Source organism: Acidovorax sp. ST3, from assembly GCF_003231145.1.
In the GTDB taxonomy this organism is placed as follows: domain Bacteria; phylum Pseudomonadota; class Gammaproteobacteria; order Burkholderiales; family Burkholderiaceae_C; genus Acidovorax.
This window is the reverse complement of sequence record NZ_QKVP01000002.1, coordinates 456,397-685,161: the sequence shown is the minus strand read 5'-3', so window position 1 is coordinate 685,161 and position 228,765 is coordinate 456,397. Positions and strand designations below refer to the sequence as shown.

Sequence of the window (228,765 nt, the reverse complement as noted above, 5' to 3'; positions counted from 1 at the left end):
GGGGATATGTTGGCGGCCGGTGAGTCAGGCCTGACTCTGAGGGAGCAAAACCCAGGCCAGTACCCAGCTGCTCAGATGCTCGCAGGCAAAACCCGGGCGCAGGTGACGGCCGAGTTGGCCGAGGCACTTCGCACAGGCGACGTCATGGCAGGCGGCGACTCGGGAGCAAAGCTCAACGAGCTGGCCCCTCAGCGCTATCCTGCTCCGGCCACTGTCGTTTCCAAGAGCCGCGAGCAAGTCAAGCTCGAACTGGTACAAGCGATCCATGATGGCGAAATAGTCGCTTATGGAGAAGACGGTCGCACGCTCAATGAGGTTTTCCCGGATCGCTACGAAGCGCACCATAGCCACGCCTCGGCCTCCCCGGTGGGCGCGGCACCACAATTCTGAAGTCCTTGATTAATCGCATTCATGTGATCTCTGCGGCGTAGCCCTTGTTACGCTGCGCGTAACTCGCCAGACTTGAGCACATGCTAGACTCAAAAAGATGAGCCGCTTGATAGCTGTTTTTATGCTTGCGTTGCTACCGTTCCAGTTCAGCTGGGCTGCGGTGGCAAGCTATTGCATGCATGAGCGGACTTCTGCTCAGGCGCAGCATGTGGGTCACCATGAGCACAAGCACGAAACAGCTGACTTGCCCAACAAAGCAGAGCAAGGGCTCCAAGCAGCAGATACTTTTGATGTGGACTGCTGCCTTTGTCATGGCTTGGGTATCGGGGCGACCCATTTCTCCCCCATCAAGGTGACCTCCGCCATGCACGGCAATGTCGTGGTTCAGGTAGCTGCACCGTTTTCGGGGGTAGCGCCGACTCCTCCCGAACGCCCTCAGTGGCACTCCCTCGCCTGATCGGCGGGGGCATTCTTCACGCTTCAATCATTCGATCTGCTCCTGAGGGGCAGGCTAGGTTGCATTTGCAGCCTTGATTGACCGGTCGTCTGGTTGCACTTCAGACGCCGCCCCGCCGATTCCTTCGTGTTCAGAAATCACTGGAGAATCGGATGTTCAAGGGTATTTTCGATCCAACAAAGTCGGATGGCTGGCGCGCCCACCGAAGAGTCACCGAGGTTGTATGCGCTGTTCTTGCGCTGCTGGCGCTGCCAGGTGGGGCATTTGCCCAAGGGGCCGTGCCGCCCTTATCTCCGACGAATTCAGACGCTGCCTCTCAAGGAGCCTCTGCAGCGTCTACTAGCGTTTTGTCCCTCTCCAAGGCCATTTCACTCGCCATGGAGGGCAATCCGGAGGTGGCCGCCGCGACGCGCCAGTATGAGGCGACAGAGGGCCAGGTTCTTCAAGGTCGGGCCCGCCCCAACCCTGAGCTGGCCTACTCGTTGGAGGATACGCGTTCCCAAACGCGGACACAGACTTGGCAACTGAATCTGCCCCTCGAATTGGGGGGGAAACGGACTGCCCGGACCAAGGCTGCAGAAAAAGCGCGCGAGCAAGCTCAGGCTGAACTCTCTGAGCTGAAAGCCACGGTGCGAGCCAATGTTGTTGCAGCCTACTTTGACGCGCTGACCGCAAAAGAGCGACTGTCCCTGGCCAAAGACAGCGTAAGCCTCGCCAAATCGTCCACGGACACCGTCGGCAAGAGAGTGGCTGCGGGCAAAGTCTCCCCTGTGGAAGAAACCAAAGCCAAGGTGGCTGAAGCTGGCGCGCGGGTCGAGTTGGCGCAGGCCGCGAGCGAGGAACGCAATGCTCTGACTCGTTTGTCCGCCTTGCTTGGGAACAAGGGCACGGCGTTTTCCGCGCTGGATGGCAAGGCAGACGTATTGCCTACGCTCCCAAGTCTTGCAGATCTGCAGTCACTTGTTTCTTCTGCCCCCGCCATCGTGCGTGCGCAGCTGGAGGTTGACCGGCGCCGTGCTTTAACGGAACTGGAGCAAAGCAAGAGAGTGCCGGACGTTACGGTAAGCGTCGGTGTTCAGCGCAGCAACGAAACACAGCGCAATGTGGCTCTCATCGGTTTGTCGGTCCCACTTCCTGTATTCGATCGCAATCAAGGCAACTTGTTGGAAGCCCTGAAGCTTGAGGACAAAGCCCGGGAAGACTTGCAGGCCGCCACCGTGCGCCTTCATAGCGAAGTAACCCAGGCTAGGGAGCGGTCGGCCGCCATTGCGGTTGAGGTCCAGTCGCTTGAGCAAGAGGTCCTTCCAGGGGCCAAGTCCGCCTACGACGCGGCATCCATCGGTTTCGAGAACGGGAAATTCAACTTCCTGGAGGTACTGGATGCCCAGCGCACCTACTTCGCCGCGAAATCACAGTATCTCAAGGCCCTCGCAGAGGCGCACCGCGCAGCATCTGACGTGGACCGCCTTTTGGGTGGAGTGACCCCAGCCGGACAAGCCGCGACGCACAACTGAGAAACATCATGAATACCAGCAAATCCACTATCAGCAAAAAGCATCTGATCGCCATTGCCGTGATCATCGCCATGGGTGTCGGTGCGGGCACCTTCATCCTGCAGGGCGGTAAATCCAAGAGCGCTTCCGGTGATGGCCATGGCCATGGGCACACCGAAGCCAAGGCCCATGGAGATGGTGAACACCACGGGAAAAGCGGAGGTGACGGCCACGACCATGACAAAGGCCATGCGGATGGCGAGCACCATGAGCAAAGTGAGGCCAAGGGCCCCCACGGTGGCAGCCTTTTCAAAGACGGCGATTTCAGCCTGGAGGCCTTGCTTGTAGAAGCCGGGGGCGAGCCTCGGCTACGTGTGTGGCTGACCGATAAGGACAAGCCGCTGTCCATGAGTGCCGCCACTGTCACGGCGACCATCACACGGCTGACGGACGAGAAGCAGAAACTGACCTTCGCCCCGGAAAGAGAAAACTGGGTGAGCCGTGAAGTCGTTGCCGAACCTCACTCTTTCGAAATCGAGATCATCGCGCAGACGGCCACCGAACCCTACATGTTCGTCATGAGCAAAGAGGAAGGCAAAGTGGAGCTGACGGATGCCCAAATCAAAGCAGCTTCGATCAGTTTGGACACATCATCCCCAGCCAGCATCAAGACGGCACTCCTGTTGCCAGGCGAAATCCGACTCAATGAAGATCGCACCTCCCATGTGGTGCCGCGCCTGAGCGGGGTCGTTGAAAGCGTCAGCGCCAATCTGGGCCAGATCGTTAAAAAGGGGCAAGTTCTGGCCGCGATTGCCAGCCCGACCGCTTCGGAGCAACGCAGCGATCTGCAGACGGCACAAAAACGCCTAGCGCTGGCCAAGACCACCTATGAACGGGAGAAAAAACTCTGGGAGCAAAAGGTATCTGCTGAGCAGGACTATCTCCAAGCCAAGCAGGCATTGAGCGAGGCCGAAGTTGCTGTCGCCAACGCCAACCAGAAGCTGGGCGCGCTCGGTTTGTCAGGATCGTCCGCGTCCGGGCTCAATCGGCTGGAATTGCGTGCGCCCTTTGATGGGGTGGTCATCGAAAAGCACATCAGCCTCGGAGAAGCCGTCAAGGAAGACGCTGCGGTCTTCACCATCTCGGACCTCTCCAAGGTATGGGCAGAGATCAACGTCCCCGCCAAGGATCTGCCGCTCATCCGCGTGGGTGAGAAAGTCACCATCAAGGCCACCGCGTTTGATGCTTCCGCCACCGGTACCGTGGCCTTCGTCGGTGCGCTCATCGGAGAACAGACGCGGACGGCGAAAGCCCGTGTGGTCTTGGACAACCCCAAGGGTGCGTGGCGTCCGGGGCTGTTCGTGAACGTGGAGGTTGTGTCCGACGAGGCCTCCGTGCCCGTGACGATTTCAGCGGATGCTGTCCAGAGCATTGGAGAGAAGCCCGTGGTCTTCCTCAAAGTCAACGGCGGCTTCATTGCGCAGCCGGTGCAACTGGGCAGAAGCGATGGCAAGCGGATCGAGGTTCTCCAGGGTCTCAAAGCCGGCATGCCCTACGCAGCCTCCGGCAGCTTCGTCGTGAAGTCCGAACTCGGCAAGGGTTCCGCCGAACACACGCACTGATGCCGGAGTTCCTACATGTTTGAAAAACTGATTCGATTTTCGATCGAGCAACGATGGCTGGTGCTTCTCGCTGTTCTGGCCATGGCCGCAGTGGGTGTTTTTAACTACCAGAAGCTCCCCATTGATGCGGTGCCGGACATCACGAATGTCCAGGTTCAGATCAATACACAGACACCTGGCTACTCCCCCCTGGAGACCGAGCAGCGCGTGACGTACCCGATCGAGACCGTGATGGCGGGCCTGCCCAATTTGGAGCAAACCCGGTCCTTGTCTCGCTATGGCCTGTCCCAAGTGACGGTGATCTTCAAGGACGGAACCGACATCTACTTCGCCCGCCAAATGGTCAACGAGCGCATCCAGGAAGCGCGTGACAAGCTTCCTGCTGGCATCACGCCAGCCATGGGGCCTATCTCGACCGGTTTGGGCGAAATCTATCTTTGGACCGTAGAAACCAAGGACGGTGCCAAAAAGCCCAATGGCACACCGTACACCGCCACCGACCTGCGCGAGATTCAGGACTGGATCATCAAGCCGCAACTGCGAAATGTGCCTGGTGTCACCGAAATCAACTCGATCGGTGGTTTTGCCAAGGAGTACCAGATCGCGCCCAGCCCTGAGCGCCTGGCCTCACTGGGGGTGACGCTGCAGGACATCGTCACGGCCATCGATCGCAACAATGGCAACGTGGGTGCGGGCTATATCGAAAAACGCGGCGAGCAGTATCTGATCCGTGCACCTGGCCAGGTCAAGACGCTGGAGGACATTGGCAATGTCATTCTGAGCAGTGCCAACGGCGTACCGGTGCGTATTCGCGATGTCGCCGACGTGGGTCTGGGCCGCGAACTGCGCACAGGGGCCGCCACGGACAACGGCCGCGAGGTCGTTCTGGGCACGGTGTTCATGCTGATCGGCCAAAACAGTCGCACCGTGTCGCAGGCCGTGGACAAAAAAATGGTGGAGATCAACCGCAGCTTGCCCGACGGCGTACATGCGGTAACCGTCTACGACCGCACAGTTTTGGTGGACAAGGCCATCAGCACGGTCAAGAAGAATCTGCTGGAGGGGGCGATTCTGGTGATCGTCATCCTGTTCCTGTTCCTGGGCAATATTCGAGCTGCGGTGATCACGGCCACGGTCATTCCCTTGTCGATGCTGTTCACCTTCACGGGCATGGTTTCCTATAAGGTGAGTGCAAACCTGATGAGCCTCGGGGCGCTGGACTTCGGGATCATCATCGATGGTGCCGTAGTGATCGTTGAGAACTGCGTACGCCGCTTAGCACATGCCCAAGCGCACTATGGCCGCCCCCTGACGCGTGCCGAGCGCTTCCACGAGGTGTTTCTGGCGTCCAAGGAGTCTCGCCGCGCCTTGCTCTTCGGCCAGCTCATCATCATGGTGGTGTATCTGCCCATCTTTGCGCTCACGGGCGTCGAAGGCAAGATGTTCCATCCCATGGCATTCACCGTGGTCGCAGCTCTCGTGGGCGCCATGATCCTTTCTGTGACCTTCATCCCTGCGGCAGTGGCGCTCTTCATTGGCAACAAGGTCAGCGAAAAGGAAAATTTCCTGCTGGGTCAGGCCAAACGTCTGTACGCCCCCATGCTCGATCGGGTGATGAACGCCAAGGCTGTGGTGCTGAGCGCAGCCGCTGTCGCCGTCATTTTGTGCGGTTTGATCGCCACGCGCATGGGCAGCGAGTTCGTCCCCAATCTGAACGAGGGGGACTTTGCGATCCAGGCGCTCCGGATTCCGGGCACCAGTTTGTCGCAATCCGTGGCGATGCAACAGCAGATCGAAGTCGCACTCAAGACCAAGTTTCCTGAAATTGAGCGAATCTTCGCGCGCACGGGTACAGCGGAAATTGCGTCGGACCCCATGCCACCGAACATTTCTGACGGCTACATCATGCTCAAACCCATGAGCGAATGGCCCGAGCCTCGCAAGACTCGGGATGAACTGCTCGCAGCCATTCAGGGCGTGATCGGCAAGATTCCAGGGAACAACTATGAGTTCTCCCAACCCATTCAGCTTCGCTTCAACGAACTGATATCGGGCGTGCGCAGCGATGTCGCGGTCAAGATCTTCGGCGATGACATGGACGTTCTGAACAAAACAGCCGAGGAGATTTCGGCCATGCTTCAGAAGATCCAAGGCGCCTCTGAAGTCAAAGTCGAGCAGACGACCGGTTTGCCCATGCTCACTGTGAACATTGATCGGCAGAAGGCTGCTCGCTATGGACTGAATGTGGCGGACATCCAGGAAACGGTGGCCACGGCCATCGGTGGCAAAGAAGCTGGCACCCTGTTTGAAGGCGATCGCCGCTTCGACATCCTGGTGCGGCTGCCCGAGTCCCTGCGCAACGATCTGGAGGGCATGAAACGACTGCCCATCCCACTGCCACGGTCTGCCGCTGGTGCAGAAGCCAGGACGAATTTCATCCCCTTGGGTGAAGTTGCCAGCTTTGAACTCGCTCCAGGCCCGAACCAGGTGAGCCGCGAGAACGGCAAGCGCCGCATCGTGGTCAGTGCCAACGTAAGGGGCCGGGATGTCGGCTCTTTTGTTGCTGACGCAGAGCAAGGGCTAGCCCAGATCAAGATTCCAACAGGGTACTGGACCAGTTGGGGGGGGACGTTCGAGAACCTGCAGTCCGCCACACAGCGCCTGCAGATCGTCGTACCCGCGTCCTTGCTGCTGGTGTTCGTGCTGCTGTTTGCCATGTTCGGCAATGTCAAGGATGGCCTGTTGGTCTTCACCGGTATTCCGTTCGCGCTGACCGGCGGCATCCTGGCGCTGTGGCTGCGCGACATTCCCATGTCCATCTCAGCCGCCGTGGGCTTTATTGCCCTGTCGGGTGTGGCGGTGCTCAACGGACTGGTGATGATTTCCTACATCCGCAGCCTGCGAGAAGAAGGCGTGCCTTTGGACACGGCCATTCGCGAAGGTGCTTTGACACGTTTGCGTCCGGTGCTCATGACTGCGCTGGTGGCCTCACTGGGCTTTATTCCCATGGCCATCGCCACAGGCACTGGTGCTGAAGTGCAGCGCCCTCTGGCCACAGTGGTGATCGGCGGGATTCTCTCCTCAACACTGCTCACCCTGTTGGTGTTGCCCATCCTCTACCGCCTGGCACACAAACCGGACGAGCAAGACGAGGATGTCTCCGCAGAGCCTTCTCACCCGAACGCGCCCTCATCGGTGTGACCGCCGCTGGTCCAGGCGTCCTAGCCTGGGCCAGCGAATCCTTTCTTCATCTCACAACCAAGGAGTTCTCCATGAAAGTCTCTCATCTCTTCGCTGCCCTCGCCATAGCCGCTTCGGGGGCCGCATTCGCAGCCGACAAACATGCCGATGGCCACGAAATCAAGCCCATGCACGGCGGCGCCGTCGCCGAAGCCAAAGACATCGACTACGAGCTGGTGACCAAGGCCGATAAGCTGCAGCTGTACATGCGTGATCACGGCAAGCCACTGGACCCCGCAGGCATGTCTGCCAAGGTGACGCTGCTGTCGGGCAGCGACAAGCAGGAAGCGCAACTCCTGCCAGTCGATGGAAAACTGGAGGCAACGGGTAGCTTCAAGGTTGGTACAGGCACCAAAGCTGTTGTTGCCGTCTCCAAGGCGGGCAAAGCCGTAGCGTCCGTCCGTTTCGTGCTGAAGTAAGTCCAAGTGCCGGTACTCGCAACCATCGCCCATCTCCGCTTTGTGGCGATGAGCGGGTACTGGCCGCATTCCCCGTTGTGATCGGGGGGCATTTCTATAGGGCTTATCCGTGTTTCAGCGCCTTCCCGCAGGGGACTTGTCTGCCAAGCTGACCTGGATATGGCTTGCCTTGCTGCTGTGTGCCTTCGTTTTCTGGAAACTGCGGCAGGCTTGGCTCAAGCACCACCGACCTTCGAGCGAGGGGGCCAAGTACACGCGGCGCCTGGCCAAACGGCTCAGGGAGCGGCAGGCATCGCGCTTGAAATCCAAGCCCTCGCGCAGCTCGCGAACGCGTGGCCGCCATTGAAGCAGTAGCAGCTGGATCGCGGCCTGTGAAGGCGAACCCGAAGTCACACGCCGTGCCACTCATTCTCGACATCCCGTGGACAAGGAGATGACGAATTTGTAATCCATCAAACGGCCTGGGCCTCAGACAATCTGACTATGAAAATTCTGCTCATCGAGGACGAGATCAAGCTTTCTGCCTACCTATGCAAGGGTCTGGGGGAAGCGGGCTACAACGTCGATGTTGTTCACAATGGCGTTGATGGCTTGCACATGGCAGTTGAAGGCTCGCACGATGCGGTGATCCTGGACGCCATGCTTCCCGGGATCGATGGATTCACGGTCTTGGCGGCCTTGCGCAAGACAAAGCAAACACCAGTGTTGATGCTGACGGCCAGGGTCAGCGTGGAAGACCGTGTGCGCGGGCTACAGACGGGGGCCGACGACTACCTGGTCAAGCCATTCGCGTTCTCCGAACTCGTTGCTCGCATCCAAGTGCTGCTGCGGCGCACGCACGGAGCCAGAGATGCCAGTGAGCCGACCCTGCTGGGGATCGCAGACCTCGAACTGGATTTGATGCGACGCAAGGCAACGCGGGCGGGCCAAAGGGTTGATCTCACGGCTAAAGAGTTTCTTCTCCTGACGCTGTTTCTGCGCAGAAAGGGGGAAGTGCTTTCGCGCACCGAGATCGCCGAGCAGGTCTGGGATATGAACTTCGATAGTGATACCAGTGTGGTGGAAACCGCCATCCGGCGCTTGCGCAGCAAGATGGACTCCCCCTTTGAGAAAACGCTGTTGCACACAGTCAGGGGCATGGGCTATATCCTGGAAGAACGAGACTGATGAACACCCTGCGGCCACAATCATTGCGCCAACGTCTTTCGTGGTGGCTGGCTGCGCAAAGCCTTGCCGGCCTGGGCGCCGTTTGTCTGGTGGTCTACCTGGTGACCGCCATGAATTTGTCCGAGCGTCAGCGGGAGACCCTCGCACAGAAGGAGACGATAGTCCGGCACCTGCTTAGCAACGGAGAGCATGCGCAGGACATATCCCGAGAACATCCCCTGAGCGACTTCCTGATTGGTCACGAGAATTTTCGGCTGGTCGTGCGCGCCCAAGATGGACGACTGCTGTTCCCTCTGATTGAGCCAGCCACAGACGTCGCAAGACTGGCTTCAAGGGTTTTCGAAATCGCTGCACAGGCCGATGGTGACCAGGCTCTAAAAGTCACCCTGTCGATGGATGTCGCCGACGACCTGCAGCATCTTCGAAGACTGGCGTTGACCTTGGCCGTAGCAGCCGTTGTAGGAGCCCTTGTTGTTTCATTGGGCGGCCTGTCGATCGTCCACTATGGGCTCGCGCCGGTGCGCAGGCTGGCTGCTCAAGTGCAATCCTTGTCGGCGGACAACCTTCATCAGCGACTGGACAGCTCAGGGCAGCCCACTGAGCTGGCGCCCCTGGTGGAGCAGTTCAACGGGCTGCTGGGCAGGCTGGACCAAGCCTACACCCAGCTGGAAGGGTTCAACGCGGATGTTGCCCACGAGCTTTGCACTCCGCTGGCGACACTGCTTGCCAGCAACGAACTGGCACTGCGCCGCCCGGCGAGTTTCGATCTGCCGGAGGTCTTGTCCTCTAACCTGGAAGAACTCCATCGCCTGACGGGCATCGTCAACGACATGCTGTTCTTGTCCCAGGCAGATCGTGGCGTGGTGGCCCGTCGCACCTTCACTCCCAGCTTGGCCGCCGTTGTCGAGCAAGTTGCGGACTACCATGAAGCAGCTCTGTCCGAAGCAGGGTTGGAACTCAAGATCTCAGGAGACGTAGCGGGAAGCTTTGATGTCCCATTGCTCCAGCGGGCGTTGTCGAATCTGATTGGCAACGCAACGCAGCATGCCCAGAAAAATACCTGCGTGACGGTGGACATCACGGTCATCGCAACCGACCGGGTGCATGTTGCTGTCTCAAACACAGGCCAGACCATCCCCCCCGATATCTTGGAGCGCATCTTTGATCGGTTTTTCCGCGCTTCAGCCTCGCGGTCGCATAGCGAGAAAAATCATGGATTGGGCCTTGCGATTACGGCAGCCATTGCGCGGATGCACGGAGGTCGCCCCACCGCGAGCAGTCGCCACGGTGTGACGACCATCGGGCTGGAACTGACTTGCAACGCCACTCGCCAAGCAGCTTGAGGCAAGCGCGTAGTTGGCCCACCCCAAGCTCGCCGTAACAGATCTGCGGTATCAGGGGGCCGGTACGTTCGGCACAGGAGCTCCAACCCTGCGAAGGGCCCAGCTTGGATGCTTCTGAGCGCGCTCCAAATCCGCTACCACTTCGTCACGCGTCAACGCAGTGCCTTTGACGGGAACAGGGGCGCCAAAACGGTGGTATTGCCACAGCCCGTCTTTTTTGGACTGCTCCATTTCGGCGTTCACCTGATCGCGCGACTTGCTTGCAGCCGCATGGTCCGGATGCGAGGTATAGCCCATCTCCGTATTGGCCGAATGGATCACTCCGCTGGCCAGTGCCGGACCTGCGATCAGAACGAGAGCCACAGTGGAAAAAAGAGCGCGAACTGCCATAGGTATCTCCTTGAGTAGTGGATGTGCCTTATGGCTCCACCTACTTCGGCCAGCCAACAAGTCACGATGGACAGTTTGCTGACCAGATACCAACATCTCGCACACGGCAGGATTACAAGTTCGTCATGTCAGGACGATGAATCGCCCTGTGCAGGTTTCTCGTGGTGGCACACACAGGCCTCACCGTGAGCCGCAGCCACCAACTCATTCAGGATGCCGCAGCGCAGATGAGGGTGCTCTCCATTGCAGGCTGAGCGCAGCTGCAGGAGTTGTTTTTCCAAGGCCTTCATGCTCTTGAGTCGGGCCCTCAATTTACCCAGCTGCCCATCGATCAGATGGTTGACATCTCCACACGCCTCTTGCGGCGCATCCAACGCGCCCAGCAGGCTTTTGATTTCTGCCAGGGGAATGTCCAGCGCTCGGCAGTGCCGCACGAAAGACAAGCGCTCAAGGTGTACAGGTTCGTAGCTGCGATAGCCGTTGGCCAGCCTGGCCGGTTGCGGTAGCAGACCTTCTTTTTCGTAGAAGCGGATCGTTTCCGTATCAACACCTGTCGCGGCCGCTAGCTCCTTGATCTGCATGAGAAACACCTGGTGGTTGTGAATGTTGACACTGTAGCGACTCCAAGGTTTCCAATGACTTCCTGGGCGATAAGTCCAGCCTGTAAATGCGCAACGCAGCTGGAGAGGAACACGATGAAAACTGACTCCGGAGACTTTCTGTGAAGAAAATGACTGATCCACGCTTGGCAAACGTCTTTGATGCGTTGACGTTCTCTCGCCTGATGAGCCAATACCAGGCACTGCCCCAGCACGACATCCAGCAGCGGTGGCTGGTCCTGGAGGCCGCCCATGTGCTTGGTCAAACCCGCTTCGAACCCCACTGGAGAGTCCATATGGCAATGCTCCAGCTGGCCTGGAGGACCGCTGATCACAATGAGATCCTTGGGCAGGCGATGCGCCTTGCACTGGTGCCTGTTGGCCATGTGGTTCACCGCCTGCCTCTGGGCAACCCCGGCCGTTCCAACGTCAGCGCCTTTGTGCCGATGCCCATCAGGGCCGACATTGCGCAGATCATCGCCCGAGCCCAAGACAAAAGTTAGGGCAGTTCCTCCGCGTGGGAGACGTTCTGCTCGACAGATGGTCAGCTTCGCAAAACGGTGCCCGGCAGCCGATCATGGGGAACCTCGATGATCGCGTCGAATCCCTCGGACAGCGATGGCGCCTCCAACGCGGCATAGACGTTGCGAAGCGCTTTCTCATTGACGGCTTCGTCCGCAGGGCGTGCGGCATTGCGTTCGAGACAGGCGAGAAGGGACGTTTGCAGCCAAACTGCGATTACCTGGGCGCCAAATGGTTTTATCCGCGAGAGGATTTCGGCGCGCTCGGAGCGCTTGACCAAGATCGCGTCAAAGTACACCGCCGCTTCAGCAAGGGGACGGTTCTTCACCCATGTGCTCTTTCCGGCGCCCTGTGGCCCAACGAGCAGGTACACAGTCGCGGGGCGAGCGATTTCGCCAAGGGTTCGTTCGAGCGCACTGTAGGAGCTTTCCCAGACGTGTCGATTGCGCTCGGGGGTAAAAACACGCCCCCGATCCGTCTGTAGGAAATGATCTGGGTTGATGTGCATGACGTCACCTTGGGGTCTTGTACTCGCCTCGACCGTTGGTCAGCCTCGCCTTGACATCCGGTGCCGGGAGAATGATAGCGGTCATCCCAGCAGGTGCTGCACGAGACATGCGCTAATCGCTTGCACAAAATTTGAATATGGTGCTTGACTTTGGAGCCACTTCAAGGTTTCCAATCAAGACATCAAGGAGAAAGATCATCATGACGTCCTGCTGCGACGACGAACAAAAATCCAACTCGAAGACGTCTTGCAACGCCTCGACGACCTCTACCGCAAAGGCAACCGGCTGCTGCGCAAGCGCTCCGGTGCCTGTCACGGATGCGTGCTGCAGCCCGAGCCTCGCCTCGGCGACTCCTGCCGCTGCCGGTCCTGCACGCGGTTTGAAGGGCACAACATTTCGCATCGCTGCCATGGACTGCGCCTCTGAGGAAAGCGAAATCCGTCGTGCTCTTGAGCCGGTGCTGGGAGTGCGAGGACTCGGGTTTCAGTTGGGAGCCCGCACGCTGACCATCGACGCGTCCGAAGACGTGATTCCCCAGGCCGTGGCTGCAATTCGCAAGGCTGGATTTGACCCTCAACCGCTGGCTGCAGCGGCCCCCGGTGATCCGCCTGACCACGAGCCAGAAGCCGAAGGCCTGGGCCGCATGGGATTTGCGCTGGGCTTGGCCATCGCTGCAGAGGCCGTAGCATTCTTCTCGCCCGATACGCTAGTCTTCAAGGGAATTGGCATGGCCATTGCCGCCGCCGCCATTTGGCTGGCGGGCTTCTCTACCTACCGAAAAGGCTTTGCCGCACTGATCAAAGGGCGCCTGAACATCAATGCACTGATGACCGTAGCGGTGACCGGGGCCTTCTTGATTGGCCAGTGGCCCGAGGCAGCCATGGTCATGGCCTTGTACGCGATTGCAGAACTCATTGAGGCAAGGGCCGTAGACCGGGCGCGCAACGCCATCAAGAGCCTGTTGGATCTCACGCCGGACACGGCAGATGTACGCCAGAGTGACGGTGGCTGGGCCAAAGTCGCGGCTGCGGAGGTCCCTCTCAACGCTATCGTACGGGTCAAGCCTGGTGAGCGCATTCCGCTGGACGGCACGGTGGCCAGTGGGACTAGCGCTGTGAACCAGGCCCCCGTCACGGGTGAAAGCATCCCCGTCGATAAGGCGCAGGGGGATCTGGTATTTGCCGGCACGATCAATGAAACTGGCACGTTGGAAGTGACGGTGACGGCCGAGGCCAGCAACACCACGCTGGCGCGCATCATCCATTCGGTGGAACAGGCGCAGGGCTCGCGCGCCCCTACGCAGCAGTTCGTGGACCGGTTTGCCGCGATCTACACCCCTGCGGTGTTCGCCATGGCTTTGCTGGTGGCGGTACTGGCCCCCATGTTCATGGGTCTGACCTGGATGGAAGCTCTTTACAAGGCGCTGGTGTTATTGGTCATCGCTTGCCCGTGCGCGTTAGTGATTGCAACGCCGGTCACGGTGGTCAGTGGCCTGGCGTCCGCAGCGCGTCGTGGCATTCTCATCAAAGGCGGCGTGTACCTGGAGGATGCGCACAAGCTCAAGGCCATTGCACTCGACAAGACCGGAACGATCACGGAGGGCAAGCCCAAACTGGTGGCCCAGCACGTGCTGACCACGTCGCTTCCCGAGACCCTGATATTGGGCTGGGCGGCAGATCTGGCCGGACAGTCTGATCACCCTGTGTCCAAAGCCATCGCGCAAGGACTGGAGGCTGGTCGAGGCAGCGTCAGCGACTTCAAGGCACTCGCGGGCCGAGGAGTGGAGGCTCAATTGGAGGGTCAACGCCTCATTTTGGGCAACCACCGACTCATTGAAGAGCGGGGACTCTGCACTCCGGCCATCGAGGCCCAGCTGAAGGCACAGGAAGCCCAGGGCCGCACGGTCACGCTGCTGGCCAATGCCAGCGAAGTGCTTGCCATCTTTGCAGTCGCCGACACCATCAAGGACAGCTCCCGTGATGCCATCGCTCAGATGCATGCGCTGGGTGTCGCCTCGGTCATGCTGACCGGAGACAACAAGTCCACGGCCGAAACCATCGCCAGCCAGGCGGGCATCGACAAGGCCCAAGGGAATTTGCTGCCAGAGGACAAACTTGCCGCCATCGAGCAGATGCAGGCGCAGTACGGTCCTACTGCAATGACAGGCGACGGCATCAACGACGCTCCCGCACTGGCCCGAGCCAACATTGGCATTGCCATGGGTGCTGCGGGAACGGACACCGCAATGGAAGCGGCAGACATTGTCATCATGAATGACGATCTGCGACGCATCCCTGAAGTCATACGACTCTCCCGGCGCACCCGCAGCATTCTTCTTCAGAACATCGCTTTAGCATTGGGTATCAAGGCGGTGTTCCTGGTCCTCGCGGTCCTCGGAAACGCATCCATGTGGATGGCGGTGTTTGCGGACATGGGGGCCAGCCTCCTGGTGGTTGGCAATGGGCTGAGGCTGCTGCGCGGCACGCGCGCTCACGCGGTCCGCGCTGTTGGTTAGATCTAGCGGGTTCAGTGAACGTGCTGATGGTGCACGTCAGGAGCATGGGGATGGGCGTGGGTCACAGGCTCATGGGTGTGCTTGTGGCTGTGGCTGCCAGTTGGCATTACTACGTGCACATGTGCATGGTGCCCATCGTCGTGCCGGTGAGCATGCTCATGCTCCAGCACTTCGTGCGTGTGCTCGTGTCCATGGCTTTCCGCCAGATGGAGCATTACTCCCGCCAACATGAACACTCCACCCAAGAGCATAAACCACCCCGCAGAGCGTTCCCCGAAACCGAAGGCCACGGCAGCACCAATGAAGGGCGCGAAGGCGAACACCGAGCCCGTCCGCGCCGCACCAAATGCCCGCTGGGCCAGGAGGTAACAGCGCAGACTCAGGCCGTAACCAGTGGCTCCAACGGCGAGAAGTCCCAGTGCTGCGGACAGGGAAGGCAAAGGCTCCCCAGTCGAAACAGCCAATGCAGCCGTCGCTGCGGCCCCCAGGGTGGCCTTGGCCATCACCACCTGGCTGGGGTCGCGCTCAGCCAGCCCACGGGACAAGGTGTTGTCCACCCCCCAGGCGACCGTGGCCAGCAGCACGGCAAGCAGCCCCAGCAACTGCACGCCTCCTTGCAGGCCTTGGTCCAGAACGAGCGCCATTCCTCCTGCGAGCAGCAACAGCATGGCGGCCCACACGCGGCGGTCCATGGTTTCGCTGTACAGCCACCATGCCAGCGTGGCGGTGAACAGCGCTTCCAGAGTGAGCATGAGCGACGCGCTGGCTCCGCTCGTGTGCTGCAGGCCCCAGGCCAGGGCCACCGGCCCCAGCGCGGCGCCAAAGCCAGCCATCGCCAGAAGGCGCGGAATGTCGGACCTCTGCACTCGCGCTTCATGCGCAGCAGTCCGCAGCGACAGTGCCCCGATCAGGGCCGCTCCTAAGTACAGCAGCGCTGCGGTCGTGAAGGCCCCGAGCCCTGCGCCCAGCCTCTGTACCGCGGGCGTGCTGATGCCGAAGAGTACCGCCGCCAGCAGGGCGAGAAAGCCACCGCGCAAGGCGGGAAGATGCAAAGGGTCACGCTTCATAGGTGAGGGATTTGAGCACGACATCGGAGTCTGGTAATCCCCAGAACTGGACAAGGCAAGGGGTTCAAAGACGGAAATAGCTGACTCGACGAGAAGTGGAAGGTCTGCTTTCGAAGAAAGCGGCCAACGACATTGTCAGACTGAGCGACGGCAACCAGCCTGACGCTGATGTCGCAATTGCGATAAATCGGTGTCCTGCCTACTCTCTGCGGCAGGTCCGACGGGCGGATTCGGAGCGTTTCATACCAGCCATCCAAGCTTCAAAAGCCCTCTGAGCGCGCGTACTTCGTCTGGATGATTAAAGTATTGGGCCCGAAACCAGTCGTACAGCGTGGTGCCGTCTTGCCGGGCAATCCATGCTGAACTCAGCACTTTCCGCGCATCTAGCCCGTGGGCCCTGATGCGTTTGGCTGCGGTTTTCATATCCTGATGGGCAAGGATCTGCTCCACGTCGCTGGCCAAGCCAAGCTTTGGCGCCCAGCCGCTTCTACTCGCTTCGATGATGGCTTGCGACACCTCTCGCCGGCTTTGCTCGTGTTTCATGGCCGTTTCGAGGGCGGCACGGGAGGCGCGTTCCTTTTCGGCCCGTTCCCACTCTTTTTCGCGTTTACCCTTCTGCAGTGCTTTGGCATGCTCTTGTGTGCCGAACTCAGCCGCCAAGCCGTGGGCTAGTTCTGGAAATATCGAGCCGATGAGTGGGTCGAACCTCCGCGACCGGGCGAATTTGCTTTCTCCGGCTTGCAGTGAGGTCACTACATGTGCTCGGATTGCCTGCATTTCACTTGCTTGCGGCCCTCGAATGACTGGTTGGTAGATCCTGAGCCCCAACAGGCAGTATGTGGTTAGTGACCGGAACTCATGCGACTGGGCGAGCGTGCTGCACATGTCGGTCAGAGAGACACTGGCTGGAAGCGGTGCATAGCTGTAAGACTTGGCAAGGTGCAGGAAGTGAAGTACCCCCGTTCTTTCGAAGATGGAGCTTTCGTCGGCACCGGCGAAACCCATGGCCAACAATCGCCTGCCTAGGTCCGACAATACGACGGAGTGGCCGAAGATAGCCCCGATGCGACCCCGCTGCCAGTACTGGACCAGAGCTTGAAGGTAGGCTCCAAGCAGTTGCTCCTGCGTCAATGAGTCGAGCCATTTGCGGGCGTGGTGTTCGCGTTCAATGGATTCTTTTCTGAATTGATCCAGCTCGTCAAGCTTGCGGTGTTCTTCTGCGCGCAGAGAGGCGATCAACGGGTGGTGGACCCAGCGCTTATTGCCAGGGTTGCGCAACACTTCGACAGTCAGATCATCCAGTGTGACGCGGCCCCTTTGGCGAAAGCCGCGCACATCGATTTCGAGGCAGGCTACATCCATCGCCTCAACTTTTTTTCTCTTGTCCTCATCGACCCTGTGCGTCACGGCGACTTCCACGATGAGATCGAACGGATCCACACGCGAGGCCTGCGCACGGCAGTAGATGTCCGCCACGATTCCCGCTATTGGCCACTCTGAAGACGCTTCACCCAGGCTCAATTCCCCTAGAGACAGCCCAATCTCGCGGGAGATTGTTTCGCCGTCCGCCATGTAGCGGTGCAAGGGCTCAGAGTAGGTCGGTGATGCTATCGAGTGGGCCTTCAGCAGGATTGACTTGATCACATGGTGTAGAAGGCTTTCGGATTTCTGGGCCTGAGTAAGCCCGTCAAGGCTTCCAAGCGCAGAGGGCAGAAGATCCAGGTACTTTGCGGCTTGACTCTCAGCGTCTTGTGTCGCCATGCTTTCGAGTTCGTCATCGTCCCAGTGCTTGTCCCAGCAGGATTGGACCTGGTCGCCGATTTTCATCTTGGCAAGTATTTCGGCCATGTCCCACGACGCGACATCCGGGTTATCTACGGTGATCGTGATGATGGCGTCATAGTCGCCTTCGTTTTTCACCGTGCGCTGCGTGTCAAGGCGCAGCAATACGATGTGGCCGTCATCGAGAGTGATGGATGCAAGTTGTGAGTCGATCCAGGTGTGTTCGCGCACATGCATGCGTCGGCGTCTTGCGGTGGCCTCGCCTTGATACAACTGTCCGGATATACCGGGTACAAATGCTCTGCGTGTAGGCGGTGGCAGATCAATCTCTTGATGCTCCACAAGCAACTTCAGGGCCGCAAGCCGTGCGATGACGACAAGGCAGTTGTCACGCTGTTGGCCGGTCTCATGGCGGAAAAACTGGCCGAGGGTGTTGGCCCGTAGGAAATGTTCGCGCTCCACCCCCGCGTTGACAGCCTGCAGCGTGCTGCCGCAGGCCGGACAACTGCACTGACAAGCCAAGCCGGTTTCATCCCGGTGAAGGTCACAGATGGAGACTGCCAGGCCGGAGTTCTTGCGCATCGCCCAGCGCATGGGCTTTCCGGCATTGATTTTCCTCTCGTCTGCCGTGGGGGCTTGCACGTGGCCCCGTTTCACGCTCATCTTGGCCATGTGAACGCTAAATCATGATTCGGTGCGAATGCATTGTGCCCATTCAAACCAGAGGCATCTCCTCACTGCGAATTCAGCAATTCCAACGCCTTGCGTTTGCCCAGTTTCAGCACTTCAGCAATGCGCTCCAGCTGAGCAGTCCGGGGATGAACATGGCCAGTCTCCCACTTGTAGACCGAGATTGAGGAAGCACCCAACAGCTGGGCCATCTGTTTCTGTGTGATGCCGAGCGCTGCACGTTTCTCGATCAGCGCCTGCGCGTTGAACTGGATCTGCCTTGATTTCTTGGGAGTGACGTCTTTCGTCACGGCCTTGGCTTTGGGTGCATCCGTTGCTTTGACCTGCCGTTGAGTGGCTTTGAGTTGGGAGGTCAGCGCCTTTACCTCACGCTTCAGTGCAGCGATCTCTGAGCGATGGCCGGTGATCGCCTTGCGCATGCCCTGGAGTTCAGGCTTGAGCTCCTTGCGCGCCATGCGAACTACCTCAGCGCGAAAGGCGTTGGAAAACGTATTCATAGGCGCAATGGTACGAGATACCCACTCCCCATCCAAACGACGCCCCAGCCCCGTAAGATCCCGCACCATGCCAACCAAACCCACCTGGACACAGGAAGCCCTCGAACAAACGCCCTGGGCGAAGGAGTTCAAGAAGGAAGCACCTGTCAGCTATGCCACGGCCATCAGCTATGCCCTGGAAGACAGGCTGGAGGTGATCATCGAGCACACCACCGAATCAGGTGAGCCACAATGGGTCATCCGTGTGCTGGACGATCCCTCGTTCTGGATGGACGCCGTGCCCACCAAGGCTGCAGCTGTGCAGCTCAGCCGAGCGATGGGGTGGAAGATCGTCTGACAGCTGTTGCGATCCATCTGCGCGCCATCAATCGACAGACCATCGGCCAGGGTCTCAAAAACAAAACCGCCAGAGGCCCTGGCCCGTGGCGGTTTGCTTTGGCGGTGACCGAGAGCGCCGCGCTTACTTGCCGGCCTTGTCCGCCTTGCGCTTGGCAGCCTTGGGATCCACCACGGCCTTGAACTTGGCACCAGCCACAAACTTGGGCACCGTGCTCGCAGGGATCTTCAATGCAGCACCGGTCGATGGGTTCTTGCCGGTGCGTGCCGCACGCTTTGCCGACTTGAAGGTCCCAAAGCCCACCAGCTGCACGGCATCGCCCTTCTTGACGGCGGTCTGGATGGTGTCAATCAGCGTTTCCAGCACTGCATTGGCTGCAGTCTTGGACAGATCATTCTTGGAAGCCAGGATTTCAACGAGTTCTGCGCGGTTCATGGATGCTCACGTGTAGAGGTTGGAAAGGCCGATTTATAACGCCACCGCTGACGCCACGCTTGCTGCCACTCAATGCTGCAGTGCACTTCTTGGCAAAAACTCCACTCCTGTGCGCGTCACCAGCTCCTGGTAGCTGATCGGCCGATCCACTGTCTCCCCCTCGCGGTTCTCTTGCCAATGCGCCCAGGCCCTTTGGGTGGTCGCGTCGTACACCAGCTTGTACAGATAGGTCGGTACCTTCACCCCATTGGCCCCAATGCGTGGTCCCGCATCCGTGAACACTGGCCCGGTGATCACAAACACGTCCCCCTTGGCCCGCTTCACATAGTGCCTGGTGTCCTGCTCGATCTTGTTCCAGGCGCCCCCGTTGTGCTGGGCATTCTGGGGAACCATGTTCGCCAGACTGAAGCTCTGGGCCATGGAAGTGGGCGTGGCCATATCTCCTGCGGGCGCCATGTGCCCTCGGGAGTAACCTGAGTTCTTGTAGTCCTCCAGCTCTGCCCGTTCGCCACTTGGGAGCCGGGCATCCGCGAAGAACCGTTTGGCCCGTTTCTCGTTGGCTCCTTCGAGCATCTGCCGATTCAACCGCTGGGCCACAAACACCGGCGTCTTTGTGGTGCCGGAGTGCAGTACCGCAAAGGCCTCATAGCAAAGCTCGCGCAGCTGCGGCCGGGGCGTGATGGCCGGTGGCGTTCCATTCGCAAAGAACTGCGGGCACTGCGCAAAGGAGGTGGGCTCGGGCGTGAGCAGCGCCGCACTGTCGAACTGCGGGGAACGTGCCCAGGAGAGATTCGGGAGAGCAGCGCTGGCCAGAGAGAGGGCCAGCACAGCCGCCAGGTGCACACGGGCTGGCCAGGAGAACAAACGATTCACAGAAAGAGCATTCGGGTCGAACAAAACGGAGCCCGATTGGAGCACCGTTCACCTCTCGCTTCTGGCCCGAATGCGCGGATCCCGCAGGGTTTTACAGCTGCTTGCAGAGATGGGATCCACAAACAGAAAGGGCTCCCGAAAGGAGCCCGATCTGCCTGCCCGCCCATGCGGTTCAGTTAACACTCCCCGCGGCGGCAGCACCCGCAAATACGAAGTGCCACCACCATGGGAAGTCCCGCAACTGCTTCAAACCAATCTCAGCAGTTGGTCTGCCAAATTACATGGCGCTGAATTCGCCCGAAGGGATCTGGCCGGTGCGCACAGCTTCGGCAGCCTGAGCACGCACGGCAGCACGGTCAGCCGTGGACTTGTAAGTCACCACACGCGAACCAGCGGGCTCAATCGAGCGGGTCTGTGCCACGGTAGCGGCTTCGGCTTGCACTTCAGCGCGTGTGCGGCTGGTTTCGAACTTGGTGGCGAACTGCGAAGCATCGGCTTCGTCAGCCTGGGCACCAAAGGAGGCGAAAGCAGCGACAGCGGCGATGGAGAGGAAACGTGCAGTGTTGTTCATGATTGATAAGTCCTTGAAGTATTAAAAAGCGTCTCAAAAAAACCGGGTCAAAAACCATTCCTGAACCGGGTTCGGTGAGTCGCCTTGCGGGTTCGGCTCATCGATGGGTTGAACTGTACGCCGACGATGGTCAGAGAAAAACCACCCAGTCGCGAACTATCTCTTCCAGTATTGAGAACAATATTTCAGAGCTTTACTACGCCGTATCTACACGCGTTCACCTCCAGAGGTAGGTCGTGATCACGCCGCTGGTGCGCTCGTACTGTTTGGGCAGCAGGTGGAACAGCAGTGCAGCTGAATGTCAGATCGACCCTCGCGCTCGCGACAGCGCTAAGGAAGTGGCTTGCATGCCGCGCCGGGATATGAAGCTTCCTTCAGCCAGGCGATCAGGTCCGACCGCTCGGCTGCGTCTTTCACGCCGGCATAGCCCATGGAGGTTCCTGGTAGGGCTGTCATGGGGTCCTTCAAAAAAACGTTGAGCGACTTCTCATCCCAGACCCAATGACTCTCTCGCATAGCTTTGGAATAGGCGTTGTATCCAGGCGCGGTGCCCGCACGGCGCCCAAACAGCCCGCAGTGCTGAGGCCCCGTGCGGTTGCCCTCGATCGCGTGGCAGGCTGCGCAGCGCGCATACACCTGCTCACCGCGTGCCAGCGATGCTGCGTCCGGCGCCGCGCGGGCATCGGCGGCGAGCAGGCCGCCCGCCAGCCCCAGAGCCACGACAAGTCGGCGCGGCTTCATGACATGAAGGCCGAAGGCACGGGCGCCTCGCCCAAGACCTGGCGCAGCACGGCCCAGTGCATGGCCTCGTCGCCCAGGATGCTCGCGGCGACCTGCGCCAGCGCACGGTCAGCAAACAAGGGCACGGCGCCCAGATAGGCCGAGATGGCGCCGCGCTCCAGGCCGGCTGCGAAGCGCAGCACGTCGGCTTCCACCTTGAGCTTTTCCACGGGAAACTGGTATTTCTCCTTGGCTGACACAGGCTTGCCACCGAGTTTTTGCACCGTGCTGGCGATGGCCGCCGCATGCTCCTTGTGGTGCCCCTGGAATGTGACGGCCACTGGCAGCACCGCCTTGCTCAGCAGGCCGCTTTCCGCGCCCACTTGGTAGGCCGCAACCGCCTCCAGTTCCGCGCCAAGGGCGGTGTTGAGGATGCGCACATCAGCCTCCAGCTCCTGGGCGCTCACCTTGGCACCGGCGGCCAGCGCGTCGCGCCCGCCCAGCAAAGCCACGGCGCTGGCGGACAGCACGGCTGCGCCGGATGCCGAGATGGCACGTCGGCGCGAGAGAAACAAGGTTTGCGAGGGGACGTAAATCGAAGTGCTCTTCATGGTTTTCTCCGTGGGTTGATGAACCGTTGCGCCGGCACCTGGAACGGCCGGCAAATTTGAATAAGAGGACTCTGGCCAGGCGCGGTGCTGCAGGCTGTACGCGCGGTACGGCCAGACGCGACGGCGTCGCCAAGGGGGGCTGCGCTCAGTGCCGCGCGATGAGATGGCGCTGCTGCAGCTCGGCCACCACATAGCGCACGACCTGGTCGCAGCGCTCGCCGGCAAATGCAAAGGCGCTCTCGGCATGCGCCTCAATCTGAGCGCCGAGTGCATCGCGCAGCAGGGAGCGGGCGCGCAGGTAACGGGTCTTGACGACGGCGTCGGTCACCTGCAGGCAGTACGCCGCTTCGTCCACGCTCATTTCCTGCACGGCGCGCAAGATGAACACACTGCGGTAGATGGGCGGTAGCCCCTCGATGGCGGACTGCAGCAGGGCGCGCAGTTCGGTGCGCGCCAGCACGGAGTCGGGCGATACTTCTTGGGGGGCGCTAAAGGACATCATGTGCTCCGGAGACGGCTCGTGGTCCAGATCCTGGGGAGCGAGCGGCACCGACCGACTGCGCTTGCGCAGCACGTCCAGCGCGATGTTGATGGCAATGCGCGCCATCCAGGTCGCCAGCGATGCATCCCCCTGAAAATCCCGCAGCCGCGTGAAGGCGCGCAGGTAGGTTTCCTGCACCACGTCCTGCGCCTCCGCGTCGTCGAAGACAACCCCGCGCGCTGCGCGAAACAGCACTCGGTTATGGCGCCGCATGATGGCTTCAAAGGCACTCTGATCTCCTTGCAGAGCGCTCGCCACCAGCTGTTCGTCGGAACAAGGGGTGGAAACGGTCGGCTGAGCATGGGCTAGAGACAATGACTGCATGGTGGGCTCGCTTTTTTGGGGCTTGTGACCATTGGACGCCGAGCACACCAAAAAGGTGACAGCCCCCCGAATATCCGCAATGGTCGCGTGCTCAGGCCGGTTTCGTCCTCCGGGCCAGAATGCCCCCTGTCTCGTTGCCACAGAACCCGCCCATGAAAATCGCTCTGCTATCCGACCTGCACCTTTCAGTGCAGCCTCTGGAACTGCCGCACACCGATGCCGACCTTGTCGTTCTGGCCGGTGACCTGCAACGCCCCGTCCAGGGCATGGCCTGGGCACGGCAGTTCAATCGGCCCACGCTGTATGTTGCCGGCAACCATGAGTTCTATGGCTCTGACCTGGTGAGCACCATGGCTGCTTTGCGCACCGAGGCACAGGGCAGCCAGGTGCATGTACTGGAACGCGGGGAGTTTCGCCATGGCGGCGTGCGCTTTCTGGGCTGCACCCTGTGGTCGGACTACCGCCTGTTCGACTCGCGTGAGCAGCGTGAGGAAGGCCTACAGAAGGCGCAGGCCTTTGTGCGTGACTTCAGCCGTATCGGTCTGGTCCCGGATTTCCCGGATCGCTTCACACCAGCCATTTCGCAAATGCTGTTCGACCAATCGGTTGCCTGGCTGGAGGAGCGGTTTGCCGAGCCATTCGATGGCCCCACCGTGGTGATTACTCATTTTGCCCCGTCACGCGGCAGCATCGCGAATCAGTTCCTAGGCTCACCGCTCAATGCATGCTTTGTCTCCGACTTGGAAGCGCAAATCTTGCGATGGCAACCGACTTGGTGGCTGCACGGTCATGTGCACCACAGCTGCGACTATCGCCTGGGCGCTACGCGCGTTGTAGCCAACCCGCGCGGCTATGCGCCCAACGGGGTGATCGAAAACGCGCGATTTGAGCCCGGTCTTTTGATTGACGTGTAGGTGCTGTTGTCGGGGCTCCTCAGATCAAGAACTCATTGAGAGTTCCAGGGCGTCACCCACTTCAATGCCGAGGTAGTGGTCTGTCGACTTGAGTTTGGAGTGTTTCAGCAATAGCTGAACCGCCCGATGGTTCATTGTTCAGCGGTAGATGAGTGCTGAGTCGGTCTGGGCGTGGGCCTGGGCGATCCACAGCGAACGGTATTGAAGGATGCTGCCGCTCAGGTACTGGGGCTTGAATGACTCTGATCAGCCTCAAGCGGAAGACACAGACAACTCGCACTCTTGAATTCCCGTATCCAAGACGCCGCTCGCGTGGTACTGGATTCCATGATGCAGCCGTGCGTCAACTTTACGGTCAGGCCCTGCCCAAGCAGAGCTGCAGTGCTTTCTCAGAGCCATGCCCAGATACGGCGCAGCAGTGCAGGAGTCGGCCGGGCAGGACGGAATACATAACGGGTTGGTTTGTGCATGGCCTTCTCGGTGTCGGTTTTTGCAATACTGTACAAAACATCAGTATCATGCGCAAGAGCGCTTCGTAGCTCTCAGACTGTTCGCTCCAGGCATCAGAATTAGCGTGCCACCGTCTTCCGCTCCACCTGATGTCTTTAGCCCTCGCACCCACCGAACTCCGGGGCTTCATCCTCACCCGCAACTGGCGCGACCTCCCAGACGGCACCGAGATCGAATACTGGCTGGCCACCGACGAGGGGCCGAAGAAGGTGCTCCTGGCCCGGCAGACCTCGGTCGCCTTCCTGCCTGTTCGCCACCGGGCTACGGCACAAGCCCAAATTGCAAACCTGCAGGGCTTGGAGGTTAAGGAACTCGGTCTGAAGACGTTCGACCAGCAGCCCGTCCTCGGTGTCTATGCCCGCAGGTTCCGCGATCTCGGCAAGCTGGCGCGCGCACTCCAGCCACTGGGAATACCGCTCTACGAAGCGGATGTCCGCCCACACGATCGCTACCTGATGGAGCGGTTCATTACAGCCGGTGTTCTGGTCGAGGGTGGCCAGCGCGAAGGTTCGACCATCCTCGACGGCCGGTTGAAGCCCGCGTCCGGTTGGCGCCCGGTATTGAAGGTGGTGTCGCTGGACATCGAGACGAGCGCGACCGAGGAGCTTTACTCGATCGCGTTGGATGGTGCGGGAGACCGGTTGGTCCTTATGCTGGGGGAGGCGCCAGCGTCGGCACCAGCCGCCGCATCGCCGGTGGACTTCAGGCTTGTGTACTGCTCAACTCGCCGAGAGATGATTGAGCAGCTCAATTCGTGGTTCGCGGACCATGACCCGGATGTCATCGTCGGCTGGAGCGTGGTCCAGTTCGACCTGCGGGTGCTGCAAAAGACCGCTGATGCGAACTCCGTGCAACTGCTGCTCGGACGCGAACGCCGCCCCATCGCATGGCGGACACACCCGGGTCGCCAGGGCTACCTGTTCGCACCCATGCCCGGACGCGTGGTTGTCGATGGCATCGAAGCACTGCGGGCGGGCATGTGGAGCTTCCCGTCTTTCAGCCTCGAAGTGGTCTCGCAGGCATTGCTCGGCGAGGGCAAGGAGATCGGCGATGCCTACGACAAGATGGCTGAAATCGAGCGGCGTTACCAGGAAGACAAGCCAGCGCTGGCCAGCTATAACATCCGCGACTGCGCGCTCGTCCTGCGCATCTTCGACAAACTGGAGCTGCTGTCATTCGTGCTGGAGCGAGCCCAGACCACGGGCTTGCAGATAGATCACTTCGGCGGCTCCATCGCCGCATTCAGCCACCACTACCTGCCGCGCATGCACCGCCTGGGCTACGTGGCACCCAATGTGGGGGACATCGCAGCCAAGGCTTTCCCTGGCGGCTATGTGATGGACTCCACCCCGGGCTTCTACGATTCCGTCGTGGTCCTGGACTACAAGAGCCTGTACCCCTCCATCATCCGAACCTTTCTAGTCGACCCAGTGGGCCTGGCAGAGGGAGAGAGCACCAACATCCAGGCCGGATTGGTGCAGGGGCCGCAAGGCACGCTGTTCTCGCGCGAGAAGCACTGTCTGCCGGACATCGTGACCACACTCTCGAATGCCCGGGACGAGGCCAAGCGGAACCGGAACCAGCCGCTGTCGCAGGCCCTGAAGCTGCTCATGAACTCCTTCGCCGGGGTGCTGGGCGCGTCCGAGTGCCGCTTCTTTAACCCGAAGCTGGTGTCCGCCGTGACCCTGCGCGGCCACGAGGTGATGAAGCTCACCCGCGCATTTGTGGAGGAGCGCGGATACCAAGTCATCTACGGAGACACCGACTCCATCTTCATCTGGCTCAAGCGCACCTATCCCAACGCGCAGGCGCACGCCATTGCGGCCGGCATGGTGCAGGAGATCAATGCCTGGTGGACCCGCAAGCTGCGGGAAGAGCAGCAGCTGGAGAACTTCCTCGAAATCGAGTTCGACACGCACTACGCCAAGTTCTTCATGCCCACCATCCGTGGATCGGATGTCGGCAGCAAGAAGCGCTACGCCGGCTTGAGCATCGATGAAGAGGGAAGGGAGGAGATGGTCTATCGCGGGCTGGAGATGGCCCGCAGCGACTGGACCTTGTTGGCACGCCAGTTCCAGGAAGGCTTGCTATCACGCATTTTCCACGGCGAGCCCTATCGGGACTTCGTGGCCTACTATGCGCGGTCGATGTTGGAAGGCCAGATGGATGCGTTGCTCGTCTACCGCAAACGCTTGCGCCACCGGCTCGATGCCTACGAGGTCAACGTGCCGCCCCAGGTGCGCGCGGCGCGCATCGCTGACGCACACAACGCGAAGTTGAACCGCCCTCAGCAGTACCAGCGTGGAGGTTGGATCGAGTACGTGATGACGCAGAGCGGCCCCGAACCCCTGGAGGCCCGGCATTCGCGCATTGACTATGAGCACTATCTCGTCAAGCAACTGCAGCCCATTGCAGATGCGATTCTTCAGCCGTTGGGGGAAAGCTTTGTGGCATTGACGAGTGCGCAGAAGGTGCTCTTTTAGGGGCTGCAATGAGGCGCAATCTGGGTCGATACTCAACGACGAAGCTGGTTGACCGGTTAGAGGGTGAGATGTCCGCTTGGCTAAGCCAACTTGGGCCAAGCGTCGCTAGGTGCCGTTGGCTCGGAAAGGAACAGCTATCGCGCCAACTGGGTGCCAGCGGCCCCTTTTCATCAGGCTTTGCACGCGTTGCCGATATTTCTGTGGATTTGGCGCATTCTCCGCACGCCCTTTGTGTCGCCGAGTGTTGCACCACCAACAGGCGGCAACGATGTTTTGGGCGGTATCGCGCCCTTGATCCTGGCGAGCAGTGAGATGCTCAGCCGTGCATCGAAGGTACTTTTGCAATTTGGGCTTGAGTTCTGTGGGCGCGAATTCAGGCAATGCAGGCTCGATCATTGTCAAGTCGCAGTAGAAACAACGGCATTGTTGGATGATCGCGGACTGGATACGCAGTTTGGCTATCTTGTTCATTTGGCAGCAGGGGTAGTGTTGAAGCTACTCCCGTTGCCGATAGCCGGACAGGTCGGGCGCCGGGGCATCGCGCCACTCGGCTGTGCGCCAGGTGAGCCCGACGCGGCCGGGTTCGCGCTGGCCCGGACAAGCAATAATTTATATCGACGCGTTCAGTCGGCGCAAGTACCGGCTGTTGTACGCGTGCGTCATGCCGACTCGACAGGTAACCTTGCAGAGGTTAAGTGCTCCAATGCGCACTGGACTTGTGTGAGCACGCGATCACCCTGGTTCGCGCGCCCGTCATCTCCGACAACTAGTTATTGCCGAGCTTCCAACCGATGACCGACGCCATACCCACTTCAAGAGACGACTACATTCATCAGTACCTTGAAGACAAACTTCGAATTCCGTGCGTGCGGATCCGGCTCACCGGTTTGGCGGTACAGGACCCGACGGTCTACGAGGCACCAGGCACTCTGGAGCTCGGGAAAACTTTTGGGGTGAAGGGCGCGTTTCGTGCGTCCAAGCCGGGCAGCTCTATCGAGGATTTCTTTGCCCAGCTGTCGAAGGTGGAGGATTACGAGCTAGGGAAGTTGGTCCGGGAAGACCAGTACTTCCGGCTTGAGGCGGTAACGAGCGAGGGGGTCCACTGGACTTGCCCCCGTGTCTCCGTGCGAGAGCGACCGGGTCAGGACGAATGCGAGGTTCGCTTTGACGCGAGCTACGTTGAAAACATCTCTCAAGCCGAGGAGTCTGCCTACACCGCGCGGCTGACATACATCGAGAAGCTGCGAATGCCCGAGAATCTCCGCGTAGACGAGTCGGGCAGGGACGGTAGTCGCTTCGCGGGCCGGGACGGGTCCATGGGTCGACTGGCGAACCTCGACCTCACATACGTCCGCCGGTTTCGAGACGATACGGTGGAGCGCAGCGAGTTGAGCGTGCAAGCTGTGGATGGAGCTATGCCACCAAGGCACTTCGACGCGCGGATTGAGGAGACGATGATGTTCTGCTCAGCACTGTTGGCCCGGCCGGTTTGCAAGGAGGTGGCTCACGGGACGCTTCGGGCCATTGCTTTCTTCAAGCATCGGCCAGCCCGAGGTAGTCTGGTAAAGCCACCGATAGAGGATCGCTTCGCCGACCGGGACTTCTACAGCCTGGCCACGGCGTACTACGAACACGCTTGCAAGGACGGGGACGTCGAACGGATGTCGCTGCTCACCCGGAAGATTGCAAGCTTGTTCGACCTGAGCGGTGCCTCTATGGCGGCTGTCGCTCTGGGCCTTGCGGTCGCGGTGGAGTCGTTGGTGCAAGTGGGAGAACTTGCTGGACGATCCAAGGCTACACCGGCGCACTTGGCAGTTGTGGAGGCCATCAAGACAGCGGTTATGAACATGCCCGAGCTGGATGACCTAGCGAAGCAGTTCGGCGAGGCCAATTCACTGCCTGACAAACGGTCGCTGTCAGAGCGGCTAGATGCTCTACTTAGCTTGCTGGGAGCCGGAGGTCGGACCATCGACTCGCTGAGGCTACTCAAGGGCGTTGGGGCAGTTACCGGCGAGGAAATCAGGGCCTGGGATAAGTTGAGGCACCCAACGGCGCACGGCAGTTGGGAACCCAAAGACGACACCATGCAGGTTCACTTCGATGACCTCTACAAGCTGGTGACCCTGGTCTACCGGCTAGTGTTCGTGCACATCGGCTATGACGGAAGGTTCAACGCGCGGAACGTGAGGGGCTGGCCGGTTCATGAGTTCAAGGGCAAGGAAGCCCAAGCGGCGCTGGGTTTCAAGTAGCAACGGCCAGTGCGTTGCCGCGGGAGCCTCGCAGGCAGGTCAGCCCTATGCCCTTCCATCCGCCAGCGTCTGTTCGGCTGCATGCAGTTCACGCGCAAGCGCTGTCCCGCCTTCACAAAACGCGATCGCCTGCTGGACCAGCATCTCCCGGGGCAGCTGCAGCTCCCAGTGTAAGGCCGCCAGCATCGGTATAAACGGGAAGTTGGCCTTGTACCAATCAGCGCTGGCGATGGCCTCGACGCCAGGCAGTGCATTCGCCATTCTGGAGAGGTACTCAGACGGCTCCTCAGGCACGTAAGCCAGGGTCTCGCCTACACCGTGGCTCGCCAAGCCTCGCGGGCTGGCAAGCAAAGAGTCATATCCTGCGTCTGGGCTCCAGAGATTCGGTGTGCTCCAGCGGGTCTCGGGAATCAGCTTCTCGCGTAGAAACTGGTAGCCCTCATCAATGCCCAACAAGGCCGTCCAGAGAAGCAGAATGGGTATGAGGGTCGAACACGACATCCCGTCGTCGGTTGGCTCTTCAAAGTCGAAGCGAACCTGCAGCTGCTGCTCTAGTGTCTGCACCGTTGGCCAAAGCTCCCTCTTGAACCGCGCGACGCCAAGCCGTTGGCAGAGCGCACTCACCCAGCTTTTGGCCTCATTCATGTGTCCTGTGATGGCCAACAACAACAAGGCATGATGGATATCCGTCGCCTGATGGTCGAAGGCAGGGAGCTGCAGGCCTGAATGGGTCTCCAGCAGCCAGATGAGCCGGCGCGCGTACGCCCAGTGCATGCCGACATCCTCACGACTAGACTTGCTGTGCCAAGCCCAGAAACAGCCCTGGAGCCCAAGCCGCCCTGCTTCTTCGAAGATGCGCTTGGAGACGAACAAGTGGTCAGGAAGCACGTAAGCAAAGGCGTCCTGTGTCCTGTAGAACTCGTCAAGCCGCTTGTGATAGCGCACGGCGACGCCCATGGTCTCGCCCAAGAGCAGCTCGAACTCGTTGGTGCAGTCAGAATCGGTCGCGCCTGAGATCTCCCCATGGAGCTTGGACCACACAGCCAGGACGGCGTATTCAGCCAGCCTGTAGGGCGCCAACACGTTCTCTTCGGCGGCGCCTCGAAGCGCCAGTGCCGACAGCACCGCCCGAACACCCCTCAACGCCAGCAGCGTGCGCTTCTTCCGCGAGCCCTTTGAACCATCGGTGGAGGGTAGGTCTGTCACCAATGCGTCGATGAGCTGCCTGCCAATACTGATGCAGAGGTCAGGTTGGCTCACGTTGGCCAGCACCCGTCGGAAGAGCATTCGACGGTCGCTCGGAAGGATGTGCTCATCGAAGAGGTGATCTAACGTCCAAGCTGCCAGCAGTGAGCCGTTGACAGCGACGACATCTATTCCGTGCCTTTCTTTCAAAGATTCAAAGTAGCCGGTCATGTTCGGCAGCACGTTCGACGAGAACTCGCCGTTCGTTACGACCATGGCTTTCCTTGGCAGCTTCTTATGCTCCGGAGGGATGTTGCCGCGCATGTACACGTCAACCAGGTCCTCCAGCGAGTGGCGAATCGACTGCGGTCCGACGTTCCACTCGTTCCGGCCAACGTTGCCGCACTTGAGGACCCACATGAAAAGCGTCTTGCGTCCGTCGTCGGCCTTTCCAACAGACGCCATGTCAACGCCTTGCTCACGCACACCTCGCTGGGCGGTGTGCAGGACCTGATGTCCCATGCCAGAGATGAGCAGGGGCATAAAGACATCGAGCTCCCCCGACTCCTTCATCAAACTGAGGTAATCGGCGACCAAAAGGTGCAGCGCGTCTTTCATCTCGACGTCCGCCGCATCTGTATCCTGTGAAGAAGCCCACGCATGGGGTCAGACAGCTCTGACGAAGGCAGTTCGACCGCATGGCTGAAGTGCCCCATGTCGCTGATGGGGGACGGCCCATTCTGCATGTGGCTTGTGAAGCGATGGCCCTGAGCGATGTGAACCGTCGTCACCATGGAGGCGAAAAATGACCTTGCTTCTGCCCCGCGGTGTATTTCACGCTGCTGCTTCAGACGCGCGGTTCTGAACGCCATGGCATCTGCATCACCAATATGGAGCTCCGGCCGCTTAGGTAGCCGCTCCAGGTACCGCTTCCAGGCCATGACGATGGCATAGACCCCGCGGAAAACCTCGGCGCCCCGTTCACGCCTGAGTGCCGACGCGGCGAGGGGCTTCAGAAACTCCTCCGTCGCGCGAGGAAATTCGTCCTTCAGAAGGTTGAACATCTGTCTCGCGAGTTCGATACCAACATCGCCAAGGCTCACCATCCTGGCAATGTCGGCCGCGAACTGACACAACACGCCACCATCAGCGAGCAGTCCGAGAAGGCGGCGAACGGCTTTGGTCTTGGCCAGCAGGGAAGCTCGTGCGAAGAGCGCTTCATCCAATCCCGCAGGCGCACGGTTTGCTGCAACGAGGTCCAGCGCGGCGCTTATGACGTTGAAGGATGCTGTGGGACTGAGCAGCCATTCGGTCAGAACTTCCTTGAACAGCGCTGCATCTTCACAGAGTACGTAAAAGGTCGAATCGAAGCGGTTGAGCACGTCGTCAGGCCCGTCTCCCAGCCCGCGTACGCAGTCAACCGCAATCGATCGTTGGCTCTGCCTCTTCAGGCAGGAACTCAGGGCAAGGTCCACGTCGTCGGAAACAGAAGAGTCGGTGCAGGCGAGCGTCACGAGACGCCGAAGCACGCCCGCCAGGGGGACGGCGTTGACGGCGTAGACTGCGCCATCCATCCTGAAAAGAGTGCGAGCAACATGCTGGGCGGCTAGCGAGACACCTCGCTCAAGACCGTCGGCCACCAGCGCGAAGGCTTCGGCATCAAACTGCCCAAACTCGACCAGGCAGTACCAAGCATCGTGTGCATTCGTTTCTAGCAAACCTTTCAACCAGATGAGCATGGGCTGACGGTGCAACGCCAGCAAGGCTCTGACCTCGGCTGTCCGCCAAGGAATGGCTGCGACGAGAGCGCGGACGGTCCTTTGGTCGTTCGCCTGCGGCTCCAAACGCTCAACGACGAACTGGGCAGCGGCGAAGGGATGTGCCATGGCGAAGCTGTTTGCCCAGGCCCGACAAGCTATGTCAGTGATGGTGCTGTCGCTGTCGAAACACGCGGCTAGCTCTTTTGGTAGAGAAGGCCGGCTTGCGAATCGAGTTTGGAGGGCTTCAGAGATGTAGTGAGCTCGCGAGTCAGTCCCGACTGAAGCCATTCGCAGGAGGCGCGTTAGCCGCAGCACGTCCGCCTGGCTTGACAGGCCTAGGGCCGGCAGCAAGGTTTTGCAGGCAACGTACTGGTCGACCTGAGACCAACGCTCGAAGCAATCGAGAAGGTCAACAGCCTGTAAGTCCACTTCTGCCAGACGCTCATGGAGCTGTCGATCCTGCTGTTCGTTCTGAGGCAGGGTAAGGGCTCGAAGCTCGGCAAATCGACCAGACACCAGCAACGCAACCCGCTCCTCAACCGCTTCTTCAGATAGGGGGTCTATAGCGCCTCCACGTACGGTTGCGTTGTTTCATATGGCAGTGTTTCCCCTGTCCGACGTGGGCACTGGCTGACCGACATTAGTGGCCAAAAGATAGCCAGCCGGACGGCGCAGAGCACGTATGAGTCGGTACTTGAGGGTGTCGCCAACCCGCCACACAGTACACGCTGCGCCGCTGCTTCACCACACACCTGATGCACACCGGTACCGACATCCGCACGATGGTGGAACGTCCGGGCCATGCCTGCTTGGCCACCACATTCTCAAGATGGTTGGCACTAACGTTGGAAGTTTACAAGCTTCTCTTATCGAAACCGCGCATTCGCAGAGCAGACGCTGGTGAAAGTCTGCAACCAGCCTCCAGCGGGAATCCCGCACCGCAGGCTCAGCAGCAGCTCAGGGGGCCGACCCTGACAGATAAATTCCCGCCAACGCCCACACCACTTGCGACGATAGCGAAGAGCTGACGTCCGTAAATCTCCACCAACTTGTCATTCGACCAGTAGGTAGTCAAATAATATTTGTTACAACGTTGCCATCGCTCCACAATAGGGCGAAAAGGAGAACGTGCATGACAAGGGAGTCAGGTCCATTGACAGAGGCTGGTACGCCTGACAATTCTGTTGTTACAGAGGCGCCACCTCCCACGGTTCGATTGCAGATCAGCACTGCAAAAAAGCTAAACCTCGCGGCCTTCCAGAACGCAGTACCTGCGTTGCACGAATTGGTGATCGTCAATGAGACCTCGTCGCTGATCAGCGAATTGACTGTTCAATTGGCTTCCGAGCCACCCTTCGTAAAGCCTCGTGTCTGGAACGTGGAATCGGTCGGCGCAGGCGAGAGTTATCACCTGCGTGATCTCGACGTGCAGCTGGACGGCTCTCTCCTTTCGCGGTTGACGGAGGCTGAAACAGCTTCTCTGCGCTTCGAATTACGCAGTCGCAAGCAATCGGATGAAGTTCTTGCGAGGCACGAGTCCGCTGTAGAACTTCTGGCGCGAAATCAATGGGGCGGCATTGGTCACTTGCCAGAGATGGTGGCGGCATTCGTGCAGCCGAACGACCCGGCTATCGACCGGTTGCTCAAAAGTGCAGCCTTGGCATTGCAGACGGGAGGAAAGTCAGGGTCCATCGATGGCTACACCCATGGCTCGAAACGAGCATGGGAGTTGGCGTCGGGTATCTGGGCTGCAGTGCTGCAGCGCAAGCTCAACTACGCGCTGCCGCCCGCCAGCTTTGAGCACGCTGGGCAGAAGGTTCGGAGTCCTTCACAGGTGCTCGATGGTGGCTTGGCAACATGTCTTGATCTTGCTCTGATGTTCGCTGCTTGCCTAGAGCAGGCGCACCTCAACCCCTTGTTGATATTCACACGTGGTCACGCATTTGTCGGCGTGTGGCTGCGGGACGAAGAGTTTTCTACCTCGGTGGTCGACGACATCACAGCGGTGAGAAAGCGCTTGAAGCTGCAGGAAATGTTGGTCTTCGAAACAACCCTCGCTGCTCAGGGACAAGCTGTGAGTTTCAGCCAGGCCATCGCCAATGCAAACCGTCAGTTGTCGGAGGAGGAAGAAGACAAGTTTGAACTCGTCATCGACGTGAAGCGCGCGCGCATGTCGCGCATCAAGCCGCTGGCTCAGGCGCACGCTGTTGCAGAGGCCGCACCAGTTGAGGCGGAGCCAGTGGGAACGGTCGGCATTGAGGATGCCCCGGACCTACCCGAAGATGCCATCACCGAGACGCCGACATCTGAACTCGATCCCAAAGACAGACTGGCCCGGTGGCAGCGCAAACTACTCGATCTGTCACTACGAAACACATTGTTGAATTTCAAGCAGGGGAAAAAGGCGTTGCTGCTGGACGTGGCAGCGCCAGAACTGGAAGACACCCTGGCAGACGGGCAAACGATCAAGCTGCTGCCCAGCCCAGCACTGATGCAAGGCCAAGACCCTCGTAGCCAGCAACTTCACGAGGCAAGAAGCCTTGAAGACCTCCGCCAGGCGCATGCAAAGGACGCCCTGAAGCGCCGTGAGGTATTCATTCGGCTGGAAGATCAAGAACTGGAAGGACGCCTGGTTGAGTTGTATCGAGGCGCCCGCAATGCGATGCAAGAAGGTGGTTCCAACACACTTTTCATTGCGCTCGGGTTCCTGGTCTGGACCCGACCTGATAAGCCAGATGCTCGGGTCAAGGCGCCCTTGATCCTGCTGCCGATCACGCTGAACCGCAAAAGTGCCCGTTCGGGGTTCACGCTGCAAGAACACGAAGATGAGGCGCTGTTCAATCCGACGCTGGTCGAAATGCTTCGACAGGACTTCCAATTGGAGTTGGGCATTGCCGCTGGCGACCTTCCACGTGATGAGTCAGGTCTGGACATAGCAGGCATCTGGAAGCGCGTTCGCAGCGCCATCAAAGATATTCGAGGCTGGGAGGTCAGCGAAGATGTCGTTTTGTCGATGTTCTCCTTTGCCAAGTACCTGATGTGGAAGGACTTGTCAGATCGCACCGACGACTTGCGCAAGTCGCCAGTGGTGGCACACCTGATCGACTCGCCGCGCGAACCCTACCCATCCGCAACGCCCTTCCCCGAGACCCGGAGGCTGGACACTGACTACCCACCGCAGCAGGTGTTCAGTCCACTCCCCGCAGACTCGTCCCAGCTGTCTGCCGTGATGGCTGCTGCCAGAGGCAAGGACTTCGTGTTGATCGGTCCGCCAGGAACCGGCAAGAGCCAGACCATCGCCAACCTGATCGCTCAGTGCCTGGCTGAAAACAAGCGCGTACTTTTCGTGGCTGAAAAGATCGCTGCGCTGGATGTCGTCTTCCGCCGCCTGCGCGAAGTCGGGCTGGGGGAGTTCTGCCTCGAATTGCATTCAAACAAGAGTCGCAAGCTCGACGTGCTGAGCCAGCTCCAGAAGTCCTGGGAGTCCAAAGGTGAGGTGGACGCAGCCACCTGGGAAGCCAAGGCGCGGCAACTGGGTCAAGTACGCGAGCAACTGTCCACCTATGTTGAGCGCCTTCACCACCGTCACAGCAACGGTTGGACGATCTTCAAAGCCATCGGGTGTGTCGTTGGAGGCGATGCTTTACCTGACCTGCGATTCAGCTGGGCCTCTCCGCGTGAGCATGACGAGGCTACCCTGACCGAACTGCGAAATCTCGCCGGTAGGTTGCAGGCCAACGCCGCGGCCGTGAACCCTGATCAGTTGCTGGTCGGCCCCTTGGTGCCTGTGCACGTCACGGAATGGTCGGCCAAGTGGCAACAGGAAATGGTCAGGTCCGCACAGACGCTGCAAACCACCAGTCGTGACTTCCAGACAGCAGCGCTAGCCCTGGGGCAACTGCTCTGCATGGAGTGGCCAGCGCTGCACCGTCAGAACCGGTCAGCGCTCGGTGTACTTGCCAAAGCCTTGCCTCAGGCATCTTCTCAAGATTGGAGTTTCTGCGCGCTGCCGGACAGTGAGACCATCTGTGCCGCCTTGAAAACCGGAAGCGATCTGCTCGGCCAACACCGGGAGATCTCGTCGAAGATGTCCGCTCCTTGGCCGGTCGAGCTACAAAATCGCCTGTCTAATGCTCTCGACTTGCTCGACAAGCACCGAAACCTGCACGCAGAACTTGGAGCGCCCTGGCCATCTGCCGTCAGCGATGAGATCGAACGCGGGGTGCAGTTGATTGAGGAAATGAGTCAACTGCGCGCAGGTCTTTCCGTGAAGTACGGATCAGGCGTTGGACAGCTTAATGTGTCGCAGCTGCAGCGCGATTGGGCCAAGGCCGAAAAAGCGCTCTGGCCGATGTCTTGGCTGGGCAAGCGAAAAGTGCGCAGCATGCTTGAGGGCGTCATCGACGGCACCGGTGAACCACGTGTTGCCGATGATCTGTCTGCACTCGTGCGCATCAAGAGCCTACGCGAAGAGGTCCAGCAACTGAACCCGGGTGCTGCTGCCGAAGGCCTGTGGGCTGGTATCAAGACCCGGGTTGATCACGCCCGCAGCGCCTTGAAGGCCAACATGGCTCTGCATGCCGCACGCATGCGTAAGCCATTTGAGCTGGAGGGCTTGGACGCAGCATCAGAGGGGTACTGCGGTGAGCGCTGGACACGCGAGGCTCAACGCCTGAAGACCTTGTTAGACCTGGATCATCGCCTGACCGAGTGCGCATCGCTATCGGAAAGCAGCCATGGACTTTGGCAAGGGCACAACACCGATTCCGCAGTTCTTCGTTCAGCGATCGCATTTGAACGCGAGCGATTGATCTTGCTTAAAAGGGGCATGCTGCAGGCACCGCACCAGGAGGTGGCCGATGGGCGATGCGGCACAGCACTACAACAACAGCATGAGTGGTTGCAGAGACGCAGTGCGGTGGAGGCTCGGCTGCTTTCCATGACTGGTCTCGCTACCGAATGCCCTGAGGTCTGGAATGCATTAGATACCGACAGCGACGTGATCGAGCGAGCGCTGAAGTTCCATGCCTCGCTGAAGGCTGGCTTGTCTGGCCTTGGGTTGGATTCTTCTGCCGTAGCTGAGGCGCGTCGCAGCTTGCATCAGGTGCTCGCAACTCGTCGCGCTGAACTGGGTGACTTCGGCGTGATTGGGCAAGCCTGTCATGGGGTTATGGCGAAACTGACAGACATCAACAGTGCGACAGAACAGTTTTGCAGCAACGCAGCGCAGCCAGACACCGTCCATCGCGCGTTCGCAGACCTTGAGCCCGTTGTGCTGGCCGAGATGGCAGGACAATTGGAGTCCCATCACCAAGGCCTGCACGCATGGTGCGCCTGGCGCCATGCTCAGGTCGATGCACGCAATGCAGGACTCCCGGCACTGGTGAGCGCTATCGAGGCAGGTGATGTGACCACAGCGCAGGTGCCAGCCGCGTTCGAGGTGAACTATGCCCGCTGGTGGCTCGCGGAAGCGGTGGACGAGGACGAGGTTCTCAAGCGATTTGTCTCCGCTGAGCATGAACTTCGCATTCAGGAGTTCCGCGCCCTGGATGAAGAGTTCACCAAGGTGTCCCGCGAATGGATTCGCGCCAAGCTGTGTGCCAACCTGCCGGCAACCGATAGCATCCAACGTAACAGCGAATGGGGCATCCTGCGGCACGAGATCACCAAGAAGAAACAGCACAAACCGCTGCGCCAACTGCTGCAAGAAATCCCATCGGTTGTGCTGCGGCTGACCCCGTGTTTGCTAATGAGCCCGTTGTCGATCGCTCAGTACCTCTCGGCCGAAGCCAGCAACTTCGACCTGGTGGTGTTTGATGAAGCCTCACAAATTCCGGTGTGGGACGCCATCGGTGCTATGGCTCGGGGCAAGCAAGTGGTGATGGTGGGTGATCCGAAACAATTGCCCCCCACTAACTTCTTCGGCCGCAGCGAAGGCACTGATGGTGACGAGGACGTCGTGGAGGGCGATCTGGAAAGCATCCTCGACGAGTGCCTAGGTGCTAGCCTGCCCACGCGCAATCTGTCTTGGCACTACCGCTCACGCCATGAAAGCCTGATCGCCTTCAGCAACCACCGCTACTACGGGGGTGGTCTCGTCACTTTTCCGTCGCCCGTCACAGACGACCGCGCCGTTAGCTTCCACCTGGTGAAGGGGCGCTATGAAAAAGGCGGTGCCCGCATCAATCAACCAGAGGCCCAGGCACTGGTGGCCGATCTCGTGAGCAGACTCAAGCGCCCGGGCTTCCGGGAGTCCGGCCTGACCATTGGTGTGGTGACATTCAACTCCGAACAGCAGGGACTGATCGAAGACTTGCTTGACGATGAGCGCCGCAAAGACCCCGGCTTGGAGCCCTACTTTTCGGAAATGGAACTCGAACCGGTGTTCGTGAAGAACTTGGAGAGTGTGCAAGGTGACGAGCGCGACATCATGTATTTCTCGATCACCTACGGGCCTGACATGGCCGGTACCGTGTCGATGAACTTCGGCCCACTGAACCGCGACGGCGGTGAGCGGCGCCTGAATGTGGCAGTGACGCGCGCCAGGCATGAATTGCGCGTGTTTTCTAGTCTCCGTGGAGAACAGATGGACCTGTCGCGCACCAAGGCGAACGGCGTACGAGACCTGAAGCACTTTCTGGAGTTTGCAGAACTTGGGCCGCGGGCGCTGGCCGAAGCGCACCACGGCAGTCAAGGTGACTTTGAAAGTCCTTTCGAAGCCGGTGTGGCCACTGCGCTGGGACGCAAGGGTTGGCAGGTGCACACCCAGATTGGTGCTTCGTCGTTCCGCGTGGACCTGGGCGTGGTGCACCCGGACTTTCCGGGTCGCTATCTAGCGGGAGTGGAGTGTGACGGGGCAACCTACCACCGCTCCGCTACCGCACGCGACCGGGACAAGTTGCGAGAACAGGTGCTACGCGGGCTTGGTTGGGAAATCGTGCGCATCTGGTCTACTGACTGGTGGGTAAATCCGGGCGGCACCCTGGAGCGTGTACACGCAGCGCTAACTGAACTGCTTGAGAAAGACCGGGGGCAGCGAGCCAATGAAGTCATCGAGCTACCTGACGAGCCACTCGCCGAGGCGAGTGGTCCAGATGTCACGCCGAGCCTTGACGTGATCAACGAGGCCGAAGCCGCTATTGCACGCGCTGCATCGGGCCTTCGACTGCCCTCCGTCAGCGCTCCGTTGGAAACCGCAGCGCAGACAGAGGTTGTCTATGCACGCGTGGCTTCGCCTTTACCAGTTGCGGAAAACAAGGCTCCTGACGACCAGACAGATCACCGCTTTCAGGCATCGCAACCCAGCGATGCGGTATCCGCAAACACCATCTCTGCTGACTTGTTCTACGAGCCCAGCTATGACGTGGTGCTACAGCAGATGGTCGAGTGGATAGTGACGTGCGAAGGACCTGTGTTAGATACGGTTCTGGCCCGACGCATCGCGCGTGCTCATGGTTTTCAACGCACGGGTAGCCGAATTCAGGAACGGATCGAGAAGGTCGCGCAACAGCTCTTTAAAGCCACAGAGGAAACTGGTGGAACCTTCTACTGGCCTCGTGAAGTTGAACCGTGCGAAGAAATACCTTTCCGTCGTCCAGCGGACGACGACAGCGCACGGAGCGTCGAAGAAATCTGTACGGCGGAGCTTTTGTCGCTCGCCCGCTGGGTGTTGCACCGAGGGCTCTCCGAACAAGAATCTGTGGTGGCAATGGCTCGCGAGTTGGGCATGCAGAGGCTCCGCGAGGCAAGCCGCATTCGAATTGAAAACGCACTGCTGATGGGACGCGAGCTCAAGTAGTTTGTAGGTGCTTCAGGATACTTCAACTCGGTGTTGACCGAGAGGGTGTTGTGTACAAACAGGCGTCATCGCGCTTGTAGCTATGCAAATCTTAATACAGAAAGCTTCTCAGCGCAGTTCATCGAGCAGGAGTCAGTCCCTCGCGATGCGACCGTCGTTGATCACACATGGCAGTACGTCAACAAGAAGGGCGGACCTGACCGGCGATTCAACAGCTCGCGGGATTGCATTGAAGTGTCTATTAGACAAGACTTGCCTCTTGCCTGAACTGCTACTACGACAGCAATTGGCAAACAGCGCATGCTCGACGACAAATGTCGGCTGATTGCAATCAGCCTGTACCTGCCGGCTGCATTCCGTCTAGCGTTCAGCAACTGAGTGTGGTGCCTTCTGGCAAAAAGAAGGACTGGTTCGCTTTGCTGGTTCATCGCCTCTGGGGTTGGGCTGCCATGTGGATGGTTCCTGCTGCGGCACTGTCTATCCGCCGACTCTAGCGAGCACCTTGCGCTCAATAGTTGGGCAGCTATTGCATAACGCCCTTCAGATCCCCCAAGGCATCCCGACTGTGGATGATCGCTCCACCGTAGCCACATTTTTGATATCTGCTTCACAAATGCAAAGTTGTGGCTACGGCTTTTCAATTGATGTAATGAATGCCTATCAATTGCCTATACCCGGCTTATATTTGGTTATCAGTTACGGTATTTGACAGCAAGAACACATTCTTTAAAAATAAATGCGGCATATATATCATGTGGGTAGTTTCCATCAAGTGAATATTGAAATTCGTACGGGGTTTCATGTTCAAAAACAAAAAAACCACTGTCGCTACTTAGCGTCCTTAGTGTTGGGTGTAGAGCGAAGTTGCAACCAGGCACTCTTTTCGGCCAACTCTGCATTTCGACGTAATAGTCATCCCATTCTGATATGTTTGCAATGAGGTCATCCGAACCTTCCGGCATAAAAACCAGAACGCATTCCTCCGCGACTTTGGAGAAATCTGCTGATTCGTCTTGAACATGTGACATGTGTACCAAGGTATTTATGGAGGAAGGCGGATTTCCTTCCTGGTAAAAGCCTCCTTGCCAAGCTGAAGTCAGAATGGAATTTAAGTTTGAATTGGTTTGTGTGCTGAGGTTTTTGCGTGGTACGCCCACCGCGGTAATTTCAGTCGGTACTAAATTTGCAAAAAGATTTTTCATGGGGAGGATTTAAAAAAGATGCATTCGTTCATGGAATCAGCGTCTGCAATGAATATAGTCCCGTTGTTTATACAAATGAACTAAAGGTTCCGCTGATCTAATTTTCTTTTCAGAAAAATTGGGCTATTCGACGTTCTTCGAAACGCTAGCGAAGAGCTGATTGAGATAGCTTGGTAGTAGTGCATTAATTTCTGGTGATGCGAGTACGGGAAATAGGTTCTTCATGTTGTGTGAAAGTTGATTGTTGACGTGCAGGTACTTATTCAAGTGACGCCTGCAATCAATATATTGACCATGTTTATATTGCACTGTCTCAGGATGCAGGGTTACAGAAATTTTTTGTTTCCGTCCATCGCACACTCGTGTATTCGCAAGAGTGCCCGAGAGCATCGCCACCGGAACGATTGGTCAGGGGTGTACGCGATGCCACAACCTGCATAGGGCAGAGCACGTTTTTCTGCGCTCAGGCGACTCCAAGGAGCGCAAAACACCCGTGGCAGTAAACGGTCGTCAGATCGCCCGGGAAACTAAGGACGGCTGAGGCTCTTTTGCGCGTCCTGTGCTAAGTGCACGCGGACTCGTGGAAACCCTGCTGGTTCTGTTTTGTCTAGGGTCGATAGATTGCGAGAGTCTCCCGCCCTCTCCGCCAAATATGACGTAAGCCCTTGAATCCAAACGGATAGCTTTGATTCAAGGGCTTTTTCGTTTCTGAGTGGTACACCAGCCTGGTACACCGGGGCGGGGCACCCACGTTGCGGTTTGCGACCAGGCGCACCCCGCTGTTCTTCGCCATGTCGGCGGCAGAGTGGGCGGACTGCGACCACTGGTCCAGACGGCCGTTGTCACCGGGCAGATGCACGGGCTAAGGGCGACGTTGCAGTCTCGGCCGACATAGGTGTACAGCTGCTTAGCGCGCACTTCCTGGGCGAGGTCGGCAGCCAGGGTCGGCATCACGAAGTAACACTCACCGTCCTCCTTGAGCTGCAGGATGGACGTCAGGGTCCTCGACCACCTGATCGTCACTGCGCACTCAACTCAGTCCATGGCCGAGCGCGGCCTAGTTTGAGTCAAGGGCCTGCAGGCCCGCTTCTCGACTTGGCTGTAGCCTTCGGCGGGAAGCAAATTTAAAACAGCTGTCTACCCTGAAGTGGCAACTTCGCCATGACTTGATGTTTTCACCATGACCGACCAAACGAACTCCATCCGCCCGGAAGCTGAAATCGAGAAGCACGAGCTCTTCTACGTAGTCATCTCGACCGAAAGCGACTTCTGCAACCTCTACTACGACGACCGCGAGGCGATGGGTTGCTACAAGGTGTGTGCACCTAGCGGCCTTGCGCCCAGCGTTGCCGCTGTAGCGGCGCTGGGCGCTGTTCACTCGGTCGTGCCCATTAAGCATCTGTGGCGCTTTGAGAGCCGGGTGTTTGACGGCGATGGACAAGAGGTCGAACCCGACTACGACCTAGACTGGTACGACACGGCCGAGGAACACAAAGCCTATGTCGTGAAGTAAACACCACGACCGCATTCACACCATCGAAGAAGGCCTCCCGAGGGAGTGCCCGGGTGAATCGCCTACATGGTCCGCCCAAGGAGAACAAGCTTCTACGTCGTGATGGTCTGAAGGGTTTGCTGCCTTACATCCGGGCTGTTGGTGCAGTGGTTGCTGCTGCCCATGATGGCTATTCGCGGCTGGAGTTCCTATCTCCGGGATGTACTCAAGGTACTGGCGATTCATCGGAATTTCCCAACCCGGGTTGACCGTCATTCCATCAATACGCTAGGTGCAGGTTCTCCTTCCAATCGGTGTTGTAGGTCATTGGCGCGCCGCGCTGACGGGTCAGGCAGTCGTCGTCTCAAGCGGGTTCCAACGGGTTCGATCGAAGGCCACACCCCTGGCTAGAACTGCCCACGCGGTGCGCGCCATCTTGTTGGCCAACGCCACCACCACGACGTTGTAATGTCGCCGCTGCAGCAACCGTTCAATCCAGTCAGATTTTCCGGATCGGGCAATCACAGCCCTAGCGCCGGCGACCAACAAGGTTCGCAAGTAGGTGTCTCCGCGCTTGGAGATGCCCAATTGCTGCGTCTTCCCGCCGGTGCCCACGTGACGAGGGACCAACCCTACCCATGAAGCGAACTGCCGCGCGGATTTGAATGTGCAGAAGTCTCCGACCGCCGCCACCAGCGCCGAGGCTGTCAGGTCTCCGACACCAGGAATCTGCTGAATTGCCTGCATCTGCCGGTCCTCTCGAATCATGGCGCCCAGCCGCTGGCCAATGTGGTCGATGTCATCTTGCAATCCATCAATACGCTTGAGTTGCTCCTGGACGCAGATGACCAGATCGGCAGGCAGGTGACCCTTCTCCTGGGCCTCAGCGATTTCGGCCTGGATCATCTTGAGCAACTGGTTGTGCCCCACGGGCATGGCAATGCCGAACTCGGCCAGGATGCCTCGCAGGGCATTGGTTTGCATGATGCGCATCTTCATCATCTGACGACGCATGCCGTGCAGTGCCAGACAAGCTTGCTGGCGCTCCGATTTCACGGGGACCGGCAAGATGTGCGGCTGCTGTGCCGCCACCCAGATTGCCTGTGCATCCATCGCATCGGTCTTGTCACGCAGCAAGAAGGCTTTGACATGCTGGGCAGGCAACAGCTTGACCTCATGCCCCAGTGCCCGGATCGTCCTGGCCCAGTAATGCGATGACCCGCAAGCTTCCATCGCAACCAAGCTGCGGGTGCACTTGGCGAAGAATTCCGTGAGTTTGGCTCGTTTGATTTGGCGTCGCTGGATCTCACCCGACTCCACATCTACGATGTGCAGTTGGAACACAGACTTGGCCAAGTCCAGTCCGATGACAGGCAGGTTTAGAGTCGATTGCATGGTGGCCTCCAGGTTCAGTGGTTGCGAGGGTTGCCACTCTGGCACTTTGCAACTGAACTTGCGACATCTACCCGGCTCTACGGGATGACGACCGCATGTCAGCAGCAGTGGCGGAGGTGGGCGGACCATGCCATCTCCGGGTTTCGAGGAGGCTGTTTGGTTTAAGTCAGCCCACTGCCACAGTGGCCTGACTGACGAGTTGCCGGTAGTAGTTTGCCTCGCTTCTGCTGGGGGATGTATCCGATAGGCTCAAGCAGACGGTGCTGGTTGAACCAGTGCACCCACTCCAGCGTGGCGAACTCCACGGCTTCCTTGGTTTTCCAGGGAGCCCTGCGGTGAATCAATTCGGCCTTGTACAGGCCGTTGATGGTCTCGGCCAGCGCGTTGTCATAGCTGTCGCCCTTGCTGCCCACTGACGGTTCGATGCCCGCTTCAGCCAGTCGTTCAGAGTACCGAATGCTGACGTATTGCGACCCGCGGTCGCTGTGACATATCAAGCTTCCATCGCGTTCGGGCTGGCGGGCGTACAGGGCTTGCTCCAGCGCATCAAGCACGAAGTCCGTTCGCATTGAACTGCTCACCCGCCAGCCCACGATGCGCCTGGCAAACACATCGATGACGAAGGCTACATACAGCCAGCCCTGCCAGGTCGATACGTAAGTGAAGTCGCTGACCCAAAACTGATTGGGCCGTTCGGCGCGAAACTGCCGGTTGACCCGATCCAGCGGGCTTGGCGCATTTGCATCGCCGACCGTGGTGCGCACCACCTTTCCACGCATCACATCGCGCAGGCCCATGCTGCGCATCAGTCGCTCGACCGTACAACGCGCCACTGTCACACATTCGCATGCAAGTTGGGTGGCCCCCCGCTTCGTCCGCCTTCTCCGCGTGTGCTTTGGTTGTTCACCTGTGTGTCAACGGTGTATTTGTTGAGTTCCCTGGAGTTCGTCGACGACCAGCTTCATCCGCACAAGCTCGTCGGGCTGAATGTTCCATCCAGCGTGTAGGAACTGAGTTAAATAGCCCGTGTGGCGCAGCAGGAGATGCACAAGCAGTTCAGATCACCTGTGCGGGCGAGCGGTGGCTATACGGTGAATACAAACCATCGAAGCCACTTCATGCATATCAAGAAACGCGGTAACACCCTGTCGCTGTATCGCTCGGTGTGGGTCCCTAAGGGCACACGCGGTAACACCCACGGCTTCTCTCAGCAGAAGTTTGTTGCTAGCCTCCCCGAGGGCTCGACAGACATCCCTGCTCATGTACGTGACTTGCTGACTCAGCACGAAACCCAATTTGTCGAGCAGAGCATCTGCGCGCCCGCCCGTGCCGCGCAGGCTGAAGCGCGTGTGGCTACAGCTAAACGCGAAGCCGACCCAGTGTGGCGAATTGAAGAAGCCGTGAGGCTGTTGGAAGAAGCCGCGACGTGCAGTACCGACGCCCTGGTGCCAGAGGTTCGATTGAGTCGGATCACCGCAGCAGCAGGAAAGATTCGAACTATCGGGCAACAAAGTACCCGGCCGCCGATTGCGACCGTGCAGACGGACCCATTGCGCGACGCACTGACTTCTCTCCAGGCTGCGGCCCGCGCGGTTAAGACCGGTCGTTACGGTAACGGCCCTGCGGAGGGCATGAAGAGCACTCCGGTATACGCCCTGTGGCTTGACCTCCAGGAGGCCCTGGAGGGGCCCCAGGAAGAGAGTCTCATGCGCTGTCTGCAGGCCCGAGGCTTCGTCAAAACGCGTCGTGGAGACGGACATTAGAGACATTGACAGTTTCTCCCCCTAGAACTGGAAACTAGGGGGAGGGACAGGCAAATATGGTCTTTCTTGGTCTGAACCCAAAGTCTTTCGGACGGACAAATATGTCCATTCCTAGCGCCTCCCGGGCGGTGCCGGCAGGTCCCCTGGAAGTCAGCCATGCAGAGGATACGGCCCTTCGACTTGCCGGACTCAACGCCTGGAAGTTGCCTTTCAATGTCATCGGTATGCGGGCGCGAAGCCATACGCTGGAGCGAAAGGTCGAGCGGCAATATGCTTTGCTAGCTCAATCGAAGAACAGTTCGTACTGCCATGTGACTCCTTTGGGCGGGTAGGCTTGAGGGCCAACCATTTTCACGAGCTTGTACAGCTCTAAGAGCCAGGAGGCAAACTCAGGTGCGCCAGGCGAATCTTCCTCAAAAAGCCCGTCCTCATCTTCTGCAATCTCTTTGGTGTCATACCAGCAGCTGTCGACCATATGTTCTAGTACACGTTCAGCCTCCGATAGGAGGTCGCGAAAGCTCTCGAACAGAAACGGAGACAGTGCAAAGAGCCGTGCGATTTCTAGACTCTGTACGTCAGAGGCCACCACAATTCCGTCCGTACCAATGACTTGGTAAGACTTGCCGCGAGTGTCCTGAACTTCTTTTATCTGCCAGTGGGGAGCGAGCATCGGGGTTGCAGTTGCTATTGGGCACAGAGGCAGTGCGGTTTCATTCATGTTGCCATCCTTGGCGCGAGGTTGATTGATAAGGCTTCTCAGTCCTATAGAACTGAGTTTTATATCGGCTAGAGCTTCAGGGTGCCCTGGAGGGGCCTCAGGAGGAGAGTCTCATGCGTCGCTTGCAGGCCCGAGACTTCGTTAAAACGCATCAGAGATGACTTGAAAGCTGATTTCCACAACGTTCGCTATACGCAGTACGTCGTCGTGACGTACTACACAGGAAATCATATGAACGCAGCTCGAATCGAGTCTTTGCAATCAGTCATTCTCAAGCTGTTCGCATTGAAAAAGGAAGGGGTCCACTTCGGCCGTATCATGACAACAGAGGAGGTGGTGGCCCAAGCTGTGGAGCCGCAGACCAAGCAGTTGGCGCGTTCCGAAAACGCGTGGACTGTTTGCGGCGACATCTCCAAGACAATGTTCGATGCGATGCCATCCGCAGACCGGGTAGCCCTACGCTCCAACGTGGTCGGCACAGGGAATGCGCTGTACCTCATCTTGACGCAGCAGGTCAAATGTATGCAGCACAGATTTGTATTGCCTCTGTACGACAGCGGAGTGCAAGAGTTTCTGGCGCATTCCGTAAATCACCCTTTTTGGTACTCCCTGGGAGAGGCGGGCGGGGAGGGGGCAGTAGTGCTGAATTCATCGCAGCACCACAAAGACCTCAAACATGTGCTCGCCATAGCGCCGAAGTGGGAGCCTGAGGACAAGCTGAAAGCGTTTGCGGATTTGCTGGACGCAACTCACGAGATCGCAAAAATCTCGTTTGTTCCTTCGTGTATGCCGCAGCACGAGGTCATGAGTGCTTCAACCACGCTTGTCTCCCCTGCAGCAATGTCTGCATGCGAAGAAGCGAGCAGAGGCTTGGGGAAGGCGTCGCTGTGAAGCCGGCTGTTTGTATGTTTCCAGCTCAGCTGACCGAAGGTCTGTATTTGTTGTTGGGATCCGACGGTAGCAGTTTGCGTGTCTACATAGAGGCGGCGTCTTCCTCGGAGGCTTTGGCAAGGTACCGGGCGATTCCAGAGAAGCTCCGTGAGCAGGATGCATATTCAGCCGTCGAGGTCCGAGAGGACAACTACGTGCCAGGATTCAAGGTGTTCTTTAGAGGCTACTTCAAAGCACTTGAAATTGCCTGAGCAGGCCAGTTTCTATTTTTTGATTGATCCGCACCGTCGCTGGTGCGGATTTTCATTTTGTCGCTATACGTTGTACGTGCAAGTGCACGTGCATTCAAAGGACATCATGAACAAAAGTATGAAACGTGCTCAGCGTAAAGCGCAGAACCGCAGTGAAGATGCAACGAGCGTTTTCGAATCAGCACGCCTAGCTTCGACTCCAGTCGAAACGAAGGAGGAACGCGTGCGGCGCCTGTATTCGTACGAAGGCGGTGCGCTGATGGGCTGGTTGCTCGATGAGTGCCGCATTCGGGGATTTACCCTGCAAGCTTTGGCTAACGAACTCGGCGTGACGTATGGGTACCTCAATCAACTGCGCAGTGGTCTGCGCGAGATATCTCAGGTAGGTCCTCGGTTTGCACAGCGCGCTGCTCGGTTCCTGGGTGTCCCAACGGTCGTTGTGAAGTTGATGGTGGGACAGCTGACGATGTCGGACTTCATACCGCCGCAGCAGACCGAGGAAGAATTTGTGGAGCGAGCGATGATTCGGCTTCTGGAAGACTCGAAGGCATCAGCATTCATCAGTCTCGATACGTACACGGCTGACCTTGCTGTGAAGAAAGATTTTCTTTCTCTCTATGCCGAGGTCAGTGGGGACGATGTCTACAACATGAAAGAGTTGCCAGAGATGCTGCGTTGGCTTCAGCGTGCGGCGGTGGAACATTCTGAGAATGTCCTTCAGGCAGAACGAGGGCAGGGCCGGCAAAGTGCGCTAGCTTTGGCAGCGTAGCCTTCGGCGGACAAGGTGTTGATTCAAAAGGCGAGCTTTGGCTCGCCTTATTTCTGTTGAAGCTCGCTGTAGCCAGCTGTCAGTCAGCGTTCAATAGCGAATCAGTCAAAAAATTCATGCGAGCTCGCACCTTTTGTACAGTGATCTAGCTGGAATGCGTTTTCCTAAGCCATTCGGGGAAAGGCGGCGGAAATCGAAGCTCAGAAAAGTCCACCATACCGTGGTACTTTTGTAGAGCCTTAGCTGAGTACCCGGCTCCGTATAGCGCTTCACTACCTTCTCGGGCAATGAAATCCTTGTCCATTGATGCGGTTCTGGAACGTCCCATAAGTTGCTGCGATAGTCCCGTCGGCCATGCGCCCGTGGACGCTTGTGTCTCGCGCAGTAGGTCCTCAAAGAAATGCCGGAAGCTGTGGCTCCCAAAACCGTTCCCCATCTTCAAACGATCACGGACAAATCGCAAATAGCATTGTTCATACGATCGGCCAGGCTTGGGCTTTTGGGCATTCGAATTTGGCTCACTCGATGGAAAAAGCAGCGCATTCGGACCACTTTCAAGGCGGCGCGCGGCAACAAAATCCAGAAATCCAAGCTCAATCAACTTTGGGTGTACGGGCAGTTCTCTGTGAGAGGTCTGGTTTTTTAACGAGCGGTGTAAGGAGTCACTTTGTGACGTGGTCTGGACTTCTACCGGTGTCTTCTCGATGTCAACACGGAGTGAAATGACGTCAATCGTTCCTTGCTTGCGGACGTCTGAGCAAAGTAGTTGAATGGGCTCCCGAACCCGGGTTCCGTAGAGCGTTTTGATGAGTGGAATCCAATATCTCGCGCCAAGGTCCTCTGCCATCTTTCCCCTGAAAATTTTCTGTTCATTGGGGTCGTACCAGGCGGATGAAAAAATTTGGTTGATCTGATGTGTTGTGTAGGGAAATCGTGGCTTCTCACGTTCCTTTTGAGCTTGTTTTGTCAAAGTTGGAAGAACTTTGAGTTGCTCAATCGGATTGGGAATAGTCATCAAGCCCTTCACTGCTGCCAGAGCGAATGCGTCCCCCAACGCACGTTTTCCGAACGAGCGAATTCTTGTCGGGGCCCAGGGCTTACTTGCGGCATGCATCCGACTTTCAAAGAACTCGTAGATTAGTTGGGGGGTGACGGAGTCGAGAGGGACGTCACCGGCATGCTCGATAAAAAGTTTCCAAGCGTTCAGTAACGTACCCGCGTACTTTGGGTCATTGGAAATGCTTTTGTGCTCATAGAAAATGTCGCTGACATCAGAAAGCCGCGGGCTTGGCTCCTGGGGAGGGGGCGGTGTTGCTGTGCCATCGACTTCTCCCAAATTTCGTAGCCGAATATTCTCTTGTGCCGTTTTTTCGACTTTCGCAAACTCGCGCACTAGCTTCGGTAGATACGGATCACTGGGGTCAAGCTCATAGCCGAGGGTGAGGCACCAGTCAAACACAGTATCGAGAAGGTCTACCCAGCTCGGGGAAGCAGGGCCTTGAGCCAAGATTGAGCGCATCGTGCGGTCGCTTAGGGCCGCAAAAGACTCAATCTCCAGGATGTCTTCGTCGGTCAGGCCTGTCAGGCGATCATCTTCATCACTCATCAACCAAGAGTGCAGTCGCGCATGGCAAATGGTCGCAACAAAGGATTCATCCAAGAAAACCTTTGCGTGGTGCAAGGCCGTATCGCGCGTGAAAGATTCGAGAAGGCGGTGCCATTCCGCGCGTTGGTCAGCCAGCATCTTGAGGCCGACGATCTTGGCAAGCTTGAGGTCGCTTTGACCCGTGGACTTGCGAAGAGGCGTAGGCGCGCAGTAGCGCTTCAGTTCGGTGCTAGGGTCTAGCCGAACGTACCAGTTTGAAGAATTTTTGGGCTTGTAAAAGTGAGCAGGCACCGCACCACCAGATGTTGATTTGTCATAGGTTTTTGGCATACCTGCGTCCCCTAAGTCCTTGTTTTTCAAGGAATTATAAGGAAATCAACAACTTACAAGATCTTGGCGGAGACTGTGAGATTCGAACTCACGGACGGTTGCCCGTCGGCAGTTTTCAAGACTGCTGGTTTAAACCACTCACCCAAGTCTCCGGGAGGGAAGGCGCGAATTCTAGCTGACTGCGGAGGCTGATTTCTTTTGCAGCATGCCCCGGGTCTCGATGAACTTCACCACGTCGGCCACGCCCGCCAGGGTCTTGAGGTTGGTCATCACGAACGGCTTGAGGCCCTGGGGGGTGGTGCGCATGCGGGTGGTGTCGGCGTGCATCACATCCAGGTTGGCGCCCACGTGGGGGGCCAGGTCGGTCTTGTTGATGATGAACAGGTCGCTTTTGGTGATGCCGGGGCCGCCCTTGCGGGGGATTTTTTCGCCAGCGGCCACGTCGATGACGTAGATGGTGAGGTCGCTCAACTCGGGGCTGAAGGTGGCGGCCAGGTTGTCGCCGCCGCTTTCCACAAACACGATGTCGGCGTTGGGGAACTCGCCCAGCATGCGGTCGATGGCTTCGAGGTTGATGGAGCAGTCTTCGCGGATGGCAGTGTGCGGGCAGCCGCCGGTTTCCACGCCCAGGATGCGCTCAGCGGGCAGCGCGCCGCTCACGGTGAGCAGGCGCTGGTCTTCCTTGGTGTAGATGTCGTTGGTGATGGCGATGAGGTCGTAGTCATCGCGCATGGTCTTGCACAGCATCTCCAGCAGCGTGGTTTTGCCGGAGCCGACGGGGCCGCCGATGCCCACGCGCAGAGGGGGCAGGTTTTTGGTGCGGTGGGGGATGTGGTGCAGGGCGTTGGTCATGGTGCTAGTGGTGGCGTCATTTGCTACTAAATAAATAGCTACCTACGCTTGTATTGCTTGCGCTAGGAGCGGAAAAGTCTTGAATATTGCACTTCGTGCTGGGCGCTGAGGATGGCCAGCATGGGCGAGAACGCCTGGCGCTCGCTGTCCATCAGGCCAGCGGCGTGGTCTGCGGCCAGCGGGATGGCGGCGGCCAGCCGGGCCAGGATGCGCTGGCCTGCGCTTTGGCCCAATTGCATGGACTTGAGTGCGGCCTGCACCATGTTCTCGGCCCAGCCAAAGGCGTAGGCCAGCAGCACCTCGCGCACACTGGCCTGGGTAGGCGATGCGGCTAGTGCGAAGGCCACGGGGTAGGTGGGGGGCAGGGCAGCCAGGTGGCGCACGGCGGGCATCAGGGCCTCGTTGCCCTGGTACTGGTTGCGCAGCCATTCGGCCAGCGAGCGGCCCATTTGCTCGGTCTGCAGGCGCAGTTCGCTGGTTTCGCGGGTGTGCAGCACCCAGTCATTGAGTTCTTTTACGTGCTCCAGGTCGCCTCGGCGCCAAGCGCCTACGGCCTTGGCGATGAGGGCCATGTCGCCGCGTGCCTGGGTGATGTGGAGCTGATCCAGCAGCCAGTCGCCCACGGCGACCTCGCTGGCGAGGCCTGCGTTCTCAATGGCGCTTTCCAGCCCTTCGGAGTATGAGAACCCGCCCACGGGCAGCGCGGGGGAGGCCAGCCACATCAGCTGCAAGAAGCTGGCGGCGGGCAGGGGCGTGGGGCGGTCCAGGCGCATGGAGCGGGGAGTCAGTGGTCGTGGTTGCAGTCGGGGCCGTGCACATGCTCTTGGGCGACCACGGGGATGGACACGGTGCGCCCACGGGCAGGGACTGCGCTGGGGGCAACGGGGGCAACTGCATGGTTGTGATCGTGGCTATGCCCATGTTCGTGGGTATGGCCATGTGAATGGTCATGGGAGTGGTCGTGACCATGGTGATGGTCGTGCCCCTTTCCATGTCCATGTTCCCCATGGCTGTGCCCGCCGCCATGCCCAGCGGCATAAGCGCCGCCTTCGGGCTCAAACGCCAGGTTCTGTTCCGTCACGATCAGGTGCATAGCGCGCAGCATGTCGGCCAGCACATGGTCGGGTTCGATCTTGAGGTGGTCGGGCTGCAGCTCGATGGGCACATGGCGGTTGCCCAGGTGGTAGGCGGCGCGGGTCAGGTCGAACGGCGTACCGTGGTGTTGGCAGTGGGTGATGACCAGCACAGGCTGCGGCGCAGCGATCACGCGGACCATGGAGCCGTCTTCGGCCACCAGCACGTCGCCACCGCGCACCAGCGTGCCGCGTGGCAGGAAGATGCCCAGCTCGCGCCCTGCCGAGTCGGTAGCGGCAAAGCGGCTTTTCTGGCGCACGTCCCAGTCCAGTTCAACGGTGGTGGCGCGCTTGAGCAGGACGGGCGCGAGGCCCTGGCCTTGGGGGAGGAGTTTGGAGACCTGGATCATGGTGCGAGAGGATTTCGGTGCCGGCAAGGCGAGGTCAACATTGTGGCCTTGGCTGCGGGGTGGCTCGGGCGGGCTCTACAGCGCGCGGCTCATGTACCGGCTGTGGGGGTCAAGCTGGTAGCTGCCGAACGGCGCGCAGTCGGTAAAGCCGTAGCGCAGGTAGAGCTGGTGAGCGGGTTCAAAGAAGGGCTGGGTACCCGTTTCCAGGCTGATGCGCTGGTAGCCCAGATCCACGGCTTGGCCCAGGATGTGTTCAAGGATTGCCCGGCCCACACCGAGGCCGCGCAGGGACTCTGCAGAACGCATGGATTTGAGCTCGACGTGGTCGGCGCTCAGGTGTTTGAGGGCGCCGGTGCCCACCAGCCGACCGGGCGCGGGTTCGGTGGCGTCCGGCAGCCACGCCGTCCAGAAGCGGATCTCGGGGCGGCGCAGCTGGTTCATGTCCAGCGCATGCACGCTCTCGGGCGGCGAGGTGGCGCGCATGTCCTGCAGATGCTCTTCCATGAAGGCGGCAATGCGCGGGTCGCTCAGGTCGTCCAAGCGCAGGGAGAGGCTGTCCAGCAAGCTGCTCATCGTGGGGGAGTGTCAGAACAAAAAGTAGCGCTGCGCCATGGGCAGCAGGGTGGCGGGCTCGCAGGTGAGCAGCTGGCCGTCGGCGCGCACGGTGTAGGTCTGCGCGTCCACCTCCATCTTGGGCGTGTAGCTGTTGTGCACCATGTGCTGCTTGCGCACGCCACGGATGTTGCGCACGGCGCTGAGCTGCTTGCGCAAACCAAAGCGTTCGCCAACGCCTGCATTCAACCCGGCCTGCGACACAAAGGTGAGCGAGGTCTTGGCAATGGCCCCGCCGAACGCGCCGAACATGGGCCGGTAGTGCACGGGCTGGGGCGTGGGGATGGAGGCGTTGGGGTCGCCCATGGCGGCCATAGCGATCAGCCCGCCCTTCAAGATGAGCGCGGGCTTCACGCCAAAGAAGGCAGGCTTCCAGATCACGATGTCGGCCCACTTGCCGACTTCGAGTGAGCCGACCTCGTGGGCAATGCCGTGCGCAATGGCGGGGTTGATCGTGTACTTGGCCACGTAGCGCTTGATGCGAAAGTTGTCGTTGCGCTGCAGGATTTCGGCCAGCTCATCGCGCCCTGCAGTGGGGGCCAGCCAGCCGCGCTGCACCTTCATCTTGTGCGCGGTTTGCCAGGTGCGCAGGATGACTTCGCCCACACGGCCCATGGCCTGGCTGTCGCTGCTCATCATGCTGATGGAGCCCAGGTCGTGCAGGATGTCTTCGGCGGCGATGGTCTCTTTGCGGATGCGGCTTTCGGCAAAGGCCAGGTCTTCGGCAATGCTGGCGTCGAGGTGGTGGCACACCATGAGCATGTCCACATGCTCGTCCAGCGTGTTCTGGGTGTAGGGCATGGTGGGGTTGGTGGACGATGGCAGAAAGTTGTCTTCGCCCACCACGCGCAGGATGTCGGGGGCGTGCCCGCCGCCCGCGCCTTCGGTGTGGAAGGCGCAAATGCCGCGCCCGCCCACGGCGGCGATGGTGTTCTCCACAAAGCCCGATTCGTTGAGCGTGTCAGAGTGGATGGCGACCTGCGTGTCGGTCTCGTCCGCCACGTCCAGACAGTTGCTGATGGCCGAGGGCGTGGTGCCCCAGTCTTCGTGCAGCTTGAGGCCAATGGCGCCCGCGTTGATCTGCTCATGCAGTGCATCGGGCAGGCTGGCGTTGCCCTTGCCGAGGAAGCCCAGGTTCATGGGGAACGCGTCGGCTGCTTGCAGCATGCGCTCCATGTTGAAGGGGCCGGACGTGCAGGTGGTGGCCAGCGTGCCCGTGGCGGGGCCGGTGCCGCCGCCCAGCATGGTGGTCACGCCGCTGGCCAGCGCTTCTTCGATCTGCTGCGGGCAGATGAAGTGGATGTGGCTGTCGATGCCGCCCGCGGTGACGATGTTGCCCTCGCAGCTGATGACCTCGGTGCCGGGGCCGATGATGATGTCCACACCCGGTTGCGTGTCGGGGTTGCCCGCCTTGCCGATGGCGGCGATGCGGCCCGCGCGCAGGCCGATGTCGGCCTTGAAGATGCCGGTGTGATCGACAACGAGCGCATTGGTCAGCACGGTATCCACAGCGCCTTGTGCATTGCTGTGTTGCGACTGCGCCATACCGTCGCGGATGGTCTTGCCGCCGCCAAACTTCACCTCTTCGCCGTAGCTGCCTGCGCGCAGGGTGTAGTCGGCCTCGACTTCGAGGAGGAGTTCGGTGTCGGCCAGCCGCACGCGGTCGCCCACGGTGGGGCCGAACATCTCGGCGTAGGCGCGTCGTCCAATGGTTGCCATGGGTGGGGTGCTCCGTGAGAACGGTTTACTCTATTTTTGATAGCTGCTTGGGCAATAAATACCTGCGCTATCTGCCAATTTGGCTTGAAATTGCTACAGCGCGCCCTGCGTCAGGCCCTGAAAGCCGAACACGCGGCGCTCGCCCGCGTAGTCCACCAGCTCCACAGTGCGCTCCTGGCCGGGCTCAAAGCGCACGGCGGTGCCCGACGCAATGTTCAGCCGCATGCCGCGCGCAGTCGCACGGTCAAAGCCCAGGGCGTTGTTGGTCTCGGCAAAGTGGTAGTGCGAGCCGACCTGGATGGGCCGGTCGCCGGTGTTGCGTACCACCAGCGTCAGGGTGCGGCGGCCGGTGTTGAGCAGGTGTTCACCGGGTTCGGTGAGAAGTTCGCCGGGGATCATGAAAGCTCCTTGCAGGGAACGCTCAGGCCATCTGCGCCAGCAGCACGCCACCGAACGCAGCCACGCCAGCACCTGCAGCGCGGGCCAGCCACACATGGCGGTGGCGCAGTGCCCAGCCAGCGGCCAGGCCTGCGCTGTGCAGCAGCACGGTAGCCGTGAGCATGCCTGCCAGGGTCAACCAGGCGCTGTCGCTACCTGCCAGCTCATAGCCATGGGCCACGCCGTGGAAGACGGCAAACACGCCCACACCCAGCGCCGCCACCAGTCCGGGCACGCGCAGGCGGGACACGACCAGCAGGCCGGTGACCAGCAGCGACGCGGCAATCATGGGCTCCACCGCTGGCAGCGCCACACCCTGCAGGCCCAGCACGGCGCCCACCAGCAACATGGCCGCAAAGCCCACGGGGCCCCACAGCAGGTCGCGCCCGGCGCTGCGGGCGGCCAGGGCGCTCCACAGGCCCACGGCCACCATGGCGGCCAGGTGGTCCAGACCGAACAGGGGGTGGACCAAGCCGCTCAGAAAACTGTTGTGGATGTGCGATTCAGCGCCGGTATGGGCGCTAGCGCTAGTACCAATTGCGCTGGCAGCTATGAAAAGAAGAGCGGCTGTGTGGCGGTGTGAGAGGGCGATGCGCATGGGGGCTCCACAGAGAGAAATACGAACGGGGGGTTAAACGATGGGTTGGTGGACGGTGACCAGCTTGGTCCCATCGGGGAAGGTGGCCTCGACCTGGATGTCCGGAATCATCTCGGGGATGCCTTCCATCACATCGGCGCGGGTCAGCACGGTGCGGCCTTCGCTCATGAGCTGGGCCACAGTCTTGCCGTCGCGCGCGCCTTCCATCACGGCGGCGCTGATCAGGGCCACCGCCTCGGGGTAGTTGAGCTTCAGTCCCCGGGCCTTGCGGCGCTCGGCCAGCAGGGCGGCGGTGAAGATCAGTAGCTTGTCTTTCTCACGAGGGGTCAGTTCCATGTCGTTCTGCTCAATGTAAGGAGAGGTGGGCTCGTGTAGCAGGTTGTTCAGGCCGGACACACGGGGCAATCGTCAACAATGGCCATGCGGTCCGAAGGGCAGTGGATTCATCATAGGCAGCAAGCCCCGTGCCCGCCATACGCCAGAGGGCGAAGGTGCACCGCATACAAAGGCAACCCGTGGCATGGAAACTGCACTTGCAGGGGCTGTCGCCGCCCTTTGCCCATGCCTCCCTCCAACACCTCCTTTGCCCCGCCCGACGCCAGTTTGGCCCCTGTGCCGGGGCCGGACGCCGACGCGCAGGCGCCCCAGCAGGTGGTCAAGGTTCGCCGCGACTACAACAGCTGGGTGGCCACCGAGACCATGGAGGACTACGCGCTGCGCTACACGCCCCAGCGCTTTCGCAAGTGGTCCGAATGGCGGGTGGCCAACACGGCCTTCGGCGCGGCATCCTTCCTGATCCTCGAAGCCGTGGGCGCCACGCTGCTGGTGCAGTACGGCTTCATCAATGCCTTCTGGGCCATCGTGGCCACGGGTCTCATCATCTTTCTGGCGGGGCTGCCCATCAGCGTGTACGCGGCCCGCTACGGGGTGGACATGGACCTGCTCACGCGCGGCGCGGGCTTTGGCTATATCGGCTCCACGCTCACCTCGCTGATCTACGCGAGCTTCACCTTCATCTTCTTCGCGCTCGAAGCCGCCGTGATGGCCTATGCGCTGGAGCTGGCGCTCGACATTCCTCCCACCTGGGGCTATTTGATCTGCGCCATTGTGGTGATTCCGCTGGTCACCCACGGCGTGTCGGCCATCAGCCGCTTGCAGGTGTGGACGCAACCGCTGTGGCTGCTGATGCTGGTGGTGCCGTTTGTGTACGTGCTGGTGCGCGATCCTGGTGCGTTTTCTGGGGTGGTGCACTACGGTGGTGAATTGGCGCGCGGCGCTACGTTCCAACTGCCCTTGTTTGGTGCGGCGCTCACCGTGGGCATTGCGCTCATTACCCAGATGGGGGAGCAGGCCGACTATCTGCGCTTCATGCCCGCCCGCACCGCCACCACGCGCGGCCGCTGGTGGCTGGGGGTGCTGGTGGGCGGTCCGGGCTGGGTGGTGCTGGGCGTGCTCAAGATGCTGGGCGGCGCGCTGCTGGCCTGGCTGGCGCTCACGCACATGGTGCCCGCCGAGCGCGCCGTGGACCCGAACCAGATGTACCTGGTGGCCTACGAGTACGTCTTCCCGCACTATGGGTGGGCGGTGGCCGCGACGGCGCTGTTTGTGGTGGTCTCGCAGATGAAGATCAATGTGACCAACGCCTACGCGGGGTCGCTGGCATGGTCCAACTTCTTCTCGCGCCTCACGCACAGCCACCCAGGACGGGTGGTGTGGGTGGTGTTCAACACGCTGATCGCCTTCATGCTGATGGAGATGAACGTGTTCCGCGCCATGGGCGAGGTGTTGGGCTTGTATTCCAACATCGCCATCGCCTGGATCATGTCGGTGGTGGCGGACCTCGTCATTAACAAGCCGCTAGGCCTGTCACCCAAGGGCATCGAGTTCAAGCGCGCGCACCTGTACGACATCAACCCGGTGGGTGTGGGATCGATGGCGCTGGCGTCTGTGCTGTCCATCAGCGCGCACCTGGGGCTGTTTGGCCCGCTGCCGCAGGCGTTCTCGGCTGTCATTGCCATGGCAGTGGCCTTTGTGACGGCGCCGCTGATCGCCTGGGCCACGCGCGGCAAGTACTACATCGCGCGGCAGAGCGAGCCGGTGGCTGTGCCTGTGGCGGGACCTGTGCCCGGCGTGCGGGCTGCCGATATGGGCAGCTACCAGCGCTTCACCGTGCAGCGTTGCGTGATCTGCGAACGCGAATACGAAGCGCCCGACATGGCCCAGTGCCCTGCCTACCGGGGCGCCATCTGCTCGCTGTGCTGCACGCTCGATGCGCGCTGCGGCGACCTGTGCAAGCCCCATGCGAGCATGGCGGTGCAGTGGTCGGCTGCGCTGCGCTGGGTGCTGCCGCGTGCCATCTGGCGCTATCTCGACACAGGCCTGGGCCACTTCCTGCTGCTGATGCTGGTGATCGCGCCGTTGCTGGCGTCGGTGATGGGGCTGCTGTACCACCAGGAGCTCAACACCATTGCCCAGGCCGCCACCGACACCGAGGTGATGGCCGCCCCAGAAGTGGCGCTGCGCTCGGGCCTGCTCAAGGCCTATCTCGCGCTGCTGGTCATCTCGGGAATCGTGGCGTGGTGGCTGGTGCTGGCGCACAAGAGCCGCCAGGTGGCGCAGGAGGAATCCAACCGCCAGACGGGCCTGCTGGTGCGCGAGATCGAGCTGCACCGCCAGACCGACGAAGCGTTGCAGACGGCGCGCAGCGTGGCAGAGGCCGCCCAGCAGCAGGCCGAGGAAGCCCGCTTGCGCGCCGACCAGGCCAACCAGGCCAAAAGCCGCTACATCAGCGCCATCAGCCACGAGATCCGTACGCCGCTCAACTCCATCCTGGGCTACGCGCAGCTCATGGGTGAGGACGCGGGCGTGCCCCCGCACCGCAAGCAGGCAGTGCACGTGATCCGGCGTGGGGGCGAGCATTTGTTGTCGCTCATCGAGGGCACGCTGGACATCGCGCGCATCGAGTCGGGCAAGCTCACGCTGGATGTGGCGCCCATGCGCTTTGCCGACGGTCTGCACGAGATGGCCAGCCTGTTCGAGCTGCAGGCCGCCGCCAAGGGCCTGGCGTTTGTGTTCGACGTGCAGGGCGTGATCCCGGAGGTGGTGCGTGCCGACGACAAGCGCCTGCGCCAGATTCTCATCAACCTGCTGGGCAACGCCGTCAAGTTCACCGCGCAGGGCACCGTCACCCTGCGTGTGCGCTATGGGCGCGAGATGGCACGCATTGAGGTGCAGGACACGGGCCCGGGCCTCACGGCCGAGGAGATCGAGCGCATCTTCGAGCCCTTCGCGCGCGGCGGATCGGGTGGTGGCAGCACCGCGGCCGCGCCGGGGGCCGGGCTGGGCCTGACCATCGCCAAGATGCTCACCGCGCTCATGGGCGGCGAGCTGACGGTGAGCAGCACCCCGGGCGTGGGCTCGGTGTTCCACGTCAAGCTGTTCTTGCCCGAGGTGCATGGCGATGCGCTGGGCAAGGCCGCAGCGCCAGCGGCGCTGGCTGCCCATGGTCAACGCCAGCGCAAGGGCTACGCGGGCGAGCGCCGCCGCATCCTGGTGGTGGACAACGAAGAGCCCGACCGCGAGCTGCTGGTGCAGCTGCTGGAGCCTCTGGGCTTTGAGCTGCGCCAGGCTGCCAGCGGCCACGATGCGCTGGACCTGCTGGCCACCGGGTACCGTCCGCACGTGATCTTCATGGATCTGGCCATGCCGGGCATCGACGGGTGGGAAACGCTGCGGCGCGTGCGGCAGATGCACCTGCCCAATGTGCAATGTGCAATTGTTTCCGCCAATGCTTTCGACAAGGCGCTCGACAACGACGTGGACATACGCCCCGAAGACTTCATCGTCAAACCCGTGCGCCACAGCGAGCTGCTGGACTGGCTGGAGCGCCGCCTGGGCCTGCAGTGGCAATACGACGAGGCCACTACAGCGCCCGCGGGTGCTGAACCCGCCGTGGCGTCTGCGGCGCCCGCACCCCTCACGTACCCCGATTCCGCTGCGTTGCTGGCTCTGGCACAGGCGGTGTCTTTGGGCTACTACCGGGGCATTCTCAACACGCTGGACGATATTGAGCGCAGCCAGCCCGCGCACAGCGCTTTTGTCGGCACCATGCGGCAGCTGGCCAAGCAATTCCAGTTCGATGCCATGGGCCAGATCCTGGAGCAGGCACCCTCGTGATGACCACTGCCAACCCCTTTTCCTCTCACCCCCCCACAGCACCCGCCAGCGCGCTGGACCGCAGCGATAGCGATGTGGTGCTGATCGTGGACGACGTGCCCGACAACCTGGCCGTACTGCACGACGCGCTGGATGAATCGGGCTACACCGTGCTCGTGGCCATGCACGGCGAGGCGGCGCTGCAGCGTGCGGCCCAGGCCCTGCCGGACATTGTGTTGCTCGACGCCATGATGCCGGGCATGGACGGCTTTGAAGTTGCCCGCCGCCTCAAGGCATCCCCCGCCACGGCGCACATCCCCATCATCTTCATGACGGGCCTCACCGAGACCGAGCATCTGGTCGCCGCACTGGAGGCGGGCGGCGTGGACTACGTCACCAAGCCCATCAAGCCGCGCGAGGTGATGGCCCGCATGGGCGTACACCTGGGCGCAGCCCGCAAGGCCCGGCAGGACGCGCGCCAGGCGCGCGAGGCGCGCAACGCGCTCGATGCGTTTGGCTACGCCAGCATCACCGTGCGCGCAGCGGACGGCCGCATCGTGTGGCAGACCCCGCTGGCGCGCGAGCTGCTGCAAAGCTACTTTGGCGAAGTGGGGCCGGACGGCGCGCCCACCCCGTTTGGCCAATGGGCGCCCGAGCCCGTGCAGGCCTGGCTGCGCCGCCATGTATTGGCAGACAACGCGGCCGAGCTGCTGGAGGCTTCGCTGGCCGAGCCGCCGCGCCTGGCGGTGGAGCAGGGCGCGCGCCGCCTCACCTTCCGCCTGCACCAGCAGGCGGGCGACAGCGCAGGCGGTGGCGACTGGCTCATCGTGATGCGCGAGGTGTCGGACGCGAAGATCATCGAGTCCATGAGCCTGTCCTTCAAGCTCACTGCGCGCGAGGCCGAGGTGCTGTACTGGGTCGTCAAGGGCAAGATCAACCGCGACATCGGCGACATCCTGGGGGCCAGCCCCGCCACCGTCAAAAAACACCTGGAACGCGTGTTTGCCAAGCTGGGCGTGGAAACCCGTACCGCAGCCGCCGCCATGGCCATGAACCGCATCCGGCAACTGCATCCCCAGTTTGAGGGCTAACGCTGGCTTCATCGCCCAGAGGCCCAAAAAAACACGTTGACCCAACCATGTTGCAGCGCAATAATCGCGCACCTTCATTTTCGGAGCCCCAGCGTGGAAAGTGCCAGTTGTTGCAGTGAAACCCAGCAAGCCGTGACGGCTGCTGCCTGCCAGGCCTCCTGACGCCCGCTCCCGGGCCGTGGGTTGCCTCGTGCAAGCCCCGGCCTCGTCCCTCCCAGCCCCTGTTGTACCTGTGTGCCCATTGGGGCAGCTTTGGCCTTTTTGGCCGTGGTGGTGTGGGTGGCTCTTCCGTCTTGCCGCTTCGTTGCATCTGTGCCGTCCGCACAGGCCATGCCCCCTTTCCCTGGGGCGTTGCCCGCGTGCCGTGACGGCGCCACTTGGCACTCGTTTGCGTCTGCGTGCTCCGTCCTGCCTGCCAAGGACGACGGCCATGCGTTTTTTTGTTGTAGACCTGCCCAGCCTTTTCCAGCGTGCGGTGGCGCCTGGCGCTGCCAGCGCTGAACCGGGGGCACAGCTGCCCCCTGGCGCACAAGGCCCGGTCCGTGCGGCGGCTGACAGCCTGCAAACTGTGGCCGACCTGGATGGCGCCACCCTGTGGCCCACGCACCGCATTCGCTGCTACCTGCACAGCCAGCCGCCAGCGTGCGCATCGCACCGCCGCGCGCGGCAGTCCTGAGAGGCTGAGAGTCTTTTGCCCATGCCCGCCTTGCACGCCAAAAAACCGCTGCCCATCGTTGCAAATGCGCGCCATAGCCCGCGCTATGGCTGTGCTTTGCGCCTCGACCAGCGGCGTTTTGACGCACCTTTCGGGCTCGGGCAAAAAACCCTCAGCCTCTGAACTCGGCCACGACCGGCCCTGTACCCCAACCACCCCCCAGGAGGCCCCATGGACCCAGACCCGCGCTGGCGCTCTGAAGCGCCACCCCACACCACCCCCTTGAACTTTGCATACCGGGCCCTGGGCCGGAGGCGATGGCTTGCGTGACTGCGTGAGCCGCATCCTCTGGTCGTTGCGGGCCAGAAGGAGTAACTCACCATGTTCCGTTTCATCCACATTTCTGCGCACACGGCACCACAGCCCGTGACGCGCAACGCCGCCTGCGTTGGCTGCTAGGGAGACCGCCATGAGCTTCCTGCACCACCTGTTCGACCGCTTTTTGCACACCCGCCACGTCACCCGCCACTTTGCGCGGCGGCTGATTCTGGACACGCTCACGCTGGGCCGCGCGCCCACTCCCGCCACGTCGCCCGACCTGCTCAGCCGCGAACTGCAGCGCGCCGCCAGCGATGATCTGCCCGCACTGATCGAGCGCCTGCAGTCCGACCCTGCAGGCCTGAGCGACGCCCAGGCCGCTGCCGCCCTGGCCCAGCACGGCCCCAACGAGGTGGAGCACGAAAAGCCGCTGCCCGCCTGGCTGCACCTGTGGCACTGCTACAAGAACCCGTTCAACGTGCTGCTCACGGTGCTGGCACTGATCTCGTACCTCACCGAAGACCACGAGGCCACCATCGTGATCCTGGCCATGGTGGTGCTTTCCACGCTGCTGCGGTTCGTGCAGGAGGGCCGCTCCAACCGCGCGGCCGAGCGCCTCAAGTCGCTGGTCAGCAACACCGCCACGGTGCTGCGCCGCAGCGACATGGGTGGCGTAGCCACACCGCGCGAGCTGCCCATCCATCAGCTGGTGCCGGGCGACCACATCGTGCTGTCGGCAGGCGACATGATCCCGTCGGATTGCCGCGTGCTCACGGCCAAGGACTTGTTCGTGAGCCAGTCGGCCATGACGGGCGAATCGCTGCCGGTCGAGAAGTTTGCCGAGCGCAGCCAGCCCGGCACCAGCGCGCTGGACGCGACCAACCTGTTGTTCATGGGCACCAACGTGGTGTCGGGCTCTGCCACCGCCCTGGTGGTGGCTACGGGCAACCACACCTACTTTGGCACGCTGGCCACGCGCGTCACAGCCACCGACCGCACGCCCACCGCGTTCCAGGCAGGCGTCAACAGCGTGAGCTGGCTGCTGATCCGCTTTGCACTGGTCATGGTGCCCATCGTGCTGGTCGTCAACGGCTTTACCAAGGGCGACTGGCTGGAGGCCTTTTTGTTCGCGCTGTCGGTGGCCGTGGGCCTCACGCCCGAGATGCTGCCCATGATCGTGACCAGCACACTGGCCAAGGGTGCCGTGCTGTTGTCGCGCAAGAAGGTGGTGGTCAAACGGCTGGACGCGATCCAGAACTTTGGCGCGATGGACGTGCTGTGCACCGACAAGACCGGCACGCTCACGCAGGACAAGATCTTTCTGGAGCGGCACACCGACGTGTTCGGCCACAACAGCGACGAGGTGCTGACCTTTGCCTACCTCAACAGCCACTACCAGAGCGGCCTGAAGAACCTGCTGGACCATGCCGTGCTGGAGCATGTGGAGCTGCAGACCGACCTGCGCCTGGCGCAGGACTACCGCAAGGTTGATGAGGTGCCGTTCGACTTTGTGCGCCGGCGCATGTCGGTCATCGTCAGCGAGCGCAACGACCACCACGAGCTGATCTGCAAGGGCGCGGTGGAAGAGATGCTGGACGTGTGCACCCAGGTGCGTGTGGTGGAAGACACCGGCGTGCAAGACCTGCCGCTGGACGCCACCCTGCGCGCACGGGTGCTGGAGGTGACGCGCGGCCTGAACAACGAGGGCCTGCGCGTGGTGGCCGTGGCCATGAAGGAGACGCCGCCCCACCAGACGGTGTACAGCGTGGCCGATGAATCGGGCCTCACGCTGATCGGCTACGTGGCGTTTCTGGACCCACCGAAGGAATCCACTGCCCCCGCGCTGAAGGCGCTGGCTGCGCACGGTGTGGCCGTGAAGGTGCTGACCGGCGACAACGAGCTGGTGACACTCAAGGTCTGCCGCGAGGTGGGCCTGGCGGTGCAGGGCGTGCTGCTGGGCAAGGACGTGGACGCCATGGACGACGCCACCCTGGCGCGCGCAGCCGACACCCACAACGTGTTTGCCAAGCTCTCGCCACTGCACAAGGAGCGGCTGGTGCGCGCGCTGCGCGCGGGCGGCCATGTGGTGGGCTTCATGGGCGACGGCATCAACGACGCGCCCGCGCTGCGTGCGGCCGACATCGGCATCAGCGTGGACAGCGCGGTGGACATTGCCAAGGAGGCGGCCGACATCATCCTGCTGGAGAAAAGCCTGATGGTGCTGGAAGAGGGCGTGATGGAGGGCCGCAAGACCTTCAGCAACATGCTCAAGTACATCCGCATGACGGCCAGCTCCAACTTCGGCAACGTGTTCTCGGTGCTGGTGGCCAGCGCGTTCCTGCCCTTCTTGCCCATGCTGCCGCTGCACCTCTTGGTGCAGAACCTGCTGTATGACCTGTCGCAGATCGCCATCCCGTTCGACAACGTGGACGAGGAACTCATCCGCAATCCGCTGAAGTGGAACCCTGGCGACATCGGCCGCTTCATGGTGTTCTTCGGGCCCATCAGCTCGGTGTTCGACATCACCACCTTCGCCGTCATGTGGCACGTGTTTGGTGCCAACAACGTCGGGGCGCAGACGCTGTTCCAGTCGGGCTGGTTCGTGGTGGGGCTGCTCACGCAGACGCTGATCGTGCACATGATCCGTACCCCCAAGCTGCCCTTTGTACAAAGCGTGGCCTCGGTGCCGCTGCTTGCAGCCACGGTGCTCATCATGGCGGTGGGCATCTTCATCCCCATGGGGCCGCTGGCCGGGCACTTCAAGCTGCAGGCGCTGCCGCTGGCTTACTTTCCGTGGCTGGTGGGCATCTTGGCGGGCTACGTGCTGCTGACGACGGTGATGAAGCGCTGGTACGTGCGGCGCTACGGCTGGCAGTAGGGGCGGCGTGAGAGCCGCGCCCGGTTCATCGCGCCAGGGCCTGCTCCAGCTGCTGCTTGTTCATCCGGGACCGGCCCCGGATGTTCGCGCGCCTGGCGTCTTCGTACAGCTGCTCGCGCGTGCGGCCTTGCGGGCCGCGGTGCGAGTTTTTGCCGCCGCGCACAGGGGCCGGCGTGGCTTTCAGGGTTTGGGGGTTGGCCGTGCGGGCTTCGCCGTGTTGCGCGCGCTCCTTGTTCACGGTGCGTGCGGCAATCTCTTCGGCGGTCCTTTCGCTCTCTCCGCGCTCCAGCAGGCTGTCCTTGATGTGTTCGTACTGGCGCTCGCGTTTGGCGCTCCAGGCGGCACGTGGCATGGGGGCTCCTTTCCGATCAACAGGTGGGCTTTTCAGCTTAGACCCGTGACTTGGCGGAGCGGTCAGTGCATCGTGACGGCGGGTGTAGGACAGGCCCGCTGGGCCGCCCGGAGGGGCGCCGTAGCCACTCTGGGCGCTTCTTTTGAGCAAAATTGGCTGCAAGCGCTAGTGCATCATGCGCTGACAGCTATCTTTTTTGTAGTGTTGCTACATGCCCAGGGACTTGAGCAGCGCGTCCGTGTCGTCCTGGCCTGCGGGCGGTGGGGCGGGCACGGGCGGTGCTTCTTGCGACTGGGCCATCAGCGCGTCCGGGTCAGGAGCTTCCTGCGCTTCAAAGTCGTAGAGCTTGATGAACTCGGTGCGGTCGATGGCGAGTTCCAGGTAGAAGATGTTGTTGTTGCTGGTGTAGAAGGTCACGCGCCGGGCCTCGGGCTTGTCGAGGTTGGCGTCCACCGACAGCTGCACCTGCTTGTTCAGCACCAGCATCTTGGGCTGGTTTTGCGTGATGTGGGTCTGCAGCTCGCGCCGCACCTTGCCGGTGAAGTCGCCCACCACCTGGTTCATCAGCTCGCCCATCACGTTGCTGACCTCGTCCGAGGTGTACGAGCTGACCAGGTCGTCCTTGGACATGCCCATGTTCAGCAGGTAGTTGGCGTACAGCTCCATCGCCGCCTGGCCCGAGAAGTTGATGATCACCAGCCCAGAGAAGCCGCCGTCAAACAGCACAAAGCAGCCAATGTCGGGTTTCAGGCAGGTCTTGCTGATGCGCTGCACCATGCCGGAATAGTGGATCTGGCTGTGTGTGGCCACACCCAGCACGCGGGTGACGGAGTTGCACAGGCTGATCAAAAGGTCTTCGGTGCCGTAGACGGTGGATTTTTCGGGGAGGCTCATGGTGGGCAATGGCAAATACAACTGGTGCACAGCATAGGCGATGATGCCCCCGTAAACCAGAGTGCAGGCCCTGCCGTGGCGCCGATCCCCCCGTGGTATCCCGGTCATTGACTTTCGACGGGGCTGGGATATCGTGCTTCTCATCCAAAAAAAGAGAGGGGTGCCCGATGGGCAATATCTATTTCTATGGCCTGACCGACTTCCAGGCCATCGCGACCGGGGCGGCTGTTCTGGCCAGTGGCGGCGGCGGTAGTTACCACGACGCCTGCGCCATCGTGCAGCAGCTGGCAGACCAGGGCTACACCGGCACAGTGCAGGTGCAGGACTACGACGGCGCCACCAACGCCTGTGTGCTGGCCATCATGGGCTCGCCCGACGCGGCCGACAACCTCACCCTCACGGCGGTGCAGAACTCCATCAACAACACTGTGGCCGTGATGCAGGCGTACACCGGCATGCAGCCGGGCGCCTTCATCCCGGTGGAGATCGGGCCCATCAATTCGCTGGTGCCGCTGATCGGCGCGGCCATGTCGGGCGGCAGCATTTGGGTGGTCAATGGCGACGGCGCGGGCCGCGCGGTGCCCGAGCTGCCCCAGACTACCTTCACCGGCCCCACCGGGCCCGCGCCCGCCCCAGCCGTGCTGGCCAGCGATGCGTCCACGCTAGTGGCGGCGGAGTATGCGGTGCTGGGCTCTGCCACGGCTTCGGGTATCGAGTCGCTGGCGGGTGGGGTGGTGGGCGGTTTTGGCGGGTACTCGGGCATTGCGATGTGGCCCTCCAACGCGGGCAACCAGTTCGCGTTGTCGGGCAGCTACATCCCGGGCACGCTGGAGCAGGCCCGGCAGCTGGGCCTGCAGCTCTTGCAGGCGGTCACGCCGCTCAGCACCCAGGCCGTGGCGGCGGGTATCCAGAACCTCACCGGCCGTGCGGCGCGCGCGGTGGTCACCAACTTTTTCATGACCTCGGTCACCCAGTCCACCTCCAGCGCGTCGCTGGACTCGGGCATCATCCGGCTGGACAATGCGCCAGACCCGGCCCAGAGCACCGAGACGCATTACCTGTACAACCTCAACGAGAACCTGATCATGTATTCGGCGGCGAGCACCACCCCCGACATCATCGCGCCCGACTCGATCTGCTACTACTCCGAGAGCACAGGGCGCGGGTTCTCCAACGCCAGCGACGACCTGGCCCAGTATTTCGATGCCAGAAAGGGCCGCAGCACCGGCAACCAGGTGAGCGTGATTGCGGTGCAGACGGCGCCCCAGCTCTACAACACCCCCGGTGTGGTGGCCTCCTTTGCGGCGCTGCTGCGCAACATCGGTTACGCGGGCGGCATGCCCCCCGCCTGATTCCTGAAGCCCACGCCGACGCACGAGAGAAACGCAACGCTGTGAAAAAAGGTGGTCATGGCCATGGGTGAGGCGGACCTGAACAAGGAGCGGCTGGAGCTGGCCCTGGAGGCCGCCGGGCTTGACCTGTGGGAGAACGACCTCATCACCGGCAACGTCACGCGCAAGGCGACCAAGACGTTTGAAGAGCTGGGGTTCACCGAAGATGAAATCGTCTCGGGCGTGCAGGATATCTATGGCCTGTTCCACCCCGACGACATCGACACCGTGCGCCGAGCCGTGGCCGACCACCTGACGGGCGTCACGCCCCAGTACCGGTGCGAGTTCCGGCTGCGCTCCAAGAGCGGTGAGTGGATCTGGTTTGCCAACTATGGCCGCATCATGGACGGCCACAGCGAGACCCCTGGCAAGCGCTTGATCGGCGTCACGTTCAACATCCACGACCGCAAGTGCCGCGAGACAGAAATCGCCCAGATCAACCAGCAGCTCACCGAGCAGAACCGTCTGCTGCAGCAGCTCAACGCCACGCTGGAGCGGCTGGCCGCCAATGACTCGCTCACAGGCCTGTCCAATCGCCGCACGCTCATGGAGCTGGGCGCCAAGGAGGCCAAACGCACCGAACGCTTCGGCCATCCGATGTCCTTGCTGGTGGCGGACATCGACCTGTTCAAGTCCGTCAACGACATGTACGGCCACCTGGCCGGCGACCGTGTGATCTGCGCCGTGGCCCAGGTGTGCGCGGCGCGCAAGCGCAGCGGTGTGGACATCGTTGCGCGGTTTGGGGGCGAGGAGTTCGTCATCGTGCTGCCCGAGACCGATGGCCCCAGCGCATTGCAGGTGGCAGAGTCGCTGCGCCGCGAGGTCGAGACCCTGCTGGTGTGTGTGGGCGACGAGGGGCAGGAGGTGGCCGTTACCGTGAGCATTGGTGTGGCTACGTTGCACCAGGGCTCGGGCATGGGTTTTGACGAGCTCGTCAACCGCGCCGACCAGGCCCTCTACCAAGCCAAGGGCACGGGGCGCAACGCCGTCCATTGCGCCGACCTACCGCCCGAACAGGGCGGCGTGGTCGAGCAGGTGTCGCTCGACTTGGGGGGCCAAATCTCTCAGCCCTGAGGCCCCCGCGCCGCCTGATGGATCGCCGCCCGGATGCGCGGGTAGGTGCCGCAGCGGCAGGCATTGCCCGACATGGCGGCGTCGATGTCGGCATCGGTCGGCTGCGGGGTTTTCTTCAATAGCGCACAGGCCGACATCAGCTGCCCGCTCTGGCAGTAGCCGCACTGCGCAACATCCACCGCCGTCCAAGCCGTGCGCAGCGCGGTGGCTTCGGGGCCCTGCAGGCCCTCGATGGTGGTGACCTGGGCATTGCCCACGGCCGACAGGGGCGTGATGCATGCGCGCACCGGTTCGCCGTTCAAGTGCACGGTGCAGGCGCCACACAGCGCCATGCCGCAGCCAAACTTGGTGCCGTTCATCTGCAGCTCGCCGCGCAGCACCCACAGCAGGGGCGTGTCGGGTTCGGCGTTGACGGCGACGGGTTGGCCGTTGAGGTTCAGGGTCGTGGTCATGGGGGCTCCGGTGCGTCGGGTCAGCTGAGCTTGAGCGGCAGCGCGCGCAGGCGCTGGCCGGTCAGGGCAAACAATGCATTGGCCACGGCGGGGGCGATGGGCGGCACGCCGGGCTCACCCACGCCCTCGGGGGGCTCGGCGCTGGCGATGATGTGGGTCTCCACGCGGGGGCAGTCGGCCATGCGCAGCAGGGGGTAGTCGTGCAGGTTGCTCTGCTGCACCTGGCCGTCTTTGATGGTCACTTCGCCCCACAGCGCCGCCGTGAGGCCGTAGACCACGGCGCTTTCCATCTGTTGGGCAATCAGGTTGGGGTTGATGGCCGCGCCGCAGTCGATCACGCACACCACGCGGTGCACGCGGATGGCCTTGTCGGCAACCACCGACACCTCGGCCACCTGAGCGACGATGGAGCCGAACGACTGGTGCAGCGCTACGCCACGCGCCCGTTGCACGCCCGACGCATCGGGCGGCAGGGGCTGGCCCCAGCCGGCCAACTCGGCCGCCTTTTGCAGCACCTTCAGGTGGCGCGGGTGTTTTTGCAGCAATGCGGCACGGAAGGCCACCGGGTCCTTCTTGGCAGCGTGGGCCGCTTCGTCCACAAAACTCTCTTTGAAAAAAGCCTGGTGCGAATGCCCCACCGAACGCCAGAAGCCCACGGGCAGCGGCAGGTCGATGATCTCGTGGGCGATGCGTGCGTGGGGCCACTCATAGGGCTGGTCGAACGCGCCTTCGGACGCGGTCTTGTCCGGCCCGGCGCCCGGCAGGCCAAAGGTGCGGGCCAGCACCTGCGGCACGATGGCCTGGCCGGCCGACACGTTGTGCCAGGCCACCAGCTGGCCCTGTGCGTCCATCCCGGCCTTGAACCGCGCCACACAGGCGGGGCGGTAGAAGTCGTGCTGCATGTCCTGCTCGCGGGACCACAGCGTCTGCACCGGTGCGCCCCCGGCAGCCTTGGCAATGGCGGCGGCCTGGGCCACGTAGTCCACCTCCAGCCGTCGGCCAAAGCCACCGCCCAGCAGCAGCTGGTGCACGGTCACCTTGTCCTCGTGGATGCCCAGGGCCTTGGCCGCCGCCATGCGCGCCAGGCCCGGCACCTGGGTGGATGCCCACACGCTGGCCGCGCCGTCCTTGAACTGCACGGTGCAGTTGATGGGTTCCATGGTGGCGTGGGCCAGATAGGGCGCGCGGTAGTCGGCCGTGAGGGTGGTCGCTGCGCCTTGCAGGGCCTGATCCACATCGCCCACGCTGTGGTAGCCAAAGCCCTGGGCCTGGTCCAGCGCCTGGGTCAGCTGGGTCATGACGGCGGCGCTCGACAGCATGGCGGCGGGGCCGTGGTCCCACTGCACGGTGACCGCGGCGGCGGCCTTCTTGGCGTGCCAGGGCGTGTCGGCAATCACAGCCACTCCGCCGGTGCCGCCGTGGTACGGCGCGACGGCCAGCACCTGCTTCACCCCAGGCATCTTTTGCGCGGCTGCGCCATCGAACTGGGCCACCTTGCCGCCCCGCGTGGGGCACATCACCACGCTGGCGTGCAGCAGGCCGGGCGGGCGGGCGTCGATGCCAAACACTGCCGTACCGTCAAGCTTGGAGGGCGCCTCGATGCGGGTAAGGGGCTTGCCGATCAGCTTGAATTCAGCAGGCTCCTTGAGCGTGACCTTGCCCGGCGGCGGCTGCTGCGCCGCCAGTGTCGCCAGCTCGCCAAACGTGGCGCGCTGGCCTGCCGCATGTTCCACCACGCCGGCGCTGGCCTTGCATTCGGCAGCCTGCACCTTCCATTGCACGGCGGCTGCGTTGATAAGCATCGCGCGGGCGTGGGCACCGGCCTCGCGCATGGGGCGCCACAGGTCCTTGATGCTGCTGGAGCCACCCGTCATCATCACGCCCACCTCGCGCATGGTCTTGGCCGTCAGCCAGCCTGCCACGGCCTTGATGGAGCCGTCGTTGTCGGGGTGGAACGGCAGGCCGTCCACCACCGTGGCTAGGTTGTTGTAGATGTCGTCGATGGGCGCCATCTCCAGCCGCACCTGGGCCCAGTCTGCGTCCAGCTCTTCCGCCAGGATGGCGGCCAGGCCGGTGTGCGCGCCCTGGCCCATTTCGGACTTGGCCATCATCACCGTCACCGTGTTGTCGGCCGCTACCTTGAGCCAGCCATTCAGCGCCACCTGGCCCGTGCCCTGGGGCAGGGGCTGCGCGGTGTGCAGCCGCTGGCGCGGGGGCACCACGCCCCAGCCGATGACCAGCGCGCCGGCTGTTGCGGCGCCACTGAGAAGCACTGTGCGTCGTTTCACCATGGGTTGTCCTGAGCGGTTGAGAAAGTGCACACCGGCGCCTTCGATGGCAATCACCGGGTGGCAAGGGCAGGGGGCCATCCTAGCGCCACTGCGCAGCGCAGCGCTGCTCACGAATGTCGGCTATGTGACGCTGCGCCGCACGCGCATGGCAATACGGTTGAGCCCGACGGGCGTCAATCCCAGGTGGCGGGCCAGGTCCTTTTGCGGGATGCGCAGCGCCAGGTTGGGGTGTGATGCCAGGAAGGCACGGTAGCGGCCCTCGGGGGTGAGGGTGAGCAGTTCGCGCTCACGCGCCTCCTTGCGCGCGGCGTACACCAGGGTCAGCTGGTACAGCGCCTTGGCCCAGGACAGGTGGCGTTCGGCCAGCGCGAGCAGCACGCCGTGGTCGATGCGCTCCAGGGTGGCGGGCTCGATGGCCGTCACCATGAAGGCCGTGCGGCCGCCCGGCTGCAGGGCGGACACGCTGGCAAAAAAGCGTCCTTCTTCGGCAAACGACTTGATCCATTCCGTGCCGTCATCCTGCAGGTAACTCAGCTTGAACAAGCCTGCTTGAACCGCGTAAACATACGGGTGCTGCACCCCCTGCAGAAAAACCGTGCCGCCTGCCTGTACCGCGTGCGCGGTGATGGCGCGCTCTGCCGTGGCCCAGTCGGGCAGGCCCTGCGTGCCCGCCGCCTGTGTGAGGAGCGACCAGAAGGCGGGGTGGTGGATGGGGGCCATGGCGCGCAGTATGCCGCGTGGCAGCGCGGCGAAGTTTCCGCCGCGCCTGGGGGTGAGAGCCTCCTTCGTTCGCCAATTAACCTGGGTTGATGACGCCAGACGGAGCCATGCCTAGAGTGCGGCCCATGTCACACGCTCGCATCCCCGCCACCGCACCCCAGGCCACGCCCGCAGGCCCGTTGCCACGCACCATCGTCACCGGCGCGAGCTCGGGCATTGGCCGGGCGCTGGCCCTGGAGCTGGCACGGTGCGGCGTGCCCGTGCTGGCTGTGGCACGGCAGGCCGAACCGCTGCAGGCTCTGGCAGACGCCCACGCACTGATCGAGCCTTGGGTGGCCGACCTGTCCCGCATGGAAGAGATGGACGGCCTGGCGGCGCAGTGGCTGCTGCGCTATCCCGATCTTGGCGCGCTGGTGAACAACGCAGGCATCCAGCACGATCTGCGGGTGGACGATACCGGCTACAGCGCACAGGACATGCGCGCGGAGGTCGAGATCAACCTGCTGGCGCCAATGGCGCTGACGCGTGCGTTGCTGCCCCATTTGCAGGCCCAGCAGCGCGCGTGGGTAGTCAATGTCGGGTCGGTGCTGGGCTCTTGTCCCAAGCGCACGGCGGCGGTTTACAGCGCCACCAAGGCGGGGCTGGACCTGTTCACCCAGGCGCTGCGGGTGCAGATGCAAGGCAGCCCAGTGCGGGTGGTTCACGCTGTGATGCCGCTGGTGGACACGCCCATGACCCGGGGCCGAGGCCGGGGCAAGATCTCACCCGATGTCGCTGCACAGGCAATGGTCCGCGGCCTGCTGGCGGGGCACACCGATATCCGCATCGGCAAGGCGCGCGCGGCCTGGCACCTGCAGCGCTGGGCACCCGGACTGCTGGCCCGTCTGCTGCGCACTGCTTGATCCAAGCCTGCCGGCTCAACACCTGTCTTCTCATCGACCCCAGGAGATCACCCCCATGGCAACCCGTTATGCCTTCTTCATCCACCTGCGTGCACTGCCCGAGTGGCTGCGTTTGCCCCGTGAGCGAAGGCGTGCGTTGGGTGAGGCGCACCTGCATGCCCTGCTGCCTCGCTATGAGGGAGCCCTGCGCTTGCGCCACTTCGATGCTGAGGCCTTCGCAGCGCCCTGCAGCGATCTGATGCTGGTGGAAACCGATGACCCACTCAAGCACTACGACTTCATGGAGCGGCTGCGCGATTCCCCACTGCTCACCGTGCCGTATTTCGAGGTGTTGCAGATCCTGTCTGCGATCGAAGATGGCTATGTGGCGTTCGAGCGCGCCGAAACGGCTTAGGCCGCCTTGCAGTCGGCCAGCACGGGCGCTTTGGCAGCGGGCTGCCGGTCCAGCCAGGCGATGTATGCTGTGAGCGCCAGCGCACTCAGCGTGACGGCGGCCGCCACCAGCGGAATGGCCTGCAGCGACCACCCGGCCGTGATGACCACGCCCCCCAGCCAGGCTCCGATGGCATTGCCCAGGTTGAACGCACCGATGTTGAGTGTGGACGCCAGGCTGGGTGCATCGCCCGCCTGCGACACCACCCGAGCCTGCAGCGGCGTGCCCGCTGCGAACGACACCATGCCCCACACCCCCACGGTGAGGATGGCGGGCCACAGCCACGCGCTGGTGAACGAAAACGCCGCCAGCACCCCCGCCAGCACGGCGAAGATGCCCATCAGTGAGGGCAGCAGCTTCCAGTCCGCCAGGCGGCCGCCCAGCAGGTTGCCAATGGTCAGGCCCACGCCGCACAGCAGCAGCACGCCGCTCACGTTCTGGGGCGATACGCCGGTCACGTCGCGCAGGATGGGCGTGATGTAGGTGAACAGCGTGAACATGCTGGTGGAGGCCAGCACGCTCACCGCCAGCGCCAGCCACACCTGGCGGATGCGCAGCACGCGGAACTCGCCCAGCGCGCTGCCGCTGCTCTGGTGGCGCAGGTGCGGCACCCAGCGCACCACGGCCGCCACGGCCAGCACCCCAATCGCCACCACTGCCCAGAAGGTGGAGCGCCAGCCCAGGTGCTGGCCCAACAACGTGCCCAGCGGCACGCCCAGCACGTTGGCCAGCGTGAGCCCGGTGAACATCAGCGCCATGGCCTGGGCGCGCTTGTGCGGCGCCACCACGCTGGCCGCCACCACGGCACCAATGCCAAAAAACGCCGCGTGGCAGAACGAGGTGACCACACGCGCCACCATCAGCCACGCATAACTGGGCGCCAACGCGCAGCCCACATTGCCGATGATGAACAGCACCATCAGCCAGGTCAGCGTGGTCTTGCGCGGCCAGCGCGCGGTGGCCACCGCCAGCAGCGGCCCACCCACGGCCACGCCCAGGGCGTAGGCCGACACCAGCATGCCGGCGGCGGGGATGGAGACGGACAGGTCACCCGCCACTTCGGGCAGCAGCCCCAGGATCGCGAATTCGGTGGTGCCAATGCCAAAAGCGGCAATGGCCAGGGCCAGCAAAGGGAGGTTCATGGAGCGCAGCGGGGCAGAAGGGCGGCAACCGGGCCCATGGAGGCCTGGCGTGCTGAGAACGTGTTTACGACCTTTTCGGGGCCGCGTTGGAGTGCAATCGGGATGAGTGGGCGCTTCGGATGCGCCGCATGGGCTCGTGCCCATGCAAGCAGCCGGGGCGTTCAATCGCCCGATTTCACTCCAACCCTTCGGGCAAGTGCCTTGCCGGGCGGTCTGCAGCGTTGCGGCGCTTGCCAATAGCCGAGCTATTGGCTGCGCACCGCGCCTTGCATCCCATCCCGGCGAGGCACTTGCGCGGCCCCGAAAAGGTCGTAAACACGTTCTAAAACTAGGGAAACCCGCGGATTCTACGGAGACTCCACAACCTTCGCTGGTCAAGGTTTTTGGATGAAATAGGCCGATTGCGCTAGTGATATATGCAGCATCAGCTATCTTTTTGATAGTGATCGCGCTGCCGGCTCCGGCTCCCCTGTTGCGCCTGTCGTTGGCAGTGAGATGCCACACAACGGCCCCGTGGGAAGCAGCCCCGCAGCGGTGCGTGTACGCCACCCGGCGTATTTCGCCAACGGGCCCCGCTCTCCAGAATCCATTCCATCGCCCGATCGAATGCGGCTCCACACCGGGGCCCGCCGGGCGAAGCGGTTTGATTGATTCCCTGATTGAAACCACCACCGGAGAAGCACACATGCAACGTCGTTATTCCCTCAAGGCCCTCGCGGCCGTCGCTACGCTCGCTGGCCTGTCTGCGCTGCCAGCCCATGCCCAGGACACGATCAAGGTCGGCATCCTGCACAGCCTGTCGGGCACCATGGCCATCTCTGAGACCGTGCTGAAAGACACCGTGCTCATGGCGATCGACGAGATCAATGCCAAGGGCGGCGTGCTGGGCAAGAAGCTCGAACCCGTGGTGGTGGACCCGGCCTCCAACTGGCCTCTGTTTGCCGAAAAGACCAAGCAGCTGCTGGGCCAGGACAAGGTCTCGGTCATCTTCGGCTGCTGGACCTCGGTGTCGCGCAAGTCGGTGCTGCCTGTCGTGGAAGAAATGAACGGCCTGCTGTTCTACCCCGTGCAGTATGAGGGCGAGGAACTGTCCAAGAACGTGTTCTACACCGGTGCCGCGCCCAACCAGCAGGCCATCCCTGCGGTGGACTACCTGATGAGCAAGGACGGCGGCGGTGCCAAGCGCTGGGTGCTGCTGGGCACCGACTATGTGTACCCCCGCACCACCAACAAGATCCTGCGCGCCTACCTCAAGAGCAAGGGCGTGAAGGATTCGGACATCGATGAAAAGTACACCCCCTTCGGCCACTCTGACTACCAGACCATCGTGGCCGACATCAAGAAGTTCAGCCAGGGCGGCAAGACGGCTGTGGTCTCCACCATCAACGGTGACTCCAACGTGCCCTTCTACAAGGAACTGGGCAACGCCGGCCTGAAGGCCAAGGATGTGCCGGTGGTGGCCTTCTCGGTGGGTGAAGAAGAACTGCGCGGCGTGGACACCAAGCCGCTGGTGGGCCACCTGGCCGCCTGGAACTACTTCCAGTCCATCAAGAGCCCTGAGAACACCGCCTTCATCAAGAAGTGGAGCGACTACGCCAAGGCCAAGGGCATTGCCGGCCACAAGGACAAGCCACTGACCAACGACCCGATGGAAGCCACCTACATCGGCATCAACATGTGGAAGCAGGCGGTCGAAAAGGCCAAGAGCACCGACGTGGACAAGGTGATCGCCGCCATGGCCGGCCAGACCTTCAAGGCGCCGTCGGGCATCGTGAGCAAGATGGACGAGAAGAACCACCACCTGCACAAGAGCGTGTTCATCGGTGAAATCAAGGCCGACGGCCAGTTCAACGTGGTGTGGAAGACCCCTGGCCCCGTGAAGGCCAAGCCATGGAGCCCGTACATCGAAGGCAACGACAAGAAGAAGGACGAGCCCGAGAAGAAGTAAGCACTCTCGCAGTGCCCAAGAAAGGAGGGCGCGTGCCCTCCTTTTTCTTTGTGTGATCTGCCCGCACACCCTGCGGGCCCATTGGATGCCTCTATGTTGCGATGTTTACTGGCCTTGTGGGCCAGCCTGCTGTTGATGGCTGGTAGCGCCCACGCACTCACTGCCGAGCAGGCCCTGGCCATGGCCGCTGGCGACACCGACGACCGCGTGGCCGCCGTGCAGCAGGCCGTGGTCGACCCCAGCGAGCGCACCGCTGCCTTTTTGCAGGCACTTGCCGATGATGCGGTGAAGGTCGCCGGTGGCAAGGCGCTGATCGTGCGGGACGACAAGGGCATCGACCCCGTCACCGGCGCCGAGGTGCCGCTGCCTGCCGATGCCGAAGACATCATCAACAACAACCGCATGCGCGGCGAGATCGACACGGCCCTTGCGGGCCTGGCGCTTTTTGGCAAGGACGAAGCCCAGCGCATGGCAGCCGCCAAGGCACTGACCAAAGAGCCTGACGGAGGTCGCCTGCCGCTGCTCGATAAAGCCCTGGCGCAGGAAACCAGCGACAAGATCAAGGCCCAACTGCAGCTGGCGCGCGCTGCCACCTTGCTGGGCAGTGACGACGCATCGCAACGCATCGCTGCCGCGCAGGCCCTCTCGGCCAGCGCCACGCCCGACACGCGCCTGCTGCTGAACGAGCGCGTGGCGGTGGAGGAAGACGCCAAGGTCAAGGCTGCCCTGCAGGCCGCGCTGCGCACGCTGGACGACCAACTGGCCTGGGGCGAGCGCCTGGGCGCTGCGTTTTCGGGCATCAGCCTGGGCTCCATCCTGCTGCTGGTGGCCTTGGGCCTGGCCATCACCTACGGCCTCATGGGCGTGATCAACATGGCCCATGGCGAGCTGATGATGATCGGCGCCTACGCCACCTACGTGGTGCAGGGCGTGTTCCAGAAGTTCTTTCCAGGCGCGTTCGATTTGTACCTGGTGGCTGCGGTGCCGCTGGCCTTTCTCACATCGGCCCTCGTGGGCGCTGTGCTGGAGCGTGGCGTGCTGCGCTTTCTGTACGGCCGCCCGCTGGAGACACTGCTGGCCACCTGGGGCATCAGCCTGGTGCTGATGCAGCTGGTGCGCAGCCTGTTTGGCGCGCAGAACGTAGGCGTGGAAAACCCCGCGTGGATGAGCGGTGGCGTGCAGGTGCTCTCCAACCTCACGCTGCCCTACAACCGCCTCGTCATCATCGGCTTTGCCATCGCGGTGCTGCTGGGCATGGGCTATCTGATTGGCCGCACGCGCCTCGGCCTTTTCGTGCGCGGCGTGACTCAAAACCGGCCCATTGCCTCGTGCATGGGCGTGAACACCGCGCGCATTGACACCATGGCTTTTGCCCTGGGCTCAGGCATTGCCGGCCTGGCTGGCTGCGCGCTGAGCCAGGTGGGCAATGTGGGGCCCGACCTGGGCCAGAGCTACATCGTCGACGCCTTCATGGTGGTGGTGCTGGGTGGCGTGGGCCAGCTGGCGGGCACGGTGTATGCCGCGCTGGGCCTGGGCATTTTGAACAAGTTCCTTGAAGGCTGGGCAGGCGCCGTGCTGGCCAAGATTGCGGTGCTGGTGTTCATCATCATCTTCATCCAGAAGCGGCCCCAAGGCATCTTCGCGGTCAAAGGGCGTACGGCCGACTGAAGCATCAGAGACGACAGATCATGACTACGCCAACCTCTCCCAACCTCCAATTGCCCGCACCGGCGCCGCTGCTCACGCGCGGCGGCTGGTCGGCCTTCATCGTGGCGCTCATCGTGGTGTGCGCCGTCGCACCGGTGCTCAACCTGTGGGTGCCTGCAGGCAGCGTGTTCCACCTGTCGGACTACGCCGTGGCGTTGCTCGGCAAGATCATGTGCTACGCCATCTGCGCGCTGGCCATGGACCTGATCTGGGGCTACACAGGCATCCTGAGCCTGGGCCACGGCCTGTTCTTTGCGCTGGGTGGCTACGTAATGGGCATGTACCTCATGCGCCAGATCGGCCGCGACGGAAACTACAAGAGCGACCTGCCGGACTTCATGGTGTTCCTTGACTGGAAGGAACTGCCCTGGCACTGGGCGCTGTCCGACAGCTTCGTTGCCACGCTGATCCTCATCGTGGCCGTGCCGGGCGTGATTGCGTTTGTTTTCGGCTACTTCGCCTTCCGCTCGCGCATCAAGGGGGTGTACTTTTCCATCATCACGCAGGCCATGACCTATGCGGCCATGCTGCTGTTCTTCCGTAACGAGACTGGCTTTGGCGGCAACAACGGGTTCACCGACTTCAAGCGCATCCTGGGTATGCCCATTGCCACGCAGAACATGCGCATGACGCTGTTCGTGCTGACGGGCGTCACGCTGCTGGGCTTCTTTTTGCTGGCCCGCTGGCTGGTGCGCAGCAAGTTCGGCCGCGTGCTGCAGGCCGTGCGCGATGCAGAGAGCCGCGTGATGTTCTCGGGCTACTCGCCGCTGCCCTACAAGCTCACCATCTGGACCATCAGCGCCATGATGTGTGGTGTGGCGGGTGCGCTGTATGTGCCCCAGGTCGGCATCATCAACCCGGGTGAGATGAGCGCTGCCAACTCCATCGAGATCGCCGTGTGGGCGGCCGTTGGTGGGCGTGCCACGCTGATTGGGCCCATTGTGGGTGCGTTCATCGTCAACGGGGCCAAGAGCTGGCTCACGGTAACGGCGCCGGAGTTCTGGCTGTATTTTCTGGGCGCGCTGTTCATTGCCGTGACGCTGTTCCTGCCCGATGGTGTGGTGGGCCTGGTCAAGAAGCTCAAAGCAAAAATGACAACGACGAAGGGAGCTGCGCAATGACGCCCGATCTGATGGAAGAAGGCGCGCGGCGGCTGCAAAAGACGCTGGCGCCCGCTGTGCTGGGCCAGACCGAGTCGGGCGGCCGCGCAGCAGGCTTCTCGCGCGTGGCGGTGCCGGGCGAGGTGGATGTGACCCACGGCCGCATTTTGTACCTGGAAGACGTGCACGTGAGCTTTGACGGCTTCAAGGCCATCAACGGCCTGAGCCTGGACATCGCCCCCGGCGAGCTGCGCTGCATCATCGGCCCCAACGGCGCGGGCAAGACGACGATGATGGACATCATCACCGGCAAGACGCGGCCCGACAAAGGCACGGTGTTCTTTGGCTCCACCATCGACCTGCTGCGCCACAACGAGCCCGAGATCGCCAGCCTGGGCATCGGCCGCAAGTTCCAGAAGCCCACTGTGTTCGAGCAGCTCAGCGTGTTCGAGAACCTGGAACTGGCGCTCAAGACCCACAAGGGTGTGAAGTCCAGCATGTTCTTCCGGCTCGACTCCGCGCAGTCGGATCGCCTGGCCGAAATCCTGCACACCATTCACCTGGCCGACAGCGTCACGCGCCAGTCGGGCAACCTGAGCCACGGGCAAAAGCAGTGGCTCGAGATTGGCATGCTGCTGATGCAGGACCCCAAGCTGCTGCTGCTGGACGAGCCGGTGGCGGGCATGACGGACGAAGAAACCGCGCGTACGGCCGAGCTGTTCCTCACGCTCAAGGGCAAACACTCGCTCATGGTGGTGGAGCACGACATGGGCTTCATCCGCACCATCTCCGAAAAAGTCACGGTGCTGTGCGATGGCTCGGTGCTGGCCGAAGGCACGCTCGACCAGGTGCAGGCCGACGAGCGCGTGATCGAGGTGTACCTCGGCCGGTGAAGAAATTTACTATCAAAAAATAGCTGCCAGCGCATATTGAAAAAGCGCTAGCGGCCCCGAACACTCCAAGTCACCATGCTCACCGTCCAGAATATCAACCAGTACTACGGCGGCTCCCACATCCTGCGTGACGTGAGCCTCACCGCCACCCCGGGCAAAGTCACCGTGCTGCTCGGCCGCAACGGCGTGGGCAAGACCACGCTGCTCAAAAGCCTGATGGGCCTGGTGCCCATCAAGAGCGGCTCCATCCAGTTCGACGGCAAGCCCATCGACAAGGCCACGCCCTACGACCGGGCGCGTGCTGGCATCGGCTTTGTGCCCCAAGGTCGCGAAATCTTCGGGCGTTTGACGGTGGAAGAAAACCTGCGCATGGGCCTGGCCTACAAAAGCGGCTCCACGCCCGTGCCGCCGCACCTGTACGAACTCTTTCCTGTGCTCAAGCAGATGCTCAAGCGCAGGGGCGGCGACCTATCGGGTGGACAACAGCAGCAACTGGCCATCGCCCGCGCCTTGGCCCCCGGCCCGCGTTTGCTCATCCTCGACGAGCCCACCGAAGGTATCCAGCCCAGCATCATCAAAGACATCGGCCGCGTGATCCGCATGCTGGCCGACAAGGGCGAGATGGCCATCCTGCTTTGCGAGCAGTACTACGACTTTGCGCAGGAGCTGGCTGACGAGTACCTGGTGATGGAGCGCGGCGAAGTCATCGCGCGTGGACCGGGCAGCGAGATGGAAGCCAAGGGCATTCGCAACCTCGTGGCGATCTGAAGGCTCAGAGGCGTTGCGCTGCAGCGGTGGCAAGGGCTGGACTGCGCCAGCGCGACACGCTCTCCATGATCAGCACCGTGCACACCATCCACGTGCCGCCAAGCAGCCAGCCTGCCAGCACGTCGCTGGCGTAGTGCACGTGCAGCACCACGCGGCTCCAGCCGGTGGTGAAGATCAGCGCACCGGCCAGCATCACCGCAGGCAGGTGCCATGCACGCGGCAAGAGCCGCGTGGCCAGGTAGGCCAGCATGGCATAGGCCACCATCGATGCACTGCTGTGTCCGCTGGGAAAGCTGTAGCCGCTGGCCTCCGCAATTCCGTGCGTGTGCTCGGGCCGCACGCGCTCGAACAGATTCTTCAGCACCTTGGTCAGCGCGCCGTTGCCCGCCATGGCCACCAGCCAGCCGGTGGCCAGCAGGCGGTGCCGGCGCAGCCATAGCGCGGCAGCCACGCCCAGCGCCAGGGCGGTCAGCACCCAGGTGTCGCCCAGGTGGGTGAGGGTGGCAAACCACTGCAGTACGGCGGCCGATGCCTGTGCTTGCAGGCTGGCGGCCAGTGCGTCGTCCAGGGCGCCCCAGTACCCTTGGGCGCTTCCGCTTTCGGCCAGCTCTGCCAGGGTGGCTCCCGCCAGCACAAGCGTGCAGGCCGAGGCCGCCATGGCCGCCACCAGCACCCAGCGGGCCTGGGGCGGAAACACGCGGCCCAGCGGCGCGCCCACATGCTGCCGCAGGCTGCGCAAGCCCGTCAACGCGGCGGTGCCCAGCAGGGCAAACGCCACTGCGCCAGCCATCCACCAGCCCAGGGGGTGCTGCGCCAGCAGGGCGCCCAGGTCGGTGGCAGCCAGGGCGCTGGAGGTCGTTGTCATGGGGATCGCGGGTCCTTTTTCTTTTGGGGCACCCGCAACGCGCAGGGGCTCAGTGACAGAAGCCGGGGTTGTACTGAAGTTCCCAGCATCCCGCCGTGTGGTGGGTGTATTGGGGCCTGCGAGTCTGCAGACAGCGCGTCTGTCGGCAATGGCTGACAGGCGCATGGCGTGGCTACCGGCTGCGCCGCGCGTGATGGTTTGTCACCATGGAGTGCCCTGCAGTCCGTACGGGCTTGCCTGTGGTGGGGTGGGCCTGTGGGCCTGCCCGGCCGCTGCGATTTGTTCTGCGCGCTGTGGGGTTGCTCTTGTTTGTTGCAGAGTTTTTGCATGACACCTTCGGAACACATCCTTCCCCCCGAGCCCCGTGGTCCCATCCACCTGGTGGTGCCCCGGCGGCCCGGTGCCGACCTGGACCTGCTGCGCGCCAAGCTGGAGGGCGTGCCGACCTTGCAGGCGCACAACGTGGTCTGGCACGTACCCGACCGCCGTGCTGACATCGTGCAGTTGGCCGAGCGTGCTGCCCAGGCCGCACAGGATGACGGCGGGCTGTTGGTGGCCGCCGGGGGTGACGGCACCATCAACGCCGTGGCGTCGGCCGCGCTGCGCGCCGGGGTACCGCTGGGGGTGGTGCCCATGGGCACCTTCAACTATTTCAGCCGGGAGCACGGGCTGGCGCTGGACCCGGAAACCGCCGTGCAGGACCTGCTGCAGGCCCTGCATGCGGGCGAGCTGCGTCCGGTGCAGGTGGGGTTTGTGAACCGCCGCATGTTTGTGGTCAACGCCAGCGTGGGCCTGTACCCCAAGATGCTGGCCGACCGCGAGATGGCATCGCGCCGCTTTGGGCGCAAGCGCTGGGTGGCCGTGGCGGCGGCGGTGTGGAGCCTGTTCCGCCCCGCGTCGGGCCGCCGCTGGCGCGTGGTGATGAAGACGCACCAGGGCGCCGAGGCGCAGCAGGAAGAGCACCTGGTCACCACCCTGTTCGTGGGCAACAACCCTTTGCAGCTGGACCGCATGGGCCTGCCGCAGGCGCAGAAGGTGGCCGATGGTGGGCACCTGGCCGTGGTCATGCTCAAGCCGCAAGGGCGCTGGGCCATCGCCCGCACGGTGTGGAATGCCGCCACCGGCCAGCTCGACAAGGACAACGCGGTGGTCAGCATGGCTTGTTCCGAGCTGTCCGTCGCACCCGCCAGCTGGCGCCCACCGCAGGTCAAGGTGGCGTTTGACGGCGAGCGGGAGTGGATGGCACCACCCTTGCATTTCCGCATCAGTGCGCGGCCGCTGTGGCTGGTGGCACCGAGTCAACTTGCGCGTGATGGTGCATCGCAGACCCCACCGCCTGAAGAAGCCACTGCTTTCGTCCCTGCCGACACGCCCGCGCCGGGCGCCACCCCCGCACCCGGCATGCTGCCTGCTTGATGGAGCGACCCTTGCGCCTGCCCACCCCGCGCCACCCCCTGCCATGACGGTTCTGATGCACCTGTCCGACCTGCACTTCGGTGCGCACGACCCGGTGGTGTGCGCCGCTGTGCAGCGGCTGGCGCAACGCCTGGGCGTGGCGATGGTGGTGGTGTCGGGCGACCTCACGCAGCGCGCCACGGCCGAGCAGTTTGAGCAGGCCGCGCGGTTTGTGCAGGGCCTGCATGCGCGCAGCAATCTGGTGCTGGCGGGCAACCACGACCTGCCCCTGTTCGCGTGGTGGATGCGCTGGGGCCGTTCGTACGAGCGGTTCTCGGAGCAGTTCGGCATGGACCAGGAGCCCGTGCGGCAGATGGGAGCGTTCTACGTGGTGGGCGTGAACACCACGCGCGCCTGGCGGCACGAGCGCGGCAGCCTGTCGTCCGCCCAGATCGAGCATGTGGCGCTGCTGCTGGCGCGGGCGCCCCCTGGCGCATGGCGCATCGTGGCCAGCCACCACCCCCTGGTGGCCCGCGATGCAGAGGATCGCGACCACCGCCCCCACCGTGCAGACGAAGCCATCGAGCGCTGGCGCGTTGCCGGTGCGCAAATGCTGCTGTCCGGCCACGTGCACCAGCCGCGCCTGCTGCAGCCCTTGCCCGGGCTGTGGGCCAGCAGCGCAGGCACGGCGGTGTCGCACCGCCTGCGGCACGGCAGCCCCAACAGCCTGGTGGTGCTCAGCACCGAGGCATCGGGCGCCGCACTGGACGGCCAGGCAAGGGTGGCAGCCCGCTGGGACTATGACGGCGCGGTGGGCGAGTTTGTGTGTGTGGACCGGGTGACGGCTGGCTGAGCACTGCGCAACGGGCACAAAAAAGGGCGCCCAGTAGGGCGCCCAAACACTTGGAGAGAACCGCTTTACACCATCCACTCAGAACCTGTGGCGCACTCCCAGGGCCAAGGTGGTGCCCTGTGCGCTGACCACAGAGGGTGGGGCAGGCAATGTTCGGGTCTGGGTGCTGTCGCGCATCACCATGGCATACAGGTCCGTGCGCTTGGACAGGAAATGGTCGTACCCCAGGGTGAACACCTTGCGTTCCACATTGCCGCCCGCCACCGTGGCAGGCACGGGGCCCACGGTGTCGCTGGTGCGGCGCACCGCGTAGCCCGCCAGCACACGGCCTGCACCCACGGGCACAGCGGCGCTCACATCCCACACCCGATACGACAGGTTGAGCGGCGCAGCGGCCGTGCCCCGGTTGTCGATGCGGCCCAGGTGGGCAAACAGCCTGACCACCTCGAAGTCGTACGACGCCGCCAGCTGCCAGGCGCGTGTGTCGTTGGGCGAGGTGCCGTCGGCAAAGGTACCGGGGTTTTTCTTCACGCTCTGCCAGGCCAGCGATGTGGCCCAAGGGCCTTGGGCATAGGCCAAGCGCGCAGCGCTGTTGCCACCGCCTTGGCCTTCAGAGATGGCGTGTGCCACCGAGGCGTTAAAGCCTGCAATGCTGGGGCTGTCGTACACCACCGAGTTGGCCCACGCCGTGCCACCCGTGAGCGAGCTGCCGATGAAGGTGACCAGGTTCAGTGGCCCCAACACGGTGGAGTCGCCGAACGCGTTGGAAGTGATGGAGTTCAGGAACAACAGCGACGTGACGTTGCCCAGCCGCACACGGCCCCAGTCGCGGTGCGACACGCCCACCCAGGCGGCACGCGAGAACACCGGGTCGGCCGCCACATTCACCGGAGCGGGCAACGCGTCGCTGCGACCGGTGGCGCCCGAGTCGTTGCGCACAAAGGATGACAGCTCGAACTGCGCCGACAGCCCACCGCCGAGGTCTTCGGTGCCACGCACGCCCCAGTGGCTGGTGGACATGCCGCCACCCTCCAGCTTGGTGATGGCGCGGTCTTGCGCGTTGACGCCTGCAGCGGGGCCCGCAAAGCGGCCCACTGCGGCATCGACCAGGCCGTACAGCTGCAGCCCAGGGCCTGCAGCGGGTTGGGCCTGTGCGGCGAGCGTGGCAGCCGACAGGGCGGCTGCAGTGCCCAGGGTTCGGGACCAGCGCTGGCGGGCTGGGGCGTAGGCGGATGGCGAAGCGCGGGAGGTGCGGTGTGTCATGGTGTCTTTCAATGGAGTGAAGGGTGGGCTAGGGACGAACCGGCCCACGGCGCAGCCAGGGCTGTTCCGAGAAACCAGTTCAACGGGGGAAGGCTGTCAGCGCTTTGTGCGCGCTGGGGGCGCGGCGCTCAGCGTGCGCCGGTCTGCCGCGCCAACGCCATGGGTGGGGCGGCGGCGCAGGGCCCAAGCCACCGTGGATTGCGGTGGGCTTGGACGAGAAAAATGGGCGTGGCAGTGCTGTGCATGCGGCGCTCGCGCGGCAGTGCTGTGGGTGGGGCGAGTGGTGGTGGGCGCGTCAGCGCTAACGCATCAGTGCACCGGGCCCTCACAGGCGCCGCGCATGCCTTGCGCAATAAACCGCACCAGCAGTGGCCCGGCCGTGGCTTCGTCGCCGGGCTGGTTCTGGCCGTACGACAGGCGCTCGATGCGCTGGTCGTTCACGTGGTGCAGCAGCGCGCCGAGCGCAAACTGGTAGCACCACGCGGCCTGGCTGCGTGTGGCCTGGGGCAGGGCGGCTGCAATGGCGTCGATGAAGGCATGGGCCAGCGGGTCGAACAGCTCGCGGATGATGGGCTCGTCTTCTTCCAGGTGGTCGTTCATGCCGCGCGAAAGCAGCCGCAGAAAGTGGTGGCCTGCGGGCTGGCTGGCCACCTCCAGCACGGGTAGCACAAAGGCTTTCACGATCTCTTCCAGCAACTGGCCGGGCGGTGCCTTCTGCTGGGCATCTGCCAGCGACTTGAGCCGCACATCGATGTAGCCCGCATGCGCACGGAAGATGGCGTGGTACAGCGAGAGCTTGGGGCCGTAGTAGTAGCCCACCAGCGCCAGCGGCACACCGGCCTCGTCCGCAATGTCGCGGATCGACACGCCATGAAAACCGCGCGTGGCAAACAGCCGCTCGGCCGCCTGCAGGATGTTGGCCTGGCGGTTGGGGGCCAGTTCTTCTTCGGTGGTGGCGCTGCGGGCGGCAGTGCGCTTGCGGGCCGGTGCCGGGGCTTTGGCCGCCAAGGCTGCGGGCGCTGCAGCCGCTGCTTTTTTGGTGAGGGTGGATTTGGGCATAGGCTGGTTTATACGGTTGTATAAATTTGTTGAACACTCGTACAAACCCCAGTCATTTTTGGATTTGTACGTTCGTATAATTTTTGCATGCCATCCGCTGCAGGTCCTGTCGCACAGGGCTTGTGTGGCTTGTGCTGCATACCGCCCCATACCTACTGGAGACAAACAACATGATCACCCGCCGCCGCTTCACCCAGCTCTCTGCTGCCCTGTTGCCCACCCTGGGCGTTGCTCCCGCTGCCTGGGCGCAGACCGGCAAGGACGCCATGCCCGACGTGGCGCGCATCATCTCGGGATTTCCTGCCGGGGGGACGGCCGACGCGCTGGCCCGCAGGGTGGGTGACCGCATGCGAGGACAGTACGCCGGTGCCGTGATGGTGGATAACAAGCCGGGTGCGGGCGGGCAGATTGGCATCCTCAACCTGCGAGACAGCCCGGCCGATGGCACCAGCCTGCTCATCACGCCGTCGTCCATGCTGTCCATCTACCCCTACACCTACCCCAAGCTGCGCTACACGCTGGACGATGTGGCGCCCGTGTCGTTGGGCGCGATGTTCGACCACGGCCTGGCCGTCGGTCCCGGCGTGCCTGACAACGTGCGAACGCTGGCCGACTTTCTGGCGTGGCTGCAGGCCAACCCCAACAACGCCAACTACGGCAGCCCCGGCGCAGGCTCCATGCCGCACATGGTGGGCGTGCTGCTGGGCCAGTTCACCAAGATCGACATGCGTCACATCGCCTACAGGGGCACCGTGCCCGGCATGCAAGACCTGCTGGGCGGTCAGATCCCCGCGTTCTGGGGCCCGATTGGCGACTACCTGCAGCACAGCAAGGGTGGCAAATTGCGCGTGCTGGCCATCGCAGGTGCCAAGCGCTCGCCGTTCCTGCCGCAGGTGCCCACGCTGACGGAGCTGGGCTACCCCCTCAAGGTCAGCGAGTGGTATGGCTTCTTCCTGCCCGGCAAGGCGTCTGCCGATACCGTCAAGCGCGCGTCGCAAGCACTGCAAAGCGCGTTGGTGCATCCTGAGGTGGTGGACTATGGCAAGCAGTACGGTCTGGAGGTCCGCTCTTCGACCGCAGCCCAACTGGCGCAGATGCTCAAGGCCGATGCCGACCAATGGCGTGGCCTCATCAAACAGACCGGCTTTACCGCCGAATCCTGAGCGCTTTGTTTCCTCCTTTGCACCCGATGCCTCCCATGACCGCCACGCCCGCTCGCCGCATCGTCGATATCTCGATGCACCTTGAAAACGATGTTGTCTCCGACCCGCCGGGTCTGGGCCCGCGCATCAACTACATCGACCACCAGATGAGCTTTGCGGACCTGGCGCAGTTCTTTCCAGGCCTGCAGAAGGAAGACCTGCCGGACGGTGAGTCGTGGGCCGTGGAGGAGGTTCAGCTCAACACCCACAACGGCACGCACCTGGATGCGCCGTACCACTTCGCGTCCACGATGGACGGCGGCCAGCGCGCGCTGTCCATCGACGAGGTGGATTTGAACTGGTGCTTTCAGCCCGGTGTGAAACTGGACTTTCGCCACCTGCCCGACGGTTACGTGGTGAAGGCCGCCGACGTGGCGGCCGAGCTGGCACGCATCGGCCACACACTGCAGCCGCTGGAGATCGTGGTGGTCAACACCCGCGCCGGCAGCGCCTACGGCACGTCCGGCTACACACGTGCAGGCTGCGGCATGGGTTACGAGGCCACCATGTACCTGCTGGAGCGTGGCGTGCGCCTGACGGGCACCGACGCCTGGAGCTGGGACGCCCCCTTTGCCTACACCGCGCAGCGCTATGCCGAAAGCGGTGATGCATCGCTGATCTGGGAGGGCCACAAGGCCGGGCGCGATATCGGCTACTGCCATCTGGAGAAACTGCACAACCTGGAGGCGCTGCCCGCCTGCGGCTTCTACATCTCGTGCTTTCCCGTCAAGGTGCGGGGTGCCTCGGCAGGTTGGACACGGGCCGTGGCCATCTTCGACCCCCTGCTGCCGCTGCAACCTGCGGCAGGGGTGACACTATGAAACTTGCCACCCTGCGCAACGGCCAGCGTGATGGCCGCCTGGTGGTTGTTTCGGACGACGCGCGCCGCTGTATCGACGCCTGCACCGTTGCCCCCACGCTGCTCGATGCCATGGAGCGCTGGAGCACCGCGGAAGCGGGTTTGCAAGAGTTGGCCCGGACAGTCAACGCTCCTGCGGCCCTTGGGGGTATGCCCTTCGACGCGCCCCGTTGCATGGCGCCACTGCCGCGCACCTGGCAGTGGCTCGATGGCTCGGCGTTCTTGAACCACGGCCACCTCATGGAGCGCGCCTTCAAGGTGCCGCCGGTGGCGGACTTCGAGACCATTCCGCTGATGTACCAAGGCGCGGCCGACGACTTTCTGGGACCGCATGACGATGTGGCCCTGCCGTCCGATGACGACCAGATCGACTTTGAGGGCGAGTTTGGCGTGGTGCTGAGCGAAACACCCATGGGCGTCGCCGCCGAGGAAGCGCTGCAGTACGTGCGTCTCGTCGTGTTGATCAATGACTGGAGCCTGCGGGCCTTTGGCCCGCGCGAGGCCAAAAGCGGCTTTGGTTTCTTGCAGGCGAAGCCGTCCACGGCTTTTGCCCCCATCGCTGTTACGCCCAATGAACTGGGCGCCGCGTGGCAGGATGGCCGTGTGCACCTGCGGCTACAGACGCAGCGCAATGGCGAATGGTTTGGCCACCCGAACGGCGGTGCCATGCACTTCCACTTTGGCCAGCTGATCGCCCATGCAGCACGCACGCGCAAGCTGTCGGCGGGCACCATCATTGGCTCGGGCACTGTGTCGAACGCTGATGCCGGCGTGGGCTCGTCCTGTATTGCCGAGCGCCGCATGGTCGAGGCGCTGGCAGAAGGTGCACCCCACACGCCGTTTTTGCGTTTTGGCGAGCGCGTGCGGATGGTGGCGCTGGACGACCAGGGCCACCCCGCGCCATTTGGGGTGATCGACCAAAGCGTGGTGCAGCGGGTTGTTGCAGGCTGAGGCCAGTTCAAGGGCTTGATTGCTCCTCTTTTTATAGCTATCAGCGCATGTATATCTAGCGCTTTAGCTCAGAAACGTTTGATTTTTGGTCGGCCGCTTGGGGGCGGCGCTCTGTCAGCGCCTGCGGTAGAACGTGACCGGTCGTGCGCGCCAGCGCCTTGTGTCGCGGTTTTGCCCGGAGTGTTTTCACCGGTTGACCAGCCGTGGGGCGGCGCCTATTCTGGGTGGCGAAGGGCAGGCATTGCCTCTTGAACAGGTTCTTACCCCCACCCACAAAAGCCCGGCCGCTCCACGCCCCAGACCTCCATGCACAAAGAATTCCACCACGACGCCGTGCGCCGCCTGCAGGCGCTGATCGAACGCGAAACCGGCAAGCCCCTGGGCGAGGCGGCCCAGGCCGAGATGGCAGACATCCTGCACGGCATGGAGAACCCCGAGGGCGCTGCCGCCAACGGCCTGGAGGTGGCGCCGCGCGAGGTGACCATCCTGCTGGCCGACCTGCGCGGGTTCACGGCGCTGTCGGGCTCGCAGCCTGCGTCGGTGGTCATTGCGGCGCTCAACCGCTGCCTGGCACGTCTGTCGGAAGTGGTTTTCAAGTACCAGGGCACCATCGACAAGTTCATGGGTGACTCGATCATGGTGCTGTTTGGAGCGCCGGTGGCCCGCGAGGACGATGTGGACCGCGCGCTGCTGTGCGCGGTAGAGATGCAGATCGCCATGCGCGAGCTGAACCTTGCCCACCTGACCGAGCGCCTGCCCGAGGTGTTTCTGGGCATCGGCGTGAACACGGGCACCGTGATGGCCGGACGCTTTGGATCCGACGTGTATTCCGAATACACCGTGATCGGCGAGGCGGTGAACCTGGCCTCCCGCATCGAGGCGCTGAGCCTGCGCGGCCAGGTGCTGATCAGCGACTCCACCTACCAGCGCTGCTGGGGGCTGGTGTCGGCGTCTGCGCCCATGCAGGTGTTCGTCAAGGGGCGCACGCAGCCCGTCAGCCTGCGCGAGCTGATCGCCATCCCGTCGCACAAGCTCAAGGTGCCCCGCCAGGAGTTCCGCCGCAGCCACCGCGTGGACGCGCGCCTGCCCTGCCTGTGCCAGCGCATGCAGGACAAGATCGTGGTGCCCCACATCGTGCACGGCGCCATCCGCGACATTGGCTACCACGGCCTGCTGGTGGAGCTGATCGAGCCGCTGGAACCCCACAGCGAGATCAAGCTGGAGTTCGAGCTGCCGCTGGTGGACTACCGTGTGGCCGATGTGTACGCCCGCGTCGTCACTCTCAAGCAGGAGGGCGACGAATGGGTGGCGGGGCTGGAGTTCACCTCCATCAGCGCTGAGTGCCGCGCCAAGGTACAGATGTTTGTGCAACTGCTGGTGGCGCACTGAAGCGCGCACACACTGGCGCACACCGCACCGCAGGCCGTTCAGCACCCCAGCATGCTGGCGAGATCGTTCAGGTCCTGGGCATGCAGGTCATTGCCCGGCTGCGGCGACACATCCTTGGGCTGAGCCACGCCAAACTCGTGCGGCCGTTCGATGTATGCCGTGCGCAGGCCGCAGCCCCGCGCAGCAGCGAGGTCGTCGTGGTGCGCGGCCACCAGCGCCACCTGCTGCGGTGGCAGGTCAAACACCCGCGCCACGCCCTCGTAGGTGTCGGGATGCGGCTTGTAGGCCTTGAACACCTCGGCGCTCAGCACACAGTCCCAGGGCAACCCGGCGCGCTTGGCGATGTTGGTCAGCAGGCCGATGTTGCCGTTCGATAGCGTGGTGATGGTGTAGCGCTGCTTGAGCCGCGTCAGCCCCTGCACGCTGTCGGGCCAGGCATGGAGCCTGTGCCACGCGCGGTTGAGGTGGTGGCGCTCGGCATCGCCCAGGTGTGCCAGCCCAAAGCGCGGAAGGATCTCGTCCAGGATCTGCCGGTGCAGGGCATCGATCAGCGTCCAGCCCTGTTCGCCGCGCATCACCCGCGCCATGGCGGGCTGGTAGCCCGCGCGCCACGCCAGTGCAAACGCATCGGCATCTACCTGGGGATAGAGTGCCCGCACCTCGCGCGCAATGCTGCCGTGCCAGTCCACCACGGTGCCAAAGATGTCGAAGGCCAGCACCTGCACCTGGGCAAAGGGATGGTCGGCAGGCAGGGCAGTGGGGTTGGTGGATGGGAGGGTGTTCATGCGTTCATCGTAGAGGCGGCGGCAAGCCCTCGTCCCCACTGCGGCATTGCCGCCACACTGCGCACAAAGGGCTGGAGCGTTGTCCGCAGCTTGCGCTACATTGGCTGCGGGCTGGCCTTTTTGCCAGCCACGTCGCTCGGACGGTTCCGGGCGCTTACGTGAAAGTCACACCGCATGTCTGCATCGCAGGGCAAGCGCCGTTTTGCGCGCATCGATCGCCTCCCTCCCTACGTCTTCAACATCACGGCCGAGCTTAAACTCGCCGCCCGCCGCCGGGGCGAAGACATCATCGACATGAGCATGGGCAACCCCGATGGGGCCACACCACCGCACATCGTCGCCAAGCTCACCGAAGTGGCCCAGCGGCCCGACACCCACGGCTACAGCGCCAGCAAAGGCATTCCGCGCCTGCGCCGCGCCATCAGCCACTGGTACAAGGACCGCTACGCGGTGGACATCAACCCCGACACCGAGGCCATCGTCACCATCGGCTCCAAAGAGGGCCTGGCCCACCTGATGCTGGCCACGCTGGACCGGGGCGACACCGTGCTGGTGCCCGACCCCAGCTACCCCATCCACATCTACGGCGCGGTGATTGCCGGTGCCGACATCCGCAGCGTGCCCGTGGCGCCCGATGTGGACTTTTTTGCCGAGCTCGAAAAGGCCATCCGCGGCAGCTACCCCAAGCCCAAGATGATGATCTTCGGCTTTCCCAGCAACCCCACCGCGCAGTGTGTGGACCTGGGCTTCTTCGAGCGCGTGATCGCCCTGGCCAAGAAACACGACATCCTGGTGGTGCATGACCTGGCCTACGCCGACATCGTGTACGACGGCTACCGCGCGCCCAGCATCATGGAAGTGCCCGGCGCCAAGGACGTGGCGGTGGAGTTCTTCACACTCAGCAAAAGCTACAACATGGCTGGCTGGCGCGTGGGCTTCATGGTGGGCAACCCCGACCTGGTGGCCGCGCTGGCGCGCATCAAGAGCTACCACGACTACGGCACCTTCACGCCCCTGCAGGTGGCCGCCATCGCTGCGCTGGAGGGCGACCAGCAGTGCGTGAAAGACATCGCCGCCCAGTACCAGCGCCGCCGCGACGTGCTCTACAAGGGCCTCACCGAGTCCGGCTGGGCGGTAGATTGCCCCAAGGCCAGCATGTACATCTGGGCCCGCATCCCCGAGCCCTACCGCGCGCTGGGCTCGCTGGAGTTTGCGCGGCAGCTGCTGGACAAGGCCAAGGTGTGCGTGTCGCCTGGCATTGGGTTTGGCGACCAGGGGGATGAGTACGTGCGCTTCGCGCTGATCGAGAACGAGGCGCGGATTCGGCAGGCGGTGCGGGGGATTCGGGGGATGTTTAAGGCGGATGGGTTGTTGAAGCTGCCCGCTACGCCAGCTATGGCTTAACGCCCATTTCTGATGGCTCACAGTTGATATCAGGGTTAAGCCATATGTCAAACACGGTTGAATCTTTTGCTAGGGCCTCCGCTGCAAAAGCTTTTATATGCTTTCTTTTTAGGCATCAGACCTATTTGGATATGGCCGTCTCTCACGGAATGGCAATCAATTTGGAGGCTCGAGACCTACGACGGGCCTTTGAAGAAGGCAAGTTTCCTAGCGCTGGATGGGAGGCGGATGCCCGTGTGAGTGCTGCGAAGCATGCCCAAGAGCTAAGAAAAGGAATGCTGTCAGCCCTGATATCGACGATTGCCTTTGCAAGCGTGGGCCTTGTACTCGCTGCTGTACTTGGCAAAGTTCATCCGACGCTCCCTTTGGATTTTGGCAAGTTGATGAGCGTGTTTGGCGGATTGCTAGCCGCGTGGGCTACTCTGTTTGAACTTGGCGGCTACTCGGAAACATTTAGCGGAGAAGCGCTACACGAGCGGTTGCGCCCGTTCTTCTTTCGAGCTGCTTTTCTGCCGGGACTTATCTTTGCAACTGCTGGGCAGCTTTGGTGGCAATGAGACCCCAATTTAGCTAGTTGCAAGATTTGCCTCTCGCTTCTGGTCAGCACGGCGTTCAGGTGTGTCACCAAGGGCAACCTGAAAGGCTAACCACCTGTCTCCCAGGACTCACTCATCACCGCCTTCTTTATGCGATCTTGGGGCGCTTTCCCAAATCAGCCCTGCGCCAAAGCTGAATATCACGAGCAACACGCCGTACCACCCTGTGAACCAGCTGATGTTTGTAGCCAAAAAGACGGCTGAAATCAGCGCAAAAAGTACCGCGATTCCAATGCGCCAGTGAAACGCCAACATCGTGATAAGTTCAAAAAGGGCGTCCATACCACCTTTCAATTCAGCCGGATTGTCGTCGGCCACATGCGCCGCCTCACGCGGCCCACCTACATCGCCCAAATCCTGGGCGCCTCCCCCTCCAACCCCCACAACACCTCCCGCCAAACCACCCGCACGGCCTTGAGCAGTTTCATCGCAGGCTCCACCTGCGGCGCCAGCACACGCACCACCACCATGCGGTCGTTGGGGCTGGTGGCGCCTGCGGTGGCCTTGACCTGGGGGTGCTGATCCATCACCGCACGGGCCGCGTCCAGTGCGGTGTCGCGGCGCGTCCGGTCAAGTGGGGTGCCTGCGGCAAAGAACATGCTGGCCATGCAGCGGTGGCCCGCCAAGCCCAAGGGGCTGCTCAGCAGCCGGTCGTCGGCGGCGTCGATGACGCCGCGCTCCAGCCACAGGCCGGGCACTTCCAGGTGCTGGGTGAAGCGGCCTTGTTCAAACGGCTGGCCCGCGTGCGGCAGGCCTAGCGCGGTCACGTCCCAGGCGATGCATTCGGCGCCGGGGGCGAGGTTCAGCGTGAGGTGGTTTTCAGCGTGGCAGGCGCTGTAGCACAGGGCCTCCAGCGGCAGCCATTCCAGGCGCGCGCCTTCGGCCAGGGTGAGGTGGCTGCGTTGCAGCGCCAGCGGGCCGGTGGAGCGATAGAAGCGTGTGGCTCCGGGCGTGGTGACTAGGCCGTGGGCGCCTGGGCCCACGGTGGTGGTGATGTCCAGTGTGTCGCCGCCCACCAGGCCGCCGGGCGGGTGCACCAGCACGTTGTGGCAGATGGCGTCGCCCTCGGGGTACAGGCTTTGCAGGATGCGCAGCGGCCCGTTGTGCTCGTAGCGGGCTACCGTGCGGGCGCTATGTTCTGCCGTGTAGTCGAGCTGAAGGCGGGCGTGCCAGGGCATGTTTCGATGGTTTGCTACTAAATGAGTAGCTGATTATGACCTGCAGGCAAGCGGTAGAGGCCCGTGGGTGCGACACGCGCCACCCGTTTTCTCTACGCTGTTTGGCGTACAGGTGTCTGCACGGGGGCTGTGGGTTCGGCCGTGTACCAGCTGCGCAGCTTGCCCGGGTTGAGCAGGCCCTGCGGGTCGAAGCGGCGCTTCATGCCCACCACGGCCGGGTCCAGGTTGTTCTGCTTGCCGTCTTCCACGATGTACACATGTGGGTTGTTGATCTGCACGCCGTGGTCGCGGTAGATCTGCATGATCTGGTTCAGGCGTTCTTCGGTGGTGTAGCGGATGATCTGCAGGCCGCTGCAGTTGAAGGCGCCCTCCTTGGTGCGCAAGAACTCCAGGTGCATCATCACCTCGCCCTTCAGCGCGGCCTCCAGCGCCTTCACCTGCTTGAGGCGGTGCATGGGGTTGAAGCCGCTCTGGATATAGGTCAGGCCCTTGTCCACCTTCAGCGCGTGCAGGGTGGTGTGGTTCCAGGTGTATTCGAGCAGCGTCTTGTGGCTGCTGGCCACTTCGTCGGCCGTCTTGCGGTAGGTGACCTGGCCGCCGTGCTGCGCCACCATGTCGCGCATGCCCGCCTCGGAGTGTGGGGCCACCAGCAGCAGCACGGCATGCTGATTGGGGGGCAGATGCTCGGCCAGGCTGGTGAAGTATTGTGGGATGGGTGCGGCCACAAAACACACCTCTTTTTTCTCCAGCCCGGGGGCGCTGCCAAAGCGGTCGGCAAACTCCAGCGCAGCGTCAAACTGTTCGAAGGTGGCGATGCACTCGGTCCACTCCACGGCAGGGGTCAGGGCCACTTCCAGCTCCAGCACGATGCCGTTGGTGCCGTAGGTGTGGTGCAGCAGCATGGCCTCGGGGCCGCGCAGTTCGATGACTTGGGGCTCGGGCTCCACCGTCATTGCGCGCACCGCCAGCACGTTGCCGGGCGCGGCCAGCGGGCCGTGGTTGATGGAGCCCGCACCGCCAAAGCCGCCGCCAAACAGCCCGCCCAGCGTGGCGCTGCGGTAGGTGCTGGGCAGCCAGCGCAGTTCTTGCCCGTGGGGCTTGGCTTGCGCGTCAAAGTCTGCGAGCCGGATGCCTGACTGCGCACGGCCCACCCCGCCGCGCACCCAGCCAAAGGCGTTGTAGCCCGACAGGTCCAGGATCACGCCGCCGTGCAGCGGTGTGCTCTGGCCGTAGTTGCCGGTGCCGCTGCCACGCACGGTGAGGGGGATGCCCGCGCTGGCGCAGGCGGCCACCACCTGGCGGATTTCTGCTTCGGTGCGTGGGCGCACGGCGATGTCGCCGCGCTTGCCCGCCAGGTCGCGCTTGAGCACGGGGCTGAACCAGGCAAAGTCCTGCGAGAGGCGGCCCACGCGCAGCGGGTCGGCAATCCAGTCCAGGTCGGGCAGCAGGTCGGGCAGTTGTTGGGCGGTGGTGGTCATGTCGGTATCTCCTTGGCCGCTGGTGGCCGTTTGGGGCAAAAGGAAGCCCGTGCCGCGCGCCAGTGGCTGCGCGCGGTGTGTTGGCGATGGGGGTGAAAGGTCTAGTCGTGCGACGTTTCGCTGGCGTGCCAGCCGCCCAAGGCGACGCGCGTGAGCCATGCCATCAGCACGAAGAGCGCGACACCAGTGAGCGAGATCAGCAGCAGCGCAGCAAACATGCGCGGGATGTTGAGCTGAAAGCCGGCCTGCAGGATCTGGTACGCCAGCCCTGCACCCTGGCCCCCGGTGCCCGCGACAAACTCCGCCACCACGGCGCCGATGAGCGCCAGGCCGCTGGAGATGCGCAGCCCACCGAAGAAGTAGGGCAGTGCGCTCGGGATGCGCAGGCGCAGCAGCGTCTGCAGCCGCGTGGCGCGGTTGAGCTGGAAGTAGCTTTGCAGATCCGGCTCCACACTGCGCAGGCCCAGTGTGGTGTTGCTGATAATGGGGAACAGGGCGACCAGTGCGGCGCAGATCACCATCGACGCCGTCGGGTCCTTCACCCAGATGATGATGAGCGGTGCCACGGCCACGATGGGGGTGACCTGCAGCAGCACGGCGTAGGGGAAGAGCGCGGTCTCGATGCGTTTGCTTTGCACAAACAGGAACGAGATCAGCACGCCCGCCACCGTGGCGACCACAAAGGCCAGCACCGTGATCTTGACGGTGACCCACAGCGATCCGCCCAATGCGGCCCAGTCGGTGAATAGCGTCTTCATCATCAGGATGGGCGAGGGCACCAGGTAGGGCGGCAGCTCCATGGCCGTGACCAGGCCCTGCCACAGTGCGATCAGCACCAGGCCGACCAGCACGGGGTAGACCACGCGCTGAACGCGGGGCTGGGCCATGAGCGGTGGGCGTTTGGGTGTGGTCTTGGTGGCAGGTTTTGCAGCGACTGGTGCAGGCGCCGAGCGCGGGGCGGCTGCGGGGTGGCCGGTGACCACGGGCGACGCCATGGGTGCGGAAGGGAAGGGGGTGCTCATGCCACGGTCTCCTCGGTGTCCACGCTGGCGCGCAGCAGGCTGTCTTGCAGCAGCTTGGCGTAGCGGCTGAATTCGGGCGACACCATGAAGTCGGCCGTGCGGGGGTAGGGCGCGTTGATGCGGAACTCTTCGACCACGCGGCCAGGTCGTGCGGCCATCATGACCACGCGGCTGGAGAGGAACACCGCCTCGTGGATCGAGTGCGTAACAAAGATCACGGTGAGCTTCTTCTTGCGCCACAAGTCAAGCAGGTCGGCGTCGAGCTTGTGGCGCGTGATTTCGTCGAGTGCGCCAAAGGGCTCGTCCATCAACAGCAGGTCGGGCTGTGTGACCAGGCCGCGCGCAATCGATACGCGCATCTGCATGCCGCCCGACAGGGCGCGGGGCAGGGCGTTGGCAAACTTGGACAAGCCCACCAGCGCCAGCGCTTCGGTCACGCGCGCATCGGCCTCGGCACGTGGCACACCCGCCAGGTCCAGCGGCAGGCGCACATTGGTCTGCACACTGGCCCAGGGCATGAGCGTGGGTGACTGGAAGACAAACGCCATCTTCTTGCCGCTTTCGTCCAGCTGCGCCACGGGCTTGCGCCACAGGTGCAGGCGGCCGTCGGTGGGCTCCAGTAGGCCCGCCACCATTTTCAGCAGCGTGCTCTTGCCGCAGCCCGAGGGGCCGAGCAGGGTGACGAATTCGCCTTCCTCAATGGTCAGGTCCACCGGCAGCAGGGCCTGCGTGCCATTGGGGTAGGTTTTTTCAGCGGAAAGCACCTCCACGGCGGGCGTGGAATGGGGCAGCGGTGCCTGGGCGTGTGCCAGCGGTGGAGATTCAGCGGGGGATGTCATGGTCGCCTTTCGATGGATGCGGCCGGGCGTGGGAGGGCTGCGCACCGGCCGCTGTTTCAGGGCTGTCGGGGCTCAGGGCAGAACCTTGAGGTCTTTGACGAAGGCCGTGGTGTAGGTCTCGGTCAGCTTGACCTTGGCGGGGTCGATGAGCTTCGCGTCCACCAGGAAGTCGTAGCTGGCCTTGGCGCGCGCGTCGGTCATGATGCCGATGCCCATGGTGGCTGCGTCGCCCCCGGTGGCCATGCCCATTTCCTTGAGCTTGGCCACGCTGTAGGCGAGCTGCTCGTCCGTCATGTTGGGGTTGTCCTTCTTGATGAGCGCGTTGGCGGGTGCCGGGTCGGCCAGGTAGCTCTTCCATCCTTCCATCGACGCCTTCACGAACGAGGCCACGGCAGCGCTGCGGTCCTTCACCGTCTTTTCCATGCACGAGATGGTGGTGGCGTAGGCGGGGTAGCCCTGGTCGCTGAACATCAGCGTGTTGGCCTTGACGCCCGCCTTGGCAATCGCAAACGGCTCGGAGGTCAGGTAGCCCTGCTGGGCGCTGTTCTTGTCAGCCACAAAGGGCTGGATGTTGAAGGTGTAGGGGCGGGTCTGCGAATCGGTGAAGCCGTACTTGGCCTTGAGCCATGGCCAGTAGCCGCGCTGGGCCGACGAGGCGATCAGGATGGTCTTGCCCTTGAGGTCTTCGAACTTCTTCACGTCCTCGTGCGCGATGAGCACCTGCGGGTCCTTCTGGAACACCGCGGCCACGTTGACCACGGGCACGCCGCCTTCACGCATCTGGATCATCTGCAGGTCGCTCGATCCCATCACGCATTCGGCCTGGCCAGCGGCCATCATCTGCACGATGTTGACCTGCGGGCCGCCCATCTTGATGGTCACGTCCAGCCCGTACTTCTTGTACAGGCCCGTGGCCACCGCCTGGTAGAAGCCGCCATGCTCGGCCTGCGCGTACCAGTTGGTCATGTAGGTGAACTTTTCCTGCGCGTGGGCAGTGCCCGACATGGTGCCGACGGCACCAACAGCGAGCAGCGCGGCTGCACCAATTTTGGAAAGGCGGGAGGCGGTCTTCATCATGGTGGTACTCCGGTAGGGGGTGGAGGTGGAACGAAGGGACAACGAAGGGAAAGGCGAAAAGGTTTTGCGGTGGCGTTCGCAGGTTTCAGGCCAGTGCGCTGGAGTGCTCCACGTGGCCGGTGTGATTGGCGCGGCCCCAGGTGGGCTCAGTGCGCGGTGCCCAATGCAGTCGATGCAGCTCGGTAATGGCGGCGGCCCAGCTCACGGCCAGCGAGTCGAGGATGGCGTGCCCCTGTTCGGCCGTGGCGGGCAGCGGGTCGCCAATGATTCCGCTGGGGCCGAAGTCACGCGCACTCCAGGCACAGGCCGGGCGGCCGTCGGGTGAGAGCAGGGGCGAGTCAAAAACGGGCGGGTAGTTGACTACCGCACGTTCCATGTGCACGGTGTCGGGGGCCAGCGCCAGCATCAACGCCGTCTCGGCGTGGCCTGCGTGCATCGCCAGTTTCTTTTCGGTGTCGGACAGGTACTTGCCCGCCACATGCGGCACACGCCAGGTGAAGCTGGGCACCACAATGAAGTCGCCATGGCGCAGGCGCAGCTCGCGTGCGCACATCTCCATCACCTGCGGCTGACCGCCGTGGCCGTTGACGAACAGCAGCTTGCGAAAACCCGCGCGGTACACCGACTCGCCCACCTCGTTCATGGTGGCCAGCAGGGTCTCGCCGCTCAACGTGACGGTGCCGGGGAAGTGCAGGTGCTCTTCGGACTTGCCGTAGGTGATGGGGGCCATCGCGAACGCAGGCACATCGGCCGGCAGGCGCGCCAGCGCATGGCCCACCACACCCGCGCTGATCACCGTGTCCACCGCACAGGGCAGGTGCGGGCCATGCTGCTCGGTGGCGCCCGTGGGCAGCACGATGACGGTGTTTTCCTTGTCGGACAGGTCTGCGATCTCGGTCCAGCTCAGGTAGGGCAGGTAGCGGTGGGGCGGGTTGTAGCCGTGCAGCATGGGTGGTTCTTTCGTGAAGGAAGCTGTTGTCAGCGCAAAGGGAGGTAGGCCGTGGCCTCCACCTCGATGAGGATGTCGGGCGTGGGCAACATGCCGCTCACTTCCACCACGGTGGATGCGGGGGGCTCGCCGGGGAAGAACAGCTTGCGCACGCGGCTGTACTGCGGGAAGTGGTCCAGGTTCTTGAAGTACTGCACCAGCTTGAACACGTCGGACATCTGGCCGCCTGCGGCCTCGATGGTCAGGCGGATGCGGTCGAGCACATACCAGCTCTGCGCGAGGATGGGGCCCTCCTTGATGTCGCTGCTGAACTCGCCCGTGCGGCCAATCAGCGTGGCGGCCTCATGCGGGATGTCGTCGTAGCCACGCACGATGCGGCTGGCGGCAGGGTCCACGGCAATGATCCCGCTCAGGTAGATGAAGTCGCCTGCGCGGCGCCATGCGGCGTAGCGGGCCAGGGGCTGGGCGATGCCCGGTGCAGGTGCGGTGACAGATCCGGTGCTCATGCGAGGCTCCTTGCGGATTGGGTGGTGGGCACATGCCAGGCGGCTGGTGCGTGGCCGCTGGCGACGCGGCCCTGGCGCAGCACCACGCGGCCCTGCGCGCCTTGTGTGCGCGATGGAAAGCCCCAGTGGTCAGCCTGCGTGAAGACCAGCAGGTCAGCCACCGTGCCAGGCTGCAGCGGCAGCGCCGTGGTGCCAGTGCGGCCGGTGCACAGCCAGTCGGCGCGGCACAGCGATTCGCTCCATTGGTCGAAAGGTGCCTCCAGCTGCGCCGCCAGCACACCCGTGGCCAGGGCTTCCAGCGGGTCAAAGCTGCCCACGGGGCAGAACGGGTCTTGCACGTTGTCGCTGGCGACCATCACCGGGATGCCGCGTGCACGGGCCTCCTTCACCAGCGTCAGACCACGCTGGCGCGGCGTGCGGCCGGTGGTGGCGTCCTGCAGCAGCAGGTTGGTGATGGGCAGCGTGACCAGGGTGATGGGGCTTTGTGCCACGGCATCGAGCGTGGCGAGGGCCGTGGCCTCGTCCTGTGCGGCCAGCGCGCAGGTGTGGCCGCAGACCACATGGCCTTCAAAGCGTAGTTCTTTGAGCAGTGCGGCGGTGGTCGCCAAGCCCTGGGCGCCGGGGTGCAGTTCTTCGTCCACATGCAGGTCCACGTTCACGCCATGGTGTTGTGCGGCTTCCAACAGGTGGCGCAGCGCCTGCGGGTCCCAGTTGGTAGAGTGCACAAAGCCACCCAGCAAGGCGCCAGGGCCGCTCGCAGCCACGGTGGCCGCCAGCCGCAGGGCGGCGCTGCGGTCCGTGTACAGATGCAAGGGGATCAGGCTCACGCGCTCCAGCGTGATGCGGTCGGCCCAGTCGTGGGCCAGTGCATGCAACACGTTCCAGGCCAGCGGCTGCGCGTCGGGCTCCCACCAGTCGCAGTGGGTGCGCAGGTGGACGGTGCCTGCGTCGCAGGCCCATTGCAGCGCGCGGCTGGCTCGGGCGTGGATGTCGGCTTCGGTCCAGCCCTGGCGATCCAACATCATGGCCTCGATGGCGCCCAGCAGGCCGGGTTTGACCTCTCCCATGCGCGGCAGGGTGAAGGCCTTGTCCAGGTGGGTGTGCGCATCCACCAGGCCGGGCAGCACCAGCGCGCCTGCCACGTCCCACACCGTGCCGTGGGGCGCTGGCTGGGTGCCATGGGGCAGCACCTGCACGATGCGGCCCTGGGCCAGGTGCAGGTCGGCCAGTGCGGGCTGGTGGCCCTGCTGCGGCCACGCCGCGGGCAACAGCCAGCGCGGCAACCGGGCGCGCAGGATATGGTCGGGAGTGCTGGATGCGTGCATGCCGTGGCCCTTAGAAACTGGTCTTATGCAAAGCGCGCCATGGCCTGGCCCACGCGGGCCTTGAATGCCGCAAGCCGGGGTGGTGTGGCCACGTTCATGTGGTAGTAGGCGTGGTAGTCCACCCGCGCCTTGCCACCGGTGAGCAGGCGCATGTAGCGGGTGATGGACTTGCGCGGCGGGTCGCCCATGAACAGGGCCGTCCAGCGGGGGCGGCCGTAGGTGACCACGGCGGAGATGCGCTTGATGTGCGTGAGCGAGGGCTTGACGTTGTGCGGGTCGCTGATGTCAAAGGCCACGCCGGGCATGAGCACGCGGTCGAAAAAGCCCTTGAGCATGGCGGGCATGCCAAAGCACCAGGTGGGAAAGCAGAACACCACCGCCTCGGCCCAGAGCAAGCGGTCCACATAGCCCTGCACGGGCAACTGGTTGCTGGGCACCTCGTGGTAGCCCAGGCGCTCTTCGCGGGTCATCACGGGGTTGAAGCCCTCGGCGTACAGGTCGCAGTCGTCCACCTCATGGCCCGCGCCGCGCAGCTGCTGCACCACCTCGGTGTGCAGTGCGGCGTTGTAGCTGGTCTCTACCGGGTGGCAATAGATCACGAGGATGCGCATGGCGGGGCTTCCTTTTTGTTGAAGTTCAGAGGTCGAGCGTGAGCGTGGGCCCGTGACTGCGTGCGCAGCACACGGCGACGTGGGTGGCTTGCTCTGCTGCGCTCAGGCAGCTGTCGCGGTGGTCGGGCTCGCCGTCCAGCCAGCGGGTCACGCAGGTGCCGCACACGCCCTGCTCGCACAGGGTTTCCAGCGGCACGCCAGCGAGCTGCAGCACGTCGGCCATGCTCTCGCCGGGGCTAACGGGCAAGCGCATCTGGCTGCGCTGCAGGATCAGCTCGAACGTGTGTTCTGTGCGGGTGGCGCTGGCGGTGTCAGGGGCTGTCTGCATTGTTTGACCATGTGATTTGATCGATTGGTCAAAATATTGCAAAGGCTGTGCCAGCCACAAAAAGCCGTCAAACGTCTTTGTGGTGGATCAACGTGGCCTTATCGCGACGGATTTGCGCCGCTTGCTGGTGCGCATCACGCCCCGCAGGCCCTCTGGCGCGCAGACCATGCCCAGAAATGGGCGCGGGGCTTTAGTCTGGTGCGAGGCCGCAGCCCAGCAGCACAAAGCTGGTGAGTTCGCGCACGATGGGCTCGCGGTCGATGGGCTCGTCGGGCGCCAGGCCCAGCATGATGTGCACCTGCACGCCGTAGTCGGCGTAGTGCTGCGTCATGCCCCAGATCTGCATGAGCAGCAGTGTGGGGTTGACGGCGCGCATGCGGCCTTCGGAGATCCAGCGGTTGATGAGGTCCACCTTCTGCTGGGTGGACTTGACGGCCACGGGCCAGTATTTGCCCAGGTTGCGCCCACCGCCCAGCACCTCGGTGGTGAAGATGCGCGACAGGCCCGGGTTGTCCAGCGCGTAGTCGAGCTTCTTGCGCACGTAGCTGCTCAACACCTTCTTGGGATCGTCGCTGTTGCTGTCAAAAATGAAGGCGCCCGACCAGCCGTTGAGCACCGAGTACAGCAACTCTTCGTACAGCTCTTCCTTGCTGCTGATGTAGTAGTGCAGCTGGGGCTTGGTCAGGCCCGCGCGCTCGGCAATGGCTTTGGTGGATGCCCCCTTGAAACCATGGCGACTGAACTCGGCAATGGCTGCCTCGCGGATGGCGCCCAGGATGCGTTCGCGCCCCTGTTTGGCGCGGCTGAGCAGCGCGCCGGAGGCGGCTTCGGCTTCGGATTCGGTCATGGCTTTGGTGCGAGGCATGGGGGACGGGCGATGGCAGAGTGTGCGCTGCAGATTCTGCCCGCGCAGCAACGGGTCAGACTTTCCAGAACCCGATATGGGGTGCGCTGGCTTCTTCGACCAGCGCCGGGCCGATGCATTCGATGGCGTGGGGCGAGGCGGCAAACACATCGCGGCACGACAGCTCGGCGTCGCGCTGCTCGGCCCGCTCGCCCCGAAATACGCGCAGGCGCTCGGCGTCAATGCCAAACACCACGCGCCCAATGCCCGACCAGAAGATGGCGCCCGCACACATCACGCAGGGCTCGGCCGATGAATACAGCGTGGCCTTGGCCAGGGCATCGCGCCCCACACGCGGGCTGAGCTGGCGCACGGCATTGGTCTCGGCGTGGCCGGTGCAGTCGCCGGTCTCGGTGGTGTTGCAGTAAGCCTCGGCCAGCAGGCGCCCTTCGGCACTGATGACCACCGCACCAAACGGGCGGTTGCCGCGCGCGCGGGCCGTGCACGACCACGCGATGGCCTGGCGCAGGTAGGTGCCGTCGGTGTCGTTGATGGGGGTGGGGTCGTCAAAGCTGGCTGGGGGTGCAGACATGAGCGCGTGCATGGTGTGGGTGTCTCCGTCGATGGTGGGTGGGTGGCTGTCGTTGTGCAACGCCGGACTGTCTGCACGCCCGCCGTTGTGGTGCAGGGCGCTATGCATTTGGCATGCCAATCACAATCAGTGACATGTATGCATGGCTTTTGATGCGCTGTGCACAATCGCTCTCACCCTGCGTGGACGCACAAGCAAGGAGCCGTGGGCATTCTTCTTGCATCGCTTTTGGCAAGAGTAGAAGCGTTCACTGCGTTGCCCCCTGTGCCATCCTGCACGGGGCGATGCCAGTCGGAAATTGCTCTTGAAGCCCGCTGTGCACACAGCGGTGTGCGTTGGCACATCGTGGCTTCAAGGGTTGAAAGGACGGCCGCCGCAGGCGGTGTCACCCACTCTTGAAGCACCCAGCGGGAGGGCCTTTCTTCCTTCCACTTGTCTTCAGGAGAACTGCATGACCACCACCGCCACCTACGACCTCGCCGAGCTGCAAAAAGAAACGCGCATGGGCGCGATGGGCTCGGAAACCGCGAGCCGCGAAATCCGCCGTATCGACCTCAGCGACTTTGCGTTGCGCAAGACAGAGATTGCCGGCCAGCTGTGGGACGCCGCCGTCGATGTCGGCTTTTTCCAGATCGTGAACCACGGCATTGACCTGGCCGAGGTGCACAACGCCTTTGCAATGACCGAGCGCTTCTTTGCGCTGCCCGACGCCGTGAAGGCGCAGTACCCGCTCAAGAAAGCGCTGAACGTGGGCTGGGAGAGCCGCGCGCAGGTGCGCCCCTCCACCGGCACACCGGACCAGAAGGAGTCGTATCAGATCACCCGCCCGAACATGGCGGGCCTGTGGCCCACTGACGAGGAGCTGGCGGGCTTTCAGTCCACCATGCTCGCCTTCGAAGGCCAGTGCTGGCAGGTGGCCATGCAGGTGCTGTCGTGCTTTGCGTGGAAGCTGGGGTTTGACGAGGCCTTCTTTGCCCGCGCGCACGACCCTGCGCAGGTCAGCTACCAAAGCACCTTGCGCCTGCTGCACTACTTTGCGACCCCGCCCGAGCAACAAGCCCACCTGGGCCTGTGGCGTGCCGGGGCACATACCGACTTTGATTGCCTGACCCTGCTCTTTCAGCGCCAGGGCCAGGGCGGCCTGCAGGTGTGCCCGGGCAAGGAGATGGACACCCAGGCCTGGACCTCGGTGGAGCCCGACGAGCTGGCCATCACCTGCAACATCGGCGACATGCTGATGCGCTGGAGCGACGACCAGTTGCCCAGCAACTTCCACCGCGTGAAGAACCCGCTGCCCGGCGAGTACATGGGGCCGCGCTACAGCATCGCCTTCTTTGCCCAGGCCAACCGCGATGCCATCATCGAAGGGCCGGGCAAGAAGTACCCCGCGATTGCCGCCGGCGACTACCTGAACCAGCGGGTGGCGGCCAACTTCAAGGCCTATTGAGGCGCGATGGATGGCGCAGGGGTGGGCGTTGGTTCACCCCGCTCATGCTTTGGCGGGCACTGCCGTCGATAGTTTGGCCGGGTAGGGGCGGCTCAAATAACGTTACGGGGCACGCCCACAGCGCTCACCCGGAACACGTTGTCTTCCGGGTCCGCCAGCACAGCCTGCCATTGGCCGTAATAGGTGGCGTAGGGTGGCTTGATGATCTGCCCGCCCAGAGCTTTTGCCTTCTCGCTGGCAGCGTCCACGGCATCTGGCATGTCTAGCATGAAGGTGGCGTAGCCTGTCACGCTGCGCGGTGACGGCAAGGTGGCACCGGGTTGCCGGTCGGCCAGGCCCAGCAGGGCATAGGCCTCGGGGGCGTTAAAGCCGAGCTGGAAATGCTCGTTCTCCACCGCCCGGTAGATGGCCGAGCGCGTCCCCGGAGCCTCGGGCAACTGCAGCAGGGCTTGATAGAACTGCAGTTGTGCCTCGATGTCCTGGCACAACAGGTTGAACCACAGCCTCATGCCATCACCGCCGCGCTGGCCGGGGTGGTGGATGTGGTGGGCTGACCCAGGCCGTAGGTCTTGCGGTACATAGCCTGCAAGTGCTCGCCCACGGTGCAGGGTGCAAAGCGCGGCGCCTCACCGGCAGGCACACAGGTGGGGACAGGGACCACCTGGGCCTCGTAGTCGGGCGTGTAGAAAAACGGAATGGAGTGGCGCGGTGCGCCCCCGCTGTGCACGTTGCGCACGCGATGCGGGTTGGACCGGTACAGCCCGTTGGTCCAGCGCGGAATCATGTCGCCCAGGTTCACCACCAGCGCGCCCTCGATGGGTGTGGCGGCCACCCATTCGCCGGTGGATAGCTTCACCTCCAGACCGCCATGGTGGTCCTGGGCCAGCAGGGTGATGGCACCCCAGTCCGTGTGCTCGCCCGCGCCAAAGGTGAGTGCATCGGCGCCCTCTGGATGCGGCGGGTAGCGCAGCAGCCGCAGCGTGAGCATGGGGCTCTGGTGCGTGTGGTCGAAGTAGTCCTCGGGCAGGTCGAGCGAGAGTGCCAGCAGCTGCATCAGCCGCAGGGCCAGTTGCCGCATGGCGGCGATGTAGGTGCGGCTCTGGGTGGCCAGCTCGGGCAACCCCTCTGGCCATTGGTTGCTGCCGTAGGAGTGGTAGCCGCGCTGCACGTACGGATGTTCGGCAGCGTAGTCCAGCCCGCAGTAGAAGCTCTCCTTGAGGTCCGGGCGCGCATTCGCGTCCAGGGTCTGCCCGCCCAGGCTTTCGTAGCCCCGCATGGCGGGTGAGTGGTGCAGCGAAATCGCTTCTTTGGATGCGAGTGGCAGGTCGAAGAACTGCTGCGTCAAGGCAAACTGGCGCGCAATCATGTCCAGCGGCACGCCGTGGTGGCGCACGTAAAAGAACCCTGCGCCCATGCAGGCTTGGCGCAGTTGGGCGGCCACGGCCATCACGGCAGGGCTGCGCGGCGCGCCCGGCTGCAGGGCGCCGCTGAGGTCGATGAGGGGGATGCCCATGGCTTTCCCCGGGTCAGGCCTTGAGTTTGCGGTCGGCGGCTGCGGGCAGGAAGCGATCGGTCCAGATGTCGGCCACCGCCAGGCTGCTCTTGAGGCCGAAGGCGGCCACGGTCTCATCGATGGTGGCCTGCAGGCGCCCAGGTGTGGCAGCGCCCCAGCCGTTGGTGCGTGTCTCGGCGGTCTTCATGGTGCCGTCCAAGATGAGCTGCAGGCGTTCGAACTCGATCTCCTCATGGGCCAGGGGCTCGCGGGCCTTGATGGCGGCAGCGCCGGCGCGCGGGTCGGCAATCGCATCGACCCAGCCGCGTGTGGTGGCCTTGACGAAGGCCTTCATGGCGTCCGGGTTGTCTTGCATGCTCTTGGCGTTGGCGATGAGCCCGTTGCCGTAGGACTTGAGGCCATAGTCCGAGAAGCGGAACACCGTGACCTGATCCGGCGTCAGGCCCCGCGCCTTCAGGTTGAGCAGACCGGTGAAGAAGAAGTACGCCGCTGCGTCAAAGTCGCCTTTGACGAAGCGCGTGTCGCCAATGTCGGGCGCCACGTTCTCCCATTTCACGCCGCTGCCATCAAAGCCCTGTGCCTTGGCAAAGGCAGGAAAGAGCTTGCGCGAGGCATTGAAGGGCTGGCCCAGAATGGTCTTGCCCGCCAGGTCGGCGGGTTTCTTGATGGCGCCGTCCTTGCGCACCATGACCGAGTTGGGGTTCAGGTCGTACTGGATGGCGACCGCCGCCAGTTTGGACTGCGGGTTGGCGGTGTTGAACTCGATCATGGTCGAGAGGTCGGCCGACGCCACGTCATATGCACCGCCCGCCACCAGGCTGATGGCCGAGGCAGACCCGTTGCCGGTGTCGATGGTGACGTCCAGGCCCGCATCCTTGTAGTAGCCGCGCTGCTGCGCCAGCAAAAAGCCCGCGCCCGAGGCCTCGACCTTCCAGCCCAGGTTGAACTTGAACTTTTGCAGATTGCCCTGGGCGCGCACAAACGGTGCGGCAGACAGCAGGGCGGCGGCGCCAGTGGCGCGGATGAGGGAACGGCGTTGCATGGTGGAGCACTCCTGGTCGTTGGCGGATAACCACGGGGGAGTGAAAAGCCAGGCTTCACACCCCTCCGAACGGGGTGCATGCAATCAACCGACAGGGCGCTGGGGCGGCGAGGTGGGGGCAGCGGCCTCCTGAAGACGCACAGTCCTGCGCGCCCGTGGTGGCGTCAGTCCATTGCATGCTTCAAGAGCAATTTCCGGGCGGTGGCCGCTGAACGCTTCTACTCTTGGCGTCGGCGTATTTGCAGGATCTGTGCCATGCGATCCCATCGTGTGGGCTATACCCGAACACCCTTGCGCGCCACACCATGGTGCGCGCTGCACCAGCGTCTGGCGCACAGCGGCAACTGTGGTGCGGGGTAGGTCTTTACAGCCAGGGCTTGAGCCAGCCCAGCCCGTCGCTGGTGGCGTGGGCGGCAGCGCCACGCGCAGGGCGGTATTCGCAGCCAATCCAGCCGTCGTAGCCCAGGCTGTCCAGCAGCTTGAACAGGTAGGTGTAGTTGATCTCGCCCACATCGGGCTCGTGGCGCTCGGGCACACCGGCAATCTGGAAGTGTCCGACGTTGCCGGTGGGCAGGTACTGGCGCACCTTCATGGCCAGGTCGCCTTCCACGATCTGGCAGTGGTACAGGTCCATCTGCACCTTCACGTTGGTGGCGCCAATCTCGGCGATCAGCGCATGGGCCTGGTCCTGGCGGCTCAGGAAAAAGCCGTGCATGTCGCGGCCGTTGATGGGCTCCAGCAGGATCTGGATGCCATGGGGCGCAGCCTGTTCGGCGGCGTAGCGCACGTTGGCGATGTAGGTGGCGCGCACGGCGGCTGCGTCTGCACCCTGGGGCACCAGCCCGGCCATCACGTGGATGCGGGGGCATTGCAGGGCCTGTGCGTATTCGATGGCTTTGGCAATGCCTTCGCGGAACTCGGCCTCACGCCCCGGCAGGCAGGCCAGCCCGCGTTCGCCCGCGTCCCAGTTGCCGGGCGGGGCGTTGAACAGCACCTGTTGCAACCCGTTGGCTTGCAGTCGTGTGGCCAGTTCTTGCACCGGGTAGGCGTAGGGGAAGAGGTATTCCACCGCCTTAAACCCATCGCGGGCAGCGGCGGCAAAGCGGTCGAGAAAGTCCACGTCGTTGTAGAGCATGGACAGGTTGGCGGCAAAGCGGGGCATGAAATGTTCCTGAAAAGAGAAGATCAGCGGCGCGGTGCGCTGGTGAGCACCTGCGCCAGCCGGTCTTGGTAAAAGCGCGCCAGGCCCACCGTGCTGTGGCCGAGGGTGTCGGCGCTGGCAGGGATCACGTAGGCCTGTGCGTGCGGGATGCGGGCGATGGCTTTGTCCAGCACACCCAGCTCGGGCGGGTTGCGCTCATCGTCTGCCGAGTTGATGGCCAACACGCGCGCGGTGATGCGCTCCAGCCCGGGCTCGGGGTCGTAGTCGCGCGAGGCTTCCCACTGGTAGATGTGGTCGTTGGCATCGCCACGGAAAGGGGCTTTGAGCCGCTGCTCCACCAGCGCATCGGCCGCAGCGCGGTTGGGGGCCAGCTTTTGCAGGCCCTGGTTGCCGCCGTTGGTGCCCGTGCCAAATAACACCGACGCAAACTGCAGGCTGCGGGGCTGGCGGGTGTAGTTGCCACCCTGCCATTCGGGGTCGTTGCGGATGGCTTCGACCAGCAGGCGGCGCATCATCCAGTTGCGGCCCGACATGGCAGCGGGTAGCGAAGCCATGGGCACGGCAATGTCCATGAAGTCGGGGTAGCGCTGGGCCCACACCCAGGTGTGCATGCCGCCCATGGAGTTGCCGATGATGGCGCGCACATGGCGCACGCCCAGGTGTTCGGTCAGCAGGCGGTATTGGGCCTGCACCATGTCGTCGTAGTTGTAGGCCGGAAAGGCAGCGCGCAGGCCGTCCGACGGCTTGCTGGAGCGGCCGGTGCCGATGGCGTCCGGCAGGATGATGAAGTGCTTGCGTGCATCCAGCGGCTGGCCGGGGCCAAACAGCGTGCCTGCAAAGCCGGGCGTGAGCATGCTCTCTGCCGAGCCATTGGTGCCATGCAGCACCAGCACGGGCTCTCCGGTGGGCTCACCCAAGGTGGAGTAGGCCAGCTTGAGTTCGGGCAAGGTCTGGCCCGTGTGGAAGCGGAAGTCCTTGACGATCCACTCGCCATGCTGGGGGGCGGGGTAGTCCGCAGCCGATGCACCGCCTGTGGCCAGCACGCCCAGCAGCATGGGGGCAAAGGCTTTGCGCCAGAAAGAAAGGGTCATGGTATGTCTCCTTGTGTGTGTTCTTTCGTCCCCGTGCCTTGCGTGCAGCCAGTCCGTCACCAGTTACCAGTGGGCACCAAAGCTCTGGCGCAGCTCCTCGATCTGGGGCTCGGCTAGCGGGGTGGGGCGGGGCTGGCACAGCATCCACAGGCGCGCGGTTTCTTCCAGTTCCTCCAGCACGGCCATGGCGGCGGCGGGCGTGTCATGCCACACGTTGGGGCCCAGGCGCGCCAGCATCACCGCGCGTACAGGGCTGCCCTTGGCGGCATAGCGGCCAATCGTCTGCGCCACCAGCGCCGCCGCTGCGGCATCACCCGGGCGGTGGTACGGGATATGCGGCACGCGGCCCACCTTCATGACGAAGTAGGGCGTGATGGGCGGTAGCAATTGCGCATCGGGCATCAACTGTCCGCCTGCAGCTGTGTCGGCTTGCAGTGAGCAAGCCACCAGGTGCGTGCTGTGCGTGTGAATCACGCAGCGCGCCGGGGCCGCAGTCGAAGCCGAGGCCTCGTAAATTTGTCGGTGCAGCGCAATGGTTTTGCTGGCCCGGTCGCCCGCCACCTGCTGGCCCTGCGCGTCCAGGCGCGCCAGCCGCTCGGGCTGCAGCGTGCCCAGGCAGGCATCGGTGGGGGTGATGAGGTAGCCATCGGCCAGGCGTACGCTGATGTTGCCTGCGGTGGCGTGCACATAGCCCCGCTCAAACAGGCTGCGGCCCACGCGGCAGATCTCGTCGCGGGCCTGGCGCTCATCCATGAAGGCGGGGGTAGCGGTCATGCCAACAATTGTGCAAAAGCCTTGGTGAAAAAGTCGGCGCTGCCGAAATTGCCCGACTTCAGCGTGATGTGCAGCCCGTCCTTGGCATCGGGGGCCACCGCGTGGCACCACGGCACGCCGGGGTCAATCTGCGCGCCAATGCGCACTTGTGTGATGCCCAGGGCCTGCACGCAGGCACCCGAGGTTTCGCCACCCGCCACTATGAGCTGGCGCACACCGCGCTGCACCAGGCCGCGTGCAATGGCAGCAATGGTCTCTTCCACCATGGCACCGGCTTTCTCGGAGCCCAGCTTGCCTTGAATGGCGCGCACAGCCGAGGGTTCGGCGGTGGAATACACCAGCACCGGGCCTTGGCCGATGTGGCCCTCAGCCCATGCCAACGCTTCGGCGGCCACGTCCACGCCGGCGGCAATGCGCAGTGGGTCGATGGCCAGTGCTGGCTTACCTGCCTTGATGAAATCCATGACCTGCTGATTGGTCGCCACCGAGCAGCTGCCCGACACGATGGCCTGCAGCCCTTGCGCAGCGGGCAGGCGGGCGGCCTCGTTGCTGGGCGCCACGCCAAAGTTGCCCGGCAGGCCAATGGCCACGCCCGAGCCTGCTGTGACCAGTGGCATGCCCTTGAGGGCAGGGCCCAGGCGCAGCAGGTCGGCGTTCGACACCGCATCGACCACGGCCATGCGCACGCCTTCGGCCTTCAGCTGAGCAATGCGCGCGCGGATGGCGGCCTCGCCCTGTGCAACCACGCTGTGGTCGATGAGGCCCACGCGGCTGGTTGTTTGTGCCTGCAGCACGCGCACCAGGTTGGGGTCGGTCATGGGCGTGAGCGGGTGGTTCTGCATGCCGCTCTCGTTCAGCAACACGTCGCCCACAAACAGGTAGCCCTTGAACACGGTGCGCTTGTTGTCGGGGAAGGCGGGCGTAGCGATGGTGAAGTCGGTGCCCAGGGCCTGCATCAGCGCATCGGTCACGGGGCCGATGTTGCCTTCGGCCGTGCTGTCAAAGGTGGAGCAGTATTTGAAGTAGATCTGCTCGGCACCTTGCGCCTGCAGCCACTTCAGCGCCTCAAGCGACTGGGCAATCGCTTCGTCTTTGGGAATGGTGCGCGACTTGAGCGCGACCACGATGGCGTCTGCCTCGGTATCCAACGGTGCCGTGGGCACGCCCATGGCTTGCACCACGCGCATGCCTGCGCGCACCAGGTTGTTGGCCAGGTCGGTCGCGCCAGTGAAGTCGTCAGCAATGCAGCCCAGCAGGGCTCGTGCGCGTGTCATGCCTTTTTCTCCTTGCCTTCAGGCAGGGTGATGCCCGGGAAGATCTTGATCACGGCGCTGTCATCTTCCTTGGCAAAGCCTGCGGTCGATGCCTGCATGAACATCTGGTGCGCCGTGGCGGCCAGCGGCAGGGGGAATTTGCTGGCGCGTGCGGTGTCCAGCACCAGGCCCAGGTCCTTCACGAAGATATCGACGGCCGACAGCGGCGTGTAGTCGCCCGCCAGCACATGGGCCATGCGGTTTTCAAACATCCAGCTGTTGCCCGCGCTGTTCGTGATCACCTCATACAAGGCACTGGCTTCCACGCCTTCGCGCAGGCCCAGGGCCATGGCTTCGGCGGCCACGGCAATGTGCACACCGGCCAGCAGTTGGTTGATGATCTTGACCTTGCTGCCCGCGCCCGCCTTGTCGCCCAGGCGGTACACCTTGCCAGCCATGCCGTCGAGCACGGCGCCCGCTGCGGCATAGGCCTCGGGCTTGGCCGAGGTCATCATCGTCATCTGGCCCGATGCGGCCTTGGCGGCGCCGCCCGAGATGGGGGCGTCCACATAGTGCAGGCCCAGGGCGTTCAGGCGCGCCTCCAGCGCCACCGACCAGTTGGGGTCCACCGTGGAGCACATCACAAAGGTGCTGCCGGGGCGCATGGTGCTGGCTGCACCGCTTTGGCCATCGTCGCCAAACAGCACGCTCTCGGTCTGCACGGCGTTGACCACCACCGACACCACCACATCGCTCACCGCCGCCAGTGCAGCCGTGGTGGCGTGTGCCGTGCCACCGTCTGCCACAAAGGCATCGGCCACGCCGGGGCGCACGTCGCACACGTGGATGGTGAAACCGTTGTTGCGGAGGGTCTTGGCAATGCCAGCGCCCATGGCGCCCAGGCCGATGATGCCGACGGTGGGTTGGGTCATAGTGGTGTCTTTCTAGAGCAAAGAGGAAAAATCAGGCAACGGCCACCCACAGCAGGGCAGTCAGGGCAAAGCCCGCAAGGCCCAGCACGGTGGTCAGCACGGTCCAGGTGCGCAGGCCATCGCCCACGCTCAGGCCCAGGTAGCGGGTCACGATCCAGAATCCCGAATCGTTGACGTGCGACAGGCCCAGGCTGCCAAAGCCAATGGCAACCGTGAGCAGCGCCACTTGCAAGGGGGAATACCCGCCACCCGCCATCGCGTCGGCCAGCAGGCCGCAGGTGGTGATGATGGCCACGGTGGCCGAGCCTTGGGCAGCGCGCAGGGCCAGAGAGATGATGAACGCCAGCAGGATGAGCGGCAGGTGCGTGGCCGTCAGGCTTTGCGACAGCGCCGCGCCAATGCCGCTGGCGGTGAGCACCTTGGCAAACACACCGCCAGCACCCGTCACCAAAATCACGGTGGCGGCCGGGGGCAGGGCGGATTCCATGATGGCGTTAGTGCGCTCGCGGTTCCAGCCCTGGTTGCGGCCCAGCAGAAACATCGCCAGCCCCACGGCCACCATCAGCGCAAAGATGGGCGAGCCGATGAAGCCCAGCACGTTACGCAGGCTGTCGCCCTTGGGCAGCAGCGTGGCGCCGGTGGTGCCCGCCATGATGAGGGCCAGGGGAATGAGGATCAGCGCCATGATGGTGCCGACGCTTGGAGCAGCGCTTGCTTTGCTGGTCTTGCTGTCTTCGCTGTTGCCAAAGGCCGCAAACTGCTCGGCCGTGGTGGGCAGCATGGGGTAGCCCTTGCGATTGAGCCAGCCCGAAACGACCTGCGACAGCGCAGCCAGCGGGATGCAGATGGCCAGGCCAATGATGGTGATCCAGCCAATATCGCCCTTGACGATGGCTGCCCCGCCCACGATGCCGGGGTGCGGTGGCACCACCACGTGCGCGGCCAGCATGATGCCCGCCACGGGCAGGCCGAACTTGATGGGGTTGACGCCCGCCGCCTTGCAAAAGCCGTAGACGATGGGCACCAGGATGATGAAGCCCACATCAAAAAACACCGGGATGGCCAGCACCAGCGCGGCGGCGGTGAGCGCCATGGGCACCCGTGTGGGGCCCAGCAGCTGCGTGAAGCGGTTGGCCAGACTGGCCGCGCCGCCCGACACCTCGATCATGCGCCCCAGCATGGAGCCCAGCGCCACCAGGATGGCCACCGACCCCAGCGTGCCGCCCATGCCCGCAATCAGCGTGCTGATGATGTCGCCAATGGGCATGCCCGTGGCAAACGCCACCAGAAAGCTCACCAGCATCATCGCCACGAAAGCGTGGACCTGCCAGCGGATGATGAGCAACAGGAGCAGGGCAATGCTGCCGGCGCCGATGCCGAGAAGTGCGAGGGTGGACATGAACGGGGTATCTCCGGGATGGAAGGGGGCAGGCCCAGGCAGCCCAAAAAACCAGGCCCCGGGGCGGCCTGGTTTTGGTGCCTGGTTGCACCTTGGTTGGTGTGTTTATATGGTTATCATACAAATTATCGTGCACTGTTTTGGTTCGGGTTAACCCGCATGAACGGGATGAAGTGGCGGGTTAGGCGGCGCTATTTGAAGGTATTTTGGCCATCTGCGCGCGACTGGCAAGCGATGTAAGCTATAAATTTAATAGCGTTTGGCGAGGAGATGCAGCCTCTGACCCGCCTGCGCAGCGGCTGTGTGCTGCGGGACCCGGGTCCCTGCCGGGTTCAGAACACCAGCGGTGCGGACGCCGCCACCAGCGGCTGCGCCAGCCGCGCGCCGTCCTGTGCCCAGAACGTGAGATCGGCCTGTTCAATGCGGGCCAGTGCGTTTTTCATGTGCTGCGCGGCAGCTGCACGTGCTGCCACCGGGTCACCCGCTTCGATGGCGCGCACGATCTGTGTGTGTTCGTGGGTCACGGCGTCGGCAAAGTCTTCGCGCCGTGCCTCGTTGGCGCGGGTCACGCGGGTCGCACCTTTCAGAAACTGGGCCAGATAGTCCAGCGTGCTGATCATGAACGGGTTGCCCGCTGCCTGCGCAATGGCGCGGTGGAACAGCACGTCTTCCTCCACCCCGTCGCGGCCCGCACGAACCGCGTCGGCAATGTGCTGCATCGCGGCATGGATGGCGGTGATGTCTTCATTGCTGCGGCGCAGGGCTGCCAGCTCGGCCACCTCGGCTTCGAGCGCGCGGCGCACCTCAACGATCTGCATCACGGCCTCGCGCGATGCCGCATGGGGCAGGTCAAAGTGCAGCGGCTCGATGCCGGGCGCCAGCACATACACCCCGCTGCCTTGGCGCGAATCGACCAGTCCCAAAGACTTCAGGCGCGAAATCGCCTCGCGCACCACCGTGCGACTCACCTGAAACTGCAGCGCCAGCACGGCCTCGGTGGGCAGTTTCTCGGCTGCCTGGATGCGGCCCGCACGGATCTCGGCCTCCAGCGCACTGGCCACCTGGTCGGAGAGCTTGGCGCTGGGTTTGACGGCGGAGAACGGCGAAGACATGGAATGGGTGGGGCGGGCAGTGTGGAGCGTGAACGCGTTGCCGGGTGGTGCGGGCAGGCGTTGGGCGCAATGGACTTTACCCGAAGGGCGCTGTGCCGGAAGGGTTTGTTGACTGCTCTACTTAGGCGCCGGGCAGGAGTCGTCCAGCTTGGCCAGGCCCGCCAGCTTCTGCAGCCGGCTGCGGTTGTCCAGGCAGGCCTGGTACTGCGCCTCGGCCGCCTTCTGCTGGGCCTGCGCCGCCGCCTTGCTGCGCTCGGCTTGGAGCTGGGCCACGCGCTCGCGGATCTGCGGCATCACGGCCAGCGCGGCCTTTTCGCCTTCCACGATGGCATTGGCGCGCTGGCTGAAGTCGGCGGCGCCGATGTCCAGCACCTGCGGGCGGACGATCACATCGGCCCGCGCCAGCTCTGCCTGGCCCAGCTTCTGGCCCATGATGGCAATCGACTGGTTCAGCGCGCCCAGCATGTTGCCGGGCGTCTGGCCCCGGGCCTTGTTGGAGATGTCCACGGCAATCACGATGTCGGCACCCAGCTGGCGTGCGGCATCCACCGGCACGGGGCTCACGATGCCGCCATCCACAAAGTGGTACTTGCCGATGGTGACGGGCTGGAACACGCCCGGCACGCTGCTTGATGCGCGCACGGCCTGACCGGTGTTGCCGCGTGCAAACACAGTGCGCTCACCGTCCTCCAGTCGGGTGGCGACGACGACAAAGGGCTTGGCCATCTGCTCCAGCGGCTTGCGGCGCACTTGTTCGTTCACATAGTCTTCCAGCTTCTGCCCCAGCACCAGGCCGCCGGACGAGAGCTGAAGGTCGCGGATCTTGGCTTCGTCCAGCGCCACGGCTTTTTCCTGCATTTCAAACGCGTTCATGCCGCTGGCATACAGCGCGCCCACCACGCTGCCTGCGCTGGTGCCCGAGACCACGGCGGGCGCCAGGCCATTGGCCTCCAGCATCTTGATCACGCCAATGTGCGCAAAGCCTTTGGCCGCGCCGCCGCCCAGGGCGATGCCGACGCGGATAGGGGGCGTGGTGGATGGGGTCGCTGCGACCGGTGTGGCGTCGCCCGCCGCTGGCTGGGTCGGTGCCGTGCCGCCGCATGCGGCCAGACCTGCTGCGGCCCCAAGGGCCAGAAGGCGCAAAAGAATGGTCAAGCGCATGCGGTGTGATCCTGCTGTCGTCCAAACGGGGCGGGCAGTATAGCGGCAGGGTGTCGGGACACCCGTTGATGGCGTCTTTTGCTACTGAATGAGGAGCTGCTTGCGCTTGATGTACAAGCGCCAGAGCCCACTACCGCCAGAAGTCGCGGTGCAGGGCGGTGATCTCGTCCTGCAGTGCGGGCACCGGGCCCAGCACCTCGGTGGGGCGCTGGCCGCTGGCAAACACCGTGCGGCAGGGCAGGGCCAGCGTGGGGTTCTCGGGGTGGTCGCCCGTCAGGGCGAGCAGGGCGGTTTCTTCCGCGCCATACAGCACACGGCCGATGCCTGCCCAGTAGATGGTGCCAGCGCACATGGCGCAGGGCTCGAAGGTGGTGACCAGCGTGCACTGGGCCAGATAGGCGCCGGGGTAGTTGGCCGCCGCCGTGCGCGCCAGCGTGCTCTCGGCGTGGTTCACGGTGTCGATGTTGCCCTGCTCGGCCAGCACCGTCTCGCCATCGGGCGCGACGAGCAGCGCTCCAAACGGGTGGCGGCCCATGTCCTTGGCGCGTTGGGCCACAGCGTTGGCGCGGCGCAGCAGCGTTGCTGCCTGGGCTTCGCTCAACGCGGACGTGTCATTCACCCTGGGAGCCTCGGTGCGCCCAACCCGTGGTGCGTTTTTCGATCCAGCTGAACAGCTCGTACATCACCATGGCCATGGCGCCCACCACCATCAGGCCCGCAAAGGCCAGGCCCATCTGCATGGACGAGCCTGCGCTGATCAGCAGGTAGCCGATGCCTTCGTTGGCCGCGGTCATTTCCGACACGGTGGTGCCCACAAAAGCCAGCGTGATGGCCACCTTGAGCGAGCCGTAGAAGTACGGCATGGAGCGGGGCAGCCCCACCTTGGTCAGCACGTCCCAGCGCTTGGCGCCCAGCACGCGCAGCACGTCTTCCAACTCGGGCTCCAGCGTAGCCAGGCCCGTGGCGATGTTGACCATGATGGGGAAGAAGCTGATGAGGAACGCGGTGAGGATGGCCGGGCCCACGCCAATGCCGAACCACACCACCAGGATGGGCACAAAGGCGGCCTTCGGCAGCGCGTTGAATGCGGTCATGAGCGGGTACACGGCGGCATAGGCGATGCGCGAGCTGCCGATCACAAAACCCAGCAGCACACCCACCACGATGGCGATGCCAAAGCCCGCCATGGTGACCCAGAAAGTGCGCCAGGCATGGCCTGCGATCACGCCGCTGAACTCCACCAGCTGCACGCCGATGGCCCAGGGGCTGGGGAAGAGGTACTCGGGGATGCTGAAGGCCGAGCAGACGATTTGCCACAGCAGGATGGTGGCTACGAGCAGGATCCAGGGGGACCAGCGCTCCACGGTTTTCTTGTGCATGGGGATGAGGCGCTTTCTTTGTTCTTATTGCTGGATGGGCGCGCCCGCTTTGCGCAGGGCACCGATGTGGCCGCGCAGCTCGTGCACGATGTCGGTGAACTCCTTGGTGTAGGTCACCTCCAGGTCGCGCGGGCGGGGCAGCTCGATCTCTTTGCGCACCACAAACCGGCCGGGGCTCTTGCTCATCACATACACCGTGTCGGCCAGGAAGACCGACTCGCGCAGGTCATGCGTGACCAGGATCACGTTGAACTGCTGCTCGGTCCACAGGTCGCGCAGGATGCACCACAGCTCCTCGCGGGTGAAGGCGTCGAGTGCGCCGAAGGGCTCGTCGAGCAGCAGCATCTTGGGCTCGTGGATCAGCGCGCGGCAGATGCTGGCGCGCTGCTGCATGCCGCCCGACAGCTGCCAGGGGAATTTGTCTTCATAGCCCGCGAGGCCCACCTTTTGCAGCAGCTTGCGGGCGCGTTCTTCGTATTCCTTGCGTTTTTGCTTGAAGTTGCTGCGGTAGGGCTCGACGATTTCGAGCGGCAGCAGTACGTTGTCTACCGTCGTCCGCCAGGGCAGCAGCGACGGCGCCTGGAAGGCCATGCCCGACACCTTGAGCGGCCCGGTCACGGGTTGGCCGTCAATGAGGATCTTGCCCATGGAGGGCATCTTGAGGCCCGTGGCCAGCTTCATGAAGGTGGACTTGCCACAGCCCGAGGGGCCGACGATGGCGATGAACTCGCCACGCCGCACCTGCAGGTCGATGGCTTCGACCGCAAACTGGTTCTTGGCGCGTAGCTCGTCGTTGTAGGCGAGCCAGACGTCCCGGAAGTCCACAAAATAGTTGTCAGCAGCCTGCATGGAAGTTTTTATGCTCAGAATGGCTACAAGCCCTAGTGAATCATGCGCTTGCAGCTATCAAATTAATAGTAATTACTTCTTGGGCAGGATGTTCAGCTCGGCAGCGCTGGGCAAGAAGCTGGCGTTCCACACATCGTCGGCGTTCACACGGGTCTTGGTGTTGAACGCATCGGACACCTGCGACGCCATCAGCGAGAGGCGGCCGGGCTTGAGCTGACCAAAGCCTTCGGCGCGGGCGTCGGGGCTGTTGATCACGGTGTCGATGGCCAGCTGAAGGCGGCGGGTTTCGAGCGGCACGTTCACGATGCCGTCGCGCGCCTTCACATGCTCGATGGCGGCGGCGGGGTTGGCGATCACTTCCTTGGCGCCTTTGGCGAAGGCCGACAGGAAGGCCTTGATGGCGGCCGGGTTCTCCTTGATGAGCTTGGGGCTGGCGATGATCACGTTGCCGTACAGCTTCACGCCGAAGTCGGCATAGGGCAGCACCACCACGTCGGCGGCCTTGGCGCCACGCGCTTCCAGGTTCAGCAGCGAGGTGAAGGTGAAGCCGGTGATGGCGTCCACATCGCCGCGCACCAGCATGGTTTCGCGCAGCGGGGGATCCATGGCGGTCCAGGTCACGGCGCCAATGCCGTTGGCCTTCTGAAAGATGGGAAACGCGCGGCGGCCTGCGTCGAACACGGGGGCGCCCAGCTTCTTGCCGGCCAGGTCGGCGGGCTTGGTGATGCCGCTTTTTTTCAGCGCCATGACCGAGGCGGGCGTGTTGTTGTAGACCACCATCACCGCCACGGGCTTGTTCTGCGCGTCGGGGTTGTTGGCGTGGAACTCCATCACGGCGGCCAAGTCGGCAAAACCCATGTCGTACGTGCCCGATGCCACGCGCTGCACCGCGCCGCCAGAGCCGTTGCCTGCATCCACCGTCACGTCCAGGCCTGCGGCCTTGAAGTAGCCCTTGGCCACGGGTTGCAGGAACAGCGCCGCAGGGCCTTCAAAACGCCAGTCCAGCTGGAACTTGATGGGCGTGGTGGCCTGCGCCTGGGCCAGCGACGCGCTGCCGATCAGGGCCAGGGCGGCGGCGGTTTGCATGAACAGTCTTTTTTTCATTCGGGGCTCCTGTCGGGCAAGGGGAAATGCGGTGAGGGAAGGTGTTGGCCCCATCCAGGGGCCATGCACCTGCAGTCAGCAAAAACGATGCCCGGTTTGCGGATGCGGGTGTTTTGCCGTGCCCCATTGTTCACCGAAGTGGTGCATGCCAGCATGCTGGGTTTCCCGAAATGGTGCGAGTGCGGTGCAAGGGGTTGTCGCACGCAAAAAAAAACGGGGCCCAGGGGCCCCGTTGACTCGGTGTGCAGGCCGGCCAGCGCAAGGTCGGCACGGCACTTTCAGCGTGGCCGGGTGGCAGCGCTGGCCACGGCCAGGGCCGTCATGTTGAGCACGCGGCGCACGGTGGCGGCCGGGGTCAGGATGTAGGCCGTGGCAGCGGCGCCCATCAGGATGGGGCCCACCGTGACGCCACCGCTGGTGGTGGTCTTGAGCACGTTGTAGAGGATGTTGGCGGCATCCAGGTTGGGGCAGATCAGCAGGTTGGCCGAGTCCGTCAGGGTCGAGTCCGCCATGTAGGCGTTGCGGATGTTCGGCTCCAGCGCGGCATCGCCGTGCAGCTCGCCGTCGCACTCGATCTCGGGGTGGGCGGCCACGAACAGGTCGCGTGCCTCGCGCATCTTGCGGGCCGATGCGCGCTTGGACGAGCCATAGCTGGAGTGCGACAGGAAGGCGACCTTGGGCGGGATGCCAAAGCGCTGCACCTCCTGCACCGACATCCAGGCAATGTCGGCCAGCTGCTGGGCCGTGGGGTCTTCGTTCACGTAGGTGTCGGCAATGAACAGCGTGCCCCGGTTGGTCATCAGCGCGTTCAGCGCCGCGTAGTTGTTGGCGCCTTCCTGGCGGCCGATGATGCTGTGGATGCGCTCCAGGTGCGTCTCGTACGTGCCCACCAGGCCGCAGATCATGGCGTCGGCATCGCCCAGCTTCACCATCAGCGAGGCGATGATGGTGTTGGACCGGCGCACAGCGGCCTTGGCCACTTCGGGCGAGGCACCGTTGCGCTTCATCAGCTGGTGGTAGTGCTCCCAGTACTGGCGGAAGCGCGGGTCGTCCTCAGGGTTGCACACCTCTACGTCCTTGCCCAGCTGCATGCGCAGGCCGGCCTTGGCAATGCGCGCGGCAATCACGGCGGGGCGGCCGATGAGGATGGGGTGGGCTATCTTGTCGTCAATCGCCATCTGCGCGGCGCGCAGGGCGCGCTCGTCTTCACCGTCGGCGTAGGCCACGCGCTTTTGCGCATCGGGCAGGGCCTTGGCCGCGTTGATCACGGGGCGCATCAGCATGCCGGTCTGGTAGACAAAACGCGACAGTGTTTCCTTGTAGGCCTCCATGTCTTCGATGGGGCGCGTGGCCACGCCGGATTCGGCGGCGGCCTTGGCCACGGCGGGGGCGATCTTGAGGATCAGGCGCGAGTCGAACGGCGTGGGGATCAGGTAGTCAGGGCCGAAGGTCAGCTCTTTGCCCGCATAGGCGCTGGCCACTTCTTCGCTGATGTCGGCCTTGGCCAGGTCGGCGATCTGGCGCACGCAGGCCAGCTTCATGGCCTCGGTGATCTTGGTGGCGCCGCAGTCCAGCGCGCCGCGGAAGATGTACGGGAAGCACAGCACGTTGTTGACCTGGTTCGGGTAGTCTGAGCGGCCCGTGGCGATGATGCAGTCAGGGCGAATGGCCTTGGCCAGTTCGGGGCGGATTTCGGGCTCGGGGTTCGCCAGGGCCAGGATGATGGGCTTGGGGCCCATGGTCTTGACCATCTCGGCCGTGAGCACGCCGGGGGCCGAGCAGCCCAGGAACACGTCGGCGCCGTTGACCGCATCGGCCAGCGTGCGGGCGTCGGTCTTTTGCGCGTAGGCCGCTTTCGATTCGTCGTAGCCGCCGGGGCGGCCTTCATAGATCACGCCCTTGGAGTCGCACACGAAGATGTTCTCGACCTTCACGCCCAGGCCCACCATCACGTTCAGGCAGGCAATGGCGGCAGCGCCCGCGCCCGACACGGCAATCTTGACCTGGTCGATCTGCTTGCCCACCAGCTCCAGGCCGTTGAGCAGCGCCGCGCTGCTGATGATGGCCGTGCCGTGCTGGTCGTCATGGAACACCGGGATGTTCATGCGCTTGCTGAGTTCGCGCTCGATGTAGAAGCACTCGGGCGCCTTGATGTCTTCGAGGTTGATGCCGCCCAGCGTGGGCTCCAGCGCCGCGATGATCTCGATGAGCTTGTCGGGGTCGCGCTCGGCCAGTTCGATGTCGAACACATCGACACCGGCAAACTTCTTGAACAGGCAGCCCTTGCCTTCCATCACTGGCTTGCTGGCCAGTGGGCCGATGTCGCCCAGGCCCAGCACGGCCGTGCCGTTGGTGATCACCGCAACCAGGTTGCCGCGCGAGGTGAAGTCAAACGCCTTGGAGGGGTCGGCAGCGATGTCGAGGCACGGGTAAGCCACACCCGGCGAGTAGGCCAGCGACAGGTCGCGCTGGTTGGACAAAGGCTTGGTGGGGGTGACCGAAATCTTGCCCCGGGTGGGGTTGCGGTGGTATTCGCGCGCAGCGTCGCGCAGGGCCTGTTCGGCGGCGGAAATGTTCTGTGTCATGCGGAAATCCTGGAAGTCCTGAGCGGAAAGCGAAAACAAGGGTACCCGATGGCGTGGGCGGCTGGCATGCAGGTTTATGCGGATGCAGCATAAGAGCCTGTTCAAAGTCTTTTTGGAGTCGCACAAGTCCCTTGCCGGGATGGGATGCTAGGCGCGGGGCGCAGTGGATAGCTTGGCTATCCACAAGCGCCGCAACGCCGCAGACCGCCCGGCAAGGCACTTGCCCAAAGGGTTGGAGTGAAATCGGGCGATTGGAAGCCCCGGCTGCTTGCATGGGCACAAGCCCATGCGGCGCACCCGACGCATCCACTCCTCCCGATTGCACTCCAATACGATCTCCAAAAAGACTTTGAACAGGCTCTAAAGCCAAAACCCCCTGGCAGCCGTGGCGGACAGGGGGCGGGGCCACGCGGGCGGTGGCGGGTTTTCGGCAGCGGGCAGGCGGGATGCTAGTGGGCGTCGGCCTGGCGTGCGGCGTTGACGGCGGCGGAGGTGTCGCGGCTGGCGCCATTGAAGAAAACGTTCAGGGCCACCGCCGTGATCGAGGCCAGGAGGATACCGGATTCGATCAAGGGGTGGATGGCATGCGGCATCCACTGGCGGAAGTTGGGCGCGATCAGCGGCACCATGCCCACGCCGATGGAGACGGCCACGATCATGGCGTTGAAGCGATTGGTCTTGAAGTCCACCCCGCCCAGGATTCGGATGCCTGTGGCCGCCACCATACCGAACATCACCAGCCCCGCGCCGCCCAGCACCATGGTGGGCAGCGACTCGACCAGTGCGGCCATCTTGGGCAGCACGCCCAGCACGATCAGGATCACACCACCGGCCACACACACAAAGCGGCTTTTGACGCCGGTGACGGCGACCAGCCCCACGTTCTGAGAGAAGCTGGTGTACGGAAAGGTGTTGAAGATGCCGCCCAGCAGCGTGCCCAGGCCGTCGGTGCGCAGGCCGCGCGTGAGGGCCGCCTGGTCGACCTTGCGGTCGGTCATCTCGCCCAGGGCGAGGAACATGCCGGTGGATTCGATCATGACCACGATCATCACCAGGGTCATGGTCAGGATCAGGATGGGGTCGAACACGGGGCCGGCAATCTCGAACGGCAGCACCAGGTCAAACCACTGCGCCTTGGCGACCTTGTCAAAGTTCATCAGACCCATGCCCACGGCCACCACCGCACCGATCACGATGCCCAGCAGCACCGAGATGTTGGCGATGAAGCCTTTGGCAAACTTGGCAATCAGCAGGATGGACAGCAGCACCAGGCCCGAGATGCCCACACCGGTCAGGTCCGCGTACTTGGGGTTGGGGACCGTGGGCACCACGGCAAAGCCCTTGGGGACCGGCGGCAGCGATGAACCGGGGGCACCTGCCGCTGCCTGCGCCTCTGCCAGCCATTTGAGGTGCTCGGGGTTGGGCACGCTGGGCGCCGTGGGGCCTACCGGGTTGCCAAAGATCCAGTTGATGCCCACGCGCATCAGGCTGATGCCGATGACTGCGATGATGGTGCCGGTGACCACGGGCGGGAAGAAGCGGAGCATGCGGCTGACCAGCGGTGCGATCAGGATGGAGATCACACCCGCGCCGATCACCGAGCCAAAGATCAGCCCGGCCCCGGCCGTGCCACCCGTGCTCTGCGCCATCGAGATCATGGGCGCCACCGAGGCAAAGGTCACCCCCATCATCACCGGCAGCTGAATGCCAAACCAGCGCGAGGCGCCCAGCGCCTGGATCAGCGTGACCAGCCCGCACACAAACAGGTCGGCCGAGATCAGTTTGGCCACTTGGTCGGGCGTGAGGTTGAGCGCGCGGCCCACGATGAGCGGCACCGCCACGGCGCCCGCATACATCACCAGCACATGCTGCAGGCCCAGCGCCGTCAGTCGCCCCAGGGGCAGGTGTTCGTCCACGGGGTGTACGGGCGGATTCATGGGGGTCCTTCGGCGGGTTGAGGATGTGAATACGAAAGGAACACGGGCACCGGACGGTGCACAAGTGTCCATACAAAAATCGTATACAAAATGACCGGACGCGCTTATCCCGGTTAACCCTTAGGGACGCAGCAATTTCCCGCCTGCCGTGGTGGAGGCGGTTGGACGGTGGGTGGCCTGGGTGCCTTCGGTGTGGTTAGCCCGGGTCCGTAGCTGCCGCCTTGGTGCGTGGGCTGGTCAGCGGTGCCAGGGATTCCCGCAGCCGGTCGCGCACCAGCGGCTGGCCGGGGTTGAGGGCGCCTTCCACATGGCCGATGTGGGCCAGCATGCGCTCGCGGGCCAGGGTGGTGTTGCCGGCCTCCAGCGCCTCGACGATGGCAGCATGCTCGGCGCAGGACTGGCTGGCCGCGTGCTGCGATTGGTAGAGTGATGCGGCCAGCGTGGTGCGCGCCGTGAGGTCGCGCAGGATGTCGCTCAGGCTGCGGTGGCCCATCGCCTCGGCCAGGCAGACGTGGAAGTCTGCGAGCAGAAAGGCGCGGGTGGCAGCGTCCGCCCCTTCGATGGCCTGCTGCTCGTCGGCGATGTGCGCGCGCAGGCGGCGGGTCACGCTTTGCAGCGGTCGGCCCGCATCGGCCAGGATGCCCGATTCGATGATGCGCCGGGCGGAGAACGCGTCGCGCGCATCCTCCACCGAAGGCTCCACCACGTACCAGCCCCGGCGCGAGCGCACTTCCACAAAGCCCCGTGCCTGCAGCTGCATCAGGGCCTCGCGCACCAGCGTGCGGCTTACGCCGAACAGATCGGCCAGCTCCTGCTCGCCCAGGCGCTCGCCGGGCGAGAGTTTTTGCGCGAGGATGGATTCCACCACCTGCTGGGCGATCTGGGTCTGGTTGATGCTCATGGCCGGATTGTCGCGTGCTGCAAAAGTGCTGTGCCCGATCAGGCGCGTGGCATGGGTGGCTCGCGGCCGTCGAGCACGGCATGGGCGCGTTCGCGGTCGATGTCGCCCTCCCACGCCGCCACGGCCACGGTGGCGACGCAGTTGCCAATGAGGTTGCCCAGCGCGCGGGCGATGCCCATGAACCAGTCCACCGACAGCACCAGCACCAGGCCAATCGCCGGAATGGCAGGGATGGCCTGCAAGGTGGCGGCCAGCACGACGATGGCCGAGCCGGGTACGCCGTGTGCGCCCTTGGAGGTGACCAGCGAGATCGCCAGGATGGTCAGCAGGTCGGCCATGGAAATCGGCGTGTTGGTGGCCTGGGCGATGAACACGGCCGCCAGCGTGATGTAGATCGAGAACGCGTCCAGGTTGAACGAGTAGCCGGTGGGGATCACCAGGCCCACGGTGGAGTCGCGGATGCCCATGTGCTTGAGCTTGGCCATGATCTGCGGCAACACGCTGTCGGACGACGTGGTGGCAAACACCACGGCCAGCTCCTCGCGCAGATAGCGCAGCAGCTTGAACAGGCTGAAGCCCGACACCCGCATGATGAGGCCCAGCACCACCACGACGAAAATGACTACCGCAGCGTAGAACAGCGCCACCAGCATGCCCAGCTGCTTGAGGGAGCCCAGGCCGTACTTGCCCACGGTGAACGCGATGGCCCCCAGCACGCCCAGCGGAGCCAGCTTGATGATCAGGCCCATGGTCTTGAACAGCACATGCGACAGGTCGTCGATCAGGCTGGTGACGCGCGCGCCGCGCTCCCCGATCAATGCCAGGGCGCAGCCAAAAACGATGGAGAACAGCAGGACCTGCAGCACATCGCCGTTGGCAAACGCGCTCACGGCGGTGGTGGGGATGAGCTTGAGCAAGAAGTCGGTGAAGCCGCCCCCGGTGAGCTTGCTAGCGTTTTCGGCGTAGGCGCCCATGGCTTTGGGGTCGAGCGCCTTAGGGTCCACGTTCATGCCCACACCGGGCTCGAACCAGAACGCCAGCGCCAGGCCCAGCACCAGGGCGATGGAGGTGACCACCTCAAAGTAGATCAGCGATTTGACGCCCACCCGGCCCACCCGCTTCAGGTCGCCCGTGCCTGCGATGCCATGCACCACCACGCAGAACACGATGAGCGGAATCAGCATCTTGATGAGCTTGATGAAGCCGTCACCCAGGGGCTTGAGCGCGATGGCGGTGTCGGGCCAGACCAGGCCCACCACCACACCGGCTATCAGGGCCAGCACCACCTGGCCAAAAAGGGATTTGAAAAACCGGGGCATGCCAACTCCTTCAGTAGCTTTTTGAACGCAAATCTTGCATACAAGAACTGTAGGCAAGTCTGAAGGGCGACGTATGAGGGTATGCCCGCATGCTGTCGCGAAGGGCTCAATGAAAAAGGCCACGCCTTTAGAGGGCGTGGCCTGGCAGATGCTGACAAGCAAAGACAGCCCGCGCTTAGCGGGCACTGGCGATCAGTAGCCGAGGGTCTTGCCGTCGGGGTTGCGCGGGTCCGAGTAGCCGTACAGCGCGCCACCGCGGATCTGGATGGTCTGAGTGCGGCCCATCGAGGGCTTGACCGCGATGTTGTGTCCGCGCTGCTTGAGCAGGGCGATGGTGTCGGGCGACAGGCCCTTTTCCACGCGCAGCTCGTCGGGCGTCCACTGGTGGTGTACGCGGGGTGCGGCAGCGGCCTCGGCGGGGTTCATGCCAAAGTCGATGGTGTTGACCACTGTCTGCAGCACCGTGGTGATGATGCGCGCGCCGCCGGGGCTGCCGGTCACCAGCGTGGGCTTGCCGTCCTTCAGCACCAAGGTGGGCGTCATGGACGACAGGGGGCGCTTCTTGGCGGCCACGGCGTTGGCGTCACCGCCGACCAGCCCGTAGGCATTGGCCACGCCGGGCTTGGCCGAGAAGTCGTCCATCTCGTTGTTGAGCAGGATGCCTGTGCCCTTGGCCACGATGCCGCTGCCGAAGTTGGTGTTGAGCGTATAAGTCACGGCCACGGCGTTGCCCGCCTTGTCCACCACGCTGTAGTGGGTGGTCTGGTCGCTCTCATACGGCTGGGGCTGGCCGGGCTTGATCTCCTTGGCCGGGCGGGCGCGGTTGGGGTCGATGCCCTTGGTCAGCGATTCGGCATAGCGCTTGGAGGTCAGGCCCTTGAGCGGGATCTTCACGAAATCCGGGTCGCCCAGATATTCGGAGCGGTCGGCATACGCCAGCTTGCTGCTCTCGGCCATGTGGTGGATGGTCTGAGCGCTGTTGGGACCCCACTGGGCCAGGGGCAACGGCTCCAGCATGTTCAGGATCTGCACCAGGTGCGGGCCGCCGGAGGAGGGTGGGGGCATGGTCACGATCTCATAGCCACGGTAGGTGCCACGCGTGGGTGCGCGCTCCACCACCTTGTACTCACGCAAATCCTGCAGCGTGATGGCGCCCGCATGGGGTGCCATTTCGGCCGCGATCTTCTGGGCGATCTCGCCTTCGTAGAACGCCTTGGCGCCCTGCTGGGCAATCAGGCGCATGGACTGCGCCAGGTCTTTTTGCACCAGCGGGTCGCCCACCTTGAGCGGTTCGCCGTTCTTCCAGAAGATGGCCTGGGTGGCGGGCCATTTGCCCATGTTCTTCTTCTCTTGCTGCAGGATCTTGGCGAGCGTTTCGCTCACCGGGAAGCCCTTGTCTGCCAGCTCGATGGCCGGAGCGATCACACGCGACAGGGGCAGGGTGCCCCAGCTCTTGAGCGCGTGCTCCATGCCGGCCACGGTGCCGGGCACGCCCACGGCGTAGTGGGTGTACAGCGACTTGCCGTCCACCACATTGCCCTTGGCATCCAGGTACATGTCGCGCGTGGCTTTGATGGGTGCTACTTCGCGGAAGTCCAGGGCGACGCTCTTGCCGGTCTTGGCGTCGTGCACCATCATGAAGCCGCCACCGCCCAGGTTGCCCGCATTGGGCAGGGCCACGGCCAGCGCAAAGCCAATGCCGACGGCGGCATCCACCGCGTTGCCACCGGCTTTCAGGATGTCCAGGCCGATCTGCGAGGCCAGTTCCTGCTCGGTGGCCACCATGCCGTTGCGTGCCACCACGGGGTGGAACACATCCATGTCGAAGTCGTAGGCTGCACTGGCGGCCTGGGCCGAGGCGGTCTGCTGCACTGCGGGCGCGGGTGCAGCCGTGGCTACCGGCGGCGTGCTGCCGCAGGCCGTGAGGCTGGCCAGGGCCAGCACAACGCTGCCAGCCAGCAGCGTATGACGAATGTTCATGGGATATCTCCTGGTGTGTGGAATCTGGAAATGACAACGGGCGCATCCAGTGGATGGATGCGCCCGCGCCAGTGTAGGTCGGTCAAAGGGCTGCCAGAGGCTATCTCGCCATGACATTGAAGCGCAGCACTGATGTGCTGCGTGCATTACTTACTGTCCCGTGGACCCTCAGGCGAGCAAGTCGCTCAATGTCCGTGCAATCACCTTGGTGGCGCGGCGCAGGTCTTCGAGCTGCAGGCGCTCGTCGGCGCGCTTGGCGTGCGATTCGAGGACCGTGCGGGGGCCTGCGCCGTAAATCACGCCGGGAATGCCGCGCTCCACATACAGGCGCACATCGGTGTAGAGCGGCGTGCCCACGGCAGGGACCGGTTCACCAATCACGGCCTGGGCATGTTGCTGGATCGCATCGACCAGGGGCTTGTTGCCCGCCAGCGGCGTCATCGCATTCGCCAGCAGCAGGCGCTTGATCTCCACGCTGATACCGGCGCGCTCACCTGCAGCCTGTTCAATCACGCGGCGGATGTTGGCTTCGACCTCCACCGGGTTTTCCTCGGGGATCATGCGGCGGTCGAGCTTGAACATCACCTTGCCGGGTACGACGTTGGTGTTGGTGCCGCCCTCGATGCGGCCCACGTTCAGGTAGGGGTGCTTGATCCCCTCGACCTTGGACGTGACCTTCTTGTACTCGTCGTTCTGTGCGTACAGCGCGTTCAGGATGTGCACGGCGCCCTGCAGGGCATCCACTCCGGTGTGGGGCACGGCGGCATGGGCCATCTTGCCGTGCACCGTCACTTCCATCTGCAGGCAGCCGTTGTGTGCGGTGACCACTTCGTAGCTGAAGCCGGCGGCAATCATCAGGTCGGGCTTTGTCAGTCCCTTTTGCAGCAGCCAGCCGGGGCCGAGTTCGCCGCCAAACTCTTCGTCGTAGGTGAAGTGCAGCTCTACCGCGCCCTGGGTGGGCCTGGCCACGGCTTCCAAGGCCCGCACGGCAAAGGTGAAGCTCGCAAAGTCGCTCTTGCTCACGGCGGTGGCGCGGCCGTACATGGCGCCATCGACAATCTCGGCGCCATAGGGGTCGTGTGTCCAGCCTTCGCCGGGCGGCACCACGTCACCGTGGGCGTTCAGGGCGATGGTCTTGCCACCGCTGCCGTACGGTCTGCGCACGATGAGGTTGGTGATGGATTCCATGCCGTATGCCAACACATCGGCAGTGGGCACGGCGTGCTTTTCGGCCTCGTAGCCAAAGTCCTTCAGCAGCTCTGCCGTGCGTTCGGCATGGGGCGCGTTGTTGCCGGGGGGCGTGTCGGTGGGTACGCGCACCAGGGCCTGCAGAAAGCGCACTTCTTCGTCAAAGTGCTGGTCGATCCAGGCGTCCAGCGCGGCGTGGTGGTTCGGGGTTGTCATGGTTGTTGTTCCTCGGCAAGCTGGTGCAGCACCTGGGTGAAGGCGTCCACGGCCAGTTGCATGTCGTTGTTGGTGGTGGATTCGAGCGGGTTGTGGCTGATGCCGGAGTTTTCTCCGCGCACAAACAGCATGGCCTGCGGCATGATTTCGTGGAGCTTCATCGCGTCGTGGCCTGCCCCACTGGGCATGCGGAACACGGGCACGCCCAGGTGGTCCACAGCACGCTCCCACTGGTGCTGCAGGGCCGGGGCGCTGGGGGCTGCTGCGGCGCGCATGGATTCCTCCAGCGTATAGCGCAGGCCGCGCCGGGCTGCGATCTGGCCCAGGTGGTCCAGCACATCGCGCACCAGTGCGTCGCGTTGCGGGTCGGTGGGCGCACGCAGGTCCAGGCTGAACTGGCAGCGGCCCGGCACCACATTGATGGAGCCGCCGGGCACGTTGAGCAGGCCGATCGTGCCCACCGAGTCCCCGTCCTGGGCGGCGCGCTGCTCGATGTACAACGCCAGCTCAGCCACAGCCACGGCCGCATCGCGGCGGCGGTCCATGGGGGTGGTGCCTGCGTGGCTCGCGGTGCCGATCATCTCGCCCACAAACCGCACCCCCCCATTGATGGAGGTGACCACGCCCAGCGGCAGATCCAGCTCGTTGAGCACCGGGCCCTGTTCGATGTGAACTTCAATGAAGCCCAGGTACTGCGCCGGGTCGCGCTGCAGCTTGGCAATGTCGTCGATGCACAACCCAGCGTGCTGCATGGCCGCGCGCATGGTCACGCCATCGGCATCCTTCTGGTCCAGCCAGGCGGGGTTGAAGTGACCGATGAGCGCGCCCGAACCCAGGAAGGTGGCCTTGTAGCGCTGGCCTTCCTCTTCGGCAAAGGCAATCACCTCGATGCCAAAAGGCAGACGCTTGCCCGCGCGGTGCAGTTCGCGCACGCAGGCCATGGGCACAAAAATGCCCAGGCGCCCGTCGTACTTGCCGCCGTTGCGCACGGTGTCGTAGTGCGAGCCGGTCATGAGGTACTTGGCACCGGGTGTGGCGGCGCGATACCGTCCCACCACGTTGCCCACGGCGTCCACCTCGACCTCGTCAAAGCCGCAGTCGCGCATCCAGTGGCTGATGCGCTGGGCGCAGGCGCGGTGGGCGTCGGTCAGGTAGGTGACGGTGAGCTGGCCCTTTTCGGCAAAGCCGGGGTCGGAGTGTTCGGCCAGCTTTTCATGCCAGTCCCACACGTCATTGCCCAGCACGGGTTCGGCGGCGAACTTGTCGTTCAGCCGAATCTCGGCAATGCGGTGGATGTTGCGCAAGGCCTCTGCCACCTCGAACTCCGGGTGGTTGTCGAGCCGCCGCGCAAAGGTATCGATGATCTGCTGCTTGTTCAGCCCCGCGCCGCGCGGACCGCGCACGGCCAGAATGAAGGGGAAGCCAAAGCGGGCGTTGTAGTCCGCATTGAGCTGCTGGATGCGCGCAAATTCTTCGGGCGTGCACTGCGTCAGGCCCGCCTTGGACTGCTCGTTGGTCGATTCGGCGGTGAGGCTTTTCGCCACCATGGCCTTGCCCGCCAGCTCGGGGTGGGCGCGGATCAGGCCCAGCTGCGCCTCGGTGCTGGCGGTGCGCACCGCGTGGGCCAGGGCGTGCTTGAGGTGTGCGAGCGAGCGGAATGGCCGCTGAGCAAGCGCCTGTTCGGCAATCCAGGGGGAATGCTCGTACACGCCGTCCAGCGCCTCCAGGGCCTGTGCGGGCGTGGCGGCATTCAGTTGGTCAAGGGTCCATGCCATGGTCATCAGGCCTTTGTGGTGGGGTAGGGGTGCACGGCCTTCCAGTGGCGCGCGATGTCGATGCGGCGGGCCACCCACACCTTGTCGTGCTGTGCAATGTGGTCCAGAAAGCGCTGCAACGCCGTGATGCGGCCCGGGCGGCCCAGCAGACGGCAGTGCATGCCAATGCTCATCATCTTGGGCGCGTTATCGCCGGCAGGGTCGCCTTCGGCATACAGCGCGTCGAAGGTGTCCTTCATGTACTGGAAGAACGGGTCGGCGTGCGAGTAGCCCTGAGGCAGCGCAAAGCGCATGTCGTTGCAGTCCAGCGTGTAGGGCACGATGAGCTGGGGCACCACGCTGCCGTCGGTTTTTTGCACCTTCATCCAGAAGGGCAGGTCGTCGCCGTAGTAGTCGCTATCGTATTCAAAGCCACCGTAGTCAGCCACCAAGCGGTGGGTGTTGGGGCTGTCGCGGCCGGTGTACCAGCCCAGACCATGTACATGGTCTTGCGAACTTCCTCTTGCGCCCGTCATGCGTTGGATGATGTCCATCGCCTCTTGCATGTGGGCGCGTTCCACTTCTTCGGGGATGTGCTGGTAATGAATCCATTTGAGGCCATGGCAGGCTATCTCGTGGCCCAGCTCCACAAAAGCCGCCGTGAGATCGGGGTGGCGCTGCAGGGCCGTGGACACGCCAAACACCGTGAGGGGCAGTTGGCGCTTTTCAAACTCGCGCAGGATGCGCCACACGCCAGCACGCGAGCCGTATTCATAGATGCCCTCCATGCTCATGTGCCGCTCGGGGTAGCTGGCCGGGTTGAACATTTCGGACAGGAACTGCTCGCTGCCCGCATCGCCATGCAGCACCGCGTTTTCGCCGCCTTCTTCGTAGTTCAGCACGAATTGCACGGCAATGCGCGCGCCACCGGGCCACTGGGCATGGGGCGGGGTCTTGCCGTAGCCGATGAGGTCGCGGGGGTAGGCCTGGGTGGTGTCGTAGATCATGGTGGGGTGGTTTTCAAGAGGCCAGGGCGGCGGCCAGGTCACTGGCCGGGCGCTTGCGGTCAAAGGTCAGGCTGGCTTCGACATGTTCGAGGTGGCTTTGCATCAGGGCCACCGCGCGCTCCTCGTCGCGCGCGGCCAGGGCCGCCACGATGTCGGCATGCTCCTCGTGCGAGTGCTCGGCCGCGCTGGCCGACTGGTACATCAGCGTGATGAGGGCACAGCGCGAGATCAGGTCGCCCAGCATCTGCGCCAGCACCTCGTTGCCCATCAGTTCGGCCATGCGCACATGAAAGTCGCCCAGCAACTCGGTGCGTGTGCTGGCGTCGTGCGTGCCCATGGCGGCCTTCTCGCTGGCCACGTGGGCGCGCAGGGCCTTGAGCTTGGCGGGCGTCACGCTGCGCACAAAGGCGCGGGTCATCTCGGTCTCCAGCATGCGGCGCACGGCAAACACCTGGCGTGCCTCCTCGACCGAGGGCGTGGCCACAAATGCGCCCCGTGCGGGTTCCAGCGTGACCAGGCGGTTTTGTGCCAGCTGAAACAGTGCCTGGCGCACCAGCGTGCGTGACACGCCAAAGTGGTCGGCCAGCTTTTGCTCGGCCAGCTTGGTGCCGGGTTGCAGACGGTGTTCTACGATGGCGCGGGTCAGCGCTTCGACGATGGCGCTGGTGGAGGAAGATTCCATGGCTGCATGATACGGTGGATGGAGAAAAGTGTATACACTTTTGGTCTACACACTGCGATCAGGCAATCGTCGCCGATTGGACAGACTCTTACTTCAGGAGATTCCCCCATGGGATTGAGCACCCACGTTCTGGACACCATGAACGGCTGCCCTGCGGCCGGCATGGAAGTGGCCCTGTATTCCACCGACGGCGACAACGCCACCCTCATCAAGCGCCTGGTGCTGAACCACGACGGCCGCACGGACGCGCCGCTGTTCGACAACGCCAGCCTGCGCACCGGTACCTACCGGCTGCGCTTTGACGTGGCGGGCTACTTCAAGGCCCGGGGCGTGCAGCTGCCCGAACCCAATTTTCTGAACCAGGTGAGCCTGGACTTCGGCATTGCGCATGCCGACCAGCACTACCACGTGCCGCTGCTGGTCAGCCCCTGGAGCTATTCGACCTACCGAGGCTCGTAGTGTGAAGCCCCCTGAGTCGCTTCGCGCCTTCCCCCTCAGGGGGACGCCGCCAGCGCAGCGGGGCGGCCCTTGCGCGGCGGCCCTGGCCTAAGCAGAGACAGTTGCCAGGGTCGGTGTGTATCCGCACTACTAGCGCGCGGGTAAAACGCCAGCTTCTAAAGCTGCCCTTCGGTCAGCGTATCGAGCTGAAAGTACCCGCTCTTGTCCCACAGCCAGGTCTCGGTGTACGTGACCTTGCCCATGCGGGCCGGGACAGGGAACGGGGCTGCAGCGCGCACTGTGCGCTCGATCTCGGTGACCACCTCGGGGGCATGGCGCGGGGCGCGCATCCAGTGCAGGCGGGTGATCTTGCCCGCGCGGTCGATGTCGAGCTGCAGCACGCCAATGGCATACAGCTGCGGCGGCAGTTTGCCTTTGAAGATGCGTTCGCGGTTCAGGCCATACAGGTGCGTGGCGGCATCCTGGCGGTAGGCCAGCGGTGTGGCAGCGGCCGAGGGGCGCGCAGACCCGGCCGTGGCGGGCACGGGGCCCTTGACGCCGCTGGCATCGGGGCCGGTGGAGGGGACGCTGTCGGGCGCGGGGGCTGGCGTGGGCTCTGGCGGGGACTTGCAGGCCGAGACCAGCGCCGCACCCACGGCCATGATGCCTGCCAGCAACCAGTGGCTGCGCTTTCCGGTGGAGCGGGGAGAGGGCGTGTCGGGCATGGTGTGAAAGGTTCCTGAGGCTGCGGGCACGATAACCCAGCGGCGAAGGTGCTACGTTACAAAATGACGACGGCTGCAAAGGGGATGCAGCAACATGCCTCACCGGAGGGTGAGCCGCTTGCCTGGCCCCGTTTTGCGTCCGTCAAGAAAAGGATCGTGGTGACAAATTTGCAAATGCTGCTGGACGGCCTGGGGGCCGCGCCAGCCTGTCTGGTGACCGTGGAGTCTACCCAAGGGTCCGTGCCCCGGGAGCACGGCGCCTGGATGGCGGTATTTGCCGACCAGCTGGTGGGCACCATCGGCGGCGGGCATCTGGAGCTGCAGGCGATTGCCGAGGCGCGCCGCCGCCTGGCGGGTGGGCCGGTGACGGCGCTTGGGCCGATGCGGTTTGCGCTGGGACCGGCGCTGGGCCAGTGCTGCGGTGGGGTGGTGCACCTGGGATTTGAGCTGCTCACGGCGCAAGACGCCCCGGGGTTGGCCCAGCGCCTCACACCCAACCTGCACCCGGTGGCCCTGTTTGGCGGCGGACACGTGGGCCACGCGCTGGCCCGCGTGCTGGCGCCACTGCCCTTTGCCCTGACCTGGATCGACAGCCGGGACGGCATCTTCCCGCCCGACCCGCCGGAGGGCGTGGTCTGCGAACACTCCGAGCCGGTGCAACTCGCCGTGCCCCGCCTGGCACCCGGCAGCCGCGTGCTGATCATGAGCTTCAGCCATGCCGAGGACCTGGACGTGGTGGCCGCCTGCCTGCGCCGCCAGCGCGAGCAGGGCGACCTGCCCTTCATCGGGCTGATTGGCAGCCAAACCAAGTGGGCCACCTTCAGCAACCGCCTGCATGAGCGCGGGTTCGCGCCCGAGGAGCTGGCGCAGGTGACCTGCCCCATCGGCATTCCCGGCATCGGGGGCAAGGAGCCCGAGGTGATTGCCGTGGCCGTGGCAGCGCAGTTGCTGCAGACGCTACCGCCCATGCCAAAGGCTGGGGAATGAGGGTAATTCCGGCCCCGAATGCCCCAGGTTGGGGCTGGAATCGGGAACAATTCCTGCATACACTTCGACGTACCGGTCGCAGCGGTGCCCCGGCCAGCAACCCACTGGCCAAGGTGCGCGACCTCAATGTCTGCTCAGAGCGCCCGCAGTGGTGAGCAGGTTTGCTGTTGCAGCGCGTGTGCGCTGCCAAGGTTGAGATATGGAAAGCTATTTTCTCGACTGGGCCAACCTGCTTTTGCGCTGGGTCCATGTCATTACGGCCATCGCCTGGATCGGCTCGTCGTTCTACTTCGTTTTTCTGGACAGCAGCCTCACGCCGCCTGAGGACGAAGACCTCAAGAAACAAGGCGTGAGCGGCGAGCTTTGGGCCGTGCACGGCGGCGGGTTCTACCACCCGGTCAAGTTTGCAGTGTCGCCGCCGCAGTTGCCCAAACACCTGCACTGGTTCTTCTGGGAGAGCTACAGCACCTGGATCAGCGGGTTTGCGCTGTTCACCGTGTCCTACCTCTACAGCGCCAGCACCTACCTCATCGACAAGTCGCGCATGGACTGGGCGCCTGCCACCGCTATCGTGGTGGCGCTGGGCTTCTTTGTAGTGTTCTGGCTGCTGTACGACGCCATCTGCCGCATCTTCGGCCAGCGCAAGAACGGCGACGCGATTGTGGGCGCGCTGGTCCTGGTGCTGGTGTGCGTGGCCTCGTGGCTGGCCTGTCACTGGTTTGCGGGCCGCGCAGCCTTCCTGCTGGTGGGGGCGATGATCGCCACCTCCATGAGCGCGAATGTGTTCTTCTGGATCATCCCCGGCCAGCGCACCGTCATCAGCCAGATCAAGGCCGGCCAGCCCGTGGACCCGATCTATGGTAAGCGCGGCAAGCAGCGCAGCGTGCACAACACCTATTTCACGCTGCCGGTGCTGTTTGCCATGCTGAGCAACCACTACAGCTTCACCTGGAGTCACCCGCAAAACTGGCTGGTGCTGATCTTGATGATGTTCGCGGGCGCGGCCATCCGCCAGTTCTTTGTGATGCGCCACGGCTACAAGCTGGGCCGCAACGGCAACCCGCTGCCCTACGCCCTGGTGGGCGCGGCCGTGATCGTGGGCGCCATCGTGTGGATGCGCCCCGCGCCGGTGGCCGCACCCGTGGTGAATGCGCCTGTTTCAGGAGCTGCCAGCGCAGATAAAACCGGCGCTAGCGGCCAAAATGACTTCAAGGCCGTGCAGGCGGTGCTGGAACAGCGCTGCTACATGTGCCACGGCGCTGCGGTGCAGATGAAGAACCTGCGGCTTGATTCGCCCGACAGCGTCAAGCAACATGCCCAGGCCATCTACCAGCAAGCCGTGGTGCAAAAGCTCATGCCCATGAACAATGCGACGGGCATCACCGATGCGGAGCGTGCGCTGATTGGGAAGTGGTTTGAGGCGGGGGCGCCTACGGGGCCTTGAGGGCGTTGAGTGCGGCGGCAGCAATCGGCCAGAAGCAGTCGTTTGCGAGTGACTGCTTTCAAACAGGCCGCCATCATTTTTTGGTGACGAAGACGTGTGGATTTGAAGCAAATATTGCTTCCAGAATCTGCGTCTCTCTTTCACTCAAACCCGAGCATTGCCACCAACCATCGAGAACGAGTTCATAGGTCTCTTCGGTTGGCCACGACAGGTAGTCGTGAAATGCATCCCAGCTTTGACCGGTCCAATGTCCCCCGACCCCATGGATCAAGCCGTTGTTGAATGCCGCTGCGAATGCTGGAAGATCATGGACAGCATGCAGATCAATCCTGAATTGACGCTGATTCATTTGCAGAGGCGACGGTCGTAGAGCATTTTCTGCAATCCTAAATGGTCTGCGCGTTGTGTCCAACGCACTACTTCTTTGCCACGCTCAATTGGTCCATTCAGCGGTCTTCAACGGGCGCGCTAGTGTCCCTCGCCGTGGGGCAGAATCCGGCCAGAAACAGACATATAAATGAGCGATTTCATCGTAGTGAGAGAAGGAACGTGGTTGTACGACGGCCGTGTCCCAACGGGCGTGCGCATCGTCAGCTGCTCGATACGTTATGGCTCTGGAGATTACCTCGATCCCTCGGAGTGGCAGGAAGACGAAACGGTGCCAGGATTTGATGTCCAGTGGGCATCACCCACGAAACCGCGTGACTATGGCAACTACCCTTCAGCAGTATTCCCCACGTTTCTTGAAGCGGTGGCACACGCCGAGCGTGCCATCTGGGCTTCAGCGACTCTGAGATGGGCTGACGCCTAACGTCCGATATGGGCCCGCTAGCGCCCGTAATCGTGGCGCAGAATTCGGCCATATGCGGTCTTCCGGGCAAGTGGCGTTGCATCAGTCAAAATCCCAATATCAACTTGAGACACTGCAGCTATGGGTAGAACTTGCGAATCAATGTTGCACCGCGATGCGCTCCTTCGCAGTGAGGTCGCCGCCTGCTACTACTGCCTAGAGAAGTATGCGCCCAGTACCATCATTGAATGGTGCGATGGAGAAAATCAGAATCAAACGGCCATCTGCCCCCGATGCGGCGTTGATGCAGTAGTTGGCTTCAATGGTCCGCCCGATGATGTGTGGTTGAGGACTACTCGCGCACGCGCCTTCGGCGAGGATTGAGCTTCAGCTTTGGTCCCGCTAGCGTCTCTCGCCGTGGGGCAGAATCCGGCCAGGAGCGGACAGTGGGGAGGTTGAAAGCGGACGCTTAGCGCTTGACATGAGAGGCAGACGGTCAGTGGAACCGTTTGGCTTTCCCCTCGATGAAATCAGTAGACCTTATCTGCATTCTTTGAGCAGGGATGCAAGGAGAAGAAGAGCCTCCTGGTAGTTCGTCGCTCGTCTCTGGTGTGCGGTGCTTCGACAGACAATTCCCGAGGTTTTGTGTCTCAGCCTGACGCAACTCGTCGTTTTCGCAATCATGCGGCTTGGCCTGGAGAACTCATGCAGGAAGTACTCGAGCTCCAGCTCGTCGATGGGTATCGCGGCCTCGCCCCACTGGGCAGCTGGCACCAACCGAAAACTGATACCTTCAGCAAGTCTTCGCCGAAGGGCCTGAGGCAAAGCGCGGATCGCTTCGTTCGAAAGTGACCCCGACAGTTTCAGCACTGCCGCTGATAAGTCGCCATCCCCGTTGCGCCTTTTCTCATCAAGGATTTCGGTCATTGATATGTCAATCCCCGCATCAACACAGGCCTTGAGAGCCTCTGCAATCCACGCATTGTTGGGGATATCTTCACTCAGAAGAATGTAAAGCTCAGGGGAAACGACCGCTCTTGTCAGTGAATCAAACACTGGCGCTTCGGCCGGTACCGGTTCCGCAGTTATGAATTCACCCAACGCACCGACTCTCTCACATAGCGGCGCGACCGAGGAACTTGCCTGTCGCTGAGACAAGGGGTGTTCAGGATGCCGTTCCAGATAGGCGTCGACCGCAAGCTTTGCCTCGTAGAGACCAAGTCCATTGAGACATTGAAGCGTCTTAATTGCCAAAACTGCGCTGATCTCTAGAGCCTGTAGCACTTCTGCCGGAAGGCCATCTGGATGCGCCATATTTGATCGTTCAAAGGTCATCGCATGAAGCATAAAGCCCGAAAAACCTGCGGGATGAACTGGATTGCCGGGGATATTCTTCGCACAGAGTCCTCCTGGAAGTGTCTTTCAGCAGAGTTTGCAATCGGGTGCCTGTTTAACTATCCAACTATCAAAAATCCGAGAATCCAAACAAGCGTTAAATCAACAAACGATAGCGTGCTCGCGGACTGGGCCGGGCCCGCCGACTGTACGTTTGGAGCAGCGATCAGACCGTTTTGAATCAAGGGCCATTTTTTGGTAAGGGTGGCAATAGTCGGCTCAAGGCGCCGCTAGCGCACTTCGCCGTGGGGCAGAATTCGACCAGGAGCAGTCCGTGGCAGTAGTTGAAAGCAGGCACTCAACCTTTGGCTCAAGCGGATCACTGAAAGCAGGTCTGCTTGACGTAAAGGTTAGGCTGCATGCTTGCGCTCCTGACGCCACATGAAAATGGTGTAGCAGCTCGAAATAATGGTAATGAGTGGAGCCCAGCTGTTCAACGGCAGGCGAAGAGCGGGTATCGCGATGAGAATTGCTATGTAGCCTGCTGCGAGCATGAAATTGGCTAGAGCGAACTTTCGCACGAGTGCCTTTGCATTGCGCAGCGGCTTACCTGAGAGTGACTTCACGAGGCGCTCGTCTCGTCGGACTCCAAGTCGATAGCTTCTCCACAATAGCCACAGCGCTACACCCGAGAGTAGAAGATAGAGAAACACAGGCAACATCCGAACTACGCCCGGTGGCGCAAGTAAGAGGAGATACGTCCCGGCCAGAACGAATGGGAGAGAAATTAGAGTCCACCGGAACGTTCTGCGAGCACGCTCTTGATCTGCGGGCGGTTGTTGCTTGAATTCCTTCGAGGACTGGGCCAGTCTTGTCACGAGAAATACAAATGCATATACGCCCAGCGCGATGAGTACAAATGATGAGAGGGTTGGCATGACAGTCCCGATGCGGCCTAAGGAATGAAAGCGACCTCCCCGTCCCAAGTGAACCACGCACTTGCGGGATAAGAGATCCAGGGGCCACGATGGAAACTCCGATCTCTCATCAACTCACTTGTTTGCTGGAAGGGGAAGACCATGAATTCCATTGTCACCATCGCAATCGGTCCGGCAAAGAATTTCTTTGCCGTGCATGGTGTTGTCTCCAAAGGAATACTGGCACTTTTGTGTGCCAGTGTGCCCCGTGCCAAGCTACGCGAAATCATCGCCGCGCCGTCGACATTGTCGTTGCCATGGAAGCGTGCACTGGTGAACGGCAGCTTCGCGGTAGGGTTGCCAAGGTCCGCTCAGGGCCCGAAGCGGACTTGTTTGCCACAAGCCCTGCAGCGTCAATGGCCGACTGTCGCTGTGCTAGAACAGCGGTTTTGTATCGGCGTCGCGTCCTTGGGACGCGGTCCAAACAGTCCCTACGCCGCCAACACATCCTGCAGCGCCCGCGTCGCGGCCAACGCCCCCAGGCTCGACTCGGTGAACCCGCCATGCAGCACCACCCCCGTAGATGCCTGCTTCGCCTCATGTTTGGCCACGGCGGCCAGGTTGGCCACTTCTTCGGCATGCCGGAAGCGCCCGGGCGTGATGCGTACGGCGCCAATGGCCAGCGTGGTGCACGGGAAGAATCGCTGCACGCCATGCCGGTCCTCTGCCTGGATGCCGCCTGCCAGACGGGCGCTGTCGTCAAACAGCGTGATGGCCTCGCGTGCGAACTCGTCCACGATGTTCTTGCAGCGCTGCAGCCAGTTGCTGCTCTGGAAGATCAGCATGAAGTCGTCCCCGCCCACATGGCCCACAAAGTCGCTGCGCGCATCGCAATGCGCGGTTGCCAAGCGCGCCACCAGGCGGATCATCTGGTCGCCGCGCCAGTAGCCGTAGTGGTCGTTGAAGGGCTTGAAATTGTTCAGGTCCGCATAGCAGGCCACGAACTCGGTGCCGCTTTCCAGCAAGCGCTGGATGTGCAGGCTGATGGGAATGTTGCCCGGCAGGAAAGTCAGTGGGTTGGCGTGGCGCGCGGCCTCGATGCGGGTTTCGGTCACGGCGCGCACCAGCTGGTCGCCGGTGCCCAGGCCCAGGTAGCGGCCGTTGTCGGTGACGATGTAGCCGTCGCTCAGGTAGCGCTGGTCCTGCGAGGTGAGGATGCCCACGAGCTGGTCCACATCGCAGTCCAGCTCCACCACGCGCGGTGCCAGGTTGGCAAACGCCAAGCAGGACTTGCGGCCATGCACCTCGCGGAAGTACGGCGTGGCGTAGTGGTTCATGAACTGCTGGCGGTTGATGAGGGCCACGGGGCGTGACCCGTCCACCACCGCCAGCGCATGCAGGTCCGTGTGCTGGCGGAACAGGGCGGCCACGGCGTCGTTGTTGGTGGCGGGCGCTGCGGTGGGTGCCTGCACCACCAGCAGGCTGCGCAGGATGCCTGGGCGCGCGGTCTGGCCCAGGTGCGGCAGCACGGCCACGCGGCGGTCGTGCATCACCTCCAGCGCCGCGTCGTCCACCGCCTCGCGCGGCGCCATGGCCGGGCGGCCCAGCAGCCAGCCCTGGCCCAGGGGGATGTCCAGGTCGCGCAGCGCGCGCAGGTCGTCGCGGGTTTCGATACCTTCGGCGATGAGCTGGGTGCCGAACACGTCGGCAATGCCCTTGATGGCCTGCAGCATCTGCAGGTTCTCGGGGTGGTCGCTGATGTCGCGGATGAAGTATTTGTCGATCTTCACGAAGTCGGGCTTCACCTCGGACCACAGCCTGAGGCTGGAGCGGCCATCGCCAAAGTCGTCCAGCGCCAGCCGCGCGCCGCAGGCATGCACAGCCTTGATGGCCTGGCGCAGCTGGGGCATGTCGGTCACGCGTTCGTGTTCGGTGATCTCCAGCACCAGCATGCGAGCGCTCAGGCCCAGGCTGCGCACGGTGTTGCCCAGCTCGGTGGCGCCGATCAGCTGGACGCCATGCACCAGCGCATCGGCGCTGATGTTCACAAACAGCCGGCCCGGCGCGTCGTGGCGCCCCCATTGCTCCATGGCGGTGTAGATGCACAGCAGCTCAAAGTCCTGCAGGATGCCCTCGCGGCGGGCCAGCTCCAGCAGTTTGTCGGGGGTGTGCAAGGGGGTGTTCTGGGGCCCCCGGATCAGTGCCTCGTGCGCGTACACCTGGCCCTCGCGCAGGTCGGCCAGGGGCTGGAACACGCAGTACAGCCCGCCCTCGCGCATCAGCCGCGCCAGGGGGCCGGTGCCCTGGCGGGCGGCGGGCGATAGCAGTGCCATCATCGCCTCCAGTCGGCTCCATGGGGTGTTGTGCATGGCTGTTGTGGGTCCCTGAGCAAGGGTGCCGACGATACCGGCGGCGTGTGACAACCTGGTTACAGCCGGGTGACCGACCCTGCCGCTGCACAATGCGCGGCATGCACCCAGAAACCCAGCCAGCCAGCCCCTCCCTGCCGGACTACCGCACCCATCCCCGCGCCTTTCTGAAGGCGCTCTTTGATGCCGCAGTGCACAGCGCGCAGCCCCTGCACGGCATGCGCCAGTGGCTGCCCCAGCCGCCCAGCCGCGAGAGCGGGGGCCGCACGCTGGTGCTGGGCGCGGGCAAGGCAGGGGGCGCCATGGCGCAGGCGCTGGAGGCCCTGTGGCCGCAGGACGCGCCCCTGTCGGGCCTGGTGGTCACCCGCTACGGGCATGTGCCGCCCCGGCCTGCGGGCGTGCCGCAGCGCATCGAGGTGGTCGAGGCCGCGCACCCCGTGCCCGATGCTGCCGGGCTGGCGGCAGCGCAGTGCATTCTGGACCTGACCCAGGGGCTGACGGAGCACGACCTGGTGCTGTGCCTGATCTCGGGCGGAGGCTCGTCCCTGCTGACCTTGCCCTGCGACGGGGTGACGCTGGAAGACAAGCAGCGCATCAACCGCGCCCTGCTCGACAGCGGCGCGCACATTGGCGAGATGAACTGCGTGCGCAAGCACCTCTCCCGCATCAAGGGCGGGCGCCTGGCGGCGGCCTGTGCGCCGGCGCGCGTGGTCACGCTCACCATCAGCGATGTGCCGGGCGACGACCCGTCGGTGATCGCCAGCGGCCCCACCGTGCCGGATGCGACCACCTGCGCGGATGCGCTGGCGATTCTGGCGCGCTATGGCATCGATGTGCCTCCCGCCATCCGCACCGCGCTGGAGGCAGGCAGCCTGGAGACCCCCAAACCCGGCGACGCGCGCTTTGCCGGGCATGCCGTGCATCTGATCGCCACGCCGCAGCAGGCGCTGGAGGCCGCGGCCGCGCTGGCCCGTTCGGCGGGGCTGCCTGCGCATGTGCTGTCGGACGAGATCGAGGGCGAGTCGCGCGAAGTGGGCAAGGTGCATGCGGCGCTGGCCCGTGCAGTGGCGCGGCGCGGCCAGCCGTTTGCGGCGCCGTGTGTGATCCTGTCGGGCGGGGAGACCACCGTCACCGTGCGTCCGCGTGCACCCGGCGTGCCCCGGGGGCGGGGCGGACGTGCGGGCGAGTTTTGCCTGGGCCTGGCGCAGGCGCTGCAGGGCGAGCCCGCCGTGTGGGCGCTGGCGGCCGACACCGACGGCATCGACGGCAGCGAAGACAACGCGGGGGCCTTTGTCTGCCCCGACACGCTGGTGCGTGCAGGCGCAGCGGGCCTGCGCATTGACGACCACCTGGCACGCAACGACGCATGGGGTTTCTTTGCGGGGCTGGACGACCTGCTGGTCACCGGCCCCACGCACACCAACGTGAACGATTTCCGGGTGCTACTTATTTTGTAGCTGCTCAGGCATATTGCACTAGCGCCTGGGGCTGCTGGGGCTTGAAAATAGCCCAGGCGCTGCGTGCAGCCGTCAGAACCGGTGGCGGATGCCCACGCCGAAGCTGTTGCCCTTGGTCTGGTTGGTGATGCGGTCGTTCATGGCCATCACGTACACGTCGGTGCGCTTGGACAGGAAGTAGTCATACCCCACGGTGAAGGTCTTGCGCGAGATGTCGGTGGCCGTCATCTTGGTCTGCGCCCACGATGCCAGTACCTTACCGGTGGCGCCTGCGGGCACCGACACGCCCAGCTGCGTGGTCTTGGCCTTGTTGGTGGTGTTGTCGGCCTTGGCCTGGCCGTAGCTGGCAAAGGCCTTAACGATGGCAAAGTCATACGCGCCGCCCAGCATCCAGTCGGTCTTGGTGGTGCCCAGGTAGGTGCTGGGCACGGCGGGGTTGCTCATCTGGTCACGCTCGTAAAAGCCGGTGAGGGTGATGGGGCCGTTGAAGTACAGCGCGTTGATGCCCACGTTCTTCTTGCTGCTGTCGCCCGCGACCTCGCCAAACTGGTAGTGCAGGTTGGCGGTCAGGCCGCCCAGGTTGGGCGTGCTGTAGATGATTTCGTTGGACCAGCCGGTGTCGGACGGCGTGGTCGAACCCCAGCCCGTGCCGTTGAACAGAGGCACGTTCATGTGCAGGATCAGCGGCGCAAAGGTGAACGAGTCGCCCAGCGGGTTCGACAGGATCGACGGCAGGAAGTTGGGGGCCAGGCCGCGCCCCACGGTCACGGTGCCCCAGCTGTCGCTCAGGCCCACGTTGGCATCGCGCGAGAAGAAGGTGTCGTTGGCAAAGCGGCCCTGGATGCCGCTGTCCACCTTGATGAACGAGGTGAGTGCAAAGTTGGCCCGGAGCCCGCCGCCCAGGTCTTCAGTGCCCTTGAATCCGAACCACGACGTGGTCATGCCGCCGCTGTTGACGACCTTGCTGCTGCCGGCATCACCGGCGTTTTTCATGGAGCCCACAAACACATCGGTCAGGCCCATCAGTTGGACGGAGCTCTGGGCCTGGGCCCCGGTGGCACACAGCAGGGCGCCACCAAGCGATAGAGACAGTGCAATCAGGTTTTTCTTCATGGAGTGATTCCTGGGGAAAAAAGCGCCGGAGGGCCGGCGGGGCAAAGGAGACGCGGCCCCTGTTGCACCGTGGTGCAGGGCGGGGCCCGCCGGTAGGACACCGCAAGTTCCATGCCCTGGTGCAACACCTGTTTACATCCCTGTCAGGCGCTCTCAGCGCGTATCCATGCACGTTGCTGGCGCAGTTTTCGTGTGTTTTGGCGCAAACCTGGGGCGCGCGGGGCGGGCGACATGGTGCGGTTTTGATGTGGCTCAATGCCGCAGGCGCAGCCGCACGGCACAGTGGCTTCCATGCTGCCACCTAACCTTTTTTCTCTGCCCGCTGACACCGAGGTCATCGCTCCCGGCGAAGTGCTGCGCAGGCGCAATGAGGTGCTGACGACGGTGTTGCACCTCGAAAGCGGCCGTGTGCTGCGCGGTGTGCTGGACGACGGTTTCCTGCGCCACCAGCTCGGTGCTGTCGAGGGGCCATTCTGGCTCGATGCCGCGTCGGCCTTGCTGGGCCTGCCCTTGCCGGTGGACATGGTGGCCGACACCCGTGTGCATGTGCGGCGCGTGCCCATCGAGGCGTTCCAACGCAGTCTGGCCGCCATGCCGGCGGGCGCTCGCGGCCTGCTGCTGGACATGGCCCAGGGCTACCGGCAACAGTCTGAACTGGCGGTGAGCCGCCTCGCGCAGGATGCCGAATCGCGCTGCGCACAGTGGCTGCTGAACCATGCCCAGCCCGACCACAGCGGCGCCATGCAGGTCACCCTGCACCAGCGCAAACGCCTGATTGCCGCCCAGCTGGGCATTGCGCCCGAAACCTTCTCGCGTGTGCTGCGCCACCTGCGCGAGCTGGGCCTGATCCACGGCACCGGCAATGTGCTGGCACTGCCCCAGCCCCGGGCCTTGCAGTCGATGGCGGGCTGCTGACCCCGCATTCTTGAGGCTCAGCAGCGGCCAACCGGCTGCTTGCTCCTCAGCGCTGTCACGGGCTGGTGCTCCGTTGCATTTGCTGACAAACCGGCACCTCTGAGGCGATCGGCCCTGGGGTGGCTCTTCTGCGCGGTGATACGCGCGTGCACCACGCTGCATGGCCCTTGCTGCGCCTCCTTTTCATCCCTGCCGCGCCCCGGCGGGCTCAGGGTTTTTCCTTGGCTTTACCCAAGGGTTCCACCCAAGCCCGGGGGCACAGGCCCTGCGTATATTTGTTGGGACATGTCTGCTGCGACCCGTCCCCATGCCGAACTTTGAGCGTGCCCATCAGCCCGCAGGGGGAAAGCGTCCATGACGCCGCCGCCCGGCCCCCAGGCTGCCCCGGACCCTGCGCCGGGCTGGCTGGTGCCCGGCGCCCTGGTGCTGCGGCTGATGCTGGTGGCTGCGCTGGCGGTGGCGCTGTCGGGGGCGGTGGCCGCCTGGCTGGTCACACGGGCCTCCGGACAAGAGGCCATGCGCCGGGTGGTGAGCCAGCAGACCGACGAGGTCGAGGTGGTGGCCCGGTTGCTGGCCAGCAAGATCGAACAAAGCCAGAAGGTGCTGCGCACCGTGGCTGCTGGCATCACGCCGGCCGTGCTGGAGTCGCCCTCGTCGCTGGAATGGCTGCTGCAGCAGGGCCTGCCTGCGGTGCAGTTTTTCGACACCATGCAGGTCGCGCGCGACAACGGCGAACTGCGCCTCAATTTGCGCGCCGGCCAGATCGAAAAGGCGGCGGACCTGGACCCCGCCGAGCGCGACGCCCTGCGCCGCACCCTGGTCGATGGCAAACCCCTGGTGTCCGAGCTGATCGCCGGGCGCCGGGGCGAGGCGCGCGTCATGTTCACCATGCCGCTGCACCGTGACGACGGCACCGTGATGGGGGTGGTGGCGGGGGCGCTGCGGCTGCAATCCCAAAGCCTGTTGCCACCGTCGATGACGCTGCCCGCGCGCGACGACTCGCAGCTCATCGTCTTCACCCGCGACGGCACCATCCTGTCGCACTCCGACCCCGCCCGCGTGCTGGGCCAGGTGCGTGACGAGGCGGGCCTGGCCCCCGTGTACACCCGCTGGCAGAGCCAGGCCCAGCCGGTGGTCGGGAGGGGCATGACCCATGTGCAGGCCGACCACATCGTGAGCATGGCGGGCATGCCGCTGCCGCAGTGGATCGTGGCGCGCGTGAGCCAGTCGCAGGCGCTGCTGGCACCGCTGCGCGGCGCCCAGCGCGAAGCCTGGTGGCTGGCGGTGGCCAGCATGGTGCTGTGCATGTTGCTGGCAGTGGCGCTGATGGGCTGGATGGCGCAGCCGCTGGCGCAGCTGACCTTCAAGGCGCGCCAGCTGCTCCGGACCAGCGCGCGCCAGCAGCCCGCACAAGCGGTGGACTGGCCCCGCGCGGGCGGTGAGGTGGGTGAGCTGGTGCGGGTGTTCCAGGGCCTGGTGCAGCAGGGCAGCCTGCAGCAGTCGCGCAAGGACACGGTGGTCGGCCAATTCCAGGCCGTGCTGGACAGCGCACCCGTGGGCATCGTCATCACCCGCCACGGCATGCTGGAGGTGGCGAGCCACCAGGCCTGCGTGATGCTGGGCTACACCGCGCAAGAGCTGCAGGGCCGACCCGCGCGCATCCTGTACGCCAGCGACGCGGAATATGCCCAGGTGGGCGACCGCGTGCGGGCCGAAGTGGCGGCGCATGGTGCGTTCGATGGCGACATCTGCTTTATGCGCAAGGACGGCAGCACCGTGTGGGCCCGCGTGCAGGGCCGGGGCGTGCGCCCCGAGGAGGTGCACGGTGGCACCGTGTGGATTCTGGAAGACATCACCGCCGCGCGCGAGGCCCAGGTGCAGCAGTCCTGGGGCCGCGCGCACGATGCGCTGACGCAGCTCTACAACCGCGCCGCGTTCGACGAGCGCCTGGGCCAGCTGATGGCCGAGCGGTCTGCCCGCCAGCGCGCTGTGGTGCCCGCCACCGACGAGGAGGGTGGCGAGACCCAGGGCGATGGTGTGGTGCTGTTCCTCGACCTGGACCATTTCACCGTGGTCAACGACATTGCGGGCCATGACGCGGGCGACGACGTGCTGCGCCATGTGGCCCGGCTGCTGGAGTCCCATGTGCGCCAGATTGGCTGGGCAGCGCGGCTGGGGGGCGATGAGTTTGCGGTGGTGTTGCCCGGCTGTGCGCTGGCACGCGGCCAGGCCGTGGCGGAGCAGTTGCGTGCGGCGGTGCATGCGTGGGAGCCGTCGTACCAGGGGCGCAGTTTTACGCTGGGGGTGAGTATTGGGCTGGTGGTGCTCGATGCCAGTCTGCAGGATGTGCCGTCGGTTTTGTATGCGGCGGACATGGCTTGTTATGACGCGAAGCGGGCGGGGCGCAACCGGGTGGAGACGCGGCATGCGAGGGATGCGTCGGTCACTTCTTCGGGGCGGATGGCTTTGGGGCCTGTTTGAGGGGTTTTTGGCTGGATGCGCTAGTGGGATATGCGGTGGTTGCTATTGATTTTGTAGTGTTGGTTTTTGTGTGCTGATTGAACCGCATGCCTTGGTTGAGGGCGGAGGCCGGGAGTCGCCCCGGCGGGCGAGGTCCTTTTCTTTGCTTCGCCAAAGAAAAGGACCCAAAAGAAAGGCGACCCCCAGTCTGCGACCCCTTCGCGGTGCGAAGGGGCAAACCTGCGTCGGGGCGTTTGCGTGGTGCGCCGTGGAACTCACTGCGCTGCGTAGCAGCTTCGTTCAGACATCCACGGCGAGTCAGTTCACGAAGCACGCGCGCTTCGACGCGCGTGCTCACCCCGCAACCGCCCCGCCGCAGGCGCAGCCAGCAGGGGGTGGACAGCCGAACATCCAAACAACCGAACAGCCGGACATCCATTCGGGCCATCGCTGCGCTCGGCCCAAGTTGTGCAGCGCGTGGCGCTTGCGCCCGCGAGTTGGGGCCGAGCGCAGCGATGGCCCGTGTGGATGTTCTGTCCCCTTTGCCCCTCTGGATGCGCCGAGGAGCGCAGGGTTTGGCGGATCAGGGCTCGCGATTGTCTGAGCGAAGTGAAACGGAGCGAGTTCGAGCGAGACCCCGCCAAACCCGAGCACCGCAGGTTGCCCCGACGCGCAGCGGCGGGGACGCAGACAGTGGGGTCGCCCTTTCTTTGGTTCCTTTCTTTCGGCGACGCGAAAGAAAGGGACTCGCATGCCGGGCGACTCCCGGCCTCCGCCCTCAACCAAGGCATGCGGCCCAATCAGCCATCCCACCAAACACTGCAAAATCAATAGCTACCAGCGCATATCCCTTCAGCGCCAGCAGCCCAAAACATCACTCTCCCACCCGCCCCAACGCCCTGAGCACATTCTCCGCAGTCGCCGGCGCTGTCAGCACCACTGGCGCCGCCGCATCCACCCCGCTACGCCCCGCCGCCACCGCATTGCGCAGCGCCTCATACACACTGATCGCCAGCATGAACGGCGGCTCTCCCACCGCCTTGCTACCACCCACGTTGTCCTCCCGATTCGCCTCGGGCCACAGGTGGACGTTGAAGTGCTCCGGAATATCGCCCGTGGCCGGGATCTTGTAGGTGCTCGGCGCGTGAGTGGCCAGATAACCCTTGTCGTTCCACACCAGTTGCTCGGTCGTCAGCCAGCCCATGCCCTGCACAAACCCGCCCTCGATCTGACCGATGTCGATGGCCGGGTTGATGCTGTGACCCACGTCGTGCAGGATGTCCACCTTCAGCACGCGGCTCTCGCCGGTGAGGGTGTCGATGGCCACCTCGGTGCAGGCGGCGCCGTAGGCAAAGTAATAGAACGGGCGCCCGGTAAGGGTCGTCTTGTCGTAGTGGATCTTGGGCGTGCGGTAAAAGCCGTCGCTCCACAGCTGGATGCGGTTGGCATAAGCGGCCTGCACCACCTCTTCAAAACTGCGCACCGTCTTGGGCGATATCACCTGGCCGCCCGAAAACCGGATCGCGCCTGCGCCGCAGCCGTCCAGGCCGCACACAAACGAGGCCAGGTTGTCGCGCACGTTGCGCGCAGCGTACTGGGCGGCGCGGCCGTTCAGGTCGGTGCCGCTGCTGGCGGCGGTGGCGCTGGCGTTGGGCACCTTGCTGGTGTCGCTGGCCGTCACCAGCACGCGGTGCAGCGGCACGCCCAGCTCGTCGGCCACGATCTGCGCCACCTTGGTGTGCAGGCCCTGGCCCATTTCGGTGCCGCCGTGGTTCACCTGCACGCTGCCGTCGGTGTACACGTGCACCAGCGCACCCGCCTGGTTGAACAGCGTGGCGGTGAAGCTGATGCCGAACTTGACGGGCGTGATGGCCAGGCCGCGCTTGATGACTGCGCTGCGCGCGTTCCAGTCCGCAATCTCGGCCTGGCGCTGGCGGTAGTGCGAGGTCTGTTCCAGCGTGGGCAGCAGCTCGTGCAGGATGTTGTCTTCCACCGCCATCTGGTAGTGGGTCACATGGCGGCCACTGCTCGCGTCCTTGCCATACAGGTTGGCCAGGCGCACGTCTTGCGCATCGCGGCCCAGCGCGCGGGCGATGTCGCCCAGGATGGCCTCAATCACGATCACGCCCTGCGGGCCGCCAAAGCCGCGGAAGGCGGTGTGGCTCTGGGTGTTGGTCTTGCAGCGGTACGACGCGATCTCGACATCGCTCAGGTAATACGCGTTGTCGGCATGGAACACCGCGCGGTCGGCCACGGGGCCCGACAGGTCGGCGCTGAAGCCGCAGTTGGCCGCCATCTGCAGCTTCAGGCCCGTGATGCGGCCGGTGTCGTCAAACCCTACGTCGTACTCGTACGCAAACGGATGGCGCTTGCCGGTGACCATGAAGTCCTCGTCCCGGTCCAGCCGCAGCTTGATGGGGCGGCCCAGCTTGTTCGCGGCCACGGCGGCCCACACGGCCAGGTGCCCGGCCTGCGTCTCCTTGCCGCCAAAGCCACCGCCCATGCGGCGGCATTCCACCTTGACCGCGTGGTTGTCGATGCCCAGCGCGTGCGCCACCCAGTGCTGCACCTCGCCGGGGTGCTGCGTGCTGGAGTAAATCCACCACTGCTTTTGCTCCAGCGGCATGGCGTAGGCGATCTGGCCCTCTAGGTAGAAGTGCTCCTGGCCGCCGACTTCAAACGCTCCCTGCATGCGGTGCGCCGATTGCGCGAGGCCTGTGGCCGCATCGCCCCGGCGCACAAATACCGGCGGCAGCACATAGCTTTGCGCCTTCAGCGCGTCCTGCACCGTCAGCACGGCGGGCAGGGGGGTGATGTCGAGCTTCACGGCCAGCACCGCGCGGCGTGCCTGCATGACCGAGTCGGCCACCACCAGGCCGATCACCTGGCCGACAAACTGCACGCTGTCCAGCGCAAACACGGGCTCGTCGTGCCCGAACGCAGCCAGGATCTTGTCGCCGGGCACGTCGCTGGCTAGCACCACGCCGCGCACGCCGGGCAGCGCGAGGGCGGCGGTGGCATCTACCCCGTTCAGGGTGCCGTGGGCCACGGTGGAGAGGATGGGCGCTGCGTACAGAGTGCCCTTCACCTCCGGCAGGTCGTCGATGTAGTGCGCGGCGCCCGCCACCTGGGCGCGGGCGCTTTCGTGGATGTGCGACTGGCCCATGGCGGCGCGGGCGGGCGCGGGCAGGGCGGTCTCTGCGATGGTGTGTGGCGCGTTCATACGGCGGCCTCCAGCGTCAAAGTGTCCAGGCTGACCGAGGGCTGGCCCTGGCTTTCGAGCCAGTAGCGCTGCAGCAGGCTGCCCAGCACCTGGCGGCGGTAGGCGCCGCTGGCGCGCATGTCAGAGATGGGGCTGAACTCGGCCTGCAGCACCGCAGCGGCACGCTGCGCGGTGGTCTCGGTCCAGGGCTGGCCGGTCAGCGCGGCTTCGGTCTGCCGCGCACGGGCCGGGGTGGCAGCCACGCCACCCGCGCCAATGCTGGCGCGCTGCACGGTGCCGCCCGCGATGTCGAGGTTGAGCACCAGGCAGACGGCGGAGATGTCGTCGTCAAAGCGCTTCGAAATCTTGTATGCCCGCAGCTGTTCTTGGGCAGAAGGGCGGGGCACCACGATGCGCACCAGCAGCTCGTCGGCGGCCATTACGTTCTGCCGGTAGCCGGTGTACAGGTCTTCCAGCGGCAGCTGGCGCTCGCCCCGGGCCTGGCTGGCCAGCACCACCTGGGCGCGCAGCGCGATCAAGAGGGGCATGGAATCGCCAATGGGCGAGCCGTTGGCCACGTTGCCGCCCAGCGTGCCCGAGTTGCGCACGGGCAGCCCCGCAAACCGCGTGGCAAAACGGTGTAGCTGCGGCCACTGTGCGGTGAGGGCTGCAAACGCGTCGGTCAGCGTGACGGCAGCGCCGATGTGGATGGCGTCGGGGTGCTGTGCCACCTGCCGCAGCTCGGCCGCGCGGGTCACGTCCAGCACCTGGGTGTACTGCTTGTGCTGCTTGGTCACCCACAGCCCCACGTCGGTACAGCCCGCCACCACCTGGGCGCCGGGGTGGGCGGCGCGGGCTGCAAGCAGTTCTGGGAGTGTGGAGGGCGCGATATAGGCCGAATCGGCTGCATGCGCAAGTGCATCATGCCTCAGCAGCTTCAATTTTTGTAGCACTTCGGATTCATTGACCGCCATGCCGGGCAGCGACGCCATCTGCTGGGCGGCATCGAGGATGGGGCGGTAGCCGGTGCAGCGGCACAGGTTGCCCGAGAGTTCTTCTTGCGCCAGTGCGCGGGTGATGGGCTCACCGTGGCAGACATGGTTTTGGTACATGCCGAAGAGGCTCATCACGAAGCCTGGCGTGCAGAAACCGCACTGCGAACCGTGGCACTGGACCATCGCCTCCTGTGCCGGATGGAGCGTGATGGTTTGCTGTGCAGCGGGCGCTGTGTCGTCCACGGGCTGGATCAGCGGATCTTCCGCCAGGTCTTCCACCGTCCACAGTGCCATGCCATCCACCGAATGGGCCAGGCGGATGCAGCTGTTCACGGCGCTGTAGTGCAGCTGGCCATCGCGTTCTTCGCCCAGCACCACGGTGCAGGCGCCGCAGTCGCCTTCGCCGCAGCCTTCCTTGGTGCCGGTGCAGCCCAGGTCTTCGCGCAGCACCTCCAGCAGGGTGCGGTCGGGTGGTACATTGCCCAGCGCCACGGGCTGGCCTCGGCGCAGGAATTGCAAGGGTCTTGTTGTCATGACAAACGCCACTTCGATCTTGGATGGAAAGGTTCAGCAGAGGGTAGAACGCAGTACCGTTACCGGCATATGCGCAAGCTTATGGCACCCATGCCCACACCGCTATGAGAGACCACGCCCTTTTCGACAAGATAGACCTCCATCTCATAAGGGTCTTGCACACCGTGCTCACAGAACGCAGCGTATCGAGGGCCGCCGTCCGCCTGGGCATGCACCAGCCGGCGGTGTCGGCTGCGCTCAAGCGGCTGCGCGACCTGTCGGGCGACCCGCTGCTGGTGCGCTCCGGCGCCAGCATGATGCCCACCGACGCTGCGCTGCGCATGGTGGAGCCCGCCGGGGCCATCCTGCGTGCGGCCGAGGCGCTGTTTTCGGATGCGCGCGGGTTTGACCCGCGCACGGCCACCCGCACCTTTCGCGTGGCGGCCAGCGACTACCTCGACCCCCTGTTTCTGCCCCAGCTCGTGGCCCGCATCAAGGTCGAGGCGCCTTTGTGCCCCATCGAGATCCTGCCCTTGTCGGCCGACGCGCACTACCACGCGCACCTGGCCCAGGGCGATGTGGACGTGGTGATCGGCAACTGGCCCCAGCCGCCCGACGACCTGCACATGGGCCGCCTGTTTGGCGACGAGGTGGTGTGCCTGGTCGGCAAGGACCACCCCGCCGTGCGGCGCGGCTGGGACGTGGAGAGCTGGCTGGCCGCCGAACACATCGCGCCCACGCCCACCCACCCCGGCGCGCGGGGCGTGATCGACGCCCACCTGGACAGCCTGGGCATGCAGCGCCACATCACGGCGCGCTGCGCGCATTTCAGCCTCATCCCCAGCATCGTGGCATCGAGCTTGCTTGTGCTGACCACCGGCCGTCAGTACTGCGAGCGGTATGTGGACCAGCTGCCCCTGGCCATCCTGCCGTGCCCGGTGCCGTTTCCCCGGCTCATGTACTACCAGCTGTGGCATGCCCGCACGCACCACTCGGCCGCCGCGGCCTGGCTGCGAGATTGCGTGAAAACCGTGGCTGCTTCGCTACGAAAAGAATAGCTGCTTGGGCATACTGAACAAGCGCCATGAGGTATTTTCATTCTTATAACAAGTTGTAAAACTGAGAGACAATCCCCGCATGAGTTCTCCCCCCAATCCTTCAGCGCCTGGTGCGGCGCCGCCACGGCTGCAGCTGGTGGGCATCACCAAGCGCTACCCGGCCGTAGTGGCCAACAGCGGCGTGTCGCTCACGGTGCTGCCGGGTGAAATCCACGCCGTGCTGGGCGAAAACGGCGCGGGCAAGTCCACGCTGATGAAAATCATCTACGGCTCGGTTAAGCCCGACGAAGGCAGCGTGTTCTTCAACGGCCAGGCCGTGCAGGTGCGCAACCCGCAAGAAGCGCGGGCCCTCGGCATTGCCATGGTGTTCCAGCATTTCAGCCTGTTCGACACCCTCACGGTGGCCGAGAACGTGTGGCTGGGCCTGGACAAGAGCCTGACGCTGGCCGAAGTGACCGGCCGCATTACCGCCAAGGCCGCCGAATACGGCCTCGACATCGACCCCCTGCGTCCCGTGCACACGCTGAGCGTGGGCGAGATGCAGCGGGTGGAAATCATCCGCGCGCTGCTCACCAACCCCAAGGTGCTGATCCTGGACGAGCCCACTTCGGTGCTCACGCCCCAGGCCGTCGAAAAGCTCTTTGTGGTGCTGCGCAAGCTGGCCAGCGAGGGCTGCAGCATCCTCTACATCAGCCACAAGCTGCACGAGATCCGCGCGCTGTGCACTGCCTGCACCGTACTGCGGGGCGGCAAGGTCACGGGCGTGTGCAATCCGGCGGAGGAGTCCAATGCCTCCCTGTCGCGCCTGATGATTGGCGCCGAACCGCCTGCGCTGGAGCACCGCGCGGTGCAGACCGGCGCCACCGTGCTGCGCGTGCAGGGCCTGTCGCTGCCGCGTGCCGACCAGTTTGGCGTGGACCTGATCGACCTGCAGTTCGAGGTGAAGGCGGGCGAGGTGGTGGGCATTGCCGGTGTGTCGGGCAACGGGCAAAAAGAGCTGCTCTACGCGCTGTCAGGCGAAGACCAGCGCGCCGAGCCGGCCAGCATCCAGGTGACAGGCCAGAACGCGGGCCGCATGGGCCCGGGCCAGCGCCGTGCGCTGGGCCTGCACTTTGTGCCTGAAGAGCGCCTGGGCCGGGGCGCCGTGCCCACCATGGGGCTGGCGCACAACCTGCTGCTCACCCGCACCAATTCGGTCGGCGGCAGTGGCTGGATCAAGGTGGGCGCGCTGCAAAAACATGCCGAGGACATCATCCGGCGCTTCAATGTGAAGGCGGGTGGACCCAACGCAGCGGCCAAGTCGCTGTCGGGTGGCAACCTGCAGAAGTTCATCGTGGGGCGCGAGATTGACGCCAACCCCAAGCTGCTCATCGTTTCGCAGCCCACCTGGGGCGTGGATGTGGGCGCCGCCGCACAGATCCGGGGCTCCATCCTGGCCCTGCGTGACGCAGGCTGCGCCGTGCTGGTGGTCAGTGAGGAGCTGGACGAATTGTTTGAAATCTGCGACCGGCTGCATGTGGTGGCCAAGGGGCACCTGTCGCCCTCGGTGCCGCGCGCCGAGGCCACGGTGGAACGCATCGGTGAATGGATGAGCGGGCTGTGGCATGCCGATGTCCAAGCGCACCTCGCACAACAGGCCAAGGCAGCGGAGGTGCAGCATGCTTAAGCTGGAACCACGCCCCCAGGCTTCCAAGCTCTGGACCTATGGCTCGCCGCTGCTGGCGCTGGCCGTCACGGTGCTGATTGGTGTGGCCTTGTTCATTGCGCTGGGCAAAGACCCGGTGCGCGGGCTGCAGGTGTTCTTCTGGGAGCCCATCAAGACGCAGTACGCCATTGGCGAACTCATGGTCAAGGCCACGCCACTGTTGCTGATTGCGCTGGGGCTGGCCGTGTGTTTCCGCTCCAACGTGTGGAACATCGGCGCCGAAGGCCAGTTTGTCATCGGCGCCGTGGTGGCGGGCGGCGTGGCGCTGCTGGCCGACAAGACCACGGGCCCCTGGATCGTGCCCGCCATCCTGCTCGCCGGGGTGCTGGGCGGCATGGCATGGGCGGGGCTCACAGCGCTGCTGCGCGACAAGTTCAACGCCAACGAAATTCTGGTGAGCCTGATGCTCGTCTATGTGGCCACGCTGGTGCTGGGTTACCTGGTCTATGGCCCGTGGAAGGACCCCATGGGCTACAACTTTCCGCAGACCAAGACGTTCGAGAAGGTCACGCAGATCCCGCGCCTGATGCAGGGCTCGCGCGTGTCCATCGGCCTGCTGCTGGCGCTGGCTGGTGCCGGGGCGCTGTGGGTGTTTTTGTTCCGCACCCGGGCGGGCTTTGCCCAGCAGGTGGGCGGGCTGGCACCGGCAGCGGCGCGTTATGCGGGCTTTTCGTCGCGCCGCGCGCTGTGGACGGCATTGCTGATTTCGGGTGGTGCCGCCGGTTTGGCGGGTGCGCTGGAGGTGGCCGGGCCCATCGGCCAGCTCACGCCCTATGTGCCGGCTGGCTACGGTTTTGCGGCCATCATCGTGGCCTTTGTGGGGCGGCTGCACCCCGTCGGAATGATTCTTTCCGCCATCCTCATGAGCATGTTCTACATCGGCGGTGAACTGGCGCAGTCGCGCCTGGGCCTGCCCAAGTCGCTCACCGGCGTGTTCCAGGGCCTGCTGCTGTTCACGCTGCTGGCCTGTGACACATTGATTGCCTATCGCATCCGCTGGGTGGGCACCAGAAAGGTGGTGGCCTGATGGAATCCTACGCACTCCTCATCGGCGCCACACTCAGTGCGGGCACCGTGCTGGCCATCGCGGCCCTGGGCCTGCTCATCAACGAGAAGGCGGGCATCGTCAACCTGGGCGCCGAGGGCATGATGCTCTGCGCCGCCATCGCCGGGTTTGCCACGGTGGTGCACACCGGCAACACCTGGCTGGGCTTTGCTGCAGGCATGGCGGCCGGTGCCGTGTTGGCCGCCATCTTTGGTGTGCTGGTGATCTGGCTCAACACTAACCAGTACGCCACAGGGCTCGCGCTCAGCCTGTTTGGCGTGGGCTTCTCGGCGTTTGCGGGCATCAGCTATGTGCAGGCCAAGCTGCCCGAGCTGCCCAAGTACGCCATCCCGGTGTTGGGCGATGTGCCGCTGCTAGGCCCCGCGCTGTTCCGCCAGCATCCGCTGGTGTACCTCACCATGCTGCTGGTGGCGGGGTTGATCTGGTTCCTGTACCGCTCGCGCGCCGGGCTGGTGCTGCGCTCGGTGGGCGAGTCGCCCGAGTCGGCGCATGCATTGGGCTACCCGGTGCGGCGCATCCGGCTGGCGGCCGTGGTGGTGGGCGGTGCCCTGTGCGGGCTGGCCGGGGCCTACATCTCCACCGTCTACACCCCCCTGTGGGTCGAGGGCATGGTGGCCGGGCGCGGCTGGATAGCGCTGGCACTCACCACCTTTGCCACCTGGCGCCCGGCACGGGTGTTGCTTGGTGCTTATCTGTTTGGTGGCGTGACCATGCTGCAGTTCCATTTGCAGGCCACGGGCGTGCAGGTGGCCAGCCAGTTGCTGAGCATGCTGCCGTATGTGGCCACCATCGTGGTGCTGGCGTTGATCTCGCGCAATCCGACCTGGATTCGCATCAACATGCCGGCATCGCTGGGCAAACCGTTTTATCCGGGCTCGTGATAGGGATTGCGTACGCGAAAATCTGGTTACCCTGCGGTAGATCGCACCATAATTGATAGTTTCGTCCCCCAACCTTTGCAAGTCTTACTTCTTCGATAAGGAAACCGACATGACTGATCTGCAGAAACGCTCCATGCTAAAGGTGGCAGCGCTCTCCGCTGTGGCCGCTGCCGCCCTCGTGGGTTGTGGCAAGAAGGAAGAACCGGCACCGGCCCCCGCGCCTGCACCGGCCCCTGCCGCAGAAGCACCGGCCCCCAAGCCCGAGCCACTGAAGATCGCGTTTGCCTATGTCGGCCCTGTGGGCGACGGCGGCTGGTCGTTTGCACACGACAACGGTCGCAAGGCCATCGAGAAGGAATTTGGCGACAAGGTCGTGACGAGCTTTGTGGAAAGCGTGCCCGAGTCCGCTGACGCCGAGCGCGTACTGCGCGACCTGGCCGGCCAGGGCAACAAGCTGATCTTCGGCACCACCTTCGGCTACATGGAGTCCATGCTCAAGGTGGCGGAAGACAACAAGGGCGTGAAGTTCGAGCACGCCACCGGCTACAAGACGGCCGAGAACCTGCGCACCTACGACAGCCGCACCTACGAAGGCGCGTACATGGCCGGCATCATCGCTGGCGCTATGACCAAGTCCAACACGCTGGGTGTGGTGGGTTCGGTGCCGATTCCTGAGGTGATCCGCAACATCAACAGCTTCACGCTGGGTGCGCAGTCGGTCAACCCCAAGATCAAGACCAAGGTGGTGTGGGTGAACGAATGGTTCAGCCCACCGAAGGAAACCGAAGCGGCAACCAGCCTGATCAACGGCGGCGCTGACATCCTGTTCCAGAACACTGACTCTCCCGCCGTGCTCAAGACTGCTCAAGAGAAGGGCAAGCGCGCCTTCGGCTGGGACAGCGACATGACTGCCTATGGTCCCAAGGCCCACCTGGCATCGGCTGTCATCAACTGGGGCCCGTACTACGTCAAGGCTACCAAGGACGTGCTGGACGGCACCTGGGCTTCGGGCCAAAGCTGGTGGGGCGTGAAGGAAGGCGCGATCGACATCGTCTCCATCGCTGAAGACGTGCCTGCCGAAACCAAGGCCAAGGTGGAAGAAGTGAAGAAGGGCCTGGCCGACGGCAGCTTCAGCATCTGGAAGGGCCCCATCATGGGTCAGGACGGCAAGCCTGTGCTGGAAAAGGACGCTGTGGCCGACGACAAGTTCCTGGGCGGCATCAACTTCTACGTCAAGGGCGTGGAAGGCAAGATCCCCGGCGGCGACAAGAAGTAATTCGCACCGCGTGCATCAGCAGCTCTTGCGGGCTGCTGTGACAAAGGGCCGCCCTGGGGTGGCCCTTTTGTTTTGCAGAGGCATTGCGCGGCCTGCAGCTTTAAGAACCTGTTCAAAGGAACAAGGACGATGGTGGAATCAACATTGTGGCACCCGGTGGCCCTGTCAGAGGCCGTGGCGGCGCAGGCACCGCTGGCGGTGCAGTTGCTGGAACAACCCGTGGTGTTGTGGCGCGACACCGAAGGCGCCGTGCACGCGCTGGCCGACCAGTGCCCGCACCGGGGCGCCCGCCTGTCGCTGGGCCGCGTCACGCCCCAGGGTCAGTTGGAGTGCCCCTACCATGGCTGGCAGTTTGCGGCCGGCGGGCAGTGCACGCATGTGCCCGCACTGCCCAGCTTTGTGCCTCCGGCCACCCACTGCGCTAGGCACTTTGAGACGCAGGAGGCTTATGGCATGGTGTGGGTGCGCATCGCACCGGGTGAGCAGGGGCTGCCTGTGTTTGCTGCGGAAGGGGACGCCCGCTTGCGCAAGCTCAACTGCGGTCCTTACGATGTGGCGGCCAGCGCGCCGCGCATCATCGAGAATTTTCTGGACATGTCGCATTTCGGCTTTGTGCACGAAGGCTGGCTGGGCAGCCGCGAAGCGACAGCCATCGACGACTACCGCGTGGAGCCCACGCCCACGGGCGTGCTGGCCACGGGCTGCAAGGCCTGGCAACCGCAATCCAACCTGCATTCCACGGCGCCTGCCCAGGTCGAATACACGTACGAAGTCACGGCGCCCTATGCAGCCGTGCTGACCAAGGTGCCCGAGGCGGGCACCACGGCGGTGGAGGGCTGGCGTGAATCCATTGCGCTGTTCATCTGCCCGGTAACGCCCGTGCGCAGCCGGGTGTGGTTCCGGCTGGCGGTGGCGGATTTTGATTCGCCGGACGAGAAGCTGCAGGCCTTCCAGCACACCATCTTCACGCAGGACCAGCCCGTGCTGGAGTCGCAGATGCCACAGTGCCTGCCACTCGACCTGCGCGCGGAGTTGCATACCGCTGCCGACAAGGCATCATCTGCTTACCGCCGCTTTCTGCGCCAGAGTGGCATCACCTTTGGAGTCTGCTGATGTTCAAGATCCCCCCCATCTCCGCCGAGCGCCTGCCCAGCCTGCTGCGTGCCATGCCCAAGGCCGAGCTGCACATCCACATCGAGGGCTCGCTGGAGCCTGAGCTGATCTTTGCGCTGGCGCAGCGCAACGGGCTGACACTGCCCTATGCCAGCGTGGACGCCTTGCGCAGCGCCTATGCGTTCACCAACCTGCAGAGCTTTCTGGACATCTACTACGCGGGCGCCAGCGTGCTGCTGCATGAGCAGGACTTCTACGACATGGCGCGCGCCTACCTGGGCCGCGCGGCGCGCGACAACGTGCTGCACGCCGAACTCTTCTTCGACCCGCAGACCCATACCGCACGCGGCGTGCCCATGGAGACCGTCATCAACGGTCTGCACCGCGCCTGCGAGGACGCCCGCGCCGAACTGGGCATCAGCGCCACGCTGATTTTGTGTTTCCTGCGCCACCTTAGCGAGGAGTCGGCGTTTGAGACGCTGGAGCAGGCCATGCCGCTGCTCGACAAGATCGTGGGCGTGGGGCTCGATTCCAGCGAGCTGGGCCATCCACCCGAGAAGTTTGCCCGCGTCTTTGCCCGCTGCCGCGAACTGGGCCTGCACCTGGTGGCCCATGCGGGCGAAGAGGGCCCTCCCGCCTACATCTGGAGCGCGCTCGATGTGCTCAAGGTCGAGCGCATCGACCACGGCGTGCAGGCCGTGCACGACGCGGCGCTGATGCAGCGCCTGGCGCAAGACCGCATTGCGCTCACGGTGTGCCCGCTGTCCAACCAGAAGCTGTGTGTGTTCCCCAATCTGGCAGACCACAACCTCGGCAAGCTGCTCGATGCCGGGCTGGCTGCCACGGTCAATTCAGACGACCCGGCCTACTTTGGCGGCTACATCAACGAGAACTTCACCCAGGTGTTTGCGGCCACGGGCCTCACGGCCAAGCATGCCTACCAGTTGGCGTTCAACAGCTTTGAAGCCAGCTTTGCAGGCAACGCCGACAAGCGGGTGTGGGAGCACAAGCTCAAGGAGGCGTTTGAGCGGTGTGTGGAGCACGATTACTGAGCTGGGCGCAGCCCGCACGGATGGGCTGTCGCCTGTGCGGCAGGGGGCTGATTTGGGTAAACCCTTAAAATAGTAAGCATTCGTTCGAATTGCGTCCGGCCCAGGCCCACGGGGTGATCCACCACCATGGCCCTTACCCTGCGCCCCTTGAGACCTTGAACAGTTTCTTTGCGGAGTGCACGGGTGCCGTGTTGCCCCCCTTTTTTGGAGCCTTCCATGTTTCTCAGTCAAATTTCCATTGGCAAGCGCCTCACGCTGGTGCTCGGCCTGATCCTGGCGTTGTTTTTTGCCAGCAGCGTGGTGGCTGTGGTCAAGCTCAGCCAGCTGGGCCGAGAGATCGACGCCATGGTCAACGACAACATCAAGACCGAACGTGCTGGCTCGGACTGGCTGCGCCACACCACTTCCGGCGTACAGCGCGCTGCAGCCATCGCCAAGAGCAGTGACGCCAGCCTGATCCCCTACTTTGCGCCTGCCACGGCGGCGTCGATCCGCGAAACCAATGAGCTGCAGAAGTTCATCGAGTCCAAGATGGACACGCCGGAGAAGAAGCAGCTTTTTGCCAAGGTGGGTGACCTGCGCAAGGACTATTTGGCGGCCCGCGAGGAGGTGAGCAAGTTCAAGCAGGCGGGCGATGCCGAGAACGCCAACAAGGTGTTCACCGAGCGTTTTGAGCCCACCTCCCGCAGTTATCTGGCAGGCGTGCAGCAGATGGTGGACGGCCAGCGCGCCGAGCTGGATGCCGCCGGCAAGCGCAGCGAAGAGCTGCGCGCGCAGACCACACTGCTGCTGCAAATCTGCACCGGCGTGTCGCTGCTGCTGGGCGCCTTGTTGGCCTGGCTGCTGACCACCAGCATCACGCGCCCGCTGCGCCAGGCTGAGGCCATTGCCGAGACCATCGCCAACATGGACCTGACGGGGGCTCCCCAGGCGAGCTACGCCAACGATGAAACCGGCCACCTGCTGCGCGCGCTGGATGCCATGCGCAGTGCGCTGCACCGTTCGCTGCAGCAAGTGCGGGGCGTGGTGGACAGCATCTCCACAGCCAGTACCCAGATCGCGATTGGCAACCAGGACCTGAGCGCGCGCACCGAGCAGACAGCCAGCAGCCTGCAGGAGACCGCCAGCTCGATGGAAGAGCTGACCAGTACCGTGCGTCAGAGCGCCGATTCGGCCGTGCAGGCCAACCAGCTGGCCGTGTCGGCGGCGCAGGTGGCCCAGCGCGGTGGCGATGTGGTGGCACAGGTGGTGACCACCATGGACGAGATCAACACCAGCAGCAAGAAGATCGCCGATATCATCGGCACCATCGACGGCATCGCGTTCCAGACCAACATCCTGGCCCTCAACGCTGCCGTGGAAGCCGCCCGTGCTGGCGAGCAGGGCCGCGGCTTTGCCGTGGTGGCCAGCGAAGTGCGCTCGCTGGCCCAGCGCTCGGCCCAGGCGGCCAAGGAAATCAAGACGCTGATTGGCGTGTCGGTGGAAAAGGTTGAGTCGGGTGCTGCCCTGGTGCAGAACGCCGGCACCACCATGGGCGAGATCGTGAGTTCCGTGCGCCGCGTGACCGACATCATTGGCGAGATCAGCGCAGCCGCTTCGGAGCAGAGCCAGGGCATTGGCCAGGTGAATGTGGCGGTGACCCAGCTGGACCAGATGACCCAGCAAAATGCAGCCCTGGTGGAAGAGTCCACCGCAGCCGCCGAAAGCCTGAAGGATCAGGCGTCGCGCCTGGCCGAAGTCGTCGGTGCTTTCCGCCTGGGCGCGGGCCCGCAGGCGCTGCGGCTGAATTGAAATTGATGGCGGGGCTCTGCGCACTGCCGCAGCGCTCCGCCCGTGCTTGAAAGCGTTTTTTCCCGACAGTCTTTGCAACATCGCTTCATGTAGTTTTCGCACAGTCTGACCTTCCCGGTGGCACCGTCGTCCTGCGGTGCTTCCGTTCCATTCCATCAGGGCCATGTAGAGGAACACCATGTACAAAAACCTCGCAGCCACGCTCGTGGCCGCCTGTTTTTTCTCCCCCGTTTTTTCCCAGACCACGCCCGCCAAGGGCAGTGTGACGGAGCCGGTCAAAGCCGGTTTTGTCTATGTCTCACCGATCACCGAGGCAGGCTGGACGCGCCAGCACGACGAAGGCCGCAAGGCCGTCGAGGCCGCGCTGGGCAACCAGGTGAAGACCACGTTCGTCGAGAACGTGGCTGAAGGCGCCGATGCCGAGCGGGTGATCCGCGACCTGGCCGCCACCGGCCACCAGATCATTTTCACGCCCAGCTTTGGCTACATGGAGCCCACGCTCAAGGTGGCACAGGACTATCCGCAGGTGAAGTTCGAGTCCATCACCGGCTACAAAACCACCCCCAATGTGGCTGCCGCCAATGCGCGCTATTACGAGGGGCGCTATCTCGCGGGCATTGCGGCAGGCCGCATGAGCAAGACCGGCGTGGCCGGGTTCGTGGCCGGGTTTCCCATCCCGGAAGTGCTGCAGGGCATCAACGCCTTCACGCTGGGCATGCGCTCGGTCAACCCCCAGGCCACCGTCAAGGTGGTGTGGCTCAACGTGTGGTTCGACCCGCCCAAGGAGCGGGATGCCGCCATGGCGCTGTTCAACCAGGACGTGGACGTGATCGCGTTCCACACGGGCTCCACCGCCGTGATGGCGGCTGCGCAAGAGCGCGGCAAGATGGCCGTGGCCTACCACTCCGACATGCGCAAGACCGGGCCCGATGCCCAGATCGTGGCCGTGACGCACCAGTGGGGCGCCTACTACACCGAGCGCGTGCGGGCCGTGCAAAACGGCACCTGGAAAAGTGCCAACCTGTGGGGCGGTGTGCGCGAGGGCATGATCCGCGTCGGCGATTTCGGCACCAGGGTGCCCACCGCCGTGCAGCAAGAGGTGCTCAATGCCCAAAAGGCCGTGGGTGCGGGCAAGCTTCAGCCCTTCCGCGCAGGCAAGGCGCCGGTGCGCGACAACGAGGGGCAGGAGCGCATTGCCGCAGGCCAGGCGCTGTCGGATGCACAAATCTTGCAGATGAACTGGCTGGTGGAAGGCGTGGTGGGCAAGGTGTCCCGCTGATCCTGCAAGGCGTATCGCCCATCGTTGTCACTGATCGGTGCTCCCTGAACCCCATAGCCACTATGGGGTGCTGCATATACAAACGGCGCCCCCTGCCGCTAAGCTTGCCGCCATGCCTGTTTACCGTTCTGCCCTTTTGCGTTTTGCCGATGACGGCAGCGCCCTCTATGACGAAGATGGCCTGCTGGCCATTGGCCCGGATGCCCAGGGCCGCCAGCGGGTGCTGGCAGCCGGTGCCTGGCAGACCTTCGCACCCCAGTTCGCCGGAGAGCCGGTGGTGCATTTGCCGGGGCGCATTTTGGCCCCGGGGTTTGTGGACATGCACATCCACTTCCCGCAGACGGACGTGATTGGCTCGCCCGCCGATGGCCTGCTGCCCTGGCTGGAGAACTACACCTTTCCCCACGAGTCACGGTTTGTAGACCCTGGCTACAGCGCCCAGGTGGCTGAATTTTTTGTGGCCGAGTTGCTGCGCAACGGTGTGACCACAGCCCTGGCGTTCTCGACGTCTCACCCCGCTTCGGTGGACGCCTTGTTTGCCGAGGTCCAACGGCAGCAGATGCGCCTCATCACCGGCAAGGTCCTGCAGGACCGCCACTCGCCCGACGGTGTGCGCGACGACACCGAGCAGAGCCTGATCGACTCCGAGGCGCTCATCCGGCGCTGGCACGGCGTGGACCGGCTCGGCTACGCCATCACCCCCCGCTTTGCGCCCACCAGCACCCATGAGCAATTGCGTGGCGCGGGCGAGCTGGCTGCGCGCTACCACGATGTGTGGATTCAATCCCACGTGGCCGAAAACCGCGACGAAATCCGTTGGGCGCGCGAACTGTTCCCCGCCGCGCGCAGTTACCTGGGCGTGTACGACGACTTTGGCCTGATGCGCGAGCGTGCGGTGTATGCCCACTGCATCCACTTCGACGACGACGACCGGGCGCTGATGCGCGACACCGGCGCGGTGGCTGCGGTCAGCCCCACCAGCAATCTTTTTCTGGGCAGCGGGTTCTTCGACTACGCGGGGGCCGACCGGGTGGGCTTCGGCTACGGCCTGGCCAGCGATGTGGGCGGGGGCACCAGCTTCAGCCCGTTCCACACCATGCTGGCCGCGTACTACGTGGGGCGGGAGGGGCAGACCAAACAGGGCCTGAGCCTGTCGCCCCAGCAACTGTGGTGGCAACACACGGCTGGGGCCGCCAAGGCGCTGGGCCTGGCCGGTGTGGTGGGCAATCTGCAGCCGGGCTGCGAGGCCGATTTTGTGGTGCTGAACCCCGAGGCCACGCCGCTTTTGGCGCGCAAGACGCGCCAGGCGCGCAACCTGGATGAGCTTTTGTTTGCGCTGATCGTGCTCGGTGACGACCGCGTGGTGCAGGAAACGGTGATTTCTCAAGCAAAATACGGCTCCAGCGCTTGATATTCATGCGCTACCAGCTACGTATTTAATAGCGCCCGGCAGACCACCACTGTGCGGGCCACAGCGCAGGGAGTTCTGCTATGAGCATCAAGAGCGACAAATGGATCCGCCGCATGGCGGCCGAGCACGGCATGATCGAGCCCTTCGAGCCCGGTCAGGTGCGTGAGGTCGAGGGCCGCAAGATCATCAGCTACGGCACCAGCAGCTACGGCTACGACATCCGCTGTGCGCCCGAATTCAAGGTGTTCACCAACATCCACAGCACCGTGGTGGACCCGAAGAACTTCGACGAAAAGAGCTTTGTCGATTTCGAAGGCGACAGCTGCATCATCCCTCCCAACAGCTTTGCGCTGGCCCGCACGGTCGAATACTTCCGCATCCCGCGCAACGTGCTCACCATCTGCCTGGGCAAAAGCACCTACGCGCGCTGCGGCATCATCGTCAACGTGACCCCGTTCGAGCCCGAGTGGGAAGGGTATGTGACGCTGGAGTTCAGCAACACCACGCCGTTGCCCGCACGCATCTATGCCGGCGAAGGCTGCGCCCAGGTGCTGTTCTTCGAAAGCGACAAGGACGACGTCTGCGAGGTCAGCTATCGTGACCGGGGCGGGAAGTACCAGGGCCAGGTGGGCGTGACGCTGCCCAAGGCCTGACGGCCTCGGCGGCGCGCTGGGTACCCGCCCTGTGGCCAGGGGCGGTGTCCTACAAGCGCCATGCGCCTTGGCTGAAATGCAAGCATCGGTAAGTTTTTTAGCATCGGTGACATGCCTCCCGGGAGATGGGGGCTGATGGAGTCCCGCCATGCTGATGTCCGCTGTTGCCTCAAGTTTTTTCTTTGCGCCCGTCCGTGCCTTGGCACCTGCGCAGGGCGCTGCGGTCGCCGCCAAAGCCAAAATGCCAGCCGCTTCGCCGGTGGCCTCAGCGTTTCAGTCGGCTGATACGGCGCCGGACCCTGCAGACGCGGACTGTCACACCCACCACACCCACACCAACACCTATTGGCCTTGTGAACTCCTCAACGACTTCGTGCTGCGCATGGCCGCGCAAGGCCATTGCGTGAACATGTCGATGATGCTGGGCCACCGGCCTTACGCGCTGGAGCGGCTGGCCCTGGCAGCCCAGGCGACGGATGCCGGCTTGCAGGAACTGGCGGGCCAGCTGCGGCCGTACTTCGATGCGCCGGTGCTGGAGGCCGGGGCAGTATCCAGCGGGCACTGACAGGTGCTTGTTTTCGGAATGCTCTGACGTCCGCTCAAGCTTCCACACAAACCCGATTGCGTCCCTGCCCCTTGGCCTCGTAGAGCGCCGCGTCGCCCCGCCGCAGCATGGCGGCACCGTTGTCTTCCGCGCCGCGCATCGTGGCCACGCCCGCGCTGACGGTGATCGTCCCCACCACCGGATCCTGCTGCTCCGCCATGGCCGCGACCAGGGCTTGTGCAATCGATTGGGCGCCGTTCAGGTCGGTGTCGGGCAAAAGCGCCACAAACTCCTCGCCCCCCAGCCGGGCCACCACATCTGAGCCCCGCAGGCGGGACTCCAGCGTGCGCGCCAGGCGCCGCAGCACCTCGTCCCCCGCCTCGTGTCCGTAGGTGTCGTTCACCCGCTTGAAGTGGTCCACGTCCACGGTGATCAGGCTCAACGGACGGCTGCTGCGCCGCGCCAGCGCCACGGCAAAGGCCATTTGTGTCTCGAAGCCGCGCCGGTTCAGTAGGCCGGTCAGGGCGTCTGTACGCGCCTGCAGGTCCAGGGCGCGGTTAGCCGCCTCCAGTTCCAGTGTGCGCAACCGCACTTTTTCCTCCATCGCCTCACGGGCGGCCAGCAGACGGTGCGTCATGCTGCCCAGCGACTGCGAGAGCTGCTGCACTTCGCGGCTGCTCTGCATGGCCGGTATGTCACTGCCCGGGCGGCCTGCCTCCACCGCGCTGGCGGCATCGGCCAGCGCATACAGGTCCACGCTCAGGCGCCGGGCGGCCAGCCAGGCCAGGGCCGAGGCCAACAGCGCAGCGGCCAGACCGATGGCGAGTGCCAGCTGCACAGTGTCATCCGCCTCAGCAAAAGCCAGCTCAACGGGTTGGCGCGCCACGATGCGCCAGCCCAGGTCGCTGGCAGCGTTGCGTGGTTGCAGCTGGGTGGCTGCGGTCAGGTAGCGTTTGCCGTCTTGCCACCGTGCCACGGCGGTCTGCGTGTTGCCGCCGCCGTCGCGGTTATTGTTGATCTGAATGCCCTCAGGCAGCCGCTGCCCGGCGGCCCTCATCACCTCGGTCCGCCCGCCGGGGGCAAAGATCAGGGTGCCTTGCCGGTCAAAGATGAACAGTTCCAGCGCGCTCTCGTCAGACGAAGCGGGCGTGAGGCTTTCGAGCACCTCGCGGGTCCATTGCCAGCTGCCATGGATGGCGAATACGCCCACGGTGGTGGGCCCGATGCGGATGGGGGCGGCAAAGTCCACAAAACGGTGCGGCTCGCCCGTCGCGGTGGGGGGCAGCAGGGATTCGAGCAACTGTGCTGCATGCACGTCGCCCACGTGCACCCCGTCAAGCCCTTGCTGAAACCAGGGGCGCTGGGCCACGCTCTGCCCCACCAGCAATCCACCCGTGGCGTTGCGCACCACCCCTTGGGCGTCGGCCACGCCAATCCACACATTGGTGGGTTGCATGGCCTGGCTGCGGGCCAGCATGTGCTGTGCCTCGGCAGAGTCGAGTCCCTTGGACCAGACCACTTCAGCGCTCGCCATCACCTCGGCCTCGAGGCTGCGTTGCATGAGGCCTTGAGCCAGGAGCTTGCCGGCATTCTCAGCCACCACCTGCAACGAGTTTCCTGCATCGCGCCGGATGCGGTGCTTGAGCAGTTCGCCAAACCCCAGCGACAGCAACACCGAAAGGCCCACCACCAGCGTGCCGAACACCAGCGCGATCTGCATGCGCAGGCTGTGGTCTGAAAAGCGGGTGATGAACATCATGCGGGCGTTGCGGTCACAGAGTCCATTGCTGCCGGGGCCCGGGTGGCATTGCGCAGCGCCAGCCGGGCTGCTGCCAGGTCCCAGCCAGCCCAGCCGCAGCTTTTGAACAACACGGGGCCCGGTGGGTGCTTCAGCGCCGCATTGCGGTGGTCACGCACCACATCGCCCAGCGTGGGGAGCGCGGCCACATCCAGGCCTGCCTGCAACAGATCGCCTGCTTCGTGCAGCGCATCGCTGGTGTCCACCACGATGCGCCCGTGCTGCGCGATGTGCTGGCACAGGCCTGGGGCCAGCTCCACCATGGTGGGCGTGAAGGCGCCCACCGCTGCGATGAAGGTGTCGGGCCGGGGCGGGGCGCTCAGCACCACGGCCTTGCCGGTGGTGCAGGTGGCGATCAGCGGGCAATGAGGCATGGCGGCGTCGGCGTCGGGCACCACCCGAGCCTGGGCGCCCAGCGCTTGCACTTGCGCCGCGAGGGCCTCGGCGCTGGCGCGGCTGCGGGAGGCGATCCACACTTCGCGCACGCCGAGGCCGTGGATGAAGGCCTCGGCATGCGCCAGGCCCTGCACCCCTGCGCCTACGATGAGCAAAGGCCCTTGTGGTACCAGCGCCAGCCGCTGGGCGGCCAGCAGCGACGCTGCGGCGGTGCGCCGTGCGGTGACGGTGGGGCCATGAAGCACCAGCCTGCGCTCGCCCGTGGCGATGTCAAACACCACCACATCGCCCTGGATCGACGGGCGCCCGGTGCCCGCATTGCCCGGGGTCAGGGTGATGAGCTTGGTCATGGCCACCGCCTGATCCGTGGCGGGCATCACAAACAGGCTGCCGCCTTGTGCCAGCGGCAGCACGGTCCGCTGGGGTACCACCACGCTGTTGTCCTGCAGCAAGGCGGCTATTTCATCGGCCAGTTCGGACCAGGGTAGGCGCGCAGCGGTAGCTGCCGCGTCCAGCAGGCCAGGGGGTGCGAAAGAGGGGGCAAAAGGCATGCGCGGACTTTACACAGCGTGCCGGCGGCCTGGGAGCGGAGAACCCCTCACCGACGCCGGGTACGGGGCCACAGGGCAGGGCGGTCTCGGCTCAGGTTGGCTGTACGCGGTAGTTCATCAATGCGTGGCCCCTGCCTGCAGCGCGATGTCCTGCGGGGCCAGCACCGCCGCCCACAAGGCCGCATGGATGCCGCGCACCATGTCGCGCAGGGGCAGATGGGGCTCGCCCTGGCCGCTGAGCCAGGGCACATGCACAAAGCCGCCACGCGCTCCCTGGGGGGCAGCGCCCTGCGCCAGCAAGTGCATCAGCCCGTACAGCACATGGTTGCAGACAAAAGTGCCTGCGGTCTGCGATACCTCGCAGGGCACGCCTGCCCGCTGCACGCCACGCAGCATGGCCTTGATGGGTAGGCTGGCAAAGTAGGCGGCGGGCCCGTCGGCCTGCACCGGGGTGTCGATGGGCTGGGCGCCGCAGTTGTCGGGGATGCGCGCATCGTTGATGTTGATGCCAATGCGCTCGATGGACAGCGCTGCCCGTCCGCCTGCCAGACCCAGGCACAGCGTGATGGAGGGCTGGTGCTCCTGCAGCAGCGACTGCAGCCGCTGCAACGACTGCCCGAACACCGTGGGCAACTGCGCGGCCGCCACCTGGTGCCCTGCAATGCGCTGGCCGTGCAGCGCTTGCGCAATCAGCCAGCTGGGGTTGTGTGCGCCGCCGCCAAACGGGTCAAAGCCAGTCAGCAGGATGGCCGAGCCGGCCTGGGGCGTGCTGTGGGGGGTGTCAGGGGCCATGGATGTCATGAAAGGCGGGCTGAAGCGGGGTGGAACACATCGTAAATCGTCCACGCCGGGGCCGTCCCGGCGCGTAACATGCAGGCTTGGCCGCCCCGCCGTGAGGGCGCTGGAGAGATGCAATGAGATGGGAAGGCAATCGCGAGTCCGACAATGTGGAAGACCGCCGCGATGACGGAGGTGGCGGCGGATCGCCGGTTTTCGGGGGGCGCAGCATCGGTATCGGCACCATCGTGATCGCGCTGGTGGGTGGCTGGGTGCTGGGCATCAACCCTTTGACCATCCTGGGGTTGCTCAGCGGTGGCGGCCCGGCGCCCCAGGTCCAGACACAGCCCCATACCCCTGCCCACCGGCCTCCGGCCGATGACACCATGGCACGTTTTGTGTCTACGGTGCTTGCGGACACGGAGGATGTGTGGGGCGAGTTGTTCCGCCAGGGCGGCGGGCGCTACCAGGACCCGCGGCTGGTGTTGTTCCGGGGCGCCACGCCCACCGCCTGTGGCACGGGCCAGGCCGCCATGGGCCCGTTCTATTGCCCGGCTGACCAGAAGGTCTACATCGACCTGGGCTTTTACGAAACTCTCAAGACCCGGTTGGGAGCCCCCGGCGACTTTGCCCAGGCCTACGTGATTGCCCACGAGGTGGGCCACCATGTGCAGAACCAGCTCGGCATCAGCGCCAAGGTGGACCAGATGCGGGGCCGTGTGAGCAAGGTCGAATACAACGCGTTGTCGGTGCGGCTGGAACTGCAGGCCGACTGCTTTGCGGGGGTCTGGGCCCACCACGCCCAGAAGGCCCGGCAGATCCTGGAGCAGGGCGATGTGGAAGAAGCCATGAACGCCGCCGCCAAGATTGGTGACGATGCGCTGCAGCGGGCCAACGGCGGCGCCGTGGTGCCCGAGAGCTTCACGCACGGCACCAGCGCCCAGCGGCAGCGCTGGTTCAACAGCGGCCTGCAAAGCGGCAGTGTCAAGACCTGCGACACCTTTGCAGCGCGCAGCCTGTAGGCGCGCAATGCCCGGGGTTTGCTAGACACCTCCATGCCACCGACCGCACCCGTGACTGCCTCGCTGCATCGCCGTGCCGGGCCTTCGGCGGGGGCAGAGGTCGGGCCGTCAGCGCCGCAGCCCTCGGGGGCAGCGGCGGCGTGGTCGGCGGCGGCGGTCACCGTGCCCCATGCCGTGGGGCTGGGGCTGCTGGCATTTGCGCCGCTGGCGGGGGAACATTCTCTGGCCGCGCTGGCGTTGTGGTCGGCCGCATTGCCCGGCCTGTTGCTGACCTTGGCGACGCCCCGGGCCGGAGTCGTGTATGCACCGACCACGGTGGTGGCATTGCTGTTTGCTGCCGTGCTGGCAACCGCCCACGGCGCGGCCCCCAGCCTGGGCCTGAGCGCGCGCCAGGTACTGGCGGTCAGCGGTGCCACGGTGGCTTTGGCCTTTGTGTTCCAGTGGCTGTTGGGGGTGTTGCGGCTGGCGTCGGTGGCGCGGTTTCTTCCCATCTCGGTCACCCACGGGTTTGCAGCCGGTGTGGGCTTGTCGATGGTGGTAGGCCAGGTGCGCAATGGTTTTGGCGCGGGGGCTGATGCGTTATGGGACGCACGCACCGGCTGGCACCTGCTGGCGGCTCTGGCCGTGGTGGTGCTGGCCTGGGGGCTGCGCCGGCGCTGGCCCCGCATGCCGGGGCTGCTGTCGGCGGTGGCCGTGGTGGCACTGGCCGTGGCGCTAGCAGGGGTATGGGGCGTGGGGCTGGGCAGCGTGTTCGTGCCAGCCGTGTCGCCCAGCGTGTTTGCCTGGCCCATGTTGCCCGATTGGACCGGCATTCCCTGGATGGCCTTGGCCCGGCAACAGGGCTCAGCCCTGGTGGTGTTGGCGGTGCTGATGGCGCTGGTCAACAGCCTGGAGATTCTGGTGTTCAACCAGGAGCTGGAGCTGGACCACGGCCTGCGCGGCAACGCCAACCTGGCCCTGCGCCGCGAGAGCCTGCTGGGTGCACTGTGCGGGCTCGTGGGCATGATTCCCGCATCCACCAGCGCCTCGCGTTCGCGCATCGTGCTGGCGCAGGCGGGGGCCTCGCGCGAAGCCCCGCGCTGGCACGCCGCCATCATGCTGGGGGTGGCGGTCACCGGTGCGTGGTGGTTGCACTGGGTGCCCATGGCCTGTCTGGCAGGGGGGCTGGTGCTGGCGGGCCTGATGCAGGTGCCGGGGCTCATGTGGTCGCTGGGCTACGCCCGCCGGTCGCGGGTGACCTGGGCGCAAAGCTGGCTGGTGGCGCTGGTGTTTGCCGTGATGGGGGGCGTGGGGGCGCTGGTGGCTGGCCTGGTGGTGGCCACGTTTGTGCTGCTGCACGACTCTGCCGCCACGGTGCTGCGCCACGTGCGTCTGGATGGCGAGCTGCGCTCGCGGCGCTTGCGCCGTGCCGGGTCGGACAGCTGGCTGACACCGCGCATGAACCAGGTGGCTGTGTTTGAGCTGCAAGGCGTGATGTCTTTTGGGGTGGCCGCCCATCTGGCCGAGCAGGTGCGCATGCTGCTGCTGCCGCGCCATCGCTGGGTCATTCTGGACGCGGGCCGTGTGCCTGCGTGGGACAGCACGGCAATGGCCCAACTGCGGGCGCTGGTGCGTGACCTGGACCAGCAGGGCATCGCCGCGGCCGTTGCAGCCCTGGACCTCATGGCCGCCGAGCATGCCGGAGAGCATGTGCGCGCCTTTGCCGACCTGGACCGGGCGCTGGAATGGGCCGAGGTGGGCATTCTGTCCCAGCGGCCCATCGAGCAGCGCCCCGTGCACCCCGAGCGGGATGTGCTGGGCGAAGTGGGCGAGGGCGTGCCCAAGGCCGCGGCCGAGGCCTTGCAGGCACTGCTGGTGCCGCAGGCCGTTGCACCCCATGGTGTGGTGTTCCATGCGGGCGATACGGACCATGACCTCCTCGTGGTCAAGTCCGGCCACATCACGTTGGTGACCCAATGGCCGCCCGACAAGGGCTTGCGCCTGGCCACCGTCGGTCCGGGCATGGCGTTTGGCGAGATGGCCTTCCTTAACGGTGCGGCCCGCAGTGCCTGCGCGGGCGCCGAACGTGGCCCGGCGCACCTGGTGCGGTTGTCGCGCGCGCATTTCGACGCCTGGGCCCGGCAGTATCCTGAGGCGGCCCTCACGGTGATGAACAACCTGGCCCAGATCGGCGCCCGGCGCCTGGCGGTGACCACGCGGCAGCTGCGGGCGGTGCTGGAGTAACGGAGCGCAGGGCAACGGGTGTCGATGCGCGGCTGTCCCCCACGCGCTGCAGGCGCATGACAAGGCCCGGATTTCTATAATCCAAGGCTTCCCGACACCGCCTGGCAACCTCTTTTTGCCAACCCCATGGAATCCACCCCCTCGTCCTCCGCCGCAGAGGCCCCCGTGGCCACCACCCCTTTTGAATGGATCGGCGGCGAAGAACGCGTACGCGCCCTGACCGAGCGCTTCTACGACCTGATGGACCTGGAGCCCGGTTACGCCGAGCTGCGTGCCGCCCATGGCAGCGATCTGGGCCAGGCCCGGCAAAAGCTGTTCATGTTTCTGTGCGGCTGGCTGGGCGGGCCGTCGTACTACACCGACCAGTTTGGCCACCCCCGCCTGCGTGCGCGCCACATGCCGTTTGCCATCGGCATCAAGGAGCGCGACCAGTGGGTGGCCTGCATGGACCAGGCCATGGGCGAGACCGGCGTGCCCACCGACCTGCGCGTGCGGCTGAAGGAAAGCTTCATGGGCACGGCCGACTGGATGCGCAACAAAGGGGTGTAGCCAGCCCGCAAGGCGGCCCTCTTTTGCACCCTTGCAGGGCGCCCTTACGGGTTTCCCGAGGCTTCTTCCGCAGGCTCTAAGATGCTCCCTCCAACAAATTCAGGAGGTGGGGTATGTCGGCAACTGCATGGGTCGTGGTCGTTGTGCTGGTCGCGGTGGGGTTGTGGGCTGTGGCGGTCTACAACCGGCTGGTGCAGTTGCGCAACCGCATTGCCAACGCGTTTGGTCAGATCGATGTGCAGCTCAAGCGCCGGTATGACCTGATTCCCAACCTGGTGGAGGTGGCGCGCGGCTATCTCGCGCACGAGGCCGCCACGCTAGAGGCTGTCATCAAGGCCCGCAGCCAGGCGCAGGGTGCGGCTGCAGCGGTGCGTGCCGCACCGCAAAGCGCCAGCGCCATGGGCGCGCTGGCAGCGGCAGAGGGCGTACTCGGCGGCAGCTTGGGCCGCCTGATGGTGGTGGCCGAGAGTTACCCTGAACTCAAGGCCGACGCCACCATGCAGTCGCTGTCCGAAGAAATCACCAGCACTGAAAACCGCCTCGGTTTTGCACGCCAGGCCTACAACGACCAGGCGCTGGAGTTCAACGATGCGGCGGCGCAGTTCCCGGACCTCATCGTCGCGCGCCTGCTGGGTTTTGCGCCCGCGCCCATGCTGGCGTCCACGCAGTCCGACGAAGAGCGCGCCGCGCCCCGGGTGAAGTTCTGACCCTTCCATTGCCGCATCCATGAAGTTCTGGGATCACCAGCACAACGCGCGCAGCGAGACGCGCCGCCTGCTGCTGGGTTTTGCCTTCGCTGTGGTCGTTCTGGTGGCGGCCGTGCATGCGGCCCTGGCGCTGGCCTGGTGGCTGATGGTGGCGGTGCTGCCCGTGCACTTGCCCTTCCCCCAAGGTTTTCTGGCCGCCAATGTGGGGGTCTCGCTGATGCTGGTGCTGGGCGGCTGGTGGGTAGAGACGTCCAACTTGCGTGCAGGTGGTGTCAAGCTGGCACAGCGTGTGGGCGCGCGCGAGTTGCGCCCGTCGCTGTCGCACGCCGAGCAGCGGCTGTCCAACATCGTGGACGAGCTGTGCATTGCCGCGCACATGCCGCGCCCGCAGATCATGGTCATGCCGCGCACCGATGCCATCAACGCGTTCGCTGCCGGGTGGGACGAGAGCGACGCCGTCATTGCCGTGACGCAGGGCGCCCTGGACTACCTCACACGCGAAGAGATGCAGGGCATGGTGGCGCATGAGCTGAGCCATCTACACGAGGGCGACACTCGCCTGAAGATGCGCCTGGCGGGCATGGTGTTCGGGCTGGAGCTGGTCTACAACTTTGGTGACACGATGCGCGAGCGCCGGGGCCTGGCCTGGTGGTTCGGTTCGGCCATCATGGTGGCGGGCTTTGCGGGCTGGCTCACCGGCCGCATGCTCAAGGCCGCCGTATCGCGACAGCGCGAATATCTGGCCGACGCACGCGCGGTGCAATGGACCCGCAGCCGCGATGGCCTGGGTGGTGTGCTGCGCAAGGTCATGGCCCAGCGCCGCGACACCCCGGCCGGGTATGCCGAGAACCCCGTCCACACCGGCTTGGCCCACCCGGCTGTGCAGCACATGCTGCTGGTGGACGTACCCGGCCGCAGCCGCATGGAGCGCTGGCTGGACACCCACCCCACGCTCGACGACCGCGTGCAGCGCGTGTATGGCCGCCGCATGCAGCCCTTGCCCGCCGTGCCGGTGCCTGCAGGGCATGAATCGGCGCGGCGTGACGAGGGTGGGGCGGCCGGCACCGGGTCTATCGCCTCGCTGGTAGACCCTTTTGCGCGCTTCATGTAGCCCGCAGCGAAGACGGCAGTTTTTTCAGGAGACCCATGTCCATGTCACGCGATGCGCGATTTGAGGAACAGGCCCAGGCACTGGGCTACCGCTTTGATGGCGAGATCAAGATTGGTGGCAACTACGTCCCGCTGGTGTGTGACGGCCACCACATCTACCTGAGCGGGCAGATCCCGCGCGTGGGCGACACGGTGGTCGTCACGGGCGCGGCGGGGGCCGATGCCTCGCTGGCCGATGCGCAAAAGGCCGCCAAGGTTTGCGCGATGCGGGCGCTGGCGCTGCTGCAGCGCGCCGTGGGTTCGCTGGATGCCGTGCAGTCCATCCTGCGCATCACCGTGTATGTGCAGTCGGCGCCCACGTTCACGCAGCAAAGTGAGGTGGCCGATGGCGCGTCGGAGGTGCTGTTTGCCGTGCTGGGAGAGGCCGGCGCCCACACCCGCACGTCGGTCGGAGTGCTGCAGCTACCCAAGAACGCAACGGTGGAGGTGGACTTGATCGCCTCGGTGCGAACCTGACGGCTCCCTCGCGTCTGGACAAACTCCTATGACTGCCGCTGAACCATTCCCCACACCTGCTCAACAGCCGGAAGCCCATGGGTACCCGCGCTTCAATGTGTTCGGCCGCATCGTCGAAGTGCGCCGCGAAGGCGCGCTATGGCAGGCCTACCGCGTGGGCGCTGACGGCAAGCGCACGCCCTCGGGCTTTGTGATCCCCGACTTTGTCGAAGAGCATGAACTCGTGCAGTTTCTGGAAGACCTGTTCCACGAGAGTGCATCGCCCCACAACGGCGACGTGCACCGCATCGATTGAGCCGCTATGAGGCCCGCTGACTGCCGCGTGCGGCGAGGGTGTTGCATCGACGTTGCCACGTCACACCGCTGTCAAACCCGGCCCAGACACTCGGTCCCTTGTTTCCAACAGGGACTGTTCATGTCTGAACGCATTCTGGGTTTTCTGATTTCCCCTTCGCAGGTTTCACGCCGTGTCGCCGTACTGGGTGTGGTGGCGCTGGCTGCGTCGCTGGCCGCCTGTGGCGGCAGCAGCGACAACGCCAGCAGCAACGCGGGCGCCACAGCCACGCTGACTGTGCTGGAGACCACCGACCTGCACTTCAATGTGCGCAGCTACGACTACTTCAAGCTGGCCGAAGACAAGAGCTACGGCTTTGAGCGCACCGCCACGCTGGTGCGCGCTGCCCGCAAGGAGTTTGCCAACACGCTGCTGGTGGACAACGGCGACACCATTCAGGGCACTGCGCTGGCCGACTACGAGGCCACCGTCAGCCCCATCCCTTGCACGCAGCAGCTGTCCATGTACAAGGCCATGGGCGCGCTGGGCTTTGATGCGGGCACGCTGGGCAACCACGAGTTCAACTACGGCTTGCCCTTCCTGAACCAGGTGCTGGGTGGCGGGCTGGACGTGGATGGGGTCGATGCCACCAAGAAATGCGCAGGTGCAGGCTACCCCGCCGTGCTGGCCAACGTGTACAGCAACAAGACCAAGAAGCCGCTGGTGCAGCCTTACACGTTGCTGGAACGCACGCTGGTGGCCAAGGGCACCGATGGCAAGGAAGTGAAGCTGCCGATCAAAATTGGTGTGATCGGCTTCACCACCCCCGGCATCATGAACTGGGACAAGCGCTACCTCGAAGGCAAGGTCTACACGGAAGGTGCCGTGGAATCCGCCAACAAGTACGTGCCCGAGCTGCGCGCCAAGGGCGCCGACATCGTGGTGGCGCTGTTGCACGGCGGGCTCGACAGTGCCGCCTACTCGGCCACCATGGAGAACCCGGGCTTGTACCTGTCCAAGGTGGCGGGCATTGATGCCATGGTGATGGGCCACCAGCACGGCGTGTTCCCCGACACCGCAGCCACCCCCAGCTTCAACCTGCCGGGCGTGGACCACAAGGCGGGCACGGTGAACGGCGTGCCCGCCGTGATGGCCAGCTCGTGGGGCAAGGCCCTGGGCGTGGTGCAGCTGGCGCTGCAGTGGGACGGCAGCAAGTGGGTGGTCAACAAGTCCGCCAGCAAGAGCGAGCTGCGCAACATCCAGAGCAAGAATGCTGCAGGCGCCACGGTGACTGTGGATGCAGACCCTGCTATCGCCCCGTTGATCGAGACGCAGCACCAAGCTGCAATCCAGTATGTGAAGACACCGATCGGCCAGACTGACTTCCGCATGAGCACGCTGTTTGCTGATGTGGGTGACCCCGGTGCGATCCAGATCGTGAACCAGGCCCAGCAGGCCTATGTGGCGGCTTACATCAAGGCCAGCCTGCCGCAGTACGCTGCGTTGCCCGTGCTGTCGGTGAGCGCGCCGTTCAAGAGCGGCTTCCAGGGCGGTGCCGACTACACCGACGTGGCCGTGGGCCCGCTGGCCATCAACAACGCGGCCGACCTGTACCTGTATCCCAACACGGTGTACGCGGTGAAGGTGAACGGCGCGGACATCAAGAACTGGCTTGAAGCCGCTGCCAAGCGCTTCAACCAGATCGACCCGGCCAAGACCACCGAGCAGCAGCTCATCAGCACTTTCCCGGGCTACAACTTCGACATGTTCACCACTGCGGACATGCAGTACGAGATCGACGTGACCCAGCCCGTGGGCAGCCGCATCAAGAACCTGACCTACCTGGGCAAACCCATCGATGGGGCGCAGGAGTTTGTGATCGCCACCAACAACTACCGCGCCACCAGCGGCAAGAGCTTTATCGACAAGCTGGACGGCTCGGGCACCATCTGGGCCTCGCCCGACGCGAACCGCGATGTGGTCATCGACTACATCCGCAAGAACCCGGCAGTGACCCGCACCGCCAACGGCGCGGCCAAGAGCTGGCGCTTTGCCAAGGCCACAGTGGCGGGGCCGGTGGTGTTCAGCTCAGGCGCCAATGCGCTCAGCGTGGCACAGGCAGCCGGGCTGGGCAACGTGTCGCTGCTGGCGGCCGATGATGGCTCGGGCAAGGGCACGTCGAAGTACGGCGTGGACTTGTCCAAGTAGTCGTCCCCCTGCCGTTGTGGGTGCCGTGGCGGTGCGTGCGTTCGCAGCGCCGCCACGGTGCGGTCTGTTGTAGGGCACTGAGTTGCTCTGTTTTTGATAGCTGCAAGCGCAAATGGATCTGGCGCTTGCGGCTATTTTTATGAATTTTTGCGCAACACGGGTTGCAGCAGCACCACCAGGGCGCCCGCGCCGCCGTCCATGGGCCGCGCCTGCACGAAGGCCAGCACCTCGTTCTTCTGCACCAGCCAGCGCTGTACGCGGCCCTTGAGCACAGGGCTTTTGCCGGGCGAGCCCAGTCCCTTGCCATGCACCACGCGCACGCAGCGCAGGCCGATCTTGTGCGCCTGGCGGATGAATTCACCCAGCGCCTCGCGCGCGTCGTCCACACGCAGGCCGTGCAAGTCCAGGTGGCGCTGAATGCTCCAGTGGCCTGAGCGCAGGCGGCGCGTCACTTCCACGCCGATGCCGGGGCGGCGAAAGCTGAGCTGGTCGTCGGTGTCCAGCAGGGTGCTCACGTCGAAGTCGTCGCTGATGGATTCGAGCAGCACCCGCTCCTCGTCCAGCCAGTGCTGCACCGGCAGCGGCGGCGGCTGGTGGCGCCGCAGCCGCGCCACATTGGGGTTGCGCAGCGGGGTGACAGGGCCCACGCTGCGGCTGAAGAGGTGGCGCTCGGCCTCGGCCCGTGCTGCCGCTTCGCGCCGGGCTTTGTCTTCGGCCTCGCGGCGCTCCTGCTCCTCGCGCAGGCGGCGGGCCACGGTGGCCAGGTCCTGCAGCTGGGTGATGCGCTCACCCGCACTGCGCGGGGCCGGGGGGGCACGGCGGCGGGGTGGTGAAGGGCTCGCTGCGGCTGTGGGCCCAGCGGGGGCCTGGCGCAGCGGGCGCATGGCCGCTTTGGCCGCCGCCTTTTTGTCGCCCAGGCCTGCACGCCGGGCGGACCGGGGTGCGCTGGGGGCCGGGGCCGGGGCGGGGGCTGTGGCTTCCACCGGGGGCGCCTTGCCGGGAACAGCGCGCGCAGCACGCGCCAGCGCGGCTTGCAGGGCCGTGGGCGGCTGGGCGGGTGTGGGGGCTGGGGCGGTCACACCAGGCCCTTTTCAGCCATCGACAGCGCCTGGCCCGGTGCCACGATCACATGGTCGAGCACGCGCACGTCCACGAGGGCCAGCGTCGTCTTCAGGGTCTGGGTCAGCGCCTCATCCGCACGGCTGGGTTGTACGCTGCCGCTCGGGTGGTTGTGGGCCAGCACCACGGCGGCGGCCTGGTGGTGCAGGGCGCGCAGCACCACCTCGCGCGGGTACACACTGGTCTGCGTGAGCGTGCCGCGAAACAGTTCCTCCAGCGCGAGCAGGCGGTTCTGCGCATCGAGGAACAGCACCGCAAACACCTCGTGCCCCTTGGCGGCCAGGTGCAGCTGCAGGTAGTGCTTGACGGTGTCGGGCGAGTCGAACACTTCGCGCTCGCGCAGTTGCTGGGCCAGGGCGCGGCGGGCCAGCTCCAGCACCGCCACCAGCTCGGCCCGCTTGGCGGGGCCCAGGCCCTTGATGCGTTCCAGGTCGGCCGCGCTGGTGTGCAGCAGCCCGGCAATGCCGCCAAAGCCGCCGGTGACGGCGCCCGTGTCCGGGTCGATGCCGGGCGGGTCTAGCAGCTCCTGCGCCATCTGCAGCACACCCTTGCCCACGATGCCGGTGCGCAGCAGGATGGCCAGCAGCTCGGCATCGGCCAGTGCGGCGGGGCCGCGTGCCAGCAGTTTTTCGCGGGGCTGGGCGTCGGCGGGCAGGTCTTTGAGGGGCATGGCGCGAGGAAAGTACGTACGGGGCAGGGCACCGATGGACCCAGCCGATAGGGGTTTCCCCGGTTTTCTACAATCGGGGCAGTTTATCGGGACTCTCATGACCTCTATTTCCACCCCCCTTCCCACCGTTCAGCCGGGCTCCTTCCTTACGCTGCACTACCGCCTGGCTGGCCCAGCGGGGGATGTGATCAACACCTTTGCCGACAAGCCGGCCACCCTGTCGCTGGGCACGGGCGAGCTGTCGCCCGCCATGGAGCAGCGCCTGTTGGGCCTGGCCGAGGGCACGCGCACCACGTTCGAGCTGCCTGCAGGCGAGGCTTTTGGCGAGCGCAACCCCGACATGCAGCAGTGGGTGGCGCGCAAGCTGATGAACGAGCTGGGTGACCCCGACGAAAAGTACAACGTGGGCGATGTGGTTCAGTTCCCCACGCCCGACGGCCAGGGCAGCTACGCCGGGGCCGTGATGCAGGTGCGTGAAGACGGCGCGGTGCTGTTCGACTTCAACCACCCACTGGCGGGCCAGCCTGTGACCTTTGAAGTGCAGCTGATCGGGATCCTGTGATGCTGGCGCCGAAAGAAATCCTGCTGGCCGAGCCGCGCGGCTTTTGCGCCGGTGTGGACCGCGCCATCGAGATCGTGGAGCGTGCCATCCAGAAGTTTGGCGCCCCCATCTATGTGCGCCACGAGATCGTGCACAACACCTACGTGGTGAACGACCTCAAGGCCAAGGGCGCGATCTTCATCGAAGAGCTGTCCGACGTGCCCCCGGGCGCCACGCTGGTCTTCAGCGCCCATGGCGTGAGCAAGGCGGTGCAGCAAGAGGCCGAGGCGCGGGGCTTCAGCATTTTTGACGCGACCTGCCCGCTGGTGACGAAGGTGCACGTCGAAGTGGCCAAGCTCGCTAAAGAAGGCTACGAATTCATCATGATCGGCCACAAGGGCCACCCCGAGGTCGAGGGCACCATGGGCCAGCTCGACCACGGCATCCACCTGGTGGAAGACGTGGAGGACGTGGCCCGCGTGCAGCCGGCACAGACCGAGAAACTGGCCGTGGTCACGCAGACCACGCTGAGTGTGGACGACGCGGCTGAAATATCTGCCGCCGTGCGGGCGCGCTTTCCGAATGTGCGCGAACCCAAGCAGCAGGACATCTGCTACGCCACGCAAAACCGGCAGGACGCCGTCAAGGTGCTGAGCCCGCAGGTGGACGTGGTGATCGTGGTGGGCAGCCCCACCAGCTCCAACAGCAACCGCCTGCGCGAGCTGGCGGCCAAGCTGGGCACCACGGCCTACATGGTGGACAGTGCCGACGAGCTGCAGGGCGAATGGTTCAAGGGCCTTGCACGCGTAGGGCTGACCGCCGGAGCCTCGGCGCCGGAAATCCTGGTGCAGCAGGTCATCGACCGCATCAAGGCGCTGGGCGCTGTGTCGGTCCGCACCATGGCGGGCATCGAGGAAACCATCAAGTTCCCGCTGCCCAAGGGGCTCAAGATCGACGCGGCCACGGGGCTGGAGATTCGTGAGCGCACGCCAGAGACAGGTCCATCGGCCCACTGACGGTGGCGTGAAGGGCCGCCGGTGATCGTGCAAGGGCGCCAACAGGCGCCCTTTTTATTCACTCCTGAATTGATAGCGGAAGGCGCATATTCTTCTAGCGCCAGCGGCCATTTTTATTCAAATATTCCCTTACAGGGGCACGGCGGGCCCGCTCCACAGGTCCAGTGGTGGGTCGGCCGCCACTGCGCGCAGGATGTCGGTGCGTGAAATGAAGCCCGACAGCACGCCCGCCTCGTCCGTCACCGGCAGGCCGGGCAGGCCGGTGTCCAGCAGCACGGCAGCCACGCGGCGCAGTTCGGTGTCGGGGGACACCGTGGGCACCGGGCTCACCATCACCTCGGCCACCGGGCGGCGGGCCAGGTCGATGGCCTGCTTGACGGCGCCGGGCTCGGGCAGCAGATCCAGCGGCGCCATGTCGGCCCTCAGCAGCAGACCGATCACGCGGCCCAGCGCGTCCACCACGGGGGCCTGCGCCACCCGGTGCTCGGCCAGGGTCTGCCAGGCATCGTTCACGCGCACATCGGGCGCCACACTCACGCCGCCGGTGGTCATCACATCGCTCACCTTGGTCAACGGCTGGCGGGCACTGGCCTGGGGGCCTTGCTCCGTTTGCGCGTAGGCGCTCACGGCGTCCTGCAGGCGCAGGTTGACGACGGCGCCGGGTGCCGCCGCATGGGTGTGGTCGGCGGCGGTGGGGCGGGGCGGGGCCGTGAAGACGGGCACCGGCTGCCCGTCTTGTGCATCCATGGCCCGCGTGCGCAGGGCCTGCGGGCGTTGCACGCTGCGCACTGCAGAAATACGTGCCAGGTTTTCGGGGCCGCCCCGGTACATCTGGCCCGACGGGCCGAACACAAAGAACATGCTTTTCTCCTGTGTGCAGAACCGCCGGACGGGTGGGTTTGGAACTGCTTTGCCCATGTTATCGGCAGTTGTGGGGCGCACGTGCAGTCCACGTTGTGTCTGCATGTTGCGGGCAGCCCCTACACTGCCCCTTCTTTTGACACCACCTGCCATCCGGAGCCCCTGCATGATCGACCGCGCCGCCATTGCCGCTGCCCGCCGCCAACTGGCCACCCAGCCCGACTTTTTGCGCACCACGCCGCTGATGCGCCTGTCCGGCAAGTCCTTGGGCATGGACTGTGCCGAGGTCTGGCTCAAGCTGGAGCATCTGCAGGTGGGCGGCAGCTTCAAGGCGCGCGGCATGCTGTATCGCCTGCTGGCCAATCCGGTGCCCGAGAGCGGCGTGATCATCGCCTCGGGCGGCAACGCGGGCATTGCCGTGGCGGCTGCTGCCCAGGCCCTGGGCGTGCGCTGCGAGGTCTTTGTGCCCGAGGTCTCGCCAGAGGCCAAGCGCGCTCGCCTGCGCGCCCTGGGGGCGGAGGTGGTCGTCACCGGCGCCGCGTATTCCGAAGCCTTTGAAGCCTGCGTGGCCCGCCAGAAGACCACCGGAGCCTTGCAGGCCCATGCCTACGACCAGCCCGAAGTGGTGGCCGGCGCGGGTACCCTGGCGCTGGAGATGGAAGAGCAGGGCGGCCGCCTGCCCGACACGGTGCTGGTCAGCGTGGGCGGTGGTGGCCTCATCGGCGGTGTGGCCGCATGGGTGGAAAGCCGCGCCCATGTGGTGGCGCTGGAGCCCGAACGCGCACCCACCCTGCACGCCGCGCGGGCTGCGGGCCACCCGGTGGATGTGGAGGTGGGTGGCGTGGCTGCTGATTCGCTTGGCGCCCGCCGCATCGGGGCGATCAGCTGGGCAGTGAGCCAGCGCCATGTGCACGACGCGCTGCTGCTGCCGGATGACGCCATCCGCGCTGCCCAGCTGTGGCTGTGGAAGGAGCTGAAACTGGCCGTGGAACCCGCCGCCGCGCTGGGCTTGGCAGCTTTGCAAACCGGCGCCTACAAGCCCCAGCCGCAAGAGACAGTGGCCCTGATTCTCTGCGGCGCCAACTTTGACCCCGCCAGCTTGGCCTGAGCCTGTGCCGACCACCCCCTTAAAATCCTGCAATGCTTGACATTCTTCTCCTCCGCAAAGACCTCGACACCGCCATCGCGCGGCTGGAAACCCGCAAAAAGCCCCAGGCCTTCCTGGACGTCTCCGCTTTCCAGGCCCTGGAGTCCGAGCGCAAGACGCTGCAGACCCGCACCGAAGAGCTGCAGGCCCAGCGCAACCAGCTGTCCAAGCAGGTCGGCATGCTGATGAGCCGGGGTGACAAGGACGGCGCCGAAGCCGTCAAGGCCCAGGTGGCCGAAGGCAAGGTGGAGCTGGAGCAATCGGCTGCCCGCCTGGAGCAGATCCAGTCCGAGCTGCTAGCCATGCTGGTGGCTGTGCCCAACCTGCCGCACGAATCCGTGCCAGTGGGCAGCGACGAAGCAGGCAATGTCGAAGTGCGCCGCTGGGGCACGCCTGCGAAGTTTGATTTCGAAGTCAAGGACCATGTCGATGTGGGCACACCGCTGGGCCTCGATTTCGACATGGGCGTGAAGCTCTCGGGCTCGCGCTTTACCGTGATGAAGGGCCCGATTGCTCGCCTGCATCGCGCGCTCAGCCAGTTCATGCTGGACGTGCAGACGCAAGAGCACGGCTACACCGAGTGCTACGTGCCTTACGCTGTGAACGCCGACTCGCTCAAGGGCACGGGCCAGCTGCCCAAGTTCGAGGGCGACCTCTTTGCTGCCAAGAAGGGCGGCCAGGACGGCGAGCCCGTGCCGGACAACGCGGCGCTGTACCTCATCCCCACCAGCGAAGTGCCGCTGACCAACTTCGTGCGCGACGTGGTGGTGGCCGAGGCCGACCTGCCCATCAAGCTCACGGCCCACACGCCATGCTTCCGCTCCGAGGCTGGCAGCTACGGCCGCGACACGCGCGGCATGATCCGCCAGCACCAGTTCGACAAGGTCGAAATGGTCCAGATCGTGCACCCCGACAAGAGCTACGAAGCGCTGGAGGAAATGACCCGCCACGCCGAGGCCGTGCTGCAAAAGCTGGGCTTGCCCTACCGCGTGATGAGCCTGTGCACGGGCGACATGGGCTTTGGCGCCGCCAAGACCTACGACCTGGAAGTGTGGCTGCCCGCGCAGAACACCTACCGCGAAATCAGCTCGGTGAGCAACTGCGAAGCGTTCCAGGCGCGCCGCCTGCAAGCCCGCTTCAAGAATGCCCAAGGCAAGAACGAGCTGCTGCACACCCTGAACGGTTCCGGCCTGGCCGTGGGCCGCACCCTGGTGGCGGTCCTGGAAAACTACCAGCAGGCCGATGGCAGCGTGACGGTGCCCGAGGTGCTGCGGCCCTACCTGGGCGGCACCGCCGTGCTCAAGCCCTGAAAATCTGGCTATAATCGAAGGCTTCGACACACAGGAGAGGTGGCAGAGTGGTCGAATGTACCTGACTCGAAATCAGGCGTAGTGGCAACACTACCGTGGGTTCGAATCCCACCCTCTCCGCCAGCATCAAGGCCCTGTAGCTATTTAATCGATAGCACAGGGCCTTTTTCTTTTGGGGCTGCAGGAACACTACAGGCGGCTGGATAGCCCGCTTCGGGCGCTGCGGTTGAAGAGACTCGCAGATTCGCCATTGTGTGGACATCACCATGCAGATGCGGGAGTGACAGGGTATTGATTGCGATGCATGGCCGCGTTTCCCTGCAGCGCCAGAATATGGGTTGCGCGGCCCGCGGCTGCTGTCACGAAAGAACCTCGCATGCTCCCAGAGACCTTGACAACCTCCCCCATCCGCCTGACCGAGTACAGCCACGGCGCAGGCTGCGGCTGCAAGATCAGCCCCAAGGTGCTGGACGTGATCCTGGCGGGCAGCGGGGCGCAGCACTTGGACCCCCGGCTTTGGGTGGGCAACACGTCGCGGGACGATGCGGCGGTGTATGCCCTGGATGCGGAGCGCGGCGTGGTCTCCACCACCGATTTCTTCATGCCCATCGTGGATGACCCGTACGACTTCGGGCGCATTGCTGCCACCAACGCGATCAGCGACATCTACGCCATGGGCGCCGATCCGCTGATGGCCATTGCCATCCTGGGTTGGCCGGTGAATGTGCTGCCGCCCGAGGTGGCGCGTGAGGTGGTGCGCGGGGGGCGTGCGGTGTGCGACGCGGCAGGCATTCCCCTGGCGGGCGGGCATTCCATCGATGCGCCAGAGCCCATCTTCGGCCTGGCGGTCACAGGCATCGTCGAAAAGCGCCACCTCAAGCGCAACGACACGGCCACGGCGGGTTGCCGCCTGTATCTGACCAAGCCCCTCGGTATCGGCATCCTGACCACCGCCGAAAAAAAGGCCAAGCTGCGCCCCGAGGATGTGGGCGTGGCGTGCGACCTGATGTGCACGCTCAATAAGCCAGGGAGCCGATTCGGCCGGCTGGCCGGCGTGCAAGCGATGACGGATGTGACTGGCTTCGGTCTGTTGGGGCACCTGGTCGAAATGGCCGAGGGCAGCGGCTTGAGCGCCGTGATTGACTACGCGGCCGTGCCGCGCCTGGAGGGGGTGGACTACTACATGGACCAGGGCTGTGTGCCCGGCGGCACGCTGCGCAACTTTGACAGTTATGGCGCCAAGATTGCGCCCCTGACGGAGGTGCAAAAGCACTTGCTGTGCGACCCCCAGACCAGCGGGGGGCTGCTGGTGGCCGTGAGCCCGGAGGGCGAGGCCGATTTTCTGCAGGTGGCCGCAGAACTGGGCCTGGCGCTGCAGCCCATCGGTGAGCTCACCCCGCGACAGGCCTTTGCCGTCGAGCTGCGCTGATGCCCACCAACCTCACGGACTACCGGCACATCTTTTTGAACGATGTGCCCATGATGGATGTGCGCGCGCCGGTGGAGTTTGGGCAGGGCGCGTTTCCTGGTGTTGCCAACCTGCCCCTGATGGACGATGGCGAGCGCCAGCAGGTGGGCACCTGCTACAAGCACAAGGGCCAGGAGGCCGCGATTGCGCTGGGGCACCAGCTGGTGTCGGGCACCATCAAGCGCCAGCGCATCGAGGCGTGGGCGCAGTTTGCGCGGGCGCATCCGCAGGGCGTGCTGTACTGCTTTCGTGGCGGGTTGCGCTCGCAGATCGTGCAGCGGTGGTTGCTGAACGAAGCGGGCATCGACTACCCCCGGGTGGTGGGGGGCTACAAGGCCATGCGCGGGTTCCTCATCGGCACCACGCAGACTGCGGCGGCGGAGTGCGGGTTTGTAGTGCTCAGTGGCCTGACCGGTACCGGCAAGACCGAAGTGATTGCGCAACTGGCCAATGGCTTGGACCTGGAAGGCCATGCCAACCACCGTGGCTCCAGTTTTGGCCAGCGCGTCAGCGGCCAGCCCACGCAGATCGATTTTGAGAACCGGCTGGCCATCGATGTGCTGAAGAAGCGTGCGCAGGGCCACGAAACCTTTGTGCTGGAGGACGAAGGTCGCCACGTGGGTAGCTGTTCTGTGCCGCTGGAGCTGCGTCTGCGGCTGGAACGGGTACCCATCGTCTGCCTGGAGGATGCTTTTGACGCCCGTGTGGAGCGCATCCTGCGCGACTATGTGCAGCAGCAATGCGCTGATTTTGTCGCGATCCATGGAGAGGCGGCGGGGACCGACCTGTTTGCGGCGCGGCTGCTCGACAGCCTGAGTAAACTCGCCAAGCGCCTAGGCGGAGACCGCTACCAGGCGCTTCGCGGGTCGATGCAGACAGCGCTGGCGCAGCAGCGCAGCCGGGGCGATTTGTCGCTGCACCGGGACTGGATTGCTGCACTCATGCGTGACTATTACGACCCGATGTACGCCTATCAGCGGCAGAGCCGCGCCGACCGCATCGTTTTCCAGGGTGACCACCGGGCGGTGCTCGACTTTCTGCGGTCGCAGTCGGCGCCTCGCGGCTAGCTACTACGCCTCGTCGTCGTCCGACGGCGCATCCAACTGCTGCGGCAGCACCAGCCGGAACTTGGCACCCCGCCCGACATCGCTCTCCACCTCCAGCGTCCCGCCGTGGCGCAGCACTACGGTCTGCACCAGTGCCAAGCCCAGGCCCACCCCGGCGATGGCGGGGTGGCTGTGGTCGTGCAACCGCTGGTAGGGGGTGAACAGGCGGCACTGCTGCTCGGGCGCGATGCCAGGGCCCTGGTCTCGCACTGACACCACCCAGTGCGCGCCCCGCGCCACGATGGCGCACTGCACCGTGCCGCCATCGGGGCTGAACTTGATGGCGTTGTGGATCACGTTGGTCAGGGCGCGGGACAGCAGGGCGCGGTCGCCCAGGCAGGGCGCAGAGTCTGGCGTGGCCACCGTGCGCACGTCCACATTGCGGTCGCGGGCCAGGGTCCAGAGGTCGTCGGTGGTTTCGGAGAGCAGGGCTGCCAGGTCCAGCGGCGCCATGCGGTATGGCTGCGATTGCGCGCTGGCCAGTTGTACAAAACTCTCGGCCATGCCCAACGAGGCCTGCGCGTAACGCTCAATGCGCTCCAGCAACTCCTGGTCCGACAGGCGGCCGGGGTAGGCGCGCTGCATTTCCAAGAGCGTCAGGATGGACGCGTTGGGCGCGCGGATGTCGTGCGAGATGAAGTGCATCGCCTGGTCACGTTGCTGCAGCGCGCGACGCATCTCGGTCAGGTCCACCAGGGTCAGCAGCCAGCCTGCATTGGCCAGGTTGGTGAAAGGCTTGCATTGCACCAATAGGTTGCGGGCCTGGGCGTCCGTGCCCTCGGCCTGCTTGGGCAGGGTGCCATGCTGCAAGGCCGCCTGGGTGACGATTGGCGCATCGGTTCCTGACTCGACCAGATCAGCCAGCAGGTCCACCACCGACAGCCCCTGCAGGGTGGGCTGGGTGGTGCCTCCCAGATGCTGGCGGGCTGCCTGGTTGGCCAGCAGGATTTCACCGTCGGGGGCGCAGACGATGGTGGGGGAGGGCAGCTGCTGCAGGCTCTCGCTCACAAACTGGTGCAGGTCGCGCAGCTGGCGGGATGCGCGCTCCACGGCATTGATGCGGCGCTCCAGAAAGTCGGCGGAGTCTCCGGGCCGTCTGCGCAAGCGCATGGCCAGGCCCTGGCGTTGCAGGTTCTCCATCTCCAGCCGCAGAAAGTGCGCGGCCGCACTCAGGCGCCGCCAGCTCCACAGCGGGTAGGCCAGTGCGAGGCCCAGCAAGGCCGCTGCGGGTGCGAACTGCAAACCTGCCCACCAGGGCAGGGCCATGCTCAGCAGCAAGGTGGCCACCGCCAGTGCGGCGCTGGTCAGCAGGGCCGCCAATGGGCCAATGAGCAGCAACGCAAGCAGCGCACAGGCCACCGGCACCAGATTGAAGGCGATGTTCAGGGCCTGCGGTGCACGCACGATGCGTTCGCCGGCCAGGCGGGCATCCAGCACATGGGCCACCACCTCCACGCCGGGCATCAGGCGCGACTGCTGGCTGACGGGTGTGGCAAACATGTCGCCCAGGCCCGAGGCTGCTGCGCCCACCAGCACGTACTTGCCGTCCAGCGCCCCGGCCGGCAACTGGCCGCGCAGCACATCGATGTACGAGTAGGTGGTGAAGGGCGATGGCCCGGCGGCATAGGCGATGAGCGTGGGCTCAGTGCGCTGCCAGGGACTGGTGTCGGTGGCGCTGGCGGGCGAGCGGCTGCAGGCAGCCGCAGGTTGCCGGTCTGCCACGCACTGCAGAGCGGTGCTGAAGTGGTGCCAGGGGGCGGCCGCCGGGCCTTCCAGCAAGTACAGGCTGCGCACCACGCCATCGCTGTCGGGTGCCACATGCACGTGGCCCAGGCCGGCGGCAGCATCGGCAAAGGCGGGCCACGGCAGGTCGGCCTGGTTGCTGACGGGGCCATAGCCGCGCCGCAGCACGGGCAGCACCACGCGCGCACTGCGCCGGATGGCGTCGGTTAGCAGCAGGTCGTCCTCGGGGTAGTCCAGGTCGGCTTCGTTGAACAGCACATCCATGCCAATGGCGCGCGGGTTCTGGGCGGTCAGGCGCGAGATCAGCTCGGCATGCAGGGCCCGGCGCCAGGGCCAGCGGCCGATGGCGGCAATGCTGGCATCGTCGATGGCCACGATCACGATGTCGGGGTGGGCGGGCCGTGAGACCAGCCGCATGCCTGCGTCCTGCACCAGATGGTTGACGCGGCCCAGGCTGTCGGCGGTGCTGAGCCATGCCACCAGCGCCATCAGCGCGCAGGCCAGCAGCGCCCATTCCAGGCGGCGTCGGCGGCGGCGCAGGTGGGCAATGGTCACCATGGCAGGGGTGGTGGGGTGTGCGACGTTTGCTCAGCACGTGCCGCGAAAGCAGCACGCGCTGGTGCAACTGGTACGGCGGGGCTGAGCAGGCTCCATGGCCCGCTCAAGGCCGGCCCACGGGTGTGCCGCTGCTGGTGGACACCGGCAAGCCCGCACCCGTGCGGATGCCCGTGCCCACGCGCATCTTGCGCGGTGGGGAGAAGTCGCTCTCCAGCCCACTGGCGTCCAGCACCTGAATGCGCACCAGGTACTCGCCGGCAGCCAGGTTGCTGGCCGTCCAGGTCGGGGCGTCGAGCACGGTGTCCTCGGCAACCTTGGCAAAGTCCAGGTCGGTGGCCTCGGTGCGCTGCAGCCGGAAGCGCTGGCCAGCCTGGGCAGGCCAGTGCAGGCGCACGGTCGGATCTCCGTCCTCTGCCTGCAGCGCCTGCAGGGACAAGGCGGTCGGCCGGTCGGCCACAGTGAAGGGCTGTGGCGGCGCAAACGGTCCCTGGTCTGCCTGCCCGTCGGGCAGCGCCAGCAGGCTGGCGATGCGCCAGAAGTAACTGCCTGCGGGCAGCGCCCCCAAGGGCAGGCGGCATTCGGTCAGGCGCTGCTCGTCGCGCAGGGGCTGGGTGAACTGGGCGTCGGCGGCCACCTGCACGCGGTACCAGCGCACGCCGGGGACTTCCGTGCAGCGCAGCTCGGCCGCGCCGCTGGGCACCACCGCGCCAGGCGCAGGGTGCTGGTACAGCGGTGCGACCGGGCGGGTCTTGACGGTGAACGGCTGCACGGCCGGCAGGCCCGCAATGCCCGCATCGTCCAGCGCCCGCACGGCCAGGTAGTAGCGGCCATCGTCCAGCGCCTTCCAGCGCAGGCGGCCATCGGGGAAGCTGCCGTGGCGCAGCACCTGGGTGAAGGCGGGGTCTTGCGCCACCTGCGCCACATAGCGCGTGGCGCCTGCGGCCATCGGCAGGTCGATGGCCAGCAGGCCTGCATCGCCCAGCGTGGTGGGCATGCCGGAGGTATCGGGGGCGGGCAGCAACGCGCGGGCGGCGCCGATGGTGCCATCGGTGGCCACCGCCAGGCCTTGTCCAGGCGTCAGCAGCGCAGTGGGCGCCTTGAGTGCGGCACCGGGCTCACTGTCGGTGTCGCGCCGCGACTGCACGGCCACCGAGCCATGTTCGACCGACGCCGTGGTCTGGCCCGAATCGGCCAACGCCACGCTGAACTGGGTGCCCCGCACGCTGGTCACCGCCAGCGGTGTGCGGATCTCCATGCGGCGCAGCGGCTCGGCGCTGGGGGGCACGGTCGATTCCACGCCGCCCTTGTGCATCTCCAGCACTGACTGCACGCTGCCTGCGCGCCCCCGCCGACGCAGCTGGCGCAGCTGTAGCTCGGACTGCGCCTGTACCCGCACCACGGTGCCATCGGCCAGCTGCACGGCCACGAACGACTCGGGGCCCACCTTCAGCTCGGTGCCTTCTTCCAGCTTGCTGCCGGTTGCGATGGGGGCGGGTGTGCTGCTGCCCCGCGCCTGCGCCGTGGCCTCGCCCTGCACAAACTGCACGGTGGCCGATTCGCTGGGCTGCAGCCGCACGGGGATGAAGATCAGCGAGCCCGGTTGCAGGCGCCTGGGGTCAGCCACCTTGTTGCGGGCCTGCAGCAGCGGCCACTGGCGCGGGTTGGCCAGGTAGCTGCGGGCCAGTCCTTCCAGGGTGTCGCCCTCTTTCACGGCGTGGGCAATTTCATCGTCTTGTTGGGGGGCTGCCGTGCTGGCGCCAGGCTGGGCCGAGAAGGCCGTGGTGGCTGCCAGGCACCACAGGGCTGCAACGCTGGCGTGCATGCGAAATGGCAGGGGGGTGATCAAGTCATGTCTCCTTGAGGGGGTAGTGCCCGCCAGACTCCGTCGCAGTACTGCGTCAGCCTTTGTGCTGGCCTTCGACGGCTTCAAAACGGTAGCCCACGCCATACACCGCTGTCACGATGAAACCGTTGGCGGGGCGCAGGTCAAGCAGGGTGCGCAGGCGCGAGATGTGGGTATCCAGCGAGCGCGACATCACATCGGCCACCTGGCCCCAGACGACTTCCTTGAGGTGGTCGCGCGACAGCAGTCGCCCCATGTTCTGGAACAGGAACAATGCGAGGTCGTATTCGCGGTTCTTCAGCTCCACCGCCACTCCGTCCATTTCGATGGACCGGGTTTCGGGCAGGAAGCGGTAGCGGCCAAACTCCATCACGCCGCCGGTGTTGTCGGGGTAGGCGCGGCGCAGAAGGGCGGCCACGCGGGCATTGAGTTCGCCGATGCGCACGGGCTTGACCATGAAGTCGTCCGCGCCACTGCCCAGGCCTTCGACAATGTCGCGCTCTTCTTGGCGGTGCGTGACGAACAGGATGGGTACGCGGGCCGCGACGTTCTGGCGCACCCAGCGCACCACCTCAGGCCCGGTGGTGTCGGGCAGGTGCCAGTCCACGATCAGCAGGTCAAAGGTCTCGCGGCGCAGCGTGCGCATCAGCTCCGCACCGGTCAGGTGGGTGTGGCACACATGACCCATCGCCTCCGTGGCCTGCTTGATCAGATCCAGCTGAAGCGCATCGTCGTCCAAAGCGGCTATGCGCATGGTTCTCCCCATCCAAAATCGAACTGGGCATTATTGGCGATAACTACCACGGCGCAGGCGCGCTCCGCGCGGGGCGAGAGGGGTTTTGACATTTGTTAACCCTCCCCGCGCGTGGTAGTTACCGCGCAGGGGGCTCTGCCGCTATCTCGCGCACCAGCCGCATGCCGACAAGGGTGTAGCGGGTCTGCGGGCTGTTCCAGTTGCGGTATCCGCAGCGTGCATAGAGCGCCCAGGTGTGCCACGAACCGCCCCGGCGCACACGCACGCTGCCTTCTGCCGGACCGGTGGGGTCATTGCGTGGGGACTCGGCGTAGTAGGTGTCGCCATGCCAGTCGCCCGTCCACTCCCAGGCGTTGCCCAGCATGTCGTACAGCCCGAACGCATTGGGTGCAAAGCGGCCTACCGGGGCGGTGAACGCGTACCCATCGTTGCCCGCCAGCGCTTGCTGGCGCCAGCTTGGCCACTGCGGGGCCGCAGCCTGGTCGAAGGTGTTGCCCGCAGACACCAGCTCTTGCGGGTTGTCGCCGTGGGGGTACAGGCTGCGGCTGCCTGCACGGCAGGCGTATTCCCACTCCGCCTCGGTGGGCAGGCGGTAGCGGTGGCCCTCGGTGCGACTGAGCCACTGGGCCATGGCCTGCGCGTCGTTCCAGGTCACGTTCACCACGGGGTGGTCCGGGCCCTGCGCAAAGCCGGGGTTGCGCCACGAGTAGCGCGGGTCGCGCCCCTCAAACGCATCGCCGCGCCGCGTGGTGGCTGGGTCATAGGCAGGGTTGTAGCCATAGCCCCCGGTGCCGTCGGCCTCGGACTCTGGCCGGTAGCCAGACGCCTCCAGGAAGCGCTGGAACTGCCCCACGGTGACCTCGTGCTGGCCCAGGTAGAAGTCGCGGGTGATCTGCACCTCGTGTGCGGGCGACTCATCTGCCAGGTCGGTCAGGCGCTTGCGCTCCAGTAGCGGGAAGGTCTTTTCCAGCGCCTCGATGGGGGGCACGCCCCCCATCCAGAAAGTGCCCGCAGGCACACGGACAAAGGCCATGCCCAGGCTGTTGACCCAGGGCGACGTGGCTGCGCTTGCCGGGGGCGAGGGCGTGTGCTGGCAGCCCGCCAGCAGCGCGGACAGCGCCAGCAAGGCTGCACCGCTCGCCCAGCGACGGCACGCAGGTGGGGCGGCTGGCCTCAAGGCTTGTCCTGCAGCTCGCTCACGCATTCAAACACCAGGCGCGAGCCATCGTTGCGCAACAGTTTGGCGTGCAGCGCCATGCGCTGGCATTCGCGGTTGGCCGCCGCATACGCCTGGGACGTGTCGGGCCCGTACACCGGCACGCTGAAGGTGCGGTCGCGGCCCGAGGCCATGGGGCCCGAGGGGCCGTAGGGGTTGGTTGCATTGCAGCCCGCCAGCAAGGCCAGCACGGACACGGAGGCACACAGCAGTTTCATGGAAGTCTCCCAAGCCGATCAAAAGGCCAGTTTACGCACATGCCCGGTGGCTGCCCATAGGTGTTATGCGGGGCGTTCGTAGCGTGGGCCATGCGTGTAAGCCCCCACTGTGCATGCGCAGGCACAGCCACTACAGTGGGCGCTGCATGCACGGCTGCATGCAGCGGTGGAGGGGCGGGATGGCAAGTACGCGAGCACCGGTCACACAAGACGCCTGGCGGCCCTGGGCGTTGCGGGTACTGCTCGCGCTGGGCTTACTGGCGCTGCTGCCCGCCTTACCAGTTTGGACGCCGCTGCAACGGCTGGAGCATGACCTGCTGGCCAGCTGGACCGCTGCGCCGCCGCCCGACGTGGGCGTGCTGGTGGTCGGGCTGGATGAGCCCAGCCTGGCGGCGCTGAACCTGACCCCACCCCTGCCGCGCCGCCTGCACGCACAACTGGTGCAGGCCTTGTCTGCGGCGGGCGCCTTGGCGCTGGGCATCGACATGCTGTTTGCCGCATCCCAGTCCCCTGCGGACGATGCAGCGCTTGCGGCAGCCCTGCAAGGGCGCATGCCGGTGGTGCTGGCTGCGGCCGATGTGGCGGTGAACACCTCGCAGGTGGCGCAATACCGGCAGACCGTGCCCTCGGTGTTTCCCATGGCCCGCCAGGGCAGTGTGGCGGTGCAGCCGGATGACGATGGCGTGCTGCGTCTTGCACCCGCTCGGAGCGATGCCCTGTGGCAGGAGCTGGCGCGCAGCGGCGGGCGCAGTTTTCAGCCCCCACCGCCGGGCGCGCTGCTGCGCTACTACGCCCCCGAGGTCCCGCTGCCCTACGCCCACTACACCCAGGCGCTGGAGGCCGGCCAGGCGCTACCGGCTGCGGCTTTACAGGGGCGTCTGGTGCTGCTGGGACAGAACACGCCGGTGGACGGGGTCGATCAGTTCGCCACGCCCCTGCGTGCGCTGGGCGCGGGTACGCAGTCCGGCGTGCTGGTGCACGCCACGGCCCTGGTCAATGGCTTGGCGGGGGACTGGGTGGTACCCGCCCACCCGGTAGGCCCTTGGCTACAGGCCGCGCTGGCCGTGGGCTGCGTGGCCGCCTGGACCCGGCGCTGGCGCGGTGGCCGGGCGGTGATGCTCAGTGCCGCGCTTGCGCTGTTGGCCCTGCTGGGCGGGCTGTGGGCCTACCTGGCAGGGGTGTGGTGGACGGCACTGCCCACGCTAGCGGGCCTGGCCCTGCACCTGAACGTGGGCGCCGCTGACAGCTACTGGCGCGAACACCGCCGCCGCGAACAGCTGCGCGAGGACTTTGCCCGCTACGTGCCCGTCGCCGTGGTCGATGCCCTGGTGGCCGACGGTACCCAGCCGCAACTGCATGGCGAGCGCCGTGTGCTGACGCTGCTGTTCTCTGACCTGGCAGGCTTCACCGCCGCCAGCGAGCGCCTGCCGCCCGAGGCCGTGGCCCAGGCGCTGAATGCCTACTTCTCCCGCATGACCCATACCGTGCACCAGCACGGCGGCACGCTGGACAAATTCATCGGCGACGCTGTCATGGCCTTCTGGAACGCGCCTTTGCCCAACCCCCGGCACGCAGACCGTGCCCTGGCCTGCGCGCTGGCCATGCAGGCCGACATGGTGGACCTGCGGGCCCTGTGGCGGGGCACACCGTTTGCGCAGGTGCAACTGCGCATTGGCTTGCACACGGGCGAGGCGGCGGTAGGGCACCTCGGGTCGCATGAGCGCTTTACGTACACCGCCGTGGGCGACGCCGTGAACACAGCCGCGCGGCTGGAGGGCGCCAACAAGGCCTTCGGCACCGGCATCCTCCTGTCGGGCGCCACACACGATGCGCTGCAGGCAGTGCCAGCAGGTGATGCCCCAGAGGTCCGACTAATGTGGCTGGACACCGTGGTGCTGACTGGGCGCAGCACCGGTGTGGACGTGTACACGCCTTGTGACGACGCCGCGCTGGCCTCCATCAGCCACACGCTGCGGGACCACCTTCACGCTGCGCGTTGGGCGCAGGCTCTGCAATGCTGTGCCGATGCGTGCGCGCACGCGGCCGCACATGCCCCGCAGTGGCACGGGCAGGCGCTGCGCTGGCAGGCCCGGGTGCATGCCCAGGCAGACACTACGCTGGCGGACGGCCCTGTAGCGGGCGCCACTGCCGTATTCACCGCGCAGGCGCTGGACAAGACCTGAGTCCCCGGCGCAAGACTCCCCCAAAGAGGCCCACCATGCCCATCCCCCCTGTGTCCTCCCCGTCACGCCTGGTGTGGCTCACGCCGGTGGGTGTTGCCCTGTCGGCCTGGATGGCTGCCGGTGCCAGTGCGCAATGTGCCGGGTTGCCCCTGGCGCCTGACGCAGTGGCTGCGCAAATTGTGGCGCTCAGCGGCCAAGGCGAAACGCGCCCCCCGGGCACACAGCCCTGGCTGCCTGCCACACTTGCCCAGCCGTTAGGTCCGGGCGCAGACATGCGCACACTGGCGTTGTCATCCGCCGCATTGCTGCTGGCGGACCGCACGCAGATCCGCATGTCGGCCAACGCGCAGTTGCGGCTGTGCGAGGCACAGCCCACTCGCACCCTGCTGGAGCTGGCCGCAGGCCGTCTGTGGGCACGCACCAAAAAGGCCCCGGCCAACCTGCAACTGCAAACGCCGGCAGCGCTGGCCGTGGTGCGGGGTACCGACTGGGACGTGGAGGTGGACGGAACGGGGCGGACCACGCTCACCGTGCTGTCCGGCGCCGTCGAGTTGCGCAACGACCAGGGCAGCGTGCAGCTGGGGCCCGCCGAGCAGGGCGTGGCCGAGCCCGGCCAGGCGCCCGTCAAGCGCCTGCTGGTCAACCCCCGCGAGCGGGTGCAGTGGGTGGCCGCCTACCCGGGCGACCTGACGCGTTGGACCGAGTTCCAGCCCGTTCAGACGGCACCACCCGCTCTGGCAGAGGTTCGCGCCGCATTGCAGGCGGGGCAATGGGCCCAGGCGCGTGCCCTGTTGCTGGCCCTGTCGGCGCAGGGGGATGGTGGGGCCGTGGTCGAGCTGGCCCTGGCGGACCTGGAGGTGCTGGACGGCCAGCCCGACGCCGCGCAGCAGCGCCTGGCCCTGGCCTGGCAGCGCACGCGAGATCCCCGTACCGCTGCGGGCCGCGCCGACCTGCTGATGGCGCTGGACCGCCTGCCAGAAGCGCGCACCTGGCTGGATACCACGCGCGCCGCGTCGCCCGGCTTTGCGCCATTGCTGCAGGCCGACGCCGACTGGCACCGGCTGCAAGGGCAGGGGGACGCCGCCCTGGCCTTGTACCGGCAGGCGGTGACCCACGCGGAGGGCGATGCGCAGCGGGCCGCCGCCCTGGCAGGGCTGGGCCGCGCATTGCAAGAGCGCGGAGACCTGCGCGCGGCCCGCAGTGCCCTGGCCCAGGCCGTGGCCCTGGCGCCAGACCAAGCGGCCTACCGGGGCGAAGCCGCCACGGCGGCCATCGAAGCCCTGGGCCTGGCCGAGGCGCGTACCGACCTGGATGCCGCGCTGGCGCAGTCGGGCGACGACTACGTGGCCCTGGCGGCTGCCGGACTGCTGGCGCTGCGGCAAGGCGATGCCGAGGCCGCCCGCACTGCGCTGCTCAAGGCACTAGTGATCGAGCCGCGATACGCCCGCGCACAGGTATGGCTGGCGGTGGCCGAATACACGCTGGGCGAACGCGCTGCAGCGCTGGACGCGCTGGACCGCGCCCGCCTGGCCGATGCGCGGGACCCGCTGCCCTGGCAGGTGGAGGCCATGCTGCGCAACGACAGCGGCGAGCCCGTGGCGGCCATGGCCGCCGCGCGCGAGGCACTCACCCGGCTGCCCTACCTGAAGTCGCTCAACCCGCTGGCCTCGGACAGCCAGGGCTCGGCCAACCTGGGCAAGGCGCTGGGCGACTTCGGCATGGAGCACTGGGCACGGGCCTACGCCAGTGCGTCGTACTACCCGCTGTGGGCCGGCAGCCACTTTTTTCTGGCCGACCGGTACGAGAGCGACTTCAGCCGCCGCTCCGAGCTGTTCCAGGGCTACCTCACCGACCCCACCGTGTTTGGCGCCAGCGACAAGCGCGCGCCCCTGCTGCTGTCGGAAGGCCGCGAAACATCGGCGGGGGTAAGTGCCGAGCGCAACCCGCTGCGCCACAACGCCACGGCTGACATGGGCTACCGTGGGTTCGCTGCCAGCAGCGTGCCTGTGGCCTGGCTGGTGCGGGCCAACGACGTGCAGATGTGGCCCCGCGAAGGTCCCGCCGCCACGCAGTACCGCCTGTCATCGCCCGAAGTGGATCTGGCGCTGGGTGTGCGGCCCAACGAGAGCCTGTCGCTGTTCGCGCTGCACAGTGACACCACCTTGCGCTACCGCTTTCCGCAGGGGCTGGACTTTGGCAACGGCATCACCTTCACCGGCGGCGCCGAGACGCGCACCCGCCGCACCGACCTGGGCGCTGCGTGGCGCTGGTCGGCCGACAGCCAGACCTGGTTCAAGGTGCACAGCGGGCGCCAGACCTCCGGCCTGGTGCTGGACGATGCGCGCTGGGGCCCGCAGGACTACCGCTATGCCAGTGACGAGCATGGCCTGTTCCTGCGCCACACGGTGCTCTGGGGCGCGCACCGCCTGAGTGTGGGCTGGGAGCGCGTGGACCGGGACACCGTCAGCGCCATCTCCGACCCTGGCATCACCACACCGCGCACCAACGCCGAGCGCTACCACATGCCCTGGGTGGCGGGCGAATGGCGCAGCGGTGCCTGGACCTGGATGGCCGAGGCGTACTGGCCTCGGTTCACCACCCGGCAGCGCGACCGCTATGCAGACACGGCGACGGGGCAAGACCTGCTGCCCGCGCAGGACGACGGCGCGGCGCACCACCACCGGCTGCTGCCGCGCCTGGGCGCCAGCCTGCGCCTGGGCCAGGGCCGCGCACTGCATTGGGCCTGGCAGGAGAGCGTGCGGGCGCCCGGCACGCACACCCTGTCGCCCGTCGCCACGGGCGCTATTGCCGTGGACAACCAGTACCTGCTGGCAGGCAGCTACGCCCGCAAGCACGCGGTGCAACTGGACTGGGAGGCCAGCCCCACCACCTTCTGGGGTGCCAGCCTGTCGGGGCAGCGCATCAGCAACCTCGTGGCCGCCAACGGTCGCCTGTTTGCACAGAACACGGGTGCGCTGTTCGACAACGTGGCCACCATTGCGCCCGTGGTGCTCAATGCCCAGACCACGCTCAACACCTATGAGGAAACGCCCCTCTTCGGGCAGGGGCAGCTGGCGCAGGCCACGGTGTCCGTCAACCATTTGCTGGGTCCGCGCTGGAGCGTGCTGGGCAGCTACATCCACACCACATCGCGCAACACCGGGGCGGGTCTGGAGGGGCGTTGGCTGCCCGGCTTTGCCCGCCATGTGTTGCTGGGCCAGACCACTTGGCGGCACGAGGCGCGCAGCTTTTCGCTGCTGCGCCTGACCTGGCGCGGCATGCGCTACAGCGACGAGGCCAACACCGTGCAACGCGCCCCGGGCTGGAGCCTGGCCCTGGCCCATGGCTGGGAGTCGCAGGACCGGCGTTGGAGCTTCACCGGCACGGTGCAGACCGGGCTGCGCACCGGAGAGCGCCCCACGCTCTGGGCCCTGGTGCGGTACCGGAACTGAAGGAGCGCCCAGTATGCAGAGGGGCCTTTACCGGGTGATGGAAGGGTGTTTGAAGCCTTTTTGGCTGGTGGCGCTAGTGGAATATGCCTGAGTAGCTATCAAAAATGTAGCTTTTTGGACATTGGAAAGAGTGAAAAAAAGCCCGCAGCCTTGCGGCTCGGGCTGTGTGCTTTGCGCGGGGCGCGCCGTGCGCGTGGGGGGCGCAGCTTATGCAGCGGCGGCTTCGGCCAGCGCCTGCAGGGCGGCCGTTACCTCGGCGGTGTCCACACCGTCCACCGGTGCCAGGCGCGGGGCCAGGGTCTGCAGCGCTGCGCTGTCCTTTTGCAACTGGGCAATGGCCTGGCCGGCCTCCTTGGGCGCGTCGAAGCCCGTGCTCTGCAGCAGCAGGCGGCCGTCGGCGGCCACGAGCTTGAAGTAGAACTTGCCGTCGGCCTCGCGGTACTGCTTGAAGGCGGGCAGCGCAGCTTTGGCGGCCTTGGCCGGTTTGGCAGCCGTGCTGGCCTGCACCAGGCTGCGCAGGCCCACGGCGCTGCGCAACTCGCGGATGAAGGGCGTGGCCAACGCTCGGGCGCGCTCGGCGCCGGCCAGCAGGGTCTGTTCGATGCGTGCGGGGTTGTGGATGAGTTCCTCGTACTGCGCGCGCATGGGGGCGATCACCTGGTCCACGCGCTCCAGAAGCAGGTGCTTGGCGTCGCCCCAGGCAATGCCGTCGGCATAGGCCTTGCGCAGGGCCTCGGTCTCTTCGGGCGTGGCAAAGGCCTGGTAGATCTGGAACAGGGCCGAGCCTTCGACTTCTTTGGCCTCACCGGGCGCGCGCGAGTCGGTCAGGATGCCGCCGATGAGCTTTTGCAACTGCGCGCGCGAGCTGAACAGCGGAATGGTGTTGTCGTAGCTCTTGCTCATCTTGCGGCCGTCCAGCCCGGGCAGCGTGGCCACGTGGTCGTCGATGGCCGCCTCGGGCAGCACAAAGTGCTCGCCGTACAGGTGGTTGAAGCTGGCTGCCATGTCGCGGGCCATCTCGATGTGCTGGATCTGGTCGCGGCCCACCGGCACCTTGTGGGCCTTGAACATCAGAATGTCCGCGCCCATCAGCACCGGGTACATGAACAGGCCTGCTGTCACACCGTCGTCCTGCTCGCGCCCGGCGGCGGTGTTCTTGTCCACGCTGGCCTTGTAGGCGTGGGCGCGGTTCAGCACGCCCTTGCCGGTCACGCAGGTCAGCAGCCAGGTCAACTCGGGAATCTCGGGAATGTCGGACTGGCGGTAGAAGGTGACCTTTTCGGGGTTGAGCCCTGCGGCCAGCCAGCTGGCTGCGATCTCCAGTGTGGAGCGCTGGATGCGCATCGGGTCTTCGCACTTGATGAGCGCGTGGTAGTCGGCCAGAAAGTAAAAGCTCTGCACGCCGGGCGTGAGGCTGGCCGCCACCGAGGGGCGGATGGAGCCGACGAAGTTGCCCAGGTGGGGGGTGCCGGTGGTGGTGATGCCGGTGAGAAAACGGGTGGTGCTCATGGGAAACAAAAACTCAGCAGATCAAATGAACAGAAAGTGGCAGGCTCGCAAGCTGTGCTGCGCTCAGCGCAGCAGGGCCGTCAGCGGGGTGAGTAACAGGTTGATGGCGGTGTAGCCCACAGCCATCAGGGGGCGCAGCCACAGCGTGCCCACCACCCCGGCGATCACCAGGCCCATCACGATGAAAAAGCCCCAGGGCTCGATGCGCGACACCATGTGCGCCTGCCGCCAGGGCAACAGGCCCACCAGAATGCGCCCGCCATCGAGCGGTGGCAGCGGAAACAGGTTGAAGGCCCACATCACCAGGTTGACCATGACCCCGGCGCGTGCCATTTCCAGGAAGAAGCGCTCCTCGATCCCCGTGCCCACCAGCACCACCAGCAGCACGGCCCAGGCGATGGCCTGGATGAAGTTGGACGCAGGCCCGGCCAGGGCCACCCACACCATGTGCTTCTTGGGGTTGCGCAGATTGCCGAAGTTGACCGGCACTGGCTTGGCATAGCCGAACAAAAAGGCGCCCGAGGTTGCAAAGTACAGCAGCAGCGGCATCAGGATGGTGCCGACCGGGTCGATGTGCTTGAAGGGGTTGAGCGTGATGCGCCCCATCATGTACGCGGTGTTGTCGCCAAAGTGGCGCGCCGCGTAGCCATGGGCCGCCTCGTGCACGGTGATGGCAAACAGCACCGGCAGGGCGTAGATCAGAACGGTTTGGATGAGATTGGAGGTGTCCACGCCGGGATTGTCTCAGACGCCCCGCTGTCCCCGGCGTTGCCAGGGTGACCCGGCGGGTGTTCAGACGCCTGGCGGCAACCGCGTATTGTGGGTTGTACGTATGCCGACGGGTCTCCAGGCGGGGTGTTCGTTGCTAGCATCAACCTCTTGCCCGCAGCCCGTGTCAGTTTGTGCAAGTTCGTGCCCTTTGGCGCGCAGCGCTGCGTGGCGGCCCCTCCCACAAAGACATACAACAGGCCTGGAGACATTGAAGCCATGCGGAACAACTTGAAGATCGGAACTCGCCTGTTGCTGGCGTTTGGCGGCCTCGCACTCGTGGTGCTGTTGCTGATGGTGATGGCTCTGTCCGGCATCGGCGGTGCCGAGCAGGCGCTGCAGGGCGCCACGCCCCCGGCCCAGGCGGCGCTGGCACAGTTGCAAAGTGCGCGCAACTGGGTCATCGGTTGCAGCGTGGTGGTGTTTGTGCTGGCCCTGGTGGCCACGCTCAGCCTGCGCGCCAGCATCGTGGCGCCGCTCAACCAGGCCATTCTGATTGCCGAAACGGTGGCGTCTGGCGACCTGAGCCAGGAGTTCAACTCTGACCTGGAGGGCGACTTTGGCCGCCTGCTGGGTGCGCTGGGCACCATGGAAGACACGCTGACCGACCTGGTGTCCCGCATCAAGCAAAGCACCGATTCGATCACCGCTTCTGCGGCAGACATTGACCACGGCAACACCGACCTGTCGCGCCGCGCGGAAGACCAGGTGTCGTCTCTGACCGAGACGGCGGCCAGCATGGAGCAGCTCACGGCCACCGTGCGCCAGAACGCCGAGCGCGCCCACTCGGCCAGCGGCCTCGCCGTGCAGGCGTCGGCCATTGCCGAGCAGGGTGGGTCGGTGGTGGGCGAGGTGGTGCAGACCATGCAGGCCATCAGCGGCAGCTCGCGCAAGATCGTGGACATCATCCAGGTCATCGAAGGCATTGCCTTTCAGACCAACATCCTGGCACTCAACGCTGCGGTGGAGGCCGCGCGTGCTGGCGAGCAGGGCCGGGGCTTTGCCGTGGTGGCCAGCGAGGTGCGCAACCTGGCGCAACGCAGCGCGGTGGCCGCGCGCGAGATCAAGGCGCTGATCAGCGCGTCGGTCGAACAGGTCGAAAGCGGCGCTGGTCAGGTGGGCAAGGCGGGCAAGACCATGGAAGAGATCGTCGGCGCCGTGGGCCAGGTCAGCGCCCTGCTGGGCGAAATCTCCACTGCCCTGCGTGAGCAAAGCGAAGCCATCAGCCATGTCAATGTGGCCGTGTCGCACATGGACGGCAGCACACAGGAGACGGCCTCGCTGGTGCAGCATGCGGTGAGCACGGCGTCGGCCCTGTCGGCGCAGGCACGCGATCTGGAGCAGGCGGTCGGGGCGTTCAAGCTGTGATGAGTCTCTGAGCCGCCGCGCGGCTCCCCCTTCTAGGGCGCGTTACCGGCGGCAGGGCGAAGCGCGCTGCACGGCGGCGAAAGTATCGGGCGTGGTGCCGCTCTTGCGGCGGGCTCTTTCAGCGGGCTTTTTTAGTGGGCTCTTACAGCCCCAGCGCCTGCAGGCTGCCCCGGCCTTCGCGCACCACCACCGGGTCGCCGCCGGTGCCCATGGGGGTCAGGTCCACCACCGTCGTGGGCTCCAGCGGGCACGCCCCGGCATCCACGATGGCGTCCACCAGCTTTTCGTAGCGCTCGCGGATTTCCTGCGGGTCGTTCAGGGGCTCGGTCTCGCCCGCTGGGATCAGCGTGGTGGCCAGCAGCGGGGCGCCGTGCAGCTCCAGCAGCAGCTGCAGACCCTTGCGGTCGGGCACCCGCAGGCCAATGGTCTTGCGCGAGGGGTGGCTCACGCGGCGGGGCACTTCCTTGGTGGCTTCAAGGATGAAGGTGTAGGGCCCCGGCGTGCCCAGCTTGAGCAGGCGGTACTGGCGGTTGTCCACCCGTGCGTAGTTGGCCAGTTCCGACAGGTCGCGGCACAGCAGGGTGAGGTGGTGTTTTTCGTCCACCTGGCGGATGCGGCGCAGGCGGTCCACCGCATCCTTGTCGTCCAGGTGGCAGACCAGCGCGTAGCTGGAGTCCGTGGGCACGGCCACGATACCGCCCTTTTGCAGCAGCAGTGCGGCCTGCTTGAGCAGCCGGGGTTGCGGGTTGTCGGGATGGGCTTCGAAGTACTGGGCCATGGGGCAGGTTTTCAGTGATGCGTGGCGCTGCGTGTGGGTGCCTTGCCGGGTGGCAGGTCGTCCAGGGGGCGGCTGGCGCGGCTGCGGCAGCGCGGGGTCATCGCAAAATCCGGTCGGACAGCAGTTCCCACACGGGGGTCAGTGCACCGGGCAGCAAGGGGAGTGTGCCCAGGTCGGTATGCGATTCGTCGGGGCTGTGGAAGTCGCTGCCACGCGATGCGGCCAGGCCAAACTCCTGCGCCATGTCGGCATAGGTCACGTACTCGGCCGCGCTGTGGCTGCCGGTGACGACCTCGACCGCCCGGCCACCGTGCTGCTTGAATTCCGAGAACAGTGCGAATTCTTCGTTGGCGCTGAATTTGTAGCGCGCCGGGTGGGCGATCACCGCCATGCCCCCGGCCTGCGTGATCCAGCGCACGGCGTCGCCCAGGCTGGCCCAGCGGTGGGGCACATAGCCGGGTTTTCCTTCGGTCAGGAACCTGCGAAACACCTCGGAGGTGTCCTTGCACACGCCGGTTTCGACCAGAAACCGCGCGAAATGGGTGCGCGAGATGAGGGCCGGGTTGCCCACAAACTGCAGTGCGCCTTCATAGGCACCCTTGATGCCCACCTGGGCCAGCTGGGCCGCCATCTCCTGCGCCCGTTCGCCGCGCCCGCCGCGTGTGGCGGCCAGGCCCTGGGCCAGTTGGGCGTCGTCGGGATCAAAGCCCAGGCCGACGATGTGGACGGTGGTGTCGGCAAAGGTGACCGAAATCTCGGTGCCGGTGAGGTACGCCATGCCCTGGGCCCGGGCAGCAGCAGCAGCGCGGTGCTGGCCGCCGATTTCGTCATGGTCCGTCAACGCCCACAGCTCGACCCCGTTGGCTTTGGCCCGCGCGGCCAGGTCTTCGGGCGTGAGGGTTCCGTCGGAAACGACGGAATGGCAGTGCAGGTCGGCGTTGAGGATGGAAGTCACCAACCCATTTTAGGCTTTGCGCCGTCATTGTGTCGGGGGCATTGCTGTCAGCCACTGCAATGGTGTCGGTACCGGTGGATATGCGGGTTTGTCCCGGGGGCTGCGAGGCCTGCCGGGGCCGCAGGCTGGCGTAGGCTTATGGCCCGCATTTGATGTAATCGAATGTTTCATGGCGATGAATGACCGACCATGAAGAACGACTCACGAGGAAAAGAGCCATGCAATTCGACAATATTCGCGTCTCCCGTAAGCTGTGGGGCGCCTTTCTGGGGCTCATGATTGCCATGTTGCTGATGTCTGCGTTTGCGCAGAACCGGGGCAACTCGTCGATGTCGGCGGCCATGGACGCCGTGGTCGAGATCGAGGCGCGTATTTCGGCTGCCGTGCGCTGGCGGGGCGCCACCGAAACCGCCGTCACCATGGTCATGGGCGGCGCAGTGACCACGGATTCCGTGTTGGCTGAGCAATACGGTGCCAAGGTGAAGGAGATCATCGGCAACATCAACAAGGTGCAGGAAGGCATCGTGGCGGCTGCCACCGCGCCCGAGGAAAAAGCCTCGCTCGACAAGGTGCTGGAGGCCCGCAAAGCCGTGCTCGCCGCCACTGCCAAGACCTGGGAGCTGAAGGGCGCGGGCGACGCTGTGGCCACCCAGCGCTATGCGGACGAGGAATTCGCCCCCTTGGTCACCAAGTACCTCAAGGCGCAGGACGACTTTGTGGCCACGCTCGAAAAGCGCCGCGACGTGATCCGCGCCGAAGCCACCCAGCGCCGCATTGAATACGCCATCACCGGCATCATCAGCTCCATGGTGCTGATGGCGGCCGGCCTGTTCCTGGCCTGGAAGCTGGTGCGCTCCATCACCCTGCCGCTGAACGAAGCGGTCGAGACCATCGATGCCATTGCGGCAGGCGATCTGACGCGCGAACTGCAATCCACCCGCAAGGACGAGTTCGGTCACATGCTGCGTTCGCTGTCGGCCATGTCGGCACGGCTGCGCGGGGTGGTGAGCGAAGTGCGCCAGGGGGTGGACTCGGTGTCGTCGGCGTCGGTGGAGATTGCCAACGGCAACCACGACCTGTCGGCGCGCACCGAGCAGACGGCCTCCAACCTGGAAGAGACGGCAGCCAGCATGGAACAGCTCACAGCCACCGTGAGCCAGTCGGCCGACACGGCTCGCCAGGCTAACCAGCTCGCTGGCACGGCCGCCCAGGCGGCAGCGCGGGGTGGCGAAGTGGTGAGCCAGGTGGTCACCAGCATGCAGCAAATTACCGACAGCAGCCGCAAGATCAGCGACATCATCGGCACCATCGACGGCATTGCTTTCCAGACCAACATCCTGGCGCTGAACGCTGCGGTGGAAGCCGCCCGTGCGGGCGAGCAAGGCCGGGGCTTTGCGGTGGTGGCCAGCGAAGTGCGCAGCCTGGCCCAGCGCAGCGCCGAGGCCGCCAAGGAGATCAAGACCCTGATCAGTGCCAGCGTGGAGAACGTGGAATCTGGCTCAGCCCAGGTGGCGCAGGCCGGGCAAAGCATGGAAGAGATTGTTGCCAGCGTGCAGCGCGTGAGCGACCTGATCGGCGAGATCACCGCCTCGGCCACCGAGCAGCGGGACGGCATCGCGCAGGTCAACCAGGCAGTCACGCACCTGGACCAGATGACACAACAGAACGCGGCGCTGGTGGAAGAATCCACGGCCGCAGCCGCCTCGATGCGCGACCAGGCGCAGCACCTGGCGGAGGTGGTGTCGGTGTTCAATGTGGGTGCGGTGGCCACCCGGGCGCCGGCGGCGGCGGCCCGCGCTGCAGCACCTGCACCGTCGCCCTCACCACGGCCCGCCGTGGCCAAGGCAACGGCCAGCGCGCCCCGCGTGGCGTCGGCCGCTGCGCCGAAGCCCCCAGCGCCCGCCCCGGCGCGCCTGCCCGCCGCCAAGGCACCAGCCCCAGCGCCCGCAGCCAAGGCAGCGGCGCAGGGCGGCGATGATGATTGGGAAAGCTTCTAAATCGATAGCTGCCAGCGCATGACCATCAAGCGCTGGCAGCTATTTTTGCGATCAGTATTCCGGCCGATTTGACAGCAAGGCAGCGTGAGCTGCCTTTTGTTTTGGTGCACCTTGAAAGGATTCTCCGATGCCCTTGGTCAACATCCGCCTGGCGCGCCGCGACGTGCCCACTACCGCAGCCCAGAAAGCCGCATTGATTGCCGGCGTGACCCAGCTCATGCAGCAGGTGCTGGACAAGCGGCCGGAAAGTGTCACCGTCATCATTGACGAGATAGACCCTGAGAATTGGGGCCAAGGCGGCGAGCCGGTCACGGAGATCAGGCGCCGAAGCCAGGGGCCGACGCAGGCTTGAGCTGTGGCGCGCTAAACCTGCGCGCCTTCGACCAAAAACTGCACCTTGCGCTCGCCCTTCCACTCGTTCACATCCAGGCGGAAGGCCAGCAGCACCCGGGCGGGCAACTGCTCTGTGTGACCGAACCAGATGGCATCCACGGGGTTGCCCTGGTGGATGAGCTTGAGCGACAGGTGGTTCTTGGCCTCACCCACCAGGCGCTGGCTCACGATCTGCACCTCTTCGCTGAAGGTCGGGGGCGCAAAGCCCTGGCCCCATACCTCGCGGTGCAGGGTGTCCACGATGTCGGCGCGGCAGTATTCAGGGGCCAGCGGGCCGTCTGTCTCGATGCGGCGGGTGAGGGTGGCGGCGTCCAGCCATTCCTGCGCGACCTGGGCAAACGCCTGCTCGAACACGTCGAACGATTCCTCTGCCACGGTGCAACCTGCCGCCATGGCATGGCCACCGAACTTGAGGATCACGCCCGGGTGGCGCTTGGCCACCAGGTCCAGCGCGTCGCGCAGGTGAAAGCCGGGGATGGAGCGGCCTGAGCCTTTGAGCTCATGCTCCTTGCCCGGCGCGCTGCTGGCTGCAAACACGAATGTGGGGCGGTGCAGCTTGTCCTTGATGCGGCTGGCCACGATGCCGACCACGCCTTCGTGAAAGTGGGGGTCGAACACGCTGATCGCGGGCGGGGGCTCCTCGCTCTCGTCAAACAGGCTCTCGGCCATCAGCATGGCCTGTTCGCGCATGCCGCTTTCAATGTCGCGGCGCTCGCGGTTGATGCCGTCCAGTGTGGCGGCCAGCTCAGCTGCGCGGCCCGCATCGTCGGTCAGTAGGCATTCAATGCCCAGCGTCATGTCCGCCAGGCGGCCCGCAGCGTTGATGCGTGGGCCCAGGGCAAAGCCGAAGTCGAAGGTGGTGGCCACTGGCGCCTTGCGGCCAGCGGCGTGGAACAGGGCGGCGATGCCCGCGGGCATCTGCCCCGCGCGGATGCGCTTGAGGCCCTGGGCGACCAGGCGGCGGTTGTTGGCGTCGAGCTTGACCACGTCGGCCACGGTGCCCAGCGCCACCAGGGTGAGCAACGGGTCGAGCTTGGGCTGGGTGGCGGCGTCAAACACGCCACGCGCACGCAGCTCGGCGCGCAAGGCCAGCAGCACATAAAACATCACGCCCACCCCGGCCATGGACTTGCTCTCGAACGGGCAGCCGGGCTGGTTGGGGTTGACGATGGCGTCGGCGGCGGGCAGTTCGGGGCCGGGCAGGTGGTGATCGGTCACCAGCACCTGCAGGCCCAGGGCCTTGGCCTCGGCCACGCCGTCCACGCTGGCGATGCCGTTGTCCACGGTGATGAGTACATCGGTCCCGCGCTCCGCCACGCGGCGGGCGATGGACGCGGTCAGGCCATAGCCGTCGGTGACCCGGTCGGGCACCAGGTAGTCCACGTTCTGGGCGCCCAGCAGCCGCAGGCCGCGCACGCCCACGGCGCAGGCGGTGGCGCCGTCGCAGTCGTAGTCGGCCACGATGATGAGCCGTTGGTTCTGCGCCATGGCATCGGCCAGCAGGCGGGCGGCCGCGTCAATGCCCTTCAAGCCCTGGTCGCCACTGGGCGGCAGGAGGCGGCCCAGGCCATCGTCCAGCTCGTCCTTGGCCTGCACACCGCGCGCGGCGTACAGGCGTGCCAGCAGCGGGTGCACGCCGGCCTGCTCCAGCGCCCAGGCGGCGCGGGGCGGAATGTCTCTGGCTATTATTTTCATAGCTGCACCAACATGTTCGACCAGCGCATGGGGCGAAAAAGGCCTTGAAACCGCTGCACAAGGCTGCGCGGAGCGGTGTGGAAGCCCAGCGCATTGCGTTCGCCGCACAGGGTCAGCTGCACGGGCGAGCCGCTTTCGGCCTGGCGCAGCAGATCGGCCACGGGGCCTGCGTCCAGCGCGGCCCAGGCACTGGCCCAGGCACGCCAGTCGTCGTGCAAGGCGGCGTCCCGCAGGGTGGTGGGCATGTGGGGCGGTGGAGTGGATGGGGTGGCGGGCGGTGGGCCAGCCAGTGCGCCCGTGCCGTGCACCCAAAACGAGTTGACGACCGGCAGCCCCTGCGCAGAGCGCTCCTCGTTGAAGGCGTGGGTGTACAGCAGCATCTGCATTTCGCTGTGCAGGCGGTGCAGGGTGCGGGCCTGTTTGGCATCGGGCATCCAGGCGCGCACGTCGCGCAGCAGCACGCGCTCCAGCGACGCGGTGGCCAGCTCGGCAAACAGCGGTCCGCTGGCCAGCCAGCGCGTGGGTTGGTCGTAGTGCAGGGTGATGCCGTCCTCGGCAAACCAGGGCGAGACGATGCCCAGCAGCGCGCGGGATGCAGCTTCATCCAGGCCCAGTTGCGCCGGGTCGCGCAGCGTGACGTGGTCGGTGCTGACCTGCCATTGGCAGGGGGTGACGAAGGCCCAGGCCTCGCCGTGGGTGGTCAGACCTTGCTGATGGCGGTGCCAGGCCGCCCAGGGGATGCGGCCGTCCTGAGCAGACAGGCCCAGGGCGCGGGCCAGGGCACGTTCATGGGGGGCGGAGTAGCTGGTTTCTTCGCCGGTGTCGTTGTATTCGGGGCGGGGGCTGAGCCGGGCCAGCAGCCGGTCCAGGTGGGGCAGGGCCAGGCCCTGTTGGGCTTGCTGGCATCCCGGCGAGGCGCTGGCGGCGTAGGGAATGAGCAAATGGGTGGTGTCCGACATCCCTCTATTGTCCGGGATGCCACAATCGCTGGTTTACTGAATTCACTCTACGGCGAGTACCCACATGCGGCTGTTGCACTACCTCGAAATCGAGAACTTCAAGCGCTTCGGTGGCAGACAGCGCATTGAGTTAGACCATCCAGCGGTACTGATCGGCCCCAACAACTGTGGCAAGACCAGTGCCATTCAGGCTCTAGCACTATGGTCCCAAGCCGTGCGTACGTGGTATGACGTACGTAAAGATTCCACAGCCAAGGAGCGCACTGCTACAGCACTCAATCGGCTGAATATCGTGGCAGTGCCAGTGCAACGGACGAGATTTTTTTGGCACAACACGCAGGTTCGTGCTGGCAGCAAAGACATTTCACTCGTTATTACGGTGGGCGTAGAGTTCCAGGGCAAGGTTGTGGCGCTATCGATGCGTTTTCGCAACCAAGGCGATGAACTGGTCTACTGCAACCCGGATGCTGCGGTGGCGGGTGATCTTGCTTTGATGAAACACGCCGCCGCGCTTCGGGTGGAACTGCTGTACCCGATGTCAGGTCTGGAAACTGAAGAGCCCTTACTACAGCCGGGACGAATTGACGTTCTGCTTGGGCAGGGGCAGACGGCGCAGGTACTGCGAAATCTGTGTTTGATAGTGCACCGATCTTCCAGGGACGACTGGTACCGAGTCGCCTCCTTAATGCAGCGGTTGTTCAACGTCACACTGTCTGATCCACAAGAAACCACGCGAGGAAGCGTGGAGTTGCAGTACCGCCAGCCAGGAGTGAAAGAGGCGTTGGATGTGTCCTCAGCAGGGCGAGGCTTCCAGCAGATGCTCCTGATCTTTGCGTATCTGTACTCGCACAAGGGCAGCGTACTGTTGGTGGACGAGCCTGATGCGCATTTGGAAATTTTGCGGCAGAAGCAGGTGTACGTACTGCTCCGTGATATTGCTAGCGAGAATGGATCGCAGGTGGTGGTGGTTACGCACTCTGAGGTCATTCTGGACGAGGCGCTGGACATCAATCTGACTCTACTTTTGGATGGACGGGCTGATGATCTGGCGCGAAAACAGGACATTCGCAACAGTCTCAAGCATTTCGGCGCCGAGCACTACGTGAAGGCGCGCGAGCGCGGATATGTGCTGTACGTTGAAGGCGGCACCGACGTGGATATGTTGCGCGCTCTCGCAGAGCGGTTGGACCACCCCGTTGCTCGTCAGTGGGATGAACGGATTAATTCCTTCTACGTGCAAAACAATTACCCGGATAGAAACCTCGAAGCCGAGTTGGAGCGGGTGGAGGGTGGATTTGGTGTGACGCCCCAGCAGCACTTCAATGGATTGCGAAATCTTTTGCCTGAACTGCGAGGACTTGCAATCTTGGACAACGATGGTCGAGAAAAGCAGAACGTACTTGATGGGCCTCTAAAGATCGTTTATTGGAAGCGGTACGAGGCTGAAAACTACTTCATTACTCCCGACTTGCTTCGACGGTATGCCGCGAGCCAATATCCAGCAGATGACCTTTTTGCTCAGCAGGCACTGACCGCGATTGACGAAGTGCTAGATGCCTTGGTGTTGAAGCAGGTCTTCGATGGCGTGCAAGCTGATTTCGATGTGTGGCGACAAGCTGGTTCCGAGGCATCAAGAGTGCTTTGGGAGGCCAAAACCGAGCGACGTAAATTGAGTGCATTCGCTGAGGAGTTTTTTCGTGAGTTGGCAGCCCGATTAGGCGGAGGGCTGCTTTTGCGAAAAGGCGAACTGCATCGGCTAATCACACTCGTGCCTCCGGCAGCAATTCCTGCCGAGGTCAAGGAAAAACTTGATCGATTGGCAGAGGTCTTCCCGACACAGGTCAATGCCGAAGGCATGGATAAGGTGGATGCGCCACCTGCATGATGAATGCGAAAAACCCAGTTTCACGGAGTCTCGATAACTAATGAAAATCCCCTACGAACTGGCCCTGGGCTGGCGCTACACCCGCGCGGGCCGCGCCACGCGGCGCAATGGCTTCATCTCGTTCATCTCGGGCGTGTCCATGCTGGGCATCGCGCTGGGGGTGGCGGCGCTGATCATCGTGCTGTCGGTGATGAACGGCTTTCAGAAAGACGTGCGCGACCGCATGCTGAGCGTGGTCTCGCACATCGAGATCTTTGCGCCCCTGGGGGCCGCACTGCCCGACCCGGCGCTCACCCTGGCCGAGGCCAAGAAGAACCCGAACGTGATCGGTGCCGCGCCTTTTGTGGCGGCCCAGGCCCTGCTGGCGCGCGGTGAGGATATGAAAGGCGCATTGGTGCGCGGCATCGACCCAGCGCTCGAAGGCGCGGTGACCGACCTGGCCGCCACCAACGAGAAGACGCTGAACCTTCTGGTGCCCGGCGAGTTCCGCGTGGTGCTGGGGGGCGAGCTGGCCCGTGCCCTGGGCGTGCGGGTGGGCGACCCGGTGACGCTGATAGCGCCCGCCGGCCAGGTGACGCCCGCAGGCGTGGTGCCGCGCCTCAAGCAGATGACGGTGGCGGGCACGTTTGACTCGGGCCACTACGAATACGACTCGGCCCTGGTGCTGCTGCACCATGAGGACGCGCAGCGCATCTTCCGCTTGGAAGGCCCCACGGGTGTACGCCTCAAGCTCAAGGACCTGCACCTGGCCCGCGAGGTGGCGCAGCAACTGGCGCAGTCTCTGAGCGGCCAGCTACTGATCCGCGACTGGACGCAGCAGAACCGTACCTGGTTCGCCGCGGTGCAGCTCGAAAAGCGCATGATGTTCATCATCCTCACGCTCATCGTGGCCGTGGCGGCGTTCAACCTGGTCTCCACGCTGGTGATGACGGTGACCGACAAGCGCGCTGACATCGCCATCCTGCGCACGCTGGGCGCCAGCCCCAAGAGCATCATGGGCATCTTCGTGGTGCAGGGCGCGATGGTGGGTGTGATTGGCACGCTGGTGGGCCTGCTGCTGGGCCTGGGCATCGCCTTCAACATCGACGTGATCGTGCCGGCCATCGAGCGCGCACTGAACGCGAGCTTTTTGCCCAAGGACATCTACCTCATCAGCAAGATGCCCAGCGAGCCGCAGAGCAGCGACATCGTGCCCATTGCGGTCATCTCGCTGGTGCTGGCCTTTGTGGCCACCCTGTACCCCAGCTGGCGCGCCAGCCGTGTGAACCCTGCCGAGGCGCTGCGTTATGAATGATGAGAAACACCCCCCTGAGACGCTCCGCGTCTTCCCCCCGCTCTCGCATTGCTGCGCAATGCGGGCAGAGGGACGCAGCCAGCGCGGCGGGGCGGCCCTTGCGCGGCTGCCCCGACCTGGCGAGCGCCAGTTTCATGCCATGGATCACTGAGATGAATGCTGTAAACAACACCGTGGTGCTGGAAGCCAAGGGCCTGACCAAACGCTTTACCGAAGGCCGCCTGGACGTGACCGTGCTCAAGGGCGTGGACCTGCAGATCCATGCGGGCGAAACGCTGGCGATTGTGGGTGCCTCGGGCTCGGGCAAGAGCACCTTGCTGCACCTGCTGGGCGGGCTGGACGCACCCACGGCGGGCACCGTGCGCCTGAAGGGCGAGGAAATGTCGTCGCTGTCGGCAGAGCGCCAGGGGCAGTTGCGCAACCAGCATCTGGGGTTCATCTACCAGTTTCACCACCTGCTGCCGGAGTTCAGTGCGCTGGACAACGTGGCGATGCCGCTGCGCATTCGCCGTCTGCCGTTGGCGCAGTGCCATGCGGAGGCGGAGCGGGTGCTGGCGTCGGTCGGCTTGAAGGAGCGGCTGATGCACCGGCCGGCCGAGCTGTCGGGCGGTGAGCGCCAGCGGGTGGCCATTGCGCGGGCGTTGGTGACGCGGCCCGCTTGCGTGCTGGCGGATGAGCCTACGGGCAATCTGGACCGGAGTACGGCTGACGGGGTGTTTGATTTGATGCTGCAGTTGGCGCGGGATCAGGGGACGGCGTTTGTGATGGTGACGCACGATGAGTCGCTGGCGGCGCGGTGTGACCGGGTGATGCGGTTGGTGTCTGGGGTTTTGGGGTGATTTTGGCTGGATGCGCTAGTGGGATATGCGCTGATAGCTATGCTTTTTGAAGCGCTCTCCTTCCGTGCCAAGGGCTGTGTGCCTGGTTAACGGTATGCCTTGATGGAGGGCGGAGGCCGGGAGTCGCCCCGGTGGGCGAGGTACTTTTCTTTGCTTCGCCAAAGAAAAGTACCCAAAAGAAAGGCGACCCCCAGTCTGCGACCCCTTCGCGGTGCGAAGGGGCAAACCTGCGTCGTGTCGGTTGCGGGGTGCGCCGTGGAACTCACTGCGCTGCGTAGCAGCTTCATTCAGACATCCACGGCGAGTCAGTTCACGAAGCACGCGCGCTGCGACGCGCGTGCCACCCCATAATCGCCCCGCCGCAGGCGCAGCCAGCAGGGGTGGGGCAGCCGAACATCCAAACAACCGAACAGCCAACATCCATTTGGGCCATCGCTGCGCTCGGCCCAGTTTGCGCAGCGCGTGGCGCTTGCGCCCGCGAGTTGGGGCCGAGCGCAGCGATGGCCTGTGTGGATGTTCTGCTCCCTTGCCCCTCTGGATGTGCCGAGGAGCGCAGGGTTTGGCGGATCAGGGCTCGCGTGTGTCTGAGCGACGCGCAGCGGCGCGAGTTGAGCGAGACCCCGCCAAACCCGAGCACCGCAGGTTGCCCCGGCGCGTAGCGGCGGGGACGCAGACAGCGGGGTCGCCCTTTCTTCGGATCCTTTCTTTCGGCGACGCGAAAGAAAGGGACTCGCATGCCGGGCGACTCCCGGCCTCCGCCCTAAACCTAGGCATGCCGTCAACTAGGCACACAGCCCTTTGCACGGGGGGAGAGTGCTTCAAAAAGCATAGCTACCAGCGCATATCCCACTAGCGCATCCAGCCAAAATCACCAAAAAATCACATCACCCGCCCATACCACCACACCGACAACCCCGCCGCCACCAACGCCAGCACCGCCCCCAACAACGCCAGCAAAGAAGAAATCTCCGTCTCCTTCTTCTCCACCGTCAGCCGCGAACTCAGCGTCTCATACACCTTCTTCAGGTCTGCTGCTGTCGCCGCATGAAAGTACTCGGCATTGGTCCGCGCAGCCACCGCCTTCAGCGTTTCCTCATCCAGCCGCACCCGCATCGACCAGCCCTCAAAGCCAATGGTCTCGCCCTGCACCGTGCCCACCCCCACCGTGTACACACGCACCCCCCGGTCGGCCGCCCACTTGGCGGCTTCCAGCGGGTCCACGCCTGTGGTGCGCTGGCCGTCGGTCAGCATGATGATGGCGGCCGAGTTGTACGAGCCCGGGGCCACGGGCGTGAAGGTCTTGGCGGGGTCCTGTTGCTTGCCCAATTCTTCGATGGGCCTGGGGCGCATGGCCTGGCGGCCGCCCAGCGCGGCGATGTCGATGCCCGCGTCGGGGAAGATCGTGGCCAGCGACAGCATGATGCCGTTGCCCGTGGCCGTGCCGCGCTGCAGCTGGAAGCTGTCGATGGCTTTCACCAGGTCTTCACGGCTCTGGGTGGGCAGCTGGGCCAGCTGGGCGCTGCCCGCAAAGGCCACGATGCCCACGCGCACATGCCGCGGCAGGTCGGCGATAAAGGCCTTGGCGGCGTTCTGGGCGGCGGTGATGCGGTCGGGCTCCACGTCGGCAGCGCGCATGCTGCCCGACACGTCCATGGCCAGCATGATGGTCTGGTCCTGCGAGGGCAGGGTGATGACGGCCAGCGGGCGCGCAGCGGCCAGCAGCAGGGCCACCAGGGCCAGCAGGAACAGCGCGGGCGGGATGTGGCGGCGCAGGTGCTGGCCCGGGCCCATGGCCTCGCGCACCAGGGACAGGCTGGAGTAGGTCAGCGCTGTTTTCTTGCGCCGGTGCAGCAGCCACCAGTACAGCAGTACCAAGAGGGGCACAGCCAGCAGCAGCCAGAGCAGGGTGGGCCAGAGAAAAACCATGGTGTGTGTCCTTGGTGGCGTGTACAGCGTGTGCGGCGGGTGACTAACTAATCAATCCATCGATCGGTCAGGCGGCAGCCGCCTGTGCAGCAGGGCCTGCGGATGCCGATGCGGGGACGAGAGGGTGGCTGTGCGCCCGCACCCGGCGCTGGCGCAGGTCCATGAAGCGCAGCAGGGCGTCGACCAGGTCGTCGTCGGTGCACAGCTCCAGCGTGTCGGCACCTGCGCGCGTCAGGCCTTCACGCAGCGCGGCCTCGCGGTCGGCGGCCAGCTGGGCAAAGCGGCGGCGAAAGCCCGCGTCGTGCGTGTCCACCTGCAGTTGCTCGCCGCTTTCGGCATCGCGCAGCGTGACCAGGCCCACGTCGGGCAGTTCCAGCTCCAGCGGGTCGAGCAGGCGCACGGCCACCACGTCATGCCGCTGGGCCAGCTGGGCCAGGGGCTTTTCCCACCCAGGCGCGCTGATGAAGTCAGACACTACAAACACGGTGGACCGGCGCTTGAGCGTGGCCAGTCCGGTCTGCAGCAGCCGGTGCAGCTCGGTGGCGCCGCCACCCGTCTTGGGCAGAGGCACCGGGGTTTTGGAGGGCAGCAGCTTGTGCACCAGGTGCAGCACATGGGCACGGCTGCTGCGCGGGGGCAGCACGGCGTCCACCGCGCGCGCCGCCTGCGGGCTGGCGCCGCCGTACAGCACGGCGCCCACACGATTGCCGTGTCGGGTGAGCAGGCGCGAAAGCACGGCCACAAAGCCGGTCAGGATGTCGCGCTTGGCATGGCCGGTGGGGCCGAAGCTGATGGACGGGCTCAGGTCCAGCAGAAACCAGGCCGACATTTCGCGGTCTTCGGTGAACACGCGCACATGGGGCGTGTTCAGCCGCGCGGTCACGTTCCAGTCGATGTGGCGCACGTCGTCGTGGGGCTGGTATTCGCGCAAGTCGGTCAGGTCCAGGCCACTGCCACGCATCAGTGTGCGGTAGTCGCCCTGCAGCAGGCCGTCCAGCCGGCGGATCACCTTCCACTCCAGCTCGCGCAGCAGCCGGTCGGCCTGCCCGGGCAGCGTGGGCAGGGTGTGCACCGTGGCGGAGGCTTCATGTGGCTTGCTGGTCATGGCGGGCGGACTCAAGCGGCCTTTTGTTCGTGGTGCAAGGGGCGCGCCGGTGCCGGGATCTTGGCCATGATGCGCTGTATGAGCGCGTCGGCATCCAGCCCCTCGGACAGCGCCTCGTACGACAACGTCACACGATGGCGCAGCACGTCGGCTGCCAGGTCGGTCATGTCTTCGGGCAGCACATAGTTGCGCCCGCGCAGCATGGCCAAGGCCTGCGCGCCCTCGGCCAGCGCAATGGTGGCGCGCGGGCTGGCCCCGCAGCTGATGTAGCCGGCCAGGTCTTTCAGACCATGCCGCGCGGGCTCGCGCGTGGCGGCCACCAGCTTCACGGCGTACTGCAGCATCGACGGGTCCACATACACCGTGCGGCATTCGGCCTGCAGCGCCGCCAGCTGCGCCGTGGTGGCCACGGGCAGCACCTGCACGGGCACATCGAGCGCGCGCTGGGCGATGACGAACTCTTCTTCCTCGGTGGGGTAGCCCAGCAGCACCTTCATCATGAAGCGGTCCACCTGCGCCTCGGGCAGCGCGTAGGTGCCTTCGGTCTCGATAGGGTTCTGCGTGGCCATCACCAGGAAGGGCTCGGGCACCTTGTGCGTCTCGCCCGCAATGGTCACCTGGCGCTCCTGCATCACCTCCAGCAGCGCGCTCTGCACCTTGGCGGGCGCACGGTTGATTTCGTCGGCCAGCAGCAGGTGGGTGAACACCGGCCCCAGCGTGGTGCTGAACTCGCCGGTTTTCTGGTTGTACATGCGCGTGCCCACCAGGTCGGCGGGCACCAGGTCGGGCGTGAACTGGATGCGCTTGAAGCTGCCCTGGATGGTGCTGGCCAGCGTCTTCACCGTCAGCGTCTTGGCCAGGCCCGGCACGCCTTCGACCAGCAGGTGGCCCTGGGCCAGCATGGCGACCATGACGCGCTCCAGAAAGCGGTCTTGCCCGACCACCACGCGTTTGACCTCGTAGAGCACCTGTTCCATCAGCGTGGCGGTGGCAGCGTTCGATGCATTGGGCGATGTGCTGGACGACATGGGGCTCCTTGCGATGATGGGTGGGACGGTGGTGATGGTGGGGCGGTGTGCGGTCAGAACGGCGGCATGCCGACGGCAGACGCTGCGTTCTCGATGGGCACTGCAAAGCCGATGCCGATAAAGGTGCGCGCCTGCGTGGGGTTGAGGATGGCGGTGACGATGCCCACCACCTCGCCGTCCAGCGTCACCAGCGGGCCGCCCGAGTTGCCCGGGTTGGCGGCGGCGTCGAACTGGATCAGGTTGCTGAGCTGGCGCTTGCCCTCGGGCGACGTGAATTCGCGCTGCAGGCCGGACACCACCCCCGCCGAGGCCGAGGGGCCGATGCCAAAAGGAAAGCCCACGGCCACCACATGGTCGCCCGGGCGCAGGTTCTGGGTGGACCGCAGGGTGGCGGCCTCCAGGTCGTCGGGCACCTTGTGGGCCTGCAGCACGGCCAGGTCGTTTTCGGGTTGCACGCCGGTGATGCTGGCCGTGGTCTCCAGCCCGTCGTGGAAGGTGATGCCGATGCGGTCTGAGCCCGCCACCACATGCAGATTGGTCAGGATGACGCCCTTGTCCACAATGACCACGCCCGTGCCAATGCCGCGCTCGACCTCTTCCTTGCCGTTCTTGCTGCGCCCGTAGCCCACCACGCGCACCACCGAGGGGCCGATGCTCTCCACAGCCCGCGCGGCGGCAGAGGGTGGGGTGGTGGTCTCCAGCGTGCGCAGCACGGCCGCGTCGATATCGTCCTGGGTGATCTTGCGGGCTGGGCTGCGGGTGTTGTGCCAGGCGCTGGCGACCAGCAAGGCCGCCAACAGCACCACGATGGTCCACAGGGCGACCAGCTGGCGTTTGAATGCGCGGGAATTCGGGGGCGTGGAGGCAGCGGTGGCGGCGTTCGTCGCTGGCGAATCATCTGCGGGCGGCGCTGCGGAGGCCACGGCTTCGGTGGCGTCCACTACCGCAGGCGTGCGGCTGCGGGCGGAGCGGGAGCTGCTGTAGAGGGCGGGCCGGGGCATCCTGTCACCTTTGCTCGTACACGCCAGGGCCTGGCGCACGCAAATGACAGTAGCACGGTTTGCCGGCAAATGCACATGCAGGGCTACACAGGCTCAAGGCTCTCAACGATCGCAGCCTTTGCGGACGGCATCGGGCATCATCGGCGCATGACTGCCTGGATCGATACCCACTGCCACCTCGACGCCCCCGAGTTCGACGCCGACCGCAGCGCGGTCCGCGCCCAGGCGGCGGCGCATGGTGTTTGCCACTGCGTGATTCCGGCGGTAGAGCGCAGCAACTGGGACACCGTGCGGGCTCTGGCGCACCAGCATGGGGACAGCTATGCGCTGGGCATTCATCCCCTCTATACAGGGCGCGCCGAGGAGGAGGACCTGCAGCATCTGGCCGGGTACTTGGAGCAGCACCATGCTGACCCGCGCCTGGTGGCGATTGGCGAGATCGGCCTCGATTATTTTGTGCCGGGTCTCGACCCGGTGCGCCAGGAGCGGTTTTACCGCGCGCAGCTGCAGCTGGCCCGGCGGTTTGACCTGCCGGTGATCCTGCATGTGCGCCGTTCTGCCGACAAGCTGCTCAAGGGCCTGCGGAATTTGCCGGTGCGCGGTGGCATTGCGCATGCCTTCAATGGCAGCCTGCAGCAGGCGCAGGCGTTCATTGCGCTGGGCTTCAAGCTGGGATTTGGCGGTGCGGTGACCTATGACCGCGCCCTGCAGCTGCGCCGCCTGGCCACCGAGCTGCCCGGCGATGCGCTGGTGCTGGAGACCGATGCGCCCGACATTCCCCCTCACTGGCTTTACACCACCGCCGCAGAGCGCGCAGCAGGGCAGCCCCAGGGCCGCAACAGCCCGGGGGAGCTACCCGGCATTGCGGCCGTGGTGGCCCAGTTGCGCGGCGAGTCTGTGCCGGCGCTGGCTGGCAGCACCCGGGCCAATGCGTTGGCCGCGTTGCCCCGGCTGGAGAGTCTGCTGGCAGACGCGCAGCCATCGTAGGGTGGATGAGGGATCGGCAAGAATGATGATTGGGGAGAAATTTGGGAGTTGGACGCCCTGTGGCAAAGGGCCGACAGCTATCTTTTTTGTGCTGCCGGACGGGGCTGACCGTCCTTTGGGGCCAAAATTGCCCCATGCCTCCAGCCCCTGTTGCCGCCGATCCGTCTGTGGCCGCCGCTCCTGACGCCGTCGGCCCATCCACGCGCTGGCTGGGCTTGCCGCCAGTGGCAGGTGCGCGCACCGTGGTGCTGGTGCTGGGCAGTTTCCCGGGGGCTGCGTCATTGCAGGCCCGCCAGTACTACGCGCACCCCCAGAACCACTTCTGGAAGATCCTGCAGGCCTTGTGGCCCCAGCATCCGTTGCCCCCGGCCGGACCTAACGGCTATGCGGACCGCTGCGCCTGGCTGCTGGACCGCGGCCTGGGCCTGTGGGACGTGTACCAGAGCTGCGAGCGCGAGGGCAGCCTGGACACCAGCATCCGCAACGCCCGGCTCAACGACTTTGCCGCGTTGCGCGGTGTGTGCCCTCAGTTGGCCGCGCTGGCGCACAACGGTGCGGAGAGTTTCCGGCACGCCCCGGCGGCGCTCGCCGCGCTGGGGGCTGCCGGGCAGCCGACGCGCTTGCCGCATGATGTGGGGGAGTCAGGCGCGCGGCCCATCGAGGCCGTGCGCCTGCCATCGACCAGCCCGGCCAACGCCTCCTGGAGTTTTGAACGTAAATTGACCGCTTGGGCCGATGTGATGGCCCGGCACGGATTGCTGTGAATGGCCCGTAAAAAAGAAACCTTGCAAGAACTGCCCGAAGTCAGCGTGTCTGACGATGGCGAAGTGCGCCACCTGCACCTGGGCACACCCTGGATCCAGGGCTCCATGCGCATCGACGAGCCCTTTGCCCTGGAGCTGGAATACGTGCAGCGCATGATGGCCTGGCTGCTGTTTGCCGACCTGGCGCAGGTGTCCAAGGGCCATGCCATGCAGCTGGGCCTGGGGGCGGGTGCCATTACCAAGTTTTGCCACAAGAAGCTGCGCATCTGCACCACCGCCATCGAGCTGAACCCGCAGGTGCTGGCCGTGTGCCGCCAGTGGTTCAAGCTGCCGCCCGACGGCCCCAAGCTGCGCATGGTGCTGGCCGACGCGTCCAAGGAGATCCAGAACTCCATGTGGTTGGGCACGGTCGATGCGCTGGCCGTGGACCTGTACGACCACGAGGCCGCCGCGCCCGTGCTCGACAGCCCCGACTTTTATGCCGATTGCCGCGCGCTGCTCACGGAAACAGGCTGCATGACCGTGAACCTGTTCGGCCGCGCGTCGAGCTTTGACCGCAGCCTGCAGAGCATGGCGCAGGCGTTTGGCGAAGACGCGCTGTGGGCGTTCAAGCCCACACGCGAAGGCAATACGGTGGTGCTGGCGCAGCGCACCCCCACGCGGCCCAAGCGCGCGGAGCTGGCCGAAAAGGCCGAGGCCATCCAGGCGCGCTGGGACCTGCCCACTTCCAAATGGCTGCGGGTGTTCAAACCCGTAAAGCCCTGAAAGGATTCTTGCAATGAATGCTCCCGTCGTGACGCCGGAACGGCTGAAATCGGCTTCGCACATTGGGCCTGTGGATTGGCGCCGTGTGGTGCAGTGGCTCAGTGATGACAAGGTGATCTCGCACGAGGAAGCGCAGCGCACCGTGGGCCGCTGTTCGCAGGCCGAGAGTTCTCAGCACGCCCTGGTGCGTCTGGCCAACGTGGCCATGGAGCGGGCGAGCGATGGCAAGCCACTCGACATCGAGGCGCTGACTGAGTACCTGGCCCGGCGGGCGGGTCTGGCCTATATGCGCATCGACCCGCTCAAGGTGGATGTGGGGCGTGTGGCCGACACCATGAGCGCCACCTATGCGGAGCGCCACAAGGTGCTGCCTGTGCAGGTGACCAGCAAAGAAGTGGTGGTGGCCACGGCCGAGCCCTTCATCGACGACTGGGTGGCCGAGGTGGAGCGCCAGTCCCGCAGATCTGTGCGCCGGGTGGTGGCCAATCCGCAGGACATTCACCGCTTCACGGCCGAATTTTTTGCGCTTGCCAAGTCGGTGCGCGCGGCGCAGAAGGCTGGCGGCAGTTCGGGTGGCAACAGCTTTGAGCAGCTGGTGGAGCTGGGCAAGAGCAACAAGCAGCTCGACGCCAACGACCAGGGCGTGGTCAAGGTAGTGGACTGGCTCTGGCAGTACGCCTTTGACCAGCGTGCCAGCGACATCCACTTGGAGCCGCGCCGCGACCAGGGCGTGATCCGTTTCCGCATCGACGGTGTGCTGCACCCGGTTTACCAGATGCCCATGGGTGTGCACAACGCCATGGTGGCGCGCATCAAGCTGCTGGGCCGCATCGATGTGGTGGAAAAGCGCCGCCCCCAGGACGGTCGCATCAAGACGCGCAACCAGCGGGGCGAAGAGGTGGAAATGCGCTTGTCCACCCTGCCCACGGCGTTTGGCGAAAAGATGGTCATGCGCATTTTTGACCCCGACAACGCGGTCAAGGACCTGGATGCCCTGGGCTTTGCGCAGCACGATGCGCAGCGCTGGGAGGCGCTAGTCAAGCGCCCGCACGGCATCATCCTGGTGACGGGACCCACAGGCTCGGGCAAGACCACCACGCTGTACTCCACCCTCAAGCGCGTGGCGACCGAAGAGGTCAACGTGAGCACGGTGGAAGACCCGATCGAAATGATCGAGCCCAGCTTCAACCAGACCCAGGTGCAGCCGCAGCTCGACTTCAATTTTGCCGAAGGCCTGCGCGCCCTCATGCGGCAGGACCCCGACATCATCATGGTGGGCGAAATCCGTGACCTGGAGACCGCCGAGATGGCCATCCAGGCCGCGCTGACCGGCCACTTGGTGTTCTCCACCTTGCACACCAACGATGCGCCCAGCGCCATCACCCGCATGATGGAGTTGGGGGTGCCGTCGTACCTCATCAACGCCACCCTGCTGGGTGTGCTGGCACAGCGGCTGGTGCGCACGCTGTGCAAGCAGTGCAAGCAGAAGGACGAGTCCGCGAGCCGCGAAGCGCTGACCGAGGTGGTCAAGCCCTGGAAGATCAGCGGCAGCTACCACCCGTACAAGCCGGTCGGCTGCGTGGATTGCCGCATGGGCGGTTTCCGAGGCCGCATGGGGCTGTATGAATTGCTCACCGTCAGCGAGGCGCTCAAGGACAAGATCACCCAGGCGCCTTCCATTGATGTGTTGCGTCGGCAGGCTGTGCAGGACGGCATGCGTCCCCTACGCTTGGCGGGCGCGCTGCGCGTGGCCGAGGGGCTGACCACGATGGAGGAGGTGATTGCCGCCACACCGCCCTTGGAGTGAGCGAAGGGGAGGGGCGGGCATTCCTCTGCGGTCACCCTGCCGTCCTCCCGAGTGGTTTTCGAGACAGTCTCCAGGGCGACACGCCCTGCGGTGCAGGCCTGCAAGGCGTTACCGGATGTAGGTGGAATCCACATCGCGCCGCCCCCTCCTTGCCAGCACAATCGCGCAGTCGAGAATTCCGTCAAGGAGACAATTCGTGAAAATCAAGAGTAATAAAGACTTTGCGTCCGGGCTCATGTTCATGGGCGTCGGGACCGCATTTGCGTGGGGTGCGACCACCTACAACGTAGGGACCGGTGCACGCATGGGCCCTGGCTACTTTCCGTTGCTGCTGGGCATTTTGCTGGCCATCATTGGTCTGGTGATCACTTTCAAGGCGATGACTGTGGAAACCGCCGATGGCGACAAGATCGGCAAATGGGCCTGGAAGCCGCTGTTCTTCATCCTGGCAGCCAACTTTGCCTTCGGCATTCTGCTGGGCGGCTTGCCCAGCCTGGGCATCCCGGCCATGGGTCTCATCGTGGGCATCTATGCACTGACCTTCATCTCTAGCTTGGCTGGCAATGAGTTCAATGCCAAGGGTGTGTTTGTTCTGGCCACCGTGCTCGCCATTGGCAGCTATGTGGCTTTTGTGTGGGCGCTCAAGCTGCAGTTTCCTGTGTGGCCGAGTTTCATCGCAGGTTAAGCAGGAGCACCGACCATGGATTTGATTAACAACTTGTCGTTGGGTTTTGGTGTTGCGTTCACCTTCCAGAACCTGATTTACTGTTTTGTCGGCTGTTTGCTCGGTACGCTGATCGGCGTGCTGCCAGGCATTGGCCCTGTGGCGACCATCGCCATGCTGCTGCCCGCCACCTATGCGCTGCCCCCCGTGGCTGCGCTGATCATGCTGGCCGGTATCTACTACGGCGCCCAGTACGGTGGTTCGACCACGGCCATCCTGGTGAACCTGCCCGGTGAGTCTTCGTCGGTGGTGACCGTGATCGACGGCTACCAGATGGCGCGCAAGGGCCGGGCGGGGCCCGCGCTGGCGGCTGCAGGTTTGGGCTCGTTCTTCGCAGGTTGCGTGGGTACGCTGATCCTGGCGGCCTTTGCGCCTCCGTTGACGGAAGTCGCGTTCAAGTTCGGTCCTGCCGAATACTTCTCGCTGATGGTGCTGGGTCTGATCGGTGCCGTGGTGCTGGCCTCGGGTTCGCTGCTCAAGGCGGTGGCCATGATCGTGCTGGGCCTGCTGATGGGCTTGGTGGGTACCGACGTGAACTCGGGTGTGGCCCGTTTCAGCTTCGATATCCCTGAGCTGACCGACGGCATCGGCTTCGTGACCATCGCCATGGGCGTGTTCGGTTACGGTGAAATCATCGCCAACCTGTCGCGTCCTGATGAAGACCGTGAAGTGTTTACAGCCGAGGTGCAGGGCCTGTTCCCGACCAAGGAAGATTTCAAGCGCATGTTTCCTGCAGTGCTGCGTGGTACTGCATTGGGCTCAGCCCTGGGTATCTTGCCTGGCGGCGGTGCGTTGCTCTCTGCCTTCGCTGCTTACACCATCGAGAAGAAAACGAAACTGCACCCTGGTGAGGTGCCTTTTGGTCAGGGCAATATCCGCGGCGTAGCGGCCCCTGAGTCGGCCAACAATGCCGGTTCGCAGACTTCGTTCATCCCGCTGCTGACGCTGGGTATTCCTCCCAACGCCGTGATGGCGCTGATGGTGGGTGCCATGACCATCCACAACATCCAGCCTGGTCCCCAGGTGATGACGAGCAACCCCGAACTGTTCTGGGGCCTGATCGCCTCGATGTGGATCGGCAATGCGATGCTGGTGATCCTGAACCTGCCGCTGATCGGTATCTGGATCAAGCTGCTCACCGTGCCTTACCGCTGGCTGTACCCGTCCATCGTGCTGTTCTGCGCGGTGGGTGTGTATTCCACCAACAACAACACCTGGGATATCTGGATGGTGGGTGGCTTCGGTCTGGTGGGCTATATCTTCCACAAGCTGGGCACCGAGCCTGCACCATTGCTGCTGGGCTTCATCCTCGGCCCGATGATGGAAGAGAACCTGCGCCGTGCGCTGCTGCTGTCGCGTGGCGACTGGAGCGTGTTTGTCACTCGTCCGCTGTCGGCTGGTCTGCTGGCTGCTGCGGCTTTGTTGCTCATCATCGTGCTGCTGCCAGCCGTGAAGAACAAGCGCGAAGAAGCCTTCGTGGAAGACTGATCCTTCTCTGCGGACTTTCTCACCCTGACCAACGGCACCTTCGGGTGCCGTTGTTTTTTGGGCAGTGGCGTCCACATGGCACGGCTGTCGGCGGTACACAATTGCGGGCAGAGGTCCGCATGTCCACACCCTTTCATCCCACGCAGCATCCCCATCGGGCGATGCTGCACAACGAAATCCACGCCCGCCCGCCCGAGGCGATGAATGCGCCGCTGGCCATCGCACACATCGTCATGCTGGCCGATGCTGCCGGGCGCGAGGCCAGTCGTGCCCATGTGGCCGCGCTGCTGCGGGACCATCACATGGCGCTGCCTGATGCACAGACCACCCACCTGCGCATGGATCTGGGCGCTTTTCGCCTGCGGTGGGAGCTGCACACCGAGTTTGTCACCTGGACCTTCATGGTCCCGGCGCCGGTCGAGGCTTTTGGAGAGCGGGAGCCGGTCAGTGCGGTGAACTCCGTGCCCCGCGACTGGCTGGCCGCGTTGCCGGGCCAGTGCCTGTGCAGTCTGAACCTCTGGGTGCTGCCCACCCATACGTTTGGCTCGGGCTCGCTGGTCAAGCATGTGCTGCATGAGGACACGCTGGTGGCGTCCACCGTGGCCGATGGCCATGGCGAGGTGTACACCGACTTCGCGATCCATGCCGACGGTTTCTCGCGCATGGTGTTGCTAGCGGGTGGTATGACACCCAGGCGCCTGGGGCGCTTGGTGCAGCGCCTGCTGGAGATAGAGACCTACCGCATGGCCGCTTTGCTGGGCCTGCCGGCCGCCCGCGAGGCAGCCAGCGTGCTGGCCTTTGCCGAGCGTGAACTGGCGGCGCTGGCTGAAGCCATCCGCACAGCCAACCGCGACGACGAGCCAGCTTTGCTGGACCGGCTGACGCGCCTGGCCGGGCAGGTGGAGAGCCAATACGCAGCCACACATTCGCGTTTCTCGGCCAGCAGCGCCTACTTTGAATTGCTGGACCGCCGCATCCAGGATATTGCCGAGTCGCGCCTCGCGGGCATGCAGACAATCCGGGAGTTCATGGACCGGCGTCTGACCCCTGCGCGCAGCACCTGCGAGTGGGCGACCCGGCGGCAGGATGCGCTGTCGCAGCGGGTATCGCGCATGAGCAACCTGCTGCGCACCCGGGTAGAGATCGAGCAGCAGCAAAGCAGCCAGGCGCTGCTGACCACCATGAACCACCGGCAGGATTTGCAGTTGCAGATGCAGTCCACGGTGGAGGGGCTGTCTGTGGCGGCCATTACCTATTACATCGTCGGGCTCGTCAGCTATCTGGCGAAGGGCGCGCAAAAGCTGGGGTGGCCGTTGTCGCCGGAGACCACGGCAGCCCTGGCGATTCCGGTGGTGGCGGCCGGGGTGTGGTGGTCACTGCGGCGCCTGCACCAGCGGGTGTTCGACAAACACCGCTGAGGGCGCAGGTGGTGATCGGCCGGACTGCGCGGGA

General features: G+C 64.4%; 193 protein-coding genes, 2 tRNA genes and 3 pseudogenes (1 of these 198 only partly in view). 91 read left to right on the top strand and 107 right to left on the bottom strand.

Annotation, left to right across the window (positions count from 1 at the left end):
• From DNK89_RS07975 to DNK89_RS07935, 8 genes are all read left to right on the top strand, one after another.
• Positions 1-390, top strand: partial view of a DUF4148 domain-containing protein gene (locus tag DNK89_RS07975; protein WP_110959627.1) — the 3' portion only. It extends 126 nt beyond the left edge of the window; 390 of the gene's 516 nt are visible here — the last part of the coding sequence; the start codon falls outside the window, past its left edge; it ends in the stop codon at positions 388-390.
• Between the two features lie 97 nt (positions 391-487).
• Complete coding sequence (gene czcI, locus DNK89_RS07970) at positions 488-847, top strand: cation efflux protein, CzcI family (protein WP_110959626.1); 360 nt, start codon at positions 488-490, stop codon at positions 845-847.
• 152 nt (positions 848-999) lie between these two features.
• Complete coding sequence (locus DNK89_RS07965; RefSeq protein WP_110959625.1) at positions 1,000-2,361, top strand: TolC family protein; 1,362 nt, start codon at positions 1,000-1,002, stop codon at positions 2,359-2,361.
• 8 nt (positions 2,362-2,369) lie between these two features.
• Entirely contained in the window at positions 2,370-3,962 is a 1,593-nt protein-coding gene (locus tag DNK89_RS07960; protein WP_110959624.1) for an efflux RND transporter periplasmic adaptor subunit, read from the top strand.
• 15 nt (positions 3,963-3,977) lie between these two features.
• Positions 3,978-7,163: a CusA/CzcA family heavy metal efflux RND transporter gene (locus DNK89_RS07955; protein WP_110959623.1), complete on the top strand. Its 3,186-nt coding sequence runs from the start codon at positions 3,978-3,980 to the stop codon at positions 7,161-7,163.
• Between the two features lie 71 nt (positions 7,164-7,234).
• Positions 7,235-7,621, top strand: a complete 387-nt coding sequence (locus DNK89_RS07950) for a hypothetical protein (RefSeq protein ID WP_110959622.1) — start codon at positions 7,235-7,237, stop codon at positions 7,619-7,621.
• A gap of 483 nt (positions 7,622-8,104) precedes the next feature.
• Positions 8,105-8,788, top strand: coding sequence for a heavy metal response regulator transcription factor (locus DNK89_RS07940; RefSeq protein WP_110959620.1), 684 nt, complete (start codon positions 8,105-8,107; stop codon positions 8,786-8,788).
• Entirely contained in the window at positions 8,788-10,131 is a 1,344-nt protein-coding gene (locus DNK89_RS07935) for a heavy metal sensor histidine kinase (protein ID WP_110959619.1), read from the top strand. Before DNK89_RS07940 ends, DNK89_RS07935 begins: the two co-directional genes overlap by 1 nt.
• A gap of 51 nt (positions 10,132-10,182) precedes the next feature.
• Here DNK89_RS07935 and DNK89_RS07930 read toward each other — a convergent pair whose 3' ends face one another.
• Entirely contained in the window at positions 10,183-10,521 is a 339-nt protein-coding gene (locus tag DNK89_RS07930) for a DUF4148 domain-containing protein (RefSeq protein WP_161958930.1), read from the bottom strand.
• A gap of 128 nt (positions 10,522-10,649) precedes the next feature.
• Entirely contained in the window at positions 10,650-11,102 is a 453-nt protein-coding gene (locus tag DNK89_RS07925) for a Cd(II)/Pb(II)-responsive transcriptional regulator (protein ID WP_110959847.1), read from the bottom strand.
• A gap of 149 nt (positions 11,103-11,251) precedes the next feature.
• Here DNK89_RS07925 and DNK89_RS07920 point away from each other — a divergent pair, with 149 nt between their 5' ends.
• Entirely contained in the window at positions 11,252-11,623 is a 372-nt protein-coding gene (locus DNK89_RS07920) for a DUF3703 domain-containing protein (protein ID WP_110959617.1), read from the top strand.
• Positions 11,624-11,664: 41 nt separating this feature from the next.
• On the opposite strand, the gene DNK89_RS07915 is transcribed toward DNK89_RS07920, so the two are convergent.
• A complete protein-coding gene (locus tag DNK89_RS07915) occupies positions 11,665-12,150 on the bottom strand; it encodes an AAA family ATPase (protein WP_110959616.1) in 486 nt (161 codons plus the stop codon).
• Positions 12,151-12,262: 112 nt separating this feature from the next.
• Entirely contained in the window at positions 12,263-12,562 is a 300-nt protein-coding gene (locus DNK89_RS24720; RefSeq protein WP_238990724.1) for a hypothetical protein, read from the bottom strand.
• On the opposite strand from DNK89_RS24720, the gene DNK89_RS07910 reads away from it, so the two are divergent.
• Complete coding sequence (locus DNK89_RS07910; RefSeq protein ID WP_238990723.1) at positions 12,561-14,666, top strand: cation-translocating P-type ATPase; 2,106 nt, start codon at positions 12,561-12,563, stop codon at positions 14,664-14,666. The genes DNK89_RS24720 and DNK89_RS07910 overlap by 2 nt on opposite strands.
• An 11-nt stretch (positions 14,667-14,677) precedes the next feature.
• On the opposite strand, the gene DNK89_RS07905 is transcribed toward DNK89_RS07910, so the two are convergent.
• From DNK89_RS07905 to DNK89_RS07890, 3 genes are all read right to left on the bottom strand, one after another.
• Complete coding sequence (locus DNK89_RS07905) at positions 14,678-15,733, bottom strand: DMT family transporter (protein ID WP_056637549.1); 1,056 nt, start codon at positions 15,731-15,733, stop codon at positions 14,678-14,680.
• Between the two features lie 240 nt (positions 15,734-15,973).
• Positions 15,974-18,187 (bottom strand): hypothetical protein, encoded by a 2,214-nt coding sequence (locus DNK89_RS07900; RefSeq protein WP_153064261.1) that lies wholly within the window; start codon positions 18,185-18,187, stop codon positions 15,974-15,976.
• A gap of 62 nt (positions 18,188-18,249) precedes the next feature.
• A complete protein-coding gene (locus tag DNK89_RS07890) occupies positions 18,250-18,702 on the bottom strand; it encodes a helix-turn-helix transcriptional regulator (RefSeq protein ID WP_110959612.1) in 453 nt (150 codons plus the stop codon).
• Between the two features lie 67 nt (positions 18,703-18,769).
• On the opposite strand from DNK89_RS07890, the gene DNK89_RS07885 reads away from it, so the two are divergent.
• On the top strand, positions 18,770-19,039 hold the full coding sequence (locus tag DNK89_RS07885) for a hypothetical protein (RefSeq protein WP_110959611.1): 270 nt from the start codon (positions 18,770-18,772) through the stop codon (positions 19,037-19,039).
• Between the two features lie 123 nt (positions 19,040-19,162).
• Here the strand turns inward: DNK89_RS07885 and DNK89_RS07880 are convergent, their stop codons facing one another.
• From DNK89_RS07880 to DNK89_RS07855, 6 genes are all read right to left on the bottom strand, one after another.
• The gene (locus DNK89_RS07880; RefSeq protein WP_056057356.1) at positions 19,163-19,474 is read right to left on the bottom strand and encodes an HU family DNA-binding protein; all 312 of its coding nucleotides are present in this window, start codon (positions 19,472-19,474) and stop codon (positions 19,163-19,165) included.
• A gap of 69 nt (positions 19,475-19,543) precedes the next feature.
• Positions 19,544-20,317 carry a DNA/RNA non-specific endonuclease gene (locus tag DNK89_RS07875; RefSeq protein ID WP_110959610.1) on the bottom strand — a complete coding sequence of 258 codons (774 nt, stop codon included), beginning with the start codon at positions 20,315-20,317 and terminating at the stop codon, positions 19,544-19,546.
• Between the two features lie 307 nt (positions 20,318-20,624).
• Positions 20,625-20,918, bottom strand: coding sequence for a DUF4148 domain-containing protein (locus tag DNK89_RS07870; RefSeq protein WP_110959609.1), 294 nt, complete (start codon positions 20,916-20,918; stop codon positions 20,625-20,627).
• A 330-nt stretch (positions 20,919-21,248) separates the two neighbouring features.
• Positions 21,249-21,659 carry a cytochrome c family protein gene (locus DNK89_RS07865; protein WP_110959608.1) on the bottom strand — a complete coding sequence of 137 codons (411 nt, stop codon included), beginning with the start codon at positions 21,657-21,659 and terminating at the stop codon, positions 21,249-21,251.
• Entirely contained in the window at positions 21,656-22,249 is a 594-nt protein-coding gene (locus DNK89_RS07860) for a ferritin-like domain-containing protein (protein ID WP_110959607.1), read from the bottom strand. The genes DNK89_RS07865 and DNK89_RS07860 overlap by 4 nt, the downstream gene beginning before the upstream one ends.
• A 145-nt stretch (positions 22,250-22,394) precedes the next feature.
• On the bottom strand, positions 22,395-23,114 hold the full coding sequence (locus tag DNK89_RS07855) for an RNA polymerase sigma factor (protein ID WP_110959846.1): 720 nt from the start codon (positions 23,112-23,114) through the stop codon (positions 22,395-22,397).
• Positions 23,115-23,266: 152 nt separating this feature from the next.
• Between DNK89_RS07855 and DNK89_RS07850 the strand changes: the two genes are divergently transcribed.
• Complete coding sequence (locus DNK89_RS07850; protein ID WP_110959606.1) at positions 23,267-24,028, top strand: metallophosphoesterase; 762 nt, start codon at positions 23,267-23,269, stop codon at positions 24,026-24,028.
• 24 nt (positions 24,029-24,052) lie between these two features.
• On the opposite strand, the pseudogene DNK89_RS25010 reads toward DNK89_RS07850, so the two are convergent.
• Positions 24,053-24,196, bottom strand: a pseudogene (locus DNK89_RS25010) (integrase); the annotation flags it as partial.
• A gap of 431 nt (positions 24,197-24,627) precedes the next feature.
• On the opposite strand from DNK89_RS25010, the gene DNK89_RS07840 reads away from it, so the two are divergent.
• Positions 24,628-27,021 carry a DNA polymerase II gene (locus DNK89_RS07840; protein WP_110959605.1) on the top strand — a complete coding sequence of 798 codons (2,394 nt, stop codon included), beginning with the start codon at positions 24,628-24,630 and terminating at the stop codon, positions 27,019-27,021.
• A 105-nt stretch (positions 27,022-27,126) separates the two neighbouring features.
• Here the strand turns inward: DNK89_RS07840 and DNK89_RS07835 are convergent, their stop codons facing one another.
• A complete protein-coding gene (locus tag DNK89_RS07835; protein ID WP_110959604.1) occupies positions 27,127-27,492 on the bottom strand; it encodes an HNH endonuclease in 366 nt (121 codons plus the stop codon).
• A 320-nt stretch (positions 27,493-27,812) separates the two neighbouring features.
• Between DNK89_RS07835 and DNK89_RS07830 the strand changes: the two genes are divergently transcribed.
• Complete coding sequence (locus tag DNK89_RS07830) at positions 27,813-29,270, top strand: hypothetical protein (protein ID WP_110959603.1); 1,458 nt, start codon at positions 27,813-27,815, stop codon at positions 29,268-29,270.
• Between the two features lie 45 nt (positions 29,271-29,315).
• On the opposite strand, the gene DNK89_RS07825 is transcribed toward DNK89_RS07830, so the two are convergent.
• Both DNK89_RS07825 and DNK89_RS07820 read right to left on the bottom strand, forming a co-directional pair.
• A complete protein-coding gene (locus DNK89_RS07825; protein WP_110959602.1) occupies positions 29,316-31,073 on the bottom strand; it encodes a hypothetical protein in 1,758 nt (585 codons plus the stop codon).
• Positions 31,070-32,341 (bottom strand): hypothetical protein, encoded by a 1,272-nt coding sequence (locus DNK89_RS07820; protein WP_153064260.1) that lies wholly within the window; start codon positions 32,339-32,341, stop codon positions 31,070-31,072. Before DNK89_RS07820 ends, DNK89_RS07825 begins: the two co-directional genes overlap by 4 nt.
• Before the next feature lie 1,090 nt (positions 32,342-33,431).
• Between DNK89_RS07820 and DNK89_RS07815 the strand changes: the two genes are divergently transcribed.
• Positions 33,432-40,013, top strand: a complete 6,582-nt coding sequence (locus DNK89_RS07815) for a DUF3320 domain-containing protein (RefSeq protein WP_370220878.1) — start codon at positions 33,432-33,434, stop codon at positions 40,011-40,013.
• 692 nt (positions 40,014-40,705) lie between these two features.
• Here the strand turns inward: DNK89_RS07815 and DNK89_RS24210 are convergent.
• Entirely contained in the window at positions 40,706-41,215 is a 510-nt protein-coding gene (locus DNK89_RS24210; protein ID WP_153064259.1) for a hypothetical protein, read from the bottom strand.
• 1,180 nt (positions 41,216-42,395) lie between these two features.
• Between DNK89_RS24210 and DNK89_RS07810 the strand changes: the two genes are divergently transcribed.
• A complete protein-coding gene (locus tag DNK89_RS07810) occupies positions 42,396-42,728 on the top strand; it encodes a hypothetical protein (RefSeq protein WP_110959599.1) in 333 nt (110 codons plus the stop codon).
• Between the two features lie 327 nt (positions 42,729-43,055).
• On the opposite strand, the gene DNK89_RS07805 is transcribed toward DNK89_RS07810, so the two are convergent.
• Both DNK89_RS07805 and DNK89_RS07800 read right to left on the bottom strand, forming a co-directional pair.
• Positions 43,056-44,102, bottom strand: coding sequence for an IS110 family transposase (locus DNK89_RS07805; RefSeq protein ID WP_110959598.1), 1,047 nt, complete (start codon positions 44,100-44,102; stop codon positions 43,056-43,058).
• Positions 44,103-44,268: 166 nt separating this feature from the next.
• Positions 44,269-44,959, bottom strand: a pseudogene (locus DNK89_RS07800) (IS3 family transposase); the annotation flags it as partial.
• Positions 44,960-45,145: 186 nt separating this feature from the next.
• On the opposite strand from DNK89_RS07800, the gene DNK89_RS07795 reads away from it, so the two are divergent.
• Positions 45,146-45,865: a hypothetical protein gene (locus tag DNK89_RS07795; protein WP_153064258.1), complete on the top strand. Its 720-nt coding sequence runs from the start codon at positions 45,146-45,148 to the stop codon at positions 45,863-45,865.
• A 283-nt stretch (positions 45,866-46,148) separates the two neighbouring features.
• Here DNK89_RS07795 and DNK89_RS07790 read toward each other — a convergent pair whose 3' ends face one another.
• On the bottom strand, positions 46,149-46,583 hold the full coding sequence (locus DNK89_RS07790; protein WP_153064257.1) for a hypothetical protein: 435 nt from the start codon (positions 46,581-46,583) through the stop codon (positions 46,149-46,151).
• 162 nt (positions 46,584-46,745) lie between these two features.
• Between DNK89_RS07790 and DNK89_RS07785 the strand changes: the two genes are divergently transcribed.
• Together DNK89_RS07785 and DNK89_RS07775 are read left to right on the top strand one after the other, a co-directional pair.
• Positions 46,746-47,474, top strand: coding sequence for a hypothetical protein (locus DNK89_RS07785; protein WP_153064256.1), 729 nt, complete (start codon positions 46,746-46,748; stop codon positions 47,472-47,474).
• Between the two features lie 237 nt (positions 47,475-47,711).
• A complete protein-coding gene (locus tag DNK89_RS07775) occupies positions 47,712-48,494 on the top strand; it encodes a helix-turn-helix transcriptional regulator (protein ID WP_153064255.1) in 783 nt (260 codons plus the stop codon).
• A gap of 145 nt (positions 48,495-48,639) precedes the next feature.
• Here the strand turns inward: DNK89_RS07775 and DNK89_RS24205 are convergent, their stop codons facing one another.
• The 10 genes from DNK89_RS24205 to DNK89_RS07725 all read right to left on the bottom strand — a co-directional run bounded on the left by DNK89_RS24205 (position 48,640) and on the right by DNK89_RS07725 (position 56,468).
• Entirely contained in the window at positions 48,640-50,460 is a 1,821-nt protein-coding gene (locus DNK89_RS24205) for a hypothetical protein (protein ID WP_153064254.1), read from the bottom strand.
• A gap of 34 nt (positions 50,461-50,494) precedes the next feature.
• Positions 50,495-50,582, bottom strand: a tRNA-Ser gene (locus DNK89_RS07765).
• A 19-nt stretch (positions 50,583-50,601) separates the two neighbouring features.
• Positions 50,602-51,282 carry an urease accessory protein UreG gene (ureG, locus tag DNK89_RS07760; RefSeq protein ID WP_110959591.1) on the bottom strand — a complete coding sequence of 227 codons (681 nt, stop codon included), beginning with the start codon at positions 51,280-51,282 and terminating at the stop codon, positions 50,602-50,604.
• A 62-nt stretch (positions 51,283-51,344) separates the two neighbouring features.
• A complete protein-coding gene (locus tag DNK89_RS07755) occupies positions 51,345-52,055 on the bottom strand; it encodes an urease accessory protein UreF (protein WP_110959590.1) in 711 nt (236 codons plus the stop codon).
• An 11-nt stretch (positions 52,056-52,066) separates the two neighbouring features.
• A complete protein-coding gene (ureE, locus tag DNK89_RS07750) occupies positions 52,067-52,765 on the bottom strand; it encodes an urease accessory protein UreE (protein ID WP_110959589.1) in 699 nt (232 codons plus the stop codon).
• A 75-nt stretch (positions 52,766-52,840) separates the two neighbouring features.
• On the bottom strand, positions 52,841-53,338 hold the full coding sequence (locus DNK89_RS07745) for a GNAT family N-acetyltransferase (protein ID WP_110959588.1): 498 nt from the start codon (positions 53,336-53,338) through the stop codon (positions 52,841-52,843).
• Between the two features lie 12 nt (positions 53,339-53,350).
• Positions 53,351-55,096 carry an urease subunit alpha gene (gene ureC, locus DNK89_RS07740; protein WP_110959587.1) on the bottom strand — a complete coding sequence of 582 codons (1,746 nt, stop codon included), beginning with the start codon at positions 55,094-55,096 and terminating at the stop codon, positions 53,351-53,353.
• 93 nt (positions 55,097-55,189) lie between these two features.
• A complete protein-coding gene (locus DNK89_RS07735) occupies positions 55,190-55,495 on the bottom strand; it encodes an urease subunit beta (RefSeq protein ID WP_110959586.1) in 306 nt (101 codons plus the stop codon).
• 22 nt (positions 55,496-55,517) lie between these two features.
• Positions 55,518-56,132, bottom strand: coding sequence for a HupE/UreJ family protein (locus DNK89_RS07730; RefSeq protein WP_110959585.1), 615 nt, complete (start codon positions 56,130-56,132; stop codon positions 55,518-55,520).
• 33 nt (positions 56,133-56,165) lie between these two features.
• Positions 56,166-56,468: an urease subunit gamma gene (locus DNK89_RS07725; RefSeq protein ID WP_015012806.1), complete on the bottom strand. Its 303-nt coding sequence runs from the start codon at positions 56,466-56,468 to the stop codon at positions 56,166-56,168.
• Positions 56,469-56,693: 225 nt separating this feature from the next.
• On the opposite strand from DNK89_RS07725, the gene DNK89_RS07720 reads away from it, so the two are divergent.
• The 5 genes from DNK89_RS07720 (at position 56,694) to mgtA (ending at position 65,229) form a co-directional block, all read left to right on the top strand.
• Entirely contained in the window at positions 56,694-60,308 is a 3,615-nt protein-coding gene (locus DNK89_RS07720) for an ATP-binding protein (protein ID WP_110959584.1), read from the top strand.
• Positions 60,308-61,378 (top strand): response regulator, encoded by a 1,071-nt coding sequence (locus tag DNK89_RS07715; RefSeq protein WP_110959583.1) that lies wholly within the window; start codon positions 60,308-60,310, stop codon positions 61,376-61,378. The genes DNK89_RS07720 and DNK89_RS07715 overlap by 1 nt, the downstream gene beginning before the upstream one ends.
• Before the next feature lie 430 nt (positions 61,379-61,808).
• Positions 61,809-62,054, top strand: a complete 246-nt coding sequence (locus tag DNK89_RS07710; protein ID WP_110959582.1) for a hypothetical protein — start codon at positions 61,809-61,811, stop codon at positions 62,052-62,054.
• A 21-nt stretch (positions 62,055-62,075) separates the two neighbouring features.
• Positions 62,076-62,216 (top strand): hypothetical protein, encoded by a 141-nt coding sequence (locus DNK89_RS24375; RefSeq protein WP_161958929.1) that lies wholly within the window; start codon positions 62,076-62,078, stop codon positions 62,214-62,216.
• Between the two features lie 286 nt (positions 62,217-62,502).
• Positions 62,503-65,229, top strand: coding sequence for a magnesium-translocating P-type ATPase (gene mgtA / locus DNK89_RS07705; protein WP_110959581.1), 2,727 nt, complete (start codon positions 62,503-62,505; stop codon positions 65,227-65,229).
• A gap of 25 nt (positions 65,230-65,254) precedes the next feature.
• Here the strand turns inward: mgtA and DNK89_RS07700 are convergent, their stop codons facing one another.
• Positions 65,255-65,581, bottom strand: a complete 327-nt coding sequence (locus DNK89_RS07700) for a plasmid stabilization protein (protein ID WP_110959580.1) — start codon at positions 65,579-65,581, stop codon at positions 65,255-65,257.
• 207 nt (positions 65,582-65,788) lie between these two features.
• Positions 65,789-66,475, bottom strand: a complete 687-nt coding sequence (locus DNK89_RS07695; protein ID WP_060987604.1) for a DUF3334 family protein — start codon at positions 66,473-66,475, stop codon at positions 65,789-65,791.
• A gap of 167 nt (positions 66,476-66,642) precedes the next feature.
• On the opposite strand from DNK89_RS07695, the gene DNK89_RS07690 reads away from it, so the two are divergent.
• Together DNK89_RS07690 and DNK89_RS07685 are read left to right on the top strand one after the other, a co-directional pair.
• A complete protein-coding gene (locus DNK89_RS07690) occupies positions 66,643-67,827 on the top strand; it encodes a DUF917 family protein (RefSeq protein ID WP_110959579.1) in 1,185 nt (394 codons plus the stop codon).
• Between the two features lie 57 nt (positions 67,828-67,884).
• The gene (locus DNK89_RS07685; protein WP_238990722.1) at positions 67,885-68,940 is read left to right on the top strand and encodes a sensor domain-containing diguanylate cyclase; all 1,056 of its coding nucleotides are present in this window, start codon (positions 67,885-67,887) and stop codon (positions 68,938-68,940) included.
• On the opposite strand, the gene DNK89_RS07680 is transcribed toward DNK89_RS07685, so the two are convergent.
• From DNK89_RS07680 to DNK89_RS07670, 3 genes are all read right to left on the bottom strand, one after another.
• Positions 68,931-69,392 carry a (2Fe-2S)-binding protein gene (locus DNK89_RS07680; RefSeq protein WP_110959578.1) on the bottom strand — a complete coding sequence of 154 codons (462 nt, stop codon included), beginning with the start codon at positions 69,390-69,392 and terminating at the stop codon, positions 68,931-68,933. The genes DNK89_RS07685 and DNK89_RS07680 overlap by 10 nt on opposite strands.
• 20 nt (positions 69,393-69,412) lie before the next feature.
• Positions 69,413-71,683 (bottom strand): xanthine dehydrogenase family protein molybdopterin-binding subunit, encoded by a 2,271-nt coding sequence (locus DNK89_RS07675; RefSeq protein WP_110959844.1) that lies wholly within the window; start codon positions 71,681-71,683, stop codon positions 69,413-69,415.
• Positions 71,684-71,803: 120 nt separating this feature from the next.
• Positions 71,804-72,403: a Crp/Fnr family transcriptional regulator gene (locus DNK89_RS07670; protein WP_110959577.1), complete on the bottom strand. Its 600-nt coding sequence runs from the start codon at positions 72,401-72,403 to the stop codon at positions 71,804-71,806.
• A 125-nt stretch (positions 72,404-72,528) separates the two neighbouring features.
• On the opposite strand from DNK89_RS07670, the gene DNK89_RS07665 reads away from it, so the two are divergent.
• On the top strand, positions 72,529-73,305 hold the full coding sequence (locus tag DNK89_RS07665) for an SDR family NAD(P)-dependent oxidoreductase (protein WP_161958928.1): 777 nt from the start codon (positions 72,529-72,531) through the stop codon (positions 73,303-73,305).
• Between the two features lie 55 nt (positions 73,306-73,360).
• The gene (locus tag DNK89_RS24370; protein ID WP_161958927.1) at positions 73,361-73,699 is read left to right on the top strand and encodes a darcynin family protein; all 339 of its coding nucleotides are present in this window, start codon (positions 73,361-73,363) and stop codon (positions 73,697-73,699) included.
• Here DNK89_RS24370 and DNK89_RS07655 read toward each other — a convergent pair.
• Positions 73,696-74,880: an MFS transporter gene (locus DNK89_RS07655; protein WP_110959574.1), complete on the bottom strand. Its 1,185-nt coding sequence runs from the start codon at positions 74,878-74,880 to the stop codon at positions 73,696-73,698. The genes DNK89_RS24370 and DNK89_RS07655 overlap by 4 nt on opposite strands.
• Before the next feature lie 685 nt (positions 74,881-75,565).
• Between DNK89_RS07655 and urtA the strand changes: the two genes are divergently transcribed.
• From urtA to urtE, 5 genes are all read left to right on the top strand, one after another.
• Complete coding sequence (gene urtA / locus DNK89_RS07645) at positions 75,566-76,828, top strand: urea ABC transporter substrate-binding protein (protein ID WP_060984130.1); 1,263 nt, start codon at positions 75,566-75,568, stop codon at positions 76,826-76,828.
• A 93-nt stretch (positions 76,829-76,921) separates the two neighbouring features.
• Complete coding sequence (urtB, locus tag DNK89_RS07640; protein ID WP_110959573.1) at positions 76,922-78,496, top strand: urea ABC transporter permease subunit UrtB; 1,575 nt, start codon at positions 76,922-76,924, stop codon at positions 78,494-78,496.
• A 20-nt stretch (positions 78,497-78,516) separates the two neighbouring features.
• Positions 78,517-79,656, top strand: coding sequence for an urea ABC transporter permease subunit UrtC (urtC, locus tag DNK89_RS07635; protein WP_110959572.1), 1,140 nt, complete (start codon positions 78,517-78,519; stop codon positions 79,654-79,656).
• Complete coding sequence (gene urtD / locus DNK89_RS07630; RefSeq protein ID WP_015012821.1) at positions 79,653-80,528, top strand: urea ABC transporter ATP-binding protein UrtD; 876 nt, start codon at positions 79,653-79,655, stop codon at positions 80,526-80,528. The genes urtC and urtD overlap by 4 nt, the downstream gene beginning before the upstream one ends.
• 75 nt (positions 80,529-80,603) lie before the next feature.
• Positions 80,604-81,296, top strand: a complete 693-nt coding sequence (urtE, locus tag DNK89_RS07625; protein ID WP_110959571.1) for an urea ABC transporter ATP-binding subunit UrtE — start codon at positions 80,604-80,606, stop codon at positions 81,294-81,296.
• A 4-nt stretch (positions 81,297-81,300) separates the two neighbouring features.
• Here urtE and DNK89_RS07620 read toward each other — a convergent pair whose 3' ends face one another.
• The gene (locus DNK89_RS07620; RefSeq protein WP_110959570.1) at positions 81,301-82,161 is read right to left on the bottom strand and encodes a phosphatase PAP2 family protein; all 861 of its coding nucleotides are present in this window, start codon (positions 82,159-82,161) and stop codon (positions 81,301-81,303) included.
• Positions 82,162-82,488: 327 nt separating this feature from the next.
• Between DNK89_RS07620 and DNK89_RS25005 the strand changes: the two are divergent.
• Positions 82,489-82,896: pseudogene (locus DNK89_RS25005) on the top strand (diacylglycerol kinase family protein); the annotation flags it as partial.
• On the opposite strand, the gene DNK89_RS25000 reads toward DNK89_RS25005, so the two are convergent.
• A complete protein-coding gene (locus DNK89_RS25000; protein WP_370220892.1) occupies positions 82,809-83,426 on the bottom strand; it encodes a hypothetical protein in 618 nt (205 codons plus the stop codon). The pseudogene DNK89_RS25005 and the gene DNK89_RS25000 overlap by 88 nt on opposite strands.
• Before the next feature lie 194 nt (positions 83,427-83,620).
• On the opposite strand from DNK89_RS25000, the gene DNK89_RS07610 reads away from it, so the two are divergent.
• Positions 83,621-84,409, top strand: coding sequence for a metallophosphoesterase (locus tag DNK89_RS07610; protein WP_238990721.1), 789 nt, complete (start codon positions 83,621-83,623; stop codon positions 84,407-84,409).
• A 78-nt stretch (positions 84,410-84,487) separates the two neighbouring features.
• Here DNK89_RS07610 and DNK89_RS07605 read toward each other — a convergent pair whose 3' ends face one another.
• Positions 84,488-85,672, bottom strand: coding sequence for a porin (locus tag DNK89_RS07605; RefSeq protein ID WP_110959568.1), 1,185 nt, complete (start codon positions 85,670-85,672; stop codon positions 84,488-84,490).
• Positions 85,673-85,981: 309 nt separating this feature from the next.
• Positions 85,982-86,731 carry a TetR/AcrR family transcriptional regulator gene (locus DNK89_RS07600; protein ID WP_110959567.1) on the bottom strand — a complete coding sequence of 250 codons (750 nt, stop codon included), beginning with the start codon at positions 86,729-86,731 and terminating at the stop codon, positions 85,982-85,984.
• 170 nt (positions 86,732-86,901) lie between these two features.
• Between DNK89_RS07600 and DNK89_RS07595 the strand changes: the two genes are divergently transcribed.
• The 4 genes from DNK89_RS07595 (at position 86,902) to DNK89_RS07580 (ending at position 91,132) form a co-directional block, all read left to right on the top strand.
• On the top strand, positions 86,902-87,894 hold the full coding sequence (locus tag DNK89_RS07595; protein WP_110959566.1) for a tripartite tricarboxylate transporter substrate-binding protein: 993 nt from the start codon (positions 86,902-86,904) through the stop codon (positions 87,892-87,894).
• Between the two features lie 35 nt (positions 87,895-87,929).
• Entirely contained in the window at positions 87,930-88,754 is an 825-nt protein-coding gene (locus DNK89_RS07590) for a cyclase family protein (RefSeq protein WP_238990720.1), read from the top strand.
• Positions 88,751-89,743: a fumarylacetoacetate hydrolase family protein gene (locus DNK89_RS07585; protein WP_110959565.1), complete on the top strand. Its 993-nt coding sequence runs from the start codon at positions 88,751-88,753 to the stop codon at positions 89,741-89,743. Before DNK89_RS07590 ends, DNK89_RS07585 begins: the two co-directional genes overlap by 4 nt.
• A 306-nt stretch (positions 89,744-90,049) precedes the next feature.
• Positions 90,050-91,132: an adenylate/guanylate cyclase domain-containing protein gene (locus DNK89_RS07580; protein ID WP_015012826.1), complete on the top strand. Its 1,083-nt coding sequence runs from the start codon at positions 90,050-90,052 to the stop codon at positions 91,130-91,132.
• A 38-nt stretch (positions 91,133-91,170) separates the two neighbouring features.
• Here the strand turns inward: DNK89_RS07580 and DNK89_RS07575 are convergent, their stop codons facing one another.
• Entirely contained in the window at positions 91,171-91,917 is a 747-nt protein-coding gene (locus DNK89_RS07575; protein WP_110959564.1) for a haloacid dehalogenase type II, read from the bottom strand.
• 174 nt (positions 91,918-92,091) lie between these two features.
• On the opposite strand from DNK89_RS07575, the gene alaC reads away from it, so the two are divergent.
• On the top strand, positions 92,092-93,321 hold the full coding sequence (gene alaC, locus DNK89_RS07570; protein WP_110959563.1) for an alanine transaminase: 1,230 nt from the start codon (positions 92,092-92,094) through the stop codon (positions 93,319-93,321).
• A 44-nt stretch (positions 93,322-93,365) separates the two neighbouring features.
• Positions 93,366-93,878, top strand: coding sequence for a hypothetical protein (locus DNK89_RS24200; RefSeq protein WP_153064253.1), 513 nt, complete (start codon positions 93,366-93,368; stop codon positions 93,876-93,878).
• 108 nt (positions 93,879-93,986) lie between these two features.
• On the opposite strand, the gene DNK89_RS07565 is transcribed toward DNK89_RS24200, so the two are convergent.
• From DNK89_RS07565 to DNK89_RS07505, 13 genes are all read right to left on the bottom strand, one after another.
• Entirely contained in the window at positions 93,987-94,235 is a 249-nt protein-coding gene (locus DNK89_RS07565; RefSeq protein ID WP_153064252.1) for a hypothetical protein, read from the bottom strand.
• A gap of 23 nt (positions 94,236-94,258) precedes the next feature.
• Positions 94,259-95,095: an urease accessory protein UreD gene (locus tag DNK89_RS07560; RefSeq protein ID WP_110959561.1), complete on the bottom strand. Its 837-nt coding sequence runs from the start codon at positions 95,093-95,095 to the stop codon at positions 94,259-94,261.
• A 92-nt stretch (positions 95,096-95,187) separates the two neighbouring features.
• The gene (locus DNK89_RS07555; protein WP_110959560.1) at positions 95,188-96,573 is read right to left on the bottom strand and encodes an FAD-binding oxidoreductase; all 1,386 of its coding nucleotides are present in this window, start codon (positions 96,571-96,573) and stop codon (positions 95,188-95,190) included.
• 101 nt (positions 96,574-96,674) lie between these two features.
• Positions 96,675-97,460 (bottom strand): ABC transporter permease, encoded by a 786-nt coding sequence (locus DNK89_RS07550; RefSeq protein WP_043566071.1) that lies wholly within the window; start codon positions 97,458-97,460, stop codon positions 96,675-96,677.
• Between the two features lie 131 nt (positions 97,461-97,591).
• Complete coding sequence (locus DNK89_RS07545; protein ID WP_238990719.1) at positions 97,592-98,434, bottom strand: ABC transporter ATP-binding protein; 843 nt, start codon at positions 98,432-98,434, stop codon at positions 97,592-97,594.
• Positions 98,435-98,506: 72 nt separating this feature from the next.
• Positions 98,507-99,511, bottom strand: a complete 1,005-nt coding sequence (locus DNK89_RS07540) for an ABC transporter substrate-binding protein (RefSeq protein WP_110959559.1) — start codon at positions 99,509-99,511, stop codon at positions 98,507-98,509.
• Between the two features lie 85 nt (positions 99,512-99,596).
• Complete coding sequence (locus DNK89_RS07535; RefSeq protein ID WP_110959558.1) at positions 99,597-100,460, bottom strand: creatininase family protein; 864 nt, start codon at positions 100,458-100,460, stop codon at positions 99,597-99,599.
• Positions 100,461-100,489: 29 nt separating this feature from the next.
• A complete protein-coding gene (locus tag DNK89_RS07530) occupies positions 100,490-100,966 on the bottom strand; it encodes a RidA family protein (protein ID WP_110959557.1) in 477 nt (158 codons plus the stop codon).
• Positions 100,963-102,291, bottom strand: a complete 1,329-nt coding sequence (locus DNK89_RS07525; RefSeq protein ID WP_110959556.1) for an amidohydrolase family protein — start codon at positions 102,289-102,291, stop codon at positions 100,963-100,965. Before DNK89_RS07525 ends, DNK89_RS07530 begins: the two co-directional genes overlap by 4 nt.
• Positions 102,292-102,314: 23 nt before the next feature.
• Positions 102,315-102,902, bottom strand: coding sequence for an NAD(P)H-dependent oxidoreductase (locus tag DNK89_RS07520; RefSeq protein ID WP_044398955.1), 588 nt, complete (start codon positions 102,900-102,902; stop codon positions 102,315-102,317).
• Positions 102,903-102,927: 25 nt separating this feature from the next.
• Positions 102,928-103,230, bottom strand: coding sequence for a 2Fe-2S iron-sulfur cluster binding domain-containing protein (locus tag DNK89_RS07515; RefSeq protein ID WP_110959555.1), 303 nt, complete (start codon positions 103,228-103,230; stop codon positions 102,928-102,930).
• Between the two features lie 190 nt (positions 103,231-103,420).
• Positions 103,421-104,077 (bottom strand): TetR/AcrR family transcriptional regulator, encoded by a 657-nt coding sequence (locus DNK89_RS07510; RefSeq protein WP_110959840.1) that lies wholly within the window; start codon positions 104,075-104,077, stop codon positions 103,421-103,423.
• Positions 104,078-104,150: 73 nt separating this feature from the next.
• Positions 104,151-104,666, bottom strand: coding sequence for a nucleoside deaminase (locus DNK89_RS07505; RefSeq protein ID WP_369750496.1), 516 nt, complete (start codon positions 104,664-104,666; stop codon positions 104,151-104,153).
• A gap of 451 nt (positions 104,667-105,117) precedes the next feature.
• Between DNK89_RS07505 and DNK89_RS07500 the strand changes: the two genes are divergently transcribed.
• A complete protein-coding gene (locus DNK89_RS07500) occupies positions 105,118-106,113 on the top strand; it encodes an isopenicillin N synthase family oxygenase (protein WP_110959554.1) in 996 nt (331 codons plus the stop codon).
• Positions 106,114-106,205: 92 nt separating this feature from the next.
• Here the strand turns inward: DNK89_RS07500 and DNK89_RS07495 are convergent, their stop codons facing one another.
• From DNK89_RS07495 to DNK89_RS07375, 24 genes are all read right to left on the bottom strand, one after another.
• Complete coding sequence (locus DNK89_RS07495; protein ID WP_110959553.1) at positions 106,206-106,622, bottom strand: VOC family protein; 417 nt, start codon at positions 106,620-106,622, stop codon at positions 106,206-106,208.
• Positions 106,619-107,626, bottom strand: coding sequence for an isopenicillin N synthase family oxygenase (locus tag DNK89_RS07490; RefSeq protein WP_110959552.1), 1,008 nt, complete (start codon positions 107,624-107,626; stop codon positions 106,619-106,621). The genes DNK89_RS07495 and DNK89_RS07490 overlap by 4 nt, the downstream gene beginning before the upstream one ends.
• 13 nt (positions 107,627-107,639) lie before the next feature.
• Complete coding sequence (locus tag DNK89_RS07485) at positions 107,640-108,668, bottom strand: ABC transporter substrate-binding protein (RefSeq protein ID WP_110959551.1); 1,029 nt, start codon at positions 108,666-108,668, stop codon at positions 107,640-107,642.
• 364 nt (positions 108,669-109,032) lie between these two features.
• Positions 109,033-109,830, bottom strand: a complete 798-nt coding sequence (gene otnI / locus DNK89_RS07480; RefSeq protein ID WP_110959550.1) for a 2-oxo-tetronate isomerase — start codon at positions 109,828-109,830, stop codon at positions 109,033-109,035.
• A gap of 23 nt (positions 109,831-109,853) precedes the next feature.
• Positions 109,854-110,921 (bottom strand): alpha/beta fold hydrolase, encoded by a 1,068-nt coding sequence (locus DNK89_RS07475; protein ID WP_110959549.1) that lies wholly within the window; start codon positions 110,919-110,921, stop codon positions 109,854-109,856.
• Between the two features lie 63 nt (positions 110,922-110,984).
• The gene (locus DNK89_RS07470) at positions 110,985-111,674 is read right to left on the bottom strand and encodes an aldolase (protein WP_110959839.1); all 690 of its coding nucleotides are present in this window, start codon (positions 111,672-111,674) and stop codon (positions 110,985-110,987) included.
• Positions 111,675-111,691: 17 nt separating this feature from the next.
• Entirely contained in the window at positions 111,692-112,969 is a 1,278-nt protein-coding gene (otnK, locus tag DNK89_RS07465) for a 3-oxo-tetronate kinase (protein ID WP_110959548.1), read from the bottom strand.
• Positions 112,966-113,880 (bottom strand): L-threonate dehydrogenase, encoded by a 915-nt coding sequence (gene ltnD, locus DNK89_RS07460; protein ID WP_110959547.1) that lies wholly within the window; start codon positions 113,878-113,880, stop codon positions 112,966-112,968. The genes otnK and ltnD overlap by 4 nt, the downstream gene beginning before the upstream one ends.
• A 31-nt stretch (positions 113,881-113,911) precedes the next feature.
• On the bottom strand, positions 113,912-115,279 hold the full coding sequence (locus DNK89_RS07455; RefSeq protein WP_110959546.1) for a GntP family transporter: 1,368 nt from the start codon (positions 115,277-115,279) through the stop codon (positions 113,912-113,914).
• 332 nt (positions 115,280-115,611) lie between these two features.
• Entirely contained in the window at positions 115,612-116,391 is a 780-nt protein-coding gene (locus DNK89_RS07450) for a FadR/GntR family transcriptional regulator (protein WP_110959545.1), read from the bottom strand.
• 117 nt (positions 116,392-116,508) lie between these two features.
• Entirely contained in the window at positions 116,509-117,552 is a 1,044-nt protein-coding gene (locus tag DNK89_RS07445) for a patatin-like phospholipase family protein (RefSeq protein WP_110959544.1), read from the bottom strand.
• A 130-nt stretch (positions 117,553-117,682) separates the two neighbouring features.
• Positions 117,683-118,171 (bottom strand): nucleoside deaminase, encoded by a 489-nt coding sequence (locus tag DNK89_RS07440; RefSeq protein ID WP_255575857.1) that lies wholly within the window; start codon positions 118,169-118,171, stop codon positions 117,683-117,685.
• Entirely contained in the window at positions 118,164-118,931 is a 768-nt protein-coding gene (locus tag DNK89_RS07435; RefSeq protein WP_094286831.1) for an ABC transporter permease, read from the bottom strand. Before DNK89_RS07435 ends, DNK89_RS07440 begins: the two co-directional genes overlap by 8 nt.
• Positions 118,932-118,955: 24 nt before the next feature.
• Positions 118,956-119,780 carry an ABC transporter ATP-binding protein gene (locus DNK89_RS07430; RefSeq protein ID WP_110959543.1) on the bottom strand — a complete coding sequence of 275 codons (825 nt, stop codon included), beginning with the start codon at positions 119,778-119,780 and terminating at the stop codon, positions 118,956-118,958.
• A gap of 72 nt (positions 119,781-119,852) precedes the next feature.
• On the bottom strand, positions 119,853-120,884 hold the full coding sequence (locus tag DNK89_RS07425) for an ABC transporter substrate-binding protein (protein WP_110959542.1): 1,032 nt from the start codon (positions 120,882-120,884) through the stop codon (positions 119,853-119,855).
• 278 nt (positions 120,885-121,162) lie between these two features.
• The gene (locus DNK89_RS07420; protein WP_110959541.1) at positions 121,163-123,469 is read right to left on the bottom strand and encodes an NADP-dependent malic enzyme; all 2,307 of its coding nucleotides are present in this window, start codon (positions 123,467-123,469) and stop codon (positions 121,163-121,165) included.
• Between the two features lie 449 nt (positions 123,470-123,918).
• Complete coding sequence (locus DNK89_RS07410) at positions 123,919-125,406, bottom strand: nucleobase:cation symporter-2 family protein (RefSeq protein WP_015012862.1); 1,488 nt, start codon at positions 125,404-125,406, stop codon at positions 123,919-123,921.
• Between the two features lie 196 nt (positions 125,407-125,602).
• The gene (locus DNK89_RS07405; RefSeq protein WP_108626735.1) at positions 125,603-126,307 is read right to left on the bottom strand and encodes a GntR family transcriptional regulator; all 705 of its coding nucleotides are present in this window, start codon (positions 126,305-126,307) and stop codon (positions 125,603-125,605) included.
• 38 nt (positions 126,308-126,345) lie between these two features.
• Positions 126,346-127,626 (bottom strand): C4-dicarboxylate transporter DctA, encoded by a 1,281-nt coding sequence (locus tag DNK89_RS07400; protein WP_110959540.1) that lies wholly within the window; start codon positions 127,624-127,626, stop codon positions 126,346-126,348.
• Between the two features lie 192 nt (positions 127,627-127,818).
• Positions 127,819-129,606 carry a gamma-glutamyltransferase gene (ggt, locus tag DNK89_RS07395; protein WP_110959539.1) on the bottom strand — a complete coding sequence of 596 codons (1,788 nt, stop codon included), beginning with the start codon at positions 129,604-129,606 and terminating at the stop codon, positions 127,819-127,821.
• Positions 129,607-129,774: 168 nt separating this feature from the next.
• Positions 129,775-131,010, bottom strand: a complete 1,236-nt coding sequence (locus tag DNK89_RS07390) for an ArgE/DapE family deacylase (RefSeq protein WP_110959538.1) — start codon at positions 131,008-131,010, stop codon at positions 129,775-129,777.
• Positions 131,007-132,785, bottom strand: a complete 1,779-nt coding sequence (uraD, locus tag DNK89_RS07385; protein WP_110959838.1) for a 2-oxo-4-hydroxy-4-carboxy-5-ureidoimidazoline decarboxylase — start codon at positions 132,783-132,785, stop codon at positions 131,007-131,009. Before uraD ends, DNK89_RS07390 begins: the two co-directional genes overlap by 4 nt.
• Positions 132,786-132,790: 5 nt before the next feature.
• A complete protein-coding gene (gene puuE / locus DNK89_RS07380) occupies positions 132,791-133,771 on the bottom strand; it encodes an allantoinase PuuE (protein WP_015012868.1) in 981 nt (326 codons plus the stop codon).
• A 13-nt stretch (positions 133,772-133,784) separates the two neighbouring features.
• The gene (locus DNK89_RS07375) at positions 133,785-134,453 is read right to left on the bottom strand and encodes a GntR family transcriptional regulator (protein WP_015012869.1); all 669 of its coding nucleotides are present in this window, start codon (positions 134,451-134,453) and stop codon (positions 133,785-133,787) included.
• 108 nt (positions 134,454-134,561) lie between these two features.
• On the opposite strand from DNK89_RS07375, the gene uraH reads away from it, so the two are divergent.
• Positions 134,562-134,912 carry a hydroxyisourate hydrolase gene (gene uraH / locus DNK89_RS07370; RefSeq protein WP_015012870.1) on the top strand — a complete coding sequence of 117 codons (351 nt, stop codon included), beginning with the start codon at positions 134,562-134,564 and terminating at the stop codon, positions 134,910-134,912.
• Between the two features lie 155 nt (positions 134,913-135,067).
• Here uraH and DNK89_RS07365 read toward each other — a convergent pair whose 3' ends face one another.
• Positions 135,068-135,616 carry a hypothetical protein gene (locus tag DNK89_RS07365; RefSeq protein ID WP_110959537.1) on the bottom strand — a complete coding sequence of 183 codons (549 nt, stop codon included), beginning with the start codon at positions 135,614-135,616 and terminating at the stop codon, positions 135,068-135,070.
• A 159-nt stretch (positions 135,617-135,775) separates the two neighbouring features.
• Here DNK89_RS07365 and xdhC point away from each other — a divergent pair, with 159 nt between their 5' ends.
• Complete coding sequence (gene xdhC, locus DNK89_RS07360; RefSeq protein ID WP_110959837.1) at positions 135,776-136,603, top strand: xanthine dehydrogenase accessory protein XdhC; 828 nt, start codon at positions 135,776-135,778, stop codon at positions 136,601-136,603.
• Between the two features lie 199 nt (positions 136,604-136,802).
• Positions 136,803-138,047 carry a urate hydroxylase PuuD gene (locus DNK89_RS07355; protein WP_110959536.1) on the top strand — a complete coding sequence of 415 codons (1,245 nt, stop codon included), beginning with the start codon at positions 136,803-136,805 and terminating at the stop codon, positions 138,045-138,047.
• Between the two features lie 73 nt (positions 138,048-138,120).
• On the opposite strand, the gene DNK89_RS24195 is transcribed toward DNK89_RS07355, so the two are convergent.
• Complete coding sequence (locus DNK89_RS24195) at positions 138,121-138,396, bottom strand: barstar family protein (RefSeq protein WP_153064251.1); 276 nt, start codon at positions 138,394-138,396, stop codon at positions 138,121-138,123.
• Between the two features lie 168 nt (positions 138,397-138,564).
• Here DNK89_RS24195 and DNK89_RS24550 point away from each other — a divergent pair, with 168 nt between their 5' ends.
• Positions 138,565-138,858 (top strand): hypothetical protein, encoded by a 294-nt coding sequence (locus DNK89_RS24550; protein WP_153064250.1) that lies wholly within the window; start codon positions 138,565-138,567, stop codon positions 138,856-138,858.
• A 519-nt stretch (positions 138,859-139,377) separates the two neighbouring features.
• Here the strand turns inward: DNK89_RS24550 and DNK89_RS24185 are convergent.
• Complete coding sequence (locus DNK89_RS24185) at positions 139,378-140,172, bottom strand: hypothetical protein (RefSeq protein WP_153064249.1); 795 nt, start codon at positions 140,170-140,172, stop codon at positions 139,378-139,380.
• A 1,408-nt stretch (positions 140,173-141,580) separates the two neighbouring features.
• Complete coding sequence (locus DNK89_RS07345; protein ID WP_238990718.1) at positions 141,581-143,458, bottom strand: phosphodiesterase; 1,878 nt, start codon at positions 143,456-143,458, stop codon at positions 141,581-141,583.
• Positions 143,459-143,559: 101 nt separating this feature from the next.
• Here DNK89_RS07345 and DNK89_RS07340 point away from each other — a divergent pair, with 101 nt between their 5' ends.
• On the top strand, positions 143,560-144,915 hold the full coding sequence (locus tag DNK89_RS07340) for a glycerate kinase (protein ID WP_110959836.1): 1,356 nt from the start codon (positions 143,560-143,562) through the stop codon (positions 144,913-144,915).
• 72 nt (positions 144,916-144,987) lie between these two features.
• Here the strand turns inward: DNK89_RS07340 and DNK89_RS07335 are convergent, their stop codons facing one another.
• Positions 144,988-146,028, bottom strand: coding sequence for a porin (locus DNK89_RS07335; RefSeq protein ID WP_110959533.1), 1,041 nt, complete (start codon positions 146,026-146,028; stop codon positions 144,988-144,990).
• Positions 146,029-146,319: 291 nt separating this feature from the next.
• Between DNK89_RS07335 and DNK89_RS07330 the strand changes: the two genes are divergently transcribed.
• Entirely contained in the window at positions 146,320-146,943 is a 624-nt protein-coding gene (locus tag DNK89_RS07330) for a Crp/Fnr family transcriptional regulator (RefSeq protein ID WP_060985679.1), read from the top strand.
• A 354-nt stretch (positions 146,944-147,297) separates the two neighbouring features.
• Positions 147,298-149,424: a diguanylate cyclase domain-containing protein gene (locus tag DNK89_RS07325; RefSeq protein WP_110959532.1), complete on the top strand. Its 2,127-nt coding sequence runs from the start codon at positions 147,298-147,300 to the stop codon at positions 149,422-149,424.
• Between the two features lie 853 nt (positions 149,425-150,277).
• Here DNK89_RS07325 and xdhB read toward each other — a convergent pair.
• Both xdhB and xdhA read right to left on the bottom strand, forming a co-directional pair.
• On the bottom strand, positions 150,278-152,626 hold the full coding sequence (gene xdhB, locus DNK89_RS07320) for a xanthine dehydrogenase molybdopterin binding subunit (protein WP_110959531.1): 2,349 nt from the start codon (positions 152,624-152,626) through the stop codon (positions 150,278-150,280).
• Complete coding sequence (gene xdhA / locus DNK89_RS07315) at positions 152,623-154,134, bottom strand: xanthine dehydrogenase small subunit (RefSeq protein ID WP_110959530.1); 1,512 nt, start codon at positions 154,132-154,134, stop codon at positions 152,623-152,625. Before xdhA ends, xdhB begins: the two co-directional genes overlap by 4 nt.
• A 104-nt stretch (positions 154,135-154,238) precedes the next feature.
• Here xdhA and DNK89_RS07310 point away from each other — a divergent pair, with 104 nt between their 5' ends.
• From DNK89_RS07310 to DNK89_RS07255, 12 genes are all read left to right on the top strand, one after another.
• Positions 154,239-155,171, top strand: a complete 933-nt coding sequence (locus tag DNK89_RS07310) for a LysR family transcriptional regulator (RefSeq protein WP_082522392.1) — start codon at positions 154,239-154,241, stop codon at positions 155,169-155,171.
• A gap of 79 nt (positions 155,172-155,250) precedes the next feature.
• Positions 155,251-156,837 carry an ABC transporter ATP-binding protein gene (locus DNK89_RS07305; RefSeq protein WP_110959529.1) on the top strand — a complete coding sequence of 529 codons (1,587 nt, stop codon included), beginning with the start codon at positions 155,251-155,253 and terminating at the stop codon, positions 156,835-156,837.
• Complete coding sequence (locus DNK89_RS07300) at positions 156,830-157,903, top strand: ABC transporter permease (RefSeq protein WP_110959528.1); 1,074 nt, start codon at positions 156,830-156,832, stop codon at positions 157,901-157,903. Before DNK89_RS07305 ends, DNK89_RS07300 begins: the two co-directional genes overlap by 8 nt.
• On the top strand, positions 157,903-158,823 hold the full coding sequence (locus DNK89_RS07295) for an ABC transporter permease (protein WP_060987493.1): 921 nt from the start codon (positions 157,903-157,905) through the stop codon (positions 158,821-158,823). The genes DNK89_RS07300 and DNK89_RS07295 overlap by 1 nt, the downstream gene beginning before the upstream one ends.
• Positions 158,824-158,932: 109 nt before the next feature.
• A complete protein-coding gene (locus DNK89_RS07290) occupies positions 158,933-160,099 on the top strand; it encodes a BMP family ABC transporter substrate-binding protein (RefSeq protein WP_015012885.1) in 1,167 nt (388 codons plus the stop codon).
• Between the two features lie 129 nt (positions 160,100-160,228).
• On the top strand, positions 160,229-161,212 hold the full coding sequence (locus DNK89_RS07285) for an aromatic ring-hydroxylating dioxygenase subunit alpha (protein WP_110959527.1): 984 nt from the start codon (positions 160,229-160,231) through the stop codon (positions 161,210-161,212).
• Positions 161,212-162,264, top strand: coding sequence for an adenosine deaminase (locus DNK89_RS07280; RefSeq protein WP_110959526.1), 1,053 nt, complete (start codon positions 161,212-161,214; stop codon positions 162,262-162,264). Before DNK89_RS07285 ends, DNK89_RS07280 begins: the two co-directional genes overlap by 1 nt.
• A gap of 216 nt (positions 162,265-162,480) precedes the next feature.
• Positions 162,481-164,055, top strand: a complete 1,575-nt coding sequence (locus DNK89_RS07275; RefSeq protein WP_110959525.1) for a methyl-accepting chemotaxis protein — start codon at positions 162,481-162,483, stop codon at positions 164,053-164,055.
• 178 nt (positions 164,056-164,233) lie between these two features.
• Positions 164,234-165,334, top strand: a complete 1,101-nt coding sequence (locus DNK89_RS07270) for a BMP family ABC transporter substrate-binding protein (protein ID WP_110959524.1) — start codon at positions 164,234-164,236, stop codon at positions 165,332-165,334.
• Between the two features lie 112 nt (positions 165,335-165,446).
• Positions 165,447-166,745 carry a guanine deaminase gene (guaD, locus tag DNK89_RS07265; protein ID WP_110959523.1) on the top strand — a complete coding sequence of 433 codons (1,299 nt, stop codon included), beginning with the start codon at positions 165,447-165,449 and terminating at the stop codon, positions 166,743-166,745.
• A gap of 80 nt (positions 166,746-166,825) precedes the next feature.
• On the top strand, positions 166,826-167,398 hold the full coding sequence (dcd, locus tag DNK89_RS07260; RefSeq protein ID WP_015012892.1) for a dCTP deaminase: 573 nt from the start codon (positions 166,826-166,828) through the stop codon (positions 167,396-167,398).
• A gap of 148 nt (positions 167,399-167,546) precedes the next feature.
• Positions 167,547-167,963, top strand: a complete 417-nt coding sequence (locus tag DNK89_RS07255; protein ID WP_238990717.1) for a hypothetical protein — start codon at positions 167,547-167,549, stop codon at positions 167,961-167,963.
• 34 nt (positions 167,964-167,997) lie between these two features.
• Here the strand turns inward: DNK89_RS07255 and DNK89_RS07250 are convergent, their stop codons facing one another.
• The 3 genes from DNK89_RS07250 to pcp all read right to left on the bottom strand — a co-directional run bounded on the left by DNK89_RS07250 (position 167,998) and on the right by pcp (position 171,479).
• Entirely contained in the window at positions 167,998-169,701 is a 1,704-nt protein-coding gene (locus DNK89_RS07250; RefSeq protein ID WP_110959522.1) for a sensor domain-containing diguanylate cyclase, read from the bottom strand.
• Positions 169,698-170,687 carry a delta(1)-pyrroline-2-carboxylate reductase family protein gene (locus tag DNK89_RS07245; RefSeq protein WP_110959521.1) on the bottom strand — a complete coding sequence of 330 codons (990 nt, stop codon included), beginning with the start codon at positions 170,685-170,687 and terminating at the stop codon, positions 169,698-169,700. The genes DNK89_RS07250 and DNK89_RS07245 overlap by 4 nt, the downstream gene beginning before the upstream one ends.
• A 117-nt stretch (positions 170,688-170,804) precedes the next feature.
• Complete coding sequence (gene pcp, locus DNK89_RS07240; protein WP_110959520.1) at positions 170,805-171,479, bottom strand: pyroglutamyl-peptidase I; 675 nt, start codon at positions 171,477-171,479, stop codon at positions 170,805-170,807.
• Between the two features lie 122 nt (positions 171,480-171,601).
• Here pcp and DNK89_RS07235 point away from each other — a divergent pair, with 122 nt between their 5' ends.
• From DNK89_RS07235 to DNK89_RS07200, 8 genes are all read left to right on the top strand, one after another.
• Positions 171,602-172,486: a neutral zinc metallopeptidase gene (locus DNK89_RS07235; protein WP_110959519.1), complete on the top strand. Its 885-nt coding sequence runs from the start codon at positions 171,602-171,604 to the stop codon at positions 172,484-172,486.
• A gap of 33 nt (positions 172,487-172,519) precedes the next feature.
• Positions 172,520-174,709, top strand: a complete 2,190-nt coding sequence (locus DNK89_RS07230; protein ID WP_110959518.1) for a SulP family inorganic anion transporter — start codon at positions 172,520-172,522, stop codon at positions 174,707-174,709.
• Positions 174,710-174,835: 126 nt separating this feature from the next.
• Positions 174,836-175,258 (top strand): group II truncated hemoglobin, encoded by a 423-nt coding sequence (locus DNK89_RS07225; protein WP_110959517.1) that lies wholly within the window; start codon positions 174,836-174,838, stop codon positions 175,256-175,258.
• Positions 175,259-175,371: 113 nt separating this feature from the next.
• Positions 175,372-175,965 (top strand): LemA family protein, encoded by a 594-nt coding sequence (locus tag DNK89_RS07220; RefSeq protein ID WP_015012900.1) that lies wholly within the window; start codon positions 175,372-175,374, stop codon positions 175,963-175,965.
• Between the two features lie 19 nt (positions 175,966-175,984).
• On the top strand, positions 175,985-177,076 hold the full coding sequence (locus DNK89_RS07215; RefSeq protein ID WP_110959516.1) for a M48 family metalloprotease: 1,092 nt from the start codon (positions 175,985-175,987) through the stop codon (positions 177,074-177,076).
• A 41-nt stretch (positions 177,077-177,117) separates the two neighbouring features.
• Positions 177,118-177,591, top strand: coding sequence for a RidA family protein (locus tag DNK89_RS07210; RefSeq protein WP_110959834.1), 474 nt, complete (start codon positions 177,118-177,120; stop codon positions 177,589-177,591).
• A gap of 28 nt (positions 177,592-177,619) precedes the next feature.
• Positions 177,620-177,886, top strand: coding sequence for a hypothetical protein (locus tag DNK89_RS07205; RefSeq protein WP_082753478.1), 267 nt, complete (start codon positions 177,620-177,622; stop codon positions 177,884-177,886).
• Positions 177,887-178,006: 120 nt separating this feature from the next.
• Positions 178,007-180,073, top strand: coding sequence for a bifunctional 2',3'-cyclic-nucleotide 2'-phosphodiesterase/3'-nucleotidase (locus DNK89_RS07200; protein WP_110959515.1), 2,067 nt, complete (start codon positions 178,007-178,009; stop codon positions 180,071-180,073).
• Positions 180,074-180,210: 137 nt separating this feature from the next.
• On the opposite strand, the gene DNK89_RS07195 is transcribed toward DNK89_RS07200, so the two are convergent.
• Positions 180,211-180,957, bottom strand: coding sequence for a Smr/MutS family protein (locus DNK89_RS07195; RefSeq protein ID WP_370220891.1), 747 nt, complete (start codon positions 180,955-180,957; stop codon positions 180,211-180,213).
• Positions 180,958-181,148: 191 nt separating this feature from the next.
• On the bottom strand, positions 181,149-181,862 hold the full coding sequence (radC, locus tag DNK89_RS07190) for a DNA repair protein RadC (protein ID WP_056641656.1): 714 nt from the start codon (positions 181,860-181,862) through the stop codon (positions 181,149-181,151).
• Between the two features lie 97 nt (positions 181,863-181,959).
• Between radC and DNK89_RS07185 the strand changes: the two genes are divergently transcribed.
• On the top strand, positions 181,960-182,424 hold the full coding sequence (locus tag DNK89_RS07185; RefSeq protein WP_015012908.1) for a peptidylprolyl isomerase: 465 nt from the start codon (positions 181,960-181,962) through the stop codon (positions 182,422-182,424).
• Positions 182,424-183,419, top strand: coding sequence for a 4-hydroxy-3-methylbut-2-enyl diphosphate reductase (gene ispH, locus DNK89_RS07180; protein WP_110959513.1), 996 nt, complete (start codon positions 182,424-182,426; stop codon positions 183,417-183,419). Before DNK89_RS07185 ends, ispH begins: the two co-directional genes overlap by 1 nt.
• A 129-nt stretch (positions 183,420-183,548) precedes the next feature.
• Here ispH and DNK89_RS07175 read toward each other — a convergent pair whose 3' ends face one another.
• The gene (locus DNK89_RS07175) at positions 183,549-184,280 is read right to left on the bottom strand and encodes an HPP family protein (protein WP_110959512.1); all 732 of its coding nucleotides are present in this window, start codon (positions 184,278-184,280) and stop codon (positions 183,549-183,551) included.
• Between the two features lie 166 nt (positions 184,281-184,446).
• On the opposite strand from DNK89_RS07175, the gene DNK89_RS07170 reads away from it, so the two are divergent.
• The 5 genes from DNK89_RS07170 (at position 184,447) to mnmH (ending at position 189,272) form a co-directional block, all read left to right on the top strand.
• Positions 184,447-185,388, top strand: coding sequence for a threonine/serine dehydratase (locus DNK89_RS07170; RefSeq protein WP_110959511.1), 942 nt, complete (start codon positions 184,447-184,449; stop codon positions 185,386-185,388).
• A 32-nt stretch (positions 185,389-185,420) separates the two neighbouring features.
• Positions 185,421-186,737, top strand: coding sequence for a serine--tRNA ligase (serS, locus tag DNK89_RS07165; RefSeq protein ID WP_110959510.1), 1,317 nt, complete (start codon positions 185,421-185,423; stop codon positions 186,735-186,737).
• A 33-nt stretch (positions 186,738-186,770) separates the two neighbouring features.
• Positions 186,771-186,860, top strand: a tRNA-Ser gene (locus tag DNK89_RS07160).
• A gap of 253 nt (positions 186,861-187,113) precedes the next feature.
• The gene (selD, locus tag DNK89_RS07155) at positions 187,114-188,166 is read left to right on the top strand and encodes a selenide, water dikinase SelD (protein ID WP_110959509.1); all 1,053 of its coding nucleotides are present in this window, start codon (positions 187,114-187,116) and stop codon (positions 188,164-188,166) included.
• Positions 188,166-189,272 (top strand): tRNA 2-selenouridine(34) synthase MnmH, encoded by a 1,107-nt coding sequence (gene mnmH, locus DNK89_RS07150; protein ID WP_110959508.1) that lies wholly within the window; start codon positions 188,166-188,168, stop codon positions 189,270-189,272. The genes selD and mnmH overlap by 1 nt, the downstream gene beginning before the upstream one ends.
• Before the next feature lie 3 nt (positions 189,273-189,275).
• Here mnmH and DNK89_RS07145 read toward each other — a convergent pair whose 3' ends face one another.
• The 5 genes from DNK89_RS07145 to DNK89_RS07125 form a co-directional block, all read right to left on the bottom strand.
• Positions 189,276-191,612, bottom strand: a complete 2,337-nt coding sequence (locus DNK89_RS07145; protein ID WP_110959507.1) for a CHASE2 domain-containing protein — start codon at positions 191,610-191,612, stop codon at positions 189,276-189,278.
• A gap of 103 nt (positions 191,613-191,715) precedes the next feature.
• Positions 191,716-193,458, bottom strand: a complete 1,743-nt coding sequence (locus tag DNK89_RS07140) for a FecR domain-containing protein (protein WP_110959506.1) — start codon at positions 193,456-193,458, stop codon at positions 191,716-191,718.
• A 52-nt stretch (positions 193,459-193,510) separates the two neighbouring features.
• Positions 193,511-194,209, bottom strand: a complete 699-nt coding sequence (locus DNK89_RS07135) for a response regulator transcription factor (protein WP_110959505.1) — start codon at positions 194,207-194,209, stop codon at positions 193,511-193,513.
• 118 nt (positions 194,210-194,327) lie between these two features.
• Positions 194,328-195,335, bottom strand: coding sequence for a formylglycine-generating enzyme family protein (locus tag DNK89_RS07130; protein WP_203422232.1), 1,008 nt, complete (start codon positions 195,333-195,335; stop codon positions 194,328-194,330).
• Positions 195,336-195,382: 47 nt separating this feature from the next.
• The gene (locus DNK89_RS07125) at positions 195,383-195,643 is read right to left on the bottom strand and encodes a hypothetical protein (RefSeq protein WP_110959503.1); all 261 of its coding nucleotides are present in this window, start codon (positions 195,641-195,643) and stop codon (positions 195,383-195,385) included.
• 179 nt (positions 195,644-195,822) lie between these two features.
• Here DNK89_RS07125 and DNK89_RS07120 point away from each other — a divergent pair, with 179 nt between their 5' ends.
• Positions 195,823-197,826: a CHASE2 domain-containing protein gene (locus DNK89_RS07120; RefSeq protein ID WP_161958926.1), complete on the top strand. Its 2,004-nt coding sequence runs from the start codon at positions 195,823-195,825 to the stop codon at positions 197,824-197,826.
• 35 nt (positions 197,827-197,861) lie between these two features.
• Positions 197,862-201,278 carry a FecR domain-containing protein gene (locus DNK89_RS07115; RefSeq protein ID WP_161958925.1) on the top strand — a complete coding sequence of 1,139 codons (3,417 nt, stop codon included), beginning with the start codon at positions 197,862-197,864 and terminating at the stop codon, positions 201,276-201,278.
• Between the two features lie 207 nt (positions 201,279-201,485).
• On the opposite strand, the gene DNK89_RS07110 is transcribed toward DNK89_RS07115, so the two are convergent.
• Entirely contained in the window at positions 201,486-202,787 is a 1,302-nt protein-coding gene (locus DNK89_RS07110) for a tryptophan--tRNA ligase (RefSeq protein WP_110959500.1), read from the bottom strand.
• Positions 202,788-202,850: 63 nt separating this feature from the next.
• The gene (locus DNK89_RS07105; protein ID WP_099729566.1) at positions 202,851-203,519 is read right to left on the bottom strand and encodes a site-2 protease family protein; all 669 of its coding nucleotides are present in this window, start codon (positions 203,517-203,519) and stop codon (positions 202,851-202,853) included.
• Between the two features lie 255 nt (positions 203,520-203,774).
• On the opposite strand from DNK89_RS07105, the gene DNK89_RS07100 reads away from it, so the two are divergent.
• A complete protein-coding gene (locus DNK89_RS07100; RefSeq protein ID WP_110959499.1) occupies positions 203,775-204,923 on the top strand; it encodes a methyl-accepting chemotaxis protein in 1,149 nt (382 codons plus the stop codon).
• A 142-nt stretch (positions 204,924-205,065) separates the two neighbouring features.
• On the opposite strand, the gene DNK89_RS07095 is transcribed toward DNK89_RS07100, so the two are convergent.
• Both DNK89_RS07095 and DNK89_RS07090 read right to left on the bottom strand, forming a co-directional pair.
• Complete coding sequence (locus DNK89_RS07095; protein WP_056060901.1) at positions 205,066-205,701, bottom strand: L-threonylcarbamoyladenylate synthase; 636 nt, start codon at positions 205,699-205,701, stop codon at positions 205,066-205,068.
• A 97-nt stretch (positions 205,702-205,798) separates the two neighbouring features.
• Positions 205,799-206,656, bottom strand: a complete 858-nt coding sequence (locus tag DNK89_RS07090; RefSeq protein ID WP_110959833.1) for a 3',5'-nucleoside bisphosphate phosphatase — start codon at positions 206,654-206,656, stop codon at positions 205,799-205,801.
• A gap of 218 nt (positions 206,657-206,874) precedes the next feature.
• Between DNK89_RS07090 and DNK89_RS07085 the strand changes: the two genes are divergently transcribed.
• Positions 206,875-208,653 carry a methyl-accepting chemotaxis protein gene (locus tag DNK89_RS07085; protein WP_110959498.1) on the top strand — a complete coding sequence of 593 codons (1,779 nt, stop codon included), beginning with the start codon at positions 206,875-206,877 and terminating at the stop codon, positions 208,651-208,653.
• A gap of 127 nt (positions 208,654-208,780) precedes the next feature.
• A complete protein-coding gene (locus DNK89_RS07080) occupies positions 208,781-209,005 on the top strand; it encodes a 4-oxalocrotonate tautomerase family protein (protein WP_110959497.1) in 225 nt (74 codons plus the stop codon).
• Positions 209,006-209,016: 11 nt separating this feature from the next.
• Here the strand turns inward: DNK89_RS07080 and recJ are convergent, their stop codons facing one another.
• Positions 209,017-210,741 (bottom strand): single-stranded-DNA-specific exonuclease RecJ, encoded by a 1,725-nt coding sequence (gene recJ, locus DNK89_RS07075; RefSeq protein WP_110959496.1) that lies wholly within the window; start codon positions 210,739-210,741, stop codon positions 209,017-209,019.
• Positions 210,738-211,700 carry a phosphoglycerate mutase gene (locus tag DNK89_RS07070; protein ID WP_110959495.1) on the bottom strand — a complete coding sequence of 321 codons (963 nt, stop codon included), beginning with the start codon at positions 211,698-211,700 and terminating at the stop codon, positions 210,738-210,740. Before DNK89_RS07070 ends, recJ begins: the two co-directional genes overlap by 4 nt.
• Positions 211,701-211,764: 64 nt before the next feature.
• Between DNK89_RS07070 and DNK89_RS07065 the strand changes: the two genes are divergently transcribed.
• The 3 genes from DNK89_RS07065 (at position 211,765) to lolD (ending at position 215,718) form a co-directional block, all read left to right on the top strand.
• Positions 211,765-213,585, top strand: a complete 1,821-nt coding sequence (locus tag DNK89_RS07065) for an ATP-dependent endonuclease (protein ID WP_110959494.1) — start codon at positions 211,765-211,767, stop codon at positions 213,583-213,585.
• Between the two features lie 40 nt (positions 213,586-213,625).
• A complete protein-coding gene (locus DNK89_RS07060) occupies positions 213,626-214,879 on the top strand; it encodes a lipoprotein-releasing ABC transporter permease subunit (RefSeq protein ID WP_110959493.1) in 1,254 nt (417 codons plus the stop codon).
• A 152-nt stretch (positions 214,880-215,031) separates the two neighbouring features.
• Positions 215,032-215,718, top strand: a complete 687-nt coding sequence (gene lolD, locus DNK89_RS07050) for a lipoprotein-releasing ABC transporter ATP-binding protein LolD (protein ID WP_056646649.1) — start codon at positions 215,032-215,034, stop codon at positions 215,716-215,718.
• A gap of 879 nt (positions 215,719-216,597) precedes the next feature.
• Here the strand turns inward: lolD and DNK89_RS07040 are convergent.
• The 4 genes from DNK89_RS07040 to DNK89_RS07025 form a co-directional block, all read right to left on the bottom strand.
• Complete coding sequence (locus DNK89_RS07040) at positions 216,598-217,644, bottom strand: VWA domain-containing protein (protein ID WP_060984567.1); 1,047 nt, start codon at positions 217,642-217,644, stop codon at positions 216,598-216,600.
• A gap of 67 nt (positions 217,645-217,711) precedes the next feature.
• Complete coding sequence (locus DNK89_RS07035; protein WP_110959491.1) at positions 217,712-218,749, bottom strand: DUF58 domain-containing protein; 1,038 nt, start codon at positions 218,747-218,749, stop codon at positions 217,712-217,714.
• 11 nt (positions 218,750-218,760) lie between these two features.
• On the bottom strand, positions 218,761-219,777 hold the full coding sequence (locus DNK89_RS07030; RefSeq protein ID WP_110959490.1) for a MoxR family ATPase: 1,017 nt from the start codon (positions 219,775-219,777) through the stop codon (positions 218,761-218,763).
• A 53-nt stretch (positions 219,778-219,830) separates the two neighbouring features.
• Entirely contained in the window at positions 219,831-220,778 is a 948-nt protein-coding gene (locus DNK89_RS07025; protein ID WP_110959489.1) for a S1C family serine protease, read from the bottom strand.
• A gap of 147 nt (positions 220,779-220,925) precedes the next feature.
• Between DNK89_RS07025 and DNK89_RS07020 the strand changes: the two genes are divergently transcribed.
• The 7 genes from DNK89_RS07020 (at position 220,926) to DNK89_RS06990 (ending at position 228,731) form a co-directional block, all read left to right on the top strand.
• Entirely contained in the window at positions 220,926-221,765 is an 840-nt protein-coding gene (locus DNK89_RS07020; protein WP_110959488.1) for a TatD family hydrolase, read from the top strand.
• A 134-nt stretch (positions 221,766-221,899) separates the two neighbouring features.
• Entirely contained in the window at positions 221,900-222,529 is a 630-nt protein-coding gene (locus DNK89_RS07015) for a DNA-deoxyinosine glycosylase (protein ID WP_110959487.1), read from the top strand.
• The gene (locus DNK89_RS07010) at positions 222,530-223,294 is read left to right on the top strand and encodes a spermidine synthase (protein ID WP_110959486.1); all 765 of its coding nucleotides are present in this window, start codon (positions 222,530-222,532) and stop codon (positions 223,292-223,294) included. It begins immediately after the preceding gene.
• A 13-nt stretch (positions 223,295-223,307) separates the two neighbouring features.
• A complete protein-coding gene (locus DNK89_RS07005; RefSeq protein ID WP_110959485.1) occupies positions 223,308-225,101 on the top strand; it encodes a GspE/PulE family protein in 1,794 nt (597 codons plus the stop codon).
• Between the two features lie 196 nt (positions 225,102-225,297).
• Positions 225,298-225,786 (top strand): tripartite tricarboxylate transporter TctB family protein, encoded by a 489-nt coding sequence (locus DNK89_RS07000; RefSeq protein WP_015013056.1) that lies wholly within the window; start codon positions 225,298-225,300, stop codon positions 225,784-225,786.
• Between the two features lie 15 nt (positions 225,787-225,801).
• Positions 225,802-227,313, top strand: coding sequence for a tripartite tricarboxylate transporter permease (locus DNK89_RS06995; RefSeq protein WP_015013057.1), 1,512 nt, complete (start codon positions 225,802-225,804; stop codon positions 227,311-227,313).
• A 119-nt stretch (positions 227,314-227,432) separates the two neighbouring features.
• Positions 227,433-228,731, top strand: a complete 1,299-nt coding sequence (locus DNK89_RS06990) for a DUF3422 family protein (RefSeq protein ID WP_110959484.1) — start codon at positions 227,433-227,435, stop codon at positions 228,729-228,731.
• The last annotated feature ends 34 nt before the right edge of the window (positions 228,732-228,765 follow it).

Coding starts and splice junctions, on each gene's coding strand:
- DNK89_RS07115 (WP_161958925.1), top strand. CDS start 197,862: ATGCCCATCCCCCCTGTGTCCTCCCCGTCACGCCTGGTGTGGCTCACG.
- DNK89_RS07605 (WP_110959568.1), bottom strand. CDS start 85,672: ATGACACACCGCACCTCCCGCGCTTCGCCATCCGCCTACGCCCCAGCC.
- recJ (WP_110959496.1), bottom strand. CDS start 210,741: ATGAAAATAATAGCCAGAGACATTCCGCCCCGCGCCGCCTGGGCGCTG.
- DNK89_RS07680 (WP_110959578.1), bottom strand. CDS start 69,392: ATGACCACGACCCTGAACCTCAACGGCCAACCCGTCGCCGTCAACGCC.
- DNK89_RS07880 (WP_056057356.1), bottom strand. CDS start 19,474: ATGAACCGCGCAGAACTCGTTGAAATCCTGGCTTCCAAGAATGATCTG.
- DNK89_RS07700 (WP_110959580.1), bottom strand. CDS start 65,581: ATGCCACGTGCCGCCTGGAGCGCCAAACGCGAGCGCCAGTACGAACAC.
- ureC (WP_110959587.1), bottom strand. CDS start 55,096: ATGGCAACCATTGGACGACGCGCCTACGCCGAGATGTTCGGCCCCACC.
- DNK89_RS07515 (WP_110959555.1), bottom strand. CDS start 103,230: ATGCAGACAGCCCCTGACACCGCCAGCGCCACCCGCACAGAACACACG.
- DNK89_RS07580 (WP_015012826.1), top strand. CDS start 90,050: ATGCACAAAGAATTCCACCACGACGCCGTGCGCCGCCTGCAGGCGCTG.
- DNK89_RS07530 (WP_110959557.1), bottom strand. CDS start 100,966: ATGAGCACCGGATCTGTCACCGCACCTGCACCGGGCATCGCCCAGCCC.
- DNK89_RS07035 (WP_110959491.1), bottom strand. CDS start 218,749: ATGACCAGCAAGCCACATGAAGCCTCCGCCACGGTGCACACCCTGCCC.
- otnI (WP_110959550.1), bottom strand. CDS start 109,830: ATGCCCCGCTTTGCCGCCAACCTGTCCATGCTCTACAACGACGTGGAC.
- urtE (WP_110959571.1), top strand. CDS start 80,604: ATGCTCACCGTCCAGAATATCAACCAGTACTACGGCGGCTCCCACATC.
- DNK89_RS07410 (WP_015012862.1), bottom strand. CDS start 125,406: ATGAATCCGCCCGTACACCCCGTGGACGAACACCTGCCCCTGGGGCGA.
- DNK89_RS07470 (WP_110959839.1), bottom strand. CDS start 111,674: ATGGATGAGCGCCAGGCCCGCGACGAGATCTGCCGCGTGGGCCGCAGC.
- DNK89_RS07495 (WP_110959553.1), bottom strand. CDS start 106,622: ATGAGGCTGTGGTTCAACCTGTTGTGCCAGGACATCGAGGCACAACTG.
- DNK89_RS07870 (WP_110959609.1), bottom strand. CDS start 20,918: ATGAACAACACTGCACGTTTCCTCTCCATCGCCGCTGTCGCTGCTTTC.
- DNK89_RS25000 (WP_370220892.1), bottom strand. CDS start 83,426: ATGCGGAAATGCAAGGGTGGTGCCATCCACTCCCGCTCGCCGTCAAAC.
- DNK89_RS07335 (WP_110959533.1), bottom strand. CDS start 146,028: ATGAAGAAAAACCTGATTGCACTGTCTCTATCGCTTGGTGGCGCCCTG.
- DNK89_RS07290 (WP_015012885.1), top strand. CDS start 158,933: ATGACTGATCTGCAGAAACGCTCCATGCTAAAGGTGGCAGCGCTCTCC.
- DNK89_RS07940 (WP_110959620.1), top strand. CDS start 8,105: ATGAAAATTCTGCTCATCGAGGACGAGATCAAGCTTTCTGCCTACCTA.
- DNK89_RS07745 (WP_110959588.1), bottom strand. CDS start 53,338: ATGAGCAGCTTGCTGGACAGCCTCTCCCTGCGCTTGGACGACCTGAGC.
- pcp (WP_110959520.1), bottom strand. CDS start 171,479: ATGGCCCCTGACACCCCCCACAGCACGCCCCAGGCCGGCTCGGCCATC.
- DNK89_RS07835 (WP_110959604.1), bottom strand. CDS start 27,492: ATGAACAAGATAGCCAAACTGCGTATCCAGTCCGCGATCATCCAACAA.
- DNK89_RS07505 (WP_369750496.1), bottom strand. CDS start 104,666: ATGTCTGCACCCCCAGCCAGCTTTGACGACCCCACCCCCATCAACGAC.
- selD (WP_110959509.1), top strand. CDS start 187,114: ATGCTCCCAGAGACCTTGACAACCTCCCCCATCCGCCTGACCGAGTAC.
- DNK89_RS06995 (WP_015013057.1), top strand. CDS start 225,802: ATGGATTTGATTAACAACTTGTCGTTGGGTTTTGGTGTTGCGTTCACC.
- DNK89_RS07655 (WP_110959574.1), bottom strand. CDS start 74,880: ATGAACCTCCCTTTGCTGGCCCTGGCCATTGCCGCTTTTGGCATTGGC.
- xdhB (WP_110959531.1), bottom strand. CDS start 152,626: ATGAACGCGCCACACACCATCGCAGAGACCGCCCTGCCCGCGCCCGCC.
- DNK89_RS07610 (WP_238990721.1), top strand. CDS start 83,621: ATGACGGTTCTGATGCACCTGTCCGACCTGCACTTCGGTGCGCACGAC.
- DNK89_RS07310 (WP_082522392.1), top strand. CDS start 154,239: ATGAGAGACCACGCCCTTTTCGACAAGATAGACCTCCATCTCATAAGG.
- DNK89_RS07840 (WP_110959605.1), top strand. CDS start 24,628: ATGTCTTTAGCCCTCGCACCCACCGAACTCCGGGGCTTCATCCTCACC.
- alaC (WP_110959563.1), top strand. CDS start 92,092: ATGTCTGCATCGCAGGGCAAGCGCCGTTTTGCGCGCATCGATCGCCTC.
- DNK89_RS07070 (WP_110959495.1), bottom strand. CDS start 211,700: ATGTCGGACACCACCCATTTGCTCATTCCCTACGCCGCCAGCGCCTCG.
- DNK89_RS07560 (WP_110959561.1), bottom strand. CDS start 95,095: ATGCCCTGGCACGCCCGCCTTCAGCTCGACTACACGGCAGAACATAGC.
- DNK89_RS07790 (WP_153064257.1), bottom strand. CDS start 46,583: ATGAATGAAACCGCACTGCCTCTGTGCCCAATAGCAACTGCAACCCCG.
- DNK89_RS07200 (WP_110959515.1), top strand. CDS start 178,007: ATGTCTGAACGCATTCTGGGTTTTCTGATTTCCCCTTCGCAGGTTTCA.
- DNK89_RS07735 (WP_110959586.1), bottom strand. CDS start 55,495: ATGATCCCCGGCGAACTTCTCACCGAACCCGGTGAACACCTGCTCAAC.
- DNK89_RS07080 (WP_110959497.1), top strand. CDS start 208,781: ATGCCCTTGGTCAACATCCGCCTGGCGCGCCGCGACGTGCCCACTACC.
- DNK89_RS07860 (WP_110959607.1), bottom strand. CDS start 22,249: ATGAAGAGCACTTCGATTTACGTCCCCTCGCAAACCTTGTTTCTCTCG.
- DNK89_RS07065 (WP_110959494.1), top strand. CDS start 211,765: ATGCGGCTGTTGCACTACCTCGAAATCGAGAACTTCAAGCGCTTCGGT.
- DNK89_RS07850 (WP_110959606.1), top strand. CDS start 23,267: ATGAAAATCGCTCTGCTATCCGACCTGCACCTTTCAGTGCAGCCTCTG.
- DNK89_RS07400 (WP_110959540.1), bottom strand. CDS start 127,626: ATGCCCCGGTTTTTCAAATCCCTTTTTGGCCAGGTGGTGCTGGCCCTG.
- DNK89_RS07110 (WP_110959500.1), bottom strand. CDS start 202,787: ATGAGCACCACCCGTTTTCTCACCGGCATCACCACCACCGGCACCCCC.
- DNK89_RS07185 (WP_015012908.1), top strand. CDS start 181,960: ATGACCTCTATTTCCACCCCCCTTCCCACCGTTCAGCCGGGCTCCTTC.
- DNK89_RS07375 (WP_015012869.1), bottom strand. CDS start 134,453: ATGGAATCTTCCTCCACCAGCGCCATCGTCGAAGCGCTGACCCGCGCC.
- DNK89_RS07435 (WP_094286831.1), bottom strand. CDS start 118,931: ATGCACAAGAAAACCGTGGAGCGCTGGTCCCCCTGGATCCTGCTCGTA.
- DNK89_RS07950 (WP_110959622.1), top strand. CDS start 7,235: ATGAAAGTCTCTCATCTCTTCGCTGCCCTCGCCATAGCCGCTTCGGGG.
- DNK89_RS07930 (WP_161958930.1), bottom strand. CDS start 10,521: ATGGCAGTTCGCGCTCTTTTTTCCACTGTGGCTCTCGTTCTGATCGCA.
- ureE (WP_110959589.1), bottom strand. CDS start 52,765: ATGATCCAGGTCTCCAAACTCCTCCCCCAAGGCCAGGGCCTCGCGCCC.
- DNK89_RS07925 (WP_110959847.1), bottom strand. CDS start 11,102: ATGCAGATCAAGGAGCTAGCGGCCGCGACAGGTGTTGATACGGAAACG.
- DNK89_RS07545 (WP_238990719.1), bottom strand. CDS start 98,434: ATGACATCCCCCGCTGAATCTCCACCGCTGGCACACGCCCAGGCACCG.
- DNK89_RS24195 (WP_153064251.1), bottom strand. CDS start 138,396: ATGAATCAGCGTCAATTCAGGATTGATCTGCATGCTGTCCATGATCTT.
- DNK89_RS07555 (WP_110959560.1), bottom strand. CDS start 96,573: ATGACCACCACCGCCCAACAACTGCCCGACCTGCTGCCCGACCTGGAC.
- DNK89_RS07345 (WP_238990718.1), bottom strand. CDS start 143,458: ATGCACAACACCCCATGGAGCCGACTGGAGGCGATGATGGCACTGCTA.
- DNK89_RS07245 (WP_110959521.1), bottom strand. CDS start 170,687: ATGCCTTTTGCCCCCTCTTTCGCACCCCCTGGCCTGCTGGACGCGGCA.
- DNK89_RS07450 (WP_110959545.1), bottom strand. CDS start 116,391: ATGTCTTCGCCGTTCTCCGCCGTCAAACCCAGCGCCAAGCTCTCCGAC.
- DNK89_RS07420 (WP_110959541.1), bottom strand. CDS start 123,469: ATGACACAGAACATTTCCGCCGCCGAACAGGCCCTGCGCGACGCTGCG.
- DNK89_RS07855 (WP_110959846.1), bottom strand. CDS start 23,114: ATGCAGTCATTGTCTCTAGCCCATGCTCAGCCGACCGTTTCCACCCCT.
- DNK89_RS07670 (WP_110959577.1), bottom strand. CDS start 72,403: ATGGCCCCCATCCACCACCCCGCCTTCTGGTCGCTCCTCACACAGGCG.
- DNK89_RS07295 (WP_060987493.1), top strand. CDS start 157,903: ATGGAATCCTACGCACTCCTCATCGGCGCCACACTCAGTGCGGGCACC.
- DNK89_RS07805 (WP_110959598.1), bottom strand. CDS start 44,102: ATGCAATCGACTCTAAACCTGCCTGTCATCGGACTGGACTTGGCCAAG.
- DNK89_RS07255 (WP_238990717.1), top strand. CDS start 167,547: ATGCTGATGTCCGCTGTTGCCTCAAGTTTTTTCTTTGCGCCCGTCCGT.
- DNK89_RS24185 (WP_153064249.1), bottom strand. CDS start 140,172: ATGACCTTTGAACGATCAAATATGGCGCATCCAGATGGCCTTCCGGCA.
- DNK89_RS07210 (WP_110959834.1), top strand. CDS start 177,118: ATGTCACGCGATGCGCGATTTGAGGAACAGGCCCAGGCACTGGGCTAC.
- serS (WP_110959510.1), top strand. CDS start 185,421: ATGCTTGACATTCTTCTCCTCCGCAAAGACCTCGACACCGCCATCGCG.
- guaD (WP_110959523.1), top strand. CDS start 165,447: ATGCCTGTTTACCGTTCTGCCCTTTTGCGTTTTGCCGATGACGGCAGC.
- DNK89_RS07135 (WP_110959505.1), bottom strand. CDS start 194,209: ATGCGCATAGCCGCTTTGGACGACGATGCGCTTCAGCTGGATCTGATC.
- DNK89_RS07820 (WP_153064260.1), bottom strand. CDS start 32,341: ATGGCACATCCCTTCGCCGCTGCCCAGTTCGTCGTTGAGCGTTTGGAG.
- DNK89_RS07285 (WP_110959527.1), top strand. CDS start 160,229: ATGGTGGAATCAACATTGTGGCACCCGGTGGCCCTGTCAGAGGCCGTG.
- uraH (WP_015012870.1), top strand. CDS start 134,562: ATGGGATTGAGCACCCACGTTCTGGACACCATGAACGGCTGCCCTGCG.
- DNK89_RS07915 (WP_110959616.1), bottom strand. CDS start 12,150: ATGCACATCAACCCAGATCATTTCCTACAGACGGATCGGGGGCGTGTT.
- DNK89_RS07270 (WP_110959524.1), top strand. CDS start 164,234: ATGTACAAAAACCTCGCAGCCACGCTCGTGGCCGCCTGTTTTTTCTCC.
- DNK89_RS07595 (WP_110959566.1), top strand. CDS start 86,902: ATGATCACCCGCCGCCGCTTCACCCAGCTCTCTGCTGCCCTGTTGCCC.
- DNK89_RS07825 (WP_110959602.1), bottom strand. CDS start 31,073: ATGAAAGACGCGCTGCACCTTTTGGTCGCCGATTACCTCAGTTTGATG.
- DNK89_RS07250 (WP_110959522.1), bottom strand. CDS start 169,701: ATGATGTTCATCACCCGCTTTTCAGACCACAGCCTGCGCATGCAGATC.
- DNK89_RS07485 (WP_110959551.1), bottom strand. CDS start 108,668: ATGCAACGCCGTTCCCTCATCCGCGCCACTGGCGCCGCCGCCCTGCTG.
- DNK89_RS24375 (WP_161958929.1), top strand. CDS start 62,076: ATGCCCGCCTTGCACGCCAAAAAACCGCTGCCCATCGTTGCAAATGCG.
- DNK89_RS07175 (WP_110959512.1), bottom strand. CDS start 184,280: ATGTTCTTTGTGTTCGGCCCGTCGGGCCAGATGTACCGGGGCGGCCCC.
- DNK89_RS07405 (WP_108626735.1), bottom strand. CDS start 126,307: ATGAGCATCAACCAGACCCAGATCGCCCAGCAGGTGGTGGAATCCATC.
- DNK89_RS07025 (WP_110959489.1), bottom strand. CDS start 220,778: ATGCCCCGGCCCGCCCTCTACAGCAGCTCCCGCTCCGCCCGCAGCCGC.
- radC (WP_056641656.1), bottom strand. CDS start 181,862: ATGCCCCTCAAAGACCTGCCCGCCGACGCCCAGCCCCGCGAAAAACTG.
- DNK89_RS24550 (WP_153064250.1), top strand. CDS start 138,565: ATGAGCGATTTCATCGTAGTGAGAGAAGGAACGTGGTTGTACGACGGC.
- DNK89_RS07230 (WP_110959518.1), top strand. CDS start 172,520: ATGCCACCGACCGCACCCGTGACTGCCTCGCTGCATCGCCGTGCCGGG.
- urtC (WP_110959572.1), top strand. CDS start 78,517: ATGACTACGCCAACCTCTCCCAACCTCCAATTGCCCGCACCGGCGCCG.
- DNK89_RS07600 (WP_110959567.1), bottom strand. CDS start 86,731: ATGCCCAAATCCACCCTCACCAAAAAAGCAGCGGCTGCAGCGCCCGCA.
- DNK89_RS07020 (WP_110959488.1), top strand. CDS start 220,926: ATGACTGCCTGGATCGATACCCACTGCCACCTCGACGCCCCCGAGTTC.
- DNK89_RS07690 (WP_110959579.1), top strand. CDS start 66,643: ATGGGCAATATCTATTTCTATGGCCTGACCGACTTCCAGGCCATCGCG.
- DNK89_RS07085 (WP_110959498.1), top strand. CDS start 206,875: ATGCAATTCGACAATATTCGCGTCTCCCGTAAGCTGTGGGGCGCCTTT.
- DNK89_RS07920 (WP_110959617.1), top strand. CDS start 11,252: ATGACTGATCCACGCTTGGCAAACGTCTTTGATGCGTTGACGTTCTCT.
- DNK89_RS07715 (WP_110959583.1), top strand. CDS start 60,308: ATGACCACTGCCAACCCCTTTTCCTCTCACCCCCCCACAGCACCCGCC.
- DNK89_RS07195 (WP_370220891.1), bottom strand. CDS start 180,957: ATGCGCCCGCTGCGCCAGGCCCCCGCTGGGCCCACAGCCGCAGCGAGC.
- puuE (WP_015012868.1), bottom strand. CDS start 133,771: ATGATCTACGACACCACCCAGGCCTACCCCCGCGACCTCATCGGCTAC.
- DNK89_RS07430 (WP_110959543.1), bottom strand. CDS start 119,780: ATGCAGGCTGCTGACAACTATTTTGTGGACTTCCGGGACGTCTGGCTC.
- DNK89_RS07120 (WP_161958926.1), top strand. CDS start 195,823: ATGGCAAGTACGCGAGCACCGGTCACACAAGACGCCTGGCGGCCCTGG.
- urtA (WP_060984130.1), top strand. CDS start 75,566: ATGCAACGTCGTTATTCCCTCAAGGCCCTCGCGGCCGTCGCTACGCTC.
- DNK89_RS07390 (WP_110959538.1), bottom strand. CDS start 131,010: ATGACAACCCCGAACCACCACGCCGCGCTGGACGCCTGGATCGACCAG.
- DNK89_RS07520 (WP_044398955.1), bottom strand. CDS start 102,902: ATGCGCATCCTCGTGATCTATTGCCACCCGGTAGAGACCAGCTACAAC.
- DNK89_RS07810 (WP_110959599.1), top strand. CDS start 42,396: ATGACCGACCAAACGAACTCCATCCGCCCGGAAGCTGAAATCGAGAAG.
- DNK89_RS07935 (WP_110959619.1), top strand. CDS start 8,788: ATGAACACCCTGCGGCCACAATCATTGCGCCAACGTCTTTCGTGGTGG.
- DNK89_RS07060 (WP_110959493.1), top strand. CDS start 213,626: ATGAAAATCCCCTACGAACTGGCCCTGGGCTGGCGCTACACCCGCGCG.
- DNK89_RS07955 (WP_110959623.1), top strand. CDS start 3,978: ATGTTTGAAAAACTGATTCGATTTTCGATCGAGCAACGATGGCTGGTG.
- DNK89_RS07340 (WP_110959836.1), top strand. CDS start 143,560: ATGCACCCAGAAACCCAGCCAGCCAGCCCCTCCCTGCCGGACTACCGC.
- DNK89_RS24210 (WP_153064259.1), bottom strand. CDS start 41,215: ATGAAAAATCTTTTTGCAAATTTAGTACCGACTGAAATTACCGCGGTG.
- DNK89_RS07145 (WP_110959507.1), bottom strand. CDS start 191,612: ATGGTGACCATTGCCCACCTGCGCCGCCGCCGACGCCGCCTGGAATGG.
- DNK89_RS07965 (WP_110959625.1), top strand. CDS start 1,000: ATGTTCAAGGGTATTTTCGATCCAACAAAGTCGGATGGCTGGCGCGCC.
- DNK89_RS07475 (WP_110959549.1), bottom strand. CDS start 110,921: ATGACCCTTTCTTTCTGGCGCAAAGCCTTTGCCCCCATGCTGCTGGGC.
- DNK89_RS07730 (WP_110959585.1), bottom strand. CDS start 56,132: ATGCGCATCGCCCTCTCACACCGCCACACAGCCGCTCTTCTTTTCATA.
- DNK89_RS07040 (WP_060984567.1), bottom strand. CDS start 217,644: ATGGTTTTTCTCTGGCCCACCCTGCTCTGGCTGCTGCTGGCTGTGCCC.
- DNK89_RS07225 (WP_110959517.1), top strand. CDS start 174,836: ATGGAATCCACCCCCTCGTCCTCCGCCGCAGAGGCCCCCGTGGCCACC.
- DNK89_RS07490 (WP_110959552.1), bottom strand. CDS start 107,626: ATGGGCATCCCCCTCATCGACCTCAGCGGCGCCCTGCAGCCGGGCGCG.
- ggt (WP_110959539.1), bottom strand. CDS start 129,606: ATGAACATTCGTCATACGCTGCTGGCTGGCAGCGTTGTGCTGGCCCTG.
- DNK89_RS07665 (WP_161958928.1), top strand. CDS start 72,529: ATGTCACACGCTCGCATCCCCGCCACCGCACCCCAGGCCACGCCCGCA.
- DNK89_RS07510 (WP_110959840.1), bottom strand. CDS start 104,077: ATGACCGAATCCGAAGCCGAAGCCGCCTCCGGCGCGCTGCTCAGCCGC.
- DNK89_RS07235 (WP_110959519.1), top strand. CDS start 171,602: ATGAGATGGGAAGGCAATCGCGAGTCCGACAATGTGGAAGACCGCCGC.
- DNK89_RS07220 (WP_015012900.1), top strand. CDS start 175,372: ATGTCGGCAACTGCATGGGTCGTGGTCGTTGTGCTGGTCGCGGTGGGG.
- xdhA (WP_110959530.1), bottom strand. CDS start 154,134: ATGACAACAAGACCCTTGCAATTCCTGCGCCGAGGCCAGCCCGTGGCG.
- DNK89_RS07720 (WP_110959584.1), top strand. CDS start 56,694: ATGCCTCCCTCCAACACCTCCTTTGCCCCGCCCGACGCCAGTTTGGCC.
- DNK89_RS07215 (WP_110959516.1), top strand. CDS start 175,985: ATGAAGTTCTGGGATCACCAGCACAACGCGCGCAGCGAGACGCGCCGC.
- DNK89_RS07900 (WP_153064261.1), bottom strand. CDS start 18,187: ATGGCCAAGATGAGCGTGAAACGGGGCCACGTGCAAGCCCCCACGGCA.
- DNK89_RS07830 (WP_110959603.1), top strand. CDS start 27,813: ATGACCGACGCCATACCCACTTCAAGAGACGACTACATTCATCAGTAC.
- DNK89_RS07425 (WP_110959542.1), bottom strand. CDS start 120,884: ATGAAAAAAAGACTGTTCATGCAAACCGCCGCCGCCCTGGCCCTGATC.
- DNK89_RS24720 (WP_238990724.1), bottom strand. CDS start 12,562: ATGGCAGCGATGCGAAATGTTGTGCCCTTCAAACCGCGTGCAGGACCG.
- DNK89_RS07550 (WP_043566071.1), bottom strand. CDS start 97,460: ATGGCCCAGCCCCGCGTTCAGCGCGTGGTCTACCCCGTGCTGGTCGGC.
- DNK89_RS07445 (WP_110959544.1), bottom strand. CDS start 117,552: ATGCGCTTGACCATTCTTTTGCGCCTTCTGGCCCTTGGGGCCGCAGCA.
- DNK89_RS07355 (WP_110959536.1), top strand. CDS start 136,803: ATGGAAAGCTATTTTCTCGACTGGGCCAACCTGCTTTTGCGCTGGGTC.
- DNK89_RS07590 (WP_238990720.1), top strand. CDS start 87,930: ATGACCGCCACGCCCGCTCGCCGCATCGTCGATATCTCGATGCACCTT.
- DNK89_RS07005 (WP_110959485.1), top strand. CDS start 223,308: ATGAATGCTCCCGTCGTGACGCCGGAACGGCTGAAATCGGCTTCGCAC.
- DNK89_RS07205 (WP_082753478.1), top strand. CDS start 177,620: ATGACTGCCGCTGAACCATTCCCCACACCTGCTCAACAGCCGGAAGCC.
- czcI (WP_110959626.1), top strand. CDS start 488: ATGAGCCGCTTGATAGCTGTTTTTATGCTTGCGTTGCTACCGTTCCAG.
- DNK89_RS07535 (WP_110959558.1), bottom strand. CDS start 100,460: ATGCTGCACGGCTACAACCCGCCCCACCGCTACCTGCCCTACCTGAGC.
- DNK89_RS07910 (WP_238990723.1), top strand. CDS start 12,561: ATGGACTGCGCCTCTGAGGAAAGCGAAATCCGTCGTGCTCTTGAGCCG.
- ispH (WP_110959513.1), top strand. CDS start 182,424: ATGCTGGCGCCGAAAGAAATCCTGCTGGCCGAGCCGCGCGGCTTTTGC.
- DNK89_RS07525 (WP_110959556.1), bottom strand. CDS start 102,291: ATGCACGCATCCAGCACTCCCGACCATATCCTGCGCGCCCGGTTGCCG.
- DNK89_RS07305 (WP_110959529.1), top strand. CDS start 155,251: ATGAGTTCTCCCCCCAATCCTTCAGCGCCTGGTGCGGCGCCGCCACGG.
- DNK89_RS07125 (WP_110959503.1), bottom strand. CDS start 195,643: ATGAAACTGCTGTGTGCCTCCGTGTCCGTGCTGGCCTTGCTGGCGGGC.
- DNK89_RS24370 (WP_161958927.1), top strand. CDS start 73,361: ATGGCAACCCGTTATGCCTTCTTCATCCACCTGCGTGCACTGCCCGAG.
- DNK89_RS07100 (WP_110959499.1), top strand. CDS start 203,775: ATGCGGAACAACTTGAAGATCGGAACTCGCCTGTTGCTGGCGTTTGGC.
- DNK89_RS07015 (WP_110959487.1), top strand. CDS start 221,900: ATGCCTCCAGCCCCTGTTGCCGCCGATCCGTCTGTGGCCGCCGCTCCT.
- uraD (WP_110959838.1), bottom strand. CDS start 132,785: ATGGCATGGACCCTTGACCAACTGAATGCCGCCACGCCCGCACAGGCC.
- DNK89_RS07620 (WP_110959570.1), bottom strand. CDS start 82,161: ATGACAACGACCTCCAGCGCCCTGGCTGCCACCGACCTGGGCGCCCTG.
- DNK89_RS07095 (WP_056060901.1), bottom strand. CDS start 205,701: ATGGCCCAGTACTTCGAAGCCCATCCCGACAACCCGCAACCCCGGCTG.
- urtD (WP_015012821.1), top strand. CDS start 79,653: ATGACGCCCGATCTGATGGAAGAAGGCGCGCGGCGGCTGCAAAAGACG.
- ltnD (WP_110959547.1), bottom strand. CDS start 113,880: ATGACCCAACCCACCGTCGGCATCATCGGCCTGGGCGCCATGGGCGCT.
- DNK89_RS07010 (WP_110959486.1), top strand. CDS start 222,530: ATGGCCCGTAAAAAAGAAACCTTGCAAGAACTGCCCGAAGTCAGCGTG.
- DNK89_RS07795 (WP_153064258.1), top strand. CDS start 45,146: ATGCACAAGCAGTTCAGATCACCTGTGCGGGCGAGCGGTGGCTATACG.
- DNK89_RS07890 (WP_110959612.1), bottom strand. CDS start 18,702: ATGAATACGTTTTCCAACGCCTTTCGCGCTGAGGTAGTTCGCATGGCG.
- DNK89_RS07500 (WP_110959554.1), top strand. CDS start 105,118: ATGACCACCACCGCCACCTACGACCTCGCCGAGCTGCAAAAAGAAACG.
- mgtA (WP_110959581.1), top strand. CDS start 62,503: ATGAGCTTCCTGCACCACCTGTTCGACCGCTTTTTGCACACCCGCCAC.
- DNK89_RS07365 (WP_110959537.1), bottom strand. CDS start 135,616: ATGCCCGACACGCCCTCTCCCCGCTCCACCGGAAAGCGCAGCCACTGG.
- DNK89_RS07675 (WP_110959844.1), bottom strand. CDS start 71,683: ATGGTGAAACGACGCACAGTGCTTCTCAGTGGCGCCGCAACAGCCGGC.
- mnmH (WP_110959508.1), top strand. CDS start 188,166: ATGCCCACCAACCTCACGGACTACCGGCACATCTTTTTGAACGATGTG.
- DNK89_RS07685 (WP_238990722.1), top strand. CDS start 67,885: ATGGCCATGGGTGAGGCGGACCTGAACAAGGAGCGGCTGGAGCTGGCC.
- DNK89_RS07960 (WP_110959624.1), top strand. CDS start 2,370: ATGAATACCAGCAAATCCACTATCAGCAAAAAGCATCTGATCGCCATT.
- DNK89_RS07710 (WP_110959582.1), top strand. CDS start 61,809: ATGCGTTTTTTTGTTGTAGACCTGCCCAGCCTTTTCCAGCGTGCGGTG.
- DNK89_RS07325 (WP_110959532.1), top strand. CDS start 147,298: ATGACGCCGCCGCCCGGCCCCCAGGCTGCCCCGGACCCTGCGCCGGGC.
- DNK89_RS07170 (WP_110959511.1), top strand. CDS start 184,447: ATGATCGACCGCGCCGCCATTGCCGCTGCCCGCCGCCAACTGGCCACC.
- DNK89_RS07865 (WP_110959608.1), bottom strand. CDS start 21,659: ATGAAGCCGCGCCGACTTGTCGTGGCTCTGGGGCTGGCGGGCGGCCTG.
- DNK89_RS07030 (WP_110959490.1), bottom strand. CDS start 219,777: ATGTCGTCCAGCACATCGCCCAATGCATCGAACGCTGCCACCGCCACG.
- DNK89_RS24200 (WP_153064253.1), top strand. CDS start 93,366: ATGTCAAACACGGTTGAATCTTTTGCTAGGGCCTCCGCTGCAAAAGCT.
- DNK89_RS07275 (WP_110959525.1), top strand. CDS start 162,481: ATGTTTCTCAGTCAAATTTCCATTGGCAAGCGCCTCACGCTGGTGCTC.
- DNK89_RS07885 (WP_110959611.1), top strand. CDS start 18,770: ATGCCAACCAAACCCACCTGGACACAGGAAGCCCTCGAACAAACGCCC.
- dcd (WP_015012892.1), top strand. CDS start 166,826: ATGAGCATCAAGAGCGACAAATGGATCCGCCGCATGGCGGCCGAGCAC.
- DNK89_RS07330 (WP_060985679.1), top strand. CDS start 146,320: ATGCTGCCACCTAACCTTTTTTCTCTGCCCGCTGACACCGAGGTCATC.
- DNK89_RS07585 (WP_110959565.1), top strand. CDS start 88,751: ATGAAACTTGCCACCCTGCGCAACGGCCAGCGTGATGGCCGCCTGGTG.
- otnK (WP_110959548.1), bottom strand. CDS start 112,969: ATGACACGCGCACGAGCCCTGCTGGGCTGCATTGCTGACGACTTCACT.
- DNK89_RS06990 (WP_110959484.1), top strand. CDS start 227,433: ATGTCCACACCCTTTCATCCCACGCAGCATCCCCATCGGGCGATGCTG.
- DNK89_RS07725 (WP_015012806.1), bottom strand. CDS start 56,468: ATGGAACTGACCCCTCGTGAGAAAGACAAGCTACTGATCTTCACCGCC.
- DNK89_RS07575 (WP_110959564.1), bottom strand. CDS start 91,917: ATGAACACCCTCCCATCCACCAACCCCACTGCCCTGCCTGCCGACCAT.
- DNK89_RS07755 (WP_110959590.1), bottom strand. CDS start 52,055: ATGCGCCTGGACCGCCCCACGCCCCTGCCCGCCGCCAGCTTCTTGCAG.
- urtB (WP_110959573.1), top strand. CDS start 76,922: ATGTTGCGATGTTTACTGGCCTTGTGGGCCAGCCTGCTGTTGATGGCT.
- DNK89_RS07455 (WP_110959546.1), bottom strand. CDS start 115,279: ATGTCCACCCTCGCACTTCTCGGCATCGGCGCCGGCAGCATTGCCCTG.
- DNK89_RS07540 (WP_110959559.1), bottom strand. CDS start 99,511: ATGATGAAGACCGCCTCCCGCCTTTCCAAAATTGGTGCAGCCGCGCTG.
- ureG (WP_110959591.1), bottom strand. CDS start 51,282: ATGACCAACGCCCTGCACCACATCCCCCACCGCACCAAAAACCTGCCC.
- DNK89_RS07905 (WP_056637549.1), bottom strand. CDS start 15,733: ATGAAGCGTGACCCTTTGCATCTTCCCGCCTTGCGCGGTGGCTTTCTC.
- DNK89_RS07280 (WP_110959526.1), top strand. CDS start 161,212: ATGTTCAAGATCCCCCCCATCTCCGCCGAGCGCCTGCCCAGCCTGCTG.
- lolD (WP_056646649.1), top strand. CDS start 215,032: ATGAATGCTGTAAACAACACCGTGGTGCTGGAAGCCAAGGGCCTGACC.
- DNK89_RS07695 (WP_060987604.1), bottom strand. CDS start 66,475: ATGAGCCTCCCCGAAAAATCCACCGTCTACGGCACCGAAGACCTTTTG.
- DNK89_RS07300 (WP_110959528.1), top strand. CDS start 156,830: ATGCTTAAGCTGGAACCACGCCCCCAGGCTTCCAAGCTCTGGACCTAT.